This is a genomic window from Paraburkholderia sp. A1RI_3L (genome assembly GCF_048957895.1).
GTDB lineage: Bacteria > Pseudomonadota > Gammaproteobacteria > Burkholderiales > Burkholderiaceae > Paraburkholderia > Paraburkholderia kururiensis.
On the sequence record NZ_JARCHA010000007.1, the window covers coordinates 1 to 226,953 of the forward strand.

General features: G+C 65.6%; 202 protein-coding genes (1 of these 202 only partly in view). 104 read left to right on the forward strand and 98 right to left on the reverse strand.

Features of this window, described 5'->3' with window-relative positions; all coding sequences use genetic code 11:
- The coding region (locus tag PXJ20_RS19150) for a substrate-binding domain-containing protein (protein WP_277598624.1) at positions 1–1,315 on the reverse strand (1,315 nt) is incomplete at its 3' end.
- A 758-nt stretch (positions 1,316–2,073) separates the two neighbouring features.
- Here PXJ20_RS19150 and gspD point away from each other — a divergent pair.
- A complete protein-coding gene (gspD, locus tag PXJ20_RS19155) occupies positions 2,074–4,449 on the forward strand; it encodes a type II secretion system secretin GspD (protein ID WP_421031901.1) in 2,376 nt (791 codons plus the stop codon).
- Positions 4,449–5,666, forward strand: a complete 1,218-nt coding sequence (gspF, locus tag PXJ20_RS19160; protein ID WP_199541036.1) for a type II secretion system inner membrane protein GspF — start codon at positions 4,449–4,451, stop codon at positions 5,664–5,666. The genes gspD and gspF overlap by 1 nt, the downstream gene beginning before the upstream one ends.
- A gap of 43 nt (positions 5,667–5,709) precedes the next feature.
- Here gspF and PXJ20_RS19165 read toward each other — a convergent pair whose 3' ends face one another.
- Complete coding sequence (locus tag PXJ20_RS19165) at positions 5,710–6,144, reverse strand: hypothetical protein (protein ID WP_421031902.1); 435 nt, start codon at positions 6,142–6,144, stop codon at positions 5,710–5,712.
- 140 nt (positions 6,145–6,284) lie between these two features.
- Between PXJ20_RS19165 and gspG the strand changes: the two genes are divergently transcribed.
- From gspG to PXJ20_RS19205, 8 genes are all read left to right on the forward strand, one after another.
- Positions 6,285–6,758 (forward strand): type II secretion system major pseudopilin GspG, encoded by a 474-nt coding sequence (gene gspG / locus PXJ20_RS19170; RefSeq protein WP_421032643.1) that lies wholly within the window; start codon positions 6,285–6,287, stop codon positions 6,756–6,758.
- A 142-nt stretch (positions 6,759–6,900) separates the two neighbouring features.
- A complete protein-coding gene (locus PXJ20_RS19175; RefSeq protein ID WP_421031903.1) occupies positions 6,901–7,371 on the forward strand; it encodes a GspH/FimT family pseudopilin in 471 nt (156 codons plus the stop codon).
- A gap of 43 nt (positions 7,372–7,414) precedes the next feature.
- On the forward strand, positions 7,415–9,076 hold the full coding sequence (gspL, locus tag PXJ20_RS19180) for a type II secretion system protein GspL (RefSeq protein WP_421031904.1): 1,662 nt from the start codon (positions 7,415–7,417) through the stop codon (positions 9,074–9,076).
- A complete protein-coding gene (gspM, locus tag PXJ20_RS19185) occupies positions 9,031–9,552 on the forward strand; it encodes a type II secretion system protein GspM (protein WP_421031905.1) in 522 nt (173 codons plus the stop codon). The genes gspL and gspM overlap by 46 nt, the downstream gene beginning before the upstream one ends.
- 286 nt (positions 9,553–9,838) lie before the next feature.
- Positions 9,839–10,585, forward strand: coding sequence for a secretin and TonB N-terminal domain-containing protein (locus PXJ20_RS19190; RefSeq protein ID WP_421031906.1), 747 nt, complete (start codon positions 9,839–9,841; stop codon positions 10,583–10,585).
- A gap of 6 nt (positions 10,586–10,591) precedes the next feature.
- Positions 10,592–11,140, forward strand: coding sequence for an RNA polymerase sigma factor (locus tag PXJ20_RS19195; RefSeq protein ID WP_017775097.1), 549 nt, complete (start codon positions 10,592–10,594; stop codon positions 11,138–11,140).
- Between the two features lie 11 nt (positions 11,141–11,151).
- Positions 11,152–12,162, forward strand: a complete 1,011-nt coding sequence (locus tag PXJ20_RS19200) for a FecR family protein (protein WP_421031907.1) — start codon at positions 11,152–11,154, stop codon at positions 12,160–12,162.
- A 306-nt stretch (positions 12,163–12,468) separates the two neighbouring features.
- Entirely contained in the window at positions 12,469–12,720 is a 252-nt protein-coding gene (locus PXJ20_RS19205) for a FecR/PupR family sigma factor regulator (protein WP_421031908.1), read from the forward strand.
- Between the two features lie 233 nt (positions 12,721–12,953).
- Here the strand turns inward: PXJ20_RS19205 and PXJ20_RS19210 are convergent, their stop codons facing one another.
- Positions 12,954–13,802, reverse strand: coding sequence for a hypothetical protein (locus PXJ20_RS19210; protein ID WP_421031909.1), 849 nt, complete (start codon positions 13,800–13,802; stop codon positions 12,954–12,956).
- A gap of 95 nt (positions 13,803–13,897) precedes the next feature.
- On the opposite strand from PXJ20_RS19210, the gene PXJ20_RS19215 reads away from it, so the two are divergent.
- Positions 13,898–15,634: a type II toxin-antitoxin system Phd/YefM family antitoxin gene (locus PXJ20_RS19215; RefSeq protein WP_421031910.1), complete on the forward strand. Its 1,737-nt coding sequence runs from the start codon at positions 13,898–13,900 to the stop codon at positions 15,632–15,634.
- Positions 15,635–15,657: 23 nt separating this feature from the next.
- Here PXJ20_RS19215 and gspK read toward each other — a convergent pair whose 3' ends face one another.
- A complete protein-coding gene (gene gspK / locus PXJ20_RS19220; RefSeq protein WP_421031911.1) occupies positions 15,658–16,659 on the reverse strand; it encodes a type II secretion system minor pseudopilin GspK in 1,002 nt (333 codons plus the stop codon).
- Between the two features lie 32 nt (positions 16,660–16,691).
- Positions 16,692–17,243 carry a hypothetical protein gene (locus tag PXJ20_RS19225; protein ID WP_421031912.1) on the reverse strand — a complete coding sequence of 184 codons (552 nt, stop codon included), beginning with the start codon at positions 17,241–17,243 and terminating at the stop codon, positions 16,692–16,694.
- 613 nt (positions 17,244–17,856) lie between these two features.
- Between PXJ20_RS19225 and PXJ20_RS19230 the strand changes: the two genes are divergently transcribed.
- From PXJ20_RS19230 to PXJ20_RS19300, 15 genes are all read left to right on the forward strand, one after another.
- A complete protein-coding gene (locus tag PXJ20_RS19230; protein ID WP_421031913.1) occupies positions 17,857–19,005 on the forward strand; it encodes a TIGR03032 family protein in 1,149 nt (382 codons plus the stop codon).
- Between the two features lie 165 nt (positions 19,006–19,170).
- Positions 19,171–19,776, forward strand: coding sequence for an adenylyl-sulfate kinase (gene cysC, locus PXJ20_RS19235; RefSeq protein ID WP_421031914.1), 606 nt, complete (start codon positions 19,171–19,173; stop codon positions 19,774–19,776).
- A 193-nt stretch (positions 19,777–19,969) separates the two neighbouring features.
- The gene (locus PXJ20_RS19240) at positions 19,970–21,625 is read left to right on the forward strand and encodes a ShlB/FhaC/HecB family hemolysin secretion/activation protein (RefSeq protein ID WP_421032644.1); all 1,656 of its coding nucleotides are present in this window, start codon (positions 19,970–19,972) and stop codon (positions 21,623–21,625) included.
- Positions 21,626–21,708: 83 nt separating this feature from the next.
- On the forward strand, positions 21,709–23,526 hold the full coding sequence (locus tag PXJ20_RS19245; protein ID WP_421031915.1) for a DUF2341 domain-containing protein: 1,818 nt from the start codon (positions 21,709–21,711) through the stop codon (positions 23,524–23,526).
- A 19-nt stretch (positions 23,527–23,545) separates the two neighbouring features.
- A complete protein-coding gene (locus PXJ20_RS19250; protein ID WP_042300407.1) occupies positions 23,546–23,956 on the forward strand; it encodes an ExbD/TolR family protein in 411 nt (136 codons plus the stop codon).
- A gap of 9 nt (positions 23,957–23,965) precedes the next feature.
- Complete coding sequence (locus tag PXJ20_RS19255) at positions 23,966–24,667, forward strand: energy transducer TonB family protein (RefSeq protein WP_421031916.1); 702 nt, start codon at positions 23,966–23,968, stop codon at positions 24,665–24,667.
- A 130-nt stretch (positions 24,668–24,797) separates the two neighbouring features.
- Complete coding sequence (locus PXJ20_RS19260) at positions 24,798–26,609, forward strand: putative porin (RefSeq protein WP_421031917.1); 1,812 nt, start codon at positions 24,798–24,800, stop codon at positions 26,607–26,609.
- Between the two features lie 11 nt (positions 26,610–26,620).
- Positions 26,621–27,286, forward strand: coding sequence for a hypothetical protein (locus tag PXJ20_RS19265; protein WP_421031918.1), 666 nt, complete (start codon positions 26,621–26,623; stop codon positions 27,284–27,286).
- Positions 27,287–27,326: 40 nt separating this feature from the next.
- Positions 27,327–27,983, forward strand: coding sequence for a YbjN domain-containing protein (locus tag PXJ20_RS19270; RefSeq protein WP_421031919.1), 657 nt, complete (start codon positions 27,327–27,329; stop codon positions 27,981–27,983).
- Positions 27,984–28,126: 143 nt separating this feature from the next.
- Positions 28,127–28,417, forward strand: a complete 291-nt coding sequence (locus PXJ20_RS19275; protein ID WP_421031920.1) for a hypothetical protein — start codon at positions 28,127–28,129, stop codon at positions 28,415–28,417.
- 46 nt (positions 28,418–28,463) lie between these two features.
- Positions 28,464–29,378, forward strand: coding sequence for a peptidylprolyl isomerase (locus tag PXJ20_RS19280; protein ID WP_421031921.1), 915 nt, complete (start codon positions 28,464–28,466; stop codon positions 29,376–29,378).
- A 66-nt stretch (positions 29,379–29,444) separates the two neighbouring features.
- Positions 29,445–30,299 carry a hypothetical protein gene (locus tag PXJ20_RS19285; protein WP_421031922.1) on the forward strand — a complete coding sequence of 285 codons (855 nt, stop codon included), beginning with the start codon at positions 29,445–29,447 and terminating at the stop codon, positions 30,297–30,299.
- Positions 30,296–30,727 carry a hypothetical protein gene (locus PXJ20_RS19290; protein WP_233411401.1) on the forward strand — a complete coding sequence of 144 codons (432 nt, stop codon included), beginning with the start codon at positions 30,296–30,298 and terminating at the stop codon, positions 30,725–30,727. Before PXJ20_RS19285 ends, PXJ20_RS19290 begins: the two co-directional genes overlap by 4 nt.
- Before the next feature lie 67 nt (positions 30,728–30,794).
- The gene (locus PXJ20_RS19295; RefSeq protein WP_421031923.1) at positions 30,795–32,228 is read left to right on the forward strand and encodes a Do family serine endopeptidase; all 1,434 of its coding nucleotides are present in this window, start codon (positions 30,795–30,797) and stop codon (positions 32,226–32,228) included.
- A gap of 82 nt (positions 32,229–32,310) precedes the next feature.
- The gene (locus tag PXJ20_RS19300) at positions 32,311–32,817 is read left to right on the forward strand and encodes a YbaB/EbfC family DNA-binding protein (protein WP_421031924.1); all 507 of its coding nucleotides are present in this window, start codon (positions 32,311–32,313) and stop codon (positions 32,815–32,817) included.
- A gap of 144 nt (positions 32,818–32,961) precedes the next feature.
- Here the strand turns inward: PXJ20_RS19300 and acnB are convergent, their stop codons facing one another.
- Together acnB and PXJ20_RS19310 are read right to left on the reverse strand one after the other, a co-directional pair.
- A complete protein-coding gene (gene acnB, locus PXJ20_RS19305; protein WP_421031925.1) occupies positions 32,962–35,547 on the reverse strand; it encodes a bifunctional aconitate hydratase 2/2-methylisocitrate dehydratase in 2,586 nt (861 codons plus the stop codon).
- Positions 35,548–35,731: 184 nt separating this feature from the next.
- On the reverse strand, positions 35,732–37,183 hold the full coding sequence (locus PXJ20_RS19310; RefSeq protein WP_421031926.1) for a sigma-54 interaction domain-containing protein: 1,452 nt from the start codon (positions 37,181–37,183) through the stop codon (positions 35,732–35,734).
- A gap of 314 nt (positions 37,184–37,497) precedes the next feature.
- On the opposite strand from PXJ20_RS19310, the gene PXJ20_RS19315 reads away from it, so the two are divergent.
- From PXJ20_RS19315 to PXJ20_RS19340, 6 genes are all read left to right on the forward strand, one after another.
- Positions 37,498–38,379 carry an MBL fold metallo-hydrolase gene (locus PXJ20_RS19315; RefSeq protein WP_017775121.1) on the forward strand — a complete coding sequence of 294 codons (882 nt, stop codon included), beginning with the start codon at positions 37,498–37,500 and terminating at the stop codon, positions 38,377–38,379.
- Positions 38,380–38,430: 51 nt separating this feature from the next.
- Positions 38,431–40,086 carry a TIGR01244 family sulfur transferase gene (locus tag PXJ20_RS19320; protein WP_421031927.1) on the forward strand — a complete coding sequence of 552 codons (1,656 nt, stop codon included), beginning with the start codon at positions 38,431–38,433 and terminating at the stop codon, positions 40,084–40,086.
- Between the two features lie 37 nt (positions 40,087–40,123).
- Entirely contained in the window at positions 40,124–40,927 is an 804-nt protein-coding gene (locus PXJ20_RS19325; RefSeq protein WP_017775123.1) for a sulfite exporter TauE/SafE family protein, read from the forward strand.
- Between the two features lie 111 nt (positions 40,928–41,038).
- On the forward strand, positions 41,039–41,815 hold the full coding sequence (locus PXJ20_RS19330) for a c-type cytochrome (RefSeq protein ID WP_421031928.1): 777 nt from the start codon (positions 41,039–41,041) through the stop codon (positions 41,813–41,815).
- An 11-nt stretch (positions 41,816–41,826) separates the two neighbouring features.
- Positions 41,827–42,738 (forward strand): c-type cytochrome, encoded by a 912-nt coding sequence (locus PXJ20_RS19335; protein WP_233411398.1) that lies wholly within the window; start codon positions 41,827–41,829, stop codon positions 42,736–42,738.
- Between the two features lie 238 nt (positions 42,739–42,976).
- Positions 42,977–43,444 (forward strand): MEKHLA domain-containing protein, encoded by a 468-nt coding sequence (locus PXJ20_RS19340; RefSeq protein ID WP_421031929.1) that lies wholly within the window; start codon positions 42,977–42,979, stop codon positions 43,442–43,444.
- A 74-nt stretch (positions 43,445–43,518) separates the two neighbouring features.
- Here the strand turns inward: PXJ20_RS19340 and mhpT (PXJ20_RS19345) are convergent, their stop codons facing one another.
- From mhpT (PXJ20_RS19345) to PXJ20_RS19360, 4 genes are all read right to left on the reverse strand, one after another.
- Positions 43,519–44,775, reverse strand: coding sequence for a 3-(3-hydroxy-phenyl)propionate transporter MhpT (gene mhpT / locus PXJ20_RS19345; protein WP_017775127.1), 1,257 nt, complete (start codon positions 44,773–44,775; stop codon positions 43,519–43,521).
- Between the two features lie 273 nt (positions 44,776–45,048).
- The gene (locus PXJ20_RS19350; protein ID WP_017775128.1) at positions 45,049–45,663 is read right to left on the reverse strand and encodes a DUF5666 domain-containing protein; all 615 of its coding nucleotides are present in this window, start codon (positions 45,661–45,663) and stop codon (positions 45,049–45,051) included.
- Positions 45,664–45,738: 75 nt separating this feature from the next.
- Positions 45,739–46,530, reverse strand: coding sequence for a molybdopterin-dependent oxidoreductase (locus tag PXJ20_RS19355; protein ID WP_277598593.1), 792 nt, complete (start codon positions 46,528–46,530; stop codon positions 45,739–45,741).
- A 2-nt stretch (positions 46,531–46,532) separates the two neighbouring features.
- Positions 46,533–47,126, reverse strand: a complete 594-nt coding sequence (locus PXJ20_RS19360; protein ID WP_421031930.1) for a cytochrome b/b6 domain-containing protein — start codon at positions 47,124–47,126, stop codon at positions 46,533–46,535.
- A 229-nt stretch (positions 47,127–47,355) separates the two neighbouring features.
- Between PXJ20_RS19360 and PXJ20_RS19365 the strand changes: the two genes are divergently transcribed.
- Both PXJ20_RS19365 and PXJ20_RS19370 read left to right on the forward strand, forming a co-directional pair.
- Positions 47,356–48,864 carry an HD domain-containing phosphohydrolase gene (locus PXJ20_RS19365; RefSeq protein WP_421031931.1) on the forward strand — a complete coding sequence of 503 codons (1,509 nt, stop codon included), beginning with the start codon at positions 47,356–47,358 and terminating at the stop codon, positions 48,862–48,864.
- Positions 48,865–48,963: 99 nt separating this feature from the next.
- Positions 48,964–49,410 carry a YaiI/YqxD family protein gene (locus tag PXJ20_RS19370; RefSeq protein WP_277598590.1) on the forward strand — a complete coding sequence of 149 codons (447 nt, stop codon included), beginning with the start codon at positions 48,964–48,966 and terminating at the stop codon, positions 49,408–49,410.
- A gap of 19 nt (positions 49,411–49,429) precedes the next feature.
- Here PXJ20_RS19370 and PXJ20_RS19375 read toward each other — a convergent pair whose 3' ends face one another.
- The 8 genes from PXJ20_RS19375 to PXJ20_RS19410 all read right to left on the reverse strand — a co-directional run bounded on the left by PXJ20_RS19375 (position 49,430) and on the right by PXJ20_RS19410 (position 56,863).
- Positions 49,430–49,834 (reverse strand): YybH family protein, encoded by a 405-nt coding sequence (locus PXJ20_RS19375; protein ID WP_421031932.1) that lies wholly within the window; start codon positions 49,832–49,834, stop codon positions 49,430–49,432.
- Positions 49,835–49,936: 102 nt separating this feature from the next.
- Positions 49,937–50,254: an H-NS family nucleoid-associated regulatory protein gene (locus PXJ20_RS19380; RefSeq protein ID WP_017775134.1), complete on the reverse strand. Its 318-nt coding sequence runs from the start codon at positions 50,252–50,254 to the stop codon at positions 49,937–49,939.
- A gap of 623 nt (positions 50,255–50,877) precedes the next feature.
- A complete protein-coding gene (locus PXJ20_RS19385) occupies positions 50,878–52,248 on the reverse strand; it encodes a purine-cytosine permease family protein (RefSeq protein ID WP_413215277.1) in 1,371 nt (456 codons plus the stop codon).
- Positions 52,249–52,477: 229 nt separating this feature from the next.
- On the reverse strand, positions 52,478–53,473 hold the full coding sequence (locus PXJ20_RS19390; RefSeq protein ID WP_421031933.1) for a biotin-dependent carboxyltransferase family protein: 996 nt from the start codon (positions 53,471–53,473) through the stop codon (positions 52,478–52,480).
- Positions 53,463–54,338, reverse strand: a complete 876-nt coding sequence (locus tag PXJ20_RS19395; RefSeq protein ID WP_421031934.1) for a 5-oxoprolinase subunit B family protein — start codon at positions 54,336–54,338, stop codon at positions 53,463–53,465. Before PXJ20_RS19395 ends, PXJ20_RS19390 begins: the two co-directional genes overlap by 11 nt.
- Positions 54,335–55,786, reverse strand: coding sequence for an acetyl-CoA carboxylase biotin carboxylase subunit (locus tag PXJ20_RS19400; protein WP_421031935.1), 1,452 nt, complete (start codon positions 55,784–55,786; stop codon positions 54,335–54,337). The genes PXJ20_RS19395 and PXJ20_RS19400 overlap by 4 nt, the downstream gene beginning before the upstream one ends.
- 5 nt (positions 55,787–55,791) lie before the next feature.
- On the reverse strand, positions 55,792–56,037 hold the full coding sequence (locus PXJ20_RS19405) for an acetyl-CoA carboxylase (protein ID WP_017775139.1): 246 nt from the start codon (positions 56,035–56,037) through the stop codon (positions 55,792–55,794).
- Positions 56,038–56,083: 46 nt separating this feature from the next.
- A complete protein-coding gene (locus PXJ20_RS19410; RefSeq protein ID WP_421031936.1) occupies positions 56,084–56,863 on the reverse strand; it encodes a 5-oxoprolinase subunit PxpA in 780 nt (259 codons plus the stop codon).
- A 267-nt stretch (positions 56,864–57,130) separates the two neighbouring features.
- On the opposite strand from PXJ20_RS19410, the gene PXJ20_RS19415 reads away from it, so the two are divergent.
- Positions 57,131–58,048, forward strand: coding sequence for a LysR family transcriptional regulator (locus tag PXJ20_RS19415; protein ID WP_026121527.1), 918 nt, complete (start codon positions 57,131–57,133; stop codon positions 58,046–58,048).
- Between the two features lie 80 nt (positions 58,049–58,128).
- Here PXJ20_RS19415 and PXJ20_RS19420 read toward each other — a convergent pair whose 3' ends face one another.
- Positions 58,129–59,019: a LysR family transcriptional regulator gene (locus tag PXJ20_RS19420; RefSeq protein WP_126877078.1), complete on the reverse strand. Its 891-nt coding sequence runs from the start codon at positions 59,017–59,019 to the stop codon at positions 58,129–58,131.
- A gap of 102 nt (positions 59,020–59,121) precedes the next feature.
- On the opposite strand from PXJ20_RS19420, the gene PXJ20_RS19425 reads away from it, so the two are divergent.
- On the forward strand, positions 59,122–60,057 hold the full coding sequence (locus PXJ20_RS19425; protein WP_413215270.1) for an NADP-dependent oxidoreductase: 936 nt from the start codon (positions 59,122–59,124) through the stop codon (positions 60,055–60,057).
- Here PXJ20_RS19425 and PXJ20_RS19430 read toward each other — a convergent pair.
- From PXJ20_RS19430 to PXJ20_RS19460, 7 genes are all read right to left on the reverse strand, one after another.
- On the reverse strand, positions 59,953–60,237 hold the full coding sequence (locus tag PXJ20_RS19430) for a PAAR domain-containing protein (protein WP_338120150.1): 285 nt from the start codon (positions 60,235–60,237) through the stop codon (positions 59,953–59,955). The genes PXJ20_RS19425 and PXJ20_RS19430 overlap by 105 nt on opposite strands.
- Before the next feature lie 106 nt (positions 60,238–60,343).
- Entirely contained in the window at positions 60,344–60,790 is a 447-nt protein-coding gene (locus PXJ20_RS19435; protein ID WP_421031937.1) for a hypothetical protein, read from the reverse strand.
- Positions 60,791–60,816: 26 nt separating this feature from the next.
- Complete coding sequence (locus PXJ20_RS19440) at positions 60,817–63,162, reverse strand: peptidase M23 (protein WP_421057434.1); 2,346 nt, start codon at positions 63,160–63,162, stop codon at positions 60,817–60,819.
- Positions 63,163–63,168: 6 nt separating this feature from the next.
- Positions 63,169–63,429, reverse strand: a complete 261-nt coding sequence (locus PXJ20_RS19445) for a hypothetical protein (protein ID WP_421031939.1) — start codon at positions 63,427–63,429, stop codon at positions 63,169–63,171.
- A gap of 251 nt (positions 63,430–63,680) precedes the next feature.
- Positions 63,681–63,920 carry a hypothetical protein gene (locus PXJ20_RS19450; RefSeq protein WP_421031940.1) on the reverse strand — a complete coding sequence of 80 codons (240 nt, stop codon included), beginning with the start codon at positions 63,918–63,920 and terminating at the stop codon, positions 63,681–63,683.
- 359 nt (positions 63,921–64,279) lie between these two features.
- Positions 64,280–65,041 (reverse strand): glucose 1-dehydrogenase, encoded by a 762-nt coding sequence (locus tag PXJ20_RS19455; RefSeq protein WP_126879175.1) that lies wholly within the window; start codon positions 65,039–65,041, stop codon positions 64,280–64,282.
- A gap of 40 nt (positions 65,042–65,081) precedes the next feature.
- Entirely contained in the window at positions 65,082–65,924 is an 843-nt protein-coding gene (locus PXJ20_RS19460; protein ID WP_421031941.1) for an EamA family transporter, read from the reverse strand.
- 149 nt (positions 65,925–66,073) lie between these two features.
- Here PXJ20_RS19460 and gcvA point away from each other — a divergent pair, with 149 nt between their 5' ends.
- Positions 66,074–66,964: a transcriptional regulator GcvA gene (gene gcvA, locus PXJ20_RS19465; protein WP_026121528.1), complete on the forward strand. Its 891-nt coding sequence runs from the start codon at positions 66,074–66,076 to the stop codon at positions 66,962–66,964.
- Between the two features lie 74 nt (positions 66,965–67,038).
- On the opposite strand, the gene PXJ20_RS19470 is transcribed toward gcvA, so the two are convergent.
- The 8 genes from PXJ20_RS19470 to PXJ20_RS19505 all read right to left on the reverse strand — a co-directional run bounded on the left by PXJ20_RS19470 (position 67,039) and on the right by PXJ20_RS19505 (position 77,311).
- Positions 67,039–67,803 carry a lipoyl protein ligase domain-containing protein gene (locus PXJ20_RS19470; RefSeq protein WP_421032645.1) on the reverse strand — a complete coding sequence of 255 codons (765 nt, stop codon included), beginning with the start codon at positions 67,801–67,803 and terminating at the stop codon, positions 67,039–67,041.
- A 176-nt stretch (positions 67,804–67,979) separates the two neighbouring features.
- Positions 67,980–69,053: a 2,3-butanediol dehydrogenase gene (locus PXJ20_RS19475; protein WP_421032646.1), complete on the reverse strand. Its 1,074-nt coding sequence runs from the start codon at positions 69,051–69,053 to the stop codon at positions 67,980–67,982.
- Positions 69,054–69,301: 248 nt separating this feature from the next.
- Positions 69,302–70,423 (reverse strand): acetoin dehydrogenase dihydrolipoyllysine-residue acetyltransferase subunit, encoded by a 1,122-nt coding sequence (locus PXJ20_RS19480; protein ID WP_421031942.1) that lies wholly within the window; start codon positions 70,421–70,423, stop codon positions 69,302–69,304.
- Positions 70,423–71,460: an alpha-ketoacid dehydrogenase subunit beta gene (locus PXJ20_RS19485; protein WP_277598576.1), complete on the reverse strand. Its 1,038-nt coding sequence runs from the start codon at positions 71,458–71,460 to the stop codon at positions 70,423–70,425. The genes PXJ20_RS19480 and PXJ20_RS19485 overlap by 1 nt, the downstream gene beginning before the upstream one ends.
- A gap of 70 nt (positions 71,461–71,530) precedes the next feature.
- Positions 71,531–72,517 (reverse strand): thiamine pyrophosphate-dependent dehydrogenase E1 component subunit alpha, encoded by a 987-nt coding sequence (locus PXJ20_RS19490; RefSeq protein WP_017775150.1) that lies wholly within the window; start codon positions 72,515–72,517, stop codon positions 71,531–71,533.
- Positions 72,518–72,541: 24 nt separating this feature from the next.
- A complete protein-coding gene (locus tag PXJ20_RS19495) occupies positions 72,542–73,747 on the reverse strand; it encodes an ATP-NAD kinase family protein (RefSeq protein WP_421031943.1) in 1,206 nt (401 codons plus the stop codon).
- Positions 73,748–73,955: 208 nt separating this feature from the next.
- The gene (locus tag PXJ20_RS19500; protein WP_421032647.1) at positions 73,956–76,094 is read right to left on the reverse strand and encodes a sigma-54-dependent Fis family transcriptional regulator; all 2,139 of its coding nucleotides are present in this window, start codon (positions 76,092–76,094) and stop codon (positions 73,956–73,958) included.
- Between the two features lie 314 nt (positions 76,095–76,408).
- Positions 76,409–77,311, reverse strand: coding sequence for an NAD-dependent epimerase/dehydratase family protein (locus tag PXJ20_RS19505; protein WP_421031944.1), 903 nt, complete (start codon positions 77,309–77,311; stop codon positions 76,409–76,411).
- Positions 77,312–77,586: 275 nt separating this feature from the next.
- On the opposite strand from PXJ20_RS19505, the gene PXJ20_RS19510 reads away from it, so the two are divergent.
- From PXJ20_RS19510 to PXJ20_RS19525, 4 genes are all read left to right on the forward strand, one after another.
- On the forward strand, positions 77,587–78,585 hold the full coding sequence (locus PXJ20_RS19510) for an ABC transporter permease (RefSeq protein ID WP_421031945.1): 999 nt from the start codon (positions 77,587–77,589) through the stop codon (positions 78,583–78,585).
- 51 nt (positions 78,586–78,636) lie between these two features.
- A complete protein-coding gene (locus PXJ20_RS19515) occupies positions 78,637–79,602 on the forward strand; it encodes a sugar-binding protein (RefSeq protein WP_421031946.1) in 966 nt (321 codons plus the stop codon).
- 120 nt (positions 79,603–79,722) lie between these two features.
- A complete protein-coding gene (locus tag PXJ20_RS19520; protein WP_421031947.1) occupies positions 79,723–81,225 on the forward strand; it encodes a sugar ABC transporter ATP-binding protein in 1,503 nt (500 codons plus the stop codon).
- 34 nt (positions 81,226–81,259) lie between these two features.
- Positions 81,260–81,919, forward strand: a complete 660-nt coding sequence (locus PXJ20_RS19525; protein ID WP_017775157.1) for an aspartate/glutamate racemase family protein — start codon at positions 81,260–81,262, stop codon at positions 81,917–81,919.
- Here the strand turns inward: PXJ20_RS19525 and PXJ20_RS19530 are convergent.
- Entirely contained in the window at positions 81,905–82,675 is a 771-nt protein-coding gene (locus tag PXJ20_RS19530; RefSeq protein WP_017775158.1) for a Crp/Fnr family transcriptional regulator, read from the reverse strand. The genes PXJ20_RS19525 and PXJ20_RS19530 overlap by 15 nt on opposite strands.
- 268 nt (positions 82,676–82,943) lie before the next feature.
- On the reverse strand, positions 82,944–83,975 hold the full coding sequence (locus PXJ20_RS19535; RefSeq protein WP_126879164.1) for an AraC family transcriptional regulator: 1,032 nt from the start codon (positions 83,973–83,975) through the stop codon (positions 82,944–82,946).
- Positions 83,976–84,133: 158 nt separating this feature from the next.
- On the opposite strand from PXJ20_RS19535, the gene PXJ20_RS19540 reads away from it, so the two are divergent.
- The 5 genes from PXJ20_RS19540 to PXJ20_RS19560 all read left to right on the forward strand — a co-directional run bounded on the left by PXJ20_RS19540 (position 84,134) and on the right by PXJ20_RS19560 (position 88,721).
- A complete protein-coding gene (locus PXJ20_RS19540; protein WP_421031948.1) occupies positions 84,134–85,072 on the forward strand; it encodes a 3-keto-5-aminohexanoate cleavage protein in 939 nt (312 codons plus the stop codon).
- 148 nt (positions 85,073–85,220) lie between these two features.
- A complete protein-coding gene (locus PXJ20_RS19545) occupies positions 85,221–86,564 on the forward strand; it encodes an MFS transporter (RefSeq protein WP_421031949.1) in 1,344 nt (447 codons plus the stop codon).
- A 61-nt stretch (positions 86,565–86,625) separates the two neighbouring features.
- Complete coding sequence (locus PXJ20_RS19550; protein WP_421031950.1) at positions 86,626–87,624, forward strand: SMP-30/gluconolactonase/LRE family protein; 999 nt, start codon at positions 86,626–86,628, stop codon at positions 87,622–87,624.
- Between the two features lie 52 nt (positions 87,625–87,676).
- Positions 87,677–88,468 (forward strand): SDR family oxidoreductase, encoded by a 792-nt coding sequence (locus tag PXJ20_RS19555; RefSeq protein ID WP_421031951.1) that lies wholly within the window; start codon positions 87,677–87,679, stop codon positions 88,466–88,468.
- Between the two features lie 94 nt (positions 88,469–88,562).
- Complete coding sequence (locus tag PXJ20_RS19560; protein ID WP_421031952.1) at positions 88,563–88,721, forward strand: hypothetical protein; 159 nt, start codon at positions 88,563–88,565, stop codon at positions 88,719–88,721.
- Here PXJ20_RS19560 and PXJ20_RS19565 read toward each other — a convergent pair.
- On the reverse strand, positions 88,718–89,656 hold the full coding sequence (locus PXJ20_RS19565; RefSeq protein WP_421031953.1) for a LysR family transcriptional regulator: 939 nt from the start codon (positions 89,654–89,656) through the stop codon (positions 88,718–88,720). The genes PXJ20_RS19560 and PXJ20_RS19565 overlap by 4 nt on opposite strands.
- A gap of 150 nt (positions 89,657–89,806) precedes the next feature.
- On the opposite strand from PXJ20_RS19565, the gene PXJ20_RS19570 reads away from it, so the two are divergent.
- A complete protein-coding gene (locus tag PXJ20_RS19570; protein ID WP_421031954.1) occupies positions 89,807–90,520 on the forward strand; it encodes an SDR family NAD(P)-dependent oxidoreductase in 714 nt (237 codons plus the stop codon).
- Positions 90,521–90,577: 57 nt separating this feature from the next.
- Here the strand turns inward: PXJ20_RS19570 and PXJ20_RS19575 are convergent, their stop codons facing one another.
- Both PXJ20_RS19575 and PXJ20_RS19580 read right to left on the reverse strand, forming a co-directional pair.
- Positions 90,578–91,687 (reverse strand): lysozyme inhibitor LprI family protein, encoded by a 1,110-nt coding sequence (locus PXJ20_RS19575; protein WP_421031955.1) that lies wholly within the window; start codon positions 91,685–91,687, stop codon positions 90,578–90,580.
- Between the two features lie 56 nt (positions 91,688–91,743).
- Entirely contained in the window at positions 91,744–92,631 is an 888-nt protein-coding gene (locus PXJ20_RS19580; RefSeq protein ID WP_421031956.1) for a LysR family transcriptional regulator, read from the reverse strand.
- A 168-nt stretch (positions 92,632–92,799) separates the two neighbouring features.
- Between PXJ20_RS19580 and PXJ20_RS19585 the strand changes: the two genes are divergently transcribed.
- The 3 genes from PXJ20_RS19585 (at position 92,800) to PXJ20_RS19595 (ending at position 97,014) form a co-directional block, all read left to right on the forward strand.
- Entirely contained in the window at positions 92,800–94,326 is a 1,527-nt protein-coding gene (locus tag PXJ20_RS19585; RefSeq protein ID WP_421031957.1) for an MFS transporter, read from the forward strand.
- 225 nt (positions 94,327–94,551) lie between these two features.
- Positions 94,552–95,571, forward strand: a complete 1,020-nt coding sequence (locus PXJ20_RS19590; protein ID WP_421031958.1) for an MBL fold metallo-hydrolase — start codon at positions 94,552–94,554, stop codon at positions 95,569–95,571.
- A gap of 282 nt (positions 95,572–95,853) precedes the next feature.
- A complete protein-coding gene (locus PXJ20_RS19595) occupies positions 95,854–97,014 on the forward strand; it encodes a glycoside hydrolase family 53 protein (RefSeq protein ID WP_421031959.1) in 1,161 nt (386 codons plus the stop codon).
- 51 nt (positions 97,015–97,065) lie between these two features.
- Here PXJ20_RS19595 and PXJ20_RS19600 read toward each other — a convergent pair whose 3' ends face one another.
- The 6 genes from PXJ20_RS19600 to PXJ20_RS19625 form a co-directional block, all read right to left on the reverse strand.
- Positions 97,066–98,403: a sugar efflux transporter gene (locus PXJ20_RS19600; RefSeq protein ID WP_421031960.1), complete on the reverse strand. Its 1,338-nt coding sequence runs from the start codon at positions 98,401–98,403 to the stop codon at positions 97,066–97,068.
- Positions 98,404–98,406: 3 nt separating this feature from the next.
- A complete protein-coding gene (locus PXJ20_RS19605; protein ID WP_421031961.1) occupies positions 98,407–100,365 on the reverse strand; it encodes a beta-galactosidase in 1,959 nt (652 codons plus the stop codon).
- A gap of 60 nt (positions 100,366–100,425) precedes the next feature.
- Positions 100,426–101,277 (reverse strand): carbohydrate ABC transporter permease, encoded by an 852-nt coding sequence (locus PXJ20_RS19610; RefSeq protein ID WP_017775174.1) that lies wholly within the window; start codon positions 101,275–101,277, stop codon positions 100,426–100,428.
- A gap of 10 nt (positions 101,278–101,287) precedes the next feature.
- Positions 101,288–102,205, reverse strand: a complete 918-nt coding sequence (locus PXJ20_RS19615) for a carbohydrate ABC transporter permease (protein ID WP_421031962.1) — start codon at positions 102,203–102,205, stop codon at positions 101,288–101,290.
- Between the two features lie 64 nt (positions 102,206–102,269).
- A complete protein-coding gene (locus PXJ20_RS19620) occupies positions 102,270–103,511 on the reverse strand; it encodes an ABC transporter substrate-binding protein (RefSeq protein ID WP_421031963.1) in 1,242 nt (413 codons plus the stop codon).
- Positions 103,512–103,560: 49 nt separating this feature from the next.
- Complete coding sequence (locus PXJ20_RS19625) at positions 103,561–104,718, reverse strand: ABC transporter ATP-binding protein (RefSeq protein WP_421031964.1); 1,158 nt, start codon at positions 104,716–104,718, stop codon at positions 103,561–103,563.
- 254 nt (positions 104,719–104,972) lie between these two features.
- Here PXJ20_RS19625 and PXJ20_RS19630 point away from each other — a divergent pair, with 254 nt between their 5' ends.
- The 6 genes from PXJ20_RS19630 to PXJ20_RS19655 all read left to right on the forward strand — a co-directional run bounded on the left by PXJ20_RS19630 (position 104,973) and on the right by PXJ20_RS19655 (position 113,996).
- Entirely contained in the window at positions 104,973–105,998 is a 1,026-nt protein-coding gene (locus PXJ20_RS19630) for a LacI family DNA-binding transcriptional regulator (RefSeq protein ID WP_199540792.1), read from the forward strand.
- Positions 105,999–106,235: 237 nt separating this feature from the next.
- The gene (locus tag PXJ20_RS19635) at positions 106,236–107,414 is read left to right on the forward strand and encodes a glycosyltransferase family 9 protein (RefSeq protein ID WP_421031965.1); all 1,179 of its coding nucleotides are present in this window, start codon (positions 106,236–106,238) and stop codon (positions 107,412–107,414) included.
- Between the two features lie 302 nt (positions 107,415–107,716).
- Positions 107,717–108,544, forward strand: a complete 828-nt coding sequence (locus tag PXJ20_RS19640; protein WP_114814455.1) for a p-hydroxycinnamoyl CoA hydratase/lyase — start codon at positions 107,717–107,719, stop codon at positions 108,542–108,544.
- A 63-nt stretch (positions 108,545–108,607) separates the two neighbouring features.
- Complete coding sequence (locus PXJ20_RS19645; protein WP_421031966.1) at positions 108,608–110,059, forward strand: aldehyde dehydrogenase; 1,452 nt, start codon at positions 108,608–108,610, stop codon at positions 110,057–110,059.
- A gap of 121 nt (positions 110,060–110,180) precedes the next feature.
- A complete protein-coding gene (locus tag PXJ20_RS19650) occupies positions 110,181–112,139 on the forward strand; it encodes a feruloyl-CoA synthase (RefSeq protein WP_421031967.1) in 1,959 nt (652 codons plus the stop codon).
- Between the two features lie 21 nt (positions 112,140–112,160).
- Entirely contained in the window at positions 112,161–113,996 is a 1,836-nt protein-coding gene (locus PXJ20_RS19655) for an acyl-CoA dehydrogenase family protein (protein ID WP_421031968.1), read from the forward strand.
- Positions 113,997–114,106: 110 nt separating this feature from the next.
- On the opposite strand, the gene PXJ20_RS19660 is transcribed toward PXJ20_RS19655, so the two are convergent.
- The 3 genes from PXJ20_RS19660 to PXJ20_RS19670 form a co-directional block, all read right to left on the reverse strand.
- Complete coding sequence (locus tag PXJ20_RS19660) at positions 114,107–115,066, reverse strand: PDR/VanB family oxidoreductase (RefSeq protein ID WP_421031969.1); 960 nt, start codon at positions 115,064–115,066, stop codon at positions 114,107–114,109.
- Between the two features lie 137 nt (positions 115,067–115,203).
- Positions 115,204–116,250: a Rieske 2Fe-2S domain-containing protein gene (locus PXJ20_RS19665; RefSeq protein ID WP_421031970.1), complete on the reverse strand. Its 1,047-nt coding sequence runs from the start codon at positions 116,248–116,250 to the stop codon at positions 115,204–115,206.
- Between the two features lie 104 nt (positions 116,251–116,354).
- Positions 116,355–117,122 carry a GntR family transcriptional regulator gene (locus tag PXJ20_RS19670; RefSeq protein ID WP_421031971.1) on the reverse strand — a complete coding sequence of 256 codons (768 nt, stop codon included), beginning with the start codon at positions 117,120–117,122 and terminating at the stop codon, positions 116,355–116,357.
- A 260-nt stretch (positions 117,123–117,382) separates the two neighbouring features.
- On the opposite strand from PXJ20_RS19670, the gene PXJ20_RS19675 reads away from it, so the two are divergent.
- The 8 genes from PXJ20_RS19675 (at position 117,383) to nfsB (ending at position 126,156) form a co-directional block, all read left to right on the forward strand.
- The gene (locus PXJ20_RS19675; protein ID WP_017775187.1) at positions 117,383–117,892 is read left to right on the forward strand and encodes a MarR family winged helix-turn-helix transcriptional regulator; all 510 of its coding nucleotides are present in this window, start codon (positions 117,383–117,385) and stop codon (positions 117,890–117,892) included.
- Between the two features lie 325 nt (positions 117,893–118,217).
- A complete protein-coding gene (mhpT, locus tag PXJ20_RS19680) occupies positions 118,218–119,423 on the forward strand; it encodes a 3-(3-hydroxy-phenyl)propionate transporter MhpT (protein ID WP_277598551.1) in 1,206 nt (401 codons plus the stop codon).
- 241 nt (positions 119,424–119,664) lie between these two features.
- Positions 119,665–120,810, forward strand: coding sequence for a porin (locus tag PXJ20_RS19685; RefSeq protein ID WP_126879142.1), 1,146 nt, complete (start codon positions 119,665–119,667; stop codon positions 120,808–120,810).
- Between the two features lie 312 nt (positions 120,811–121,122).
- The gene (locus PXJ20_RS19690; protein WP_421031972.1) at positions 121,123–122,700 is read left to right on the forward strand and encodes a methyl-accepting chemotaxis protein; all 1,578 of its coding nucleotides are present in this window, start codon (positions 121,123–121,125) and stop codon (positions 122,698–122,700) included.
- Between the two features lie 195 nt (positions 122,701–122,895).
- Complete coding sequence (locus PXJ20_RS19695) at positions 122,896–123,795, forward strand: LysR family transcriptional regulator (protein WP_277598549.1); 900 nt, start codon at positions 122,896–122,898, stop codon at positions 123,793–123,795.
- 195 nt (positions 123,796–123,990) lie between these two features.
- Positions 123,991–124,317: an antibiotic biosynthesis monooxygenase family protein gene (locus PXJ20_RS19700; RefSeq protein ID WP_017775193.1), complete on the forward strand. Its 327-nt coding sequence runs from the start codon at positions 123,991–123,993 to the stop codon at positions 124,315–124,317.
- A gap of 50 nt (positions 124,318–124,367) precedes the next feature.
- A complete protein-coding gene (locus PXJ20_RS19705) occupies positions 124,368–125,441 on the forward strand; it encodes a zinc-binding alcohol dehydrogenase family protein (protein WP_421031973.1) in 1,074 nt (357 codons plus the stop codon).
- A gap of 61 nt (positions 125,442–125,502) precedes the next feature.
- Positions 125,503–126,156, forward strand: a complete 654-nt coding sequence (nfsB, locus tag PXJ20_RS19710; protein ID WP_421031974.1) for an oxygen-insensitive NAD(P)H nitroreductase — start codon at positions 125,503–125,505, stop codon at positions 126,154–126,156.
- Between the two features lie 68 nt (positions 126,157–126,224).
- Here nfsB and PXJ20_RS19715 read toward each other — a convergent pair whose 3' ends face one another.
- The 3 genes from PXJ20_RS19715 to PXJ20_RS19725 form a co-directional block, all read right to left on the reverse strand.
- On the reverse strand, positions 126,225–126,707 hold the full coding sequence (locus PXJ20_RS19715) for a RidA family protein (RefSeq protein ID WP_421031975.1): 483 nt from the start codon (positions 126,705–126,707) through the stop codon (positions 126,225–126,227).
- Positions 126,708–126,778: 71 nt separating this feature from the next.
- On the reverse strand, positions 126,779–128,044 hold the full coding sequence (locus PXJ20_RS19720) for a leucine-rich repeat domain-containing protein (protein ID WP_421031976.1): 1,266 nt from the start codon (positions 128,042–128,044) through the stop codon (positions 126,779–126,781).
- Positions 128,045–128,119: 75 nt separating this feature from the next.
- A complete protein-coding gene (locus PXJ20_RS19725) occupies positions 128,120–128,899 on the reverse strand; it encodes an SDR family NAD(P)-dependent oxidoreductase (RefSeq protein WP_421031977.1) in 780 nt (259 codons plus the stop codon).
- A gap of 184 nt (positions 128,900–129,083) precedes the next feature.
- Between PXJ20_RS19725 and PXJ20_RS19730 the strand changes: the two genes are divergently transcribed.
- Positions 129,084–129,983 (forward strand): AraC family transcriptional regulator, encoded by a 900-nt coding sequence (locus PXJ20_RS19730; RefSeq protein ID WP_421031978.1) that lies wholly within the window; start codon positions 129,084–129,086, stop codon positions 129,981–129,983.
- Positions 129,984–130,023: 40 nt separating this feature from the next.
- On the opposite strand, the gene PXJ20_RS19735 is transcribed toward PXJ20_RS19730, so the two are convergent.
- From PXJ20_RS19735 to PXJ20_RS19750, 4 genes are read right to left on the reverse strand one after another with little or no spacing between them, the layout of a single operon-like run.
- On the reverse strand, positions 130,024–131,136 hold the full coding sequence (locus tag PXJ20_RS19735) for an ABC transporter permease (protein WP_413215227.1): 1,113 nt from the start codon (positions 131,134–131,136) through the stop codon (positions 130,024–130,026).
- Between the two features lies 1 nt (position 131,137).
- Complete coding sequence (rbbA, locus tag PXJ20_RS19740) at positions 131,138–133,924, reverse strand: ribosome-associated ATPase/putative transporter RbbA (RefSeq protein ID WP_421031979.1); 2,787 nt, start codon at positions 133,922–133,924, stop codon at positions 131,138–131,140.
- A gap of 9 nt (positions 133,925–133,933) precedes the next feature.
- Positions 133,934–135,007 carry an HlyD family secretion protein gene (locus PXJ20_RS19745; RefSeq protein ID WP_126879131.1) on the reverse strand — a complete coding sequence of 358 codons (1,074 nt, stop codon included), beginning with the start codon at positions 135,005–135,007 and terminating at the stop codon, positions 133,934–133,936.
- Complete coding sequence (locus PXJ20_RS19750) at positions 135,004–136,587, reverse strand: efflux transporter outer membrane subunit (RefSeq protein ID WP_421031980.1); 1,584 nt, start codon at positions 136,585–136,587, stop codon at positions 135,004–135,006. The genes PXJ20_RS19745 and PXJ20_RS19750 overlap by 4 nt, the downstream gene beginning before the upstream one ends.
- 254 nt (positions 136,588–136,841) lie before the next feature.
- On the opposite strand from PXJ20_RS19750, the gene PXJ20_RS19755 reads away from it, so the two are divergent.
- The 4 genes from PXJ20_RS19755 to PXJ20_RS19770 all read left to right on the forward strand — a co-directional run bounded on the left by PXJ20_RS19755 (position 136,842) and on the right by PXJ20_RS19770 (position 140,951).
- Entirely contained in the window at positions 136,842–137,729 is an 888-nt protein-coding gene (locus tag PXJ20_RS19755) for an extracellular solute-binding protein (protein WP_277598541.1), read from the forward strand.
- On the forward strand, positions 137,726–139,585 hold the full coding sequence (locus tag PXJ20_RS19760; protein WP_421031982.1) for an ATP-binding cassette domain-containing protein: 1,860 nt from the start codon (positions 137,726–137,728) through the stop codon (positions 139,583–139,585). Before PXJ20_RS19755 ends, PXJ20_RS19760 begins: the two co-directional genes overlap by 4 nt.
- 177 nt (positions 139,586–139,762) lie before the next feature.
- Positions 139,763–140,089 (forward strand): DUF4148 domain-containing protein, encoded by a 327-nt coding sequence (locus PXJ20_RS19765; RefSeq protein ID WP_033351106.1) that lies wholly within the window; start codon positions 139,763–139,765, stop codon positions 140,087–140,089.
- A gap of 157 nt (positions 140,090–140,246) precedes the next feature.
- Positions 140,247–140,951 (forward strand): hypothetical protein, encoded by a 705-nt coding sequence (locus PXJ20_RS19770; protein WP_421031983.1) that lies wholly within the window; start codon positions 140,247–140,249, stop codon positions 140,949–140,951.
- A gap of 13 nt (positions 140,952–140,964) precedes the next feature.
- Here PXJ20_RS19770 and PXJ20_RS19775 read toward each other — a convergent pair whose 3' ends face one another.
- Positions 140,965–141,999 (reverse strand): LysR substrate-binding domain-containing protein, encoded by a 1,035-nt coding sequence (locus PXJ20_RS19775; protein ID WP_421031984.1) that lies wholly within the window; start codon positions 141,997–141,999, stop codon positions 140,965–140,967.
- A gap of 199 nt (positions 142,000–142,198) precedes the next feature.
- Between PXJ20_RS19775 and PXJ20_RS19780 the strand changes: the two genes are divergently transcribed.
- From PXJ20_RS19780 to PXJ20_RS19825, 10 genes are all read left to right on the forward strand, one after another.
- On the forward strand, positions 142,199–143,266 hold the full coding sequence (locus PXJ20_RS19780; protein ID WP_421031985.1) for an ABC transporter substrate-binding protein: 1,068 nt from the start codon (positions 142,199–142,201) through the stop codon (positions 143,264–143,266).
- A gap of 64 nt (positions 143,267–143,330) precedes the next feature.
- Positions 143,331–144,416, forward strand: a complete 1,086-nt coding sequence (locus PXJ20_RS19785; RefSeq protein ID WP_421031986.1) for an ABC transporter ATP-binding protein — start codon at positions 143,331–143,333, stop codon at positions 144,414–144,416.
- On the forward strand, positions 144,403–145,275 hold the full coding sequence (locus PXJ20_RS19790; protein WP_421031987.1) for an ABC transporter permease: 873 nt from the start codon (positions 144,403–144,405) through the stop codon (positions 145,273–145,275). Before PXJ20_RS19785 ends, PXJ20_RS19790 begins: the two co-directional genes overlap by 14 nt.
- A gap of 15 nt (positions 145,276–145,290) precedes the next feature.
- Complete coding sequence (locus PXJ20_RS19795; RefSeq protein ID WP_017775212.1) at positions 145,291–146,088, forward strand: ABC transporter permease; 798 nt, start codon at positions 145,291–145,293, stop codon at positions 146,086–146,088.
- Positions 146,085–147,233, forward strand: a complete 1,149-nt coding sequence (locus PXJ20_RS19800) for an NAD(P)/FAD-dependent oxidoreductase (protein WP_421031988.1) — start codon at positions 146,085–146,087, stop codon at positions 147,231–147,233. Before PXJ20_RS19795 ends, PXJ20_RS19800 begins: the two co-directional genes overlap by 4 nt.
- Positions 147,234–147,240: 7 nt before the next feature.
- Positions 147,241–147,609: a (2Fe-2S)-binding protein gene (locus tag PXJ20_RS19805; protein WP_413215213.1), complete on the forward strand. Its 369-nt coding sequence runs from the start codon at positions 147,241–147,243 to the stop codon at positions 147,607–147,609.
- Positions 147,599–149,005 carry an FAD-dependent oxidoreductase gene (locus PXJ20_RS19810; protein WP_421031989.1) on the forward strand — a complete coding sequence of 469 codons (1,407 nt, stop codon included), beginning with the start codon at positions 147,599–147,601 and terminating at the stop codon, positions 149,003–149,005. The genes PXJ20_RS19805 and PXJ20_RS19810 overlap by 11 nt, the downstream gene beginning before the upstream one ends.
- Positions 148,998–150,194 (forward strand): NAD(P)/FAD-dependent oxidoreductase, encoded by a 1,197-nt coding sequence (locus PXJ20_RS19815; RefSeq protein WP_421031990.1) that lies wholly within the window; start codon positions 148,998–149,000, stop codon positions 150,192–150,194. The genes PXJ20_RS19810 and PXJ20_RS19815 overlap by 8 nt, the downstream gene beginning before the upstream one ends.
- Before the next feature lie 176 nt (positions 150,195–150,370).
- Entirely contained in the window at positions 150,371–150,724 is a 354-nt protein-coding gene (locus tag PXJ20_RS19820) for a RidA family protein (protein ID WP_421031991.1), read from the forward strand.
- A 114-nt stretch (positions 150,725–150,838) separates the two neighbouring features.
- Positions 150,839–151,516, forward strand: coding sequence for an MgtC/SapB family protein (locus PXJ20_RS19825; protein ID WP_126879119.1), 678 nt, complete (start codon positions 150,839–150,841; stop codon positions 151,514–151,516).
- 12 nt (positions 151,517–151,528) lie between these two features.
- Here the strand turns inward: PXJ20_RS19825 and PXJ20_RS19830 are convergent, their stop codons facing one another.
- Positions 151,529–152,941, reverse strand: coding sequence for a dienelactone hydrolase family protein (locus PXJ20_RS19830; protein ID WP_421031992.1), 1,413 nt, complete (start codon positions 152,939–152,941; stop codon positions 151,529–151,531).
- Between the two features lie 123 nt (positions 152,942–153,064).
- Positions 153,065–154,690 carry a phospholipase D-like domain-containing protein gene (locus PXJ20_RS19835; RefSeq protein ID WP_421031993.1) on the reverse strand — a complete coding sequence of 542 codons (1,626 nt, stop codon included), beginning with the start codon at positions 154,688–154,690 and terminating at the stop codon, positions 153,065–153,067.
- 333 nt (positions 154,691–155,023) lie between these two features.
- On the opposite strand from PXJ20_RS19835, the gene PXJ20_RS19840 reads away from it, so the two are divergent.
- Positions 155,024–155,851 (forward strand): CPBP family intramembrane glutamic endopeptidase, encoded by an 828-nt coding sequence (locus PXJ20_RS19840; RefSeq protein WP_421031994.1) that lies wholly within the window; start codon positions 155,024–155,026, stop codon positions 155,849–155,851.
- Positions 155,852–156,248: 397 nt separating this feature from the next.
- Here the strand turns inward: PXJ20_RS19840 and argC are convergent, their stop codons facing one another.
- Positions 156,249–157,178 (reverse strand): N-acetyl-gamma-glutamyl-phosphate reductase, encoded by a 930-nt coding sequence (gene argC, locus PXJ20_RS19845; RefSeq protein WP_126879113.1) that lies wholly within the window; start codon positions 157,176–157,178, stop codon positions 156,249–156,251.
- A 130-nt stretch (positions 157,179–157,308) separates the two neighbouring features.
- Here argC and PXJ20_RS19850 point away from each other — a divergent pair, with 130 nt between their 5' ends.
- From PXJ20_RS19850 to PXJ20_RS19865, 4 genes are all read left to right on the forward strand, one after another.
- On the forward strand, positions 157,309–158,193 hold the full coding sequence (locus PXJ20_RS19850; RefSeq protein ID WP_421031995.1) for a LysR family transcriptional regulator: 885 nt from the start codon (positions 157,309–157,311) through the stop codon (positions 158,191–158,193).
- Between the two features lie 242 nt (positions 158,194–158,435).
- A complete protein-coding gene (locus PXJ20_RS19855; protein ID WP_126879111.1) occupies positions 158,436–158,765 on the forward strand; it encodes a low molecular weight protein tyrosine phosphatase family protein in 330 nt (109 codons plus the stop codon).
- Between the two features lie 543 nt (positions 158,766–159,308).
- Entirely contained in the window at positions 159,309–161,312 is a 2,004-nt protein-coding gene (locus PXJ20_RS19860; protein ID WP_421032648.1) for a c-type cytochrome, read from the forward strand.
- A gap of 223 nt (positions 161,313–161,535) precedes the next feature.
- Positions 161,536–161,946 (forward strand): group II truncated hemoglobin, encoded by a 411-nt coding sequence (locus tag PXJ20_RS19865; RefSeq protein ID WP_421032649.1) that lies wholly within the window; start codon positions 161,536–161,538, stop codon positions 161,944–161,946.
- 86 nt (positions 161,947–162,032) lie between these two features.
- Here the strand turns inward: PXJ20_RS19865 and PXJ20_RS19870 are convergent, their stop codons facing one another.
- The 15 genes from PXJ20_RS19870 to PXJ20_RS19940 all read right to left on the reverse strand — a co-directional run bounded on the left by PXJ20_RS19870 (position 162,033) and on the right by PXJ20_RS19940 (position 175,909).
- Positions 162,033–162,584, reverse strand: coding sequence for a hypothetical protein (locus tag PXJ20_RS19870; RefSeq protein ID WP_413215203.1), 552 nt, complete (start codon positions 162,582–162,584; stop codon positions 162,033–162,035).
- A 372-nt stretch (positions 162,585–162,956) separates the two neighbouring features.
- Positions 162,957–163,922 (reverse strand): type II secretion system F family protein, encoded by a 966-nt coding sequence (locus PXJ20_RS19875; RefSeq protein ID WP_421031996.1) that lies wholly within the window; start codon positions 163,920–163,922, stop codon positions 162,957–162,959.
- Between the two features lie 47 nt (positions 163,923–163,969).
- The gene (locus PXJ20_RS19880; protein ID WP_199540751.1) at positions 163,970–164,947 is read right to left on the reverse strand and encodes a type II secretion system F family protein; all 978 of its coding nucleotides are present in this window, start codon (positions 164,945–164,947) and stop codon (positions 163,970–163,972) included.
- A gap of 15 nt (positions 164,948–164,962) precedes the next feature.
- Entirely contained in the window at positions 164,963–166,330 is a 1,368-nt protein-coding gene (locus PXJ20_RS19885; protein WP_017775226.1) for a CpaF family protein, read from the reverse strand.
- A 21-nt stretch (positions 166,331–166,351) separates the two neighbouring features.
- Complete coding sequence (locus PXJ20_RS19890; RefSeq protein WP_017775227.1) at positions 166,352–167,605, reverse strand: AAA family ATPase; 1,254 nt, start codon at positions 167,603–167,605, stop codon at positions 166,352–166,354.
- Between the two features lie 42 nt (positions 167,606–167,647).
- A complete protein-coding gene (locus tag PXJ20_RS19895) occupies positions 167,648–168,121 on the reverse strand; it encodes a TadE/TadG family type IV pilus assembly protein (RefSeq protein ID WP_017775228.1) in 474 nt (157 codons plus the stop codon).
- Positions 168,118–168,663: a TadE/TadG family type IV pilus assembly protein gene (locus PXJ20_RS19900; RefSeq protein ID WP_017775229.1), complete on the reverse strand. Its 546-nt coding sequence runs from the start codon at positions 168,661–168,663 to the stop codon at positions 168,118–168,120. Before PXJ20_RS19900 ends, PXJ20_RS19895 begins: the two co-directional genes overlap by 4 nt.
- An 8-nt stretch (positions 168,664–168,671) precedes the next feature.
- Positions 168,672–169,919: a pilus assembly protein TadG-related protein gene (locus PXJ20_RS19905; protein ID WP_421031997.1), complete on the reverse strand. Its 1,248-nt coding sequence runs from the start codon at positions 169,917–169,919 to the stop codon at positions 168,672–168,674.
- Positions 169,920–169,943: 24 nt separating this feature from the next.
- Entirely contained in the window at positions 169,944–170,264 is a 321-nt protein-coding gene (locus PXJ20_RS19910; protein ID WP_421031998.1) for a hypothetical protein, read from the reverse strand.
- Positions 170,265–170,290: 26 nt separating this feature from the next.
- A complete protein-coding gene (locus PXJ20_RS19915) occupies positions 170,291–172,246 on the reverse strand; it encodes a type II and III secretion system protein family protein (protein WP_421031999.1) in 1,956 nt (651 codons plus the stop codon).
- Between the two features lie 126 nt (positions 172,247–172,372).
- The gene (gene cpaB, locus PXJ20_RS19920) at positions 172,373–173,209 is read right to left on the reverse strand and encodes a Flp pilus assembly protein CpaB (RefSeq protein ID WP_413215197.1); all 837 of its coding nucleotides are present in this window, start codon (positions 173,207–173,209) and stop codon (positions 172,373–172,375) included.
- 36 nt (positions 173,210–173,245) lie between these two features.
- The gene (locus PXJ20_RS19925; RefSeq protein ID WP_421032000.1) at positions 173,246–174,682 is read right to left on the reverse strand and encodes an ATP-binding protein; all 1,437 of its coding nucleotides are present in this window, start codon (positions 174,680–174,682) and stop codon (positions 173,246–173,248) included.
- A gap of 77 nt (positions 174,683–174,759) precedes the next feature.
- Positions 174,760–175,308, reverse strand: a complete 549-nt coding sequence (locus PXJ20_RS19930) for an A24 family peptidase (RefSeq protein ID WP_199540744.1) — start codon at positions 175,306–175,308, stop codon at positions 174,760–174,762.
- A 46-nt stretch (positions 175,309–175,354) separates the two neighbouring features.
- Positions 175,355–175,543, reverse strand: a complete 189-nt coding sequence (locus PXJ20_RS19935) for a Flp family type IVb pilin (RefSeq protein WP_081601858.1) — start codon at positions 175,541–175,543, stop codon at positions 175,355–175,357.
- A gap of 183 nt (positions 175,544–175,726) precedes the next feature.
- Positions 175,727–175,909 carry a Flp family type IVb pilin gene (locus PXJ20_RS19940; protein ID WP_413215195.1) on the reverse strand — a complete coding sequence of 61 codons (183 nt, stop codon included), beginning with the start codon at positions 175,907–175,909 and terminating at the stop codon, positions 175,727–175,729.
- Positions 175,910–177,192: 1,283 nt separating this feature from the next.
- Here PXJ20_RS19940 and PXJ20_RS19945 point away from each other — a divergent pair.
- The 5 genes from PXJ20_RS19945 (at position 177,193) to PXJ20_RS19965 (ending at position 182,145) form a co-directional block, all read left to right on the forward strand.
- On the forward strand, positions 177,193–178,437 hold the full coding sequence (locus tag PXJ20_RS19945; protein ID WP_421032001.1) for a glycosyltransferase family 87 protein: 1,245 nt from the start codon (positions 177,193–177,195) through the stop codon (positions 178,435–178,437).
- A 4-nt stretch (positions 178,438–178,441) separates the two neighbouring features.
- Positions 178,442–179,749 (forward strand): glycosyltransferase family 87 protein, encoded by a 1,308-nt coding sequence (locus PXJ20_RS19950; RefSeq protein WP_421032002.1) that lies wholly within the window; start codon positions 178,442–178,444, stop codon positions 179,747–179,749.
- A gap of 170 nt (positions 179,750–179,919) precedes the next feature.
- Positions 179,920–180,999 (forward strand): glycosyltransferase, encoded by a 1,080-nt coding sequence (locus PXJ20_RS19955; protein WP_017775240.1) that lies wholly within the window; start codon positions 179,920–179,922, stop codon positions 180,997–180,999.
- A 17-nt stretch (positions 181,000–181,016) separates the two neighbouring features.
- Positions 181,017–181,760 (forward strand): class I SAM-dependent methyltransferase, encoded by a 744-nt coding sequence (locus PXJ20_RS19960; protein WP_421032003.1) that lies wholly within the window; start codon positions 181,017–181,019, stop codon positions 181,758–181,760.
- Positions 181,747–182,145, forward strand: coding sequence for a GtrA family protein (locus PXJ20_RS19965; RefSeq protein WP_421032004.1), 399 nt, complete (start codon positions 181,747–181,749; stop codon positions 182,143–182,145). Before PXJ20_RS19960 ends, PXJ20_RS19965 begins: the two co-directional genes overlap by 14 nt.
- 10 nt (positions 182,146–182,155) lie before the next feature.
- Here PXJ20_RS19965 and PXJ20_RS19970 read toward each other — a convergent pair whose 3' ends face one another.
- Positions 182,156–182,854, reverse strand: a complete 699-nt coding sequence (locus PXJ20_RS19970; protein WP_126879098.1) for an endonuclease/exonuclease/phosphatase family protein — start codon at positions 182,852–182,854, stop codon at positions 182,156–182,158.
- Positions 182,855–183,080: 226 nt separating this feature from the next.
- Positions 183,081–183,242: a DUF1328 family protein gene (locus PXJ20_RS19975; RefSeq protein WP_017775244.1), complete on the reverse strand. Its 162-nt coding sequence runs from the start codon at positions 183,240–183,242 to the stop codon at positions 183,081–183,083.
- Between the two features lie 448 nt (positions 183,243–183,690).
- On the opposite strand from PXJ20_RS19975, the gene PXJ20_RS19980 reads away from it, so the two are divergent.
- Both PXJ20_RS19980 and PXJ20_RS19985 read left to right on the forward strand, forming a co-directional pair.
- Entirely contained in the window at positions 183,691–185,607 is a 1,917-nt protein-coding gene (locus PXJ20_RS19980; RefSeq protein WP_421032005.1) for an AAA family ATPase, read from the forward strand.
- A 119-nt stretch (positions 185,608–185,726) separates the two neighbouring features.
- Positions 185,727–186,095 (forward strand): BON domain-containing protein, encoded by a 369-nt coding sequence (locus PXJ20_RS19985; protein WP_421032006.1) that lies wholly within the window; start codon positions 185,727–185,729, stop codon positions 186,093–186,095.
- 173 nt (positions 186,096–186,268) lie between these two features.
- On the opposite strand, the gene PXJ20_RS19990 is transcribed toward PXJ20_RS19985, so the two are convergent.
- The 8 genes from PXJ20_RS19990 to PXJ20_RS20025 form a co-directional block, all read right to left on the reverse strand.
- Positions 186,269–187,732, reverse strand: a complete 1,464-nt coding sequence (locus tag PXJ20_RS19990; protein WP_421032007.1) for a catalase — start codon at positions 187,730–187,732, stop codon at positions 186,269–186,271.
- A 184-nt stretch (positions 187,733–187,916) separates the two neighbouring features.
- The gene (locus PXJ20_RS19995; RefSeq protein ID WP_017775248.1) at positions 187,917–188,738 is read right to left on the reverse strand and encodes an alpha/beta fold hydrolase; all 822 of its coding nucleotides are present in this window, start codon (positions 188,736–188,738) and stop codon (positions 187,917–187,919) included.
- 219 nt (positions 188,739–188,957) lie between these two features.
- Positions 188,958–190,406, reverse strand: a complete 1,449-nt coding sequence (locus PXJ20_RS20000) for an efflux transporter outer membrane subunit (protein WP_421032008.1) — start codon at positions 190,404–190,406, stop codon at positions 188,958–188,960.
- Positions 190,407–190,459: 53 nt separating this feature from the next.
- Positions 190,460–191,614 (reverse strand): HlyD family secretion protein, encoded by a 1,155-nt coding sequence (locus tag PXJ20_RS20005; RefSeq protein ID WP_421032009.1) that lies wholly within the window; start codon positions 191,612–191,614, stop codon positions 190,460–190,462.
- Between the two features lie 97 nt (positions 191,615–191,711).
- The gene (locus PXJ20_RS20010) at positions 191,712–193,400 is read right to left on the reverse strand and encodes an MFS transporter (protein WP_421032010.1); all 1,689 of its coding nucleotides are present in this window, start codon (positions 193,398–193,400) and stop codon (positions 191,712–191,714) included.
- 95 nt (positions 193,401–193,495) lie between these two features.
- On the reverse strand, positions 193,496–194,137 hold the full coding sequence (locus PXJ20_RS20015; protein WP_017775252.1) for an HD domain-containing protein: 642 nt from the start codon (positions 194,135–194,137) through the stop codon (positions 193,496–193,498).
- 11 nt (positions 194,138–194,148) lie between these two features.
- On the reverse strand, positions 194,149–194,568 hold the full coding sequence (locus tag PXJ20_RS20020) for a DoxX family protein (protein WP_413215185.1): 420 nt from the start codon (positions 194,566–194,568) through the stop codon (positions 194,149–194,151).
- A 35-nt stretch (positions 194,569–194,603) separates the two neighbouring features.
- Positions 194,604–196,508 (reverse strand): amidohydrolase, encoded by a 1,905-nt coding sequence (locus tag PXJ20_RS20025; protein ID WP_421032011.1) that lies wholly within the window; start codon positions 196,506–196,508, stop codon positions 194,604–194,606.
- A gap of 449 nt (positions 196,509–196,957) precedes the next feature.
- On the opposite strand from PXJ20_RS20025, the gene PXJ20_RS20030 reads away from it, so the two are divergent.
- The 5 genes from PXJ20_RS20030 (at position 196,958) to PXJ20_RS20050 (ending at position 202,485) form a co-directional block, all read left to right on the forward strand.
- On the forward strand, positions 196,958–197,239 hold the full coding sequence (locus PXJ20_RS20030) for a DUF1427 family protein (protein WP_199542244.1): 282 nt from the start codon (positions 196,958–196,960) through the stop codon (positions 197,237–197,239).
- Positions 197,240–197,264: 25 nt separating this feature from the next.
- The gene (locus tag PXJ20_RS20035) at positions 197,265–198,074 is read left to right on the forward strand and encodes a YoaK family protein (RefSeq protein ID WP_421032012.1); all 810 of its coding nucleotides are present in this window, start codon (positions 197,265–197,267) and stop codon (positions 198,072–198,074) included.
- A 319-nt stretch (positions 198,075–198,393) separates the two neighbouring features.
- A complete protein-coding gene (locus PXJ20_RS20040) occupies positions 198,394–198,831 on the forward strand; it encodes a DUF3331 domain-containing protein (protein WP_126878740.1) in 438 nt (145 codons plus the stop codon).
- Between the two features lie 167 nt (positions 198,832–198,998).
- Entirely contained in the window at positions 198,999–199,433 is a 435-nt protein-coding gene (locus PXJ20_RS20045) for a PRC-barrel domain-containing protein (protein ID WP_017775258.1), read from the forward strand.
- Between the two features lie 307 nt (positions 199,434–199,740).
- The gene (locus PXJ20_RS20050) at positions 199,741–202,485 is read left to right on the forward strand and encodes an ATP-binding protein (RefSeq protein ID WP_421032013.1); all 2,745 of its coding nucleotides are present in this window, start codon (positions 199,741–199,743) and stop codon (positions 202,483–202,485) included.
- On the opposite strand, the gene PXJ20_RS20055 is transcribed toward PXJ20_RS20050, so the two are convergent.
- Complete coding sequence (locus PXJ20_RS20055) at positions 202,472–203,380, reverse strand: LysR family transcriptional regulator (protein WP_421032014.1); 909 nt, start codon at positions 203,378–203,380, stop codon at positions 202,472–202,474. The genes PXJ20_RS20050 and PXJ20_RS20055 overlap by 14 nt on opposite strands.
- A 354-nt stretch (positions 203,381–203,734) precedes the next feature.
- Between PXJ20_RS20055 and PXJ20_RS20060 the strand changes: the two genes are divergently transcribed.
- Positions 203,735–205,594, forward strand: a complete 1,860-nt coding sequence (locus PXJ20_RS20060) for an FAD-dependent oxidoreductase (RefSeq protein ID WP_421032015.1) — start codon at positions 203,735–203,737, stop codon at positions 205,592–205,594.
- A 31-nt stretch (positions 205,595–205,625) separates the two neighbouring features.
- Here the strand turns inward: PXJ20_RS20060 and PXJ20_RS20065 are convergent, their stop codons facing one another.
- The gene (locus PXJ20_RS20065; RefSeq protein WP_421032016.1) at positions 205,626–206,669 is read right to left on the reverse strand and encodes a helix-turn-helix domain-containing protein; all 1,044 of its coding nucleotides are present in this window, start codon (positions 206,667–206,669) and stop codon (positions 205,626–205,628) included.
- A 279-nt stretch (positions 206,670–206,948) separates the two neighbouring features.
- Between PXJ20_RS20065 and PXJ20_RS20070 the strand changes: the two genes are divergently transcribed.
- The gene (locus PXJ20_RS20070) at positions 206,949–210,008 is read left to right on the forward strand and encodes an ATP-binding protein (protein WP_421032017.1); all 3,060 of its coding nucleotides are present in this window, start codon (positions 206,949–206,951) and stop codon (positions 210,006–210,008) included.
- Between the two features lie 43 nt (positions 210,009–210,051).
- On the opposite strand, the gene PXJ20_RS20075 is transcribed toward PXJ20_RS20070, so the two are convergent.
- From PXJ20_RS20075 to PXJ20_RS20090, 4 genes are all read right to left on the reverse strand, one after another.
- Complete coding sequence (locus PXJ20_RS20075) at positions 210,052–212,334, reverse strand: molybdopterin cofactor-binding domain-containing protein (protein WP_421032018.1); 2,283 nt, start codon at positions 212,332–212,334, stop codon at positions 210,052–210,054.
- Between the two features lie 16 nt (positions 212,335–212,350).
- Positions 212,351–212,845, reverse strand: coding sequence for a (2Fe-2S)-binding protein (locus PXJ20_RS20080; protein WP_421032019.1), 495 nt, complete (start codon positions 212,843–212,845; stop codon positions 212,351–212,353).
- Entirely contained in the window at positions 212,842–214,209 is a 1,368-nt protein-coding gene (locus PXJ20_RS20085) for a c-type cytochrome (RefSeq protein WP_421032020.1), read from the reverse strand. The genes PXJ20_RS20080 and PXJ20_RS20085 overlap by 4 nt, the downstream gene beginning before the upstream one ends.
- A gap of 127 nt (positions 214,210–214,336) precedes the next feature.
- Entirely contained in the window at positions 214,337–215,581 is a 1,245-nt protein-coding gene (locus tag PXJ20_RS20090) for an MFS transporter (protein ID WP_421032021.1), read from the reverse strand.
- Positions 215,582–215,738: 157 nt separating this feature from the next.
- Here PXJ20_RS20090 and PXJ20_RS20095 point away from each other — a divergent pair, with 157 nt between their 5' ends.
- Positions 215,739–216,659, forward strand: coding sequence for a LysR family transcriptional regulator (locus tag PXJ20_RS20095; protein WP_421032022.1), 921 nt, complete (start codon positions 215,739–215,741; stop codon positions 216,657–216,659).
- A gap of 136 nt (positions 216,660–216,795) precedes the next feature.
- Here the strand turns inward: PXJ20_RS20095 and PXJ20_RS20100 are convergent, their stop codons facing one another.
- Positions 216,796–217,671: an aldo/keto reductase family oxidoreductase gene (locus tag PXJ20_RS20100; RefSeq protein WP_421032023.1), complete on the reverse strand. Its 876-nt coding sequence runs from the start codon at positions 217,669–217,671 to the stop codon at positions 216,796–216,798.
- Between the two features lie 139 nt (positions 217,672–217,810).
- Here PXJ20_RS20100 and PXJ20_RS20105 point away from each other — a divergent pair, with 139 nt between their 5' ends.
- Positions 217,811–218,785: a LysR family transcriptional regulator gene (locus tag PXJ20_RS20105; RefSeq protein ID WP_421032024.1), complete on the forward strand. Its 975-nt coding sequence runs from the start codon at positions 217,811–217,813 to the stop codon at positions 218,783–218,785.
- On the opposite strand, the gene PXJ20_RS20110 is transcribed toward PXJ20_RS20105, so the two are convergent.
- Together PXJ20_RS20110 and PXJ20_RS20115 are read right to left on the reverse strand one after the other, a co-directional pair.
- On the reverse strand, positions 218,730–219,740 hold the full coding sequence (locus tag PXJ20_RS20110; protein ID WP_421032025.1) for a pyridoxamine 5'-phosphate oxidase family protein: 1,011 nt from the start codon (positions 219,738–219,740) through the stop codon (positions 218,730–218,732). The genes PXJ20_RS20105 and PXJ20_RS20110 overlap by 56 nt on opposite strands.
- A gap of 155 nt (positions 219,741–219,895) precedes the next feature.
- Positions 219,896–220,549, reverse strand: a complete 654-nt coding sequence (locus tag PXJ20_RS20115) for a glutathione S-transferase family protein (RefSeq protein WP_421032026.1) — start codon at positions 220,547–220,549, stop codon at positions 219,896–219,898.
- Between the two features lie 131 nt (positions 220,550–220,680).
- Here PXJ20_RS20115 and PXJ20_RS20120 point away from each other — a divergent pair, with 131 nt between their 5' ends.
- Entirely contained in the window at positions 220,681–221,589 is a 909-nt protein-coding gene (locus PXJ20_RS20120) for a LysR family transcriptional regulator (RefSeq protein WP_421032027.1), read from the forward strand.
- Positions 221,590–221,635: 46 nt separating this feature from the next.
- The gene (locus PXJ20_RS20125; protein WP_421032028.1) at positions 221,636–222,211 is read left to right on the forward strand and encodes a flavin reductase family protein; all 576 of its coding nucleotides are present in this window, start codon (positions 221,636–221,638) and stop codon (positions 222,209–222,211) included.
- A gap of 73 nt (positions 222,212–222,284) precedes the next feature.
- Here PXJ20_RS20125 and PXJ20_RS20130 read toward each other — a convergent pair whose 3' ends face one another.
- Positions 222,285–222,701 (reverse strand): response regulator, encoded by a 417-nt coding sequence (locus PXJ20_RS20130; protein WP_421032029.1) that lies wholly within the window; start codon positions 222,699–222,701, stop codon positions 222,285–222,287.
- Positions 222,702–223,012: 311 nt separating this feature from the next.
- Here PXJ20_RS20130 and PXJ20_RS20135 point away from each other — a divergent pair, with 311 nt between their 5' ends.
- Positions 223,013–223,201: a CsbD family protein gene (locus PXJ20_RS20135; protein WP_421032030.1), complete on the forward strand. Its 189-nt coding sequence runs from the start codon at positions 223,013–223,015 to the stop codon at positions 223,199–223,201.
- A gap of 127 nt (positions 223,202–223,328) precedes the next feature.
- On the opposite strand, the gene PXJ20_RS20140 is transcribed toward PXJ20_RS20135, so the two are convergent.
- Positions 223,329–224,207: a DUF2306 domain-containing protein gene (locus tag PXJ20_RS20140; protein ID WP_421032031.1), complete on the reverse strand. Its 879-nt coding sequence runs from the start codon at positions 224,205–224,207 to the stop codon at positions 223,329–223,331.
- 113 nt (positions 224,208–224,320) lie between these two features.
- Here PXJ20_RS20140 and PXJ20_RS20145 point away from each other — a divergent pair, with 113 nt between their 5' ends.
- On the forward strand, positions 224,321–225,205 hold the full coding sequence (locus tag PXJ20_RS20145; RefSeq protein ID WP_199542260.1) for a manganese catalase family protein: 885 nt from the start codon (positions 224,321–224,323) through the stop codon (positions 225,203–225,205).
- A gap of 152 nt (positions 225,206–225,357) precedes the next feature.
- On the opposite strand, the gene PXJ20_RS20150 is transcribed toward PXJ20_RS20145, so the two are convergent.
- Both PXJ20_RS20150 and speB read right to left on the reverse strand, forming a co-directional pair.
- Positions 225,358–226,113 (reverse strand): membrane protein, encoded by a 756-nt coding sequence (locus PXJ20_RS20150; protein WP_017775279.1) that lies wholly within the window; start codon positions 226,111–226,113, stop codon positions 225,358–225,360.
- 214 nt (positions 226,114–226,327) lie between these two features.
- A protein-coding gene (gene speB / locus PXJ20_RS20155; RefSeq protein WP_421032032.1) for an agmatinase crosses the window boundary here: on the reverse strand, positions 226,328–226,953 show its 3' portion. 328 nt of this gene lie beyond the right edge of the window; 626 of the gene's 954 nt are visible here — the last part of the coding sequence; the start codon falls outside the window, past its right edge — the gene reads right to left on this strand; it ends in the stop codon at positions 226,328–226,330.

Consider the following 226,953-nt stretch of genomic DNA (forward strand, 5'->3'; position numbering starts at 1 on the left):
AGCGGCCCTTGCCGCTGCACACCGTCGAGTTGCCGATGTTCAGGTTGTTGCGATTAGCCGTCAGGAAGTCGCCGACGATCGCGCTCTGGAAGCCCGACGGTACCGTATCGAAGCCGTTGCCATGAACGACCGAGGCGAACGTAGCGTTCGTGTAGTGGTCGTTCAGGTAGTCCGTGACAGCCTTCGTCACGTTGGCATCCGCATAGCACTGGCTCAGGATGATCTGGCTCGTGCCCGAAACGGGATAACCCGAAGCGGGGTTGGCCAGGGCCGTGTAGTTGGCGCCGGAAACGGGCACCCACTGGGTCGGATCAGCGGCTGCAGTGCCGGTCGGGGCTGCGATGCTACCCAGCGCCGTCGTTGCGTTGGCGGCCGTCGGCGCGTAGTACGTGCTGTTCCGCGCGTTGAACAGGCTCGCCACCTGCAGCGCCGGCGAAGCCGACGAGCTGGACGGAGCGAGGAACGTGTTCGTGTAGTCCGGGCTGATGTAAGCCACGGCGGCGGGCGAACCCGACGAGCTTTGGATGGTCAGCAGCGCGGAACGCACGCCGCCGCTACCCGTGGCGGAGACGAAGTTCGACGGCACACCGCTCGGGAAGGCCGAGGTGTTGGCGAACGTGAGCGAATCGACGAACGTGACGCCGCTCGCCGTGTTGGCGGTCGTGCAAACCGCGGCCAGGTGGCGCGTCAGCAGTTCGGTCGTGCCGCTGCCGTCAGCACGGTAGACCACCTTGATCGGCGAGTTCAGGCTGTACGTGGCGCTCGTTTCGGGGTTCGTCACCTGGTTCCAGTTCGTGAGCTTGCCCGAGAAGATGCCGCACAGGTCGTCGTCGTTCAGCGCAATGCTGTGTGCCTGGCTCGGCGTGGTTTGCGGCGTCGTCGTGCTGGTCACGGCCGGCGCGTTGATGAGGGGGATTGCAATCGGCGTGACGATGTACGGAATCTGGATCAGCGGGCCGCTGGCCGTGCCGACCGTGCTGCTCTTATAGTTCGTGACTTGCGCCGTGGAGAGGGCCGCGTCGCTGTTGGCGAAGTCCACCGTGCCCGTCACGGTGGAGCCGAAGAACGACGGTGCGTTGCTCAGGAACCCGTTCTGGCCGGCGCCCGAGCCGACGGAGTAGTACGTGAACGTGGCTTCGCTGGTGCCGAAGAGGCCGATTTCCGTATTGGCCTGGCTGACGCTGCCGATGGTCGGGGCCACGAGCGACGAGCCGCCGCCTTGCACGAGCGGGCCGGCGGCCATAGCGGCCGTGGCGCCCACGCTGGAGAGAACGAGTGCCAGGACCTGGCAGATCTTGCGCTTGCTGGATTTCATGAGATTTCCTTGAACGAAGATAAAGGGAATGCCTGTTGCCTGATGACGAGACGAGTACCGCTTGATTGCCACATTGCGGCGACCGGTGTCCGGTGTGAACCGCCGAATTACTCTAGGTGAAATCTGGAAAGAATTTGTGAAACTTTTATAGCGAATGGTACGGACCATTTTTGAAAATGGGCTGTCACCCATATGGGATTTGGCAAGAGCGATTGAGCGCCGCCGCAGCAAGCGGAAAACAAGCCGAAGACAGGCAACAAAAACCCGAGAAAGAAAACCCGCAACCGCCCGAGCAGCAAGCGAGGCGTACCCGTGCCCGCAACGGCAAAGCCCCTACCGCCCTTCCACGTCAATTTGATGGCAGATGCTACGGACCATTTCTGTCACGTCTTGAAAAGCCTCGCCGTTCCACGATTCGCCATTTATAAAAAAGCGAATTTCGGCGCAAAAAATTAAACCACGCAATGCGGCCTGAATATAAAACGTCGAAACGTCTATATGACAGAAGCGAAAATCGAATCCGCCGAAAACGATTTAATGAAATCCACTCAACCCCTGCAAAAAATGTTGCCCACCATTCGTCATAATTCTGATCCACTTCGCTGCTTAGTCTTTGCCGGGCGAATCCGTCCGGCATGAGGCGCGCCGGGGACCCGACGAACAGACGAGGCCATGCGGGGTGTGCTGTGGAGTATCGATGCACGCGGCAGACGCGTTCGTCGCCGCCCGCCTGTTGCTCCGGCATCGAACCCAGCTCTATGACAAGCACACGCTCACGCTTCGGTCGCTTCGGTTGTTCCCCCGCAGGCTTCGCGATTCTGTTGACCGGTCTGGTCGCGGCGCGGTTTGCCTTCGCGCAGGTCAGCCTCAACTTTTCGAATGCGGACGTGGCACAGGTGGCCAAGGCCATCGGCGCCGCCACCGATACGACGATCATTGTGGACCCGCGCGTGAAAGGGCAGCTCAATCTCGTTTCGGACAACCCCGTCAGCAAGGAGCGCGCGCTCAAGACGCTCGAGGCCGCGCTGCGCATGCAGGGCTTCGCGCTCGTGCGCGACCACGGCATTCTGAAGGTGGTGCCCGAGGCCGATGCGAAGCTGCAAGGCACGCCCACCTACGTCGGCAACACGCCGCGCGCGAGTGGCGACCACGTCATTACGCAGGTGTTCCGCCTGCGCAACGAATCCGCGACGAATCTGCTGCCCGTGCTCAAACCGCTCGTGAGTCCCAACAACGTGATTGCGGCCTACGCGAACGACAACACGCTCGTCGTCACGGACTACGCCGACAACGTGCGCCGCATCGCAGAGATCATCTCGGGCATCGACGCAAGCACGTCGCAGCGCGTGGCCGTGGTGCCGCTCAATCACGAAAGCGCCATGGATCTCGCGCCCGTCGTGCAGAAGATGCTGGACCCGAGCACGACGGGCAACGCCGATGCCACGCTCAAGGTGTCGGTGAGCGCGGACCCGCGCCTCAACGCATTGCTGCTGCGCGCCACCGACCCCGGCCGCGTCGCCGACGCCAAAGCCCTCATCGCGCAGCTCGACGCGCCCACGCGCGTGCCCGGCAACATGCACGTGGTGCGCCTGCAAAACGCGAGCGCCGTGGACCTCGCGAAGGTGCTGCGCGGCATGCTGGGTCTCGCCGTCGATACGGGCAGCGGTTCGCTGGGCACCTCTTCAGCGAAAAGCTTCAGCGAAAGCAACGGCGGCATGTCGGGCAAGAGCGGCGGCACGGGCACGGGCACGAACGCGTCCACGGGCACCGCGGGCCTGCCGCCACTGCCGGGCACGACCGACAGCGCATCGGGCTCGACCAGCGGCGACACGGCCGCAGCGCGTGGCGGCCTGATCGCGGGCGCGATGGGCGGCGGCGCGGAGTCCGCCGCGAACGGCATGATCCAGGCCGACGCCGCCACGAACTCGCTCGTCATCACGGCGCCCGAGCCGGTCTATCAGAACATCCGCAACGTGATCGACCAGCTCGACGTGCGCCGCGCCCAGGTCTATCTGGAAGCGATGATCGTGGAGATGAGCGCGACGTCCGCCGCGAATCTGGGCGTGCAGTGGCAGGGCGCCATCCAGTCGGGCAACGGCAACAACGCGCTGTACGGCAGCACGAATTTCGGCACGTCGACGAGCCAGAGCATCGTGGACCTCACGGCGCAAGGGCAGACGCTTGGCCAGAATCTTTCCACCGCGACGGCCACCACGCTGCTCAACAACGGCATCAACATCGGCCTGCTGCACAAGTTCGGCAACTTCTTCGGGCTCGGCGCGCTCGTGCAGGCGCTGGCGACCGTGAGCAACGCGTCGATTCTCTCGTCGCCCAATCTCATCACGCTCGACAACGAGGAAGCGCGCATCGTCGTGGGCTCCAACGTGCCGGTGCAAACGGGTTCGTATTCCACGGCCACCGCGGTTTCGAGCACGGGCGTCAACGCGTTCAACACGTTCGACCGGCAGGACGTGGGCATCGTGCTGCACGTGCGCCCGCAGATCACGAAGGGCGGCGTCATCAAGCTGCAGATCTATTCTGAGGACTCGTCGGTGGACCCGACCTCGGTGAACAACCCCGGCGGCGTGACCATCATCAAGCGGTCGGTGCAGTCGACGGTGCTCACCGACGACGGCGAGATCATCGTGCTGGGCGGGCTCATTCAGGACAATTACTCGGACGGCAACAACAAGGTGCCGTTCCTCGGCGACCTGCCGCTGATCGGTTCGCTCTTTCGCGCGGAGAACAAGAACCGCACGAAGACCAACGTGATGGTGTTTCTGCGGCCCGTGATCCTGCACGACGGCGAAACCACCGCGAGCATTTCGGGCAGCCGCTACGACCAGTTGCAACAACAGATGAGCGACTACCGCTCGGACAACCGCATCGAACGCGACCGCGATAGCCCCGCGCTGCCGCCGCGTCCGCCGGGCCCCGAACAAGGCGTGGCGCCGGCCGAGGGCCTCTTCGATTTGCAGCGGATGAAGCGGCCGTCTGCGAGTGGCGATGGTGGCTCCGCTCCCGCTGCGGACAGCGTGACCGGTGCAACGGCAGCAGCAGGTGCCTCGGGTGCCTCGGGTGCAACAGGCGCTTCCGGTACCGCAAGTGCTTCAGCTACAACAGGAGCCCCATGATGTCTGCGTTCCGCTACGAAGCAATCAACCCCACGGGCAAGACCTTGCGAGGCGTGCTGGAAGCCGATAGCGCGAAGGCCGGGCGCAGCCAGTTGCGCGCGCAGGGTTTGACGCCGCTCGTCGTCGAACTGGCCGCATCGCGACTGCACGGCGAGCGCAACCAGCGGCTCGCGCTCGGCAAGAAGCTTTCGCAGCGCGAGCAGGCCATCGTCACGCGACAGCTTGCGAGCCTGTTGATTGCGGGCCTGCCGCTCGACGAATCGCTTTCGGTGCTGAGCGACCAGGCCGAGCGCGACTACGTGCGCGAACTGATGGCCTCCATTCGCGCGGAAGTGGTGGGCGGCCATTCGTTTGCGAACGCACTCTCGCAGCATCCGCGCGATTTTCCCGACATCTATCGCGCGCTCGTGGCGGCCGGCGAGCATACGGGCAAGCTCGGCGTGGTGCTCTCGCGGCTCGCGGACTACATCGAGCAGAGCAACGCGCTGCGGCAGAAAATTCTGCTGGCGTTCACATACCCCGCAGTCGTCACGGTGATTGCGTTCGGCATCGTCACGTTTCTGTTGAGCTACGTGGTGCCGCAGGTGGCCAACGTGTTCACGAGCACCAAACAGCAATTGCCGTTTCTCACGGTCGCGATGCTCGCGCTCTCGGGTTTCGTGCGGCACTGGTGGTGGGCTGCACTCGGTGGGCTCTTCGCGGCGGGGTGGCTCACGCGCAAGGTGCTTGCTCTGCCGGGCCCGCGGCTCGCGTTCGACCAATGGCTGTTGACGGCGCCGCTCGCGGGCCGGCTTGTGCGCGGCTACAACACCGTGCGCTTCGCGAGCACGCTCGGCATTCTCTCGGCGGCCGGCGTGCCGATTCTGCGTGCGTTGCAGGCCGCGGGCGAAACGCTGAGCAACCGTGCGATGTTCGGCAAGGTGGAAGACGCCATCGTGCGCGTGCGCGAAGGCTCGTCGCTCTCGCGTGCGCTCGGTAATACGAAGACGTTTCCGCCCGTGCTCGTGCATCTGATCCGCTCGGGCGAGGCAACCGGCGACGTCACGACGATGCTCGACCGCGCGTCTGAAGGCGAGTCGCGGGAACTGGAGCGCCGCACGATGTTCCTCACGAGCTTGCTCGAACCGCTGCTGATTCTCGCGATGGGCGGCGTGGTGCTCGTGATCGTGCTCGCCGTGATGATGCCGATCATCGAACTCAACAACATGGTGCAGTGATGAACGGTGCGCCTGCCGCCTGTATCTGTGGCGGCGCTCAAGCTCAGCGCACGAACGCGCTCGGGCTCTGCGCGTCGGGCAGCCTGATTTCGCGCTGCAAGCCGTTGCTTTCCACCACGATGGAATGCGCGCGTACTTCAGCGAGTTTCGCGGCGTGGCCGACTGTACCGCCCAGACGCACGACACGCGCCGCCTCGCCGCCCTGGCTCACGATGGCGGCGGCATGGTGTGCGTCGAACGAGAGGATGCCGAGCAACTGGAGGGTGTTGTGCGCGTCGGCGTCGGGCGAGGCACCGAAGAGCGTCGTGCCCGCGGATACGTCGAGCGGCGCGGGGGGAGGCGTGATGGCCGGTGCGGCTGCTGCCGGCGCGCTGAATACGCGTACCCACCAGAGCACCACGGCGATAAACAGCGCAGCCGCTACGGCCGTGGCGAGCATGGGCGCAACGGCGAGGCGAGTCAGGGGAAGGCGAATCATGGTGGAAGTCCCGGGCGGCAAGAAGGAAACCGAAGAAGCGAACGAGCGATTGAGCGGCGCGTGCACGAAACGCAGCACATGCCGACATTTTTTGACGCGAGGGTGAAGAGATGATGACGCGACCCGCAATGACTCATTCAATGCATGCGTGCACACCGCGTTCAGCGCGGCGGTACCAAAGCGGCCAAGGCAACCCGCGCAGCCAGCGCGGCTTCACCCTTATCGAAATCATGGTGGTGATCGCGATTCTCGGCATTCTCGCCGCGCTGATCGTGCCGAAGATCATGAGCCGCCCCGACGAGGCGCGGCGCGTGGCGGCGAAGCAGGACATCGGCACCGTGATGCAGGCGCTCAATCTGTATCGGCTCGACAACGGGCGGTATCCGTCGCAGGACCAGGGGCTGCGCGCGCTCGTGGAAAAGCCCTCGGTAGACCCCGTGCCCAACAACTGGAAAGACGGCGGCTACCTGGAGCGCCTGCCCAACGACCCGTGGGGCAACGCGTATCAATATCTGAATCCCGGCGTGCACGGCGCAATCGACGTGTTCAGCTATGGCGCCGACGGCAAGGCAGGCGGAGAGAACAACGATGCGGACATTGGTTCGTGGCAGTGAAGGCAGAGAGGGCAGTGAGCGCGCGGGCGCTGGCATGCGCGGCTGCGGTGGCGCGATAAACGCGCTGCCGTTCGTGCACGATGGCCGCTTGCCGCACGACGGCCGCATGGCGTCCACGCGCGCACGGCCAGGCATGCACCGCATGAGCACGAAGCAACGTGCCGCAGGCTTCACGCTGCTCGAAATGCTCGTGGTGATGCTGATCGTCGGGCTGCTCGTGGCCGTGGTAACGCTCGCGCCCTCCAGAAACCGGCGCACCGATCTCGCCGAAGAAGCACAGCGCGTGGCGAGCCTGCTCGAATCCGCAGGCGACGAAGCGCAGGTGCGTTCCACACCGATCGCGTGGCAACCCGTAAATGGCGGCTATCGCTTCTATCAGCGCGCGGAAAACGGCGTCTGGCAACCCATGACCGACGACCTGTTCCGCGCGCATCGCTGGGGCGCGAGCGTGACAGGCGTGTCCATCCGCTATACGGGCGGCGCCGCGCTTTCGCGCGTGGTGCTGGGCGCGGAGAGCATCGACGTGCCTGTCACGATTGCGCTCTCGTCCGGGTCGGTGCAATGGCTCGTGGTGGGTACGGGCATCGGCAACTTCGTGGTGCGGGCACCGTGAGCGGGCGCGCACGCGTGCAGTCAGGCATTGCACGAGGCGTGCGATGACGAGTCTCGTCGTGCTGCTGCCGTCCATCCACGCTATCGACGCGAAGCCGCTCGATATGCAGGCGTGGCACCGCGTGCGGGTGCGCTACGCGTTGTTCGATCGCCGCGAGCAGATCGTTCGCGCGGACGCGTGTTTGCCCGATGCGTTGCCGAAGGCGCAAACCGCCGTGCTGATTTTCTCGGCGCGCGACACGCTGTTGCTCGAAGCAAGCCTGCCGCCTGTCGCCGGGCCGAAGCTGCGCAAGCTGCTGCCCAACGTGGTGGAAGAATTTTTGATCGACGACGCGCAGCGCAGCCATATCGCCGTTGCGCCCGCGCAGAAGGGCGAGGCAAACCGCGCGCTTGCGGTGGTGGATCGCGAGCGGTTCGGGGCGGTGGTTCGCTGGTTCGCGGCGATGGGGTATGGACGGGTGCGGGCGGTGCCGCTGGTCCACTGCCTGCCTGCGCCGGCAGACGGACCGCAGGACGAGGCGGCCGAGGAGGCCGAAGCGACGCGCGAGCCGGGACTCGCACCCAAAGACGAGGGCACACCGGAGGTATCGCCACTCGCGAGCCAGACGGAAGCACGCGATGCCAGGCGCCATGCAGGCGTGTTGATCGTGCGACGTGCGTCGGTCGAGCGAGGCGACCAGGTCACGCAGATCGGGGCTGAGGCCGAAGCTCAAGTAGCGGCGCAGGCCATCGTCGCTCAGCACGCGACACAGGCACACGCCACGTACGCGGCATATGCCAACGGCCACGCGGATATCGACACCGAACCGCTCCACGACGCGGGCGCCCCTTCCGCGGAGCAAGTGGACCACGTCGAACTCGCGATTCGCCAGGGGCGCACCGGCTTTGGCATGGACGTGCGCGCCGACCGTCTCCACACGACGATTGCAGAACTCGCGCGGCGAGGCACGCTGCAAGTCTGGGCGTTGACTGCCTCGGGCACGGCAGACGCCGCGAACGTGCCGCAAGCGCATGACACAGGCACGCCAGACAACTCGCACAGCGCAGCGCAAACGAACGCCGGTCATCACGGCGATCCGGCGAACTCGTCGCGAACCGCGGCGCACACCGCTTTCCCACTCGCCGCACAAAGCTTTGCCTGGGACCATCTCGCGCGCAATGCGCTCGCGTGCCCGTTCGACCTGTGCCAGTTCGAATTCGCGAACGCGGGTCGCGGGCAGGCAGGTGATCGAGGCGCACTGCGCCCATGGTGGCCCGCTATCGCGCTTGTCGCGGCATCGCTCGTGGTTTCGATTGCGGCCATTAACGTTCAGTGGCTGCAACTGCGGCACCGGCAAGACGCATTGAACGCGCGGATGACCGCGCTCGTGAAAACCGCGTTCCCCGGCATCACGCTGATTCTCGATCCGTCCACGCAGATGCAGATCGAACTCAAACGGCTGCGCAGCGCCGCAGGCGAACTGCGCGCCGACGACTACCTGGTGCTGGCCGCCGCGCTCTCTCGCGCGCTTGCCCCCATTTCGTCGAGCGCCATCGCCACGCTCGACTACAGCGACGGCGCGCTTGCCGTCACGTTCAAGCCGGACACGACGATCGATAGTGACGGCCTGCGCCGGCGTCTGCTCGCACAAGGCGTCGCCACGAAGGAAGACAACGGCAAATGGATGCTCGGCTCGCTCAACTCCACGCCGCGCGTGCCGCGCTGAGCGGATGGTTCGAGGCCCGCGCGCCGCGCGAGCGCCTGCTGCTCGCGGTGGGCGGCACGGTGCTGCTCGTCGCCTTCGTCTACACCGTGCTGTGGGAGCCCGCATACGAGGGGCGCGCGCGCATCGCGGCCAGCCTGCCGCGGCTCGATGCCCAACTCGCCGACATGCAGGGGCAAACGGACGAAGCACGGCGTCTGCGTGCCGCAGCGGCTGTGCGTGCGCCGCAAGGCAACGCGTTGCGCGACGCACTGGCGGCATCGCTCGCGCAAGCGGGCATGGAGCAGGCGCGCGTGGTGGCGACGGGCGGCAGCGTGCAGATCGATGCAGAAGCGGTGCCCTTCGCCGCCTGGATGGCCTGGCTCGACCAGGTGCGCCGCGAGCAGCGCGTGCGCGTCGTCAACGCGCATGCGAGTGCGCACGCGCGTGCGGGCCTCGCAACGGTTTCGGCCACGCTGCAACCCGCGGCGCAGCAGTAAAGGACGACGCCGCTCAAAAAAGCGGCTTGCCGCAGGCGTGCCTCGTCACCAACGCGGCTCGTCACCAATGCGGCCCTTCACTAACGCGCCTCGTCACCAACGCGCCTCGTCACCAACGCACGCGCTGCTTCATCGTCCCCAGGCCCCACGCTCTCACCTTCGCCCCACGTCACCGGACTGTCACAGTCTTTACCTATCGTATGACGTTCGCATTTTTCCGGCGGGCGCCATTCGTTCGGGGCAGGCGCCATCTGCCGGGCGCATCCTCTTTTCCGGCCATTGACTCATGAGACGTTCATGGACGCCCACCGGTGTCCTGGCGCTGATCGCATGCCTGATGTTTGCCGCTTTCACGGCGCGTTGCGCCGAGGCGCAGCAGGCAGGACGAGACAGTCGAGCGGCGGGTGCAGTCCGTTTCGATCTGCCCGCGCAGCCGCTGTCCCAGGCCTTGCAAGCGTTTGCGCACGTCACGGATCTGGTCGTACTGGCGCCCGCGCCGTTGCTGGAAGGTCGCACGAGTAGCGCCTTGAGCGGAGACTACGCGCCGCGCGATGCGCTCGAGCACTTACTGGCCGGCACCGGATTGCGTGCGGAATTCACGGGGCCGGACGAGGCGATCATCGTGGCACAGCCGGAAGGGGCGGCCTCGACGCCGCCAGCCGCTGCAGGCAGCGAGCCGGCCAGTGCCGCGCCGCCGACGGACGGCATGAGCGGCAACGACGAACAACGCGCCTACGCAGCCACGCTGCAGGCGCGCATGACTGACGCGCTGTGCGCGCAGCCCGCGACCGTGCCGGGCAGTTACCGGCTGGTGGCGCAACTGCGTATCGACGACAAGGGGACGGTAGTGGCGGTCAACCTGGTGGCATCGAGCGGCCTCGCCTCGCGCGACGCGGCCATCGTGCGCGCACTGCGGCGGATGAGGCTCGATTCGGCGCCGCCCGCGGGCGTGCCCGAACCCGTCACGATCCTGTTGCGGCCGGTCGGCAACGGCGTGCACTTTCGCTGCCCGCAGCCGGACGAACGGAACTAGTCCGCCATGGCCGACAGCACCCGCTCCCAGTTGAGGAAGCTTCTGGCCTCGCGCTACGCGTATCTGGTGAGGCGTCTCGAGCGCGTGACGGGATCGAAGGACGGGGCCACCGACGCCCTGCACGAAACGTGGCTGCGTCTGGAAAACGCGAACGTCACGACGCAGGTGGCCAACGCGGACGCCTACATTCTCGGCATGGCCAACAACGTCGCCATCGACCAGCATCGGCGCGAGCGCCGGCATCTGCACGACGACGACGTCGAAACCCTGATGGACGTGCCCGACGAACTCGCGGACCCCGCGCGCATCGTCGAAGCGCGGCGCAAGGTGGAAGCCCTCAAGGACGTGCTGCGCGGCCTCACGCCGCGGCGCCGCGCCATTCTGATCGCGGCGCGCGTGGACGGCCTGCTGAACCGCGAGATCGCGGAGCAGTTCGGCATTTCGCTGCGGCTCGTGGAAAGCGAGTTGAGCGCGGCCCTGAAGTATTGCCTGCAGCGTGTCCAGGAGGCGGGCGACGCCTACCCCGGTTCGCGCAGCGGGCCCCGTAAATTTTGAGCCTCATTGCAATGACCAAAGCTGAAGCCGATTCCGTCAACCTCGCGCAGGAAGAAGCGCGCGCGTGGCTGCTGCGCCTGCGTTCGGGGCACGCAGGCCCGGCCGATGCCGCGGCGTTCGGCGAGTGGTGCGCCGACCATCCGCAGACGGCTCAGCTGTTGCGCGAAACGTGGAGTTCGTTGCGCACGGCGGCAGCGGAGATCGCGCAGGAAGAGCGGGCGTCGGGCCGGTCGTGGGCCGGCGTGGCGCAGCGCGAGCGTGCCGTGCGGACCGGCCGGCGCGCCTTCGTCGGGTTCGCGGTGGCGGCGGGCGCGTCGTGGCTCGCGCTGCGTCCGCCCATGCAGTTGTGGCCGTCTCTGGGCGACATGGCCGCGGACTACTACACGGGCACGGGCGAGCAGCGCCGCATCGCGCTCTCGGACCGTGTGAGCGTCGAACTGAATACGCAGACGCGGCTCGACGTGCTGCCCACGCGCGTGGCCGCGCGCGGCGTGGAACTGGTGGACGGCGAAGCCGAATTCGACGCGGCTGCGCCTGCCGCAGGCCGCGTCGCGCCCATCCAGCCGGTGACTGTTGTGGCGGGCAAGGGCCGCATGCAGGCCCAGGTGGCGCGTTTCAACGTGCGCCGCACGGGCGCCGAGGTGTGCGTGACCTGCGTATCGGGCTGGCTCGTGCTCGACCATCCCGTGCAGCGGGCGCGCGGCGACCTCACGCTGCGCGCAGGCGAGCAGATCATTTACGACGACCGCCACGTGCGGCCCGTCACGCGCACTGATGCAGCGGCCGTCACCGCGTGGCGCCGCGGCGTGCTGGTGTTCAACGGCGTGCCGCTTGCCGAGGTGATCGACGAGATCAACCGCTACCGGCCCGGCAAGGTCGTGCTGCGCAACGCGGCGCTGGGCCAGAACCGCATTCAGGCGCAATTCCCCATTACGCGGCTCGACGACGTGCTCGACATGATGGGCCGCCTGTACGGCGCGCGCGTGATGCGGCTGCCGGGCAATATCGTGCTGCTGAGCTGAACGCAACCGGCGTGCGCTGCGGTACGAACGTGTGCCGCGTAGCCGCGTGCACTTCGCGCTTTGCGGGTTACACCCCGCTCCATCCGACCTGATCTATGAGGGCCTCTGGAAAGCGGCCCGGCCACGTCGCAGTTGCGGGCGGGTAGCCGGGCGGCCTGCGCACGTCCTGCGCATGTCTTGCGTGTGCCGCGGGCGCTGGACGGTGCGCCAGGGCCTGGTGCGGTTTCGCATGACGGAGGAAGACAAGGGCACTAGGGGCGCTCGCCACGCGCGAGCGGGTTCATCTCAGCGTGAGCGGTGGCGGACATGAAAGCATCGCAACTGCATGACTCTTCTCGCCACATGCACGCGGCTTCTGCGCAGATTCGCGACGGGGCCGTGCGCTGGGTGCTCTGGTTACGCTCGCGCGACGCGCATGAGGCCGACCGCGAAGCGTTCCGGCGCTGGCGCACGCAGAGCGACGACCACGCGCGCGCGGCGCGCGACATCATCTGGCTCTGGAAGATGCTCGGCATGTTGGGCCGCGACGCCGCGGACTGGGCGTCGCCCATTCACTGACCCGCGCTTCACTAAGCGGCTATTTGCAGCGTCGTTGTGCAGCGAGCCGCATGTAGCGGCCGCCCGCGCGGGCTGAGGCGTCACTTCGCCCCTTCGCCCCTTCCCCGTTTGCTGCACTTGCTGTGCTTGCCGCGGTCATCGCCCATGCGCGTGCCCGCGTGCATTCGAACGTTCGTCTGCGGGTTAGCGCGGCTCGCTTCGACCTAGTTTATGTAAGCGATGCCGCGTGCGCTTCAGGTGGACGCCGGGCCGTCTGAGGCGTTGGCGCGAGCGGCGGACCAGGCCGCGTCGAGCGGGTCGTCGGCGGAGCGATACGGTTCGAGCAGAAAGGGAAAACGTTCGGCGAACGGTGCGGATTCTTGCAAGGAGACGATATGGTTGATCATCCATTGCAGCAGATCGCTTCCCTGCCGGATCTGGGCCGAGCTCCAGGCCGGCATCGTCGAAAACAGGGCGGCAAAGCCGCTCCAGCGCGAAGGCCGGTCGCTGGCAGCGGGCCGGATGTAGGTGTTCAGGCACACGTCGGTGCTTTCGTTGAGCGCGCCGACGAAGAGGCCATTCGGCGTGGGCACGCCCACCTGCTGCCACTTTTGCGCGAGCGCGAGCGCACGAACCACGCGCGCGAGCACGAAAGCCGTGTCCGTTTCGCTTCCGATATCCGCTACCGACATCACGCCATTGCGCTGCATGCAGCGCGCCACCGCGTGAGGCCGGATCGTGTTCGACGCGAAGCTGCGCAGCACGAGATCGGGCACGGCGAGGTCGAGCTGGAATTCGCGCAGCCCGTGCTCCGCGCTCATGGTGGAGAAATTCAGGAAGAGGCCTTCGCGTTCACCCACGGTGCCCACGTAGGGTTCGAGTCCGAGCCGCATGAGCTTCGGCGCGATCTGGCGTTCGAGCAGCCGCATCAGATTGCGGCGATTGCGCGTGCCGCTGAATTGATCGATGGCGCGCGTGATGACGTCGGCAATTTCCCCGCGTCGTTCTTCGGCGAAGAGGCGTGGGGAGCGGTTCAAATCGAACTTCGCGCGGCCATGCGCGACACGTGGATCGACAAACATGCCGGGTTCTCGCGGATCCATGGCAGGCGGCGTGCTGCGCCTGCGGAGCAGGCAGGATAGCACGCGTGCTTTTTTAAGTCGGGTGCGGCGCAAGGCAACCTGGCGCGCAGCCGTGCATGCAGGCAGTGACGAAACAGGGGCGAGGGGAAGACGTGATACGCACGATCATGGAACGCTTTGTCGAGCAGAGCCCGATGGCCGTCATGACGAGGCTGGTGTTGCAGGCCGCGGTGCACGGGGAGTGGATGAGCGACGCGGCCCGACGCGGCGCTGCGGCGCTGCATGAGCCGACACATGAGCCTATGCACGAGCCCATGCACGAGCAGACGCGCGAGATGCTGTTCTCGCTCGCGGTGAAAGCGATGACGTCCATTCCTGCGCCGCATGGGCAGGCCGGTGCGGCCGCGAGTTTCGGCGCGGCACTTACGGCCTTGCACGACAGCGTGAGCCGGCTTCGCAGCGACTGGGGCCGCACGCTTGTGAAGGACTGCGCCGAGCTGCTCGCGCCGGCCGCTTCGCCGCGGCGGCGCGAACGCCCTGCAACCGTAGCGGGTTTTCGCGTGCGCGTGCTCGATAGCACGCTGGTCTCGCCCGCCGTGGCGTGCATGGCGCCTGCGGGCGCGTGCGGACGCGCCACCGTGAATGCCGTCGACACCAGCAACACCGCAGCGGCACCGCGCGCGTTGCCCGTCTACGATCCCGACCTCGCGATGGTGGTGGATCTCCTGCCGTACGAACGCGGCTTCGTGCACGAGCGGGGACTGGCCGCGAAGCTCCTGGAATCGGTTCGCGCGGGCGAGCTATGGATCATGGACGGCCGCTTCGGCGCCAATGCCGTGCTGGCCGGCTGGCCGCGCGGCGGCAGCGCGTTCGTCGTGCGCGAACATGCCTGCATGCCGGTGCCGTGTAGCGAAATCGAGCCGGCTCGCGCAGTGGCATTGATCGACGGCGACGCGGTGCACGAGCAGCGCGTGAGTCTTTCCGATGGCTGCGGGGCCTCGCTCGTATTTCGGCGCATCGAATGGCGGCGTCACGAGGCGCGCGACGGTGCGCAAACCTCTGTCGTCGTGCTGACCAACGTGCCCGCGGCGCAACTGGACGCGGCACGCGTGATCGAATTGTCGTGCCGGCCGTGGAGCGAGACGTTGCCGCTGCCGCTCGATGCCATCTTCGATGGCGGTACGCTCGCCGCGGTGCCGCCGCGTGCGGCGCTGCTGGCGGCAGGCATTGCCGCGCTTGCCTGGAACGCCCTCAGCGCGATGCTGGCCGCCGTGAGCGGCGCGCTCGAGCTCGACGAACGCGATGTGAGCCGTCTGCCTGCGTATATCGCGGCGGGCGTGGAGGCCACCTACGCGGGCATGATGATCGCGTTGCCGCCCGAAGGCTGGGGCCGCTACGATCAGCTCACCGCGACGGAGCTGGGCGAGATCGTGCGTCACCTCGCCATTCACGTGGACCCGCGCAGCGAGCGCAGAAAACGCCGCGAAAACAAGGTCTCCGCGCGCGCCCAGGCGAGGCTGCGCAACGCGACGCTCGATAGCCTCCTGCGCGACGAGGCCGACTTCGACGTGGCCGGGCCGCTGAAGCTGCGCACCATCGCCATGGCCACGCGCGACTTCAGCAGCAACCCGTCGAAGGCGCTGCGCGATGCCGGCGAAGCGCTCGTGATGGTGACCAAATACAACCGGCCCATCGCGCTGCTCGTCTCGATCGAAGACTGGAACCGCCTCGTCGGCGAAGTGCGCGAGACGAGTCTTGACCGGCTTTCGCTCGGTTATGCGTCGGCGTTGGCGCCGGGCTTGGCGAATCTGCCACCCGCGGCGGTTGCGGTGGGCGAGCCTTCGTTGAACTGATCCGCAGGCGTGAGGCAAGCGCGCTACGCCGCGACGCGGTGCACCCAGATCACCGCGGTCCACGAGAAGTTACCCACGCCGTAGCGCGCAATCAGCGTGTCGATGCGTGCATTGATACGCGCCGAGTGAATCCGGCAATGCACGATGAAATAGCCGCTGTTCACGCCGACCATCGCGCCGTCGGGCAGCGCGGTACTGCCCGATGTGGGCGCGAGCGTTTCCGCGATGTCGCCCGTGCTCACGAAGTACGCGGTGCCGCGGCGCTCCACGAGCCGATGCGCCTGGCTGCGCGAGAGCGTGGGAATGGCCGCCACCAGCACCGGTTCGCTCGCGGTGTTCACGTTCACGCTGGTGAGGTCGGGCAGTACGGTGAGAAAGGGCGCGAGGGCCTGGATGGTCTTGTCGTCGTAGCCGGGAATGCGCGTGAGATCGTCGACGGAAACCACTTGCAGCGGCCACTCCGCCGAGCCGTTCGACTCGCTCAGCGAACGCACGAGGTACGCGGCCGTCTGCTGCGCGAGCGCGGAATTGAGTCCGAGTTCGCCCAGCAACCGACGGTAGGCGAGTACGCCCTCCGCATTGGGCTGCCACGGTTGCCCCGGCGCCGCGCGTGCGACGAGGTTCATCACGTTGAACTTCGCCTGCGCATCTTCCACGTTGCCCGAAATGGAGGCGTGCGCAAGCTCGCTATTGAGCGTGGCGGCTTCGGGCGGCAGGAAATCGCCCAGTTGCACGTCGCTTACCGGTGCGGACCACGACTGCCCCAGGTACGTCACGTTCGACGTCGCGCTCTGCGCGCGCAACACGGTACGCGCCCATTCCACAGCGGCACGCTCCGACCACAGGGTTTGCGCAGTGAGACGCTGGTTCTCGACGTCGCGCGTGGCCACCTGTTCGCGCCACAGCACGCTTGCCGCGAGCGTGGCTGCAAGCGCGACGACGAGCAGCACTGTGATGATCGCGATGCCGCGTTCGCGGCGCGGACGCTTCAATCGTGCTGCGCGATGGTCGGCGTCGAAGTCCATGTGCAGGTGCCCACGGTGGTGAAGGGAGCGCGTCAGGCTTCGAACGCGAGCCACGCGTGAACGATGCTCGCATGCGCGGATGACGATATGCCGAACGCCGTCGCAAGACACGCTGCGGGAAGCACGAGCGCGTTGGGCCGGCTGCCGAGTGCCGTTTCGGCGAGCGGACGAAGTAATGCATCGATGGCCCCGGTGGTCCACAGCGCCGCGACAAACAGCGCGCAGCACGTCGCCATGCTCACCAGAAAGAAGCGCAGCGCGACGGCGCGGCGGCTCGTGAACGGCGCGCGATGATGCTGCTGGTTCACCTCGATGATGGCGATGCCGCTCGCAATGGGCACGATCGCCATGGTCGCGGCCCAGAAGAGCGGCTGATCGCTGTGCGGATTAATGACAAGCAGAATGCCGATGGCCCAGAACGGCGGCGCAAGCAACGTGAGCGCGACCCACGAAAGCGACTGCCACGCGAGCCACGGCGTGCGCCAGCGCAGCGGCAGCCGCGGGTCGTCGTGCGAAAGCGACCCGGCAAGTGGGGCGCGCGCATGAACCGAGGTGGCGAAGGCGCCCGTGAACCTCGCCAGCAAGCAACGCAAAAGCCAACGCAAAAGCCAACGCAAAAGCCCCGTGGTGATCGACATGAACGTTCTTGCCCTTCTGCTTTTCCCTGTATTGGATAAGACGTAGCAAAGCGGGCTATGCCGCAGCTTATTGAGGCTGCGTCTTTATGCGTAATAGCGTAGACGTCATATGGTTGTCATTTGCGGCGTTGGTTTTGAACGCCGTTTCCCAGAGTGTGATTTCTTCCATGTCCGCTGCCGGAGTGCGTCCGGCACCGTAATTCAAGGCTCGTTGGCGGCCTCCACGTCGCTCCGAATTATTCGGGTAGCTGTCACAAAAACTTACGATGGAAAGACGACGATTGATTTCTTCAGCACAGGCGCCAAAGCGATTCGCACAAAAAAATATGCGGTATTGAGTCGCCCAATGCGTCCAGGAAGATAAGAGCCACGGCTTGCCATTCGGTGCGCAGCTATTCAAGGCGAAAGCGGATTGCCCGCCATTCGCCAAAAAGGTTTGCGCGCAACCGGACCGGGCGTGGATACCGTAGACCAGGCGGTGCGGGCCATCCGCTGCCGCGAATGCGGGTAGCGGCCTCGTTCGTGAGGCGCGCCGCGGGGCATAAGAGGCGCGAAAAGCGTGGAACAGATCGAAGAAGGCCAGGGCGTCGATAGGCCGGCACGGGGAACCGATGACGCGGCTGCCGGCGGCAGTGTCGACGAACCGTTCATCAACCTGCGCGACACCGGTCGGTTTCTCGACGTGCTCGCGTCGCTCAAATGCTCGCTTGCGCTGAGCCGCCGTCCGTCCGGCGTCGCGCTGCTCGGCGTGGAAAACGGCGTGCCCACGCTTTCTGCTTGCCTGCTGCCGCGCTCCATGGGCATGACCGTGAGCGGCAACCGCCTCGCGGTGGCCACCATCCACGAGTTGATGATCTTCGCAAACGTGTCGAACCTGGCGCCGCTCTACCCGGGTCGCCCCGGCCATTACGACGCCGTGTTCGTGCCGCGCGTTTCGTACTACACCGGCGACCTCGATCTGCACGACATGGTGTTCGACAAACACATCGTGCTTGCCGTGAACACGCGCTACTCGTGCATCTGCGTGATAGACGGCTACTTCAATTTCACGCCGATCTGGCAGCCGCCGTTCGTCACTGACTTCGGCCCCGACGATCGCTGTCACCTCAACGGCATGGCATTTCACGAAGGCAAGGTGCGTTACGCGACGGCGCTCGGCGAAACCAACACGCCGTTCGGCTGGCGCAAGCAGATGGCAACAGGCGGCGTCGTGATGGAGGTGCCGTCGGGCCGCATCGTCGCGTCCGGACTTTCCATGCCGCATTCGCCGCGCCTGATCGGCGGCCGGCTCTTCGTGCTGGAAGGCGGGCGTGGGCACGTGCTGGAAATCGACCCGGCCAGCGGCGCGAAGCGCGTGATCGCCACGCTGCCGGGTTTCACACATGGCCTCGCCGAATACGGCGGCGTGCTGTTCGTCGGGCTTTCGCGGCTGCGCGACAAGCGCGGCTCGCAGGGGCTGCCTATCGAGGGCGAATCTGCTGCGCTCGTGGCGGGCGTTGCGGCGCTCGATGCCCGCACGGGCGAAGTGCTGGGCACGCTGCAATTCGAAAACGGCGTGGACGAAGTGTTCGACGTGCAGGTGATGCCCAACATCCTGCGCGGCGAAATTCTGGGCCCGCGGCAATGGGCCGAAACGCCTTCCATCGCGACGATGAAAGGCGGCTTCTGGCAGCAGCGTCCGCGCGAAGAAGACGAGCCGCCAACTTGACATACGGTGGGCGGCGCGCAGGTGGTTCGATGCCATGCGATGCGTTGCGACACAAAAAATATGCGGGATACGTGCGGGCGTTTCGTCATTGTCCTTAGAGACCGATTCTGGTGAGACCGCTGGTCGAATGTGAGCGGACGCAAAACGCGCGAGGCGAAGGTCACGATGCAAACGACAGGGTGGGATGAAGGCGAAGTGAGCGGCGGCGTGCTGTGGATGACGGGCCTGCCCGGCGCGGGCAAGTCCACGCTTGCGCAGGCGCTGCATCGTGAGTTGCGCGGGCTGGGCGTGCGGTCGGTCGTGCTGGATGGCGACCATCTGCGCGGCGGCTTGAATCGCGATCTCGGTTTTTCATGCCGGGACCGCTTCGAGAACGTGCGGCGCGTGGCCGAAGTCGCAGCGCTCTTTGCCGATGCAGGGTTGATCGCGATCGTCGCGCTGGTATCGCCGCTTGCCGCGATGCGGACGCAGGCGCGAGCGCTTGTGGGGCAGTGCTTTCGCGAGGTGTATGTGAACGCGCCGCTCGAAGTCTGCGAGGCGCGCGACCCGAAGGGGCTGTACAGGAAGGCGCGGGCCGGGCACCTGCCGGAGTTCACAGGCGTATCCGCACCGTATGAAGCGCCAGGGGAAGCGGAACTGACGTTGGACACGGCAAACGCTCCACTCGCTGTGTGCGTGAGCGATCTGTTGCAGTACACGTTGGCAGAGTTTTCGGACGCCGCCGCAACGCAGCCTGACCTGCGGCGTTATCTGAGTCTGGCAAGCCGATAGAAGAAACCTGCTGAATCGTGTCCCGTGCTTCGGCCATGAAGATAAGGGTTACTAAACAAGTATCACGAATCTGAAACATTGCTGTGTTAGCTGGCGAGCGCAGACCGAAGGAATCGCCGGACACACAGCGGTCCAGTTTGACAAAGGGGAATGGCGCATGCCGCCAACAGTAGACGGGGAACGACTGGAACGGATGTGGCACGGCGGGCGACACCGCCTGGCGGGTGTCGCGCTGGTAAGCGGCTTGAGTCTCGGCTCGGCGGCACGCGCGGCCGATGCCACGCCACAGGCGCTGCAGGCAACTCTGCCAGCAACGCAGCCAGCAACGCAACCAGCAGCGCAGCCGGCCACGACCGCACCGCAGACCTTCGACGTGAACGAGTTCATTGTGCGCGGAAACACCACACTGTCGAGCCTCGATATCGAGAAGGCCGTGTACCCGTTCGAAGGGCCGGGGCGCACGCTGGCGGACGTCAATGGCGCGCGCGAGTCGCTGCAGAAGGTCTATCAGGACAAGGGCTATCAGTCCGTCGTGGTGGAGTTGCCGCAGCAGCAGGTGAAGAACGGCGTGATCGTGCTGCAGGTGGTGGAGGCGAAGGTGGGGCGCCTGCGCGTGGAAGGTGCGCAATACAACTCGCCGCAGAACATTCGCGACGCCGTGCCCGCACTCGCGGAAGGCACCGTGCCCGACTTCAACCAGGCCCAGCAGCAACTGGCGGACCTTAACCGTTCGCAGGACCGCCAGGTGATTCCGGTGCTCAAGCCCGGCGCGCTGCCGCAGACACTGGATGTGGACCTGAAGGTGGACGACCACAGCCCGCTGCACGGCACGTTCGAACTCAACAACGACAACAGCCCCGGCACCTCGCTGCTGCGCACGAGCGCGACGCTCAGCTACTCGAATCTCTGGCAGCTTGGGCACGTGATTTCGGGCACGTATCTACTGGCGCCCCAGCATCCCGACGACGCGCGCGTCTACTCGTTCTCGTACCTCGCGCCGTTCCGGGACTCGCACTGGAGCCTGCTGGCCACCGTGCTGCATTCGGACAGCAACGTGGCGTCCGTGGGCGGCACGAACGTACTCGGCAAGGGCACCACGTTCGGTCTCACCGCGATCTACACGCTGCCTTCCACGGACACCTACGCACAGTCCGCGAGCGTGGAGATAGACCGCAAGCACTACGACGAGAACGTGAGCCTGGCAGGCCAGGGCGCGTCGAGCGCGCCGCTCACGTATGTGCCGGTCACGTTCTCGTACAACGGCCAGCTTGCGCTGAAGCAGTCGCAAACGGCGTTCTCCGCCTCGCTCACCACGAACATTCGCGGCGTGGGCAGCGACTGGAACGCATGGGACAACAAGCGTTACAACGCGACGCCCGACTTCGTCTACGGCAAGTTCGACGTCAATCACACGCAGCGTTTTGCCAACGACATGCAGGCCAACGCGCACGTCAGCGCGCAACTCTCGAACTCGCCGCTCGTGTCGAGCGAGCAGTTCGCGGCAGGCGGCATGAACAGCGTGCGCGGCTACATGCAGGCGGAAGACACGGCGGACAGCGGCGTGATCGGTTCGCTCGAATTGCGCAGCCCTTCGCTTGCGAAGTACCTGGGCAGCAACGTCAACGAGTGGCGTTTCCACGCGTTCGTCGATGCCGCGCACCTCTGGCTGTTGAGCCCGCTACCCGAGCAGACCTCGAGCTTCAACCTGCTCAGCGTCGGCTTCGGCACGCGCGTGCAGATCTTCAAGTATGCGAGCGCGGATTTCGAGGCCGGCTGGCCGCTGAAGGCGGGCGTCTATACGCGGCAGTACAGCCCGCGCTTCGATTTCTACGTGCGGGTGGGGTTCTGATGAACGCGGCCCGCATGCACCACCTTGACCGGTTTCCATCTGTCGTGCCGGCCGTTGCCGCCGGCTTATCGGGGAGCAAGACTGTGAAGCGAGCGTTATTTCTCTTTCTGTCGGCCGTGACCGTGCTGTTGGGTTGCATGCCGGGCGTAGCGAACGCGTGGTGGCAGAACGACTGGTCGTATCGCAAGGCGATCACCATCGACACGAGCCCGAAGGGCGTGAATGTATCGGAGTCCGCAGGACGCATGCCGCTGCTGATCCGGCTGCATTCGGGCAACTTCCAGTTCGACGGCCTGCAAGACAGCGGCGCCGACATCCGCTTCGTCGCGGCAGACGACAAGACGCCGCTCAACTACCAGATCGAGCAATACGACCCAGTGCTGGGCGTGGCGCTCGTCTGGATCGACGTGCCGCAGATGCCCGCGGGCGCCGCGCAGTCCATCTGGATGTACTACGGCAACAAGAAGGCGCCCGACGGCAGCAAGCCCGCGGAGACGTTCGACGCGGACTACACGCTCGTGTATCACTTCAACGGTGCGTCGGGCACGCCGCCTAAAGACGCCACGGCCTACGCGAACAATGCGCAGAACGCGCCGTTCAAGACCATCGAAGACGGCGTGATCGGCAAGGGCGCGCAGTTCGACGGCAGCACGCCGTTGAACCTGCCCGCGAGTCCGTCGCTGGCCGTGAGCGCGGGCGGCAGCTTCACGTTCAGCGTGTGGGCGAAACCTGCGGCGCTCGCGCCAAACACGCTGCTCTACAGCCGTCGCGATGGTGCGAACGCACTCTTGATCGGTCTCGACAACGGTGTGCCGTTTGCCGAGGTCGATGGCGGTGCCGCACCGGTTCGCGTGGTAGCCACAGCGCCGGTAGCTGCGGCACAGTGGACGCATGTAGCCGTGACCGCAGACGGCAAGAACCTCACGCTCTACGTGAACGGCAAGCAGGCCGCGCAGGCGGCCGCCACGCTGCCCGCACTGGCGGGTGCCGCCGCCGTGGGCGGCGACGTGGCCGGTGCGGGCAGCGCGCCCGCCGGCTTCGCGGGCTTCAACGGATCGATGGACGAACTGCGTCTTTCGAAGGTGGCGCGCTCGCCCACGCTCATCTCGCTCGATGCCTTGTCGCAAGGCTCCGAATCGAAGCTCGTGGGCTACGGTGCCGACGAAAAGCAGTCGGGCTTCGGGTTCGGCTACTTCGGCATCATCGTGCAGTCCGTGACGGTGGACGCCTGGGTCGTCATCGCGATCCTGCTGGGCATGGCCGTCGTTTCGTGGATCGTGATGTGGACGAAGGCCGGCTACGTGGGCACCGTGGACCGCGCGAACAACTACTTCGTGCAGCGCTTTCGCGAAGTGGCGGGACGGCACCTTACGGGCCTCGCTCACGTGGATGAAGCCACCGACGAAGGACGGCGCCTGCGCCAGTCGTCGCTGTACCGGCTCTACAAGGCGGGCGTGCAGGAAATTCATAGCCGCGTCGACGAAACCGGCCGCACGGTGATCACGAGCGAATCCATCGAAGCGATTCGCGCCTCCATGGACGCCACGCTCGTACGCGAAAACCAGCGTCTTTCGAAGTCGATGGTGCTGCTCACCATCGCGATTTCGGGCGGCCCGTTTCTCGGTCTGCTGGGCACGGTGGTGGGCGTGATGATCACGTTCGCCGCGATTGCCGCTGCGGGCGACGTGAACGTGAACGCCATCGCGCCGGGTATTGCCGCTGCATTGCTTGCCACCGTGACGGGCCTCTTCGTCGCCATTCCCGCGCTCTTTGGCTACAACTACCTGCTCATTCGCAACAAGAACGTGACGGCGAACATGCAGGTGTTCGTCGACGAATTCGTGACGCGCCTTGCCGAAGCGCATCGCAGCCATCGCGATCACGCGGTGCTGGCCGACTGACTGCGACGAGGAGAACGCCATGCAGGTTCAGGACGACGACAAGCCCTACGACGACATCAACATCACGCCGATGCTCGACCTGGCGTATGTGCTGCTCATCATCTTCATCATCATGACCACGGCTTCGGTGCAGGGCATTCGCGTCGATCTGCCGAAGGCGAGTTCGTCCACGAGCCTCGCGAAACCGAAGACGAAGGCGATCACGGTGTCCGACTCGGGGCAGATCTTTCTCGACGCGTACCCCGTCACGATGGACGAACTCGAGAGCCGGCTGCGCACCGAAAAGGCGACCAATCCCGACGTGCCCATCGTGCTCAAGGGCGATGCCACCGTGCAGTACCAGCGCGTGATGGACGTGCTCGATCTGCTGAGACGCCTCGATCTTTCGCAGGTGGGGCTCGTCACGGGCAAGGCGAAGCAGGGCGGCTAGGAACGCGCAATGGAAACCACCTACAACGGCGGCGCGCCCGGCAACGGCCCGGGCCGCTACATCAAGCCGGTTCTGATCGCGCTGGTGCTGGCGGGGCTCGCTGCGCTCGTCTGGCATTTCGCGAGCGACACGGCCGGCGTGAAGCGCGTGACGGCCCCGCAGGTGACCACGGTCATTCCGTTGCCGCCGCCCCCGCCTCCGCCGCCGAAACAGAAGCCGCCGCCCGAGAAGATCAAGGACGAGGTGAAGACGCCCGTGGACCGGCCCACCGTTGCGCCGAAACCGGCCGAAGCACCGAAACCTTCGGATAACCAACCGAGGCAGATGACGATGAATGCGCCGGCCCAGGCGGGCACGGACAGCTTCAACATCGGCGCGGGCGACGGCTCCGGCATGGTGGGCAGCGGCGGCGGGGGGCGCTTTGGCAACGCGAGCTACAACACCTACATGGTCTACGTGCTGCAACGCGCGATCGAGCAGGACAAGGGCGTGCAGGAGGCGGGCGGCAGCCGCTTCACGGGCAGCCTGAATCTCTGGATGGAGCCGACCGGCCGCATCACGAAGGTGACCATCGCGCAGTCCACGGGCGACGCGAAGATCGACGCGGCTGTGGTCGCAGCCATCGAAGCGCTCGGGAAGGTGGATGAAGCACCGCCGCCATCCACGACGTGGCCCGTGCTCGTGAAGCTGCAAGGGCGCAAGCCGGTCTAGCGCGGGCACGAATGAAAGAGCGGCAGACGCAAGCCCAGACGAACGAAACGCAACGACATACAGCAATGGAACGCGGCAGGTCCGTTGAGAAAACGGTGCCAGGCAAAACAACGGTATGTGGAGAGCATTGATGATTCGCATGAACAAGATTCGGGGTAGCGGGTGGAGCGGCGGGGGCGTGCCGGCGCGGCGCTCGCGCATGAGCGCGGCGCTCTTCACGCTGGGCATGACGTGCGCCGCGGGTGCGCATGCGCAGTCGCTCGAAACGCAGGCCGCGCAGGGCGCCGCCGCGCCCACCGAGAACACGGTGATCAACCTCATCAACCTGCTCGTGAAGCGCGGGGTGCTCACGCAGCAGAACGCTAACGACCTCATCAGCGAGGCGCGTTCCGAGGCTGCGCAGGCGAGGGCTGCGAACGCCGCGCGGGCGCCGGCTGCGGCTGCGGCGGTCGTCAATGCGCCCACGCAGCCGGGCGACGTAGCGGTGCCCTACGTGCCGCAGGTGGTGCGCAACCAGATTCGCGACGAGGTGAAGCAGGAAGTCATGGCCCAGGCGAAGGCCGAGAACTGGGCGCAGCCCAACGCGCTGCCGGACTGGATTTCACGCATCAAACTGGATGGCGATCTGCGCGTGCGCGACGAGTACCACTTCTACGGCAGCCGCAACGCGAACAACGTGACGAATTTCGCGGCCATCAATCAGGCGGGCGGCTTCGACATCAATCCGAACACCAACACCACGCAGTTGCCGACGCAGAACACCACGCAGAACCGCAACAACCTGGAGCGCTACCGTGCGCGGCTCGGCATCACGGCGCTGCTCTCGGATCAGCTCACGGCCGGCCTGCAACTCGCAAGCGGCAACGACAACGGGCCGGTGACCACCACGGCCACAGCCGGCGGCGGGTTCGGCAAGAAGAACATCTGGCTCAACAAGGCCTATTTCGCCTACACGCCTACGTCGTGGGCGAACCTGATTGCAGGCCGTTTCGACAATCCGTTCTTCGCCTCCGACCTGCTGTTCTCCAACGACCTCGAGATGGACGGCATCGCGTCGAACTTCCATTACGCGCTGCCCGCGAACCAGGACGTGATGCTATTCGGCACGCTCGGCGTGTTCCCGATTCAGTACACGGCCGAGAACTTCCCGTCGAACAGCACAAACAAGGTGGGCAGCGACACCAAGTGGATGTTCGGCGCGCAGTTCGGCGCAGACTGGAAGATCAACGCGCAGAACCGTCTGAAGGGCGCCATTGCCTACTACGACTTCCAGAACATGCGCGGCACGCTCTCCTCGCCTTGCGCGCTGTATCTGGGTGCAACGAGTTGCAGCACTGACAACGAAGCTCCAACGTTCATGCAGGGCGGCAACACGCTCATCGCGCTGCGCAACATCGTGCAGAACCCGAATCTCGCGCCGGGCCTCACGCCCCAGCCGCAGGTGTTCGGCCTTGCCTACAACTATCGCCTCTTCGACATCAAGGCGCAGTGGGATACGGTGATCGCAGACCGCTTCAAGCTGCGGCTCGACGGCGAATTCGTGCGCAACCTGGCCTACGACGAGAACAAGGCCTTCAGCGCGGCCTCGCTGCCCGTGAACAACTACGAGGCGACCACGGTGAATGCGTCGCGCTCGGACTACCGCAGCGGTCCGAACGGCTTCCTCGCGAAGGCCACCATCGGCGAGCCGGAACCGAAGACGAAGGGCCAGTGGAATTTCTCCGTGGCCTACAAGTACCTGCAACCGGACGCCACGCTCGACGCCTTCACGGACCCCGACTTCCACCTGGGCGGCACCAACGCGCGCGGCTACATTCTGGCCGCGGCCTACGCCGTGGCGCGCGACACGTGGTTGACCGCGCGCTACCTGAGCGCGAAGGAAGTGTACGGGCCGCCGGTGTCGATCGACGTGCTCCAGCTCGAACTCAACGCGCGGTTCTGATGGAGCGAAGCATGAAACGAACTCGTCACGCGATGATCGCGGCGGGCCTGGCGGGCGGCCTGTTCTTCGCCGCGACCGGTGCCGGCGCGCAAAGTATCGAAGACAAACTGCGCAGCCAGCTGCGCTCCACCACGCAGGAATTGCGTCAGCTTCAGGACAACCAGACGCAGTTGCAGGCCGACAAGACCGCGGCGGAGCAGCAGCGCGACCAGGCACTCGCGCAGGTCAAGGACTTGCAGGCGCAACTCGCGGCGGCGAAGGGTCAGTCGGGCGCCGAGGTGGAAGCGCGACGCGCGCTGGCGGAAGAGCGTGCGAGCCACACGCGCGACACGCAGCAGCTCACGAAGTACAAGACGTCCTACGAAGATCTGCTCGCGGTGACGAAGACGCGCGACGCGCAGCGCACGCAATTGCAGAACGATGTGAAGACGCGTGACACGCAACTGCAAACATGCGAAGCCAAAAATGCGGACCTGTACCGCGTGGGTCACGAGATTCTGCAGGCGTACGAGCACGTCGGGCTCGGCACGTTTCTCTCGTCGCGGCAGCCGTTCGCGGAATCGGCGCGCGTGAAGTACGACGACATCGCGCAGCGCTACGGCGATGCGCTCTATGCGGGCAAGTACGACCCAGCGGCACGTCCGGCGGCGGCATCGGCGCCTGCCGGTGGGCAATGAGCATGCATTGAGTACGCAACACGCCACTACGAGGCCACTCATGACGAAGGAAGAGCACATGGAGAAGGACAGCAACAACGCTGTCGCGAACGAGGAATGGATCGAGGCCGTGGGCATCGAACAGCTTGCGCAGGTGTTTCGCGCGGCGGGCTATCGCGTGACGATGGCGGAACAGAACGGCGCGGTGCAGTTGATGAGCGCGAGCCAGGGTGTCGGCTTCGCGGTGCGCTTCGGCAACGTGGCAGCAGGGTTCGCCGTGCCGGATGCGGGCTCACAAGCGGGCTCACAGGCGGGCTCACAAGCGGTCGCACAAACGGCTACGGACGCGCTGCGTTATCTCGACTACACGTTGAGTTGCGTGCTTCAGGTGCAAGGCGAGTTGCCCGCGGACCTCGTTGCAAGCTGGAACCGTACGAAGCGGTTCGCGCGCCTCGCGAATCACGGGCCGTTTCTCGCGCTCGAGATGGACGTGGTCGTGGCGGGCGGCGTGAGCGGCCGCTACCTGCGCTCCACCATCGAGTTGTGGGATCGCCTGATTCAGGAGTTTCTGCTCCATCTTCGCAATCGTCCCGCGATGGCCGCGCAAGAGGCCGCGGCCCGCCAGGACACGGCGGATGCTGCGAAGGGGAACGCGGCGGTGACGCAATCGGCGGCGGATGCGGGCCTGGCCGCTGATGCACAGGCGACGCTGCAATGACGGCGTCGGCTCACGTTGGCGCAATCGGTGCAATCGGCGCGGTGCTGCGCGGGTTATTCCCGGGCAGCTTGCGACGCAGAAAGGGTGATCGGCTGGTCGCCGTGCAGGATGCGCCCACAGAGTGGACCGAATACGCGGGCTGCGTGTCCGAACGAGTGCGTGCGCTGCTCGACGACTCTGTTGAGGCCACACAGCGCTTTCACGCGTTGTGGGCCGCGCAGCGCGGCGCAAGCTTGCGCCTGAAGATATGGCTCGAAAAGCGTGGAAGCATCGAGCGCGTCGAAGTGGCATCGCCCTGCGAGCCCGCGCTCGAAGCTGCGCTACGAACGGCACTCGTTTCAACGCGTATGGGTGCGCCACTGCCGCGCGGGATGAGGCAACCCATCGTGATGCAGTTGAATGTGGCCGCGGCGAATTCGGCAGGGGACAGGTAAGGCAATCGTGTTCGGGAACATCGGTCAGGTCGTCCCAGGAGAAAGCGTGAAGAAACTCGCAATGCTTGCAGCAATGGTTCTGTTCGGCACGCCGCTGGTCGCGCTCGCCGGCAACGACGTGGTCGCGAATGCGGCACAGATCTCGGTCACACAGGACGATGTCGAAGCGCTCGTCAAGTCGCTGAGCCCCGAAGGGCGCACGCGCCTCGCCGCGGACCCCGCCGCGATGGATCGCCTCGTGCGTTCCGCGCTCGAACAGAAGGCCGTGCTGGCCGAAGCAAAGGCCAAGGGCTGGGAGACGCAGCCTCAGGTGCAGGCGGCGGTCGATGCCGCACGGCGCGACGTGATCGTGCGCACGTATCTGGCGTCCGTAAATGCGCCGCCGTCCGACTATCCCTCGGACACCGATCTGCAGGCTGCCTATAACGAGCACCAGAACGCGTTCGCCGTGCCGCGCGCACTGCACCTCGCGCAGATCTACATCGCCGTGCCGCCGAACGCGGATCAAGCCACCATCGACAAAGCCGGCAAAGAGGCCGCTCGTCTGGCGGGGCTTGCAAAGGGCCGCTCTGGAAATGGCGCCAGCGGCAGCGTAAAGAACAACGACTTCGCGTCGCTCGCAAAGGCGAACTCCGAGGACAAGGCGAGCGCTGCAAACGGCGGCGACATGGGCTTCGTGCCCGAGGCCATGCTGCTGCCCGCCGTGCGTGACGCCGCGAACGCGCTCAAGCCTGGCGAGGTATCCGCGCCGGTGCGTACGCAAACGGGCTTTCACGTGCTGAAGCTGATCGATACGCGGCCCGCAGGCGTGCGTCCGTTCGCCGAGGTGAAGGAGCAACTCAGGGCGCTGCTGCGCGCACAGCGCACGCAGCAAAACGTGCAGGCGTACCTCACGAAGCTCGCAGGCAACGCGCCCATCAACGAAGACGCGCTGAAGAAGGCGCTCGCAGCGGTGCAATAGAGGCGCGGGCATATGGCACCTACGATGGCACCCACGATGGCATCCACAGCGCGGCAATCGTCACCCATGGCACAGGCCACGACCCAGGCACCCCAGGCATCAGGCGATGCTCGCCACGCGCGCGACGGCGTCGAACGCGCGCTACCTGACGAGCCGGGCGCATGGCGTATGCAGGGCGGCGCGGCACTCGCGCGCTGCCCGCTGTGCCGGGGCGCGCTGAGCCCGGTGCCCGGCATGCCGGAGTACGTGCGCCACAAGAGCGCCCGCCGCGCGGCGCAATGCGTGCTTTCCACCGCGCGTTATCAGCCCGACGAACTCGCCGTGAACGGCTCGCGTAACGCGGTGATCTCGGCCATGAACCGGCGGCGCTTTCTGGAAGGCTGGGAGCGCCACTATCTGGCGATGCGCGTGACGTGGCCGCCGCTTTCCATCGCGCGATTCACGACGGTGCTTTCGTGCGCGGACGTGCTCGACCTGTGGTCCTACCCCGAACTGCGCGAGGCGGATGTGCCTGCCGTGCTGCTCGTGCTCGCGGGGTTCCTGCGCGTGCCGGACGAGGATGCGTTCGTGCAGCCGCGCGTGACGGACCTAACGGACGTAACGGACTTAACGGACGTAACGGAGCGGGTGGGCAGCGAGGCGCGCTGGGTGCGCTTCTGGTTCGGTGCGAACGTGCACGATGCGGCGGACCTGTGGAAACCGCAGGACACGCCGCCCGCGCTCTTTCGCGTCGACTATCGCGACGCGAAATCCACGCCGTTTCCCACTGGAGCGCACGTGCTCGCGTGCACACGTGTGGGCGATGCGAGTGACCCGTGGCACCGTCAGCCGGATGCGGCACCCATGCTTTCGGTGAGCGCCGACGAGCGTCGTGCCGTTGCGCACTACGTTGCGCGCTCGCACGAATATCGAATGGAATGAAGGCGTACGCGCTGCATGCGGTGAGACTGGAGAGCGAGATGAACGGATGGCAGCGGATGGGGGCGATGCTCGTGTGTGCGGCGTTGAGCGCGGCAGCGGTGCCGGTGCGGTTGGTGCACGCCCAGGCTTCGCGTGCGACCGCTGCCGATGCGGCTTCGTCGACGAAGCCGGTGTGTGTGGATGCCGAAATTAACGGACAGCGCGCGCCTTCCATCGACTGTCTGAATGCGCAATTACGACCCAAGCCGAATGCGGCCGAAGCGGCGCAGGCTGCTTCGCCCACGGCCGCGGAAGCGAATGCGAAGGGACCGTCGAACCGCGTGGGTACGTTCAATCTCTCCACCGAACGCAACCGTTTCGGCTCGAACTGGGGCAAGTCGGTTACGCCGCAACGGCCGGCTGCGCCCGTCAATGTGCCGCCGAAATGACGGTGTGCGACGAAGCCTCAATCACGGCAACGAATCAAGGCAACGAATCAAGGCAACGAGGAAAGCGATGGCGAATTCGCGTAGCGGCGAACCGGCTAAACGAAGGGTGCTGACGGTGGCTGTGCTCGTGCTTTCGCTTTCGCTGGCCGCGAGCGTGGCGTGCGCCGCGGGCGAAGGTGGGGCCACGGGCCTCGCGTCGCGCGAAGCAGCTGTTGCGCTCGCCATGCCGAACTTCGCCGCGCTCGTCAAACGCTATGGCCCGGCGGTGGTCAACATCAGCGTGACGCGCGAGGTCACGCAAATGGGCATCCAGTTGCCGCCCGGCGTCAGTCCCGGCAATCCGCTTGCGCCGTTTCTTGCGCGGCGCGTGATCGGCAATCGCGAAGAGGTGAGCCTGGGGTCGGGCTTCATCGTGAGCGCGGACGGCATCATCCTCACCAACCGCCACGTGGTGGGCGACGCGAACACGGTGGACGTGAAGCTCACGGACAAGCGCGAGTTCAAGGGCAAGGTGATCGGCAGCGATCCGGTTTCAGACGTCGCCGTGGTGCGCATCGACGCGCGCAACCTGCCCGCCGTCGTGACCGGCGACCCGGCGAAGATCGACGTGGGCGACTGGGTCATGGCCATCGGCTCGCCGTACGGTTTCGCGAACACGGTCACGCAAGGCATTGTCAGCGCGAAGTCGCGCTCGCTGCCGGGCGAGACCTACATCCCGTTCATTCAGACGGACGTGCCGATCAATCCCGGCAATTCGGGCGGTCCGCTGTTCGATCTGAACGGCCGCGTGGTGGCCATCAACTCGATGATCTATTCGAAGACGGGCGGCTACCAGGGGCTTTCGTTCGCCATTCCGATCGACGTGGCGCTCGACGTGAAGGATCAGTTGCTCAGGACGGGCAAGGTGACGCGCGGTCGCCTCGGCGTGGCGGTGCAGGAAGTGAGCCAGGCGCTGGCGCGCTCGTTCGGGCTCGCCACGCCCGACGGCGCGCTGATCAGTGCCGTGGAGGCCGGTGGTCCCGCTGCGCAGGCGGGACTGCAGGCGGGCGACGTGGTGCTCGCCGTGAACGGCAACAGCGTGGCCGATTCGGCGGACCTGCTCGGCACCATCGCGAAGATCAAGCCGGGGCAGCCGGCCGACCTGCTCGTGTGGCGCGCGGGCAAGGGCAGTCACGTCGCGGTGACGGTGGGCGCGCTCGACAGCGCCGTGGCCGCGAACACGGGCGAGGCCGATGCCGCGCCGCTGGGGCTCGCGTTGCGTACGCTGAACGTGCGCGAGCAGCAGCAACTCGGCGTCGATCATGGTTTGCTGATCGAAGGGGCCAACGGTCAGGCCGCGCGGGCGGGCCTGCGCAGCGGGGACGTGGTGCTCTCCGTGAACGGTACGCCGGTGGCGAGCATCGGCGCGCTGGCGAGCGAGATTCGTGGCGCGCATGGGCCCGTTGCGTTGCTCGTGCAACGCGGCGGCACGCGGCTGTATCTGCCGGTCGATCCGGGTTGAGGGGCGTTCACCAGACGCTCACCCCGTGCTTACTGGCGCAGTGCGAGGCATGGGAATGGAACGAGAGGACGTTGGCGTGTTCATGAAACGACAGCGAAGGGCTGCGTGGCGGCGCCTCATCGAGGCATCCGCCGTGACGGCCTGCGCGTGGCTCACACAGACGCACGCATTTGCGCAGACAGCGGACGCGGCTGCGTCGGTGCCTCCGTCGGTACCTTCGTCGGTGCCTCAGGCGTGGCTGCGTTACGCCCAGCTTGTCAGTACGCAGTTCCAGACCTCGCTTGAAGCCGACAACGACGCTTCGAAGCAACTGCATCAGTACCTCGAAGAGCGCATCGTGAACGCAACGGCCGATGCACCGCCGCCTGCCATCGTGGTGCGCGCATGGATCGGCGAGAGCGGCGCGGTGAGCAAGCTCCAGTTCGATTCGCTCGGCAACGACGCAGCCGATGCGGCATTGCGCACGTTGCTGATCGAGCATGTGCTGCCGGAGCCGCCACCGGCCGACATGCTGCAACCGCTACGCGTGCGCCTGCGGCTCGTGGCGAATCCCGAGGCGGGGCCGGAGGGGGCCAGTGCGGCTCGATGAGTGCGCCGAAATCCTTTCCTGATCCTTTCCTGACGCGATCCGGCACGGCACAAAAAAAGGCGCCGCAGGCATTCAGCCTGCGGCGCCATCTCCATCGCCTATCGCGCTACGACGAAAACAACCCGTCGTAGCCCGGCAGCGCGCTTACACCGTCACGGTGTCGGCCACTTCCTTGAAGTCTTCGATCTGGTCGAAGTTCATGTACTTGTAGATCTTGTCGCCGTTCGCGTTGATCACGCCGATGTCGGCCATGTACTCGTCTTTGGTCGGAATCCGGCCAAGGCGCGAGCAGATGGCCGCCAGTTCCGCCGAGCCGAGGTACACGTTCGTGTTCTTGCCCAGACGGTTCGGGAAGTTGCGGGTCGAGGTCGACATGACCGTTGCGCCTTCGCGCACCTGCGCCTGGTTGCCCATGCACAGCGAGCAGCCCGGCATTTCGGTGCGGGCGCCGGCCGTGCCGAACACGCCGTAGTGGCCTTCTTCCGTCAGCTGCTTCTGGTCCATCTTGGTGGGCGGGGCCACCCACAGCTTGACCGGGATGTCGCGCTTGCCTTCCAGCAGCTTCGAGGCCGCACGGAAGTGACCGATGTTGGTCATGCACGAGCCGATGAACACTTCGTCGATCTTCGCGCCGGCCACGTCCGAGAGCGTCTTCACGTCGTCCGGATCGTTCGGGCAGGCCACGATCGGTTCGTGAACGTCGGCGAGGTCGATCTCGATGACGGCGGCGTATTCGGCGTCCGCATCCGGTTGCAGCAGTTTCGGGTCGGCCAGCCACTGCTCCATTGCCTTGATGCGGCGCTGCAGGCTGCGCGCGTCCTGATAGCCCTGGGCGATCATCCACTTCAGCAGCGTGATGTTGCTGTTGAGGTACTCGATGATCGGTTCCTTGTTCAGGCGCACCGAGCACCCCGCGGCCGAGCGCTCGGCGGATGCATCCGACAGTTCGAACGCCTGCTCGACCTTCAGGTCCGGCAGACCTTCGATTTCGAGAATGCGGCCCGAGAAAATGTTCTTCTTGCCTTGCTTGGCGACCGTCAGCATGCCCTGCTTGATCGCGTAGAGCGGAATCGCGTTGACGAGGTCACGCAGCGTGACGCCCGGCTGCATCTTGCCCTTGAAGCGGACCAGCACCGATTCCGGCATGTCGAGCGGCATCGTGCCCGTGGCGGCGGCGAATGCCACGAGACCCGAACCCGCCGGGAAGCTGATGCCGATCGGGAAGCGCGTATGCGAGTCGCCGCCCGTGCCCACGGTGTCGGGCAGCAGCATGCGGTTGAGCCACGAGTGGATCACGCCGTCTCCCGGGCGCAGCGCGATGCCGCCGCGCGTGCTAATGAAGTTCGGCAGCGTCTGGTGCGTCTTCACGTCCACGGGCTTCGGATAAGCGGCCGTGTGGCAGAACGACTGCATGACGAGGTCGGCCGAGAAGCCGAGGCACGCCAGGTCTTTCAGTTCGTCGCGCGTCATCGGGCCCGTGGTGTCCTGCGAGCCCACCGAGGTCATCTTCGGTTCGCAGTACGTGCCGGGGCGCACGCCCTGGCCTTCTGGCAGACCGCATGCGCGGCCCACCATCTTCTGGGCGAGCGAGAAGCCCTTGCCGCTGTCGGCCGGCTGATGCGGCAGGCGGAACAGCGTGGAGGGCGGCAGGCCCAGCGCTTCACGCGCCTTGGCCGTCAGGCCGCGGCCGATGATCAGCGGAATGCGGCCGCCGGCGCGCACTTCGTCGAACAGCACGTCGGACTTCACCTGGAATTCGGCGATCACTTCGCCGTTCTTCAGCGCCTTACCTTCGTACGGGCGCAGTTCGACCACGTCGCCCATTTCCATCTTCGAGACGTCGAGTTCGATGGGCAGGGCGCCCGCGTCTTCCATCGTGTTGTAGAAGATCGGAGCGATCTTGCCGCCCAGGCACACGCCGCCGAAGCGCTTGTTCGGCACGTAGGGAATGTCTTCGCCCGTGAACCACAGCACCGAGTTGGTGGCCGACTTGCGCGAGGAGCCGGTGCCCACCACGTCGCCCACGTAGGCGACCAGGTGACCCTTTTCCTTCAGCGATTCGATGAACTTGACCGGGCCGCGCTTGCCGTCTTCTTCCGGCGTGATGCCGGGGCGCGCGTTCTTCAGCATCGCGAGCGCGTGCATCGGGATGTCCGGGCGGGTGGTGGCGTCCGGCGCCGGCGACAGGTCGTCGGTGTTGGTTTCGCCCGTTACCTTGAAGACGGTGATGGTCAGGCTTTGCGGCACTTCCGGACGGCTCGTGAACCATTCGGCGTCGGCCCAGCTTTGCATCACGGCGCGCGCGTTGGCGTTGCCCTTTTCGGCCAGTTCCTGGACGTCGTGGAACTGGTCGAACATCAGGAGCGTTTTCTTCAGCGCGTTGGCGGCGACGGCGCCCACTTCGGCGTCCGCGAGCAGCTCGATCAGCGGCTGGATGTTGTAGCCGCCCAGCATCGTGCCGAGCAGTTCGGTGGCGCGGGTGCGCGAGATCAGCGGGCACGCCGTCTCACCCTTGGCCACGGCAGCGAGAAAGCCGGCCTTTACGCGGGCGGCTTCGTCCACGCCGGCGGGGACGCGGTGGGTGATCAGGTCGACCAGGGTCTGCTCTTCGCCCGCGGGGGGATTCGTCAGCAATTCCACCAGTTCGGCGGTCTGCTGAGCCGTGAGCGGGAGGGGGGGAATACCGAGCGCGGCGCGAGCGGCCACGTGAGCGCGAAAGTTTTCAAGCATGAGGGCCTGCTGATAGGACGTTTCAGGGGAAGTCTTGCCAGGCGGCTCCGAGGGCTTCCGGGGCACTGTTTCGATGGGGATTTTAGTCTTGGTACGGCGTATCGTCAATTATCTTATATCTTATATAAGACTAATCGGCGAACAGCGGGGCACACGACGGGCGCTCCGGGTGGGAAAGGGGCGTTCAGCCCGCGCCGAGCGACTTGAGCCTGCGGTACAGCGTGCGTTCACTGATGCCGAGATGCGCGGCCAGTTCGCTGCGCGAGCCGGTGAAAGCAGCGGCCACGCTGGCGAGTTCCGCGTCGGACAGCTTGCCGCGCGCAAACCCAGGCGCAGTCGCCGGCACCTGCGGCGGCGCGGCGGGGGTGCGGATGGCGTCGGGCAGATCTTCCGGACGGATCACGCCGTGGTCCGCCAGCAGGTTGGCGCGTTCCAGCACGTTGCGAAGCTCGCGGATGTTGCCGGGCCATGCATACGCGCAAAGCAGTGCCAGCGCTTCGGGGTCGATCGAGGTGGCGATCGACGTGGTGCGGGCGTCCGCGCCGCGCGCGGATGCAATACGTCGCAGCATGGCCGCGGCGAGCAGCGGGATGTCCTCGGCGCGTTCGCGCAGCGCCGGGAGCCGGATCGGGAACGCGCTGATGCGAAAGTACAGGTCCGAGCGAAACTGGCCGTCCGCCAGCATCTGTTCGAGCGGCTTGTGCGTAGCCGCCACGAGCCGGAAGTCGGCGCGCTGCGTTTCGACGCCGCCCACGCGCCGGAACGCGCCCGTCTCGATGAGGCGCAGCAGCTTGACCTGCATCGCGAGCGGCACGTCGCCGATCTCGTCGAGGAACAGCGTGCCGCCCTGCGCCGTTTCCACGAGTCCCGGCTTGCGCGCCGACGCGCCGGTGAACGAGCCCTTTTCGTAGCCGAACAGCTCGCTCTCGAACAGCGTTTCGGTAATGCCCGAGCAGTCCACCACCACGAACGGCCGGTTCGCGCGCGGGCTCGCCGCGTGCAGCGCATGCGCGAACAGTTCCTTGCCCGTCCCCGATTCGCCCAGCAGCAGCACCGGCAGCATCGACGTTGCGACCCGGTGCAGCTTCGAGATCGCCTCGTTGAACGCGGGCGCGCGCCCTACGAGACCATCGGCATCCGGCTGCGCGGACGCGCTGCGCACGGTCGAAAGACGCTCGACGTACGCGACGATCTGCTGGTGCGCGTCGAAAATGGGCCGCAGTTCCACGTCCACGTGCTCCGGGCCGCGCGGCGTGTGGTGCACGTGCAGGACGCGGTCGGCGCTGCGCGTCGCCGCCGCCCGCTTCATCGGGCAGTGTTCGCCGGCGAGGTCGCACGGTACCTCGTAGTGGTGCGAGACCTGGTAGCAGCGACGCCCCACGTGCGGCTGCCCCGAGATACCGAATTGCTTCTGGTAGGCGCTGTTGGCCGCGAGAATCCGGTACTCCGGATCGAGCACGATGGCCGGCTGCGCGTCGTATTCCAGGTAGCCGACGAGCGCCGCAACCTCCGGCGAGCCGGGCTGGCCGGGCACGGCGCCTCCAGGCTCGGCGCCTCCGGGCTCGGCGCCTCCAGGCGAATCCACGTGGGCCGTGGATGACGAGGTGGAGAGGGAGGTGGAAAGGGAAAGGGGCATGGCGGCACTCCGTGGCGGGGTGGACGCCACTATACGCGGCAACTGCCATGTCTGCCATTCACTGCCACAAACTGCCATCGAGTGCCATTTGGCAGTTCCGGGCAGGTCATGACGGTTCGCCTGCCACGCGCACGGGGGCTTTCACTACCTCGAACAGCGCAATAGAGGCGCAGATAATTGGTTAAAAATCAGCGGCTTGATGTCGCGCGGCAAATCAGGGTGAACGCCTGGCACGAACCTTGTCTAGGCTCTCGCGCAGTTTGCCGGACACCGGCGAAGTGCCGCGACCCCGTCCGTCAACTGGAGCCCCCGCCATGACCCCCAGCACGTTTGCTGTCGAAGGATTCTTCGACCCCGCCACCTGGACCATCAGCTACCTGCTGCTCGACCGTGAGACGAAAGACTGCGCGCTGATCGACAGCGTGCTCGACTACGACCCGAAGTCCGGCCGCACGCGCACCGACTCCGCCGACCGCCTCATCGCGCGCGTCGAAGCGCTGGGCGCGCGCGTGCAGTGGCTGCTGGAAACCCACGTGCATGCCGACCATCTCTCCGCGGCCCCGTATCTGAAGGCCCGGCTGGGCGGCCAGATTGCGATTGGCGAGCAGGTCAAGACGGTGCAGCAGGTGTTCGGCAAGCTGTTCAATGCCGGCCCCGGCTTCGCTGTCGACGGTTCGCAGTTCGACCGGCTGTTTGCCGACGGCGAAACGTTCGAAGTGGGGCGCGTGCAGCTGCGCGCGCTGCACACGCCGGGCCACACGCCCGCCTGCATGACCTACCTCGTGAGCGACGGCGACGACCACGCCGCGTTCGTGGGCGACACGCTCTTCATGCCCGACTACGGCACGGCGCGCTGCGACTTCCCGGGCGGCGACGCGTCCACGCTGTTCCGCTCGATCCATCGCATCCTGAGCCTGCCGCCGCAGACGCGGCTGTACATGTGCCACGACTATCAACCGGGCGGCCGTCCGCTGCGCTACGAAAGCACGGTTGCCGAGCAGCGCGAGCACAACATCCACGTGCATGAAGGCACCACCGAGCAGGCGTTCGTCGAAATGCGCCACGCGCGCGACGCGAAGCTCGACATGCCCGTGCTGATCCTGCCTTCGGTGCAGGTCAACATGCGCGCCGGCCATCTGCCGGAGCCGGAAAGCAACGGCGTGTCGTACATCAAGATTCCGCTCAACGTGTTGTGAGGCGCGGCGGGCATCGGCTAACTCATTAACGAAGACAGCGAAGAGACAGTCATGGACATCAAAAAACTCAGCGACGCCGTCGCCGTATCGCCGCAGGTGCACGTGGCGGATCTGCCGGCGCTGCGCGCGGCCGGATATCGCACGGTGATCTGCAATCGCCCCGACGGCGAGGGCGCGGACCAGCCCACCTTTGTGGAGATCGAGTCGGCCGCTCGCAAGGAAGGCATCGCCGCGTACTACCTGCCCGTGGAGTCGGGCAAGGTCAACGACCGCGAGGCCGCGCAGTTCGGCAACTTGCTGCAGACGGTGCCGGGGCCGGTTCTCGCGTATTGCCGCAGCGGCATGCGCTCGGCGTCGCTGTGGGCGCTCTCGGGCGCGTCCGGCTATTCGTTCGGCCAGCTCGTTGCGGCCGGCAGGGCAGCGGGCTACGACCTGGGCGCCCTGGCCAGCCGCCTCGGCGACAGCGGCGTAAGCGCTGAAAAGTGCTACGACGTCGTTATCGTCGGCGCCGGTGCCGCCGGTGTGGCGACGGCATCCAGCCTGCTCGCGCGCGACGCGAATCTCGACATCGCCGTGATCGATCCCGCCGACATCCACTACTACCAGCCCGGCTGGACGATGGTGGGCGCCGGCGTGTTCAAGCCCGAGACCACCGCGCGCCGCATGGTCGATGTGCTGCCGCATCAGGTGCATTGGATCAAGGCGGCGGTCGCGGCGTTCGAACCGGAAAACGACGCCGTGGTGCTGGAGGGCTGCCGCAAGATCCGCTATCGGCAACTGGTGGTCTGCGCGGGACTAAAGCTGGACTGGAACGCGATCGAAGGCTTGCCGCAGACGCTCGGCAGCAACGGCGTAACCTCGAATTACCGCTACGACCTGGCGCCGTACACGTGGCAGCTCGTGCAGCAACTGAAGCGCGGCCGGGCGCTCTTCACGCAGCCGCCCATGCCGATCAAATGCGCCGGCGCGCCGCAGAAGGCGATGTACATGTCGTCCGATCACTGGCTGCGCTCGGGCCGGCTCGGGCAGATCGAGGTCGAGTTCTTCAACGCCGGCGCGGTGCTGTTCGGTGTGCCCGACTACGTTCCGGCGTTGATGAAGTACGTCGAGCGCTACGACATCGGGCTCAATTTCGGTCTCAACCTGAGCGCCATCGACGGTCCCGGAAAGCGCGCGATGTTCACGCGCGCGCTACCGGGCGGTGAAACCGAGCAAGTCGAAACGACGTTCGACATGATCCACGTCGTGCCGCCGCAAAAGGCGCCCGACTTCATCCGGTCGAGCCCGCTTGCCGACGCGGTGGGCTGGGTGGACGTGGACCCGGCCACGCTGCGGCACAAGCGGTACGGCAACGTCTTCGGCCTTGGCGACACGACCAACACGACGAACGCGAAGACCGCCGCGGCTGCGCGCAAGCAGGCGCCCGTGGTCGCGCACAACGTGCTGGCCGCGCTGCGCGGGCGGCAGGAACTGGCGAACTACGACGGCTACGGCTCGTGCCCGCTCACCGTGGAGCGCGGCAAGATCGTGCTCGCCGAATTCCTCTACGGCGGCAAGGTGGCGCCTACGTTCCCGAAGTGGCTGATCGACGGCACGCAACCGTCGCGGCTCGCGTGGCTGCTCAAGGACCGCATCCTGCCGCCGCTCTACTGGCGCGGCATGTTGAAGGGCCACGAGTGGCTCGCGCATCCGCAGCTGGCCGACTGAGCAGCCAGCCGTTCTTCATGATTGTTCCGGGATCCTGATGGTTATTTCGTTGATTCTTGGCGCGATGGTGGGTGCCGTGCTTGGCTTGACCGGCGCGGGCGGCGGCATTCTCGCCGTGCCTGCGCTCGTGTTCGGCATGGGCTGGCCGATCCAGCAGGCGACCCCCGTGGCGCTCGTGGCCGTGGCGGGCAGTGCGGCGGTGGGTGCGCTGGAGGCCTTTCGCAAAGGGCTCGTGCGCTATCGCGCCGCGTTCTTCATGGCGGCACTCGGCGTTCCGGCTACGGCGGTGGGCGCGCGTCTTGCCCACGCGCTGCCGCAACGTCTGCTGCTCGCGGTGTTCGCGCTCGTGATGCTCGTGGTCGCGGTGCGCCTGCTGCGTCAGACGCTTGCGCACGGCAATTCGCCGCCGCCCGACTCGGCACTCTGCGTGGCGCACGTCAACCCGGCGACCGGCCGCCTCGTATGGTCGTGGACGACAGGCGCCGCGCTCGCCGCTGTCGGCGCCGTGACCGGGCTGATGACGGGACTGCTCGGCGTAGGCGGCGGCTTCGTCATCGTGCCGATGATGCGCAAGCTCACCGACGTTTCCATGCACGGGATCGTGGCCACCTCGCTGATGGTGATCACGCTGGTGGGCGGGGGCGGCGTTATCACGACGATGCGCCATGGCGCACCGCTGCCGCTCGACGTGGTGCTGTGGTTCAGCCTTGCGACGGCGGCCGGCATGGTGGCGGCCCGCATCGTGTCGCATCGTCTCTCGGGGCGGCACGTGCAGTTCGGCTTTGCCGCCATCCTCATCGCCGTGGCGTTGGGGCTGGTGGCGAAGGCCGCGTTTTACTGATCGTCACGAACGCGCTTCTGCGAGGAGGCAGAAGCGACTTGAAGGCAGCAACAGGCGCGAGTGCAGTAGCGGCAAAGACCGACAACAAACAGCACGAGACGAGGAGACAGGATGAGACGCACGATCACGCTTTGGGCGTTATCGGCGGCGGTGGCGTTCGCGTTCGTATCGCACGAGGCGGGCGCCACTGGCACCGACACACGTACCGATCAACCTACCAATAAGCCCACCGACACCACACCACAATCGCCGCTTGGCTGGACGATCGCAACGAGAGGCACGGCCAAGGGCATCCCCGCATGCATCAGTTGTCACGGTGCGCATGGAGAAGGCAATGCAGCCGCAGGCTTTCCGCGGCTTGCCGGCGCGGGCGAGGACTATCTCGACGCGCAGCTCGCCGCATTTGCCGACGGCAGCCGTCCCAGTACCGTCATGCAACCGTTCGCGCGCCTCATGTCGAAGGAGGGCAGAACGGCTGTCGCGCGCTATTTCAGCCGTCTTTCCGCGCCTGAAACCGCGCGCCGAACCGATACCGCTGACGTCGCGCCATCCGATACCGGCGCGTGGCTCGCCACACGCGGGCGCGGGCAACAGGGGGTGCCTGCGTGCGCGCAATGTCACGGTCCGGGCGGGGCGGGCGTAGGCAGCGCGTTTCCTCCGCTCGCAGGTCAGCCTGCCGCATACATCACGGCGCAACTACACGCATGGAAGGCCGGCAAGCGCCCGCCGGGTCCAATGGCGTTGATGCCGAACGTCGCGAGCAAGCTGTCGGATGCCGACATCGATGCCGTTGCCCGCTATTACAGCGAACAACCTGGGGAACAACGCGGTGAACAACGCGGTGAACAACCCACCCAACAAGCGTCGGCCACGACCGGCGCGAAATGACGGAGACGAGCATGAGGCGAATCTGTAGAACCTTCGTCACGCTGACGGTGTTCGCCGTCGCCATGGCCTGTGGCCCGCATGCGGCTCGTGCCGCGGATACGGTCCACGCGCCCGAGGCGCGGCCTGCTCAACCTTTTCAACCGCCACCCGAAGCCGACATGCCCGGCGGCGAATTCGGCAAGACGGTGAAACTGGGCGAGCAGATCTTCCTGCACACCGGCCAGTTCGCGGGCAAATACGTGGGCAACTCGCTCAACTGCGTGAACTGCCATCTCGATGCGGGGCGCAAGGCGAACGCGAGCCCGCTGTGGGGCGCTTACGTTTCGTACCCGGCTTACCGAAGCAAGGACGGCCGTGTGAACACGCTGGCCGAGCGGATGCAGGGCTGCTTTCGCTACAGCATGAACGGCAAGGCGCCGCCGCCTGGAGACCCGGTGCTCGTGGCGCTCGAAAGCTACGCGTACTGGCTCGCCAAGGGCGCGCCGGTCGGGGAGAAGATTGCCGGGCGCGGCTATCCGAAGCTCGCGCCGCCAGCGCAGAAGGCCGACTATGGGCGCGGCGCGCAGGTCTACGCGCAGCACTGCGCGTTGTGTCACGGAGCGGACGGTCAAGGGCAAAGCAGCGACGGAAAGACCGTCTTTCCGCCACTGTGGGGTAGCCGCTCTTTCAACTGGGGCGCGGGCATGCACGAGATCCAGAACGCGGCGGGATTCATCAAGGCGAACATGCCGTTGAGCCTTGGCGGCACACTCACCGATCAACAGGCATGGGACGTCGCGCGCTTCATGGACAGTCACGAGCGCCCGCAGGATCCGCGCTTCAAGGGTTCGGTCGAAGAGACGCGCAAGGCATTTCACGACTCGCCCAATTCCATGTATGGCGTGACCGTGGAGGGGCACGTGTTGGGTACGGGGAGTCGATGAGGTGGTGAGGCGGGCAAAGCCTGAAGGCGGCTGCCCGCCGCGCGCGGCAGGCAGGAACGATGGGTGTCGGCGTCTGCGCCGTTTTTCGACCTCAAAACGGCTTTTCCAATACACTCGACGGCGGCCATTTCGGACGCGCGGGCTTTGCGCCGACGCTCCCCGGAGCCATGTGCCATGTGCCATGCGTCCTGAGCCGTGCCCCTTCCGCGTACGCACCCGATTGCAGGAGCCTTCCCCGATGTCGTTGAGCACCGATGCAGACTTCTTCCGCCTTCTCGCCGGCAGTTACCAGCGTCTTCTCGGTCAACCCCTCGTTCCCGACGGTATGAGCGCATCCGAAGGCGCGGCGTGGCTGTACGCCGCGGCGCCGTTCGGCATTCTTGCGCACAACGCGCAAGCCGACCCCGTGTTCGTCTACGGCAACCAGCGTGCGCAGGCGATTTTCGGATACGACTGGGACGAACTCACGACGCTGCCTTCGCGTCTTTCGGCGGAACCCGTGGAGCGTAGCGAACGGCAGGCATTCCTCGACCAGGTGACCCGCGACGGTTTCGTGTCGGGCTACCGCGGCGTGCGCATTACCAAAGCGGGCGTGCGCTTCTGGATCGAACATGCGACGGTGTGGCAACTCACGGATTCGGCCGGGAACTATCGCGGCCAGGCCGCGATGATCCCGGAGGTGCGGGCCATCGACGGGGCCGAGTAGGTATTGGCATTCGAATCAGGACGGCGAGCCGGTGAGGCCTTTGCAGGCCCCACCTCCGCCCAGCGTGCGCCCCTTCACGCGCGCTGGGCACCCAGTGCGCCGCGCTGCACGAACGACCCCGCGACGCTGAGTGCGGCGGCCGCCGCGATGACGACGAGCGGAATGCTCGCGCCCACCAGCATCGACGGGCTCTGGCCGAGCGCGAAAAGCTGCCCTGCCACGAGCGGCCCGAGAATCGAGCCGAGACGACCCACCGCGACGGCTGCGCCCACGCCCGTGCCGCGCACCTCGGTCGGGTAGGCGTGACCCGCGAGCGCGTACAGCACCGACTGGCCGCCCACGATGAAGAAACCGCAGAGCAGGCCGCCCACGGCGGTGGAACTTGCCCCGCTCGCGCTCGCGAGCACGCCGAGCGCTGCCACGATGCCGACGTACATGCCGATCACCGTGCCGCGCCGGCCGAAGCGGTCCATGATCGTCGCGATTGCAACCGCCCCTACGCCGCCACCGATGTTGAACATCATCAGCACGAGATTGGACTGCACGCGCGAGAGGCCGCGCGCAAGCACCATGGAGGGCAGCCAGTTCATCAGGAAGTACAGCACGATCAGGGTGCCCAGGTAGCTGATCCACAGCGCGATCGTGGTTCGCGCGCGGCCCTGGCGCCAGAGCGCTTCCGTCACGCCCGGCGTGCCTTGCTTCGTCGCCGCCGAAACCTTCGACGCTTTCGCCGCCATGAACTGCTGCGACTCGCGCAGGAACAGGCCCAGCAGCGGCACCATGACGATAGGCCCAAGGCCGCCGACGTAGAACACATGGCGCCAGCTCGCGTCTGCCGTACCCAGCATGCCGATGACGGCTGCAATGGCGGCGCCGAACGGCATCCCGCAGTACATCGCGCCCACGGCGGTGCTGCGCTGCTGCGGCCCCGCGGCTTCCGAACACAGCGCAATCAGGTTAGGCATGGCCGCGCCGAGGCCAAGGCCCGTGAAGAGGCGCGCGACGAGCAGGCTTTCGAAATTCCAGACGGCTGTGGTGGCGAGCGAGAACAATCCGAACAGCGCCACCGACCACATGAGCACGCGCTTGCGGCCGAAGCGGTCCGCCAGCCGGCCGCCCAACGCGGCGCCCGGCAGTAGCCCGATGGCGCCGGCACTGAACGCCCAGCCCATTTGGGCCACGGCGAGATGGAACTCCTTGGCCATGCGGGGTCCGGCTACGCCGGCGGATTGCAGATCCAACCCTTCGAGCAACGCGATCGCCAGACACAGTGCGACCGTTCCCTTGCTGATCGTGCCGCCTTCTTCGGCACGAAGGTTTCGTGACGTCATAAAAAGTCTCCAGATATAGTCGTGAGCCGCTCTTCCGGCGGCTGGATGGAGCGATGCCGTGTATCGCCGAGGGGCGATGCGCGGCGCGCAGGGGCGACGGCTGCACACCGAAACCCGTCACGGAGGGGCGGACGTTTTGCCGCAGCCCCGTGATTGGAGCCGAGTCTAGGACGCGGCCTGCTGCGCGCACAACCTTTTCCTGGAAATGTGCATCTCGTGCACACGATTGATTCCTTTGACTTTTTTGACGCCACTTGGCTGCAGTCGCCGGGCTCACATCGGAGGCGCGACGCCGTCCTTCTCCACGACGATCTGATTGCCGCTGTAGGCGCCGCCCTTTGCCTGCGTGGCAATCACGAAAACGTGCTTGCCCTTCGTCAGTTCGTCGCGCGTGGCGGGAATGAGTGTGACGACCGGCGCGGTGGTCGGCACGGTGATGGTGTTGGTGCCGCCCTTGTATGAAAGCTTGAGTTCGCGGCCGCTGGTGGCTTGCACGACCGTGTCGACGTTCGCGTTCGTCATCGAGCTATTCGCGCCGAGGTCCCACGCGTAGTGACCTTCCCCCGCGCCTCGCGCCGCTTCCGGAAACACGAGCACCTCTTTCGCGACGAGCTTGCCGTCTTCGCCGGGCGTCGCTGCCGCGCCGACGTAGCTACCGGGCTTGATATCCGCGAGTTGTACGGCCTTCACGGCGTTGACGTGCGTCGCGTCTTTCAGGTCGATGCTGACCGTGTCGCCGCTGCGGCGGTGTACCACCAACGTGCTGCCCGAGAACGATTCGATCGTGCCTCTGATGCGTTCGGGTTTATCGGCGGAAGACTGCGCGAACGCGGCTTCGGCCACGGTCAGCATGAGTAACGAAACGGCGAGAGTGCGGCGGATGGACATGAAAACTCCTGATGCAGTGAAGAAAGGTGACGATTGACGTCGAAGCGGGCGGACCCGGGAACCTGCTGCGCGGGCTCAGGACCCTCCAAACCAGTTGTAGCCCTGGTTCTCCCAATATCCGCCCGGGAATTCGTTCGTGACGGTGATGGCCACGATGTGTTTGGGGTTCTTGTAGCCGAGCTTGGTGGGGATGCGAAGCTTCATCGGGAAGCCGTACTTCGCGGGCAGCGTGTTGCCGTCCCAGGTCAGCGTGAGCAGCGTCTGCGGGTGAAGCGCAGTGGGCATGTCGATGCTGGTCCAGTAGCCGTCGGCGCAGTGAAAGGCCACGTACTTCGCCGTGGTGTCCGCTTCGGCTCGCGACAGGAAATAGGAAAACGGCACACCGCCCCATTTGCCGATGGCACTCCAGCCTTCGATGCAGATATGTCGCGTCACCTGGCTTCGTTGCGGCAACGCGCCGAGTTCGGCAAGGCTCCAGACGGACTTGCCTTTAACCCGTCCCGTCAGCTTGAGGCGATACGTTTCAGCATCGACCTCCGGCACCTGATCGATGTCGTAGTAGGCGTTGAACGGGAACGGACGCGTAATCATCGACTCCGGGTAGGTCGGCGCGAGCGTGTGCGGATCGAACAGCAAGGCCTGCGCCTCGTCGTTCAACCGCGACACGCGACGCAGCATGGCCTCCACCGCGTTGCCGGATTTCAGTTCGCAACCGGAGAGCAGCATCAACCCACCGAGCGAGAGCATTCTTCGGCCGAAGAGTCGCCGCGCAGGCGACCCGAGTTCGCGTTGGGCCTCTTTGATGATGGCGGCCGCGTCCGGGGCATAAACGGAAGCGGGCGACGCGTTGTTTTTCAGGTTACCCATGCTCAGCGCCCCCGAATCATCGTCAGCAGAGAACGCGGAACGATGGCGACCATCGTCACGTGTACGACAAAGAAGCCGACAAGCCCGCTCATTGCCGCGAAGTGCACCACGCGTGCGTTGTCGAATCCGCCCATCAGGCTGCTCAAGAGCGGCAACTGCACGGGCTTCCAGACAGCGAGACCAGACAGCACGACAAGCGCGATGTCGGCAACGACGAGCAGATACGCGAGCTTCTGCACGGCGTTGTAGCGGCCCAGGTGGTCGTGCGTGAGTTGGCCGCGCAGGGCGGCAAGGAGGTCCGCCCCCAGGGCGCGGACCGTGAGCGGAAACAGCGTCCGGCGCAAGCGTCCCGTTGCAATACCGATCGCGAGCCAGGCGAGGAAGTTGGCGACCAGCACCCACATGATCGCGAAGTGCCAGAGCAGCGCGCCTCCCAGCCAGCCGCCCAGCGTGATGGCTGGGGCAAACCTGATGGCGTGAAAAATGGGGGACGCGTTATAGACCTGCCAGCCGCTCATGCACATACCGATCACGCAGACGGCGTTGATCCAGTGGAAGAGGCGAACGTAGGCGGGATGGATGAGATCGCGGTTCAAGGCAGCCCCAAGGGCGATAACGGTTGGTTGAAGCTGCGGTAAACGGCAGCGAGGCACGGAATATTCCGGTTCCGCGGCATGGGGCCCGTCACGCTGACGCTGCGACGGACCTCGATGAGCGACAGAATCTCACCTCGTCGGGTCGCACAACATCGGTCAAATGACCGATCTTGCGTGCGCGCCTCGTCGCGTATGATCGGGCGCAGTTCCTCCCCACTTCTTGTGATCCATGCCGACGTTCGACCCGCAAACAAGCTCGCCCCCGCTGCGCGTATTCGATTGCGTGAGAGCGCTCGCCTTCATTGGCGATCTGAGCATGGGCCAGCCAACCGACCATTCGCTGCGCACCGGGTGGCTGGCGGCGCGCCTGGCGCACGCGGCGGGACTCGATGCATGGGCGTGCGATACGGTTCGTGAGGTGTCGCTGCTGCGCTGGTCGGGTTGCACGGCGAACGCAGCGGGCTTTGCGGACGTGTTCGGCGACGACATCGCGATTCGCCTCGCGATGCTCGAAGGCCGGTCAGGCTGGGCCGAGCGGCTCGAGGCATCGGGCGGCGCCGGTGCCGTGATGCTGCCGCTTGCGCAAATCCACTGCGAGGTGTCGGGCGAGGTTGCGCGCATGCTGGGTCTTTCGAGCGTGACGGAAACCGCGCTGCGTCACATCTTCGAAACATGGGACGGCGCGGGCCTGCCGGGGCGTGTTGCGCGCGAGAGGGTGCCCATGCCGGTGTTCGTCGTGGCGCTTGCGGGAGACCTCGAGATTTTCGGCCGCACGTATGGCATCGAGCAGGCGCTCGGGCTGATCGGGCAACGGTCCGGTGCGCGATATCCGGCGCGCCTCGTCGAGACCGCGGCACGTCAGGCGGCCGGCTGGCTGGCAGAACTGGAGCGCGCGTCGCTCACCGATTTCGACGCTGCGCTGATGACGTCCGATATGGAGCAGACCACGTCGGCTGAACTCATTGCCGACGTGATCGATCTGAAGCTGCCGTGGATGACGGGATTTTCGCGCACGGTCGCGTCCACTGCGGCGGCGTGTTGCGCCCGGCTCACGCCGGACAAAGCCGCGCACGCGCGTGTTTATCGGGCGGGATTGCTGCACGGCATCGGCAGGGCCGCCGTGCCCAACAGCGTGTGGAACATGGCGACGCCTTTGCCCGCGAGTGCCTGGGAAAAGGTGCGGCTGGTGCCCTATTGGACGGCGCGCGCCGGCAAGCAGACCGGCGCGCTTGGCGAAGCCGCGGAACTGGCGTCGTATGCCTATGAACGGGAGGACGGTTCGGGATATTTCCGCGGCGCGAGCGGGCAGGCGTTGACGCTGGAGGCTCGCGTGCTGGCGGCATCGGTGGCATGGGTCGCGTTGCGCTCGGCGCGGCCCTGGCGCGCGGCACTCGGCGCCGATGCCGCCGCGCAAATGCTGCGCTATGAGGTGGCGGCCGGCAGATTGAGCGACGACATTGTCGACGCGCTGGTGACGGAGGAGGCGCCAGTCGTCCGGCGGCCCCTGCGGTACGCGAGAGGTGGGCAACACGGTCTGCAACACGGCCCGCAGCTCTCGCCCCGCGAGATCGACGTGCTGCGCGTGATCTCGCGCGGCGCGAGCAACAAGGAAGCCGCGCGCGAGTTGACGATGAGCCCGAGCACGGTGCGCACTCACGTCGAAAACGTGTTTCGCAAGCTCGAATGCTCCACGCGCGCGGCGGCCACGCTCAAGGCGTCGGCGATGGGTTTGCTTTAGCCCGCTTCGCACAGCCGTCGCAGTTGCAGCACATCACAATCGCGACGTGGCGCACCGGGCGGTAACATGGGGCCTTCTTCCTCTATCGGACATACCTCGATGCAAGTGCTGGTTGACGCAGACGCCTGTCCGGTTGTCGTCAAGGAGATGCTGTTTCGGGCCGCACGGCGCGTCGAAGTATGCGTGACGCTGGTGGCGAATCAGTATTTGCGCACGCCGCCTTCGCGCTTCATCAAGGCTCTGCAGGTGCCGGCCGGCTTCGACTCCGCCGACGAGCGCATCGTGCAGTTGGTCACGCACGGCGACCTGGTGATTACGGCGGACATACCGCTGGCGGCTGCGGCGCTCGAGAAGGGCGCTTACGTGCTGGACCCGCGTGGAAGCTGGTTCAGCCGCGAAAATATCGAGGAGCGTCTCACCATGCGCGAAGTCATGGATCAACTTCGCAGCTCAGGCGTGGGGACGGGCGGTCCGGCGCCGTACACCGCAAACGACAGCAAGGCGTTCGCCGGACAACTGGACCGCTTCCTCGCACGCCATGGCTAACGTAGGGCAGAACCGTCTTTCAAGCATCCAGCACCAATGGTCCGAATGAATTGTCGATCAGCACTTTCCATTCGCCGTCTTGCTGTCTGCGAAAAACGGTCGTGGCGACGAGTTCTCTCACGGAACGCTTCGCGCCCGATTCCTCGTACTCCAGCGTCCAGCGAGAGAGGAACAGCGCAACGCCATCGGCCTCGATAACATGGGTTTTGAGTTGCTTTGCGCTCGCGCCGGACTTCACCGCGAATTCGAAGAATTCCCTGAGCGGGCCGCGTCCGCTAATCGTTCTTCCCGGCTGCGAGACGACAACGGCTTTCTCGTCGTAAAAGCCTGGAACACGATCGACGTCGCATTCGTTGAACGCCCTGTCCAGCAACTCCACCACGTGCTGCGGACTTCTCGCGGTTATCGGTTCGGCTCCAGCCATGCGATGACTCCACTCGCGTTTTGTTCCGGAGAAAACACGGGGTAAAACACGTCGATAGTCCCGTCATTTATGACCGGCGCCGTGCGCCAGGCCGCATTTGCGCTAACGGGAATTCGGCCGCGCGAGCGGACTGCCCGCGAATGGGTCATTCGTCCAGTCCGGGCCTTTTTTAACGGGCGGCCGCGAAACCGGCTCCGATGACAATTCAAAGTGCTCGAGGGACTGCCCGGCGCTAATCGCCTGCTTCAACCATTGAGGCATGGGCCCTTCGCCGCTCCAGCTGTCGCCATTCGCGCTGCGATAACGCTCAACCTTCGTGTCAGCAGCGATTGCTGAGGCCAGATCATCCGGGCTGATCCCGAACTCCTCCATGCGGTGACGGAGGTAGGCAATCATGCTGTCTCGCTTGCGTTCATCCATGAAACTTGCTTCCTTTCAAACCGGACTCGGTATTTTTCTCGATTGCACGCGGCAACGCGCGACAGGCAAGGCCGCCTCGCAGGCAGTTCGCCGTCGCCGCATTCAAAATAGTGCCATAGGTACTGACCGAACTCGCCGTGGCTGGGCGCCTGGGAGCGCGGCAAATAAACGGACCAATCTCGACGCCTCGACACGGCGCTGCCTCGTGTCATCAGGCCTCCCCCGCGCTCCGCAGTGATTGAAGCTGTGGATTTTGACCGACCGGATGCGCCAGATACGCCCGGGTCGGCTTGCGATGGGAGGGGAGTCGAACGGTTGAGGGCGGGATTTGGCCTGGATCGGACCCACCGATCGGGGGTGTCCGGGGGAGTCGCGTCTCGCCGACCGTGCGAGACATCATACGCTGGTCGTCAGCGGGATTGCGCTGAGGCTTGCGATTTCATTTTTTTGACCGGCACGCGGCCGGTTGATTTGGTGTCGCGCAAGCCGTTTTGGCTGAAGGTCCGTGCTGAACGCGGCGCCGCAATTGCCGCCAAATGAACGGCAATCGCGGCAGTCCTGTGGAAAGGAAAAAAGAGCCCGGCTGTCTTTATCTTCCTGTCTTTATCGTCCGGTCTTTATCTTCAATAACTGCCCGTATCCTCTCCACGCACGAACCATGTCCTTTTCGCCGACGCCAGCATGCCCCGGTAGACGAGCCACGACACCACGAAGGTGGCCGGCGCGGAGAGCGACTGCACGGCTCCCTGCATGTTCATCAGCACGAGGCCGGCGAAAGCCCCCGCGAACCAGGCGGCCAAACCGCCCGGGTTGAATGCGGGGACATGCGAATCGCGGTACTCGATGGCATCGCCCACCAGTTCGTCATAGCGCGCCGACAGAATGTGCGCGAGCGCCACGCCCACCCACGCCACGACGAAGATGCCCTGGTACGCGAGTGCCTGCAGGATCTTCGAAAACACGTCGGCCATCATCAGCGCATAGACCACGACGCCCACCACCAGCGCCCACGCGAACTTCGGCGCGCGCAGGCCGACCACCTTTTGAAAGAACGCCTGCATGTTGATGGCCGCGAGATAGTAGTTCGCCGTGTTGATGCGCGACTGCGTCACCCACACGAACAGCAGACCCCAGACGCCCATCAGCTTGAGCAGCGCCAGCACGACGGAGACTTCGGAGAGCGTGCCGAGCCCCGGCGTCGTGCTGACCAGATAGATGCCCACCGCGCCGTTCAGCAGGAACGTGACCAGATAGAACGGCATGCCGAAGTTGAAGCGGCCATGGTAGACCGCGTCTTTCCTGCGGCCGAAACGGGCGTAGTCGAAGGTGAACATCATCAGTACCCAGACGCCCATGTAGTACACGAAGCAGTTCCACCAGCCGTTGGCGGGCACCGTGCCTTTCGGGCCGAAGTCGAGCCATGCGGCGTTGTAGCCGTATTCGTGGGTGGTCAGCACGACCGCGGCAACGAGCCCGAGCAGATAGAACGGCAACAGCACGCCGTTGAACTTGTCGAGCCAGTGCTGCACGCTGCCGAACACCAGCGGCACGCTGTAGCAGACCACGATCAGCGCGGCCCATCGGTAATCGAGCACGGGAAAGAGACTATGCGCCGCCACCGCAATGACGGAGCCTTCGAAGACCGCGTAATAGATGGCGGTCGCGAAGAAGATCAGGGTGGCGAGCGCCGCGCCCGAGCTGCCGAACAGCACGCGTGAAAACAGCGCAACGGAGAGCCCGGTGCGCACCGCGTAACGGCTGATCACGGCGTTGACGAGACCGTACGACACCACGGAGAGCGCCATGCCGATCAGGGCATTGCGCGCGCCATACGTCAGCGCGAGCGTTGCGCCCACGACGATGTAGAACACGGCGCTGCATACCGCCCACCACGCCATGGTGAGCGAGAACGCCGGCATGCGGGCGCTGTCCGGAATGGCAGCGGTCGATAGATCGAGGTCGCCTCCGGCGACTTCCTGCGTCAGATTGGCCATCAACGTGCTCCTCAATACACTGCGGGGTCCAGGAACGGCGGCGCCGAAGCGAGCGTGCGGTGACGCCGCGGAGAGAACAGAAACTGCGTGGGTCGTGCATCGGTCGAACGGGCGCACGTGTCCGCGCACGCCGCGAGGCGGCGTACGGTGATTGGAAACGTGCGTTAGAAAGCGCTAGAAGGCGAGCCGCCGTGCGACGCACGCGGCTCGCGGCGAACCGCTTTGCGCGCTACCGCAGCAGCACTTCGCGCAGGCGTGCGAGCCGCAATTGCGCGTCACGCCGTGCGGCGAGCGCCTGTGACATGGTGGCCGGCACGAAGTGCGCCTGATGGTTCGGCTGCATCTGGCCAATCAGGTCCATGTCGGCGCTGATGACGGTGCCGATGGTGGCGTAGCCGCCGCCAGACACCGCATCGCGATGCAGGATGATCGGTTCCAGACCGGCCGGCACCTGAATGGAACCCACCGGATAGCAGGCATCCACGATATTCGACGGATCGGCGCCCGCGCCGAATGGCTGCTCGCGCGGCCTGAAGTCGAGCGGCCGGCCTTGCTTGTAGCGATAGCCGATGCGATCGGCTTCGGGCGCCACCACCCAGGTGTCTTCGAAGAACGTCGCGGCGGATTCGTCGGTCAGCCGGTGATGGTAGAGGCCCGGCAGCACGCGCAGTTCGACTTCGCGGGCGAGCGGCGTGCGCAGCGGCGCGGGCAGTTCCGTGCCTTCGCGCGCCGGTCCCCGCTCGCGGCCCACCGTGAGCCGGTCGCCCTTCTGCAGGCGCCGCCCTTCGTGTCCACCGAAGGCGCCGAGCGCATAGGTGGAGCGGCTACCCAGCACCACGGGTACGTCGATGCCGCCGGCCACGGCCAGATACGCGCGTGCGCCGCCTCGCACGTAGTCGAACGTGAGCGTGCTGTCCGCCTTGATTCGCAGCGCGACATTGCAGGCCTGCGTCACGCCGTCGATCTTCGGCAGCATGTCGGCGCCCGTGACCGCGATCAGCGTCTCCACATGGAACAACAGTTGCGGACCCAGCAGCGTGCATTCGAGCGCCGCGGCGGATTCGGGGTTGCCCACCAGCAGATTGGCCGCGCGCAACGCATATTGGTCGAGCGCGCCGGAAGGCGGAATGCCGACGTGGTAATACCCTTGCCGGCCGGTGTCCTGCACCGAGGTGGCAAGGCCGGGCTTGACGACTTCGATGGCGAGGCGGGAATCAGTCGGCATGGAGCACCTCGACCAGTGAACGGTTGTACGCGTCCGGGTCGCGCAGAAAGGATTCGAGCGAGAAATTCACGTCGCGCACGCGCAGCGAGAACGTGCCGGCTTCCACGGCGGCCACGGCTTCGTCGTAGGCGGCGCGGTCGATGGGCTTGAACTTCACGATGTCGCCGGGCCGGAAGAACACCATGAAGTCGCGCAGATAGTCGAGCCGCTGTGCCGGGTCGAAGATGGGCGCTGGCGTCACGCCGAACATCTGATAGCCGCCCGCGCCGCGCACCGAATAGATGCAACCGAAGCAGCCGCCGTGACCCACCGTGAGCTTCGGCGTATCGGTGCGGGGCCGCACGTATTTGGGTACCTGGAGTTGCCGCGCGCGCTCGACCATCTGGAACATGAACGGCAGACCGGCCACGAAGCCCACCATCGAGACGAACCACGGCGAGCCGGAATGGGCGGCGATGAAGTCGTCCACGCTTGCTTTGCCGTTGATCCGCGCTGCGTATTCCAGATCCGTCGAACCCGGATCCTGATGACGCTCGCGAAAACGCATCAGCGTTTCGTGCGTCCACGGGTCGTTGTACAGCACGGGAATTTCGATGATGCGCGTGGCGATGTTCAGCTCCGCGTCGCCGGTTTGTGCCTCGATTTCCTTGAGCAAGGCGAGCAGCGACTCGGGGTCGATCACGTCGGGGTCGTAGCGCACCTGGTAGGACGCATTGGCCGGGCAGATGTCGACGATGCCCGGCACCTCGCGGCGCTGCAGTTCGCGGGTGATAGCCGTGCCTTCGAAGAAGGCGTCGAGCGACATTTCCTCGCTGATTTCCACGAAGATGAATTCGTCGCCGCCGAACGTGTAACGGGTCGTCATGCGGCCTCCTCGTGGTTGACCGGCGTGGCGGCCAGTTGTTCGCGCGAGGCCGCGAGCCACGTTTCCAGATAGTTCGTGTGATAGCGGCCCGCGCGTACATCGTCGTCGGCGAGTAACGCGCGATGCAGTTGCGCCGTGGTCTTCACGCCGCGAATGTGCAGTTCGGAAAGCGCCCGTGCGAGGCGCGCGAGCGCGGCGGGGCGGCTCTCGTCGGAGACGATCAGCTTGGCGAGCAGCGAATCGTAGAACGGCGGCACCACATAACCCTGGTAGAGCATGGAGTCGATGCGCACGCCCGGGCCTGTCGGCCACACCAGTTCCTCGATGCGTCCGGGGCTCGGGCGGAAATCGTGCGCCGGGTCTTCCGCATTGATCCGGCATTCGATGGCCGCGCCGCGCATCACGATGTCGCTCTGGCTCAGGCGCAAGGGTTCGCCGTCGGCGATACGCAGCGCTTCCCGCACGAGATCGACGCCGGTAATCGCTTCGGTCACCGGATGCTCGACCTGGATGCGCGTATTCATTTCGATGAAATAGAACTCGCCGCGCGTGTCGTCGAACAGGTACTCCAGCGTGCCCGCGCTGCGGTAGCCCACCTGCCGCGCAAGCCGCGTCGCGGAGGCGCACAGCGCGCTGCGCAGCGCCGGCGTGAGCGACGGCGAGGGCGCTTCTTCCATGATCTTCTGGCGGCGCCGTTGCAGCGAGCATTCGCGCTCGAACAGATGGACCACGTCGTGCCCGTCGCCCAGCACCTGAACCTCGATGTGCCGGGCGCGCGCGATGAACCGTTCGAGATAGACGCCGCCGTTGCCGAACGCGGCCTGCGCTTCGCGCTGCGCAAGCGGCAGTTCGGCATCGAGCTGGGCGGCGTCGTGCGCGACGCGAATGCCGCGTCCGCCGCCGCCGGCTGCGGCCTTGATCATCACCGGATAGCCGATGTGCCCGGCGATGCGGCGCGCTTCGTCGAGCGAGAGCACGACGCCGTTGCTGCCCGGCACCGTGGGAACGTCGGCACGCTGCGCCGTTTCGCGCGCCTTGGCCTTGTCGCCCATGGTCGCAATCACGCTGGACGAAGGGCCGACGAAGATGAGGCCGGCCGCTTCCACCTGCGCTGCGAATGCCGCGTTCTCGGACAGGAAGCCGTAGCCCGGATGGATCGCGTCGGCTCCGCACTGCTTCGCTGCGTCGAGAATGGCCGATGGATTCAGATAGCTCTTCGCCGCGTGCGACGAGCCGATGTGAATGGCCTCGTCGGCCATGCGTGCCGCGAGGCTGTCGCGGTCGGCGTCGCTCACCACGGCGACCGCCCGCATGCCCAGTTCGTGCGCGGCGCGAATCACGCGCACGGCGATCTCGCCGCGATTGGCGACCAGCACCGTGCGAATGCGCCTGGGTTGATAGAAGGTGGTGCGAACGGCGGGGGCGTCCGACGAATTCACTCTGCTCATGGCGCTCATTCCTCGATCCGCATCAGAACCTGACCCGCGTCGACGGGCTCGCCGTCGTCCACGAGAATTTCCGTGACGCGGCCGGCTATGCCCGCTTCGACGTCGTTGAACTGCTTCATCACTTCAACCAGTCCCACCACCGTCCCGCTCTCCACCGTCGTACCGGCTTCGACAAACGGCGCCGCGTCGGGCGACGGGCGCCGATAGAAGGTGCCGGGCAGGGGACTGACGATCTCGTGTTGTTGTGCCATCTCGGGGCTCCTCATCGTTGTTGTGGGCGGCGCACGTCAGTGCATATCAGCGCGAAGCCGCGTATTGGGGGGCTGCGATCCGGATGTCATGACTCACCAGCGCCGTGCGCGTGGCTTCGACGAGTTTGAGCGCACCGGGCGTGTCGCTATGAATGCAGACGGAGTCGAAGTCGATCTCGATGTCTTCGCCGTCCACCGTTCTGACCCGTCCTTCCACGCATGCGCGCAGCACCTTCGCCGCCACCTGCGCCGGGTCGAGCCTGCCCACGCGGCGCGTAAAGACGATGGAGCCGCTACGGTCGTAGTCGCGGTCGGCGTAGAACTCGCGCACCACCGGCTGGCCGAGTTCGCATGCGATCCGGTAGGTCACCGACGCCTCCATGCAGTAGAGCAGCAGTGTTGGATCGAGCCGCCGCAGCGTTTCGACCAGCAGGCGCGACAGACCCTCGTCCTGCGCGGCGAGCATGTACAGCGCGCCGTGCGGTTTCACGTGCTGCACGCTGACGTCGTGAAGGCGCGCGAACTCGCGCAGCGCGCCGAGCTGGAAAACGATGTCGTTGACGAGCGCCTGCGGGGTCTCGGTGAGCGTGCGGCGGCCAAACCCCACCAGGTCGCGAAAGCCGGGGTGCGCGCCCACGCCCACGCCCGCCTGTTTGGCGAGCTGGACCGTGCGCGCCATGATGTTGGGATCGCCGGCGTGAAAGCCGGTCGCGATGTTGGCCGAGCTGATGAGCGGCATGATTTCTTCATCGACGCCGTCGCCGATCGTCCAGGAACCGAAGCCTTCTCCCATGTCGGAATTCAGGTCGACGCGGTGTTTCTTCATGCTGGATCTCTCTCCTCGATCAAAGCTGCGCTCGCCACGCCATGCGTGCGCTCCGTCGAAAAGAACATTAGCCGGTCGCCGGTCGCCAAAATAGTTCTATTTTTGGATGGGACGCTATCTGTTTTTTCGATGGCACGCGCTGCGCATGAATGGGCGTGAGGGCTTGTCGGTACAGGAGGGGCGACGGGTGAATACCCCGACCACGCCAATTTTTTTGGCGGGAATACGATATGCCGCGTCCCAATATCGATTTTTCGGATGCGCACCATGGCCTTGACGCTTCGGCAACTGAAGTACTTCGTCGCGACCGCGGAACTCGGGCAGATCTCGCAGGCCGCCATTCAACTGACGATTTCACAGTCGGCGGTGACGAACGCCATCAAGGAACTCGAAGACGACCTGGGCACGCAGCTCTTCATGCGCACGTCGGCGGGCGTGACGCTGACCACGACGGGGCGGCGCTTTCTCAACCACGCCTATACGATTCTTGCCTCCGTGGACGAGGCGATGCGCATTCCGAACCTCGAAAGCACGCTGACCGGAACGTTGACGCTGGCGGCCAGCTACACGGTGCTCGGCTATTTCCTGCCGCATCACCTGCAGAGAATGAGCACGCTGTATCCGCGATTGACCATCCAGTTGCACGAACTGAATCGCGAGTCGATCGAGGAGGGTTTGATCACCGATCGATACGACATGGCCGTGTTGCTGACCTCGAACGTGGCCAATCCGGAACTCACGCTGGAGCCGGTGATTCATTCGCCCAGGCGTCTGTGGCTGTGCGCGCAGCATCCCTTGCTCAAGCGCGAAAACGTGACGCTTGCCGACGTGGCCGCCGAACCCTTCGTGATGCTGACCGTGGATGAAGCGGCGTACACGGCGCTGCGCTACTGGAACGAGACCCCTTACCGGCCGAACGTGAAGCTGCGCACCTCGTCGGTGGAAGCGGTGCGGAGCATGGTGGCGAACGGCAGCGGCGTGGCGATTCTCTCGGACATGGTGTACCGGCCGTGGTCGCTGGAGGGACGACGCATCGAGACCATGCAGCTGCGCGACCCCGTGCCGCCGATGAGCGTGGGACTTGCGTGGCGCAGGAACGCCGAACTGAGCCCGGCCATGCATGCCGTGCGTGAATACTTCCGGCACACGTTCATGGAACCGCGGCCGCTGATTGGTGGAGGTTGAGCGTTGCGACTGAGCGATGACAACTGAGCGATGACAACTGAGCGAGCGATGTTCGCCGCGCCCTTCGAGCCAGGCCGCTTCTATCCCTTCAGCACGAGCGACGTTTCCGGGTATTGGCCGCAGATGAAGTCGACGAAGGCGCGGACCTTCGGTGGAGGAAGGCGTCGCGACGTATGCAAAACCCAGAGCGCCGTTTCCACGCCGGAGACCGTGCCCCACTGCACCAGCTCGCCGCGCGTGAGCTGATTCCACGCGATGGACTGCGGCAGGAGCGCCGCGCCGGCGCCGGCTACCGCGGCGTCGCGGATCATGAGGAACGACGAAAGCCGCAGCCGGGGAATGGGCTGCACGACGAGCTGCCCTTCGTCGAGCGTCCAGTGGGTGGGCTCGAAGCTCGAAAACACGATGGCGGGAACCGGCATGCCGGCGCCCTCGGCGCCCGCACCAGGCTCAGGCATCGGCACGGACGGCGCGGCCACGACCACGAGCCTGTCTTTGGCGAAGCATCGGCCCACGAGACTGCCGTCTGGGCTCGGATTGATGCGGATAGCCACGTCGAACTGCTCTTCGACAAGGTCCACCATGCGGTCTTCCGCCACCAGCTCGATCGTGACTTCCGGATAGGCCGCGCAGAATTCGGCGCAAATCCTTCCCATCGCGAGGTGCGAGAACAGCGACGGCGCCGCGATGCGCAGGCGTCCGCGCGGCGCGGCGAGTCCTTCGCGCGCCGCCGTCATGGCCTCGGCCACCTCGTGCATCGGCCCTTCGGTGCGGGAGATCAGCGTCTGGCCGGCTTCCGTGAGTTTCAGGCCGCGCGCGCCGCGCTCGATGAGCCGCACACCTAGTTCCTCTTCCAGATCGGCGATGCGCCGCGACAAGGTCGCCTTCGACTTGCCGCTGGCGCGGCTCGCCTTCCCGAGTCCTCCATGGGTTGCCACCAGCGCGAAATCGCCGAGTGCATTCAGGTCCATGATGTTCCATATTTGAAACGAGTTGTCTAGATTTTCGCGTCTTTGTTTTATGGGTGCAACGGCTTATTTTGTTCTCACCGCAACCTGATTGAGGAACCTGAAATGAACACGACTCAACGCGCTGTATTGATCCGGGCCTATGGTGGCGCCGACGCCGTCGAAGTGGGCGAGATCGCCACACCCGAAGCCGGGCCAGGGCAAGTGCTCGTCCGCGTTCGCGCCGCCGGCGTGAACGGCATCGACTGGAAAATCCGCGAGGGCTACGTTCGCGACGCCTTCCCGCTGCAACTGCCTGCCGTGCTGGGCATCGAACTGGCGGGCGAGGTGGAGGCCGTAGGCCCCGGCGTGGCGCGCTTCAAGGCAGGCGAGCGCGTCATGGGCCCGCTGGGTCGACCCGGCGCCTACGCCAACTTCGTGACCGTGGAGGAAGCCAACCTGTCGCGCACGCCCGATGCACTCGACGACGTCCACGCAGCCGCGATTCCGGTGGCCGCCGTGGCGCCCTGGCAGAGCCTGCACCACGCCGGCCCGATCCGAGCGGGGCAGCGCATCCTGATCCACGGCGCGGCGGGCGGCCTGGGCGGCTACGCCGTGCAGTACGCGAAGCGCGCGGGTGCCGAGGTCTTCGCGACGGCGTCTACCACTCACGTCGATTACGTGCGCGGCCTGGGCGCCGACCACGTGATCGACTACCGCACGCAACGTTTCGAGGACGTTGCGAACGGCATCGATCTGGTGCTCGACTACGTCGGCGGCGAAGTGCTCGACCGCTCGTGGCAGGTGCTTACGCCGAACGGCGCGATCGTCGGCACGACGTCGCCGGACATCCTGGCACGCACACCGGCCGGCCGTCGCGGCCTGTGGTTCATCAACACGCCGGACGCGGCGCTGCTGGAACGGCTGGCAGGCGAGGTTGCGGACGGCACGCTGAAGTCAACGGTGAGCGAGGTGGTGGGTTTCGGCGATCTGCCCGCCGCTATCGAGCGCAATCGCATGGGCTCGCGCGTCGGCAAGGTTGTGGCGGATTTTTCGCGCTAAAGCAATATTTACGTTTTCGAGTGACGAGAGCAGGCTGCAACTGCACGGATGGCGATAGTAGTGAAAAGCGACTGCCTTGCCGTTCCGGCCGGGAAACCTTCCGTAACCGTCGGCAATCGTAGTGGGCTCGTGCTTATCGCAGATGCCATCGTCGCCCTGACGGGCAAGCGGTCGACCCAGGACCTCGAACTGGGCGACCCGCTGGTAACTTTGCCGCCGTTTTCCAGCTTGTTGTCTTTGCGGATGGGGATTTCATGTTCGCGTTACTAAATTGGCCGGAGAGCGATTATTGCTTCAAACGCACCAGACGAGTGGTACATACTTTAGGGACACTTTGATCCCAAACTGTGCTAAGAAGACGCCGCCTTTTTTTATCGACCTTTAAATTAATAAACTCATCCCCGCACCGCGGTGCGGGATGCCGCTCAACAAATTTATTTGACAATGGAGAAAACGTAAAAATCCTGTAAATTGAATAAACTCCTAATCCATCGTCCACATGCCACACGGCAAATCCAGGGTGCCCACTAAAATCATAGTCGTCAATTTCTATATGCGTCGATTTTTCCGTACCAACATTCACGGTGCCTCTATTAATTTTATTGCCACTATTTACTTCCCAGGTTAATACGTCGCCATTCGTTCCAACTGCCGCCTTAACCCCCGGCGCAGGCGAAAAGACGTGCTCGCTTTCAGCAGAGTTTGCCAAAAATGAGATAAGCGAAAATATCAAAAGGGCAAATTTTATTTTTTCATCAATTACTCCGGCCTCAGCATAGATGCCACAAGTGTACTTTTCGGGTGAGGAGCGGAAATGCGTATTGTTTCGGACGTATCCAGCCCATCGTCCAATATTCTTAGGATATATGCCGAATACGCCTGTCTTTCATAATACCCATTTCCGCCCCCATTTACCAGTCGATTTATGAAGCCTGTCGATGACGCCGAATAGTATTCATCTGCGATGCGATTAATGCTTGTTCCCTGTGAGAAAGTCTTCGACACCCAATAGAAGCCACCGGAATCGCAAGCGTATTCCGGATTTTCAGCAACTGTGTCCGGATCGTAACGAGGATGCCAAAGCATTAATTGACCTCCGTCATTCGGATTGGCTGAATAGTGGCGTGACGTTGCCGTAACTCTAGGCGCAACCCCTACCATTCTTTCAACATATGATCCACTATTGTCAGGAAAAGAGCGATATTTGCCGTAAGCCTCAAAGTTCCCGGCCCACGTAAGCTGCATTACGCCGCGCCCATAAAATGGACCGTAGTATTGGGTCGCAGGATTTGCCGCCGAATATCGACCAAAACCCCATTCGTGCATAAGACGCCTGCTGCCGCCAAGATTGCGCCACTGCGCGGTTTCCAACAGAATCTGAGCCAAAAACATAGCAATCCGATTCGGATTGCTACCAAGATATTTTCTAAGACACCTATTCAGCGAAGTGACATGATTTTCGACACGTTGACGCGCGATGGCCAACGTCACCCTATATGTATCGTCATTTGTGGCGATGGCTCTTCGCGGACTGCCAGCCTGCGTATAGAACGGATAGCGAGGAAACGTGGTAGCCAACTCGTCGTGGGTTAGCCACCCACACTTCCTGAAATGCCGGATAAACGCGAGCGGATGGAAGAACCAGAGCTTCTGGCCGGCAGGCAACCCCGTCACGTCCCAGAACTGAAGTTCCTCGAGGTACTTCAGAAAATCCTCGTAGCCCTTTCGGTTGCCGTGATAGAACCCGCCCTCGTCGAGCAGCCTCGCGAAGCGCGTCTCGTTGTGCGTGCTATCCCATTCACTCGGCGCGTTGCAGATGAATCCGCGCAGGGTTCGACGTACCTCATCATGGCCCTTCACGTAGTAAGAAAGCGCGTCTGCCTTCTGGACTTCGGTTGCGTCCTTCACTACTGCGGGCTGATCGTTGGCCGCGGCGTCCCTGACGAGCCTCTTCAACATCTCGACATCGCACAACCCGTCACTATCGAAGGGCGTATTGCCGTCGCTGATCTTCTGCCAGCCCATGAAAGACGGGAAATCCGCATCGGACAGCTTTCCGATCGCCGCATTGTTGATATCGATATAGCCCGACTGCCCCGCCGCGAAGGTGATCTGCACCCACGTGGCACGCGCCGCCCCTGGGAGGGTCGCAGGCACTGAAAGAATGCGCCCGAAGCGCAGCATCTCGTAGCCGTCGCTCGGGCAGGCTTCGTAGAGCGCCGTTGCACGATGGTACAGATCGTATTCGTAGTCCTTTTCCTCGACCGGCTCTGGCGTCAGAAGTGTGCGCGAGCCGTCCGCAGCAACGCTCCAGACGTTGGTGTACTTCGCCCCCTTGCTGAAGTACATCTCGACGACAAGGGGCAGGGCGTTCGTGCCTGCGAGGCCGGCCTTGAAAGCGATGCCGTGGAGTTTGCCGTGCGCGTCCGTTCCCTGAGGCAATGCGTAAAACTGCTGCCCTGCTGGAATGGTGAAACAGATATGCCCCCAGCAGTCCGACGTTGTCGCCGTTCCCGGCGAGGCCACCCCGAGTTGCGTGTGCCCGAAATACGCATCGAAATCGCCCGGCGTCATGAAGATCTCGAAGTGCAGGTAGGTGACGCCCTGATAGCGGCCGAGAAAACCCAGCACATCCTTGCGCCGCACCTTCTCGCCATTCCCCTTCGCCGCAGGCGTGACCTTCCCCCGGATATCCGGCCCGGACGACTTTTGCAGGAACGCCGGTAGCCGGGCTCCGTCGTGTCCGAACGTGTGGTATTCCGCAAGCGGCAGCAGGTGCATGTAGAGCGAATAGAACGTCAGCGTGCGTCCGTCACCGGTTTCGGTGGAGTGTTTGAGCAGCACGAAACCCGCATTGCCGTTGCCGTCATCCATCGCGTGCTGGCAGACGCGGTATGCCACCACCTCGCCGTCGGCGATGGCATGGACCGGGCCGTGCATGTCCGGCGCAAGATGGGCGCCGCAATGCCAGCTCCGGTCGGCTGCAACCGGATAGATGCCGTGCGCCAGCTCGAATTTGTCGACGGCATCCATCATGGGGTCAGGCCTGGACGCGTCACTGGACGTCAGGCCCGATGCGGGCAGAAAGGGTGGGCTGATGATCATGACGTGTCAGTTCGTATGGGGAGGACGGTCGTTGACCTTGAGGTCGCTTTTCGGCAGGACGGGCAACGGCGCGGGCACGTTATCGGGACCGACGAACGTGAACGACGCCACCTTGATCGGGAACGCGCCGGGATAGTCCCCAGCGAAGCACGGCTCGATGCTCTGTTCGTACGCCGCTTCGTCGCGACTCGTGTGGACGCGCTTCCAGCGCGTCGCGGCCCCATTGAGGGGTGGCCGCCGTGTGGTCCACGGAAGTGACTGTGACATTGACCACGTAGTTCTTGCAGATACCGCCGTGCGCCCTGAAGTCGAGCACATCAGGTCGTGGTCCTCACTGCCGGTCCACAACGTGAGATGCCGGGTCAGACGTGCTCTCGGGCGGAGCCACGCATCGGTAAAACGCTTTGCGGGAGTATTCATTCCGTGCATTCCTGTCCGGTTTAAAGGAACGATGCGAAGCTGATTTATTCGCAACGTTTTAAGCCGGACAAACCTACCGGGAACGACACGGAATATTGTCAATAATGGTTAATGTGCGCTGTCAGCTTTTGCAGCGCGCGGTCGTGCCGCGCGGAAGCCATGTTCAGCGCATGTCCTGTCAAGAGCGGCTCACGCAAGGTATCCACGAAGCGTGAACAGATGTCACCAGCGGCCAGGGAGAACAACGCGACATGAATGTCGAGCCGGCGCTCGAAATGAATGTGCAGTTTGCCGGATCCGACAAACGAGACATGCGCTCGACGACCTGGCGATGGCATCCAGGTCGTTCCTTGTTTTCTATATCCCCGGGCAATATGAGCGCGTGATTCCGCGTGGGTTCAGGTAGCGCCTGTACCGGGCAAAGTCATGGCGCTTGTCCGCATGCGGTTTGTCCGGACATTTGCGGCGCTGACCATTCAGTCCTGACACCGCTGGGATGGCATCGGCTGGGTATGGCGCCGCCGGCCTGATGTCTGGGTTGTGTTGGCGACGCGAAGCCGGTGCTAGTAGAGATCGACGAGGCCGCCTTCGAAGGGATGGCGGCCTCGTTCGGTCGTGCATCTTTTGTAGCCTGGACAAACCGATACCAAGGCGAACCGCCAGCGCACCGCCCCCGCCCAGTTTGTCCGACGCCGCCTCACTTCCCGCCCGTCACATCGAGAAACGTGCCCGTGACGAACGAAGCCTCGGCACTCGCCAGCCACAAAATGGCGCGCGCCACCTCTTCGGGCTGGCCGCCTCGGCCCATCGGGATGGAGTCCTTCACGCGATCCACGCGTCCCGGCTCGCCGCCGCTTGCGTGCATCTCGGTGTAGATGTGCCCGGGCCGAACGCAGTTCACGCGTATCCCGTCGCGCGCCACTTCTTTCGCGAAACCGGTCGTGAAGGTCTCCAGAGCGCCCTTCGACGCAGCGTAGTCCACGTATTCGTTTGGACTGCCCAGCCGTGCCGATGCCGACGACACGTTGATCACCACGCCGCCCCTTCCGTCGTGACGCAGCGACATCCGCTTCGCCGCCTGCTGCGCGCACAGAATCGGCCCGATCGCGTTGACCGCGAAGATGCGCTGCATGCGCTCGAAGGCGAGATCTTCCAGCCGCGACTGCCGCGCGATGATCGCGGCGTTGTTCACCAGCACGTCGATGCGGCCGAAGTCGCGGTCGATTGCGTCGAATAGCCGGGCAACCTGCTCCGGGTCCGCGCTGTCCGCACGCACGGCGAGCGCGCGGCGGCCCAGCGCTTCCACGTCGGCGGCCACCGCACGCGCGGCAGATTCGTTGGAGACGTAGCTGATCGCCACGTCGTAACCCTGTGCCGCTGCAAGACGCGCGGTGGCCGCGCCTACGCCGCGGCTGCCGCCGGTAATCAGAATGAGCGGCGCTTGTGGAACGGTATTCATCGAACGAACCTTCATGGAAAGTGGAAAGAGGAGAGAGACGTCAAAGCCCCAGACACACGGCGCCGGCCGCGACGACCACGCAGGCGAGCCAGCGTGCTGTGCTGACCGCTTCGCGCAGAAACACGCGACCAATCAGCACCGCGAACACCACGCTGGTCTCGCGCAACGCCGAGACGGCGCCCATCGCGTCCGACTGCAGCGCCCAGATCACGATGCCGTACGCCGCAATCGAAACGAAGCCGCCCACGAGCGACAAGCCGACCGGGAGCGGTTCCACGCGTAGGGGCGCCCAAAGCGGCGCGAGCCCGCGCGTCGCGACGAACAGCACGGGCATCAGCGCGTAGAACAGGAACATCCAGGCGGTGTAGCTGAGCGACTCCGCGTTGGACAACCTCACGCCGATACCGTCGATCACGGTGTAGACCGCGATGGTCGCGCCGGTGGTGAGCGCCGCGAGCGCGCCCGCGCGCGACACGTGACGCCCCTGCAACGCGATGGCGATGATGCCGCCCGACACCATCGCGATGCCGAGCGCGTGCAGGGGGCCGATCGCTTCATGCGCGAAGAGCGCCGCGCCGAGTGTGACGAGCAGCGGCGACGACCCGCGCGCGATGGGATACGCCAGCGCCAGGTCGCTGCGGCGATACGAGCGCACGAGGCTCACGTTGTAGAAGATGTGCACGAGCCCCGACGCGACGATGTAGGGCCACGAGGCGCGGGCGGGCAGCGGATTGAACAGGACGACGAACGCGGAGACCGCCGCGATGGCGATGCTCATCCACGTCATGGACCAGAACCGGTCGCGGTTGCCGTGCAGCATCGCATTCCAGCTGGCGTGGAGCATGGCTGCAAAGAGCACGATACCGCCGGTGTAACTGAGCATCTGGATGTTGTTGAGCAGGGACGGGAGACGAACGGAGCGGGAGGCGAATCGGCACTACACAAAGAAGGATATCTATCTTGTTGGGGCCCAACAAACCAGATAAATTGCCGGATCGCGTCAGAAAAACTCTCTTGAAAAGGGCTTTCTCGATGAAACGGGTCTTGCCTCCGCTCAATGCTCTGCGCGCCTTCGAGGCCGCGGGCCGCCTCGGCAGCTTCAAGCAAGCCGCCGCGGAACTGCACGTGACGCAAGGCGCGGTAAGCCAGCACGTGCGCCTGCTCGAAACGTGGCTTGGTGCGCCGCTGTTCGAACGGCACAACCGGCGCGTGAAGCTGACGTCAGCGGCGAAGGCTTATCTGGAGAAAGTCGGCCCGTTGTTCGAGCAGCTCGCGCAGGCGACGGCGAGATACGGTGTGCCGGAAACGGTGTCGCGCACGCTCTCGGTGAACGCGCCCGCCACGTTCGCGTTGCGCTGGCTCGTGCCGAGGCTCGCCGGTTTCCGGGCCGGGCATCCCGACGTGGAGGTCAGCGTCGAGACGTCGAACGGGCCGCTGGAGAGTCTGAAAGAGGACTACGACGTCGTGATCCGGGGTGGTCCGGACACGTTCTACGGCTACGCGATGCGACCGTTTCTCTCCGAGGAGCGGCTGCCGGTCTGCAGCCCCGCGCTATCGGAACGGCTGCCGCTTCGCTCGCCGGGTGATTTGCGACAACACACGTTGCTGCACACGTCGAGCCTTCCGCGACTGTGGCCCGACTGGCTGGCAAGCGCCCGGATTCCCGACTTGAAGCCGGCCGCCAGCTTGACCTTCGACCACTTCTATCTGACCTTGCAGGCGGCCATCGACGGCATCGGCATCGCGATGGGGCCCACGGCGCTCGTAGCCGACGATCTTGCTGCGGGCCGGCTGGTCGCACCGTTCAGCGGTCCCCGCCTGCCGTCGCGCAGCTATTGCACGTACGTGGCGGACGCGAAGGTTGGCGATGAACGCGTCGTGCTGTTCCGGTCGTGGCTGGAGCAGGAGGGCGGGGTGGGCTGAAAGGGCTGCCTGAGAGGGCTGCCTGAAAGCGCTGCCTGAGAGCGTTGCCTGAAGCGGGCGGCTTGCGCAAGCGCTCAACCCGCACGCGAGTCGCCCGGCGCCACGGCCTCGCTCACGCAGGCCCGAAGCGCCGACATCACGCGCGCGTCGATCTCCCCATCCAGCGCGGCGCCGCCCGTCGCGGCGAGCGCCTGCTGCACGCTCACCACACGCCCGGGCAGGTAGTGCCGTCCGCTGCCGATGGCCGCTTCGAACGCATTGGCGCGCGCGTTGATTTCCGCGGGGTCGGCGCTCACGAGCAACACCGCGTGGGCCAGCACCACATTGAGCGGCGCCGACGCCCCTTGCGACGCCGCCTCCAGCCTGCGCCAGTATTGCGCGGTGCCCGCGATCTTGCGTGCGTCGTCTGGCGGCCCTGAGGCCAGGTTGAAGCGCCCGTCGCAGAACGAGCCTTCCACGGCCTGCCAATGCGTGCGCACCCCGAGCGAGCCGAGCGCATGGCGCAGGATCTCGCACAGGTGCCGATACACGGCCTCGGAAAGCTCGCCCACCGTGCCGCGCACCCGATACGCGAGGCTCAGGTTGACGATGCCCGGCCCCTGCGGCACGAGCCCGCCGCCCGACATGCGCAGAAAAACCGGGCAGCCGCGCTGCGCAAACTCGGCGCGTGCGCGTTCCAGCGCGGCGAAGCGCTGGTAGCTGCGCGGCACCACCAGCGACGGCGGCAATTGCCAGAGGTGCGCGACGCAGCGGCCATCGGCCGCCATCGCGAGCAAATCCCGCTCGGCGGCGAGCGGGTCGTCGGTGGCGGCTGGAACCTCGACAAGATCGAACGGCATGGGCGCGGGCGTGGGTGACATCTGTGAATGACGCCAATGAGTGATGCCAATGAGTGATGCCAATGAGTGATGCCAATGAGTGATGCCAATGAGTGATGCCAATGAGTGATGCCAATGAGTGACGCCAATGAGTGATGCCAATGAGTGACGCCAATGAGTGACGTTACTTCGTCACCTCATGCCGTCATCAGTTCAGCCGGCGACACGATGATCTTCACGTTGTTCTCCTTGTGGTGGACCAGTTGCTCGAAGCCCTTGTCGACGATGTCTTCCAGCTGGATGCGGCCGGTGATGAACGGCGTCACGTCGATACGGCCGTCGGCGATGAAGGCGATCACGTCCGCGAATTCGCCGTTGTAGGCGAGCGACCCGATCACCTGCTTTTCCGTGGCAACGAGGTCGAAGAAATTGAAGCTGCTCGGTTCCTCGAAGATGCCGACCATCACGCAGGTGCCCGCCTTGCGGATGGTGTCGATGGCAAGCTTCGCGGTGTCCTTGTGGCCAATGCATTCGAAGCTCACGTCCGCACCCAGCCCGCCCGTCACGCGACGGATTTCGGCCAGTGCGTCGCAGGCCGACGGATCGATCACGTGACTCGCGCCCACCGCCTGAGCGCGCGCCTTGCGTGCCGCCGACATTTCCAGCGCGATCACCTGCGCCGCCCCGGCCGCGCGTGCGCAGGCAATCGTGCACAGGCCGATGGTGCCCGCGCCCACGACCACCACGTTCTTGCCGAGCAGGTTGCCCGCCTTCTTCACCGCGTGCATGCCCACGGCGAGCGGCTCGATGAGCGTGCCGGCCTCGGTCGGGAAGTTGTCGGGCAGCTTGTAGAGCAGATTGGCCGGCACGTTAACGAGTTCGGCGAAGGCGCCGTTGTTCATCAAGCCGGTGAACGCCAGGTTCTCGCAGATGTTGTACATGCCGTGCGTGCAGTAATAGCAGTGGCCGCAGTGCTGGCAGGCATCGGCGGCCACGCGCTCGCCCACGGCGAAGCCCTGCACGCCCGCGCCCAGCGCCGCGATCTCGCCGCAGAACTCGTGCCCCAGGATGCACTGGCCCTGAATGCCGGTGAGCGGATGCGGCGTATCCACGGGGATGAACACCGGCCCGGCCAGATACTCGTGCAGGTCGGAGCCGCAGATGCCGCACCAGTGCACGCGAATCTGCACCCAGCCTTCGGGCGGCGCGGCGGGCAGCGGAACGGTTTCCACGCGGATGTCGTGGCGGCCGTGCCAGACGGCGGCGCGCATGGTGTCGTGGGTAGAGGCGGTGGAAGGAGTTGAAGCGGTCATGGCGGGTTTCCTTGAAGTGGGGGCGTCGCCCGCATCGCGTCGCACGTGGCACGTCGGGCTTCGCGCAACGTGCAAACGTGTGTGAGAGCAGGCGGAAAAGCGAAACGAAGTCCGGCCGCCTCGAGGTTCAAGGCTCAAAACAAGGCCCAAAACAAGGCCCAAAACAAGGCCCAAAACAAGGCCCAAAACGGCCGGACGGGAAGACCTCAGCTGCCGGACAGATGCCGTTGCAGCGCGGCGTTCACCTCGCTGGCTTTTTCGAGCATCGCCATGTGGCCGGTGGCGTCGAACAGCACCACCTGTGCGCTCGATGGCGCCTTGCTCGCCTGGGCGGAGGGGATCACCTGATCTTCCTTGCCCCAGAACACGAGCACGGGCTTGCCGAACTGTTCGAGTTCGTCCGCGAGCACGGCCGACTGCCTGCCGCCGGCGAACAGCGCCGCGCCCAGTTCCGCGAGCAAGGGCTCGACGCCATCCATGCGCTTGAACTTCAGCATGTCGTCGATCATCTGGCGGCTCACCAGCTCCGGGTTGGCGAACAGCTGCTCCAGCACGGGCTTCAATTCGCGGCGCGACTGCGCCTGAACGAAGCCGTCCGTATAGCCGCTATTGATGGCCGTATCGAAGCCAGCCGGGCTCACCAGCGCCAGGCTTGCCACCTGCGCCGGCGCGGCGGCGGCCATCTGGATGGCGATGGCGCCGCCCATCGAGTGCCCGACCAGGTGCGTGGGGCCGTTCACGTCGGCGGCGCGCAGGAACTTCAGGACGAAGTCGGCAAGCGCGGCGATGGACGCGCCCGGCAGCTTCGCCTCGCTCTTGCCGTGGCCCGGCAGGTCGAGTGCGATCACCGGGTGCCTCTCGGCCACCGCGTCGAGGTTGAAGAGCCAGTTGTTCAGGTCGCCGCCGAAGCCGTGGATGAACAGCACCGGCGTGCCCTCGTCCGGTCCGCGCTTCGCGTAGCGCACGCGGATGCCGTCCACGTCCGCGTATTCGAACGACGGGCCGGCGTCTTCGTCGTCGCTGTCGGCGGCGGGCACCTCGTAGGCCGCAATGTAGGCGTCGATCTCGGCGTCGCTCACGTCGTTGTCCGCCAGCACCGCGAGCAGCGCCTTCACCGGCAGCGTCTCGCCGCTTTGCGCGACGATGCGGCGCAGCAGCCCGGCGTCGGCGGCTTCCACGGCGTTGGAGATCTTGTCGGTGTCCACGTCCACCAGCGCTTCGCCCACTTCGATGCGTTGGCCTTCCTTGACGAGCCAGTCCTGCACGGTGCCTTCGCGCATTTCGAGGCCCCACTTGGGCATGACGATGGGAATGATGTGACCGGCCATCAGCGGTTTCCTCCCTGGCTCTTGCCGTTCGCGTAACCGACAGTGCGGCGCGCCGCTTCCGCAATCTGCGCGCTGCTCGGGATGTAGAGGTCTTCGAGCGCCGGAGAGAACGGCACGGGCACGTGCGGCGGCGCGACCATTTCGATGGGCCCCTTCAGTGCCTTGAAGAGCTGCTGCGCGACCTGCGCCGAAATGTCGGTCGCGATGTTGCAGCGCGGGCTTGCTTCGTCCACCACGACGAGGTGGCCCGTGTTCTCCACGGATTCGAGCACCGTGTCGATGTCGAGCGGCGACAGCGTGCGCAAGTCGATCACCTCGGCCTCGATGCCTTCCTTCGCCAGCGCCGCGGCCGCATCCAGCGCACGATGCACCATCAGCCCGTAGGTCACGATGGATACGTGCTTGCCGTCGCGCACCACGTTCGCCTCGCCGAACGGAATGGCATACGAGTTCTCGGGCACGTCGCCTTCGAAGCCGTAGAGGTTCTTGTGCTCGCAGAAGATCACCGGGTCGTTGTCGCGAATGGACTGGATCAGCAGGCCCTTGGTGTCGTAGGGCGTGCTGGGGCACACCACCTTCAGGCCGGGGATGTGCGTGAAGAGCGGCGTGAGCATCTGCGAGTGCTGGGCGGCGGCGCGAAAGCCCGCGCCCACCATGCAGCGGATCACCACCGGCGTTTCCGCCTTGCCGCCGAACATGTAGCGGAACTTGGCGGCCTGATTGAAGATCTGGTCGAAGCACACGCCCATGAAGTCGATGAACATGAGTTCGGCGATGGGGCGCATGCCGCAGGCCGCAGCGCCGATCGCGGCGCCCACGTAGGCGCTTTCGCTCAACGGCGTGTCGAGCAGGCGGTCGCCGTGCTTCGCGTAGAGGCCTTTCGTGACGCCGAGCACGCCGCCCCAGGCGTCCTTTTCGCCCTCGGCGCCGGCGCCGCCGACAATGTCTTCGCCGAGCATGATCACGCTCGGGTCGCGGGTCATTTCCTGGTCGATGGCTTCGTTGATCGCCATCTTCATGCTGAGTTTGCGGGCCATGATGCGGTTGTCCTTTGATTCGTCGCGTTCGTTGCGTTCGTCGCGTTAGTCAGTCAGTCAGTCGGGCGGGTCAGTACTTCACGTAGACGTCGGTGAGCAGGTCGGCGGGTTGCGGCTGCGGCGCCGCCTTCGCTTCCTGCACCGCGCGCTCGATGAGCGCAGCCACCTCGCGGTCGATATCGTCCAGTTCGCCCTGCGTGAGCACGCCGGCTTCGGTCACGCGCGCCGCGAAAATCTTCAGGCAGTCGCGATGGGCGCGAATGTTGTCGAGTTCGCCGGGCGCGCGGTAGGTCTGCGCGTCGCCTTCAAAGTGGCCGTAGAAGCGCACCATCTTGCATTCGAGCAGCGACGGCCCGCCGCCTTCGCGCGCGCGGCGGATCACTTCGCCTGCGGCTTCGTGCACGGCGAAGAAGTCGGTGCCGTCCACGGTCACGCCCGGAATGCCGAAGCCCGCGGCGCGATCGACGTAGCTGTCCACCGCCGTGGCGTAGTCGCGAGACGTGGCCTCCGCGTAGCCGTTGTTTTCGATGACGAAGATGACGGGCAGATTCCACACGGCCGCAAGATTCAGGCTTTCGAGGAACGTGCCCTGGTTCGATGCGCCGTCGCCCGCGAACGTGATGCCCACTTCGCCCTTGCCGCGGAATTTCGCGGCGAGCGCCGCGCCGCAGATGAGCGGCGCGCCCGCGCCCAGAATGCCGTTGGCGCCCATCATGCCCTTGGAAAGATCCGCGATATGCATGGAGCCGCCTTTGCCGTTGCAGGAGCCGCCCGTCTTGCCGTAGATCTCTTTCATCATGCCGATCACGTCCACGCCTTTGGCGATGCAGTGGCCGTGGCCGCGGTGCGTGCTGGCAATGCGGTCGCCGTCGTGCAGGTGATGCAGGATGCCCACGCCCGCGGCCTCTTCACCGGCGTAGAGATGGACGAAGCCGGGAATGTCGCCGCGCGAGAAATCGACGTGCAGGCGCTCTTCGAAGTCGCGGATGGTGCGCATCCTGCGGTAGCAGTCGAGCAGTTCATTGCGCTGCAGTGGCAGGGAAGGTTTCGCAGTCATGCTGTCTCCTTGGTCGGTTTTGTTTCACTGGTGCGAGGGAAAAGGCAGAGGCGCGGCACTGGCGGACGCGAGCGCGGATGCGAACGGCGGCGCGCGCAGCAAACCGTGCGTGGCGGCATGGCGCAGGCATTGGGCGACGTCGACGGAACGGAAGGCACGCTCGCGCAGCGTGACCGTGAGGCGGTCGTCGGGGCCGAACGTGATCTCGCGTTCGCCGTCCAGTGCCACCACGCCCGAACGTTGGCGCACGCGGACCGGCTCGCCGTCTGTGAGGCGATGCCAGCCATGGATGGGCACAGGCTGCAGCAGGCCAGGCGCGATGGCGGCGTGCAGGTGGAAGAGCGGTTGGGCCGGTTCAGATTCAGATGACGGCGTGCGCGAGTCACGTGAATCGCGTGACTCAGCGGAATCGCGTAAGGCGCGTGGCCCGGCCGATTCACGCGGCGCCACTTCCACATGCAGCCCACCCGCCTCGCGGCGGCCCACCGGCGCGAGCATGCCGCCAATGGACGACAGGCCGATCGCTTCCGGATCGGCAAAGGCCAGGTAGACGGCCGCGAGCGAATCGGTGCGCCATAACGCCTTCGCGCCGATGTAGTGTTCGTGCGCGATGGCCACGTCCACGAGCGCGATGTCGTGCCGCACGGCGCCGTTGGCCGCGTTCAACGTCACGTCGAGCCGCTTGTTGTAGACGAGTGCCGTATCCGCCCCGATGCGGCCCGTGGCGTAGAGGCCCACTGCGAGGCCCGCGAGCGTGGCCTCGCGCAGTTCGGGATACGCGTTGTTGGTGCCGGTGGAAAGCCCCGCGATGGGCACCTGCCCGCACTCGCGCACGACCGCGCGGTGCGTGCCGTCGCCGCCCAGCACGACGATGGCCGCGATCTGCGCTTCGCGCAGCAGGCGGGCGGCGAGAAACGTGTCGTCGACACGGGCTGTGGTGGGCATGGCGAGCCATTCCAGCTGGGGCCACGCGTGCGTGCTGGCCGCGGCTGCCCGCTCGCGCGCCAGGTGTCGTTCCAGCATGGGCCGCAGGCCTTCGCGGTCCGGCATCATCAGCACCTGCGTCACGCCGCATGCGCCCAGCGCCGCCATGGCGCGCAGCACGATGTTGACGCGGTCCGCCAGTTGCAGACTGTTGGCGTTCGCCACGACGCGCCGGATGTCGCGCGCCGATACCGGATTGGCGATGATGCCCACCGCTTGCGGACGAACCGGGACGGGTTCGCGCATGCCTGTCTCCTGTCTGTTTGTACTGACAGGCGTATCTGCAACAGGTATGCCAAGCCGAATCACGGCCGGCGAGACGCGAGATTTACGGGATTACCCCGAAAAACAGCAGGCGAAACAGGCGAGCGGGCGACGTGCCGGTGACAGGTGTCACAGCATCAGGTGCATCGCAGTAGACAGGCGTATCGCGGTGCCGGGTGAGCCTGCGCTGTCAGCTTGCGCTGCGGCGCGTTGGCGTTGGCGTTGGCGATAGCGGTGGCGTTTGCGTTGGTCCGAGGCCGGTGCTATCGCTGCGGTTGGGTGACTGGATGCCGTAGCGCGCCATGCGGCGGTACAGCGTCATGCGGCTCATGCCGAGCTGGCGCGCGACGGCGCTCAGGTTCCAGCCGCAGACGCGCAGATGCTGCACGAGCAGCATGGCTTCGGGGGGCAGCGCTTGCGGTTCCTGTTCGTGCGCCTGGTGGGACCGATGTGCGGTCGCATCCGGGGCCGCATCTTCGTGGGCAGTCGAGGCGCTTCCTGCCGCGGCGGAGGCGGAGGGGGAGGCCACGGCCGAGGCAGCCAGAGCCGACGGCCCACCGATGCCCTCCGGCAGATCGCTTGCCTCGATGTGCCTGCCGCTGCACACCGCGCGCGCATATTCGAGCGCGTTGCGCAATTCGCGCAGATTGCCCGGCCAGCGGTGCCGGTGCAGTTGCGCGCGGGCCGGCTCGGAGAGCGTGAAGCCAGGCTCGCCCTCCGGCACCGCAAGAAACTTTTCGACCAGCCAGTCGAGGTCGCTCCGCTCGCGCAGCGGCGGCAACACGAGCCGCGCGCCGTTGAGCCGGTAATACAGGTCTTCGCGGAAGCCGCCGCCGCTGATCAACTGGTCGAGCGGATGGTGGGTCGCCGAAATCACGCGCACATTGACCTTGACCGGACGCGACGCGCCAATCGCCAGCACCTCGCCTTCGGCCAGTACGCGCAGCAGGCGCGATTGCAGTTCTCGCGGCATGTCGCCGATCTCGTCGAGAAACAACGTGCCGCCGTCGGCTTCCTGAATCAGTCCGCGCCTTGCTTTCGGTCCCGCGCCCGAGAAGCTGTTGGGCAGGTGCCCGAACAGTTCGCTCTCGATCAGCGTCTCGGGAATCGCCGCGCAGTTCACCGCGATGAATGGACCGTCGTGGCGCGCGCTGGCCCGATGCAACGCGCGCGCGAGGTATTCCTTGCCGCTGCCCGTCTCGCCGTTGATGAGCAGATTGATGGGCGCATCGACGAGCCGTGCGGCACGCTGCAATTGCTGCTGCAAAGCCGCATCGCCGCCGCATAGCGCGGCCAGTTCGGCGGGGATCGGCGCGGTCACGCTCTGCGGCGTGCAGGGCGGCAGACGCAGCATCGGCGGCATGACGCTCAAATAGAGCAGCCGTCCGCTTCTGCTGAGGCGCACGATGCGCTGCTCGCTGGGCCGCGAATAGACGAAGCGGCCCAGTTCCTCCGGGCGCGCGTCGAAAAGCGTGTCGAATCGCATGCCGAGCAGGGGTGTGCCCATGGACCCCGAGCCGGGGCCGGAGCCCATGGACGCCACGCCCGGTTCGGCCGTCAGCATGTGCTGCGTGCGGTGGTTGTGGCCCACGATGCAGCCATTGGCGTCGAGCGCGATCAGGTATTCCGGATTGACGTCGATGAATTCGGAGGCCGGGCTCAGCTTGAGAATCCAGTCCTGCCTGTGCCGGCGCAGGAAACAGGCGTCTTCGATGCGGCTCGCGTAGGTGCGCACGAGGTACAGCGCGAGCATCTGGCTGTCCTTCGCTTGCGGCGAACTAAGCGCGGAAATGTCGAGGATCGCGTTGAGCTGGCCGTGCGAGTCGAAGAGCGGCGCGGCGGTGCAGGTGAGCGGAATGTGCGTGGCGTCGAAGTGATCGGCCTGATGCACGGTCAAGGCCTGGCCCGTGGCCAGCGCCGTACCCACCGCGCAGGTGCCGGCGCCGTTCTCGCTCCATTCGGCGCCGAGATAAAGGCCCGCGCGGCGCAGCCCGGCGTCCGCGGCGGCGTCGCCGAGGTAGTCGACCGTGACGCCGTCGGCATCGGTCAGCAGCACGACGTAGCCCATCTGGGCCACCTGGCCGTACAGGCTTTCCAGGCCATAGCGGGCGATGCGCGCGAAGTCGTCGATGCGCTGCTGATGCTCGCGCAGCCGCGTTTGCGGCACGATGCGCGCTTCCTGCATGCGGGCAGGATCGAGGCCGTACTGATGCACGCAGCGTTGCCACGAACTGCGGATGATGGCGTCGTGCATGCGCGCAGCGGCCGACGACTGGCCGGTGGTCGTCAAGACCACGGTTTCGATGTGATCGCGCTGGCGCACGTCCATTGGCACGTTCATTGTCGTCTCCTGAGTCCGTGACCCGCGGCCGTGACATGTGAGACCGGACACCATCGAACCGGGACGCACGCCGGACGCTTATTGCGGCGGCGCGCGAGAGTACGACCCCAGGCGCGCCCATGCTTTCGAGTTCAGGCAGCTAATGTACCACCGTCGCGATAGGGCTTTTGTCATGGCAAACCACAGCATGCCTTGCGGGATGCTGTGGCGCGGCGGGGGGGCGGGGACGGGAGGAAAAGGGCGGGAGAGGGGGAGAGGAGGCGAGCGGGGGCCGCAGGATTGCTCGCGGCGGCCCTTCTACGTTATTTGCCGAAGCGCTTCGCCTCTTCGCGCCAGTAATGCTGCTGTTTCCAGCCCAGCAGGCGCTTGAGCTTTTCATTGCTGAGTAGCGTCTCGAATTCGCCCAGCGGCTTCTTCACCGGTACGCCCGGGTAGTAGCGATCGAGCAGCGTGCGCGTGGGCAGGTCGGACGATACGTCGTCTGCCGCCACGTTCATGACCTCGAAGCCCAGCCCGTCTTTTTCGATCGCGAGCCGGCTCGCCTCAGCGAGGTCGCGCCCGTCGATGTAGCTCCACGCAATCCGTTTGCGCAGCGCCGGGTCCTGGTTCCAGGTGGAGAACTTCGCGTAGTCCTCGGGATCGAGCACGTTGCCGATGCGGAAACAGTAAATGTCCGAACCGGTACGCGCGTGGAACGCCTTCGCCGTGACTTCGTTCACCACCTTCGACGTGGCGTAGCTATCCATCGGATCGACGGGATACGTCTCGTCGAGCGGGAAATACGCGGGATCGCGATGGCGGTGGGCGAACACCACGCCGTAGGTCGTCTCGCTCGACGCGACGATCACCTTGCGAATGCCGAGCTTCGAGGCCGCGTCGAGAATGTTGTAGGTGCCCATCACGTTGATGCGGTAGACCTCGTTGTCGGTCGTGATCATGATGCGCGGAATGGCCGCGAAGTGGACGATCGCGTCGATGGGCTTCGGCTCCAGGTCGTCGGCGAACTCCACGGGCGCCGTGCTGGAGGCGAGCGCGTTGAACACCTGGCCCGCGTCCGTGATGTCGGCAATCAGCGTGCGCACCGTGCGCTTTGGCATCGGCACGCGGTCGAGATTCATTACGTCGTAGCCATGCTGGACCAGGTTCTCCACTACCCACTTGCCGGCCAGGCCACTGCCGCCGGTCACTATCACACGCTTGGTCATGCGCTCTCTCCTCCAGATCGGGTTCAAGGGACAGACGCCCATGCGCCTGTTCTTTCACGCAGCGTAGCGAGTTCCATGCCGCCAAGTCTGTGACGCTCGTCATAGCGTGCGTGCTGCGGCGCCATGCACCGGCGGCGCGCTGCCCCACTTTTGCCGTCACCTTGAGGGATAACCCCGATCCCGTTGTATGACGCCCATCACAGTTTCGCAACCGGACCTCCCCGTACTCTTTGCGCATTGAAGGAAGCGCAAGAACACGATCAAGGAGACATGCGTTGAAAGCCATTCCCACCCGCGTCGAGGCGCATACCGAATCCCGCCTGCTCGCGACCGTGCGAGCGTGCCTCGGTGTGCGGGAATTCAACATATTCGCGGTGCTGATTGCCGTGGGGGTGCTGATCAGCCTGTGCTCTCCTTACTTCCTCACCACCAACAATCTGATGGGCGTGTTCCGCTCGTTCTCGCTCACCGCGATCATGGCGATCGGCATGATGCTCGTGATCGTGACGGGCGGCATCGACCTTTCTGTCGGCTCGGTCATGGGTTTGTCGTCGCTCATCACAGCGCTCGCGTTCCAGCATGGATTCAATGCGTTCGTCGCCGTGGCGGCGGGGCTCGCCACGGGTGTGGTGGCCGGTGCCGCGAATGGCCTGCTCGTCACGCGCGTTCAATTGCCGCCCTTCATCGCAACGCTCGGCACGCTGAGCATCGGGCGCGGCCTCATGTACATCATCACCAAAGGCGTGCCCGTTACGCCGGACGTGCCGGACGGCTTCACGTATCTCGGCCAGGGCTACGTGGGCTTCATTCCGGTGCCGGTGGTCGTGATGGTGGTGCTGGCGGCATGCTTTTCCGTCGTCATGCGGCGCACGCGTTTTGGCCGGCACGTCTACGCGACGGGCGGCAACGAGACCGCGGCGCACTTGAGCGGCGTGCGCACGCACCGCGTGAAGTTTCTCGTCTATCTGCTCTCGGGCGTGATCGCCGCACTTGCGGGCGTCATCAGCTTCTCGCGTTTCGTATCGGCCGAACCGGCTGCGGGCTTCGGCGCCGAACTGGACGTGATTGCCGCTGCCGCGATTGGCGGCGCGAGCCTTTCGGGCGGCGCCGGCAGCGTGGAGGGCGCGGTGATCGGCGCGGCACTCGCCGGCATCATCACCAACGGCGTGGTGTTGCTCAACATCGATACCTACGCACAACAAACCATTACGGGTTGCGTCATCCTGATTGCGGTCAGCATCGACATCTGGAGACTGCGCCGTAAGGCGCGATAGCAAAATCGCGCAGCTTGGCTCATTCAATCTTATAAACCTGGAGACAACACAATGAAATCCCGTCTGCTTCGCAAGGCGATCGTCAATGGCGCAAGCATCGCACTGGCCGCGGCCGCGCTGGGCACGGTGCTCGCGCAACCGGCATCTGCCAAGGATCCGCAGTCCATTTCCGTTGCCGTGATCCCGAAGGTGGCCGTGCCCTTCTTCGACGACTGCAACACGGGCGCGAAAGAGGAAGCGAAGAAGTACAACATCAATTACCAATGGGTCGTGCCGCAGAATACGCAGGGCTCGACGCAGGTACAGATCATCGAAGACCTGATGGCGCGCCACGTGGACGGCATCGCGATTTCGGTGAACGAACCGAAGTCCGTGGAGAACGTGATTCAGCAGGCGAAGCGCAACGGCATCAAGGTGCTCACCTTCGATTCGGACTCGCCCAAAAGCGGCCGCTCCATGTATATCGGCACGAGCAACGTGGCCGCTGGCGCGACCATGGCAGCCACCATGGCCAAGGCCCTCAACGGCAATGGCGAAGTGGCCATCATCACGGGCCAGCTGGGTGCAGTGAACCTGAATGAGCGCATCACGGGCATCAAGCAGGAACTCGCGAAATATCCGGGCGTCAAGATCGTGGAAACGCAGGGCACGGACGACGATCTTGCGCGCGGCGTGTCGGTGGTCGAAACGACGCTGCGTGCGCATCCGCAACTGAAGGGCATCTTCGGCGTGAGCCAGGTGGGTGGCCCCGCCGTTGCGAAGGTGCTCAGCACGCGCGAATTCGGCGACAAGAAGGGCAAGCTCGAAGTGCTGGCCTTCGACGACCTGCCGGATACGATCAAGGGCGTCAAAGACGGCCTGATTCAGGGCATCATCGTGCAGCGGCCGGTCACGATGGGACGTCTTGCCGTAGATCACCTCTACGCGCAGATTCAGGGCAAGGAAACCAGCGCGCAGGACATCGACACGGGCGTGACGGTGGTGACCAAGGCCAATCTGGGCACCTACACCAAGTAACGCCAGCTATCGGTAAATATCGCACCACGAAGAAACACGGGCCGCTGCGCATAGCGGCCCGTGCATGATGCGAGTCGTATCTGCAGATACCGCTTGAGAAGCATGCTTGAGAGACACGCGATGACCCCCTTTCTCGAAGTCCGCAACATCTCGAAAACCTTTCCCGGCGTACGGGCGCTCAATCGCGTCAGCCTGCACGTTACGCGCGGCGAAGTGCTCGCGCTTGCGGGCGAGAACGGGGCGGGCAAGAGCACGCTCATGAAGATACTGACCGGCGTGCTGCAACCGGATGCCGGCGGGCAGATTCTGGTGGAGGGGCAGCCCGTCGTGCTGGCGGATAACAACCACGCGCGCGCACTGGGCATTGGCATCATTTATCAGGAGCTTTCGGTTGTCGACAATCTGAGCATTGCCGAAAACATCTTTCTGGCCCGCGAGCCGCTCAATCGCTTCGGCTTCATCGATCGTGCGCGCATGAACGCACAGGCGAGCGAACTGCTGGCCAACATCGGTATGACGCTCGACCCGCGCCGGCTCGTGAGCGGTCTCAGCGTGGGGCAAAAGCAGATGGTGGAAATCGCGAAAGCAGTGTCTTGCGAGCCGAAGATTCTCATCATGGACGAGCCCACCGCATCGCTCAGCCATCATGAAACGCGGCTGCTGCTCGATCTCATCAAGCGGCTTCGCGAGCGCGGCATCGGCATCGTGTACATCTCGCACCGGCTGGAAGAGTTGTTCGAACTCGCAGACCGGGTGACCGTGCTGCGCGACGGATCCACCGTGGCGGACGCCGCAATGCGCGACGTGGACCGCGAATGGCTGGTGCGTGAAATGGTGGCGCGCGAGTTGAGCGAGCTTTACGCGAAATCGGAATCCCACGCGACACGCGAAATCGTGCTCGAAGTGCGCGGCCTTTCGCTGCGCACCCGCAGCGGCGCGGCCGGCTGGATTCGCGACATCTCGTTCAGCGTGCATCGCGGCGAGATTCTCGGTATTGCAGGGCTCGTGGGCGCGGGGCGCACCGAGATCATGGAAATGATTTTCGGCATGCGCCCGGCAACGGGCGAAGTGCTCATCGATGGACGGCCTGCATCGATTGCCAGCCCGCACGACGCCATCGCGCATGGCATCGGCTTCGCAACCGAAGACCGCAAGGCGCAGGGGCTCGTGGCCGGCATGAGCGTACGCGAGAACTTCAGCCTTACGCATCTTGAAACCTACTCGCCGCTGCAATTCGTCAAGCGCGCGCAAGAAGATGAACGCTGCCGCCAGTACGTTCGAGAACTCGGCGTGAAGACGCCTTCCATCGAACAGAAGGTCGTCAATCTCAGCGGCGGGAACCAGCAGAAGGTCGTGCTCGCCAAATGGCTGGCGCGCCACCCGCGCCTTCTGATCGTGGACGAGCCCACCCGCGGCATCGACATCGGCGCCAAGGCCGAGGTGCACGCGGTGCTCGCTCGACTCGCGGCGCAAGGCGTTGCGATTATCGCGATCTCGTCGGACCTGCAGGAAGTGCTTGCTATTAGCGATCGTATCCTCGTTGTGCGCGAAGGCCGTGTGAACGGCCTGTTCGAGCGCGACGAAGCCACCCAGGAACGCGTCATGGCGGCCGCGACTGCCTGATACATTTGCCATTCATTACGGAAACCTGAAAGACATGACCACCATCGTCGTCGTACACACCGGCCCCGTCACCGTGCAGCCGCTCAAAGACCAGTTCAACCAGCAACTGCCTGATGTCCGCATGATCAACATCGTGGACGACAGCCTGCTCAACGACGTGCGCGCGGCGGGGCATCTGACGCCCGAAGTGACGGCGCGCCTCTACACGTACATGGCCAACGCGCAGGCCATGGGTGCCGATTACATTCTGAACGCGTGCTCGTCAGTGGGCGAGGCGGTGGACGTGGTGCGCGGCATGGTGCGCACACCCATCATGAAGATCGACGAGACGATGGCCGAGGAAGCGAGCCGCCTCGGCTCGCGCATCGGTGTGGTGGCGACGGTAAAGACCACACTGGAGCCCACCGTGCGGCTCATCCGCAAAAAGGCGCAGGAGGCCTCGCGCGAAATCGCTGTAGTGGAGCGCGTGGCGGAAGCGGCATTCGAAGCGCTGCTCGCAGGCGATACGGCGCGTCACGACGAGATTCTGCGGCAAACCATTCTCGAACTCGCCGAGACAGTGGACGTTATCGTGCTCGCGCAGGTTTCGATGGCGCGGCTCGTGCCGTCGCTCGGCACGACGCGCGTGCCGGTGCTCTCGAGTCCGCAAAGCGGTGTGGCGGCGCTGCGGCAGGCACTTTCACGCGCCCACTAACGGCACCTTGATGTCGTGGTGCGTGCCCTTCACGGGCGGAGGCGCCGTCTTCACGGCAGGCGTTTCCGCTTCGGGCAGGTATTGCGCGATGAACGCGGGCGTCAACACGATCTTGCGTTGATACGTGTCGACCAGACCTTCGTTCTTGAGGTCGCTGAAGTGCCGGTTCACCGACTCGCGCGAGGTGCCGATAAATTCGGCGAGCTTGTCTTGTGGTATCGAGAGGTCGATGAGAATGCCGGTACCCACGCCTGCGTGAACGAACGGACTGCCGATCTGGCGCGCGAACATCGAAAGAATGTTGATCAGCCGTTTGCGTACTTCGTGCAGCGAGAGGCTTTCGATCAATTGCTGCGCTTCCTGCCAGCGCTGATGATGGCTGCGCAGCACGAACTGGCTGATGACGGCGTAACGGTCGAGCAGGTCTTTGAAGTCCGCCTTGTTGATGTAGCAGATGCGGCAATCCGTGAGTGTTTGCGCGTAATGCGAATAGTTGGTTTCGTTGAGCACGTCGCCGTCGCCGAACAGCATGCCGGCCTTGATGAACGACAGCGTGATTTCCTGCCCGTCTTCGGTAATGCGATAAAGCCGCAGGTGACCCACCTTGAGCAGATAGACGTAGTCGCTGCGTTCGTCCGGCCGATAGACGAGGGCATTCTTGCGCAGGATGCGATGATCGCTGAATGCCGGCATCACCTCTTCAAGGCAATTCTTTTCGATGAGCGAGAGAAGCTCGCTTTTTCCAACGAACCACATCGCATGTCTCCTTTCTGTCCGTTGCGTGTTCCGGACGCGTTTCGTCATTGCAGCGTTCGGGGCGCGATCCCGTGGCTTTTCCGTCTGGCTGCGGCGCGCACGAGGGGCGCAATGAGGGGCACCACGAAGGTGCCATGAAAAAGGTGCCAGGAAGGGCGCCACATCGATTTGGCATCATAGCGCGCTCTGCGGCCACGCGCTAAACCGGGAATTTTCTTATTGTGCGGCGCGGTATCGCGCCCGTGCCTGCTTCTCATGTGAACAGGCGCTAGTCCTGATCCCGAATTTCGCCTGCCCCTTTGCCCGTCCACCGCTTGAGTGCCCTGCGGAAATTCGCCGTGTCGCTGAAGCCGACCAGCATCGCGACGTCGTCTGTGCTCAGCTTCGTGGTCTTCAGGTATTCGGTGGCGAGCGAGCATCGAACGTCGTCCACGATGGCGACGAACGACGTTCCTTCCGAGGCGAGGTGCCGTCTCAGCGTGCGGCTCGTCATCTTCAATGCGGCGGCCACGGTTTCCATGCCGGGAAATTCGCCGGGCTTGCGCATCAACACCTGATACACCTCGCCCGAGACACCGGACGACGTTTTCGCTTGCCCGATGAGTCGGTCACACGTTTCCTGCAGAAGGGCGGCAGAATGCCGGTGCGCGAGATGCGGCTGCAATTCGAGTATGGCGCTGTCGTAAATGAGTTCGCATTCCGGCGTACCGAATTCGCACGGGCAGCCCAGGTACTCCTCGTAGATCGCGGCATACGAGGGCTCCGGGTACGAGAAGCGCGCAAGCAGCGGCGGACACTTGCGGCCCGCAACGTCCTGCAGGTGCGTGACGTGTTGCGTGTACTGCTGTTCCAGCAGGAACTGCTGGACGTGATGCGGAAAATGCGACGAGAACGCGTCCGGGAACGTCCATACCGAAGTCTTCGGGTACTCCGTCCATTCAATGGTGAGCGTCGGGGTGGCGAGCCGATGGTATTTCACGCCGAGCCGAAAGTAATCTCGCAGCGAAAGGCACGACATCAACGCATACCCGTACATGCCGTAGGCGGCGAGATGAAGACGCGCTCCGGTTTTGAATGGCGTGCGCGGATCGGACGACATTCTCACCGCGTTCGCGCACACCGTCGCGTACTGCCGTACCGATGTCATGACCGAGGCGTCGTAGATCTCGTCCGGCGCAACGCCGCTTCCCCGCAAACTCTGCTCCGGCGCGATGCCTTGTTCCGCGAGCACTTCGACCAGCGCCGCAATCTTGTAGGGCGCGTAAATGCGCTCGTTCAATAGCGGATATCTCGACGCCACGGTGTCTCCTCCCGGTGTCCTGATGGGACATCAGCTTGTCCGTAAATGACCTTCCGCGGCCGATCGTATCTCACTACTATCCATTGCGTCACGCTTCTTTCTTGCGGATCGCGCGTTGTGATCGCTGCGCATCCGGCCCTACCTGGAAGACTGCTTACATGAGCATTTCAAACAGCAAGGTCATCATCACGTGTGCCGTCACCGGTTCGGCCCATGTGCCTTCGATGTCGGAATATCTGCCCTTCAAGCCGGCGGACATCGCGACGCATGCCATCGAGGCCGCGCAGGCCGGGGCCGCCATTCTTCACCTGCATGCACGCAACCCCGAAGACGGGCGTCCCACGCCTTCGCCCGAAGTCTTCCGCCAGTTCGTGCCCGCAATTGCTGCGCAAACCGATGCGGTCATCAATATCTCGACGGGCGGCAGCACGCGCATGACGTTGGAAGAGCGGCTGGCCTATGCGCGTGTGGCGAAGCCCGAGATGTGCTCGCTCAACATGGGCTCGATGAACTTTTCCCTGCACCCCGTGGCGGCCAGGATGACGTCGTGGCGCTTCGACTGGGAGAAGGAATACGTGGAAGGCATGGAGGACATGATCTTTCGCAACACCTTCCGCGACATCAAAAACATCCTCACCGAGTTTCGCGATTACGGCACGCGCTTCGAGTTCGAGTGCTACGACGTGGGACATCTCTATAACCTCGCCCATTTCGTCGACAGCGGTCTCGTGAAGCCGCCGTTCTTTATTCAATCCGTCATCGGCATTCTGGGCGGCATTGGCGCGGACCCCGAGAACCTCAGCGTGATGCGCTCGACAGCGGACCGCCTGTTCGGTCGCGAGAACTATCAGTTCTCCGTACTCGGTGCCGGGCGGCACCAGATGTCGCTCGTGACTCTGGGCGCGATTATGGGTGGCAACGTGCGCGTGGGTCTGGAAGACAGCGTGTATCTGGCCAAAGGCGTAAAGGCGAAGTCGAACGCGGAGCAGGTGCGCAAGATTCGCCGCATTCTGGAAGAGCTTTCGTTCGAAATCGCGACGCCGGCCGAAGCGCGGGCCATGCTGGGGCTCAAGGGGCGCGATAGGGTTTCGTTGTAGTTTCGTTGTAGTTTCGTTGTAAATGGACGGCTCCGCGTTCGTTGGACGCGAAGCCCGATTACCTTTCTCCTGCACCCTCTACGTCGCTCGTATCAGAGGCGACGAGAGGGCATAACAAGAACGCGCAGGACAATTTCTGGAGACATCGATGACCGACATTGCCGCTGACCATAGTCTGGGAGAGACGCATCGGATTGCCACGCGCAAGGCGATGGCGAGGCTTCTTCCGTTGATGTGCGCAATCTACTTCATGTCGTTCATCGACCGAACGAACGTCGCGCTCGCCAAGAGTGCGCTGGCCGCGGACCTGGGTATCGATGCGGCGGCTTATGGCCTTGGCGCAGGCATTTTCTTCATCGGTTACGCGTTGCTCGAAGTGCCGAGCAATCTGGCCGCGCATCGCTTCGGGCCGCGCAGCTGGATTGCGCGCATCGCCGTGACGTGGGGCGCGCTGTCCACGGCGATGATGTTCGTACAGGGGCCGGGGTCGTTCTATCTTCTTCGCGTGCTGCTAGGCGTGGCTGAAGCGGGACTCTTTCCGGCGCTCATGTACATGGTGACGCTGTGGTTCGCGCCCAAGGATCGCGCGGTGGCGGTCGGATGGATCTACACGGCGCCCTCCGTCGCGCTCATCGTCGGGAACCCGCTTGGCGCGGCGCTCATGCAGCTTGGCACGGTTAGCGGAATAGGGAGCCTTCACGGCTGGCAATGGATGTTCCTGCTGGAAGGCGTGCCCACCATCGTGGTCGGCATCATGCTGTTTTTTACGCTGCCGAACCGGCCTTCGGAGGTGAAGTGGCTGTTGCCGAAGGAAGCGCAAGCGCTCGAAACGCATGCCGTCATCGACACGCACGGCCACGCCGATCTCACGTCGGCAGACTGGATCGCGGCGCTCAAACGCCCCACCACCGTGCTCATTGCGCTCATCTATTTTCTGAACCAGGTGGCGTTCGTGGGCCTGTATTTCTTCACGCCGTCGATCGTGGCCCAGATGCATGTGAAGTCGCCGTTGTTGGTGGGCGTGTTGTCCAGCAGTGTCGGCATCGGCTTTCTGATCGGCGTGCTGACGCTGCCGCGCATACACCGGCGTATCAGCAACGAATGCGGCTTCCTCGGCGTGTTGACCGCGGGCGTGGTGGTCAGCGCATGCGCCTTCATTGCGACGAAGAATCAGGCGATTCAAATCACGTTGCTTGGCATTACCGGGTTCTTTGCGGGCGGCATTCTGCCGTCGTATTGGGCGGTCGCGATGAAATGGCTGCAGGGTGTGCAGGCCGCTGCGGGCTTGGCCTTCATCAATACGATCGGGTTGCTGGGCGGCTTCGTCGGTCCCTATCTTTTCGGGCTTACCGAGACCGTGACGGGTAGGAGCGATTCCGGCTTCAACGTGGTGGTGGTTGCTTCGGTACTGGGGTTGCTTCTGGTGCCGCTGCTCGCCAAAGCGATTCAAGCCGCGGAGCGTCCCGTTGCGACTGCGGGCGTTGCGGGCTAGTTGAAAGTCTTGACGTGCAAAGGAGATGTGACGAGCGGAACCACTACACGGAGGATAACGAATGAATCCGATCAAAGACTTCGTGGTTGACGTTGCGGCTCTTCGAACCATAGGCACGCAGCTGCAACGTCCCGAATGCATTCTCGCGCAGCGCGATGGCTCGCTGCTGACGGCCGATGCGCGCGGCGGGATTATGTACATCGATGCGTCGGGGGAACAGAAGCTGGTTCTGCCTGCCAACGTGGATACCTCGGCTATCGGAGATGGCTTGACGAGTGGGTCCTTGCCTAATGGTCTTGCCCTGGACGCGCAAGGCAACGTGATCATCGCGAACATTGGTACGGATCGTGTAGAACGGCTTATGCGTTCGGGCGAAATGCGCGTTCTGCTCGACAAAATCGATGGCAGGCCGATGGGTAAGGTCAACTTCGTATTGAGAGACAGCAAGGACCGCCTCTGGATCACGGTCTCCACGCGCATTAATCCGTGGCCCGACGCGATTCGTTCGAATCTTGCGGATGGCTACATCGTGCTGCTCGACGAACGCGGCGCGCGCATCGTCGCGGACGGGCTCGCGTTTACCAACGAGATTCGCTTCGACGCGCGCGAAGAATGGCTATACGTGGCCGAGACCACGGCGAAGCGCGTCAGCCGTTTTCGCGTGCTGGACAACGGCGAACTCGGTCCGCGAGAAACCTATGGTCCGAGCCAGCTGGGCGCCGGCCTGATCGACGGAATCGCGTTCGATGCGTATGGAAACCTCTGGTGCGCGATGATTTTCGCGGACCGCCTGATTGCCATCGATCCGGGCGGCGACATTCACACGCTGCTCGACGATGGCGATAAGAACGCCACCGCGCGCTTCGATGCAGCGTTCGCAACCGGCGAGATCGTGCCGGGGAAAGTCATGGAGGCGACGGGTGGCACGATCGCGCCATGGCTAACCAGTGTGACCTTCGGCGGACCGGACCTCAAAACCGTGTACCTGGGCAGCCTGAAAGGCCAATCGATTCCGTACTTCACTTCACCCGTTGCCGGGCTGCCGATGATTCACTGGTAAGCCGTGAGACGGGTTCTGTGGGGCAAGCAAAGATACTTCATTGGTGTGAGACATGAATACTTTCGAGCTACTGAAACCGGTGCCGGGCCTGCGCGTGCTCATTTCCGGCGCGGCGACCGGCATTGGCGCCGCCATTGCGGAGGCATTCACGCAAGCAGACGCGCAAGTCTATGTTTGCGACGTGAATACATCGGCTATCGAAAAAGCGAAAACGCGCAATCCGAAGCTTCACGTGGGTGTTGCGGACGTGAGCAGCCGTGAGCAGGTGGACAGCGTCATAGACGACGCGAGCAACAAACTGGGAGGACTCGACCTCCTAATCAACAATGCAGGCATTGCCGGGCCGACAGGCGAGGTGGAGTCGATTCAGCCGGAAGAATGGGAGCGAACCATTTCAACCAACCTCAACAGCCAGTACTACTTTCTGCGCAAGGCGGTGCCGCTGCTGAAAGAGACGTCGGACTGCCCCGGCATCATCGCGATGTCGTCGGTGGCGGGGCGATTGGGCTACGCGTTTCGTACACCGTATGCGTCGACGAAGTGGGCCATTGTCGGGCTCGTCAAATCGCTGGCTGTCGAATTGGGACCCAGCAACATCCGCGTCAATGCGATTTTGCCGGGCGTGGTGCAAGGCGAAAGAATGGACAGGGTGATCGCCGCGCGAGCCGAATCGACAGGCGTTTCGTTTGAGGAGATGAAAGCGCAGTACCTCAAAAAGATTTCGCTCCGGCGCATGGTGACCGTGGACGACATCGCTGCCCTGACGCTCTTTCTCGCGTCGCCGGCGGGCCGCAATATTTCAGGGCAGGCGATCAGTGTGGATGGCAATGTCGAGTATCTTTGACTGATTCGGATAACAGGACATTGTCGTTTTATGACATGGATAATTTAACGGACTGAATGACTGCGCGACTCGCGCTGATATCGCGAGAATATCGATGTCTAAAGAGAATGTTTATCAGATCGTAGAGGGCCGTCATGGGCGCTTTCTCGTCAATCCGCACAAGAAGATCGACTGGGGACGCTTGCCGCTGTCGCCCGGCAACTTTCGCACCGGCTTCAGCATTCAAAGGGGCGCACCCGATCTTCGGGCCTAATCCCGCCACAGTGCCTCCCGCTGCCGGCACACACCCAGCACGAGCTGCCGCAACCAGCGATGAACCGGGTCGGCCTCGAGCCTCGGATGCCACATCTGCGAGACTGTGATCGGTGCGGTTTCAACCGGAAGCTCGAACGTGTAGATCGCCTCGGGGGCCTGCGATTCGCCGTGCTCCAGTCGATTGCGCACGAACGACGCGGGCACCAACGCGATCAGATCGGAGGCACACGCAACGGCCAGCGCGGCCGGAAAGCCCGGCACCACGGCAACGACCCTTCTTTTCAGCCCTGACGCGGCAAGAGCGTCGTCCACCGGTCCAGTGCCTTGTCCACGGCGCGACGCAACGACGTGACCGAAGGCAACGTACCGTTCCGGGCTCACGTTGCGTTCGCGTTCGAGCGGATGCCCTTTCCTCACCACGGCAAGAAAGCGGTCGCGAAACAGCGCCTGCACGCGTACCTCCGGTCCCATTTCGCTCAGCACGCCGATCTCCAGATCGGCCAGACCTTCTCGTAAATGCAGCGCTGTTTTCTCTGCCTTGGGCGCAAAACGTATCTGCACGAGCGGCGCGATAGCTGTGACCGCCGTGATGAGCGGCGCGCCGAAGGCTTCCACGAAACCCTCGTTCGCGCGAATGGTGAAGGTGCGCTGCAACGTCGCGAAATCGGGTTCGGACGCGGAGGGGCGCAGTACCACGCGTGCCTCGTTCACCACATCGCGCGTGCGTTCGCGCAGCGCTTCTGCATGCGGCGTCAGCACCATGTTGCGACCCGCGCGAACCAGCAGCGGATCGCCCGTGGCCTCGCGCAGACGCGTCAGCGTGCGGCTCATGGCTGACGCGCTCAATCCCAGCCGGCGCGCAGCGCCCATCACGCTGCCTTCCGCGAGCAATACATCGAGTGCAACAAGCAGGTTCAGATCGGGTTCGGCCATGCGGGCTCCTGGCAGCGTGGGGCGAGACATCGCGTTTGGTGCATTTTATAAGTGCACGCGCCGCGTCTTCCGCCACGTGTGCGGCGCCCATATAGTGCTTGAGACGTCACTGATCAGCGCAATTCTGCTTTCACTCTCAGGGCACGACTCATGCAAGACTCGACGACAAAGACGACACAAAAGACGGTTCTTCTCATCGGCGCATCGCGCGGGCTGGGTTTCGCGATGGCGGAGGAATACCTCAGGCGCGGCTGGCATGTGATCGCGACAGGCCGGGCAGGCTCCATGGAACGGCTTCTGCAAGCGGCAGAAGCGTCGCACGGCGCGCTCGAAGTCGAGACAGTGGACATCACGATTGCCGGGCAGATCGAGGCGTTGCATCGTCGTCTCGATGGCCGGCAAGTGGACGTCCTGTTCGTGAATGCCGGAGTCAAGAACGACGACAGCGAAACGATCGCCGACGTTTCCACGGAAGAGTTCGTCCGCGTCATGGTGACGAACGCGTTGAGCCCGATGAGGGTGATCGAAGCGCTTCAGAATCTCGTGCGGCCCGCCGGAACGATAGGTGTCATGTCGTCAGGGCAGGGCAGTGTCACCAACAACGTGAACGGCAATTACGAGGTCTACCGTGGCAGCAAGGCCGCGCTCAACATGTTCATGCGCAGCTTCGCCGCACGCCACCAGCACGATGCGAGGACACTGTTGCTGATGGCGCCCGGCTGGGTACGAACAGACATGGGTGGCCCGCAGGCGCGCTTGAGTATCGAAGAGAGCATTCCGAATCTCGTCAGTACGATGGAGGCTTACGAAGGCCGTTCGGGATTGCATTACCTCGACTATCTCGGCAGGGTCGTGCCGTGGTGAGCGGTTGACGGCCGGAAGGCTTCTTTTGCTGCACGGCCAGCCGTGCCTCCCAACGCCTCACGGCATGATCCGCACGGGCACGGAATCGCTGCGACAGTCCTTGCGCTCCGATGCAAACAATTTCGGAAGCTCGCGTTTGTCGCCCGCGACATTGGTGTAGTAGCGCAGTTCGCTTTTGTTTTCGTCGATCAGATAAAGGAGCGCGGCCCACAGATGTCCGTGCTCGTCGTAGGCGATCGAAGCGTGGCTGTCGCACGCAATGCCGCGCACGAACATGCCGACGACGCTCACCGGTTTGCCGTTCAAGGTTGCGTGATCGGGCGTTCCAGCCACGTCGGCAGCATCGACGAACTTCGGGTAGTCGTCGCCCACCATGGCGCGAAACGCCTTGTCGAGTTCCGCGGAGGGCAGCACGGAGCGGGTCACCAGATCCGGCGCGACGTTCGGGTCGTGTTCCGCAGCCACGTACGTGCCGCCGTAGGTCACGTTGAGCCCTGCGCCGCAGGTGGCCGAATCGCCTTTCTGTTCCACCTGCAGGCGATTCAGTACGCGCCGGAAGGTGAGTTCGCATCCTTCCGTGTCGCTTGCGTCGTCGCCACGATAGCGTGCGGCATCGCTCGTCACGAGGCTGGCTTTGCCCGACAGTTCACCCGTATCCGCGCCAGCCGATGCGCTGAGGTCGAACGCGAACCCTCGCTTGCCGAGCTGACTGATGACGAGTTTCGACGGCGCATTGCCGTCGGCGTCAACGCGCCACCAGTTCCCGTTCCAGCGAAACGAGCGCCCGCCCGCTCGCAGCACGGTGGTGCGTTCGCTGTATTCGTACCGCAGGCAACTATCGTCATGGCAGCGGTTGCGCTCAGCGAGCCACGCGCGCTGGTCGGCCTTCCATGCGTCGGCGTCCTGCGTCGTGGCCAAGAGATGCGCGTATGCCTCGCTCATCTCGTGGTCCATGCGCGAGAGCGTTGGATCGGCGCAGAGTCGACGTTCCACTGCGGATGCTGCCTTCGAACAATCGAATCCCGCTGCTGCGGCCAGCGATGGCAGGACGAAGAGCACAAGAGCGGCCGCTATTGTTCGCGCACGTCGTGCATGTGCAAGAAAGGCGGCAACTGTGCCAACGGCGTTGTCGTGTTTCCCTTGAACGGGTTGGGACGTGTGTTGCATTCAATCTCCTACGAGGTGCATTGAGTTTTTCCTGACCGTACGATTTCGTTTCGCTGTCACGCCTCTACAAACAACCGCTCGCACATGAAGTCCACGAACACGCGCAACTTTGGCGACAGTTGCCGGCTGGAGGGCCAGAGAACCGAGAACTGGCCGGGCGGAATGGCGAGGTCGTCCAGCACGGTGACAAGCGAGCCGCATGCGAGCGCGTCGCGCACGAGGAAGTCCGGCACGAAGCCGATTCCGAAGCCTGCGATCACGGCGCCGCGCAGGGCCTCCATGTTGTTGCACGTCATCGACGTACGCAACCTGGGCGGCTCGTCGTCGTCGCCGAACGTCCAGGGCTGCAGCCGGCCGGTGGTGGGAAACCGGTAGCGCACGCAGTCGTGTGCGGCCAGTTCCGCGACCGTGCGCGGCTGGCCCATACGTGCCACGTATTCGGGCGAGGCGCACAGCACGAAGCGAAACGGGCCCAGCCGGCGCGACATCAGGCTCGAATCGGTGAGCAAGCCGCTGCGAATCACCGCGTCGAAACCGCCTTCCACGACGTCGACGATCCGGTCGTTGAAATCGAGATCGAGTTCGACGTCCGGATAGCGCGCGCTAAATGCGGGCAACACCGGCAGCAGAAAGCGGTAGCCGATTACGGGCAGGCTCACCCGCAACCGGCCGCGCGGTGTCTGCGCGGCCTTTGAGAGCATCGCTTCGGCGTCGCGCAATTCTTCGAGAATGCGATGGCAGCGCTCGTGAAAGTGCTGCCCTTCGTGCGTCAGGCTCACGCGGCGTGTGGTGCGGTGAAAGAGCCGCACGCCGAGCGACGCCTCCAGCTTCGCAATGGCCTTGCCGACCGCGGACGCGGAAATGCCGAGCTTGCGCCCCGCCTCCACGAAGCTGAGCGTTTCCGCGGTTCGTACGAATGCGACGATGCCGTTCAAGTTGTCCATGCCGGTTCGACTCCCGATGGGCCGTTTCCATTGCGGAATGCCGCTCCGCAATTTACGGAACGGTGCCTTGTTTTTCGCCGATTGAATCCGGATTATCGTTCGTCGCTCAGCCGGATGCATAGCGTCGCGGTATGTCGCGATGTGCCGGCATTCCATGAGGAATCGACGATGGATACCACCTGCTCTTCCGGTCTCGCGAGGCGCACCGTCGTGCTGGCCGCCGTCTGCGTTGCCGCGCTCGCCATGCCGCTATCGTTTTCCGCGGGCGCGGTCGCAACGCCCGCGATCGGTCTCGACCTCGGCGGCAGCCCGGCCGCAATGAACTGGATCACCAACGCGTTCATGCTCACGTTCGGCAGCCTGCTGATGGCCGCCGGTACGCTTGCGGACCGGTTCGGACGCAAACGGCTTTTCGCCTGCGGCGTGGCCGGTTTCACACTGAGTTCGCTTGCGCTTGGCTTCGCGCCTTCGGTGCTCGCGGTCGATCTGCTGCGCGCGGCGCAGGGCGTGGCCGCTGCGGCGACGCTCGCGGGCGGCACCGCGGCGCTGGCTCAGGAGTTCGACGGCCACGCGCGTACCCGTGCGTTCAGCCTGCTGGGCACCACGTTCGGCATTGGCCTTGCGTTCGGGCCGGTGCTTGCGGGCTGGCTGATCGCGGCGTTCGGCTGGCGCGCGATCTTCTCGACAGGCGCGCTTGCCGGCGTGCTGTCGCTGACGTTCGGCGTTCCGCGCATGCACGAGTCGCGCGATCCTCACGCACGCCAGGTCGATTGGGCCGGCACCATGACGTTCACGGCCGCGCTGGCGTGCTTCACGTATGGCGTGATCGAAGCGCCGTCGAGCGCCTGGATGTCGACGCCTGTCGTCTCGTCGCTCAGTGCGTCTGTTGCGTTCGCAGTGGCGTTCGTCATCGTCGAGCTGCGAAGCGAGCGGCCGATGCTCGACGTGTCGCTGTTTCGCTATCCGCGCTTCGTCGGCGTGCAGGTCTTGCCCATCGCGACGTGTTATTGCTACATCGTGCTGCTCGTCGTGCTGCCTTTGCGCTTCATCGGCATCGAAGGCTACGACGCGATTCAAGCCGGCTGGCTGATGCTCGCGTTGTCGGCGCCCATGCTGGTGGTGCCGTTCATCGCCGCGACGCTCACGCGCTGGATGTCGGCGGGCGCCATTTCGGGGCTCGGGCTCCTGATCGCGGCGGCGGGGCTGCATGCGCTAGCCGGCGGGCTGCGCACAGGCACCGGGCTGGCCGCCATCACACCGATGATCGCAATCGGCGTAGGGGCCGCGCTGCCGTGGGGGCTGATGGACGGGTTATCGGTCAGCGTGGTGCCGAAGTCGCGAGCGGGGATGGCAACGGGCATCTTCAGCACTACGCGTGTGGCCGGCGAGGGTGTCGCGCTCGCCATCGTCAATGCGCTGCTCGCCGCACTCGCGCAGCGCAGTCTGCACGCGGCTGCGCCAGCGGTGGCGCCCGGCACCCTCAACGAGGCCGCCGCGCGGCTCGCGACAGGCGACCTTGCACACGCGGCGGCGAAGCTGCCCGAGATCGCGCAGGCGACGCTTCACGCAGCCTACGATTCGGCGTTCGATCAGCTTCTCGACGGCCTGACGCTCATCACGCTGCTCAGTGCGCTCGCGGTGTTTGCGTTTCTGGGCAGAGTCCGCGCGCAAGACGAACCGGTGACGGCCAAATAGCGCGACGCTCTCGCCGTCTGTCAGCCGCCCATTGAACGGATGCTGAATAGTTCTGAAGACGGGGCGAGCCATCTGCCGGTGAAGAGCCGCCAACCATGCGCTGTGCTTGCTGTCAAAGGGGGCGTTCAGAACGCTTAATTTCGCGTCCGCGTGAGCGGCAACCATAATCGATGGCGTCGATAGCGGGAAATCGCATTCCTTCACTTCTTTCCAGCCCTTCACGCCATGAAGACGTCTCTTACGCCTGTAAGCCGCGTTCCGTTATTCCGTGCATTCGCCTCGTTCGCGGTGCTTGCCGCCGCGGTGATGCTGTCGCTTCTGCATGCGTCGTCCGCGCACGCCGCTGCGCCTCAGGTCCGCACACAGGCGCCCGGCTTCTATCGCATGATGCTGGGCTCGTACGAAGTCACTGCGCTGCTCGACGGAACGCACGACTTTCCCGTGGAAACCGTGATGACGAACGTCTCGCGCACGGATACCGATCACGACCTCGCCAGCGACGATCTCTCGCTGCCCGTGCAGGGTTCGATCAACGCGTTTCTCATCAATACCGGCAGCCAGCTCGTGCTGATCGATACGGGCGCGGGCGTGCTGTATGGCGATTGTTGCGGGCACCTGCTCGCGAACCTGCGTGCAGCGGGCTACCGCCCCGAGCAGGTCGACCTCGTGCTGCTCACGCATATGCATAAGGATCATGTGGGCGGCGTGATGCTTGATGGGCAGCGCGCTTTTCCGAATGCAGTCGTGCGTGCGTCGCGCCGCGAGGCCGACTACTGGCTCGACGCGAACAACAAACGCACGGCGCCGGCCTTCCTGAGTTCGTTCTTCGACGCGGCCGCGCAGTCCGTTGCTCCGTACTTTGCCGCGGGACGCTTCCAGCCGTTCGATGGCGACGCCACGCTTGCGCCGGGCATCCGCGCGCTCGCGGCGCCCGGCCATACGCCGGGCCACACCGCCTACGTGGTGCAAAGCGGGAAAGAGACGATGCTCGTGTGGGGCGACGTCATCCACGTTGCTTCGATCCAACTGCGCGACCCCGCCGCGACGGTCGAATACGATTCGGACGCGACCGCCGCACAACAGACGCGGCACGATGTGCTCGCGCTTGCGGCGCAGCGACATTATGTGATCGGCGCGGCGCACATCGCGTTTCCGGGTTTGGGCCACGTAAGTCCGGACGGTGCGGGCTACCGATGGATTCCGTTGAACTACGACGGGGATCCGGCAAAGCATATGGCGCAGTGAGTATGCAGACGATCCGCGTGTCGGCCACCGGCACGCCAGGCATGCCACGTGTATGTCGTCGGAGCGCGCGCCGACCTTCATGCCGCATGTGTGCGCTGTGCCATCCCGGCCGGCTCAGGGCCGTAGCCGCGCGGCCACATAGTGAACCTGCGCCGCCATCTTTGCCTCTCAGGACGTCCTTTTGATAGCCTTGGCAGGCAGTTCGCCGTCCAGAAATTTAAGCGCTTAAATTCGGCGACTGTCCCATCGGATCTGTCATGCAGGACAACTGGAGGAAGACACATGAAGAGAAGATCGATGCTGTCGTGGATGGCCGCCACCGCGGCGCTCGCGGGCTTCGACGCCGCGGTGCCGCGTCTTGCCGGCGCGGCGCAAAGCAGCGCGTCACAGGCGGTTCGGCCTTTCGCCATGGGCGCTGACGTCTCGACGCTGCTCGAACTCGAAGACCACGGCGCCCGCTATTACGACCACGGCGCGGCGCAGAACTGTCTGCTGATTCTGCGTCGGCACGGCGTAGATTCGATTCGCCTCAAGGTGTGGAACGATCCGGGCAATCCGGCGTTTTACCCCGCGAATCAAAGCTCGCCTGCGGGCTACAACAATGCGCAACACGTTTGCGTTCTGGCGCGCCGCGCGGCCGCGCTGGGCATGCGGATTCTCATCGACTTCCACTACAGCGACTGGTGGGCCGACCCCGGCAAGCAATACCCGCCGCACGCGTGGGTGGGCAAGAGTCTGGCCGAGACGTGCGATCTGTTGTCGGCCTACACGTCCGACGTGCTGCGCATGCTGCGGGCGGTGGGCGTGCGGCCCGAGTGGGTGCAGATCGGCAACGAGATCACGGGTGGTATGCTCTGGCCGCTCGGCAAATACGATCAGTGGGACAACCTCGCCCAATTGCTGAAGGCCGGGCACGACGCGGTGAAGTCCGTGGACGAGCGCATTCAGGTCATGCTGCATCTCGACAGCGGCGGCAACAATGCGACGAGCCGCTGGTGGTTCGACAGCGCCACGCAGCGTGGCGTGACCTTCGACCTGATCGGGCTTTCGTATTACCCGCAGTGGCAGGGCACGCTGGATGCACTCGGCGCCAACCTGAACGACCTCAGCGCGCGTTACGGCAAAGACGTGATGGTGGTGGAAACGGCGTATCCGTGGACGACGAGCGATGGTGATTCCGAACCGAACTCGATGACCAACACGGGCTCGGTCAACTATCCGCCCACGCCGGAAGGGCAGGCGCAGTTCGTGGGCGCGCTCGTCGATCTCGTCAAGGCGGTGCCCGGCCATCGCGGCAAGGGCGTGTTCTGGTGGGAGCCGGAGTGGACGCCGGTGCCGGGCGTGGGCTGGAAAGTGGGTGCCGGCGATCAGTGGGACAACAACACGCTGTTCGACTTCCACGGCAATGCGCTTTCGTCGCTGAACGCGTTCCGCGCGCGGTAGGCCGTGGAAGGCGGCCGCGGGTAGCCGCAGGTCGCCGCAGTTAGTGGCCGGTCAGTCCTCGCGCGTGGCTTGCCGCCGCGAGGGCACCAGAAGCCAAAGCCTTCGCGCGACAGCGCGCACGGAGCGCAGTGGCTGCCGCTCGAGCAGTTGTCGCACGGGCAAGTCGCCGGCGGCAAGCAGCACGAGCGCGCAGAGCGTGAGCGCCGCGCACATCAGAAACGCCGCACGGTAACCGAGGGTGCCGACGATCGTTCCCGAAAGCACGCCCGAAAGAATGGAACCCACACGCGCCGCGTTGAAGAAGAGCGCGGTGGCGGCGCCCGTCTGCCGCGGCATGAGGTCCTGGATGTAGGTCATGCCGAGGCACGACGTGATCGCCACAACGGCCGCGCTCAAGACCTGCAGCGGCACGACCATGCCGGGTCTCGACGCCGCCGCGAGCGCGACGAAGTACAGCGTATGAAGCACGGCGGCCGCCGTGAGCCAGCGCGGCTTCGAAAGCTGCGGCGATTTCGCGCCGAGCCACAGCATCATCGGTATTTCGAGCAGTGCGCCGAGACCCAATGCCGCCGAGACTTCGAGCCGCGTGCCGTTCAAGCCGTGCACGATGAAAAGCGGCAGCACGATCATGGTCGCGTTCGCGGCGAGACCAATCAGCGTGAGCGCGAGCAGGGCGCGGATGATGACGTCCGGGCCAGCCGGTTGCGCCGCGGCGTGCGTTTTGCTTGCGTCGGCGGCTGCGTGCGGCGCGTCGTGCTCCACCGCCGCCTCGCCTTCGCGCAGCGTGACACGGTGCCGTGCCGTGGCAATCTCGGGAATGCGGAATACGAGTACGGCGCTGGCCGCGAAGCTCGCCGCCGCGAAGGCGAACAGCCCGAGGAAACCGGTCTGCGCGAGAATCAGCGCGCCCACGGCCGGGCCGAACACCCACGCGGCGGACAGCAGCGTACGCAAGGCGGCCAGGGCGAAATCGGCCTGCGCTGAATCGTCGAGCGGCAGCACGGAACGGCCGAACGCAAACACCTGCGAAAGCGAGGCCGCGCCCGTGCCGAGCAACGCCACGCCAATCACGATGAGCGCCGTGTAGTCGCGCACGAAGCACAGGCCAAGGTAGCCGAGCGCCGCGGCCACGAGCGAGCCGATCAACGGCACGCGGTGCTTGCCGCGCCGGTCCGACCATCGGCCCGCGGCGGTGCTCGCCACCACGCCGCTTGCCGAAATGAGCGTCATGAAGAGGCCGAGCCGCAACGGCGACATGCCCGCTTCTTCGATACCGAAGAGCGACAGATACGGCGCCGTAAACGACAACGCCACGCCGAGCAACAGCATGGCGACTGCAAGCGGTACGAAGTGCGGAATCCGCGTCAGGCGGACAAAGCGCGAGCGCAACGGTCAATCGTCCTCGATCCAGGCGGCGACGCCGACAGGTTCCACCTGCGGGCCGCCCAGCACGAAACGCGCGCCGTGCGGGGCGGGTACGGCGTGCGGTTCGTCGCTGTAGTTGATGGCGAATCGGAGCGGTCCGCGCGTGCGCAACCGCAATCCTTCGGGCAGCAGTATGGACTCGATGCCCGCATCGCGCACGCAGCGTGCCACGATGGCGCGCAGCATAGCCTGATCGAAGCACGCCGTCACGAGGTTCACGCGGCCGTGGCGCAGCAGCGCCGGCACGCCGTCGTCGAACCGGGCGAGCACGTCGGCGCCGGTGCCGGGCTGGGCATGGTCGCGCCAGCGCAGCCCGTGTCCCTTGGCGCCTTCGAAGCGAATGGCGGGGCGAATGGACGGCCGCAGCGATTCGACTTCCGCAATGCGAACGGGCAGCACGCCTTGCAGCTTGCCGGGCGGCAACTCGGGCGCAATGGCAAAGCTGCCGGTCTTCGAGCCTGTGCGGGGCCCGAAAATCCAGTGGCTCGCGCCGCGTTCGATCTGCGCGATCACGCTGTCCGGCAGGATCGGCAAGGTTGGGGCGACAACGAGCCGGTAGTCGGCAACGTCGGCATGCGCGGACACGATATCGACGTCGAGGCCCAGCGAACGCAACGCGCTGTACCACTCGAACACGTGATGCTGATAGTCGAAGTCCGCGCCGTGCGGTTGCGCGGCCACCATCCAGTCCGCCTCGTAATCGAACAGCAGCGCGACGGGTGCGTGCTTCTTCACGTCATGCGGTGAGCCGAGCGCTCGCAATTCTTCCCCCACCTGTGCTACTTCGCGACCGCCTTGCGAGAGCGTGTTGTCGGGTGCATGAAGGCCCGAGTGCATCTGTTCCTGTGCATAGGGGCACTGGCGCCAGCGGAAGTACGAGACCAGTTCCGCGCCGTGCGCGAAGGCTTCCCAGGTCCAGAGCCGCACCGCGCCCGGCTGCGGCACCGGGTTCCAGGGCGCCCAGTTGACGGGCCCCGCCTGCTGCTCCATGACCCACATGCGGCCTTTGCCGATGCCGCGATAGAGATCGTGGCTGAACGCCGACACATCGGGATGCCCGGTGCGGGCCCAGCGGTGCTTGTCTGCCTCCGCGAGCGGCAGCACCTCTGTGCGCGGCACGGGGTAGCTGTCCCAGGCGGCGACGTCGAGACCATGACGCGCGAACACGTAGTGATCGAACGCCGTGAAGAAGCCCATGAAGTTGTGCAGCAGATCGCGCCCCGGCGCATGGGCGCGAATGAGTTCGGCCTGCAACGCGTGGAAGCTGGCCACTTCGTCGGACTGAAAGCGGCGAAAGTCGAGTACGTGCGACGGATTGAGATCCGTGGGTGTGCACTGCGGCAGCTCGATCTCGTCGAAGTGCCGGTATTCCATGCTCCAGAACACGTTCCCCCATGCCGTGTTCAGCGCACCGATCGTCTCGTAGCGGCCGGCAAGCCACTGTCGAAAGCGTTGCAGGGCCGCCTGCGTGTAGGTGGGCACAGTGTTGTGACAGCCCAGTTCGTTGTCCGTCTGCCAGGCCACCACGGCGGGGTGATCGCCGTAGCGCCGCACCATTTCGCCGACAATGCGCGCGCAGTGCTCGCGATAGATCGGGCTCGATAGGTCGTAGTGACGCCGCGAGCCGAATTGCATCACGGTACCGTCGCGCGTCACAGGCAGAATCTCCGGATGCTGGTCCACGAGCCACTTCGGCGGTGAGGCCGTCGGCGTGCCGAGCACGATTTTCAGGCCGTGGCGCGCGAGCGTTTCGATGGCGTCGTCGAGCCATGCCCACTCGTAACGTCCCGGCTCCGGTTCCATGCGGCTCCATGCGAATTCGGCGATCCGCACGCGCGCAATGCCAAGCTCCGCCATGCGCCGCGCGTCGCTCTCCCATTGGTGCGCTGGCCAGTGTTCCGGGTAGTAACAGACGCCGAGTTGCATTGAAGTCGTTCCTTGCATCGTTGTTGAGTGGTTATGCGGCAAGAGCTTGCCGTTCGCGTGTCAGCCCTTGGTCGCGCCGAACGTAAGGCCTGCCACGAAGTGCTTCTGCATGGCGAAGAACATCGCCACCGAAGGCAGCGCCGCAAGCACGGAACCGGCGGAGACGAGGTTCCATGCCGTGGTCCATTGCCCGCGCAGCGCAGCGACGCCCACGGTGATGGGCGCGGCGTCGTCGCCTTGCGTGAGGCACAGCGCCCAGAAGTAGTCGTTCCAGACGAACGTGAAAACAAGAATCGCCAGCGCGGCAAGCGCGGGCCGGACGAGCGGCAGCACCACGCGCATGTAGATGCTCCATTCGCTCGCGCCCTCGATGCGGGCCGCTTCGATCAACTCGTACGGCAGTTCGCGAATGAAGTTGCGCAGAAAGAGCGTGCAGAAGCCGGTCTGAAACGCGGCGTGAAAGAGCACGAGCGCCCACACCGTGTTGTAGAGATTCAGCCCGAGCATCAATTCGCGCACCGGAATCATCAGGATCTGGATGGGCACGAAATTGCCCGCTACGAAAAGCCCCAGCAGCACGGCGTTGCCGCGAAAGCGGTAGTTCGCCAGCGCATGGCCCGCCATCGAGGCGAGAAAGATCGACACCGCCGCAGCGGGCAGCGTAATCAGGCAGCTGTTCCAGAAGTAGTGGAGCATTGGCGTCTGCGTGAGCGCCGTGCCGTAGTTTTCGAAGAAGGCGAAATGCTTCGGCCAGCCCCAGTAGTTGCCTGCGGAAAGCTCGTCGGTGGAGCGCACCGAAGTCACGAGCACTGCGATGAGCGGCACGAGCCAGAGCAGCAGCGCAACCGGCAGCGAGAGGCGATAGATGAAACGCGGCGCGGGACGCCACCGTTGCACGGGCATCGGATACATGGCGGATTCCTTACGATTCGACGCGCACGAGGCGGCGCAGTTGCCAGACGATGTAGACGAGCATGATCGCGAAGAGCACCACGGCGATGGCCGCCGAATAGCCTTCGCGGTAGTACTTGATGGCCTGGTCGTACATGAAGTACGCGAGCACGGTGGAACTGTCGAAGGGTCCGCCGCCGCTCATCACGGAAATGAGGTCGAAGCTGCGCAGCGCGCCGATCACGGTGAGCATCACGGCCATGAAGGTGGCGGGCCGCAATTGCGGCAGGATAATGTGCCACAGCAGCGTGAAGCCACGCGCGCCTTCCATGCGCGCAGCCTCGATGATCTCGCTGTTGATGCCGGTGAGCCCCGTGAGATAAAGAATCATGCAGAACGGTATCTGCGGCCACAGCGCGGCGAAGATGATGCCGTAGGTGACGTAGTGCGGATCGCCCAGCACAGGAATGCCGTGCCCCACGATCAGTTTGAGCAGGCCGAACGTGGGGTCGTAGAACCAGGAGAACACGAGACCCACCACGACGCCCGGCAATACGAACGGCGCGAAGAACAGCGACTTCACAAGCCGGATGCCGAACACGTTCTGATTCAGATACAGCGCAAGCGCGAGTCCCGCGGGCGGCGCGAGCAGAAACAGCACGAGCCAGATCAGATTGTTCTTGAGCGCCACGTAGAACGTGTCTGACGCGAACAGCTCGCGGTAATTGTCGAGCCCGGCGAAGCTCTTCGCCGTCATGCCGTCCCAGTGGTGAAAACTGAGACTGATGCTGCTCGCAATCGGATAGATGACGAACACGGCGAAGAGCGCGAAGCCGGGCAGCAGGAACAGCAGTGCGGCACGCGTGCGCCGCCGGCTGAGCGGCACCGGCTTGCGCGCGGCGGAGCGTGGCGCTTGAGAACGCGCCCGATGAATGGCGGTAAGCGACATGAGTGAGATTCCAGCGGTTCATGAACGGAGCGATGCGCGCATCGCTCCGCCGGTTGCTGCGCGGCTACTTCTTGTAGATGCGCTTGCGCGTGGCTTCGAGCCGCTGCAAGATCGAATCGATCTGCGTCGGGTCGGAGAAGAACTGCTGCATGGCCTTCATGCCTTCGTCGGCCATTTCCTTCGTCATGTCGCGGTCGTAGAACTGCGCGATGCCGCCCGTCGTGCTGGAGAGGGTCTGGAAACCGACCTTCGAGATGGGGTCCTGCGGCTCGGGCGCCTTGTTGTTCGACGGCAGCTGGCCCCAGCCCTTCGCGAGTTCGCCGTTGATTTGCGGCGTGCCCATGAAGGCGAGCAGGCGCCGGGCATCGGCCTTGTTCTTCGCTTTCGCGGGCACGATCAGCACGTTGACGGGACCGTCTTCGGCCACAGGCACCGAGGCATCGATCACGGGGAAGCGGAAATAGCCCATCTCGTTGCGCGTGGCCGCGGGCAAGCCGGCGGAGAAGAAGGTGCCCATCAGCATCATGGCGGCCTGGCCGTTCACGAGCAGCGGGCCAACCGAATCGACGTCGTACGAGAGTGCGTTGTCGATGAAGTACTTGTTGTCGATCAGCGTCTTCCACGCTTCGTACACGTGCTTCACGCGCGGGTCCGTATAAGCGACGTCGCCGGCCATCAACTGCTGGTGAAACGCGTATCCGTTGATGCGCAGGTCGAGGTAGTCGAACCACGCGGCAAGCGTCCACGAGTCGCGTGCGGCCACGGCGATGGGCGCCACGCCCGCGGCCTTCAGCTTGCGGCAGTCTTCGAGAAACTGTGCCCAGCTTGCGGGCTCGCCTGAAATGCCGGCCTTCTGGAACAGGTCCTTGCGATAGAAGAAACCGTAGGCGTCGTAGCCGAGCGGCAGGCTGTACTGCTTGCCGGCATAACTCGACGACTGCTTGACCGAGGCATAGGTCTGGTTCCAGTCGTTTTTCTGCCAGTCGCTGCTGAGGTCTGCGAGCAGGCCGCGCTTCGCGAAGTACGCCATGCGCTCGCCGTTGTGCCAGCTCAGTACGTCGGGTGGGTCGGTGGCGAGCCAGCCGGAAATCTGCACCTTGTAGGCTTCTTCGCCCACGTAGGTCACCTTCAGGTCGATATCGGGATTGGCCTTCCTGAATTGATCGAAGGCTTCCTGCCAGGTCGCGCGCTGATTGCCGCGCGCCGAAACGTTGACGGTGAGCGTGCCTGCATCAGCCACCGTAGCTGCTGTGAAAGCAGCGCCGGCGAGGCAGGCCAGTGCGAGCGCACGTGCGTTGAGCTTCATCTCGTTGTCTCCTTCAGTTGGTGTGTTTTACGTGTGGACGGCTTTTCTCTTACGCGACGGCCAGCACCTCACGGCTCTGCAAAACGGCTTTGCCTGCTGCGTCGAACAAATGGCACAAGCCCTCGGGTAAATGGAACGATTGCCGGTCGCCTTCACGCAGCGGCGACGTGCCCGGCGACTTCGCGAGCAACGGCGTGCCGCCCGGCTGGTCGAGATGCACGTAAGCAGCCTCGCCCAGTTGTTCGACGAGCAGCACCGTGCGCGTGATCGTGCCGGCCTGCGCGGCGTCGCGCGGCGGCATGGGCGAAAGGTGCTCGGGGCGGATGCCCAGCGTGACGCGTTCGCCTGCGGCGAGCGTTCGTTGCGGCCTGCGATCGTGCAGCGTGACAGCCTCGCCGCTGGCGTCGAGACGCAGTTCGATGGTGTCGCCGTGCGCCGCGGCAATCGTGGCGGGCAGGAAGTTCATGCGCGGCGAGCCGATGAAGCCGGCCACGAAAAGGCTGGCGGGGCGATGGTAGAGATCGAGCGGCGCGCCGATCTGCGCGATGCTGCCTTCGCGCGCCACGTCTTCGCCGGAGCGCAGCAGCACGATCTTGTCGGCGAGCGTCATGGCTTCCACCTGATCGTGCGTTACGTAGACCGAGCTGGCTTCGCGAAAGCGCCCGTGCAACCGGGCGATTTCGATGCGCGTCTGTCCGCGCAGGGCTGCATCGAGATTCGAGAGCGGTTCGTCGAAGAGGAACACTTTCGGCTCGCGCACGATGGCGCGGCCAATGGCAACACGCTGGCGCTGTCCACCCGAAAGCTGCTTCGGGCGACGCTCCAGCAGTTCTTCGAGTTGCAGCACGCGCGCAGCTTCCTGCACGCGGCGGTGAATTTCGTCCTTCGGCGTGCCTGCAATGCGCAGGCCGAAACCGATGTTGTCGAACACCGTCATGTGGGGAAAAAGCGCATAGCTCTGGAACACCATCGCGACTCCGCGTTCCGCGGGCGGCGTGTCGTTCATGCGCTCGCCGCCGATCAGGAGTTCGCCCGTGGTGAGCTCTTCGAGCCCCGCGATGATGCGCAGCAGCGTGGACTTTCCGCAGCCGGACGGCCCGAGGAACACACAGAACTCGTGGTCGCCGATGTCGAGGTTGACGTCCTGTAAGACGGGCCGGTGCTGGCCGTACTGCTTCGAGACATGGCGCAGCGAGATGGTGGTCATCGCTTGCTCCCGGACAGCGGGGCGCGGCGCTGCATCGAATAACTCGCGCAATTTGCGCTGCGATTTAAGCGCTTAAATTTTTGTGTTGCAAAGTCCAGCAGCGGCCGTACCATGTCGTCTCCTGCAAGTCGTTGTGGAGCAGAACTTAGCGCAGCGATTTCAGCGGTGCAACTTTTTGAAACGCCATCCCAGCATATGAGTAACGCTATGACCACGTGCGTGGCGCGATTTCCCGAGCGTGGAGCGCGCACGCGATGGTGACCCTGGCCGAAGTCGCGCGGCGCGCGAAAGTAACCGGCGCGACCGTGTCCAACGTGTTGCGCAATCCGCAGAAGGTGAAGCCCGAAACCGTCGAACGCGTGATGGCCGCCATCCGCGAACTCGGCTACCGGCCGAATCTCACCGCGCGTGCGTTGGCGCAGGGCCGTACGTCCACGCTCGCGCTCATGCTGTCCAACATCGCCAATCCGTTCTACCCCGAGTTCGTGCTCGCGGCCGAACGCGAGGCGCGCAAGCGCGGCTATTTCCTGCTGGTCTGTAATACCGACGACGACCCCGCCATCACGCGCGCCTACCTCGACCAGATTGCGGGCACGCTCGCCGCCGGCGTGATCGTGATGAACACAGACCTCGCCGAGCGCGAATTGATCGAAGTGGCGGGGCGCGGCGCGGCCGTGGTGCTATGCATGTGGGAGCACGTGCAGCCCTCGCGCGCGTTGCCCTGCGTGACGGTCGACTTCGCCGCGGCGGGTGCGCTCGCCGCCGGCCACCTCTCGGAACTCGGGCACCGCAAGTTCGGCGCGCTCGTGGGGGAGGGGTCCGGTGGCCCGCAAACGGTGCGCGTGGCGGGCTTCGAAAGCGGACTCGCGGCGCGCGGTCATGCGGCGAAGTCGCTTTTCGTGGCGCGCACGCGCGATTCGATCGAGGGCGGCTACGAAGCCGCCATGGCGCTGCTGCGCAAGCACCCCGCGGTGACCGCGCTCTTTGCGACGAACGACTTGATGGCCATCGGCGCAATGCAGGCCGCGGCGGATCTCGGCAAACGCGTGCCCAACGACCTTTCCGTGATCGGCATCACGGATATCCAGCTTTCCCACCAGTTCCGCCCGGCGCTCACCACCGTGCGTTTTCCGACCGCGGAGATCGCCGCGCGCTCCATTACGCTCGCGCTCGAAATGGTGGAAGGCACGGCGCCGACGCAGGAAATGTACGCAGTGCGCGGCCCCGAACTCGTGGTGCGCGAATCGACGGGGCCCGCGCCATCGCGGCGACGCAGTTGAGGCGGCACGGTTGAGGCGGCTTTTATCCGCATCGCTAACGCTGCTCCCTTTCCAGATGACAAAAATGTGGCGGTTTGCTGTCGGCGCCGACCACGGGAAATTTGTGTTTGTCGTATAGTCGCGCGAGCGCATCAGAAGTCGGTAATCAACACGTGACACATACGTGATGCGCCACGCGGACCCAACGTTTTCTGCGCGACAGGACGACATCCGCGGCATTCTGGAGAAAGCGGATGGATGAACAGACCAACGGGGTGTGCGATGGCGGCTTTGTTTTCTGAGGCCGCTCCACCAAAGACCATTCTCGTCATCTGTACGGCCCGCATCGGCGACGTGGTGCTCACCACGCCCGTGGTGCGCGCCTTGAAGACGAAGTGGCCGGGCGCGCAGATCGACATGCTGATTTTCGAGGGCACGGGTGGCGCGCTCGAAAACAATCCCGACATTCGGCGCGTCATCGCCGTGCGGCGCAGCGCGAATCTCGATGCGTGCCTCGGTGTGGTGCACAAACTATGGCGCCGGTACGACCTGGCCTGCTCGCTGAAGACGTCGAGTGTGGCCATGCTCTGCTGCTGGATGGCCGGGCGCAAGCGGGTGGGCGTGGTGGCCGCGTCGGGCAGGAGCTGGACGCGCCGGCGGCTGCTGCATCGGTTCGCCGTGGAGCATGACGCGTCGATCCATGTGGTGGAAAGCGGTGCCGCGGTGGCGGAACTGCTCGGCATTTCGCCTTCGTTCGAAGTGGTGCCGCCCGCAATGAGCGGCGCGCCGGAGCAGCGGGCGCATCTCGATTCGCTGCTCGCGCCTGCGGCCGGCAAGCCGTACGTGGTCCTCCAGACGTTTCCCAAGTACCAGTACAAGCGCTGGCACGTGGAAGGTTGGGCCTCGCTCATCCGCTTCGTGCGCTCGCACGGCTACGCGCCCGTGCTCACGGGCGGCGCGGACGCCGAGGAAGTCTCGTACGCGAACGAAGTGGCAAGCCACGCGGGCGTCGAGGTGATCGATCTCGTCGGCAAACTGAGCTTCGGTGCGACGGCGGAAGTGATCCGCCATGCGAGCCTGTTCGTCGGCCCGGATACTTCCACGACGCACGTGGCCGCGGCGACCGGGGTGCCCACCATCGCGCTCTTTGGCCCCTCGAACCCGATGCGCTGGGGCCCCTGGCCGAAGGGCTGGACAGGTTCCACGCCGTGGACCTTCGTCGGCTCTGCGCAAAGAGGCAACGTGTGGCTGATTCAGGGCAACGGCGGCTGCGTGCCGTGCGAGCAGGAGGGTTGCGAGCGCAACCTCGCGAGCCGCAGCGACTGTCTTTCGACGCTCGGGGCACACCGCGTAATCGACGCGGCCGCCGCGCTCCTGCGTATCGCGCAGGACGTGCGCATCAAGATTCCCGTTTTCGCGGAGCGCGTTGTGGCGTGACGGCTGTTTTGAGATTCGCTTGATGCCGGGTTGATGTCTGGTTGATGCCTGGTTGAGGCCCGCCCAGCGCGCCCTAAGCTTTTCCGCACACGTACAAAACACTTCCCATACGCCTTGCGCCCCGCTTTGCCGGGGCGTTTCGTTTTGCGTCCTTGCCGACGCTTCCATGACGCAGCGAACGGAGGGTTCGCACCCGATTAGGGGTTTGTCCCAAGGCGCGTCGATGGCGCTTTACATATCAGGTAGCCTGATAGTAAATTGGTGGCAAGTCGCAATCGCGGCATTGTTCATGGAGAGAAACGATGAGTTACGAAGGTCGCTGGAGCACGGTCAAGGTGGTGGTAGAGGGCGGCATCGCGTGGGTGACGCTGAACCGGCCGGAAAAGCGCAACGCAATGAGCCCCACGCTCAATTCCGAGATGACCAACGTGCTGGAGACGGTGGAGCTGGACCCGGAAGCCCAGGTGCTCGTGCTGACGGGAGAGGGCGACGCGTGGACGGCCGGCATGGACCTGAAGGAATACTTCCGCGAAGTGGATGCCGGTCCTGAAATTCTTCAGGAAAAGATTCGCCGCGACGCGAGCCGCTGGCAGTGGCAACTGCTGCGCATGTATTCGAAGCCCACCATCGCGATGGTGAACGGCTGGTGTTTCGGCGGCGGGTTCTCGCCGCTCGTGGCCTGCGACCTCGCCATCGCCGCGGACGAAGCGGTGTTCGGCCTCTCGGAAATCAACTGGGGCATCCCGCCGGGCAACCTCGTCAGCAAGGCCATGGCCGATACGGTGGGGCACCGCCAGGCGCTCTACTACATCATGACGGGCGAAACCTTCACGGGCCAGCAGGCGGCGCAAATGGGCCTCGTGAACAAGAGCGTGCCGCGCGCGGAACTGCGCGAAGAAGTGCGCGCGCTGGCCGCGAAGCTGCTCGACAAGAATCCCGTGGTGCTGCGTAACGCGAAGCATGGCTTCAAGCGCTGCCGCGAACTCACGTGGGAGCAGAACGAAGACTACCTGTACGCCAAGCTCGATCAGGCCAATTACCGCGACCCCGAAGGCGGCCGTGCGCAGGGCCTCAAGCAGTTCCTCGACGACAAGAGCATCAAGCCCGGCCTGCAAAGCTACCGGCGCTAAGACGCCATACCGGACGCAACCGGACAAGACCAGAGCAGACGAGACCTGAGCGGAGACATCGAAATGCACGAGGTGAGCTTGTTGATCGACGGCGTGTCGCGCGGCGCGTCGGACCATGGAACGTTCGAGCGGATCGGTCCGGCGAGCGGGCAGCCGGTGTCGCGCGCAGCGGCCGCCACGCTGGCCGATGCGGACGCCGCAGTGGCCGCCGCCGCGCGCGCCTTCCCGGCGTGGTCTACGCTCGGGCCCACTGAGCGCCGCAAGCGGCTTGCCGCTGCGGCCGACCTGATGGACGCCCGCGCCGCCGACTTCATTGCCATCGGCACCGCTGAAACAGGCGCCATGCCGAACTGGTACGGCTTCAACGTGATGCTCGCGGCCAACATGCTGCGCGAGGCCGCGGCCATGACGACGCAGATCGACGGCGCCGTGATTCCCTCCGACGTGCCCGGCAGTCTCGCCATGGCCGTGCGCCAGCCCTGCGGCGTAGTGCTCGGCATGGCGCCGTGGAATGCGCCCGTGATTCTCGGCACGCGCGCACTCGCCATGCCGCTCGCGTGTGGCAACACGGTGGTGCTGAAGGCCTCCGAGGGCTGTCCCGGCGTGCATCGCCTGATCGGCAGCGTGCTGCACGATGCGGGTCTGGGCGATGGCGTTGTGAACGTGGTTACCCATGCTGCCGCGGACGCGCCCGCCATCGTTGAACGTCTGATCGCGAATCCTGCCGTGAAGCGCGTGAACTTCACGGGCTCCACGCGCGTGGGCCGCATCGTGGCCGAACTTTCGGCGCGTAATCTGAAGCCTGCGCTGCTCGAACTGGGCGGCAAGGCGCCGGTGCTCGTGCTCGACGACGCCGACCTCGACGCCGCCGTGCAGGCCGTCGCCTTCGGTGCGTTCTTCAACCAGGGGCAGATCTGCATGTCCACGGAGCGGGTGATTGTCGACCGCAAGGTGGCGGACGCTTTCGTCGAGAAGCTCGTGGCGAAGGCGCGCACGCTGAAGGCCGGCGACCCTGCCGCGCCGGGCGTCGTGCTCGGCACGCTGGAGAGCGTGGGCGCGGCGCAGCGTATCAAGGCGCTCGTGGAAGACGCACGCGCCCACGGCGCCGCGCTGCCGCTGGGCTGCGAGGTGACGGGCGCGGTGATGCAGCCTGTTATCGTGGACGGCATGACGCCTGCCATGAAGCTCTACGCGGACGAATCGTTCGGGCCGGTTGTCACGGTGCAGCGCGTGGACGGCGACGACGAAGCGCTCGCCGTCGCGAACGACAGCGAGTACGGTCTCTCGGCCGCGGTGTTCAGCCGCGACATCGCGCGCGCGATGCAGGTGGCGAAGCGCATCGAGTCGGGTATCTGCCACATCAACGGCCCGACGGTGCACGACGAGGCGCAGATGCCGTTCGGCGGCGTGAAGGCAAGCGGATACGGACGGTTCGGCAGCAAGGCGTCCGTGGCGGAATTCACGGACCTGCGCTGGATCACCGTTCAGACCGGCCCGCGTCACTATCCGATCTGAACGGGCCGCCTCGTTCCGACCGGTTCGGACCAGACCTGGTCGGGCAGACCCGGTCAGGCAGACCCGGTCAGGCAGACCGTACCCGTCTGCACCCACGAACATAACAACACGACGAATCTGCATGCCGGCACGTGAGCGCACCGGCCGGCATGCAGACAGGAGACACGCCTTGGATGCGTATGCAAGCCCTTTGGGCACAGGCGCCGGCGGCCCGCAGCCGTTGGCGGACGTGCCGTACCGGTCAGTCGCGATCGGTTCCACGCCGCCGCGCATCGAAACGCGCGACGGCTGCTGGTACGTGCGCGCGGACGCGCCGCTCGGCGACTATCCGCGCTGCCTTACCGACCGGCTCGCGAGCGGCGCCGCGCGCCATCCCGACCGCTTGCTGGTGGCACGGCGCGGCGCCGACGGTCAGTGGATCGGCATCACCTACGCGCAGATGCTGGCGCGCGCGCGGGCCATCGGCCAGGCGCTGCTCGACCGCGGTCTTTCCGCGCAACGGCCGGTGGCCATTCTCTCGGGCAACGACCTCGAACATCTGCAGATGGCGTTCGGCGCGATGTGGGCCGGCATTCCGCATGCGCCCATTTCGCCCGCGTATTCGCTCGTGTCGAGCGACTTCGGCAAGTTGCGGCATGCGTTCGAACTGCTGACGCCGGGCCTCGTGTTCGCGTCCGACGGCGCCGCGTTCGCGCGCGCCTTCGACGCCGTGGTGCCGCCTGACGTGGAGCGCGTGGTCGCCTCCGCGCCCGCCGGCATGCAAGGCGTGACGCATCTTTCGTCGCTGCTCGATACGGTGCCCGCCACCGTGGACGCCGTGCAGTCCTCGCTCACCGCCGACACCATCGCGAAATTTCTCTTCACGTCCGGCTCCACGCGACTGCCGAAAGCGGTGCCCACCACGCACCGCATGCTGTGCAGCAACCAGCAGATGCTGCTGGAGACGTTCCCGCAATTCGGTCTGGAGCCGCCCGTGCTGGTGGACTGGCTGCCGTGGAACCACACGTTCGGCGGCAGTCACAACGTGGGCATCGTGCTCTATAACGGCGGCACGCTCTACATCGACGACGGCAAGCCCGTGGCCGGCAAGTTCGACGAGACGCTGCGCAATCTGCGCGAAGTCGCGCCCACGGTCTACTTCAACGTACCGAAGGGTTGGGAAGAACTGACCATCGCGCTCGAACAAGACGCGCAGTTGCGCGCCACGTTCTTCTCGCGCGTGAAGATGTATTTCTTCGCGGGCGCGGGGCTCTCGCAGGCTGCGTGGGACCGGCTCGAACGCGTGACGCAGCAGTATTGCGGCGAACGCATCCGCATCATGGCCGGGCTCGGCATGACGGAGACGTCGCCCTCGTGCATGTTCACCACCGGGCCGCATTCGGGCGCGGGATATATCGGGCTGCCGGCGCACGGTTGCGAGGCGAAGTTCGTGCCCGTGGACGGCAAGCTGGAGGCGCGCTTTCGCGGCCCGCACGTCATGGCCGGCTACTGGCGCGCCACGCAGGCCGAACAGCACAACGTGTTCGATGAAGAAGGCTACTACCGCACCGGCGACGCTGTGCGCTTCGTGGACCCCGAGCATCCCGAGATCGGCATGATGTTCGACGGCCGCATTGCGGAGGACTTCAAGCTTTCGTCGGGCACGTTCGTGAGCGTGGGACCCATGCGGGCACGCATCGTGTCGACGGGCGCACCCTACGTGCAGGACGCCGTCATCACGGGCATGAATCGCGACGACGTGGGCGCGATGATCTTCCCGCGTCTCGACGACTGCCGGCGCCTTGCGGCTTTGCCGCCCGACGCGGATGCGCGCGCCGTGCTGGCGGCGCCCGCCGTGCGCGCGTTCTTCGCGGATCTGCTGGAACACCTCAATCGCAGCGCAACGGGCAGCGCGACGTTCGTCACGCGCATGCTGCTGCTCGACGTGCCGCCTTCCCTCGATCTTGGCGAGATTACGGACAAAGGCTCGATCAACCAGCGCGCCGTGCTCACGCAGCGGGCGGCGCAGGTCGAAGCGATGTATGGGACGGATGCGACCGACGCTGGCGTGATCCTCGCCAACCAGGCTGCACGCCTCTGACTCTGAGCAAAGGTCTGCACGATGAGTCTCGATTACCGCGCGCCGCTGCGCGACATGAATTTCGTGATTGGCGAGTGGCTCGATGCGCCATCGCTGTGGCGCACGGTGCCGCAATGGACCGATCTCGATCTTTCCACGGCCCAGCAGGTGCTGGATGAAGCGGCGCGCTTCGTTCACGAACGCATCGCGCCGCTCAACGCGAGCGGCGACCTGGAAGGCTGCCGCTTCGATAACGGCGAGGTCGCCATGCCGTCGGGTTTTGCCGAGGCCTACGGCGAATACGTGGAGGCCGGCTGGCCCACGCTCGCGCTCGATGCCGATTGCGGCGGCCAGGGCCTGCCTCAACTGCTCGACGTCGCGTTGCAGGAAATGCTGGCGGCCGCGAACCACGCGTGGCTCATGTCGCCCGGTCTCACGCACGGTGCCACCGCGTGCCTTCAGGCGCACGGCTCCGAACGCGTGCGGCGCGACTTCCTGTCGAAGGTAGCGAGCGGCGAATGGCTCACCACGATGTGCCTGACCGAGCCGCAGGCGGGCAGCGACCTTGGCCTGTTGCGCACCCGCGCCGTGCCCGACGTTTCGGGCGACGGCTATCGTCTCAGCGGCACGAAGATTTTCATCACCGGCGGCGAGCACGACATGACGGAGAACATCGTGCATCTCGTGCTCGCCCGCTTGCCCGATGCGCCGCCGGGCACGAAAGGGCTTTCGCTCTTCGTCGTGCCGAAGTGGATCGATACGCTCGCGGGCCGCGAACGCAACGGCGTGCTGTGCGAAGGCATCGAAAAGAAGATGGGGCTCAAGGCGAGCCCCACCTGCACGATGGCGTTCGAAAACGCGCTGGGCTGGCTGGTGGGCGAGCCGCATCGCGGGCTCGCCTCGATGTTCGTGATGATGAACGCGGCGCGCCTGCAGGTCGCGATGCAGGGCGTGGGGCATGCGCAGAGCGCGTGGCAGCGGGCGTCGGCGTATGCGCTCGAACGCGTGCAGGGGCGGGCGGTGGCTTCGTCTTCGGCTGCCGATGCGCGTGCTTCGGCGCTCATCGCATCGCATCCTGCGATACGGCGCCTGCTGCTCGACGGTCGCGCCATCGTGGAAGGCGAGCGCGCCATCGGCTACTGGGCAGGGCATTGGCTCGACGTGGCCGCGCATCATCCCGATGCCGCGGCCCGGCAGGAGGCTGCAACGCTCGCTTCGCTGCTGACGCCCATCACGAAGGCGTTCTTCACGGAGAACGGGTTTGCCGGGGCGTCGAACGCATTGCAGGTGTTCGGCGGCTACGGCTACATCCACGAATACGGCATCGAACAGACCGTGCGGGACAGCCGCGTATCGATGCTGTACGAAGGCACCAACGAGGTTCAGGCCATCGACCTGCTCGCGCGCAAGGTCATGACCGATCGCGGCGAGGGCTTGCAGATATTGCTGGCTCATCTACGCGCGGAAGCGTCGCGCTGCCGCGAGAGCGTGGACACGGCGGATACCCGCACGGCCTCGGCGGGCGAGCGGCTCGACACGCTGTGCGCAGACGTGGAGTGTGTGACGCGCGACCTGATACGCGCGGGCAAGGACGACACCGAGCTACCGTACCGCGTGGCAAGCGACTATCTCGCGCTGCTCGGCTGGCTTCTGCTCGCGTTCGCGTGGGCGCGCACGCTGCGTATCGTGAGTGCGGCGGGTGCGGCGGGTGTGGCGAGCGGCGCGGCTGCAGCCGGCGGCGCCGATCCGTTCTACGCAGAAAAGCAGGCAACCGGCGCATATTTCTTCGACTATCCGCTTGCCGCGTTTGCGCATCGTCTCGCGCTCGTCGAGGCGGGATGCAAGGCGGCGTTACCCGCTGCAGCGTACGTTGTTTAATGCCGGATAGCGCTGACGTGTTGCGCTGAATACGCGCTGAACGCGAGGCCGCGCGTTCAGCGCATCGTCATCTTCTGCCCGTGCATGGCCTCAAAGAACCTCAAAGAACCTCAAAGGTCCAGCACCAACATCGGCGTGAGCGCGCGCGAACAGCACGGCAGCATTTGATCGTTGGCCGCGCGTTCTTCATCCGTGAGATAGACGTCGCGGTGATCGGGCGTGCCGGACAGCACGCGCGTGAGGCAGGTGCCGCACACGCCTTGCTCGCACGAGACGGGCACCTCGACGCCGCATCCCCGCAATGCTTCCACGATCGACGTGCCCGCCGGTACATCCACCACGCGCCCGGAGCTTGCCAGCGAGACCTGGAAGGGACCGTCATTGCCCGCAGCGCCAGCCGCCGAGCTTGTCGGCCCGGCAGCGAAGTATTCGCGATGCACGTTGCCGCTCGCCCAGCCTGCCTGTGCGGCAGCCGCGAGCACGGCCTCGATAAAGCCCGCGGGCCCGCACACGTACAGGTGCTTGCCGGGCTCAGGGCCCGCAAGCACCTGCGCGAAGTCGATACGCTTGCCCGAGGAATCGCTATCGAAATAGCACTGCGCGCGATGCCGGAACGGCGGCGTCTCCAACCGGTCGAGAAACGCGGCGCGCTGCGGCTCGCGCGAGCAGTAATGCAACTCGAACGGGCCGCCCGTTTCGTGCAGATGCGCGGCCATGCTCATGAGCGGCGTGATGCCGATGCCGCCTGCCAGCAGGATGCTGTGCGTGGCCTGCGCCTCGAGCGGAAAGTGATTGCGCGGCTCGCTGATCTCGAGCGTCGTGCCCGGCACGCAGGCATGCATGGCAACGGAGCCGCCGCGCGAAGCCGGCTCGCGCAGCACGCCGATGCGGTACACGTCGCGCTCCGTGGGACTGTTGCACAGCGAATACTGGCGAACGACGCCGCCGATGTGGACGTCGATGTGCGCGCCCGCCGTGAAGGGCGGCAGCGTCGTGCCCTGGGCGGGTGCGAGTTCGAAGAGACAGATGTCCGTGGCGACGGCGAGTTTGCGGGTGAGCGTGACCTTCATAGGCGTTTTTCCGGGGCAAGCAGAGGCCGCCGCGCGAACACACGAGTGCGTTCGCGCGAGGCGGTGGTGCATCGAATCGTGAATAGTGCGGCGGTGCTGCGATGAACCTGGGCGAACTAAGGCGAACCGAAGCGAAGTCAGGCGACTTGAGCGCTCGCGGCCCGCTCTTCGTCGATCAGCCGGTCGAGCACACGTCGCGACTGCACGCCGCCCGCGTCGATGTTGAGCTTCAGAAGCGGACGGTCCGGCCACGCCAGCAGATTGCGCTGCTGTGCTTCGAGCATCTCCAGGTCTTCCGCGAAGATCTTGCCCTGGCCCGTGCGCAGGCTATCGGTGAGCGCGGCATCGTGTACGGCGAAACTGCGCGCCATGCCCCAGAAGTACCAGATCGAAGTCCCGGTTTCCGGCGTGATGAAATCGACGACGATGCTCGATGCCTTGTCGCTCGCGTCCGCTTCGTAGCCGCCCTTGCCCGCGTGCGCGACGCCCACTTCGATCATCACGTGGCTGGGCGGCGTGAAGTGGCAGATCTGCCAGCGGTCGCACGGCACGTTGTCGGCCATGCTTTTGGCGCGCAATGCGGCCGCCCAGAACGGCGGCGGCAGGATGCCGTGCATGAAGCGGCTCGTCGTGACCGTATCGCCGTTCACCTTCGTTGCGGGCGGCGCTTCCTCGATCTCGGGCTGCCCGATGCTCGTGGCGTGCACATAGGTTTCGTGCGTGAGGTCCATGAGGTTGTCGATCATGAGGCGGTAGTCGCATTTCACGTGGTACAGGCCGCCGCCGTAGGCCCAATCGGGATGCCCGGCCCATTCGAGGCGATGAATGGAGGCCGGGTCGGCCTTGTCCGCGTCGCCGGGCCAGACCCAGATGAAACCGTAGCGTTCGACAGCGGGGTAGCGGCGAACCGCGGGAATGCCGCCTACGCGTTGGCACGGCATGCTCACGCACTTGCCCTCGGCGCCCATCGTGAGGCCGTGATAGCCGCAGACGAGCTGGCCGTTGCGCACCGTCCCGAGCGAGAGCGGTGCGCCGCGATGCGGACAGAAGTCTTCGAGCGCGGCGATCGCACCGCTCGCGTCGCGAAAAAACACCATACGTTCGCCGCAGATCTGCCGGCCGAGCGGTTTGCCGTCGATTTCATCCGGCGTACAGGCGACATACCACGTGTCTTTCAGAAACATTCGTCTCCTCCTCGGCGTGTTCTCACGCCGTAAGCTGGGTGACCCGCGGGTCATTCATGAGTCAGATCCGACAGGCGCAGGCGCGAAATAGACGCGAAATGGGCTTAGCCCGCGTCGCGTCGAATCAGGTTGCCGCCCGTGAGCTTCGTCATCGCGCGCTGGTTGTCGAGCACGCGCTTCAGGTTCTCGTGGGCGATCTGCGAGTGCTCGCGCATCAGCGCCTCGGCGCGCGCGCCCTGGCGCTGTTCGATGGCATCCAGTACGGCGCGGTGCTGCGATTGCGCGACCACGAGCGTCTCTCGCGCGCGCGGGTCGAGCGACTGCACGATCACGAACGCACTCGCGGAGGCAAACGGCAGCGTGGCGACCTTCTCGATCTGCCGCGCCACGACTTCACTGCCCGCGGCTTTGCCGAGCAGGCGATGAAAACGCATGTTGGCGTCCACGTAGTGCGAGAACGTAGTGTCGGTCAGCTTGCCGACCAGGAGCGTATCGATCTCGTCAACACAGTCATGCAGCTCGCGCAGCATTGCGGCGGACACGCCGCGTTCGGCGGCGAGCCGCGCGGCGAGTCCTTCGAGCGTGCCGCGCAGTTCGATGGCGTCGCGTATCTCGGCTTCGGAAAAGGCGCGCACGGCGAAGCCGCCCGTGAGAATCGGTTCGATGAGCCCTTCTTCCTGAAGGCGGATCAGCGCCGCGCGAACCGGCGTGCGCGACACGCCCAGCCGCTCCACCACCCACAGTTCGGAGATGCGCTCGCCCGGAGTGAGTTCGCCGCCCAGCACGAGTTCGCGCAGACCCAGCAGCGCGCGCACGGTCTGCGAGGTCGTGGCGGCCTTGTTGTCGAGCGCGGGGTCGTCGGTAATCGCCATGTTCTGCGTCGTGAAAGGAATCGATTGGTGCTAATTGTATACAGCGACGCAAGTGAATCAAGAGTGAATCCGCTAAATCCCGGGTAAACGAGAAGGATGGGTGCGAGAATTCATCTTTCCTGTATACAGAAAGGTTTTCTCCGCGCACCCGACGTGCTCCTGCCGTGCTCAACCGCGCGACTCGACGCCGCGATTACACCCATGCCGCCGCCCCGCGCCCGTGAGGTAAGATGGCCCGCGATTTCCATTCCGGTCCATCCATGAGTTCGACATCCGCCAAGCCGGCAAGCGCCGGAAACACGAAGGGCACGAAGAACCCCGCACGGTCCGCCGCGACGAAGCCGAAGACACGGCCGCCGCAACGGCTCACCTACGTCATCGGCAACCTGGACCGGCTGCTGCGCCGCCAGATGACCGAAGCGCTCGCGCCGCTCGGCATCACGCTCGCGCAATACACGGCGCTTTCGGTGCTCGAGGCGCGCGGCGCGCTTTCCAACGCGCAACTCGCCGTGCGGTCGTTCATCACACCGCAGTCGGCGAACGAGGTCATGAGCGTGATGGCGAGCCGCGGGTTCGTTACGCGCGAGGCCGATCCGAACCATGGGCGCGTGATCCTGCTGAGCCTCACCGATGCCGGGTCGGCCATGCTGCGCGAGTGCGAGCAGGTGCTGCGTCCGCTGGAGCGCCGCATGCTGGGCGATCTCGGCGCCGAAGACGTGGCCCAGATCCAGCGCACCATGGAGACGTTCGCGCGCAACCTGCGCGATTGATCTTTCCTCCGCTGTCACTTCTCTTTTTGCCGCGTTTTTCAGGGGGTCTTGCGGGTTAACACCGGCGCCGCCGCCCTTGAAATCTCAGGTAGCCTGTTATTAAATCATCCCGTCCCCTCGTTGCATGAAGGTGTCGTCCGAAGCGTGAAGGCGGCCCTTCATTGAGGCGGACTTTTTTTCGGTTGCTTAATCAGGCTTCCTGATACTTTGGGTTGCGGTGGCAATACCCGCGTCGCCGCCATCAGCGAGCAGCCGGCACCCGCTGTTACGAGAACGATATTCGCCCGTGCACCCACCAGCGCAGCACGCGGCCTTAGGAGACGAGATGAACACTTACGTTGCGCAGAGAAGCACGCCGGCGACCACGCTCGGCCTGTGCTTCGCCCTGGCCCTGCTCGAAGGATTGGACCTGCAGTCGGTGGGCGTGGCCGCGCCGCGCATGGCGCACGAATTCGGGCTCACGGTTGCGCAGATGGGTCTCGCGTTCAGCGCCGGCACCTTCGGTCTGCTGCCCGGCGCGATGCTGGGCGGACGGTTTGCCGACCGCATCGGCCGCAAGCGTGTGCTCATCATTTCCGCGTGCCTGTTCGGCTTGCTCTCCATCGCCACCGCGCAGGTGTCGAGTTTCCCGATGCTTGTGGTCGTGCGGGCGCTGACCGGCCTGGGGCTGGGCGGTGCGCTGCCGAACCTGATCGCGCTTTCGTCCGAAGCCGTGGAACCGCGGCTGCGCAGCAGCGCCGTGGCCACCATGTATTGCGGCATTCCGCTCGGCGGCGTGATTGCATCCGTGATCGGCGTGCTGCTGGCGGGCGATACCGAGTGGCGGCACATCTTCTACGTGGGCGGTGCCGGGCCGCTGCTGCTCGTGCCGCTGCTTATCGGTCTGCTGCCGGAGTCGCGCGCGTTCCTCGATGCATCGACGTCGGGCATGGAGCGCCCCGGCGTGACGCACACGCTGTTCGGCGGCGAGCGCACGGGCCCCACGCTCGCGCTGTGGATCAGCTACTTCTGCACGCTCATCGTGCTGTACTTCCTGCTCAACTGGCTGCCCTCGCTGATGGCCGCACGCGGGCTTGGCCGTCCGCAGATCGGCATCGTGCAGATCTTCTTCAACGTGGGCGGCGCGCTGGGCGCGCTCGGCATCGGCATGTCGCTGGACCGTATGCGGCCCACGCGTGTGGTGGGCGGCATGTACCTCGGCATCGTGCTTTCGCTCGCGGCGCTTGCCGCTGCGCCCGACCTCGCCATGCTTTCGGCAGCGGCGTTTGCGGCGGGCATGTTCATCGTCGGCGGGCAGTCGGTGCTCTATGCACTGGCCGCCATGTATTACCCCACCGTGATGCGCGGCACCGGCGTGGGCGCGGCGGTCGCGGTGGGCCGGCTCGGGTCGGTCGTCGGACCGCTCGCGGCGGCTACGCTGCTCGCGGCGGGCAAGAGCGCCACGGTGGTGATCGGCGCGAGCATTCCTGTCACGCTGGTGGCGGCCGTGGCGGCGTTGCTGCTCATTCGTCGCCCGCAGGCACGCGATTGATACGCAGCCACGTTCGCGCTCGTCGGCAACGCTTTCGCAGGTCATTCCAGGCGCAACCAAAGACGCAACTACCGAAGCAACTAAAGACGCAACTAAAGAAGCAACTAAAGAAGCAACTAAAGAAGCAACTAAAGAAGCAACTAAAGAAGCAACTAAAGAAGCAACTAAAGAAGCAACTAAAGAAGCAACCTCGCACGCGCCACCAGAGCGCGACATCAATCAGGATTGGAGACACATCAACATGAAAAGACTCAACGGTCTGCTGGGCGCAGGGGCTTGCTGCGCGCTTGCTGCAACGACGACGGTGCATGCGCAGTCGAGCGTCACGCTGTACGGCATCATCGATACGGGCGTCGAATTCGTTTCGCACGCGAACGCGGCCGGCGATCACGTGGTGCGCATGCCCGGTGTAACGGGCGAGATGCCGTCGCGCTGGGGACTGCGCGGCACCGAAGACCTGGGTGGCGGACTCCAGGCAGTCTTCACGCTGGAAAGCGGCTTCAACGTGCGCGGCGGCGATCTGGGCCAGGGCGGACGCCTGTTCGGCCGGCAAGCCTGGGTGGGTCTGCGCAACAGCTACGGCACGCTCGCTTTCGGCCGCCAGTACATGATGACCTACCTCGCACTGCAAGGCGCGGACATCATCGGGCCGGACATCTACGGCCTCGGCTCGTTCGACGCCTATGTGCCCAACGGACGCGCGGACAACGCGGTCACCTACATCGGCTCGTACAAGGGCGTCACGCTGGGCGCGGGCTATTCGTTCGGACGCGACGGCGCCGGCACGGGCAATTCGCCGGGGCAGGGCACGTGCGCGGGCCAGGTGCCGGGTCAGGCGGTGCAGTGCCGCGACTGGTCCGTGATGCTCAAGTACGACGGCGCGTGGTTCGGCGCTGCCGCTTCCTATGAGGAACAGCGCGGCGGCACCGGCGCCGCCGCCAACTTCTTCGACGGCGTGGCGCCCGTGGCCTTCACGAGCAGCGCCGACAAGGACGCCCGTGCGCACGTGAGTGCCTACGCGAACGTGGCGGGCGTACGCATCGGCGCGGGCTGGGTTGGCCGGCATGTGAGCACCGATTCGGCCGCGGCCCCGGGCGCGCATTCCAACCTGTTCTTCCTTGGCGCCTCGTATGCCGTCACGCCGTTCCTGACCGTCGACGGCGAAGGCTACCGCATCGTCAACGCCGCCCACGACACGCGCGCCACGATGGCTACGCTGCGCACCACGTATTCGCTTTCGAAGCGCACCGCGGTTTATGCGCAGACCTCGTATCTGTGGAACAGCGCGAAGGCGAAGTACGCCGTGAGCGGCGGCGGTGCGGGTACGACGCCGGGCGCGGGCATGGGGCAGCTGGGCGCCATGGTGGGCGTCAAGCATCTGTTCTGACGAATGTCGAGAAGAGATGCGGCGAAGAAAATTTAATGGGTAGTTCGGGTAGTCGGCGTGCCGCACTGTGTGTGCGGCACGTCGTTCAGTTGCCGCAAAACTTCACCGTTCCGCGAATTCAGTTCATACGAAAAGAGCAAAGTCAGCGCGGGCACGTTGCGTTTCATCATTTAGTTTTCCCACGCAAACGATTGCGTGATTTTTTTACTAAACGGTTCGGAATCTTTGTCGATAACAGATAGGAAGCGGCCACCCGTGACTAGAGCCGTCCGCTGTTCAGATCTGACGTTAGTAACGACAAAGGGAAACTTGATGAACTGGAATCGCATGACCGTGCGGGCGAAACTCGCAACTGCCTTCAGCGTGCTGGTGGGCCTCGTATTGCTCGTCTCCGGCTTTTCGCTCAATGCCTTACGAGACTCGAACAACAATTTCGCGCAATACGTGCGTGGCGTGAACGCGCGGGCGCTGGCCGCCGCGCAGATCCGGCAGGCCGTGGACCGGCGCGCTATCGCGGCCCGCAATCTCGCACTCGTCACGAAGCCCGCCGACATCGACACCGAGAAGGCCGCCGAAGCGCAGGCTCAACAAGACGTGCAGAGCAGCCTGAAACAGTTGAACGATCTGATCGCGGCGAGCGGCGATGCGACCGACAAGGCAAAGAGCCTCGCAGATGAAATCACCCGCGTGGAGAGTCAGTACGGCCCGGTTGCGGTCGACATCGTCAATCTCGCGTTGAACGGCAAACACGACGAAGCCGTCGCGGCCCTGAACGAGCGCTGCCGGCCCTTGCTCGCGCAACTCGTCAAGGCTACGGACGCATTCGCGGACTATACGAAGTCGCGTTCCGAGGAGCGCGTGACTGAAGCCGAGAACCAGTACAATCGGCAGTCTGCGCTGCTGATCGGCGTTTGCTTCCTGACCGTCGTGCTCGCGGTGGCGGCCGGCCTGCTCATTACGCGCAGCCTCACGCGCGCATTGGGCGCGGAGCCCGACGTGCTGGGCGACGTGACGCGGCGCGTCGCGGCTGGCGACCTGAGCCCGGTGAACGGTGCGGCCTCGGCGCCGCGCGGCAGCGTGCTCGCGTCGATGGGCGAGATGCAGGCGAGCCTCACAAAGCTGATCGGCGAAGTGCGCATGGCTGCGGATGGCATTGCCACGGGCGCAAGCCAGATCGCCTCGGGCAATCAGGACCTGTCTTCGCGCACGGAGCAACAGGCTTCGTCGCTGCAGGAAACGGCGGCGAGCATGGAGCAGCTGACGTCCACCGTGAAGCAGAACGCCGAGAACGCCCAGCAGGCGAGCGCGCTGTCCACCAATGCGTCCGGCGTGGCGCAGAAGGGCAGCGAGGTGGTGGGGCAGGTGGTGGGAACGATGGCCGACATCAGCTCGAGTTCGTCGAAGGTGGCGGAGATTACCGGCATCATCGAAGGCATCGCGTTCCAGACCAACATTCTTGCGTTGAACGCGGCGGTGGAAGCTGCGCGTGCCGGCGAGCAGGGGCGCGGCTTTGCCGTCGTGGCGAGCGAAGTGCGAAGCCTCGCGCAGCGTTCGTCGAGCGCGGCGAAGGAAATCAAGGATCTCATCGGCGCTTCGGTGCAGAAGGTGCAGGAGGGCGCGGCGCTCGCGGGCCAGGCCGGCGAGACGATGGCCGAAGTCACCCAGGCCGTGGCGCGCGTGAACGACATCATGGGCGAAATCGCCGCGGCTTCGGGCGAACAGAGCCGCGGCATCGACCAGGTGAGCCAGGCCATCTCGCAGATGGACCAGGTCACGCAGCAGAACGCCGCGCTCGTGGAAGAGGCGGCCGCGGCTTCGCAGTCGCTGGAAAATCAGGGCGCGCAGTTGACGCGCGCGGTGTCGTTCTTCCGCGTCGGAGGGGCGGCTTAAAGCACGTTCGGCAGATTCGGCACACTCGGCAGATTCGGCACAGGTCCGCCCGCTGCGCGTTTCGCGACGCACTTGTATGATGCGTTCGCGACGCGGCGGCGCCATGCCGCTGCCGCCTCGCGCTCTTGCAGGCTCCGCGCACGGCGCCCACCCGTGTGCACCATGCAAGAGCCCGAACCGGCGGCGCAAGCGGACATGATCAGACTCGAAGACCTTCTCATCTTTCTCACGGCTGCGGACAACGGCAGCCTTTCGGCCGCGGCGCGCCAGCTCGACCTCGCGCCCGCCGTGGCGAGCGCCGGGCTCAAGCGGCTCGAAACGGAGCTCGGCACGCGGCTGCTCGCCCGTTCCACGCGGAGCCTGCGCCTCACGCCCGACGGCGAGCGCTACATCGAGTACGCGCGCAACGTCATCGAGCAGGTGGAGGCGGGCCGCAATGCCGTGGCGCATGGTCGCAAGATGATCGGCGGCACGGTGTCGCTTTCCGTGCCGTCGGACCTTGGCCGCCATGTGCTCGCCGGCTGGCTCGACGCCTTTCAGGCGCAGTACCCGGCTGTGTCGCTGCAGGTTCGTATCGGCGACCACGTGGCCGACATGTTCCGCACGCCCATCGACCTCGCGATCCGCTACGGCGTGCCCGAAGACTCCACGCTCGTCGCGCTGCCGCTCGCGCCCGAGAACCGGCGCGTGCTGTGCGCCTCGCCGGCCTATTTCGCGCGCCACGGGCATCCCGCCACGCCCGCCGACCTGGCTCGGCACAACTGCCTGCGCTTCACGCTGAGCGATCGCCTGCACGACCGCTGGACCTTCTTCAGGAATGGCGAGCCGACTGTCGTCACCGTGAACGGCAACCGCAGTTCGGACGACGGCGAACTCGTGCGGCGCTGGGCGCTGGCGGGCCTGGGCATTGCCTACAAATCGCGGCTCGACGTGCTGAAAGACCTCGAATCCGGCGCGCTGGAAGCGGCGCTGCCCGGCTTCGACGGCGAGAGCGCGCCGCTTCACCTGGTGTGCGCGCATCGCACGATGCTCTCGCCCACCGTTAACGCGCTGCGCGACTTTCTGCTGGAGCGCATTGCGTCGTACGCCGGTTGACGGCTGCCTGACGGCCAACTGAGCCGAACCTGACGGCAGGCTGAGCGCGGGCTGAACGCGGGCTGGCCTGAACGTGACCGCCGCGCCACTTTCAACGATTCTTTGAAACTGATATCGCGACTCTCCACTGGGTGAAGCGCGCGTCATGGCCGATGATCTGGTCCGAGGCGAGGGGTTCGCCTGGCAGGAGCAGGCATGGTCATCGCGATTGCGCGTTTTCAGTTGAGGGCAGACAAGGCTGTGTCGTTCGAAACGGCATGGCGCGAGGCAAGCGGATTTCTCGTGCGCAAGCGCGGTTATCTCGGCCATCGCTTCGGCCCGCAATGCGAAGACCGCAGCTGCTATGTGCTCGAAATCGAGTGGGACAGCATCGACGCCCACAGCGCGTTTCTGCTGCACGCCGATTTCCGTCCGTTCCTGCAAGTGCTCTGGCCACACTTCGCGGCGGACCCGGAGCTGTTCCATTTCGAACCGCTTGAACCACGCGAACCACTTGAACCGGTGACAAGCCCGCACGCGTAAGCGCGGCGGGCTGCCCGCACCGCGCCGACCTTTTGAAACGGAGTGCAACGATGAAAGCGATGGGTTATTACCGCAACCTGCCGATCAGCGATCCCGAATCGCTCGTCGATCTCGAATTGCCCGACCCGCAGCCGGGCCCGCACGATCTGCTGGTGGAGGTGCACGCCGTCTCGGTGAATCCCGTCGATGTGAAGGTGCGCGCCGGCAAGGCGCCGGAGCCGGGCCAGCCGAAGGTGCTGGGCTGGGACGCAAGCGGCGTGGTGCGCGCAGTGGGTTCCGACGTGACGCTCTTCAAGCCGGGCGAGCGCGTCTGGTATGCGGGTTCACTGCTGCGGCCGGGCACGAACAGCGAGTTGCATCTCGTGGACGAACGTCTGGTGGGCCGCATGCCGCAGACGCTGAACTTTGCCGAGGCCGCCGCGCTGCCGCTCACGTCGCTCACTGCCTGGGAGCTTCTGTTCGATCGGCTCGGCGTGCCTGAGGGAGAGGCTGAAGCAGCGGTTAATGTAGCGGCCAACGCAGCGGCCAATGCAGCGGCCAATGCAGCGGCCGGGCCGGCGCAGACGCTGCTCGTGATCGGCGCGGCCGGCGGCGTGGGCTCCATCCTCGTGCAGCTTGCCCGCAAGCTCACGGGGCTCACCGTGATCGGCACGGCGTCGCGGCCCGAAACGGTGCAGTGGGTCACGGACCTGGGCGCCCATCACGTGATCGACCACACGAAGCCGCTCGCCGAGGAACTCAAGCGCATCGGTTTTCCGGGCGTGGATCTGATTGCGAGCCTCAACCAGACCGATCGCCACTTCGACCAGATCGTCGAAGCCATTCTTCCGCAGGGCCGCGTGGGCCTGATCGACGACCCCGAACTGTTCGATTTCCGCAAGCTCAAGGCGAAGAGCGTGTCGCTGCACTGGGAGCTGATGTACACGCGCTCCATGTTTTCCACGAAGGACCAGGTTCGCCAGCACGAGATTCTGAATCGCGTGGCGTCGCTGATCGATTCGGGCGTGTTGCGCACCACGCTCAACGAAACGCTCGGCCCCATCAACGCCGCGAACCTGCGCCGCGCGCACGCGCTGATCGAGACGAACCGCGCGCGCGGCAAGATCGTACTCGAAGGGTTCTAGGCCTTCTTTATCCCTTATTTCCCGCAGCTTTTACTTCAAGCCTCTTAGCAAGGAACAACAAATGAACATCGCCCATTACGCCAGAACGCGTCACTCCACGAAGGCCTTCGACGCCACGCGCAAGATCCCCGACGAGACCATCGCGCAGTTGCGCGAACTGCTGCGCTTTAGCCCCTCGTCGGTGAACTCGCAGCCGTGGCATTTCGTGATGGCCTCGACTGACGCCGGCAAGGCGCGCATCGCCAAAGCCGCGCAGGGCGGCTACTCGTACAACGAGGCGAAGATTCTCAACGCGTCGCACGTCGTGGTGCTCTGCGCGCGGACCGAAATGAGCGACGCGCATTTGAATGCCGTGCTTGGCCAGGAAGAGCACGACGGACGCTTCGTCGCGCCGGACGCACGGGCGGGGCAACAGAAGACGCGTCAGTCGTACGTAGACCTGCACCGTTACCAGTTGAAGGACGCGCAGCACTGGATGGAAAAACAGGTCTACCTCGCGCTCGGCTCGCTGCTGCTGGGCGCCGCCACGCTGGAAGTGAACGCATGCCCGATGGAAGGCTTCGACGCGCAGGTTCTCGACCAGGAACTGGGCCTGCACGAGAAGGGCTTTACGAGCGTGGTGGTGGTCGGCCTTGGCTACAGCGCCGAAGCGGATTTCAACCGCAAGCTGCCGAAGTCGCGCGTGGCGGCTGAAGCCGTGTTCACCGATCTGTGATGCCGACAGCGGTGATGCCGACAAGGCGCGCCGCTCCGGAACGGGCGGCGCGCACGTAACGAAGGCGCTTACGCGATCTCCACTTCCGCCTCGATTTCCACGGGAATATTGAAGGGCAGTTCCGCCATGCCCACCGCGCTGCGCGCATGCATTCCGCGGTCGGGGCCGTAGAGATCGAGTATCAGGTCGGAGAATCCATTGATGACGGCGGGCTGGCTGTTGAAGCCCGCCGCCGAATTCACCATGCCGAACACGCGGCCCCATGCCACGACGCGATCGAGGTCGCCGATGGTTCGCTTGAGACTGGCGAGAATCGAAAGCGCCGTGAGCTTCGCCGCGGCATAACCTTGCTCGACCGTCAGATCGCGGCCCACTTTGCCGAGCGGCGCGGCGAGCGAGCCGTCGGGGTTTTGCGGCCCATGCCCCGAAATGAATACGCGGCTGCCCACCACGCGTGCGAAGGCGAACGGCAGCTTGACGCCTTCGGGAAGGTGGATGGGAGCGGGCAGGTACAGGCCGTGCGCCTGCAATGCTTGTTCGATGTTCGGCATGCTGATTTCCTCTGTTGTTTGCGTTGAGATGCGGTTTGAGATGCGGTCGCGCCGGTATCCCGTGCCAACCGTCACCACACCACGCGCGTGTTCGGCAACGCTGCCTTCAGCGCGTCGACGTTGGTCGCCTTCGTGCCGTACAGCACGAGTTCGCGCAGGTTCGTCAAACCCTTGAGCGCATCCACATCCTCCACCGGCGTATTGGCCAGATAAAGCTCCTGCAGGCCGTGCAGGTTCTTCAGCGCATCCACGTTGCGCACCTCGGTGCGAAAGAGGTTCAGGTCCTGCAGGCCCGTGAGGCCTTTCAGCGCGTCGATGTTCTCCACTTCGGTGTCGGCCAGGTTGAGGCGCTGCAGGCTCGTGAGCCCCGCGAGCGCGTCGATCTTCGTGACCGGCGTGCGCGCCAGCACGAACGTGTCGAGCTGCGCGAGGCCGTGCACCGCGTCGATGTTGTCCACCTTAGAACCGTCCAGCACCAGCGTTTTCAGCGCAGGCATGCCGCTCACCGCGTCGATGTCGCGTACCGGCGTGTTCGCGAGATAAAGCGCCTGGAGGTCGTGCAGCTTCTTCAACGCGCGAATGCTTTCCACCTGCGTTTCGTTGAGGTCGAGCGTCTTGAGCGCGGTGAGTCCGGCGAGCGGTTCGATGTTGCGGACGTTGCGCGCGCCGCCCAGCTTGAGCGTATCGAGTTGGGTGAGGCTCGCGAGCGCGTCGAGGTCGCGTACCTGGGTGTCGCGCAGATCGAGTTGCCGCAGGTCGGTCAGGTTTTTCAGCGCGCCGAGGTTCGCCACGCGCGTGTCCCAGAGATTCAGCGATTGCAGGCCGGTCAGCGCCTTGAGCGCATCGATGTTCTCGACGTTCGTGCGGTGGAGCACGAGCCGCTTGAGCGAGCGCATGTCCTTGAGCGGATCGAGGTTCCAGACAGCGGTGCCGGAGAGGTCGAGCGCTTCGAGGTTCGGCAGCGCGGTGAGCCCGTCCACGCTGTCGAGCCCGGTATTCGCGAGGCTCAGGTCCAGCTTGCTATCGATCTTCGCAAGCTGCGGCAGCGCGGCGGCCACCTGAGCTGCCGACAGACCCGGTTTTGCGCGCAGCGAGAGGCATTCGCCGTCGGGCGAACTGGCCGGACCGCCGTTCTCGCTGCATCCGCCCGTGAAGAATCCCAGCTCGTTCAACGCGTGCAGGTCCGCCTTGCCGTGCCAGGGACGCCAGAGCGCGAGCAGCACGACGATCAACAGCGCGATGCCGCCGCCGATGGCCCAGCGCCGTGTGCGGCGCCGGGCATCGGTCCCCGGGCCTTCTTCGGTGGGCGGGGTGTGGGAAGGTGGGGTGGTCGCCACGGCAGTCTCCGCGTGTTCAGGGTTGCCCCTTTATACACGAAGCGTGGCGCCCTCCGGGGAATGCCCGGCAGTGCTTTAGAGCGCCATGCCGCCCGATACCTCGATGCGCTGCGCGTTCACCCAGCGCTGGTCTTCCGAGAGCAGCGACGCGATGGCAAGGCCGATGTCGTCGGGCAAGCCGGGACGACCTAGCGCCGTCATGTCGGAGACAAACTTGTTGACCTCGGGGTTGTCGCGCACCATGCCGCCGCTGAAGTCCGTGGCGACCGCGCCCGGCGCCACCACGTTCACGGCGATGCGACGCGGGCCCAGTTCTTTCGCGAGATAACGCGTGAGCACTTCGACCGCGCCTTTCATCGACGCATACGACGCGCTGCCCGGATAGCTGACGCGCGTGAGCCCGGACGAGACGTTCACGATGCGCCCGCCGTCGTTGATGAGCGGCAGCAGCTTTTGCGTGAGAAAGAACACGCCCTTGAAATGGACGTGGTAGAGGCTGTCCAGCGCGTCCTCGGTCACTTCGGCGAAGGGCGCGTGGTGCGACGTGCCCGCGTTGTTCACGAGGTAGTCGAAGCGCTGCGCGCTCAACTGGCCGAGCGCGGCGCGAACCTGGCCCACGAACGCGTCGAAGCTCGCGACGTCGCCCGTATCGAGCGGCAGCGCGATGGCCTGCTGACCCGCCTCGGCGGCGAGTGCCACGACCTTGTCCGCTTCGGCCCGATTGGCGCGGTACGTGAAGATGGACGGCACGCCGCGGCGGGCAAGCTGGAGCACGGTGCTGCGCCCGATGCCGCGGCTGCCTCCCGTGACGATGGCGATTTTCGGGGCGGCGGGATTCGATGGTCCTGCTGGCATGCTGCACTCCTCGTCTGGCTGGAAAGGCGCCAGCATAGGACGCAGCGGCCGCCAGCCGAATGCCGGAACTCGCCGCGTTCTTGCCTGATCCTGCCCGATGACGATCAGGCGCCTGCGAGCCGCCCGGCTCCGCAGTAACATGCGTCCCAATGCCTGCCCGAAGGCCCCCTCCGAGGTTTCAGCCATGTCCCAACCCCTCGCCGAACTCCTCAAGCGCCAGACCGACGCTCAACTGCCCGGCAAGGCCAGCCCGTTCGCCACGGCCGTCGATGGCCTGATCCTGCTGCGCTCGGACCACGAGCGGCACCCGTCGCACCACATCATCCAGCCGGCGCTTTGCGTCGTGGCGCAGGGCGCCAAGCGCACCACGTTCGGCGGCCGGCACTACGCATACGGCGCGGGGCAGGCACTCGTCGTGAGTGTCGAAATGCCGGCGTTGAGCCGCGTGGTGAAGGCGAGCCCCGCCGAGCCTTACCTGGGCCTTGCCATCGAATTCGATCCGGCCGTGATGCGCGACGTGCTGGCCTGCCTGGACACCCCGCCCACGCCGCTCGTGGCGCAGGGCAACGTGGGCCACGGCGTGTTCGTGACCGACTTCGACGGCCCGCTCGCCGACTGTGTACTGCGTCTCGTACGCCTGCTCGACACGCCGAAGGCGATTCCCGTCATCGCGCCGCTCATCGTGCGCGAGATCTGCTATTGGCTGCTCGTGGGGCCGCACGGCAACGAAGTGGCAAAGGTCGTGCTCGCCAACAGCCATGCGGAAAGGGTGGTGAACGCGATCCACGTGCTGCGGAACCAGTTTTCGGAAACGCTGCGCATCGAAGACCTGGCGGCCGTGGCGCAAATGAGCCCGTCGGCGTTTCATCGGCAGTTCAAGGCGTTGACGTCTATGACACCGCTGCAGTACCAGAAGCAGCTTCGTCTGCTCGAAGCGCGTCATCTGATGGTGAACGGCGCGGTCAACGCGGAAGCGGCCGCGTATCGCGTGGGCTACGAAAGCCCCTCGCAGTTCAGCCGCGAATATTCGCGCATGTTCGGCGCGCCGCCCAGGCGCGACATCGTGGCCCTCAAGCCCGCCTGAAGCCCGGCTTGAGCGTTCGCAAGCACCGCGCTCCGAGCGCTTACTTCAGAAAGCCGCGGAACTGCCGCAACGCCAGCGCAAACATGGCGAGCCCGATGCCCGCGAGCGCGAGAAACTGAGGCCACACCGCACTGAACCCCGCGCCGCGAAAGAGGATGGACTGCGCGAGGATCACGAAGTGCGTGTTCGGTGCCGCGAGCATGATGGTCTGGATGATCTGCGGCATGCTCTCGCGCGGCGTGACGCTGCCCGAAAGCACCTGAAGCGGCACGAGAATCAGGATCACGAGCAGCGCGAACTGCGGCATCGATTCGACCGCGGTGGCGAGCGCAATGCCCATCGCCGTGGTGGCGAAGAGGTCGAGCGCGGCGCCCGCCATGAAAAGCCAGCGCGATCCTTCGATGGGCACCTTGAGGATGCCTTCCACGACGAACAGCATCGACAGGCTCGACACCACGAGCACCACCAGCCCCATCGCGGCGATCTTGCTCAACATGATTTCGATGGGCGTAACGGGCATGACGAGCAGATGCTCGATGGTGCCGTGCTCGCGCTCGCGGATCAGCGCGGCGCCGGTGAGAATGACGGCGAGCATGGTGATGGCGTCGATGATGCTCGTCACTGACCCGAACCACAGGTGCGTGAGGTTCGGATTGAACCGCACGCGCACGTTCAGATCGACAGGCGGCGGCGCCGCGGACCGATACCGCTGCATGAACTCCGTAATCTCGCCGTGCACGATGTTCTGCACGTAGCCGCTGCCGCTGAACGCCTGCGTCATGCGCGTGGCGTCCACGTTGAGCTGGATGGTGGGCGAGCGGCCCGCCAGCAGGTCGCGCTGGAAGTTGGGCGGAATGTCCAGCGCGAAGGTGTCCGCGCCGATGTCCATGCGGCGGTCCATCTCCGGCGGCGTGATCATCGAGGGCGGCGTGAAGTAGGGCGGGTAGAACGCGCCGCCGATGCGCTCCGAAAGCGGCGACTGGTCTTCGTCCACGATGCCGATGGCCGCGTTGTTCAGCACGTCGGGAATCGCGGTGGCCTCCGCATAGACCGAGAGCGTGAACGAGTAGATGATCAGCACGACCAGCACGGGGTCGCGTGCGAGGCCGCGCAGTTCCTTGATGCCGAGTTGCAGGATGTTGGCGAGGCGCATGTCAGCGGGCCTGTTTTTTCAGCAGCAGCGCGCTGGCGGAGAGCACCACCACGACCGCAATCGCGATGGGCACGAGCGAGCCGCCCAGCACTTCGATGCCGAGCCCTTTGGAAAACGTGCCACGCGCAATCGTTACGAAATACGTGGTGGGGAACACGGTACCCACCAGCGCGGCGGAGCCCTGCATGGCCGAGACCGGGTTGATGATGCCGCAGAAGTTCACGGCGGGCACGAGCGTGAGGATGGTGGTGCCGAACACGGCCGCCACCTGGCTGCTGATGAACGACGAGATGAAGATGCCGATGCCCGTGGAGGCCGTCACGTAGAGCAGCGACCCCAGCATGAACATGAGCAGGCTGCCCTTGAACGGCACCTGGAACACCGTGAGCGTGACGAACCACAAGAGCATGGCGCTGATCATCGCGAGCGCGACGTAGGGCGCCTGCTTGCCGAGCAGAAATTCGAGCGAGGTGGCGGGCGTCACGTAGAAATTGACGATGGAGCCCAGTTCCTTTTCGCGCACCACGCTCAAGGCCGCGAGCATCGCCGGAATCAGCATGAGCAGCAGCGGAATCATCGCCGGGGCCATAGCCACGAGGCTTTCCACGCCCGGGTTGTAGCGGTAGCGGATTTCCAGCTGGTATTGCCCTGGCATGGCCTGCTTGCCGAGCCGCTCGCGCATCTGCGCCTCGAGCCATTCCGAGTGCAGGCTTTGCACGTAGCCGCGAATGGTTTCGGCCCGCTGCGCCATGGCGCCGTCTATCCACGCGGCGATCTGCACGGGGCGGCCGCGCTCGGCGTCGCGCGCGAAGTTGGGCGGAATCTCGATGGCGAGGCTGACGTCGCCGCTGCGCATGCGGCGGTCCATGTCGGCGTAGTCCTTGATGGGCGGCTTCTCCACGAAGTAGCGCGAGCCTTCGATGTTGAGTACGTAGTTCTGGCTCCCCACCGTCTGGTCGCGGTCCAGCACCGCGAACGAAAGATTGTCGACGTCGAGATTCACGCCGTAGGCCATCACGAACATGAGGATGACGCTGCCCAGCAGCGCGGTCGTGAGCCGAATGGGATCGCGCAGCAGTTCCAGCGTCTCGCGCCGCGCGAAGCTCGCCATGCGGCGAATGTCGAACGTGCTGTCGGGGCGGGACGCCGCGATGCGTTCGAGTCCGCGCGGCAATTCCGCTTCGGGTTCGGGCGGCGGCAGCGGCGCCGGCGGCGGCTCGTTGCCCATGGCGTCCTGCAAATAGCGGATGAACGCTTCTTCCAGTGTCGGTGCGTTACGGCTCGCCACGATGTTCGCGGGCGCGTCGCTCACCAGCACCTTGCCCGCATGCATGAGCGAGATGCGGTCGCAGCGTTCCGCCTCGTTCATGAAGTGCGTGGAGATGAAGATGGTCACGTTGTCCTTGCGCGCGAGGTCGATGAGGATCTGCCACAGCGCGTCGCGCGCGACAGGGTCCACGCCCGACGTGGGCTCGTCGAGAATCAGCATCTCCGGCGAATGGATCATCGCGACGCCGAGCGAAAGGCGCTGGCGGATGCCGAGCGGCAGCGCGTCGGGCAGTTCGTCGAGCACGCTCGCCAGATCGAAACGCTGCACCACTTCTTCGATGCGCGCCGCAATGGCCTCGCGCGGCAGCCTGAAAAGGCGCGCGTGAAGGTCCAGGTTCTGTCTGACCGTGAGTTCGGTATAGAGCGAGAACGATTGCGACATGTAGCCCACGCGCCGGCGCACGTCGATGTCGCCCGCGTCCACGGTGCGGCCGAACAGCGTGGCGTGGCCTTCGCTCTGCGCGAGCAGGCCCGTGAGCATCTTCATCGTGGTGGTCTTGCCGCAACCGTTCGAGCCCAGAAAGCCGAAGATCTCGCCGCGCGCAATGCGAAAGCTCACATGGTCCACGGCCACGAAGTTGCCGAAGCGCATGGTGAGGTCGTCGGCTTCGATCGCGATGTCGGCCTCTTTCGACGGATCGCGCGGCGGGATCTGAATGGCGTGATGGCCCCGGCGTTTCTCTTCGGGCAAGAGCGCGATGAAGGCGGCGTCGAGCGTCGCGGTGCCCGTGCGCTCCAGCAGCGCAGCCGGGCTGCCCGTGGCCAGCACGCGGCCTGCGTCCATCGCCATCAGCCAGTCGAAGCGCGCGGCTTCTTCCATGTAGGCGGTGGCCACCATCACGCTCATGCCGGGCCGCGCGCGGCGGATCTCGTCGATCAGGTCCCAGAACTGGCGGCGCGAGAGCGGGTCCACGCCCGTGGTGGGCTCGTCGAGAATGAGCAGATCGGGGTCGTGGATCAGCGCGCAGCACAGGCTCAGCTTCTGCTTCATGCCGCCCGAGAGCTTGCCCGCGGGACGGTCGGCAAACGGCGCGAGGCCGGTGCTTTGCAGGAGGTCGCGAATGCGCCGCTCGCGGTCCGCACGCCGGTGACCGAACAGCCGGCCGAAGAAGTCCGCGTTCTCGAATACGGAAAGCGTGGGGTAGAGGTTCTTGCCCAGCCCCTGCGGCATGTAGGCGATGCGCGGGCAACTGGTGCGCCGGTGGTGCACGTCGGCCATATCGCCGCCCAGCACGGTGACGTGCCCGGTCTGGATGGCATGCGCGCCCGCGATCAGCGCGAGCAGGCTCGACTTGCCCACGCCGTCCGGCCCGATCAGCCCGACCATGCAGCCCGCGGGAATCTCCACGCTGACCGCGTCGAGCGCCCGCACGTCGCCGTAGGTGAGCGAGACGTCGGTGAGGCTTGCGACGCAAGCCGCCTGCGCGGCGCCAACGGGCGTGGGCGAGAGAACGCTCATGAGCCGGCCTTACTGCGGCACGTTGACCGCAAGCTTCGCGGGCCACGCGGCCTTCTGGTCGATCTTGACCCACGCCACGCCGGGCACGCCGGTCTTCACGAGTTCGAGATGCTTGAGCAGCAGCGTGCGGCTGATCTGCGCCTTCACGCGAAACATCAGCTTTTCGCGCTCGCTCGTGGTTTCCACGGTTTTCGGCGTGAACTGCGCCGTGCTCGCGACGAACGTGACGGTAGCGGGTATGACCCAGCCCGGCGCGGCGTCCAGAATCAGGCGCACTTCGGCGCCCATCGCCACCTTGCCCGCCACGGTTTCGGGCAGGAAGAAGGTCATGTAGACGTCGGAGAGGTCCACCATGTTGAGCACGGTACCGCCTGCCGCGAGCACTTCGCCCGGCTCCGCGACGCGGTACTGCACGCGGCCGTCGCGCGGTGCCGTGAGCTGGCTGTCGTCGATGTCGGCGTTCACGCGGGCCACTGTGGCTTGCGCGGCGGCCACGTCGGAGTGTGCTGCCACCAGTTGTGCGCGCGTGGCGTCCACGGCGGCCTTCGCGGCGGCCACCTGCGCCTTCGCGGCACGCACCGTGGCGTCGGCGCTGCGCATGCGGGCACGGTCGTCGTCGAGTTCCTGCATGGACGATGCCCCTTCGCGCGAGAGCGTTTCGGAGCGCGCCAGCTTGCGTTGCGCGGCATCGAGTTCCGCTTCGCGCTGCGCGACCACGGCCTGGGCGGCCGCCACGTCGCTTTCGCGTTGTGCGATCAGTTGCTCGACGCTCGCCGCGCTGTTCACCGCGCCGCGCTGCTTGGCCTGCGCCTCGTCGAGCTGGGCGTCGAGCACGTTCACGTCCATCTTCGCGAGCGGCTGGCCCGCTTTCACGAAGTCGCCCTCCTGCACGAAGATGCTCTCCACGCGGCCGGCCAGCTTGGTGGCCACGTCGATCTGCGTGGCTTCGATGCGGCCGTTGCCGCTCGCGAAGCCGTCGCCGGGGCCGGCGTCGTGTAGACGCGTCCACGCGTAATAGCCGGCCGTGGCCGCGATCAGCACGAGTGCGGCGGCGGGCAGCAGTTTCCTCGGTTGAAGCTTCATGGCGTGGAACCCTCTTGATTGGAATCTGCGCCGGCCGGCACGCCGCCGCCCAGCGCCGCGAACAAGGCGACGCGGCTCGCCAGCAGCGCGCGGCGCGTCTGCACGAGCTGCTGCTGCGCGGCGAGCAGGTCGCGCTGCGCGTCGAGCACTTCGAGGAAGGGCGTAGCGCCCGTGTCGTAACGCAGCTTCACGAGCCGCGCCCGCTCGCTCTGCGAGGCGAGCGTGGCGCGCGCAATGCGGGTTTGCTGCTCGAGCCAGTCGCGTGCGGAAAGCGCGTCGGCCACGTCGCGAAACGCGGCCTGGATGCTCTTTTCGTATTGCGCCACCGCCTCCTGCTCGCGCGCCTTCGCGAGCGCGAGGTTGCTGCGGTTGCGGCCCGCATCGAAGATGGGCACCGAGAGATTCGGCAGGAACAGCCACGCGCCGTTGGCCGAGCTGAACAGGTCGTGCAGGCCGGTGCTCGTGGTGCCGTAGGAACTCGTGAGCGTGATGCGCGGAAAGAACGCCGCGCGCGCCGCGCCGATGTTCGCGTTGGCCGCGCGCAGCTGATGTTCGGCGGCGGCGATGTCGGGCCGGTTTTCGAGCAGATCGGACGGCAGCCCGGCGCCCAGGTCGGGCCGCACGCTGGCGTCGTTCAACGGCGCGGTGGCCGGCGACAACTGCGCGGGCGCGCCGAGCAGCAGGTCGAGCGCGTGGGCCTCGGTAGCGCGTGCCTGTTCGAGCTGGGCGTCGAGCGTTTCGGCCTGTTGCAGCAGAATTTCCGCCTGCGTGAGATCGAGCCGCGCCACGGCGCCGGTTTCGAAGCGGCGGCGGACAATGCGCAGCGACTCCTGGCGGCTCGTCATGGTTTCGCGCGCCAGCGTGATGCGTTCGTCGTATTCGCGCAGGGCGAGGTAGGCGTCGGCCACCTGGGCGATCAGGCTCACGGTGACGGCGCGGCGCGAGGCGTCGCTCGCGAGGAAGTTTTCCAGCGCCGCGTCTTTGAGATTGCGCACGCGGCCCCACAGGTCCAGCTCCCAGCTGCTTTCCATGACGCTCAGGCTGTAGAAGCTGCCCGTTATCGACGAACTGCCGCCCATGCCCGCAAGAAAGCCCGTGGGCGCGCGAAAGCGGCCATAGGTCGCGCCGGCGTTGACGGTCGGAAACTGGTCCGCGCGCTGGATGCCGTAGCTCGCGCGGGCTTCCTCCACGCGCTGCACGGCCACGCGCAGGTCGCGGTTGTGCGTGAGCGCCTCGTCGATCAAGGCCTGCAGCTGCGGGTCGGGAAAGTAGTCGCGCCAGCTGATCTGATTCACCGACGAGCCGCCCGGGGACGACGCAGCCAGGGCCGACGTGTCGGCGGGCCAGGCTGCGGGCACCGGCGGGGCGGGACGTTCGTAATGCGGCGCGAGCGAGCAGGCCGCGAGTGCGACGGTTAGCGCGGCGGCTAGTGTGGTGGCAAATGAGGTGGAAAGCGCGGGGGAAAACACAGTGGCAAGCGTGCTGGCCACGGCCGATGCCGCGGCCCGGCGCGACAGCGCGCCTGACCGTTGGCGGGTCACGTGCGGCGTTTCGGGGGCGGTGTGCAGGGGTAGTGTCATGACCGGGTCATTGCCGATGGACAGATTCGATCGAGCGCAACAGCGGGCGGCGCAACTGAATTTTTGCCTTGTCTGACTTTTGACCCTTGATCTGCGTCAGTAGCGGCATGATCGACCGTCCGGGCGACGGGCAAGGCGGGCCGGGGCGCGCACGGAATGCGCGACAGAAGGCGCGACAGAAGGCGCGACAGAAGGCGCGACAGAATGTGGAAGCGTCGTAATATATCGCTCTCTATAACGGTACGGGGAAGGCCATGTTGCGCAAGCTCGTTGTTTGCGGCGTGTTGTTGAGTTCAATGTTGGGTCTCGTGGCGCCAAAGAGCGCCCGGGCGGCCGACGAGGGAACCGTCAACGTTCTCTACGCGGGCTCGCTCGTCAATCTCATGGAGCGCAGCGTCGGTCCCGCGTTCGAAAAGGAAACCGGCTTGCGCTTTCGCGGCTACGCGGCGGGGTCGAACAAGATCGCCAACGAAATTCGCGGCAAGCTGCGGCGCGGCGACGTGTTCATCAGCGCGAGCCCGAAGGTCAACGCGAGCCTGACGGGCGCGGCCAACGGCGACCACGTGAGCTGGTACGTGAACTTCGCGGAGTCGCCGCTGCTCGTCGGCTACAACCCGCAGAGCCGCTTTGCCGCGGCCTTCAAGTCGAAGCGCTGGGACCAGGTGTTGCAGGAGCCGGGCATCCGCATTGGCCGCACGGACCCGAAGCTCGACCCCAAGGGCGCGTTCACGGTTGAACTCATGACGAAGGCCGCGCAGCTGTATGGCCAGCCCGACCTCGTCGAAAAGACGCTCGGCGCGCCCGAGAACCCCAATCAGGTGCTGCCCGAAGAGACCCTGGTGGGCCGGCTGCAATCGGGCCAGCTCGATGCCGGCTTCTTCTATTCGACCGAGACCTCTGACCTCAAGATTCCCGCGGTGCACCCGGCGCCTGAATTGCAGATCAAGGCGAGCTACACGCTCACCATTCTGTCCGACGCGCCGAACCAGGCGGGCGCCACGCGCTTCGTCAACTTCCTCTTGAGCGCGCAGGGCCGCGCGCTGCTGCACGAGCATGGCGTCGACGTGATCCGCCCGAAGGTGGTCGGCAACGTGCAGGCCATGCCGTCTTCGGTGCAGGCCGTCATCGACGCCGCCCAATGAAGCGCACGGCAGGGCGGCCGCTCTTCGCGCTCGCCATCCTGCTCGCGGTCTATCTGTGCGCGCCGTTCGTGGCGAGCGTGCCGCAGATCGGGCACGCGGACTGGGCCGGCGTGGACTGGCGGGCGACGTGGTCCGCGGTAGGCGTGTCGGCTGCGAGCGCGAGCGTGGCGGCGCTCGTCATTCTGGTGGGCGGCGTGCCGCTTGGTTACTGGCTTGCGCGTTCGTCGTCGCGCGGCATGGCGCTGCTCGGCTTCGTCGTGCAGTTGCCGCTGGCGTTGCCGCCGCTCACGAGCGGCGTGCTGCTGTTGTTTCTGCTCGGCCCGTATAGCTGGATTGGCCGCCTGACGAACGGCGTGCTCACCGATTCGTTCGCGGGCATCGTGCTCGCCGAAACGTTCGTGGCCGCGCCGTTTCTGATCGTGGCGGCGCGCTCGGCGTTCGCGTCCATCGACCCTGTGTTCGAAGACGTCGCGGCCACGCTGGGGCACCGCGCGGGCAGTCGCTTTTTTCGCGTGGCGCTGCCTGTGGCGTGGCCCGCGATTCGGGCGGGGCTCGCGCTGGCCTGGCTGCGCGCGTTCGGCGAATTCGGCGCGACGGTGATGGTCGCGTATCACCCGTACTCGCTGCCCGTGTACACCTACGTCGTCTTCGGTGGACAGGGCTTGCCCGCGATGATGCCGCTGCTGCTGCCCACGCTCGTGATCGCCGTGGCGTGCGCCATGCTCTCCGTGTACAGCCGCGGCGTGCGCGATACGAAGACCCTGGCGCGGCCCGCGAACGGCGACGAGGCGGCATTCGCGCCGGCGTGTTCCGTGGCGGACGCGGCGGCGCAGCGTCTGCCGATGAATCTGACGTTGAGTCTCACGAAGCATCTCGGCCCGTTCAGCCTCGACGTCCACTGGGCGCCCACGACGCGCCGCCTCGCGATCATCGGGCCTTCGGGCTCCGGCAAGTCGCTCACGCTGCGCCTCATTGCGGGCCTCGAACACAACGAAGCGGGCAGCGTACAACTGGGCGAACGCGACCTCGGCGCCTTGCCGCCGGAGCGTCGTCAGGTGGGGTACATGCCGCAGGATTACGGGCTCTTCCCGCACATGACGGTGGCGGCGCAACTGGCCTTTCCCGTGGATGCCGATGCCGTGGGTGCGCGCTACTGGGTCGAGCATCTCGGCCTTGCCACGCTGCTCGGCAGGCTGCCGCATCAACTCTCGTTCGGGCAGCGCCAGCGCGTGGCGCTTGCGCGCGCCTTGACGCGCCACAGTCACGTGCTGCTGTTCGACGAACCGTTCTCCGCGCTGGATACGCCGCGTCGCCGCCGCTTGCAGCGGTCGCTGCGCGAGTTGCAGCGCGAGCTCTCGGCGGTCACGGTGATCGTCACGCACGACCCCGACGAGGCCGCGCTGCTCGCCGACGAAGTGCTCGTGCTGGAACGTGGCCGCGTGCTCCAGGCGGGCACGGTGGAGCACGTCTTCAGCCGGCCGGCGAACATGCGCGTGGCGGACCTGCTGGGGCTGCGCAACGTGGGCAGCGGCGTGATGCGTGCGCCGGGCGTGATCGAGGTGAACGAACGGCTCGCCATCGAAACGTCGGACCGATCCATCGCGGTGGGCGAGCACGTGATGTGGCGTGTGGCGTCGCACGCCGTGCGACTCGAAGAAGGGCCGCGTGGGTTCGACGCGCGGGTGGAATCCGTCGAACTGCGCAACGGCGAGCGCTTCGCGCGCGTGGAAGTGGAGGGCGTGTCGTTCGATTTCGCGGCGGGCGAGACGGCGCTCGTGGAGCAGGCGCCTTGCCGGGTGGTGGTCGAGCCTGAGGGCGTAGCGGTGTGGAAGCAGGCAGTGCAGACGCAGGCATGACGGCGCAGCCGCACCCGACCCCACGCCGATTTAGATAACAAACTTGTAATCCACGGGTCAGCTTCTGGACAGTGCGGGAACACCAGAATGGGTACAACTCTTCACCGACCACAGCGTGGAGAGCCCGAAGGCCGGTCCATGGTGGACACGGCCGCTATGCTCCCGGAGGTGAATACCATGAAGACCCTGATCCGTGCCCTGCTGCTCTCCTGCGCCCTGAGCGCGCCCGTCCTTGCTTTCGCGCAGACCGCGAATGCGCCCGTCACGCGTGCCGAAGTGCGTGCCGACCTGATTCAGGTGGAAAAGGCCGGCTATCGGCCGGGCAACAACGACGTGCACTACCCGTCCGACATCCAGGCCGCCGAAGCGAAGGTGGCCGCGCAGGACGACAGCACGCTCGCCATGCAGTCGATGGGCGGCATGGCGGCGGGTAGCGCGCAATCCGGCGTGGCCGCCGCATCCTCCACGACCACCAGCACGCCGTCGCTCTTCCTGCACCATTGAGCCGCGACCGCGCGCCACGCCGTGTTTCGTCAGAGAAGCGCGTGGCGCGCCACCCAGGCCATGCACCACACACCCCGCATGGCGCCTAAAATCAGGAACACCGCCGGTCCGTATCTGGCATCCGGCACGCGGGTTCTTCTCCTGAGGACAGGCAGCCATGAATGCTCGAGACGTCCGTTTAGTTCGACCTCTCGCCGCGGCGTTGTCCGCGGCTGCTCTCGTTACGTCCGTCTCGCTCGCCTCATGCAACGGCACGGCGTGCTTCGGCATGGACAGCTGCGGCGGCGGCACAGGCCCGCTGCCGAGCGTCGGCGTTTCGGGCACGGCCGCGACGGGCCGGGCGCTCGCCGGCGCCGTGTTGAGTTTCGGTTGCGCGGACGGTTCCGCCTCCACCACATCGGACAGCGGCGGGCGTTACAGCGTCACGTTCAATGCCTCGCTTCCCTGCATTCTGGCCGCAAGCTCGGCCGGCACGACGCTGCATTCGGTGGTCTTCGCAGGCGGCACGATCAACACGACGCCGGAGACCGAGCTCATGCTCGTCTACCTCGCGGCGCAACTCGGCACATCGGTGAGCGGTCTTGTCGCCAGCTTGCCGAACAATACGCACTTCCAGCAGGCGCTTTCGAACGGGACCAACGTGCTGGCGGCGCAGTCCGCCGTGGTCGCGAACCTTCAGCAGCGCTACGCCGTGACGCTTGCGCAGCCGTCGTTTCTCACAACGCCGTTCGTCGTGGGGCAGCCTGGCGTGGATAGCGACCTCGATGCGCTCGCGAAGGCGGGCGCCATCGATTCCAACGGCCTGCCTGATGCCGCCGCTGTTTCGCTGCTGGCCCAGGCGGGCAGCGCGCATCCGCTGTAGCTGGCGGCAGCACTCAGCCCGCGGACCGCAGACGCCGCGCGGGCGTCGATTTAAGCGTACGGCTGCCGCTGCGGTCGTTGCTGCGGTCGTTACTGCGGTTATCACTGCCGCTGCCGCGCGGCTGACCCGCGCGGTCTTCCGCTACCTTCGCCTTCATTTCATCCAGCAATTCCTCGTGCAACTCGCGCAGCACCTCGACGAATGCGGAGGCCAGCCTGTCGCGCGGACGGTTCGGCGGAAACAGCAGATAGGTGGGAAACAGCACCGCGGGCGAGAACGGACGAATCGCGATGTCGGGCCCCGCGAAGTCGCGCGCCACGATGGGGTGCGCGAGCGTCACGCCCAGTCCGCAGCGCACCAGCTCGCAACAGATCGCGGTGTACTGCGCCTCGATGGCGAGCACCCGTTCCACGCCCGCACGCAGAAACACCTCGTCCATCTGCGTGCGCGTGCCGTCCCCCTGGCATAGCGAAATGAACGACTCGCCTTGCAGGTCCGCGGGGCGAATCACGGCCTTCTTCGCGAGCCGGTGGTGGGCGGGCAGCACGCACAGTGCGGGCACTTTCGAAAGCGGCTCCACTTCGCAGTTCGATGCTTCGCTGATGTAGACCGCTACGCCCAGGTCGCAGAACTGCGAGGCGGTCCAGTGATTCACGGTGCCCGACGTGTTCACATGCAGCGACACGGTGACTTCGGGATAAAGCTTCTGAAACCGCTTGATGGCATGCGGCACGAGCGTGAGCCCCGCTGAGGGCATGGCCGCAATGCGCAGGCGCCCCGTGCCCAGGTTGCGGATCTGCGTCGCCGCATTCGTGAGCCCTTGCAGGCCCACGTATGCACGCTCCACTTCGCGAAAGAACGCGGTGCCCTCGCTCGTCGGAATGAGCCGCACGCCCGTGCGCTGAAACAGCGTGAGCCCGGTCTCGCGTTCCAGTTGCGAAATCAGGCGGCTCACGTTCGGCTGCGAGGTGAAGAGCGCCTTGGCCGCCGCGGTCATCGACCCTGCCACCATCACTGCCCGAAACGCCTCGATGTGCTTGAGATTCAACGTTGGTTCTCCTGTTTCCGTGCGACCGCACGCCCGTATTCGCCTGCGTCGGGACAAACCCTAGGGTATATCAACCCGGTATAGGTCGGTATTTTATTCGTATTGGACGATATGGCTTGCAGCGCGCGAGACTTCGATGCATCGGCGTGAGGCACACAGCCGAACCACCGCTACCCACATACGAATGGAGATCGTCGTCATGAAGAAAGCGTTGCGCCAGCGTTCCCTTTCAATGCCGCACGTGCTTGCCGCCGCGCTGGCCGTCGCGGGCGTCTTCGCCACGACGCTTGCCGCGCAGGCTGAAACCACGCTGTACGTCGCGAACGTCGGCGGCTCCAACGAGCAGCTCTATCGCCAGAAGATCATTCCGCCGTTCGAGAAAGCGCATGACGTGAAGATCGTCTACGTCGCGGGCAATTCCAGCGACACGCTCGCGAAATTGCAGGCGCAAAAGGGCCACCAGCAGATCAACGTCGCCGTGATGGACGACGGCCCCATGTACCAGGCCATGCAACTCGGCCTGTGCGCGAAGGTGGAAGACGCGCCTGTCATGAAAGACCTCTATCCGCTCGCACGCCTTGGCGCGACGGCGGTGGGCGTCGGCATGGTGGCAACGGGCATCGGCTACAACGAACAGGCGTTCAAGAAGCTGGGCCTGCCCGCGCCGGATTCGTGGAAGGTGCTGGAAGACCCGCATGTGAAGGGCAAGCTCGGCGTGCCGCCCATCACGAACACCTACGGTCTGCACACACTCGTGATGCTCGCGCGCATGAACGGCGGCGGCGAAAAGAACATCGACCCCGGTTTTACCGCGATGACGAAGCAGGTTGCGCCCAACGTGCTTTCGTGGGCGCCCACGCCCGGCGAAATGGACGGGCTCATGCAGTCGGGCGACGTGATCGTTGCGCCGTACGGCAGCGGCCGCGCGGTGGCGCTGCAAAACACGGGCTTCCCGCTCAAGTTCATTTACCCGAAGGAAGGCGGCGTCGCGCTGCAGGTGGCCGCCTGCGTGCTCGCGGAAAACGCGCAGCCGCAGCTTTCGCAGCAGTTCGTGCAGTACCTGCTGAGCCCCGAAGTGCAGGTGTTGCAGGCGCAGGGCATTGGCCTCGGTCCCGTGAACAAGACCGTGAAGCTTTCGCCCGACGTTGCCGCACGCGTGCCGTATGGCCCCGATCAGATCGCGAAGCTCACGACAGTGGATTGGACCACGATCAATCAGCATCGCACCGAGTGGACTGAACGCTGGAATCGCTCGGTCGAGCGGTGAGCGGCGCGTTGTATGCAGTCGCGCGCGATGCGCGCGCCTGTGCTTTTGGCAAGGATGAACGTTGATGAGCTTCCTGACCCTGCAAGGCATTTCCAAACGCTACGGCGACTTCACGGCGATCGAGCACATCGATCTTTCGGTTGAGCGCGGCGAGTTTCTCTCGCTGCTCGGGCCCTCGGGCTGCGGCAAGACGACGACGCTGCAGATGGTGGCGGGCTTCGTCTCGCCCACCACGGGCCGCATCACGCTCGATGGCCGCGACATTACGCATGAGCGCCCCGAAAAGCGCGGCATCGGTGTGGTGTTCCAGAGCTACGCGCTGTTTCCGCACATGACGGTGGCGGGCAACGTCGGCTTCGGCCTGGAAATGCGCAAGATGAAGCGCGCGCAGCGCGAGGAGCGTATTGCCGAGGCGCTCGAACTCGTGCGGCTGCGCGGGCTCGATGCGCGCTATCCGAAGGAGCTGTCGGGCGGCCAGCGGCAGCGCGTGGCGATTGCGCGCGCCATCGCGATGCAACCCGAACTGCTGTTGCTCGACGAACCGATGTCGAACCTCGATGCGAAGCTGCGCGAGGAGATGCACATCGAACTGCGCGCCATCCAGAAGCGGCTCGGCATTACCACGATCCTCGTCACGCACGATCAGGTGGAAGCGATGACGATGAGCGACCGCATCGCCGTGATGCACGGCGGCAAGATTGCGCAACTCAGCACGCCATTCGATGCCTACGAGCGGCCCGCCACGCCGTTCGCGTCCACGTTCCTTGGCCGCACCAACACGTTGCAAGGCGAGGTGCTGCGCCGCAATCCGCGCTGCGCCGAAGTGGCGGTGGCGGGCACCACGCTGCACGTGCCGCACGAAGGCCGTCACGTGGATGGCGCCGTGAACGTCTATATCCGGCCCGAGAAGGTGCGGCTCGTGAACGGCGATGCGCGTGCCGGCGATGGACGGTTGATCGGCCGCGTCGTGACGCGTGTGTTCGTCGGCAATCAATGGCTGCTTGTGGTGGACACGGCGCTGGGCCGCATGCACGTGGCCCAGCCTAATTACGGCGCGCCGCCGCCCGACGAAGGCCACGAAGTCGCACTCGCCTGGACCGACGACGACCTGCGCGTGCTGGGCCGGGAGGACACGCATGGCCACGCTTGACGACCCGCGCGGCGGCGCCGCGCCGTGGCTGCTCTCGGCGCCTGCGTTGCTGCTTTTCGTGGGACTGCTGCTCGTGCCGCTGCTGCTCACGTTCATGCTGTCGTTTCATGTGTTCAGCGACGTGGCCGGCGTGCAGCCCGGCTATACGTGGAGCAATTACCTCGAAGTCGTGACGGACCCGTACTACGGCACGATCTTCCTGCGCACGGCCGGCCTCGCGTTTGCCGTGACGCTGCTCTCCATCGTGCTCGGCGTGCCGGAAACCATCGTGCTCGCGCGCATGCGCCGGCCGTGGCAGTCCATCTGTCTGCTGATCGTGCTGGGGCCGCTGCTTATTTCGGTCGTGGTGCGCACGCTGGGCTGGCAGATCCTGCTCGGCAACAACGGTGTGATCAACAGCGTGCTGCGCGCGCTCGACGTGACCGACGAACCCATCCGCTTCGTCTTCACGATGACCGGCGTGATCATCGCGCTTACGCACGTGCTGGTGCCGTTCATGGTGATGTCGGTGTGGGCGACGCTGCAAAAGCTCGATCCGCAGGTGGAGTGGGCCGGGCGTTCGCTCGGAGCGTCGCCGCTGCGCGTGTTCCGGCGCGTGGTGCTGCCGCAGATTCTGCCGGGTGTGCTCTCGGGTTCCATCATCGTGTTCGCACTGTCGGCCTCCGCGTTTGCCACGCCCGCGCTGATCGGCGGGCGTCGCCTGAAAGTGGTGGCCACGGCCGCGTACGACGAATTTCTCGGCACGCTGAACTGGCCGCTCGGCGCGAGCATCGCGGTGCTGCTGCTGGTGGCGAACGTGGCGATCGTAATGGGGTGCAGCCGCCTCGCCGAACGTCGTTTCAAGCACATCTTCGACTAGCGCCACGGAGACGCCATGAAACAAAATGGATTCCTGGGCCTTGCCTACAACGCGTTGTTTCTCACGTTCATTCTTGCGCCGCTCGTCGTCGTGATGCTGGTCGCGTTCACGGACAAGGGCTATATCTCGATGCCTTTTGACGGCGCCTCGCTGCGCTGGTTTCGCGCGATCCTGGAAAACGGCGACATCGTCTCGGCCTTCTGGCTTTCGGTGCGGCTCGCGTTCGCGGCGGCCACCATCGGCGTGGTGCTCGCGGTGCCCGCGGCGCTCGCGATTGCGCGCTACCGCTTTCCGGGCCGCGGCGCGCTGATGGGCTTTTTCCTCTCGCCCATGATGATTCCCGCTGTCGTGCTCGGCATCGCGTTTCTGCGCTTTCTTTCGCTGCTGAAACTGGGCGGCTCGTTCTGGGCGCTCGTTGCCACGCACGTGGTGATCGTGCTGCCGTATGCGCTGCGGCTGGCGCTTTCGTCGGCGGTGGGGCTCGACCGCGATGCGGAGCGTGCCGCGCTTTCGTGCGGCGCAAGCCGCTTCACCGCATTTCGCCGCGTGGTGCTGCCGATGATCCGCACGGGCGTGGCGGGCGGCTGGCTGCTCTCGTTCATCCAGAGCTTCGACGAACTCACGATGACCATTTTCGTCGCGACGCCGGGCACCACCACACTGCCCGTCGCCATGTACAACCAGATCGCGCAGACCATCGATCCGCTCGTCACGTCGGTGTCGGCGGTGCTGATCGTGGGCACTGTCGTGCTGATGGTGGTGCTCGACCGGCTGGTGGGCCTCGATCGCATCCTGATTGGAGAAGTTCGATGACGTCTGCTGTGCAAACCAGCGCCGACGTGCTCGTCGTGGGCGGCGGCCTCGTCGGCTCCGCCGTGGCCTACGGCCTTGCCCGCGAAGGCGCGCGCGTGACGGTGCTCGATGAAGACGACGGCGGCTTTCGTGCGTCGCGTGGCAACTTCGGCCTCGTGTGGATTCAGGGCAAGGGCTACGGGCTCTCGCCGTATGCGCGCTGGTCGCGCAGTTCGGCGGTGCGCTGGCCGTCGCTGGCGGCGGCGTTGCTCGAAGAAAGCGGCGTGGACGTTGCGTTGCGCCAGCCCGGCGGCTTCCACTTCTGCTTTTCCGACGACGAACTCGCCGAGCGCGAGCGGCGCCTTGCCACCTTGCGCGACGAACTGGGCGAGTACCCGTTCGAAATGCTCGATCACCGCGAAGTGCGCGAGCGGTTGCCCGACGTAGGCCCCGCCGTGCTGGGCGCGAGCTACACGCCGATGGACGGCCACGTGAATCCGCTCAAGCTGCTGCGCGCACTGCACGTGAGCATGCAGCGGCGCGGCGTGCGGCTCGTGTCGGGCGAGCACGTTGCGCGCATCGATGCGGCGCCAGGCACGCAGGGCGGCTTCGTCGTGCACGGCCGGCATGGCACGTATCGCGCGGCGCGCCTCGTGCTGGCCGCGGGGCTCGGCAATCGCGCGCTCGCACCGCTGGTCGGACTCCATGCACCCGTGGCGCCGAATCGCGGCCAGGTGCTGGTCAGCGAACGCGTCGCACCGTTCCTTCACTACCCGACGCTGAACGTGCGGCAGACCGACGAAGGCACCGTGCAATTCGGCGATTCGATGGAAGAGGTCGGCTTCAACGACTTCACGACCACGCGCGTGCTGAGCGACATCGCACAACGCGGCGTGCGTGCGTTTCCGATGCTGCGTCACGTGCGCCTCGTGCGCATGTGGGCCGCGCTGCGCGTCTACAGCCCCGACGGTTTTCCGATCTACGACCAGTCCGAAGCGCATCCGGGCGCGTTCGTCGTGACCTGCCACAGCGGCGTGACGCTCGCCGCGGCGCACGCGTTGCGTATCGCGCCGTGGATTGCAGGCGCGCAGCCCATGCCCGACGAACTGCCGGCTTTTTCTGCGCGCCGCTTCGAAGGCGCGGCTGAACCGATCCTCGCTCACTGACACCAACATGATTTCTCAAACTGGTTACCCGCTGTTCAAGCCGCTGCCGGCCGAAGGCGCGACGCCCGAAACCGCGCTCGCACGCATCTGGTTCAACGACCAGCCGCTCGCCGTGCCCACGGGCCGGTCCGTGGCCGCCGCGCTGCTTGCGGCAGGTGTGTCGCGATTTCGCGCAACGCCCGTCTCCGGTTCGCCGCGTGCGCCGTACTGCATGATGGGCGCGTGCTTCGAATGCCTCGTGGAAATAGACGGCGTGCCCAGCCGCCAAAGCTGCATGGTGGAAGTGAAGGACGGCATGCGCATCCGCTCCCAGGAAGGCGCGCGCGATCTGCCGCCCGTGAATGCCGACTTGCCGGAGACCGTTCATGGCCGCTGATTTCGCTTCGGAAAACGTCGACGTCGTCGTAGTGGGCGCCGGTCCCGCGGGCATGAGCGCGGCCACGCGCGCGGCGCGTGCGGGTCTTTCGGTGGTGCTGCTCGACGAGCAAGACGCCGTGGGCGGCCAGATCTATCGCGCCATTGGCCGTGCCGACGCGCAGCGCAAAGAGATTCTGGGCCCCGACTACGCAGCCGGTGCGTCGATTGCCGATGCGTTTGCGCAATCGGGCGCGCGGCATGTGGCGAATGCGTCGGTGTGGCAGGTCACGCGTGAGCACGCGGTGCACTACCTCAAGGACGGCAAGGTGGGCAGCTTCGAGGCGAAGCGCGTGATTCTCGCGAGCGGCGCGCTAGAGCGGCCGTTTCCCATTCCGGGCTGGACGCTGCCCGGCGTCATGACGGCGGGCGCGGCGCAGATCCTGCTGAAGAGCGCGGGCGAGGTGCCTGCTTCGGCACCTGTGCTTGCAGGCTGCGGACCGCTGCTGTACCTGCTCGGCTGGCAGTACGTACGTGCAGGCGTGCCCATTCGCGCGCTCGTCGATACGACGCGGCACGAGGACCGTTGGCGCGCGAAGCGGCATCTGCTCTCGGCGCTGCGCGCGTGGCCGTTTCTGAGCAAGGGCCTGCATTTGATCCGCACGCTGCGCGAGGCGCGCGTGCCCATCTACGAAGCCGCGGACAACCTCAGCGTGGAGGGCAAAGCGGATAGCAACGGCGTGCAGCGTGCCGCGGCGCTTTCGTTCACGAGCCAGGGTCGCACGCATCGCATCGAAGCCGACGTGATTCTGCTGCATCAGGGCGTGGTGCCCAATACGCAATTCACGCAGGCGTTGCGCGCAACGCATCGCTGGAACGACGCGCAACTCTGCTTCACCCCGCAGGTGGACGCATGGGGCGAACTCGACGTGCCCGGCATCTTCGTGGCGGGCGACGGCGCCGGCATTGGCGGCGCGCAGGCCGCGGCGGAGCAGGGCACGCTCGCGGCGCTTGCCGCTATGGCGCAACTGGGTGCCATCGATGCCGCCACGCGCGACCGCGAGGCCGCCGTGCATCGCGCGGCGCTGGAACGTGTGATGCGCATTCGTCCGTTCCTCGACAGCCTCTACCGGCCGCGCGACGCGAACCGCATTCCGGCGGACAGCACCGTGGTCTGCCGCTGCGAGGAAGTGACGGCCGGCGAGTTGCGCGGCTTCGTGGCACTGGGCTGCGTGGGCCCGAACCAGGCGAAGTCGTTCGGCCGCTGCGGCATGGGGCCGTGCCAGGGACGCATGTGCGGGCTCACCGTGACCGAGGTGATCGCGGATGCGCGCAAGGTGTCGCCCGAGGAAGTGGGCTACTACCGCATTCGTCCGCCCATCAAGCCGCTCACGCTGGGAGAGCTTGCCGGTGAATGACGCCATTGCTCTTGCTGCGAACGTCGTGGAGGAAGCCGACGTCCTCGTGATCGGCGGCGGCCTGCACGGCACGAGCAGCGCGTTTCATCTCGCACGACGCGGTGCGAGCGTGATCGTGCTGGAAGCCGACTACGTGGCACGCCATTCGTCGGGCGTGAATGCCGGCGGCGTGCGCACGTTGGGGCGGCCATTGCCCGAGATTCCGCTTGCGCTCATGTCGCGCGAGATCTGGCATGCGCTGCGCGACACCGTGGGTGACGACGGCGGCTTCGTACCGTCAGGGCAACTGAAGATTGCCGAGACCGACGCCGAACTCGACGAATGCCGCGAGCGCGTGGCCTTGCTCGAAGCGCACGGCTTCACGCACGAGAAGATCGTGGATCGCGAGACCGTGCTCGCCTTGGAGCCCGCGCTCGCAAAGCACGTGACGGGCGGCATCTGGGTGGAGCGCGACGGTTACGCGTTGCCGTTTCGCACCACAACCGCGTTTCGCCTCGCGGCGCAACGCCACGGCGTGCGCTTTCACGAAGGCACGCCCGTGACGCGCATCGAGCCGCGCGGCTCGCGCTGGATGGCTCACACCGCGCGCGGTGTGTTCGCTGCGCAGAAGCTGCTGGTGGCGGCCGGTGCGTGGTCGGGCGAACTGGCGCGGCAAGCGGGCGAGCCGGTGCCGGTGCATCCCGAAGGGCTCATGCTGATGGTCACGCATCGCGTGGCGCCGTTCTGCCGCGCGACGCTGGGCGCCACAGGCCGGCCGCTGTCGTTCAAGCAATTCGACAACGGCACGGTGGTGATTGGCGGCAAGCTGATCGGCATCGCGGATCTGCCGGGGCGCCACGGCGAAGTGGACTTTCTGCGGCTCGTGAAGAGCGCGCAGACCGTGGTGGACCTGTTTCCGCACTTGAGGCATCTGGGCATCAACCGCGCGTGGGCCGGCGTGGAAGCGTTCACGGACGATTCGCTGCCGGTCATCTCGGCAAGCCGTACCGCGTCGAACCTCTACTACTCGTTCGGCTATTGCGGCAGCGGCTTTCAGCTGGGGCCGGGCTGCGGACGTCTGGTGTCCGAACTGATGCTGGACGGAGAGGCGTCGTTGCCGCTGGATGCGTTCAGGATCGATCGCTTCGATGCTTCGGCGCCTGCGTCTGCAGAGGTTGAAGGTGCCAATGCCCACGTCGCCGCGCATTGAGCAGTAGACGGGTCGCCTTTTCAATCCTCTTTCAATCCTTTCTCATGCGTGCTGCGCCGCGCTCCTTTGCGACGCAGCACGCTACTGTCTGCCGCGCCACCGCGTCACCTCGTATTGCCGGCGCGGCTTCGTTCAACCTCTCGTCTCGCCGTCACGGCGAAGGAGCGCACAAGCGTATGTCCGATATCGTTCGTATCGAAACCAATCAGCGTATGAGCCGCGTGGTGAAGGCCGCGGGGCTCGTGTTCATCGGCGGCCAGACGTCGGCCGATCCCGCGCCTGACGTCAAGGTCCAGACCGCGAAGGTGCTGGAGAAAATCGATGGCTTTCTCGCCAAAGCCGGCATCGACAAGACGCAGCTCGTTTCCGCGCAGGTGTGGCTCGCCAACATCGAGCGCGACTTCGCGGGCATGAATGAAGTGTGGGACGCATGGGTGCCCGAAGGTTGTGCACCCACGCGCGCCACGGTGGAGGCGAAGCTGGCCGCGCCGCATCTGCTCGTGGAGATTGCGGTGGTCGCGCTCGCGTAACCGTATGGGCGCCCGCATGCTGCGGTGCAGAGGCCATGCAGCACGTAAATGGCCTGCAAGGTAGGGCTTGCTGCCGTACCATGCCCCCATTGCCATGACCTGGGGTGTCCGCACATGATCGGCAACATCGAACTGTTATCGCGCCTGTTGCTTGCGGCGCTGCTCGGCAGTGTCATCGGCTTCGAGCGCGAACGACTCAACTGGGCCGCGGGCCTGCGCACGCACATGCTGGTGTGCGTGGGCTCCGCGTTGATCATGCTGGTGTCGGCGTTCGGTTTTGCCGACGTACTCGGCCAGAAGGACGTCGTGCTCGACCCGTCGCGGGTCGCCGCGCAGGTAGTTTCCGGCATCGGCTTTCTGGGCGCCGGGTCCATTCTGCTGCGTGGCGAGATCGTGCGCGGGCTCACGACGGCGGCGAGCTTGTGGTCCGTTGCGGGCATCGGGCTCGCGGTGGGCGGCGGCATGTACACCGCCTCGGTGGGCGCGACGGTCATCATCCTTGCCATTCTCGCGGGCGTGAAGCCGCTGGAACGGCGCTTCATTTCGGTGCGGCAGCGACGCAGCATCGAACTGGTGGTGGAGCGCGGCAGCATTTCGCTCGATACCATTCACAGCGTGCTCGACACGGGCAGCGTGCGGGTCAAGCAGTTCATCGTCCAGCAGTCGGAAGACGACCCCGATCTCGATGACGTATCCATCGCTTTTTCGCGCGTTACCGAAGGCGAATTCCAGGCCGTGTGCGAGCGGCTCGAAGCGATTGCTGGCGTGAAGTCGTGCAGGCGCGCCGAGTGAGCGGCATCGTGCTCAACGGTTCGTGCTCCAGACGACATCGCTGTCCACGGCGTAGAGGCGGCAGCCGGTATGGCCCGCCGCGCACTGCACGAGCGCGGACGAGAGCGCATCGAGCCCCGACGCCGTGCCCCATGCACCATCGGGCGCAATGGCAAACGCACGTGGCCGGCGTGCCTTGAGAAAGTCCGCGTAGGCGGCGCGCCCTTTGGCGGAGAGATACGGCACCGCGTTCGCATTGGCGAGCGCAGCGAAGTTCGTGCGCGGCGGGGCGGATGCGTCGCGCGGCCACACCACTGCGTTGTCCACGGCGTAGAGCCGGCAATACTGCGTGACGGCCCAGCATCGCTTCATCGCGGCCTCGCTGGCATCGAAACCGCCCGACGCCCACGCACCGCTGGTGATGCCAATGGCGATTGCGCGTGGCAACGGCGCCGCGAGAAAACCGCGGTAGAGCTTCTCTTTCTGCGCATCGTCCAGATAGGGCACCGCGCTGAGATCGCCGATGTCGGCATAGGACGTGGCGCGCGGACCACGCCCCGGCAGATACTCGGGATTCACTTCGCGGCCCGGCATACCGATGCTCGCAAGAAACGCGTCGGCCTTTTGCACCCATAGCGGCAAGCCTGCGCCGGAAGCCGTCATTGCGTGCGCGTCTTTCTGGAAGGGGCCGTAGTCCACCAGTTGCGCGCGGCCGCCGTTCGCCGTGTATTGGCGGAACATGGCCTGCCATGTGGGCGTGGCGAAGGTCTGATCGTTGTCGCCGTAGAACCACATGGAAGGCAGTTTCGTGCGTGCTCCCAATTGCGCTGCGGCGGCGACGAGGCTCGCATCCGGCGAGCGGCAGTCGGACTCCTTCACGCCGCCCGCGAAGTTGAGCAGGCCCTTCACGTCAGGCGGATTCAGCGAGCCGAACGCGAGCGTGTTCCAGCCACCCATGCTCTTGCCGGCCACGACGATGCGTGAAGCGTCGATGCCGGGCAGGTCTTTTACGTCGTCGAGCACCTTGCGGATGTCGCGCGCGGCGTCGAGCCCGATCGCGGTCACGTCGCAGCCGTGCGGCACCAACTGGCCTTCGGAGCCGGCGTAGCCGCGCATCATCGGCATGGCAACGGCATAGCCGCGCGAGAGGAAGTAATACGGGATGAATTCGTCGGCGACGCGCGGCGCATTGGCCGGGTCGTGCGAGGCGCCGTGATTGACGAGCGCGAGCGGAAACGGACCGCCCCGCCCGGGCATGTACAGCGTGACCTGCAGCCGCACAGGCGGCGACGACTGCACCGGCACCATGACGATGCGCTCGTTGAGCGGGGCGCCGGGTTGCGTCGAAGACGCTGGCTCCGACACGGCGGCGGCGCCGCGCACGGGCAGCAGTGCACCACAGAGCGCGAACAGCAGCGAAACGAGAACTGAAGGGGAAGGCGTCATCCGGCGTGGCGGTGCTCTGCCTCGCTGCTTGCCATGCGAGGCCGTATCCGTACGAATGCTGATGCACGGTTAACGGCCGCGGCCGAAAAAACATGAGAGTCGGCGTTTCGCTCGCCAGAGCCGTCAGCTCGCGACCGGCGAGGCGAGGTTGGCCCAGTCGTGCAGGAAGATCTGCTGGAAATAGGCGGCAGCCTCGGCGTGGTGGATGATGAGCCCCGCGTCGCGGTTTCTCAGCGTGCCGTCCGCGGACCAGTTCTGGCTGCTCACCATGACCGTGCTGCCGTCCACCACGATGCCCTTGTTGTGCACATTCGCCTGACGTCGCAGCACGGAGGCGGGCACGCCGGCATTCGCGAGCTTTTCGACCCAGGCGTCGGTCTGGTACTGGCTCGTGATGAGGCGCACGTCGAGCCCTTTATCTACGAGTGTTTTGACTGCCGCGATCAGCGCGTCGTGGTCTTCGTCCCCGGCGTGGCCGCTCGGGTGGATGTACTGCGTCTGCATATAGAACGTCTGTTGCGCGGAGTCGATGAGCGCCTTGACGTGCGCGTGGTAGTTGTCCGGCGTGAGCAGCGGCTGGATGCGGATGGTGTCGGCGAGCGTGCGCGGCGCGAAGAATTCGCGCGGAGCCTTGCCGGCGGCGAACATCTCGATCATCCCGGGCGGAACGCCTTCGTTGAGCATCGCCATGCGTGCCGCTACGCCGGCGCTTGTCGTTGCGGTCTGCGCGATGGCCTCGCTCGCCACGTCGTAGTCGTGCTGTAAAAACGCGCGGAACGTGGCGGCAAGTTTGTCGCTGGTGGCGATGACGTGCCAGTCGCGATCGCTATTCGCGGCGATCTTGCGGGCTGCGGCCGGGTCCGAGAGATCGATCTCCGGCTGGTTGCTGTTGTTCCAGTTGCCCGACGAGAGCCAGAACGTGTTGTCTTCGCGCACCGCGACCTTGATGTGATACGCGTTCGGATAGATCCACACAGGCGCCTTCGGGTCCGAATTCGTGAGCGCCCAGGTGCCGTTGAAATGGTCGCCGAGCGACTCGTGCAGGTCGGCTTGCGTCTCTTCGTCGGTCTGGTCCGCCGTGTGATTTTTCGCGGGGTGGTCGAGCGTGAGCGTCATCGTCTTGCCGCCCGCGAGTGCGGCTTCGACGGCCGAGAGCACGTGTGCGGACGTGAAGTCGTACATGCCCACCACGAGATTCTCGCGAACGCCCGCGAGGAAATTCGAGAGCTGCGCCCAGCCGGCGTCGGGGCTCGCGTGCAGCACGAGCGTGACGGGCGCCGTCACTTCATCGAGACTCGCGCCTGGCGCAGGGGTGTAGGGCTCTTGCGGCTTGTGAGCGCGCGCGGCGAAGAACGCCGTGAGCGGGGCAGGGTGCTGCGGCGCGGCGTTGCCTTTGCCGTCGAAGAAAATCTCGCCGTCAAAGTCGGGTTGCCGAAGCTCCTGGCGCGCTTCCGCGAGGGCCAGATAACGCGCGGGGTCGAGCGCGCGCATTTGTTCCATCGGATTGGCCGCGCGCACGTCGACGGGGATGTTGTCGAGCGTGGCGGGCAAGTGCGCGCGCAGGGCGGCGACGTGATCGGGCTGGGCCGTGACGACGATGGCGTGCTGGGCCGGCGCCGCGGCGGTACGCCAGCTGAGGCCGGTGCGCACTGAAAGCACGCCTGCCTTCGCGAAGGTGCTCTGGTTTTTGTGTAGCGCGTTGAGTGCGTCTTGTGCGTTCGGTGCGTTCGGTGAGTTCGATGCGGGCATGGCAGCCTCCTCCGTGGACGATGTAAGGCCCTTGCAAGCGCGCTGGCGCGCGGGCGGTGCGGCCAGCCCGTTCCTGCGCGTATCAACGCTTTCCATCGTGCAGGGCGCCTGTGGCAGCGGCGTGACGGAATTCGGTGTGGGAGGAAGTGGCGTTGCTGGCGTGCTGTTTTATGCGATGCGGAGCAATGCGATGCCGAGTGCTGCCCGAGCCGCCGCTCGCGGCCCGAAGCGCGACGTACTAAGGTTTTGCAGCCGTATTGACGATAACCCCGACGGGGACGCGCGTTTCGCGCGTAGCGCGCAACAGCTTCGAACATCACGGACCATGAAGCCATGAAGCCGCCACAACACCAATATTGCTTTCCGAACCTGCTGGAAGCGTTCTTTGTGCTGGTCGCGTTGTACTTCGGGGAGATGCTGGTCAACGCGATCATCGCGCAGCCGGGCCGCAGCGCGGGGCTACAACCCATGGCGATCTACAGCATCGGCCGCGTGCTCGCCTATGGAATCGGCTTCACTGTGCTGCTGCATCACAGCAAGGCGACCTACCGTGAATTGCTGCACGAGAACGGCAGTTCGTGGACGGCCACGTTTGCGCTCTTCACGCTGCCCATCCTGCTGCTCGCGCCGGGTCTGCTGCTCGTGTGCAACCTGCTGCAGATGCTGGTCGTATTGCTGTTTCCGATGAGCCCAACCATGCAGGCGGGCAGCGAGCAATTCATGAAAGGCGGACTCGGCACGCTGGCGCTGGTCTGCGTGATTGCGCCCATCGTCGAGGAGATGCTGTTTCGCGGCATCATCCTGCGCAGCTTCCTGCGGCAATATCCGCCTGGCGTCGCCATCGTGCATTCGGCTGCCGTGTTCGGGCTTGCGCACCTCAACGTGTACCAGTTCATGGTGGGCTTCGTGCTGGGCTGCGTGAACGGCGCGCTCTACCGACGCACGCGTTCGCTGCTGCCGTGCATGCTGTTGCACGCGTTTTACAACGTCGCGGTGGTGACGTCTGCCGTGTATCTCGGGGCGCGCGAATGGAACGCGGCGACGGCGGACTGGATGGCGCCGTGGCGGTTGTGGGCGCTCGCGAGCGGGGCGCTGGGGGTGTGGATGCTGTATCGGATGTTGTGGGGATCGGTGCGGGTGGGGGCGAGGGAAGGGGCGTGATTTTTGGAGGCGTTTGGCTGTCCACAAGGGACGCTCGTCTTCGCCGGAAGCGGACATGCATCCGTGAACAACCTGGCTGGGTTGATCGTCTGCCTGACCGAATTGCCTCACGATGAAGGACGAATACGAACACTAGCCCAATCCAACCGGCGGTAGCCCGTCGAGATAGCAGGGCACCATGGTCGGTGCTGCGTCGAAATCCAGCGTAAGCGCTCCGAGAGCGAAGGAATACATCGAGGCGCGCGATTTGCGTTGTAAGAGGTCGCCTCGCAACGCCACCGATTGCCGACGACTTCGGCGATGCTGTCGAGCGGCTCTTTGTTTGCGGCCGACCTCTGCCCGATACGATCGGCTTGCATCGACCCCTAGCCAGCCAGTTAGCTCGAACCATCGGCCACTATTGCTGCGTGAGCATGAGGTTCAGGTTCTGAACCGCGGCACCGGATGCTCCCTTGCCGAGATTGTCGAACACCGCGGACAGGAGGACATGCCCGTGCTCCATGTTGGGAAACACGCCCAGGTGCATGTCGTTCGTACCGTTCAGCGCTTGCGGATCCAGGGGCGCCAGGCCGCCCGATTCGTGCAGCGGCAAGACACGCACGTGGGCCGCCTCGGCATAGTGACGTGCGAGACAGGCGTGTAACGTGGCCCCCTCCACGCCGGGCGCCAGCAGCGTCAACGCCAGCGGCACCGTCAGCACGATGCCCTGGCGGAACGCTCCATACGCAGGGACGAAAATGGGACGTTGCGCAAGCAAGGCGTGCTGCTGGATCTCCGGCGCGTGCTTGTGCGCGAGTTCCAGACCGTAGACCTGGTATGAAGGCGCGTTGGCCGCGCCCGGCCCCTCGTGTTCCTCCACGCCTGCACGTCCCCGTCCGGAATAGCCGGATACCGCGTGGATGCTGATCGGGTAATTGCCCGGTATGAGCCCTGCCTGCATCAATGGACGCAGCAGGCCAACCGCACCAGTCGGATAGCAACCGGGATTGGTGACCCGACGTGCGCTCGCAATGTGCCCAGCCTGCCCCGGCGACATTTCCGGGAAACCGTAAGTCCAGTCCGGCTGCGTGCGATGGGCGGAGCTTGCGTCGATAACGCGGACGGCAGGATTGACGATGGCGCCCACTGCCTCGCGCGCGGCGGCATCGGGCAAACAAAGCATGGCGATGTCGCAGGCGTTGATAGCTTCTGCGCGGCGCCGCGAGTCTTTGCGCTCCGCAGCGGCAAGTGTGAACAGTCTGATGTCGGTGCGGTCGCGCAGCCGGTCATGGATTTGCAGCCCGGTGGTGCCCTGGTCGCCGTCGATGAAAACTAGGGGAGCGCTCATACGTGGGTGACTCCGCTGACTGTGGGTTATAAAAAGGCAAATCGAGCCCCTATGTTGCGCGGACGTCTAGAATAGGGAAAGTTGAATTTCATGACGTGAACATTCAGTTTTTCTGAATCTGGAAGGCAACATGCGAGAAATCAGCCTGGACCGTTTGCGCACCCTGATTGCCGTTGCCGATCGGGGTTCATTTGTCGAAGCGGCGCGTGCATTGAACCTGGCGCCGCCCACAGTCAGCCTCCACATCGCTGAACTCGAAGACCGCATTGGCGCGCCACTCCTGTTACGCAAGCGCGGACAGGTGGGGCCGACGCCCATAGGCGAGGTGCTGGTAGAGCGCGCGCGCCGACTGCTGGCCGACGCGGAGCAGGCGTTAGACGATATACAACGCCAGGTAGCGGGACTCGAAGGGCGTGCGCGTCTCGGCGCGTCGACAGGCGTGATCGCCCACCTGCTGCCGCAAGCGATCGAGGTCCTGCGCGAGCACCATCCCGCCATCGACATTCAGATTGCCGTGCTCACTTCGCAGGAAACCCTGTCCCGGCTGGTGGATGGAACGCTGGATGTCGGGTTGATCGCGTTGCCTCAGCCACCCGTGGCTGGACTCGTGATAAAGCCCTGGCGCCGCGACCCTGTGATGGCCTTTGTGCCAGCGCAGTGGCGGTGTCCGGCCCGCATCACCCCTGAGTGGCTCGCCGCTCGACCTCTCATTCTCAATGACGCGACCACGCGTCTTTCGCGTCTGACGGCGGAGTGGTTCGCGACCGCAGGGCACCATCCTTCGCCGCGCATTCAGCTCAACTACAACGATGCGATCAAGAGTCTGGTCGCGGCAGGTTACGGGGCAGCGCTGTTGCCCCACGAGGCCACTACGCCCATGCCCGACGAGCGCATTGCCATGCGTCCGCTGCGCCCGGCGTTGTGGCGTCGGCTCGGTATCGCCCACCGTGCGGGGCACGTTGAGCGTTCCACGCAACACGTACTTGATGTGTTGTGGGATTTGCGATTGGCGTAGGCGTTGTCATTTGCCGCTCGCCGCTTGCGCTGTTGCACGCAGCGACGAACCGCGGGCCACGTGCCATCGCAGCTCGTGGCCGATGTTATGGTGAACATCCCCAGAGCGTTGCTGCCACGAGTACATCGTGGACCTGATACGGACGCGCTCGCCCAGCTCGCGAAGATCCGCAAGCTCCTGATTCTCTGAGGGAGAATCGTGGCTTGCCCGTTGTCAGGGAAGAGACTCATGAAAGGCGACGCATGACCCGCGCACTATTTATCTGCAGCAGGAACCGGTTGCGCAGCCCAACGGCTGAAGACGTGTTTTCCGGCTGGAAGGACGTTGAAACGGACTCTGCCGGCGTGGCACCCGATGCGCAAACGCCAGTCTCAAGCGGGCAGATCGCCTGGGCCGACATCATTTTCGTGATGGAGCGCGCACACAAGGCGAAGCTCTCCAGAAAATTCGGCCCTTTCCTGAAAGGCAAAAGAATCGTCTGTCTCGACATCCCCGACAAATACGCCTTCATGCAGCCCGAACTGATTGCGCTGCTGGAGCGCAAGGCCGGGAGCTTCCTGCGACATTCCTGATGATGTGCGCCCCGCACACGGCGTCGCTCACAAAACACGGCGTAGTCGGCATATGCGCGACGTGCCGTCGTTTGCGTCGATCCGCAACGAGGATGCGACGAAATGCCACGAGCGTGGCGACGCCAACCACAACCGCTGCGACCCGTCAGCCCTGCCTGAGACCTTGAGCGCGCATCCGGCGCCTCCGCATTCGCGAGTGACCGAACACCACCCGCAGTCAAGGAGACCGGCATACGTCATGTGCACGGCCTGTCTGCATTGACACAGCCGGAATGGGCGTCCTATATTTCCCGCCGAAATTTGCTTATTCAACTATGGAATAAGCAAAGGCGTCCTGCGGCCGGCAAATCACCGTTCGAACACCGCAGCGGCTGGACTCGCGTGAAGCGGCTGTAAAGACGCGAGCCTCCACGCCGGTGCATCGAAGCCGCGTAGCGCTCCGGACAAGAACGACGGGCACAGCCGTCACACGCGGTGCGACCAGGGAACCCGTACAAGATGAAACAACGAAAATTTTCGCGCTGGATCATCGCCGCCCTGGCGATGGGCGTCCACTACGCGCTCGCCGCCCAGGCCGATGCACCGAAGGGGCCGGACGCAGACCTCGTCGCGCGCGGCGCGTACGTTGCGCGCCTTGGCGATTGCGTTGCCTGTCATACGGCCCCGAACGGGAAACCCATGGCCGGAGGGCTGCCGCTCAACACGCCGCTGGGTGCCGTGTATTCGACCAACATCACGCCCGACGACGCGACCGGCATAGGCCGCTACACCTTTGCCCAGTTCGAGCGGGTCATGCGAAAAGGCATCGCCGCCGACAACCATTACCTCTACCCTGCGATGCCCTATCCGTCGTACGCGAAGATGAACGACGAGGATATGCACGCGCTGTTTGCCTACCTGAAGCAGGGCGTCGAGCCGGTCAGCCAGCCCAACCGGGCAACCGGTATCCCCTGGCCGTTCAACATGCGCTGGACGCTCGCCGCATGGAACTGGCTGTTCCTGGACAGCGCGCCTTACGTGCCCGACCCGCAGCGCAGCACCGAATGGAACCGGGGGGCGTATCTCGTGCAGGGCGCCGGCCATTGCGGCGCGTGTCATACGCCCCGTGGCATCGGGTTTCAGGAAAAGGCGCTATCTGACGCGGGTAGCAACGGCAGCGCATTCCTGTCCGGCGCGACGGTCGACTCGTGGCACGCCGTCAATCTGCGTAACCTGTGGACGACCCGCGATCTCGTCACCTTGCTCAAGACCGGCCAGAACCGCTACGGTGACGCAGCGGGCGGCATGGGTGACGTCGTTCATCACAGCACGCAATACATGAGCGATGCGGATCTGAATGCCATCGCAACGTATCTCGTGTCGCTGTCCGGCAAACCGGCGGCCGGACGCGCAGACGGCGGCCCCGTAGCGCAGACGGCGCACGCGCAACCGGCCGGGCTTCTGACCACCCGAGGCGGCCTCGGATACCTGCAGTTCTGCGCGTCCTGCCATCAGACCGATGGCCGCGGCTTCGCGCCGGTGTTCCCGCCACTGTCCCGCAACACGGCCCTGCTTTCCGCCGACCCGGTTTCCTCCATTCACGTGGTACTGACCGGATGGCAGACGCCGCAGACGGCAGCCCATCCACGGGTCTATACGATGCCGGCGTTCGACAGGCTCTCCGACGAGGAACTGGCGGACATCCTGACGTTCGCGCGCACGACCTGGGGAGGACAGCGCGTTCCCGTGAGCGCGTCCGCCGTCGGGAAGCTTCGCCGCGAACTGGCGTTGAAGACCGACACGCCGGCGACCTTCCAGACACCGCGTTTCGCCGCGATGCTCGACCGGCAGAACGCCGCACAGCTCGCGCGCGGAATGCAGCTGATGGTCGACACGAAAGCGCAGCTGCCACGCAACGTCGGCAACTCGCTCAACTGTGCGAGCTGCCACCTCAACGCGGGCACGGTTGCGGATGCCTCGCCGTTCGTGGGTCTTTCCGCCCAGTTTCCCAGCTATGCCGCGCGTGCCGGCAAGGTCATTACGCTGGCCGACCGTATCAACGGCTGCATGCTGCGCTCGATGAACGGCAAACCGCTGCCTCTTGATTCGGCGGACATGAAGGCCATGCTGGCGTGGTTCGACTGGATGAAGGGCACAGTCCAGCCGAAGGAAAAGATACCCGGACGCGGCGTGGGCGAGTTCAACCGGAACCTGAAGCCCGACATGGTTCACGGCAAGGAAGTGTATGCGGCGCAATGCGCGTCGTGTCACGGTGCAAACGGCGAAGGAACAAAGGCGCTCGATGGCCGCGACGTCTATCCCCCGCTATGGGGCGACGCGTCGTTCAACATCGGGGCCGGCATGGCGAGGCTCTACACCGCCGCCGCGTTCGTCCGGCACAACATGCCGATCGGGACACGCAACGAATTCCCCTTGGGGCAAGGCGGCCTGAGTGATCAGGACGCGCTCGACGTGGCTGCGTATTTCACGCAACAGCCCCGTCCCGACTTTGCTGCCAAGGTTCGTGACTGGCCTCAAGGAGGCAAGCCGGCGGACGCCAGATACTGACGTGCGGCGGGGGAGATGCTGCGGAGCTCACGTGTTCGCCTCACGGAAACGCTGCGAAGTCGGTTCAACCACTGTCCCGACTTCGCGGCTCAGCGTCTCCATAGAGGTGGACGTACTGCGTGATCGAGCGGGGCGCGCCGCGATGGTCGACATCAATAGCGTTGCCGCCGGCATGCACGAAGCCCGCTCCATCGCTTCTGCCTTTTCCACATGGATTTCGCAAATGACAGACATATCGGACAAAGACCCACGACAGATAACGGCCTTCGGTCTTGCTGGAGGCGAGGCGCGTGTGCGCCAACTTGTCGACCGGTTCTATGACCTGATGGACCTTGAACCCGAGTTCGCAGAGCTTCGCGCCATGCATCCGCCCACGCTCGACGACACGCGGGACAAGCTGTTCTGGTTCCTGTGCGGCTGGCTCGGCGGCCCGGACCATTACGTTAGCCGTTTCGGCCATCCATGCCTGCGGTCACAGCATCTACCCTATGCCATTGCGTCGGCAGACCGCGATCAATGGGTTAAATGCATGGCGATGGCGATGGAACAAACCGGCCTGCCGGGGATGCTGCGCGAGCGGTTGCATCAATCGTTCTTCGAAGTCGCGGACTGGATGCGTAATCGGGCAGATTGACTCGTGGGAGTTCGTATGCTTCCTGGCGGCCCTCGTGTTTGCCATTATCGGAAAGCTGCCGGTTCCCGGAAGAAAGACCTCCACAGCTAACGGCAATCGGGCGCCGACGAGACAGCGACCGGCGTAGTGGTCACCGCTCCGCCCCCGTCATGCAGTTGCCGGACCTGCACCTGCGGGGTATTCGCGCTTCCATCGACCAGTACCTCGTAATCGCGGCCCGCTGCCGGCACAAATGTGCCGGCGCCGTCGGGCGTGGTGCTGACGTACATCGTGTTGCCCATCACCGACTGCGAGGAAAAGCGGGCCGTGATGGTCAGCGGCTGGTTCGCGGGAACAACGTATTCCTTGTAATAGCGCCCCGCATCCGGCGGCAGGGGCATGCCGACGGTCTTGTTTCTTAGTGCGGACAGGCCCGGCTTCGAGACAAGTAGGGTCTTGCCCTTGCGCTCCGGCGCATTGCCGACGGGCACGCACGCCGTATCGAAGTGGAAATAGACGACCGGCCCCCAGTAGACGCGGACCCGCGCGTCGGTTTCAGGATGGTAGGCGCGCTCGTCCCCTGACGTGGCACATGCCGCCAGCAACACGGCGGGAAGCAGCATGCCAGCAGCGCGCATGTAACGGTTCAGTACGGTCATTGTTGTGCTCTCGCTTTCGTCCCGCGAACGTCCGCGGGATACCCGGAAGCGCATTCTACGGCGTCGCGCTGTGCCGGTTCCGGGCCCTCAGCAGATCCTCCGATCTTCGTGTACGTCATATAGCCTTGCAGGCGCAGCGGCGTCTGCGTCGAAGGAGCGGTCACCTTCGAGCAGCCAGGCCACAGTCTGCCGTCGCACCAGGACGGCATCACGGGGTGCGCCATGGGATGACCAGCAACACGGGCAACGCCATCCAGGCGGCATAGCGGTCATCAACGGCAGACAAGCTTCTCCCGGACCAGATCGAAGGCGCCCCATACCACTCATTCCACGGCATAGTCAAGGTCAAGGCGCCATCCCCAATCGTGCCCCTCACTGCCCCGTCAACGTAGGCAACAACACACGATAAATATTGATAAACGCCGGCCCCAACAGCACCGTCAGCAGCGCCGGAAAAATGCAGAAGATCAGCGGAAACAGCAGCTTCAGCGCGATCTTCGCCGCACGTTCCTCGGCGCGCATGCGGCGGCGCGTGCGCAGCATGTCGGAGAGCACGCGAAGCGAATCCGCCACGCTCGTGCCGAAGCGTTCGGCCTGAATCAGCATTGTGCAGAACGAATCGATGTCTTCCACGCCCGTGCGCAGCGCGAGATTGCGCAGCGCCGTTTCACGCGTGAAGCCCGAACGCATTTCAAGCAGCGTAAGTTCCAGTTCGTCCGCCACGACCTTGCTGCGGTGGCGCAGTTCCTCGGCCACCTTGATGAGCGCGGCATCCAGACCCAGACCCGCTTCCACGCATACGGTCAGCAGATCGAGCGCGTCGGGGAAGTCTTCGAAGATCACACGCTGCCGCGCCGCGACGCGCCGCGACAGCACGCCGTTCGGCAGGTAATAGCCGAACGCGCCGAGCACCACGAGCATCGCCGAGAGCCCATAGGGCTTTTGCGCGAGGGGCGTGTGGATCAGCACGAGCGTGGCGATGGTGGGCAGGACCAACGCGAGCAGCGTTTTGGCGGCAAGGTAGATGCCCGCGGCGTGCGGCGTGCGCCATCCCGCGTTCATGAGCTTGAGCCGCAGCGGCGAATTCTCCCAGCCTTCTTTGGGTAGCGAAAGCCTGGAGACCGGCTGCGCGATCTCGGCAAGCTTCGCGACCCAGTCCGGCGTGCCCGACGGCATATCGGCAGCGGGCCCCCCACCTTGCGGTGCCGCGCCCGCCTGAGCAAGCCGGCGCTCCATGCTGCGCGGCGCGAATACGAGCATGGCGCCGAACGCAGCGGCGAACACGAGAACGAACACGCCGCCCAGCAAGAGCAGGTGCGTGGAATTGAGGGTTTGCATGGCGACTCCTTGAGCAAGCGGTTACGGCAAATGCGCAGCGAAACGCGCTAGACACGGATACGGATGATGCGGCGCATCCACAGCACGCCGGAGACCATCGAAAGCAACACCGTTTCAACCAGCTTCAGCCCCGCCGGATCCTTCCAGAGAATTTCGAGGAACGAAGGGTTCACCAGCATCATCAGCGCCGCCGTGCCGAACGGCAGCAGGCCCAGTATCCAGGCGGAAAGCCGGCCTTCCGCGGAAAGCACGCGAATCTTGTCGAACAGCTTGAAGCGCTCGCGAATCAGGCTGCCAATGCTGTCGAGCAGTTCGGCCAGATTGCCGCCGGTCTCGCGTTGAATCAGCACCGCGATCACGAAGTAGCGCAGGTCGCGAACCGGCACGCGTGCGGCGAGATTCAAGAGCGCTTCCTGAAGCGAGACGCCGTAATTGATCTCGTCGAACGTGATGCGGAATTCCCCGCCCATCGGCTCGGCGAATTCGCTGCTCACCATGCCGATGGCGCTCGTGAACGCGTGGCCTGAGCGCAGCGCGCGCGCAATCATGTCGCACACTTCGGGCAACTGACGTTCGAGCTTCGCGAGCCGCTTCGTGCGCTTGCGCATCACGAAGAGCGAGGGCAGAAACGCGGCGCCTGCCGCTGCGAGCACGGCATAGAGCATCGGCACGGGCAGGATCGACGTCACGGCCAGCGCCACGGAGGCCATGGCGACCGACACGCCCGCGAGTTTGGCCACGGACCACCCGAGCCCCGACTGCTGGAGCACGAGGTCAAGCGAGTGGATGCGCGGCACGCGCAGCAGCAGACGGTCGAACGGACGCGCCTCGTTCAGCATGCGGTCCTTGAGGATGGAAAGCTGCTCCTTGTGCACCTGCCCGCCGGCGGACATCGCGCGAATGCGCGCTTCGATGCGCCGCGCGGCCGGACCGTGACGGCTGTTCCACCATTGATAGAGGCCCTCGAACGCGAGCACTACCGCGACGAACAGCAGGATGACGAAAGCGTAGAAGGTCGGGTCCATGCGAAGCTCCTTCGGTCACGCGGTTTCGAAATGGCGCGACGGATCGTAGATCGCATCGGGCAAGTTGATGCCGAACGCCTGCAACCGCTCGGTGAACTTCGGCCGCACGCCCGTTGCGCAGAAGTAGCCGCGCACGTTTCCGTTCGCGTCGAGCCCCGTGCGTTTGAACGTGAAAATCTCCTGCATGTTGATCATGTCGCCTTCCATGCCGGTGATCTCCTGAATGCTCACGATCTTGCGGCGCCCGTCGGTGAGGCGCGCGGCCTGCACGACTACGGAGATGGCCGAGGCGATTTGCTGACGCATGGTTTTCGGCGGCAGAGCGAGGCCCACCAAGCCGATCATGTTTTCGAGGCGCGTCAGTGCATCGCGTGGGGTGTTCGCGTGAATGGTGGCGAGCGACCCTTCGTGACCCGTGTTCATTGCGTTGAGCATGTCGAGCGCTTCGGCGCCGCGCACTTCGCCCAGGATGATGCGGTCCGGACGCATACGCAACGCGTTGCGCACCAGCGTGCGCTGCGTGATTTCGCCCTTGCCTTCAATGTTGGGCGGCCGCGTTTCGAGCCGCAGCACATGCTGCTGACGCAGTTGCAGTTCCGCCGCGTCTTCAATCGTCACGATACGTTCGGATTCCGGAATGAATCCCGAAAGGATATTGAGCAGCGTGGTCTTGCCGCTGCCGGTGCCGCCCGAAACGAGAATGTTGACCTTCGCGCGCGCAAGGGCTTCGAGCACCTCGGCAATGGGCGGCGTGAGGCTTTGCAGCCGCACGAGGTCGGACACCTGCAGCGGATTGACAGAAAAGCGCCGGATGGAAAGCAGCGGCCCGTCCACTGCGGAAGGCGGAATGATGGCGTTGACGCGCGAGCCGTCCGGCAGGCGCGCGTCCACCATCGGGCTTGACTCGTCGATGCGCCGGCCCACGCGCGAGACGATCTTCTCGATCACCTTCATGAGGTGCGCGTCGTCGTAGAACGTGACGTCCGTGAGTTCGAGCCGGCCGTTGCGCTCCACGTAGGTGTGCTGATACGTGTTCACCAGGATGTCCGAAATGCTCGGGTCGCGCAGCAGCGTTTCGAGCGGACCGAAGCCGAACATCTCGTCGTACACGTCGATGGCAAGCTGCTTGCGTTCGAGGTCGTTGGTGGGCAGCTTCTGTTCGTCCAGAATGCGGCTCACCAGCGTCGCAATTTCCTGGCGCACCTGGTCCGCAGGCAGACGCGAAAGACGTTCCAGTTCCACGCGGTCCAGTACCGCGAGGTGAATCTCGCGGCGTAGTTTCTGCCACGCTTCACGCGCGGCACCGTTGTGGGGGCGCGGCGCGTCGGCCAATCCTGCGACGGGTGCCACACGCTGGAGCGAAATATGGTCACGCAATGACATGGCGGTCTCCTCGATTCGGGCTTACATGGTTCTGAGTTTCGGCGTCGCCTTCGGCGGCAAGCTGGTTGCTGCCCTGGGCGACGCGCCGCGGCCGAGCAGGCGCGCAAAAAGCGGTTCGCCTCGCGCCGCGGCCTGGTTGCCGGGGCGCGCGGCTTCCACGATCTGGTTGGCGTACCGTTGCAGGCTGCGCGCCACGTTGCTGCTGCGTGCGAGTTTCGAGACGGGCAGTCCCTGGTTGATGGCCTCGGTCACCACGCTCTCGTCGTCGGGAATGGTCTGCCACGCGCGCAGGCCCAGCACTTCTTCCAGCGCCGCGCGGGCGCGCTCGCCCGAACGCGCGTAGCGGTTGAGGATCAGCCGCATGCGGTCCACGGGGTAGCCGAGCGAGACGAGAATTTCCTGCAGGCGGCGTGCAGCCCGCACGTGAGGCATGTTTGCCTGCAGGACGAGATGGATCTGCTCGCTGAGATCGAGCGCGATCATGGAGAGGCGGTTGATGGACACGCCCAGATCCAGAATCACGAAGTCATAGCGCGGCGCGGCCACGCCAAGAATCCATTCGAGTCCGTCTTCGCGAATTTCCGCCGATTTGACCGGGTCGCCCGCGCCTGCGAGTACGTGGAAGTTTTCCGAAAGGCGCAGCACGCTTGCGTCGAAAAAGGCGCCGTCCATGCGCTCCACCTGCGCGCACATCTGCGGCAGCGTGGAGGGCGGCGTTTCGTCGGTGACGAGAAACGCGGCGTCGCCGAACTGCTGGTTGAGGTCCACGAGCAGCACGCGCTTGTCGCGCATCTGCGCGATTTCCCAGGCGACGTTGCCCGCTATCAGGCTCGTGCCCGTACCGCCTTTGCAGGAAATGAACGAGAGGAACTGCGTGTCGTGCGTGTCGCCGGCGCTGCGTGCCGGACGCTGTGCCGCGGCACGTTCGAGCGCTTCGGCAAGCGTCTGCCGTTCGAGCGGCCAGCCGAGCACGTCGCGCACGCCGGCGCGCATGGCTTCGATCAACGTCTGCGGCGAAGCATCGGCTGTTATCAGAATGCAGGTGAGGCCCGGATGCTCGCGGCAAAGCCGCTCGATGACGGCGAGTTCCGCGGCTTGCAGTGCGCCTGCGTCCACGAGCAGGGCGTCGAAGGCGTCGAGCCCCTCGGCCCGGCCTTCCAGCTGCGAAGGCTTGCCCGCTGCGCGCGTGATGCGGTACAAGCCGCAGTCGCCGGCGAGCCGTGCGATCTGCGCGAGACGCGCGGCGTCTTCGGAGGTAACGAGGATATTCATCATGATGGTGGACCTCGCCGGTGGCGTTGGTAGCGTTGAAGGCATTTATTGACAGACGGTGCCGCCCGTTGAACTCGCAAGACTCTCGCGCGGCAGCGTCGTGGTGAGCGGCGGCATGGAGAGCGTCAACGGAACGAACGGAATCATGGTTTGCACGCTGAGGTTGGTCACGCTCACGGTGACCATCGTGCAGCTGTTGCGCGCGCTGGACGGGTCGGAGTCGCAGCCGGACGGCGCATAGGCAACGTTGACCTTGGAGCTGGCGAGCAGCGGCAGCAGCGACTGAATGCGCGTCTTCACGACGGTCGCGCCCGCATCGCAGACCACGGCCGTGCGCGCGCCGAGCCGCACGGCCTCACTCGCGGTGTTCCAGTAGAACAGCACGCGCCCGAACTCGCAGATGCCGATAAGCAGCGTGAAGAGAATCGCGCAGATCAACGCGAACTCGACGCTCGTCGCCCCGCGCTGTTTCGCGCAGCGCATGGCGGAAGGCGTGACGTAAGGGGCGCGCGTTTTCATGACACCTGCCTCATGATCGTGACGATGTTGCTGAACGTGATGGGCGGCAGCGTGAAGAACGCCGGCGTGGGCTGGTACGGGTAGCCCTTGATCTTCACCTCCACGAGGTTGATGCTGCCCGACAGATACGACGGGTTCGCCGTGCCGTTGTTCGTGTCGTAGGTGGGCACGTTCGCGAACTGCGCGGGGTCCGACGCATCGCTGCAATTCGCGGTGTGCGCCGCGTCGCAGATCACCACCATCGACGTGGTGAGCCCCGGCGCGAGTTCCGTGCCCTGCGAGCCGCAGGTCGTGCTGCCGTACACCGCGAGGCACTGGGCCGCCGCAACCGGGTAAGCGGGGTCTGTGGGCAGATAGGTGGACAGGTAGCGTGCCGCGTCGCGCGTTGCCTTGGTGAGCGCCTCGTACTGATAGATGGCGCGGCCGAATTCGGCAATGCCCGTCACGATGATGAGCAGCGGAATCAGCACGAGCGCGAACTCGACCGTGGCGACACCACGCGTGCGGCGCCGGCGGGAAACACGAAGAGCGGGGCGGTTCATGGTTGCCTCTACTGGAGTAACACCGGAACCTGCGGGCCTACGGCGCTGCCGTTGCCGGGTACGCCCTGCGTGGCGCACGGGCTGCCGGCGGCGGAAGACGAGCCGCGGTATTCGAGATGCACGGGGCCCGCGCTGCCGCCCGACTGCATGGGGTCGAGCATCAATACGCAGTCCCAGGAGGTGACGGCGGCGCTGTGGCCTGAGAGGAACTGCGTGCAGTCCACTTCCGGCGCGAGGGCGAGGCGGCGGTCAGCGCCCGCGGAGTAGCTAGTCTGCGCGTACGAACCGCTGGTGTTGAGTTGCGCAGCGGAGTCACCCTGATACGCGGTGAAGGTTTGCCGCTTGCTCACGAAGTCGCTGTACGCGTTGCCCGTGGTGGCGTTCCAGTTCGTGGACGTATAGGCGTAGCCCGTGAAGTCGGGCGTGCCGGCCGCTTGCGAATACGGGTTCGCGTAGATGCCGAAGCGCGTGTTATATGCCGCCGAGTCGGCCACCTTGTTGCCGGGCGAGCCGAGGCTCGTGCCGGTGGCAGGCAGCGAGCAGTAGTTGCCCGTGAGTTCGCTCTTGATTTCGGACGCGCTGTTGCTGCCGTCCAGCGCGGCCCAGCCGAAGTCGCCGGAACCGTAAGTGGGCGGCGAGCCGGTTTTGGCCGTGAGCCACTGCCCGATGGTGTACGACGAAGGACTCGACGGGCCTGCGGTGCCCGGCTTGCAGATGAACACCGGAATGGCGCAGGTGGTTTGCGCTGCGCCCACCGTGGCCACTGCCATGGCAGAGACCGAGGACGCGTTCGCCACCGTCGAGCCGGGCATCATGTTGAGCGTCTGGATGAACCAGTTCGCAATGCCCGTAAGCTGCGTGGTGCACTTCACGTACTTGATGTTGGCGGGCGCGGCCACTGAACTCTTCGGCATGAACGCGTTGTTCAGCGAGTCGCTGAAGGTGACGTTGCTGTCGGTGGAAAGCTGCACGGCGTTCTGCTGGAACAGCGCGAAGTTGAGGTGGCCCGCCGTAATGCCAGCTGCTTCGGACACCGACAGATTGATGGCTCCCGTCAGGTCGCGCGCGGCGGCGAGGGCGCACGCGTCGGCGCTGTTCTGCAGCTCGCTGCGCACCACGTACAGCTTGCCGAGATCGAGCGCGAGGCCGAGAAAGCCGATCAGCACGGCGATGGCCAGCGCGACGACGATGGCCACCGCTCCGCGCTCCTTGCGATGCGCGGCACGCCGCGCGCTCATTGAAGATCTCCGACGCATGACAGTCTCCCGCACACGTTGACGTTACTGGCCCGCGCCGCCGCCCGAACCGCTACCCACGCCGATCACGAATGCGTTCGGCGAGGGTGTGGGCGTATCGAAGCTTTTTTGATAGACGTCCACGGCAGAGACGGCAGCCCGGCCGTCCATGTCGTGCGAGGCCTGGGCGTGCTCGGCTGCGTGCGGGTCGATGATCTGGGCCTGCGTGACGGCGCGTACGGCCTCGCCGAAATGCGCGTCCCAGATCGGCGTGCTGGTCATGCAGCCGCCCAGCGCGAGGAGGGTGGTGCCAGCGGCCACGGCCGCCGTGGTGCGAGACGCGAGAGTGAAGAATGCGAGTTTCATGACGTTCCCCTTGAACAGTGCATGCATCAGTGGTCGGCCGGCTGGCCCGGCGTGCCGGCTTCGCGTGTGGCGATGCGTGCGGCTTCGTTTTCGATGCGCGAGACCTGGACTTCGGTGCTGGCATCGGACGGTGCAGCGGGCGCCGTTGTTGCTGCCGGCGCAGCGGCCGCCGGGCCTGGCTCCGGCGCGACCGGCTGGCTGGTTGCCTGTGCGCTGGCTGCCGTGCCTGCCTGCGGGTTTGCTTGCGGGCTTGTTTGCGGGTTTGTTTGGACAGTCGCCTGCGTGCTTGCCGCTGAGTCGCTGCGCGAGACCGGGCCAGGTGCCGTATCGCCTGTGTTGCCGGGTTGCGGCTGCGGCGGCGTGTTCGGCGAGGCCGGCATGCCGTGCAGCTTGCGGGCGCCGCCGCGGCCTTCCATCACGCCGGTAGCGTAGACGTCGGCCTCGTTGGGCTTGGTGAAGCTGTCCGTGGGCAGCGGCACGTTGCTCGTCTGAAGCGGCTTCACGAGGTGCGGCGTGATGATGAACACGAGTTCCGTGCGGTCCTGCTGGAACGCCGTGCTGCGGAACAGCGCGCCCAGCACCGGCACTTCGCCCACGCCGGGCAGCGCCTTCAACGTGCCGGACACGTTGTCCTTGATAAGGCCGCCAATCGCGAAGGTTTCGCCGTCGCCCATCTGCACCGTGGTGGACGCACGCCGCGTCGTGATGAGCGGCAGGATTGATACGTTCGAGACATTGGTGGCCGAAAGCGTCACGCCCGTGGCCGAAAGTTCGGATACCTCAGGAGCGACCTTGAGGTTGATGCGGCCGCTCGACAGCACGGTGGGCGTGAATTTGAGGGCCACGCCGAATTCCTCGGCCTGCAACGTGATGGTGGTGGCGCCCGTGCTGCTGCTTTGCGGTACGGGAATGAAGATCTTGCCGCCGGCAAGGAAGGTGGCTTCCTGACCGCTGATGGTGACGAGATTCGGCTCGGCGAGAATCTTCACGGGCTGGTCCGTGTTCTGCGCATCGATCGCTACGCGAAACGGCCGGTTGTTGGCCTTGTTCGCAACGAAAGCGCTGGAAACGCCCGCGAGCAGGTCGCTCACCACCGCGCCGGTCCATGAACCGAAGCCGCCCTGAATGTTGAGCGCAGAGCCCATCTGGTTCATGAGCGTCTTCGATACTTCGGCCACCTTGACTTCGAGCATCACCTGTTGCGGCGAGTCGATGGTCATCATGTTGATGACTTCGGACGGCTTGCTCGTGCTCGACATCTGCTGGCTCGCCGTGAACGCGCCGTTACCCGAACTGGAGGTGGCCGATTGCGACTGCTGCGTGGGCTGGGCGCCCGCGAAGGCCTGCGCGATGTGCATGGCCTGCTGGGCCGCCGCCGCGCTCGACACACGCCCGGCGAGCACGAGGTTGCCCGCAGCCGTCGCCACACGAATGTTGGGCTCTTCGGGCATCAGCTGCGCGAGCGACTGCTGCAAACCCGAGGGGTCGATATTGACCACCACGTTGATCATCTGGCACGCACCGCTTTTGCCCTGCACGATCATGTTCGTGGTCCCAACCGACATGCCGACCACGTACAACGTGCGCGGCGAAACCAGCGTGGCCTGCACGACGCTGGGGTTGCCGAGCGTGCGGTTGCGCGTGGGCTCGGCGAGCGGCACGAGCGTGGACTTGCCGACCGGCACCACCACGTTGGACTCGTCGTGCAGGGTGCCCGTGCAGTTCGGGCCGCGCAGCGGCGCGGCGGCTTCTGCGGCTGCTGCTGCGCCCGCCGGCATGGCGGCCATGCTGACCAGCATCGGTACGGCGCCGCGTGTCGCGGGAAGCGGGGCGGCCGCCATCTTCGAAGGCAGAGCGGCTTCCTGTGCCACGCCGGCCTGTGCGGTGAGCAGTGCGGCAAAGAGTGCCGCGGCGAGCGCCGTACCGCGAATCACGCAAGCGTGCGTGCGGCGCCGCGATTCAAATACCTGTGTGGTGTCCATTGACGTGATCCCCCGTGTGCCCGGTGACTTGCACCAGGATTCGACTTCATTGAGTTCGTTTGCTGCTTCGTTCGACGGCGGCGCGTGGTCGTGCGCGTCCATGTCTTACGTCGCCATTGCTTCGTACTAGAAACATTCCACGCTGCCGGCAACGCCCGACAGCACGCCCACGCAATCGCGCTTCACCGGCGTGTGAGCGACGTAGCGCACGCGGGCCGGATGCACGGGCGCTGCGACCGGTGCCGAAGCCGGCGCGGCCGGTGCTGCGCCGAGCAGCGTGATCTTCGTGGCGCCCTTCGTGTCCAGCGTCTGGCGGTCCACCTGATTGCGCAGCACGAGCGAGAGCGTGCCCACGCTGCGTGCGAGATCGAGCTTCTCAGCCTGATCCGGCGTCACTTCCAGCGTCACCGCGTTGACCACCTTCGGCTGCGTGTCGTCGCGGCTCACCTGCTGCGCGACGGCGAGCACGAGAATCTTTTCGAGCACGATCTTCGAGATGCTCTGCGGCGAATCGGGCTTGCCGGGTTCCTGCGTGTTCACGATCACGTCCACGTAGTTGCCCGGCAGCGCAAAGCCCGCCACGCCCACCACGTCGTTCACGCGGACCGTGATGGCGCGCCGTCCTGCACCGATCACGGCGGAGAGGCCGCCCTTCGTGCCGATGGGCGCGAGCTTCGATTCGAGCACCGGCTCGCCGCGTTCGAGGCTCGTGCGTACCACGCGCCCTTCCAGCGACTTCGCATCCGTGAACGCACCCGGCGGCACGCTGGCGCTGGGCCAGTTCACGACGCGAATCTGGCTCGGGCCGAGCGGCTCGCCCAGATTGACCTCGGCTGTGGCCACGGCCACGGGCGTCACGGCGCTGGACGAGCTCTGCACGAGCCAGCGCGACGCGAACAGGACGGCGGCGAGACCCGCCAGGATTGCGACGGCAAGCATCGCAAGGGCACGGCTGTTTTTCATGGCAAGACTCCTCGACAGATCATGGTTAGGTGCGGATCAACCCGACGCCAGCTTGCGGGCGGCACGTTCTTCGTCGCTCGGATGGATGCCGTCGTGGTCAGGAAGAACTCCGAAATAACTGCACCACGCGTCGCGCAGCGCGGCCTGTGTGGCGACTTTCGGTTCGCCGCGGTAGTACGCGGCGGCGGCGACGAGGCGCAGCAGATCGTTCGGGTAGCACGCAAGGAACGGCTTGCCGGACGGAATATGCAGGCGATGCACCAGGTAGGCGAAAGCGTCTTCCGGAGCCTCGACGCCGAGCGCGGCGCAACAGGACTCGAACACCGCGCGGTAGTCGTCGATGGCGAGCGGGCCCACGTAGATCTTCGAACCCAGCCGGCGCAGAAACGCTTCGTCTTCGAGTTCGGCCGGCTCCAGGTTGCTCGAGAACACGGGCCACACATCGAAAGGCACGGAAAAACGCGAACCGTTCTGCAACGTGAACAGATCGAAGTTGCGGTCGAGCGGCATAAGCCAGCGGTTGAGCAGATCGCGCGGCTCGATGCGCTGGCGGCCCAGGTCGTCCACGATGTAGATGCCCATGTTGGCTTTCATGTGCGGCGGCGCCTGGTAGAAACCGGTGGAAGCGTCGCGGCGCAGGTCGAGCATGTCGAGCGTGAGTTCGCCGCCCGAGATCACCACGGGCCGGCGGCACAGGCGCCAGCGGCGGTCGCCGGGCTGCGCGGGCGCTTCGCCTGCAGCGTCTTCATGCACGAGCGGGTCGTACAGCTGCACGATTTCGCCGCCCGCGTAGATGGCGTACGGCACTGGCACATCGCCGCGCAACAGACGGCCGAGACGCTCGGCAAGGAACGTCTTGCCGCTGCCCGCGGGGCCGTACAACAGCAGCGGACGGCCCGCGTTCAGCGAAGCGGCGGCGGCATCGAGCACCGTGGGGTCGATTGCGATGTTGTGGAACGCGGCCTGCACGTCGTTGCGCACGATTCGCAGCGAGCGAACCGAATGGTTCGCGATGCCATCGATATAGCTTTCCAGCGTGACCGGCGCGGGGCCGAAGTAGGCGCACCGGGCGAGTTCGTCGTGCGCGGCGGCCCGGCCCGCGTCCGTGAGGCGCAGGTGCACGTCTACGTCGCTTGCGCCGCGATGGCTGATTTCGGCAAGGCGTTCGCGCACCAGGTGGGCCAGCACGTCGTCGAGCACGCTGATGGGCAGGCGGTGCCGTTCGGAGAGATCGGCGAAGCACGACTTGCCGTGCACGTGTGTCGACTTCAGCACGAGGGCCGCGACGAAGGTGGCGGGCAGGCCCGTGTCCGCGAGCGTGCGCGGCGCGCGCAGAGTACGCGCTGCATCGGCTGCCGTGTGATCTGTGTGGCCGTTCGCGCGACTGTCGGCAGCGGGCGTGCTGTCTCGCGCAGCGTCACGCATCGCGGCCGCGCCGCCTCTCGCTTCGTATCCGATGTTGTCCGTATCCATCGCGTTACCCCGCTTGCTTGTTCTGTTCTTGCCTGGTTGAGTCAGTCTTGCTGTTGTGTTGGTGTTCGCGTGCATCGCTATGCGACCGTCGCGAACAGCATCCCCAGTGTTCCCGCTGCGATGGCGACGCCGTAGGGCATCGTGCCCACCGAGCCGGGCAGTTGCCGCGGGCCCGTGGCGCCGTCTTGCACTGCCTGCGATGTGTTGCGCGCAATGGCGCGCAGATTGCGGGCCAGCTGCCGTGCCCGACCGCGATACACGACGAGTGCAACCGACCCGATGCCGCCCGCAATGAACGCCGCGAGCGCGATATGGAATGCGAGTGCGGGGCCAACCCAGGCGCCGACGGTCATCATCAGCTTGACGTCGCCTGCGGCCATGCCGCGCAACAGATAGAAGGGCAGCAGCAGCGCGAAGCCGGTTGCGGCCCCTGTGAGCCAGAGCAGCGCACCCGCTGCTGCACCGTGAATTGCGCACTGAACGAGGAGCGCCACCGCGAGGCCCGTTGCCACGACGATGTTCGGAATGCGTCGGGCCGTGATGTCCGTGCTCGCCGCAACGATCACGAGCAGCGCCACACACAGCGGAATCGGCTGGGCGGGCAGAGGCGGCAAGGGCAGGTACATGGCGTTCTCCGTGGCGCGTTCGTCGTGCTTTCGTGGTACGTGTCGCTCAGAGATCCGAAGCGACGGTGTTGAAGACCGACTGCAGATCGGTGCCGATCGTCGTGACCGCACCAATGATCACGATGGCGATCAGCGCGCCGATCAATGCATATTCGATGGAGGTCACGCCTTCGTCGGCGGATGCGAGGCGCGCTGCGAGGCCGCGGCTCACAAGCGTTGCGAGGCGCGAACGCATCTGGCTTGCGGTGCGTGACGCGGCACGCGTCCTGTTGATCGAGCGTTCCATGACGGTTCTCTCCTGGTCTACGGGTTCACATCCACGTATGGCGACAAGCGGCGATGGCCATGTGATGTCGAGGACGATTCGCGAGAAAACGAGCCAGGGAAACCCGCGAATCGCCCATCGACATGCACATCCTCAGGTTGCTGCCGTCAGATCGGTGCCGATCGAGGTGAACACCTTCTGCAAGTCGGTACCGACCGTGGAAACGGCGCCCATGATCACGACGGCGATCAGCGCAGCGATCAGGCCGTACTCGATGGCGGTAACACCGTCTTCGTCGCGAACGATTTGCTTGACGAGGTTGATGATCTTCGACATGACTTTCTCCTTTTGGATAACTAAATAAACACCATTGAGATCAATGGTTTGCGGGTTGAAACGACTGGCACTACAGGTTTACTGCGCGTTACAGCGGTACAGCGGAAGAAACGACGCCGGTCATGCGGAGCTCAGACGGTCCGCAAGGGCATAGGTGCACGCATGCACATGCCTTTGCGGGCAGTCTGGGCGACCGTCACTGTCTGACTGGCAAGCGGGTGCGAAACCACCAGCCGCACGCGACGCCCAGGGGCGCTCGCGCAGAAGCGGCGAGGCAGTTCGCTCAAGGAAGGAAAGGAAGCAGCGGGGCGCCGATGGGCGGTCTCGCTGCGGTGGCGGCTGGAAAGCCTTGTAGTGACATGCTTGTTCATTTTCTTCATCCCCCGACTTGCAATCGTATGTGGCGTCCGGCCGGCACCGGCGCCTTGCTGCAAGACTACGACTACCCACCATCGCCTCACGCGGGAGATTGCCTTCATGGTGGCAGGCTCCGCATGAGCGAATGTCCCCGAGGGCGACGCCTTTGCGATTCTGTGTTGTATCTCTGTTGAACTGGTGAATCGCGGTTCGTCACGTCGTCGACTTGCGCGACCAACCTATTGCAAACAGTGGGCCAGATTTCCCAAAAACCAGGAATGACGGGGCTGTTCAGGCATGCGACGAAAAATCGAGGTGGGCGGGGCGTTACAAAAGGTAACGATTTTGAAAAATGGTGCGCTGCGTGCGGCATCCCGAATCGGCCGGAAAGCCTTGCCTGGCAAGGCACAAAAAATATGCCAGGGACTTTCCCTGAGGCAGCGACGACGTAGCGCGGAGATAGCTATCCGGTTTTGCAAAGCGCGAAGCGAACGGAATTGTTTCAAGGTTGCAACGCTAGCCAGGTTGATGGTCCTCAACGCCACAAAACCCCTCAATTTCTAGCCTTTTCAGGTCAGAGGAAACCCGATCGTGTAAACCCCGCAGGCTTGCAAGTCGCTCATTTTTTTTCTAACAATGGAGTACCGCGCGTCATGCACGAAAGATGGAGACGTGAGGTTGCGTAGTAATCCGTAGTGAAATGCGAGGGCACACAGTGCCACGTGAAGCCACGCAAAAACACGCACTATCACGGAGCAAAACGCGGCGCTATGCCTTTATGTTCGGCAGCGCACACAGCAACACAAAAGTGACACACAGGTAGCACGAAAAGCAAAAACAGAACGCAAGGGATGTCTGCATCGCGGACGTGAAATGCGCAATGCCGGTGTGACCAACCGGTCGTCAAACGAAGAATGCGGGGAATCATGTACGTCGCGAATCGGGGAGCGCGAAACGGCGGAAGCCGTTACGACGGAAGCGGGTGGTTGAACCGCGAGCGCGTGGTGTTGTACGGGGGCGCAACCCTCGCGCTCGCCGTCATCTGGCTTCTGGTATGGGCGTACATCAGCGGCGGCTTCACGCAGGAGGACGCGCCGCGTCCCGGCATCGACTACTCCGTCTTCTGGACCGCGTCCTGGCTGATGCTGCACGGCACGCCGGCCTCGGTCTATCACTATCCGTCGTTTGCGCAGGCGCAGACCGCGCTGCTCGGCGGTTACATGAACCACGGCTTTCTTCCGTGGCTTTACCCGCCCACGTTGCTCATGCTGGTGACGCCCGTTGCGCTGTTGCCCTATGCGGCGTCGCTCCTGCTGTTCACCGTGCTGGGCTGCGCTGCGTTTGTCGCCACCGTGCTGGAGGTTTCGTCGTTCAAGGTGCATCTGGGACGGCCCGGGTTTGCCGCGCTGATCGTGCTCGCGTTTCCAGGCGTGCTCGTGGCGGCCATGTTGGGGCAGAACTCGCTGGTTACGGCGGCGCTCGCGGCCTATGCGATGGGCGTGATGGCGCGCAGCCCGGTGCGGGCCGGCGTATGCATCGGTCTGCTGGCCATCAAGCCGCAAATGGCCGTGCTGTTTCCGTTCGTACTTATTGCCGTGCGTGACTGGCGCGTATTCGCGAGTGCGGCGGTGAGCGCGCTCGTGCTGGTGGCAGCGAGCCTCGTTGCGTGCGGCACGGCGTCGGTACCTGCGTTCGCGGCCGGCACCGCTATCGTGCGCGAGCTGGTGCTTCAACATAGTGTGTCGTACTGGACTGTGTCGCCTTCGGCCTTCGCGACGATGCGTCTCGCAGGGCTTTCGCTATTCGCTTCCTACGGTGTCCAGATCTTCGTCGCACTTGTGGCAGCCATCGGCACCTTGCGTGTCTGGATGACGAGCCGCGATATGCGTTTGCGCGCAGCCGCGCTTGCGGTATCCACGCTGCTGGTGACGCCCTACGTGTGGCACTACGAACTGGCGTGGCTGGGCATCGCGGTTTTCTGCCTCGCGGCTTGCGGTTTCGAAAAAGGCTGGCTGCGTGGCGAGCAAACCGTGCTTGCACTCTGCTGGCTGCTGCCGGTGTACGAGAGCGCCAACCGGTTGCTCAAGTTTCCGCAGATTGGTCCCGTCGTACTCCTGCTCATGCTGCTGATGACGATGCGGCGGGCGCGGTTCGAGTCGCGTGGGAGGTAATGTCATGAGACCGCTCGCCCGTCACGCGCTGTCGCCTACGTGGAACCGGCCATTGGCCGAGTTGCCCGTAGCGGGCCCGAGGCGACGCCCGCACTGGCTGGGCCGGCGGCGCGTGCGTATCTACGCGGCTGCGGTGCTTGCCTGCCAGTTGCTGTTCGCGGGCATTTATCTGTACCGCCTGTATGTGTTGCGCCATCCTGGTCTCAGTCCGCTGGCGCTGGACTTTCTGCCCACGTGGAGCGCGTCGTGGCTCGCGTTGCACGGACACGGCGGCGAGGCATGGCAACTGGATCGGCTCGCCGCTATCGAGCAGAGCATCGTGCCGTCGCTGCGCGAGACCGGCGGCCAGTTGCCCTGGTTGTACCCGCCTTTCGCGCTGCTGCTCATGCAGCCGGTAGCGCTCTTGCCGTATCCGCTGGCGGCCGTGATCTGGAGCGGCGGCACCTGGCTGTGTTTCGTCGCCGCCATCAAGGCGATCGTGCCGCGTGGCGACGCCGTCTTTCTTGCGGCCGCTTTTCCCGCCGCGCTGCTTGCCGCCGCAATGGGCCAGAGCAGCCTGCTGACCGCGGCGCTTGCAGCAACAGGATTGATGTTGCTGCGTCGGCACCCGGTTGCGGCCGGCATTTGCTTCGGGCTGCTGTTTATCAAGCCACATCTGGCGGTGTTGTTTCCGCTGGCGCTTCTATGCGGCCGTGCGTGGCGTGCGCTTGCCGCATTGCTTGTCACCGTGGCCACGCTGCTCGCGCTGAGCGCGATCGCTTTCGGTGCGGACGCACTGGTGTCGTTCGTAGCCAACGTCGGCATGATGGCCCGCTACGTGGAGAACGGGCCGGCGCCGTTAGCTCGCATGCCGACGTTCTTCGCCATGGCGAAACTGTCGCACGCACCGGTTGCGCTCGCCTATGCCCTGCAGGGAGCCTCTGCGTTGCTGGCCGCAGGCATCGTCGTTCTTGCATGGACGCGCGAGGCCGCTTATGCATTGCGAGCCGCTGCATTGATTGGCGCCAGCCTGCTCGTGAGCCCCTACCTGTACGACTACGACCTCACCTGGTACGCGGTATTCGCGGCGTGGCTTGCGAGGCATGCGCTGGCGCGCGGATGGCGAGCGGGCGAGCGCGAATGTCTCGCCGCGCTCTGGTTGATGCCGCTCGCGGGGCTGCTCGTGGTGAGCCGTGTGCCGTTGCAGTTCATGGCGCTTGCCACACTCGTCGCGCTCGGGCTCGTGATGGTGAGGATGAGCCATGAGCGACGCGAGTCGCCATGCCTGCCCATCGCGGACGAAGCCGATCTGCGCGGCCGACGCTGGCCGTGAAGCATTGAACAGGACGAACCATAACGATCGAACCTTGCCGGGTGCGTGAACCATAAAGCACAAGAACAAACGACGAAGTACGCGCAACGAAGCGCCTGGAAAGAACAACGCCGCCGCGCCCAAAGCGCGGCGACACCACACGCAATACAAGCAATACGGGGAGCAGCATCATGTCGAACCATAACCACACACCGCTCGTTTCACTGGTGGTTCCGTTCTACAACGAGGGCGAAGCGGTCGAGAAGTTCTTTTCTGGCGTTATGCCGGTACTCGAAGACATAGAAGGTATCCGCTTCGAGATTGTCTGCATCAACGACGGTAGCCACGACAGCACACTGGATCAACTCGTCGCGGCGAGTGCACGCGATGCGCGCGTGCGCGTGATCGATCTCACACGCAACTTCGGCAAGGAAGCGGCGCTTACGGCGGGCCTCGACGAGGCAAACGGCGACGCGGTGATTCCGATCGACGCCGACCTGCAAGATCCGCCGGGTTTGATTCCCGTGATGATCGCGCACTGGCGCGAGGGCGCCGAGGTGGTGGTGGCGAAGCGCAGCAATCGAGCCTGCGATTCGTTTGCGAAGCGCACCGCAGCCGGGCTCTATTACCGCGTGCACAACCTGCTGTCAGAAGTGAAGCTGCCCGAGAACGTGGGCGACTACCGGCTCATGGACCGCCAGGTGGTCAACGCGCTGCGCAGTCTGCCCGAACGTCGGCGCTTCATGAAAGGGCTCTTCGCGTGGGTGGGCTATCGCACCGTGGTGGTGGAGTACGAGCGCGAGGCGCGCTCCGCGGGGCACTCGAAATTCTCGGGCTGGCGGCTCTGGAATTTCGCGCTCGAAGGCATCACGAGTTTCAGCACGGTGCCGCTGCGCACATGGACCTACGTGGGGCTCGTCATCGCGCTGCTCGCGTTCGTGTACGGCGGTTTCATCATCGGTCGCACGTTGCTGTTCGGCAATCCTGTGCCGGGCTACGCGTCCGTGATCTCGGTGTTGCTTTTCATGGGCGGCATCGAACTCATCGGAATCGGCGTGGTGGGTGAGTACATCGGGCGCATCTATTACGAGTCGAAAGAACGTCCCGTGTATCTGATTCGCCGCCGTTATCAGACCCACAGCAAGGTCACGCCGCTGCCTGTTGGACGCGTGAACCGCGCCGGACGCAGCGATTTGCGCACCGCTCAAGCCCTGCGCCCCGACTTCGCTCGCCGCCGCGCGGGTGTGCGGACGCGCGCGGCGGGCCATTAAAAATAGAGGAGACCGACATGTCACCCGAAGCCTACCTCGAGATGGCCGAGACGGAAGCCGAACACTGGTGGTTCAAGGGGCGCCGGGACGTGCTGCTCGCGGTGCTGGAACGCCTTGCCTTGCCGGAACAGGCGCGCGTGCTCGAAGTGGGGTCGGGCACGGGCGGCAATCTCGCGCTGCTCGAACAGTTCGGGCATGTGAGCGGCCTGGAGATGGACGAGACGGCACGCCGGCTCACGGACCGCAAGACCGGTGGCCGCTTCGACATTCGCGCTGGCCGTTGCCCCGACGACGTGCCGTTCAATGGCCAGCAGTTCGATCTGATCTGCTTCTTCGATTGCCTCGAACATATTCCCGATGACGTGGGATCGCTCGCGCAGATGCGCAAGCTGCTCGCGCCTGGCGGCGCGATGGTGGTGACGGTGCCCGCGTATCAATGGCTCTGGAGTCCGCACGACGTGTTTCTGCATCACTGCCGGCGCTACAGCCGCAGAGCACTCGTAGACTGCGCACGTGCTGCAGGGTGCAAGACGCAGCACGTGACCTACTTCAACACGCTGCTGTTTCCGCTTGCGGTGGCCGCGCGCTGGGCCGACCGGCTATTGCGCCGCGAACGATCGACAGGCGACGCCGTTCCGGTGCCGCCCGTGAACGCGCTGCTTTATCAAGCCATGCAGGCGGAAAGCCGCTGGCTGACGCGACATACGTTGCCATTCGGCGTCTCGCTGCTTGCCGTACTGACCGCCGATGAAGCAGCCTGAAATCGTGGCGTGGACTGCGCGCGACATTGTGAAGCTGCTGCGTTTCGGGGTCTCCGGCGTCATGGCCACCGCAGTTCACGCGATGGTGGCCATGATGCTGATCGTGAAGGCAGAGGCGGCCCCCATGCTCGCGAACGTGCTCGCGTTTCTCTGCGCGACAGGCGTCTCTTATCTGATGAATACGCTCTGGAGTTTCTCCGCGCCGGTTGACGTGCGCAACGCATGGCGCTTCGCCGTGGTCTCGGCGCTGGGACTCGGGATGACGGCGCTCGTCTCGGGTGGCGTTCAACTCGCAGGCGGTGCGCCGTGGTCGGGCATCGCGGCGGTGGCCTGCGTCGTGCCGCCGGCCACCTTCCTCGTTCATCGCGCATGGACGTACCGCTGATTCGCGTGCCTCAGTACGTGAACACCTGCGGGTAGTGGTCCGACGCGCCCGCCAGTTGGGTCTGCTGTTGATACGCGAAGCCGATAGCGTTGGTGACTGCGTAATCCAGAATGCCCCCGCTTTGCTGCGTCGCCCGATTGCCGCGCACGATGTTGCCCACCGGCGGGGCCACGAATCCCGGCACGGTCGGGTCCGCGTTGAAGTCGCCGACGCAGGCCCATGTGCCGCCAATCGCGTTGATCTGTGCGAGCTGCGTGTTGTTCCAGGCGCAGGTTTGCTGAAGCGTGGTGTGGAGGCCATCCACGGGCGGGCTATGAATCGAGTAGACGGAGATGACGTTGCCGTTCCACGGGTCGCGCACGGTAATCCACGGCATGGCGCGCGGGTTCGTGGGTACGTAGCCATGCACGGCGGCGGGCGGCAGGATGCCGTAGTTGTTGATGCCGATGTTGCTCAGTACGGCAAGCCCGCCCTGCGCCCACACGTTCTCCCAGTAGACGCACTGCATGAAGCCATACCCCACACGGAAGTTGCCCGTGTAGCCGATGATCGCGCCCATGCCGTTGAGGATGGGCGCACGTCCTTGCAGATGTTCCGCAAGGTTGCCGCATTCCTGAAGACACAGCACGTTCGCGCCGGTTTGCTGCACGACCTGATTGATGTACGGCGTGTTGACGCCGCCCTGCATGTTCCATGTAGCCACGATCATGTTGTCTCTCCTTTGAACAGCGGTTCGATACGCGCCACCGCACGAAGCCGGTCGGCAATGCGTATGAACGTACGAGGCCCGCGCTTGTGAATGCGTCGCGATGTGCGATGCGCAGGGAATGCGCGGGCAGGAGAGAGCCGGACGAAAAAAACCACGCCCCCGGCAGGTCGCGGCGTGGGCCGCGCGCTGCCGGGGGCGCGCAAGGGAAGTCAAACGTGAGCCGTGCCTAACGCCTGACGAGGCCCATGATCAACGTCACGATGAAGATGACGAGGAAAATGAAGAACAGCAGTTTGGCAATACTTGCCGCGCCCGCTGCAATTCCGCCGAAGCCGAATGCGGCGGCAATAATCGCGATGATGAAAAAGACCAGAGCGTAGTAGAGCATGAGTGACCTCCTTATGGTTTCCTCTTCCGCGGCCGGTGCACGGACGGTCCAGTGGTAGAGCAAGCGCTGTGCCTCGGTGGGGCGCGGCGAGCATGCGCCAGTAGTCCGTAATAAATGCCGAATACGGAAATAGCGGGGAAATAGCGGGGAAAAATTCGCTTTTTCGGGCCTTATGAAGCCCTGCGATAGCAGGCATAATGCCCATGGTGCACTGCGATTAATGAGGGTCGTAATCGCGATGTTCCTTTGCTGAGACCCAGGCGGCCTGCACGCGGGCCGGGATTCGATCTGCGCGGCGGTTCACGCATCCCCTGCATGAACGGCCTGCCGTACCGGGCATGAACCAGGCGAGTAAAACGCCTGCGCGCGCCGGCCACACCTTCGCACATCTCTTCTCCCCGGGTTCCACGCTCATGTTCGACATGCGGCCCCTATCTGGAATCGATTGATGAAACCCGCACGGAATTCGCTGTGGTCACGTATTGGCCGGCACGTCATGCTCGCCGTCGCCGCAACGGCGATCGTCGCCACCGCGACGTTTGCGTACTGGCGGCACGAGCAGCAGGGCGCGGCCACGCAGGCCGCGCTGACAGGCATTGCAAGCCAGATGCGCAGCGACGCATCGGCATGGACGCGCCGCGAGAAAGACGCCTCCGCCATGCTGAGCGACATTCGCGAACAGCACGTGGCGGCAATCGGCGTGGGCCGCAATGCGATTCTGGTGTCCACCACGGCGGGCGAGCAGTATTTCGTGGCGGACCATAACGGCGCGTTTTCGAACGCGCTGCTGCTGGGTGAACTGAAGGACGCAACGCGCGCGCCGTATCAACTGGTGTGGCTGCCGGACGCCGACGTTCGCACCGGCGCCGCGCGCTGGACCAGCGTCGTGGACCGCACGCGCGACATGCTGAGCCTTTTTCTGCCGCTCGTCATGATCGGCGGGCTCGCGTGGTTCATGCGGCGCGAAATGCGCGGCGGCGCGCAACTGCTCGAACGTTCGCCCGCGCTGCGCTTTGGCGATGTGATTGGCGCAGGCGAAGCCAAGGCAGCGCTCGCCGACGTGCAGGCTTATCTCGCGGCGCCCGCGCAGTTCACGAGCATGGGCGTGCGTGCCCCGTGCGGCGTGCTGATGACGGGCGGCCCGGGCGTCGGCAAGACGCGTCTTGCGCAGGCGCTGGCTGGCGAGTGCGGCGCGAACTTCATCTCCATCACGGGCAGCTATTTCAGTGCGAAGTACTACGGCGTGGGCATCCAGAAGGTTCGGCACCTCTTTGAACTCGCGCGCAAGAACGCACCCACGGTGATCTTCATCGACGAAGCCGACGGCCTCGGCAAGCGCACCGACGCTGGCGGTGGGTCGGTGGAAGCGGAGAGCAACCGCATCATCAATCAACTGCTCGCGGAGATGGACGGCTTCGAGTCCAACGAAGGCGTGATCGTGGTGGCCGCGACGAACCATCCGGACAATCTCGACGAAGCCCTGCGCCGGCCAGGGCGTTTCGATCGCACGGTCAACGTGCGATTGCCTGACCTCGAAGACCGCGCGCAGATTCTGCGGTTTTACGCGACGAAGCTGAAAACGACGATCGACCGCATCGACTTCTATCAGCTCGCGCGGCTCACCACAGGTTTGTCGCCGGCTACGCTTTCGATGATCGTGAACCAGGCCGGGCTGCTCGCACGCAAGGCCGGCGACCACGAAGTGATGTCGGCGCACTTCATCGAGGCCATCAAGATTGCGCGCATTGGCGACGTGAACGGCACGGAGCGGGCGCTTTCCGAAGAGGAACGCATGCGCATTGCCGTGCATGAGGCCGGGCATGGCCTTGTGGCCGCGTTGCTCGGCACCGGCGTGCTGGAAGAGGTGACCATTCTGCCGCGCGGCGGCGCGTTGGGCGTGGCGCTCATCACGAAGACGCAGGACAAGCACCTGTACCGCGAAACGGAAATGCGCAACGAGATTCAGGTGCTGCTGGGCGGCCGTAACGCGGAACTGCTGGTGTTCGGCGAAGCGTCGAGCGGCGCGGCGCAGGACCTGCAGGAAGCCTCGCGCATCGGACTCGACATGGTCTCGAAGTTCGGCTTCAACGCGGACGGCAACCTGTTCAGCCTCGCGGCGCTTCCACAGCAGGTGGCGGGCTTGCAACTCAAAGGCGCGATTGGCCACGCGAACGTGCTGCTCGCCGAATTGAACGACGCGTGCCACGCGCTGCTGCAAGCGAATGAACCGGTGCTGCGCGAGATTGCGGACCGGCTGCTCGAGGTGGAGACCGTGCCGGGCGAGACGGTGTACCGGCTCATTCAGGAACACGCGGCTACGGGTAGCGGTGCCGTGCGGCTCGCCCAGGAAGCGGCCGCAGCCTAAGAACCCACGCAGCAATCAGGCGTCGGAACAACGATTAAGCCGCATCCAAGGACTTTTAAGCCTCGGTGAACTAACGTTCGACATGCCGTTCAACGACTGTTCACTCGAGGAGAAAAGCAATGAAGAAGTTCTGGATGACGCTTGCCGCGACTGCCGTGGCCACCGCAGGCATTGCTGCCCACGCGGACGAAACGGGTTACGCGCCTCCCGTGGAAAACCACGCCGCGCACCCGTCCAGCGCAGCGGTGGCACGCAAGGCGATGCGTTCCGCGGACCGCAAGCTCGCGAGTGCCGTGCGCAAGGCGATCGTGAAGGGCGGCGGCGTCGACACAGCCCACCTCACGGTGCTCGCACGCAGCGGCAAGGTCACGCTTACCGGTACGGTGCCGGAAGAAGGGCAGATCGCGCTGGCCACGCAGCGCGCGCAAGGCGTGAGCGGCGTCGCGGACGTGACGAACCGGCTCGCTCTCGCCTCGCCGGGCCACTGAGGACGGCTGGCTTGCAGGCCTGAATTTGCCGACCTGAATTGAACCAGGACTGCGGACCCGGACCACGAACCAGGAACCTGCGAGCCAACGCAGCGCACATCGCCTAAACCCCACGGCGAACCAATAAGGCGGCGAACGGCGCAGGCGCCGTTCAGCCCCGCCGTTCAGGTCTCTTACGCCTTCCTTTCCTCCGCCCGCGCAGCCATTGCCGCAATCACGCCTTCGGCATACGCCGCATCGGCACGGCGGAAATGCTCGACCTGCCGCTCCACGATTTCCTTCGGTACACCGTCGATGGCCGCTGCGATGTTCGCGAACAGGCGCTCACGCTGAGCCGCGTCGAACAGGCGGAACAGCGCGCCCGGCTGGCTGTAGTAGTCGCCGTCTTCACGATGGTCGTAGTGGTCCACGGTGCCGCCCGCAAGCGGCGGCTCTGCCGCGTTGCGGTCCTGCGTGAAGTCGCCGAAGCGGTTCGGCTCGTAGTTCACCGTGCCGCCCAGGTTGCCGTCGGTGCGCATCGCGCCATCGCGGTGAAACGCGTGGTGGAACGGACACTTCGGCGCATTCACCGGAATCTGGTGGTGGTTCACGCCCAGCCGGTAGCGCTGCGTGTCGCCGTACGAGAACAGCCGCCCCTGCAGCAGACGGTCCGGCGAGAAGCCGATGCCCGGCACCACGTTGGCCGGCGTGAACGCGGCCTGCTCCACGTCCGCAAAATAGTTCTGCGCGTTGCGGTTCAGTTCGATCACGCCCACGTCGATCAGCGGGTAATCCTTGTGCGGCCACACCTTCGTGATGTCGAACGGGTTGTAGGGCACCTTCGCCGCATCGGCCTCGGGCATCACCTGGATGCAGAACGCCCAGCGCGGGAAGTTGCCCTGGTCGATGTGCTCCACGAGGTCGCGCTGCGCGCTTTCGCGGTCGGCGGCGATCACCTGCGCGGCTTCCTCGTTGGTGTAGTTCTCGATGCCGTTGAGCGACTTGAAGTGGAACTTCACCCAGAAGCGCTCGTTACTGGCGTTGATGAACGAATACGTGTGCGAGCCGAAGCCGTGCATCTGGCGGTAGTTCTTCGGAATGCCGCGGTCACTCATGAGAATGGTGACCTGATGCAGCGACTCGGGATGACGCGACCAGAAGTCCCACGCGGCCACGTTGTTGCGCAGGTTGGTGTACGGGTCGCGCTTCTGGGTGTGGATAAAGTCGGGGAACTTGAGCGGGTCGCGGATGAAGAACACGGGCGTGTTGTTGCCCACCACGTCCCAGTTGCCTTCCTCGGTATAGAACTTGATGGAGAAGCCGCGCACGTCGCGCTCGGCGTCGGCGGCGCCGCGTTCGCCGGCTACCGTGGAGAAGCGCATGAAGAGCGGGGTTTCCTTGCCGGGCTGGGCGAAGACCCTGGCTTTCGTGTACTGCGTGATGTCGTGGGTGACCTTGAGCGTGCCGAAGGCGCCGGAGCCCTTGGCGTGCACGCGGCGTTCGGGGATGACCTCGCGGTCGAAGTGGGCGAGCTTTTCGAGCAGCCACACGTCCTGGAGCATGACCGGGCCACGCGGGCCCGCGGTCATCGAGTTCTGGTTGTCGGCAACGGGCGCGCCGGCGGCCGAGGTGAGATGGGTGAGGGTGTTGGAAGTCATGGCCTTGGGTCGACGCGAGGTCGAAGAAACGGGATGGAGCGCGGCGCAATCCGCCGCGTGCAGCGGACGCAACGCGCAGGACATGCGCCGCCTCTGCGGCACGTGGAGTCGACCCTCAGCCCGCGGAAGATGCCCTGAAAACGGGCGGCCTCACCGCGCGCTGAAGGCCGGCGCACCGCGTGCTTTACGACTGCAGGAACGCGAGCAGGTCCGCATTGACCTGGTCTGCGTTCACCACGCACATGCCGTGCGAGGCCCCGGCATAGACCTTCAGCGTGGCGTTCTTCACGATCTTCGCGGAGAGGCGGCCGGCATTGTCGATGGGCACGATCTGGTCGTCGTCGCCGTGCAGGATCAGCGTGGGCACGTCGATCTTCTTGAGGTCTTCCGTGTAGTCCACTTCCGAAAACTCGTGGATGCACTGGTACTGGCCGTAGATGCTGCCCGCCATGCCCTGGATCACGAACGCGTCGATAGCTGCCTGCGAGACCTTGGCGCCCGGCCGGTTGAAACCGAAGAACGGCGTTGCCAGATCCTTGTAGAACTGCGGACGGTTTTCGGCCACGCCCTTGCGGATGCCATCGAACACGTCGAGCGGCAGGCCGTTGGGGTTCGCGTCCGTCTTGATCATGATGGGCGGCACGGCGCCGATCAGCACGGCCTTCGCCACGCGCTTCGTGCCATGACGGCCGATGTAGTGCGCCACTTCGCCGCCGCCCGTGGAGTGACCCACGAGCGTTGCTTCGCGCACGTCGAGTGCGTCGAGCAGCGCGGCGAGGTCGTCGGCATACGTGTCCATGTCGTTGCCCTCGAACGGCTGGTCCGAGCGTCCGTGGCCGCGGCGGTCGTGTGCGATCACGCGAAAGCCGTGCTGCACGAGGAACAACATTTGGGCATCCCAGGCATCGGCATTGAGCGGCCAGCCGTGCGAGAACACGACCGGGCGGCCAGTGCCCCAGTCCTTGTAGAAGATCTGCGTACCGTCTTTCGTGGTGATGGTGCTCATGTGTGTGCTCCTGTGAGCGATGGCGGCCACGCGTCGCACGGAGTGCTGCGGGCTGCCAACGCGGTTGAAAAGAACGTGATGCCTGACTGATGCGGCACAACCGGCACGACCGGCATAACCGGCACAACCGGCACAACCGGCACAACCGGCACAACCGGCACAACCGGCACAACCGGCACAACCGGCTGGCGCGTGTGCCGCGCCAACCGACGCGCCGCACTACGGTGCCGCGACTCGCGTGATGGTCGATACCCTGGAATCCGCGGCCTCGCTCGGCGCAGACCAGCCCCCGCCCAGCGACTTGTAGAGCGCGACCAGCGCGAGCGCCGTGTCGCGGTCGGTCTGCGCGAGCTTGTCGTCGGCGGCATAGAGCGAGCGTTCGGCGTCGAGCACGGGCAGGAAGTCCACCAGACCCTGGCGATACAGGCGCGTGGCCACGGTCACGGCTTCGCGGTCGCTCGCGGTTTCCGCGCTCAGTTGATCGCGACGCACGCGCGACTGGCCATACGACACCAGCGCTGTCTCCACGTCGCGCAGCGCGCCCAGCACGGTGCGCTGGTAGGCGGCCGCGGCGGCGTCGGTGCGCGCCTCTTCGGCATGCACCTGAAAGCGCACGCGGCCCGCATCGAAAATCAGCCAGCGGATGCTGGGCCCCACCGAGAGGTACCGGCTGGGCGAGGTGAGGAACGTAGAGGCATCCAGACTCTCCAGCCCCGCTGCGCCCGTGAGCGAGAAGTGCGGATAGAGGTCGGCCTTCGCCACGCCGATGCGCGCGTGGGCTGCTGCGAGCCGGCGTTCTGCCGCGCGAATGTCGGGGCGCCGCTGAAGCAGGTCGGAGGGCAGGCCGACGGGCACGTCGGCGACCGGCGCCGGAATGGCCTGGGGCGCATCGAGTTGCGCGAGCAGTGCTTCGGGTTGACGCCCCACAAGCGCGCCGATCCGATAGATCGAGCCGCGCGCGTGCGCGGTGAGCGAGGGGATTTCGGCCTGTGTGTCCGAGACCAGCGCTTCGGCACGCAGCATATCGAGCCGCGACGCGAGGCCCGCATCGAACTGGGCGCGCGTGAGCACGAGCCCATCCTGCTGGATGGCGAGATTGCGGCGCGCCACGTCGAGCCGGCGCTGCGCGCCGCGCAGCTCGATATAGTTGCGCGCGATTTCGGCGGCCAGCGTGAGCCGCACGTCCTCACTGCCGGCAACGGCGGCTTCATACGAAGCGTTCGCAGATTCGACGCTGCGCCGCGTGCCGCCGAACACGTCGATTTCCCACGACGCATCGAAGCCCGCTTGCCAGAGGTTGCCGTTCTTGCCCGGCCCCATGCCACCGGGTTGCACGCCGGTGGGCACGTTGGCGCTGCCGTGCGTGCGGCGATAGAGGCCACCCGCATCGACCTCGGGATAGTCGGCCGCGCCCGCGATGCCGCGCAACGCGCGGGCTTCGCGCACGCGTGCCTCGGCTTCGGCGATATCGGGCGCGGATTGCAACGCGTCTTCGATCAGCGCGTTCAGCGTGGCGTCGCCCAGGTTCTGCCACCAGCTATCGAGCGACGCATCGGGCGAAGCCGACTTCGACGAAGCCTGCGCGCGCTCCCCATACACCGCAGGCAGCGCCGTTTTGGGCGCCACGTAATCGGGCCCCACAGTGCAGCCCGCAACCATGCCGGCCATGACACAGGACACCGCGCCCGCGAGCCACGCCCGCGAGCGTCGACGTCCCCGCGCTAGTTCAGGAATTCGAGCCATTTCGGCTGCTCCCTGACGAAGATCCGCGTTTCCACTGACATGCCCGGCGCGATCCACTTCATCGCTTCGCCGGGGTTGTCGAACTCGATCTTGACCGGCACACGTTGCACGATTTTGACGAAGTTGCCCGTGGCGTTTTCCGGCGGCAGCAGCGCGAAGCGCGAGCCCGTGCCGCGCTGGATGCTGTCCACGTGGCCGCGCAGGTGCAGGTCGGGGAAGGCATCCACGTCGACGGCCACTGCCTGGCCGGGACGCACGCGCGTGAGCTGCGTTTCCTTGTAGTTGGCGATGACGTAAAGGTGTTCGGGCACCACCGAGAGCAGCAATTGACCCGGCTGCACGAAGTTGCCGGGCTCCACCGTTTTCTTCGCGATGCTGCCTGCTTCGCCGGCATAGATCTTCGTGTACGTGAGGTTGAGCGCGGCCTGGTCCACGGCGGCGCGCGCCTGGGCTACGGCGGCTTGCGCCGTGGCGGTCTGTGAGCGTACGAGTTTCGCTTGCGCCTGGGCGGCCTGAACGCGAACCTGTGCCGCGATGACCGAGGCACGCGTGCTCGCGGCCGCCGCCTTACCTTCGTCCACGCGCTGCGAAGACACGGCGCGAATGTCGGATACCGATTGCAGGCGGCTCAGGTTCACCTGGGCAAGCTTCGCGTTGGCTTCGGCGACCTCGAGTTCGGCCCGCTGACGTGCAATTTCCGCATCGGCCACGGGAATCTGGTCGCGCGCTTCCTGGAGCTTGCCTTCGGCATCGGCGAGGCTTGCTTTGGCCTGCTCCAGTTGCACCGCGTAATCGCGCGGGTCCAGTTCGATCAGAAGCTGGCCCGCTTGCACCTTGCTGTTGTCGTCCACGTAGAGCTTTTTCACGTAGGCCGGCACCTTCGGAATGACGGATACGACGTGGGCGTCCACGTAGGCGTCGTTCGTGCGCTTCTCGTAGAGATCGGGCACGAGGAAGTACAGCGCGATGAGCACGAGCACGGCGAGCCCGAGCGCGCCGAAGACCAGCGAGCGCCGGCTCGCGGGCGGCACGGCGACCGGAGGCGGCGCGGCGGGACCAGGCGACACCCCGGCCGCAGGCGCAGCCGCATTGCGCTTTTCAGCGGGCGTTTCGTGCAGCGGGGTCTCGCTCATTGCGACCTCCTATCAGCGGAGGCGGCGAGTGACGGGAGCGCATCGTGCCTTCGGGCCGGTTGCCGTGCGCGGGCAGCGCAGCAGGTTGTGTCGTGATTCATGATGTTTTCTTCGGAACAGGCGTGAGAGGCGTAAGCGGCGTGAGCGGCGTGAGCGTCGCGGTTGCAACGGGCGTAGGCGGCACGAGCGGGAGCACGCAGAGCGTGAGCACGCCCACGGCGGCCATGAAGGCGAACGCGTCGGCGTAGGCGAGCGTCGCGGCCTGATGCGCGGTCTCTTCGGCCAGCATGCGCACCGCGGCGCGCGAGCTGTCGAAGCTCGTATAGCCGCCGTTGCCCGTGAGCGTGGCGCCCAGCGTGGCAAGCCAGTCGCGCGTGACGTCGCGGTCCATGCGGACGTGGTCTGCGAGGCGCGACGAATGCAGCGTCTCGCGATGGGTGATCAGGATAGTGAGCAGCGCCACGCCCAGCGACGCGCCGAACTGGCGAAACGTCATGTAGAGCGATACGCCGTCCAGCAGCCGGTTCTGCTCGATTCTCGCCACGGTGCCGCTGCCCACGGCGGGCAGGAGCGGCGAGAGGCAGGCCGCATAGAGCACGAGCGGCAGCACGAAGTAAGGGCCGGGCGTGCCCGTGGTGAGCAGCCGGTGGAATACGACCATCGAGGCGATCAGCATGACGAGCGCGATCGCAATCGTCTTGCGCTGGCCCACACGTGTGATGAGCGGCACGATGAGCGGTCGCATGGCCGCGGCGGAGAGCGCGTAGACGCACATGATCTGGCCCGTCTGCGTCGCGCTGTAGGTGTTCGCCGCGAGGTTGCGCAGGAATTCGGGCAGCACGAAGACGCTGCCCGAGAGAATCATGCCGGTGAACACGCCCAGCACCGCGGACGAAAGCACGTGGCGGTCGCGCAGCAGGTCGATGCACATGAGCGGCGAACGATTGGCGGGACTGCCTTGCCAGGCCACGAACAGCACGAATGCGGTCGCGCCCGCGAAGGCGAGCGTGCGCAGATGCGCCGAGCCGAACCAGCCGTCTATCTCGCCGCGATTCAGAATGACCTGCAGCGAAATGAGCGCAATGGCGAGCAGCGCGATGCCGGGCCAGTCCGTCTGCACGACGCGTTGCGACGAGGCGGGCGGCATGACCGGAAAGTAGCGGGCAATGAGCCACAGCGCGGCGCCAGCATAAACGAGGTTCGGCAGGAAAATGAGGCGCCAGTCGTAGTGGTCGGTGATGTAGCCGCTCGCGAGCAGACCGGCGGCGCTCGACAGATAGAGCACCGTGGAGACGCGCATCAGCGAGGGGCTGCGTTGCGGCTTGGGCATCAGCACGTAGATGCTCGCGCGCCACCACACCACGAGCCCCGCCGCGGCGAGACCCTGCAGCGCGCGCCAGACAAGCATCGTCTCGAAGCCGGGCGAAAGCGCCACGCCCATCGAGGTGCCCGCGAAGGCCACGATGGTGGCGAGCAGAAAGCGCCGATAGCCGACATGGCCCGCGAGCCACACGGAAACCGGTACGCCGAGAAAGAGCGCGCAACTGTAGAGGGTGAGCAGCCAGCTCGCCTCGTCGCCGGAGACGCCGAGTGAGCCTGTGAGGTCCGGCAGCACGAGATTCATGCTGTCGAACGTGTAGAACTCCATGCCGGTGGCGAGCCCGAGTCCCATCAGCAGCGGCCCGGTGTGGGCCGGGGGAATGGTGGGCAAAGCGGCGGACGCGGCGGCGCTCCCAGCCTGCGCCGGGGCGTGCGATGCGGAGGTCGGACGGGCAAGGTCGGTCATGAATGACGGCTCAGGTGATGCGTGCGGGCGAATCGACGGAAACGGTGCAAACAAAACGGTACGACGCACGAAAGCGGTGCCGCCGTGCTTCGCCGCTAGTCCTTCCAGTGCGAGCCGAGAATCAGGCCGCAGAAATTTCTGCGGCGGTAGTTCGGGTCGCACCGTTCGAGCACGTCGGCATTCGCGGTGCCGAAGGTGGTGAGCGGGCGCCGCTCCATGCCTTGCGCGAACGTTTCGAGAATCTGTTCCTTGAAGCGCGGGCCGCGCGGAAACGCGTTCACCACTTCATCGCGATCGGCCTGGCACACCTCGTCGAAGTGCATGCCGAGCAGGTCGGTTTCCACGCCCGCGCCCAACAGCGCCGTGAGCGAGGGCATTTCCGCGTGCAGGCCGAACGACGTGTGAAGTGCCACGGCGCGGGCGGCTTCGGCCACGTCGTCGTCGCGCACGCCGTGGCACGAGAGAAACGCCTGCAATGCATTGGCGCTGTCCAGCTCGAAGCGCTTCTGCGAATCGCGATAGAGGGGCGTGAGCCCGATGTCGTGAAAAAGCGCGGCCACATAGAGCAATTCGGTGTTGCAGGCCAGCGCACGATGCTTGCCGACCAGCGCGCCGAACAGAAACACGCGCACCGAATGCCGGTAGAGAATGTCCGGTTCCATAGCCATGACCGTGGCGAGCGCGGCCTGTGCCATGGTGCTGTCCGGTATCGGAATGCCGGCGACGCAGCGGCTCATCGTGTCTCCTGTCACAGATCGAGCAGTGCGGCGAGCGAGTAATGCCCTGCGCCCCCGATGGCGATGGTGCCGAACAGGATCAGCAGCATCCACGCGAACTGCCCCTGTTCCACGGTCCATTCGGGATGTACGCGCAGCAGCGCGATCGCGGTCACGGCCATGACGGGCAGCGCTGCAAGCCGCGTCGCGACGCCCAAGATCACGAGCACGGGGCACACCACTTCCGCGAAGATCGCGAACGCGATGGTGAGCCGCTTGCCGAAGTGGAACGGGTCTTCTATGGCCGCGGCCTCGCTGGCGTAGTGCCGCACCTTCGGCAGACCGTGCACGATGAGCAGCAGCACGCTCGCGCTCACGCGCAGGAAGAGCAGGGCGATGTCGTTGGAGTGCGCTGCGAAATTCGTCGTGATGCGAGCGAGTGCCAGGTTCATGGTGTGCGATCCGGGTGACAGGGAACGAAGCGCGATCAGAACGCGAAGCAGCTACAGCCGAGCGCGCCCCAGAAGCCGTTGTCGTCGCCCGTCGGTACGTTGCTGCGCCATGCCCACATGTGGCCGTGGCCGTGCACGCCGCACTGGTTCGAGCAACCGTCGATGCAGGCGCGCGCCGTGGCCTCGGCCGCAGTCATCGATGTGGCCGAAGCAGCCGGCCGATAGCGGCTGTAGCCGCCGAACTCCGCCACCGGCGACCACGTGGGGCTCACAGGCAAGGCGGGCGGCGCGAGCGGGCTGAATTCCTCGTCGGCGTAGACCACCTTGCCGTTCACCACGGTCAGCACCGACGAGAGGTACTTGATGCGTTCTTCGTCCACGGTGAAGAAGTCGTCGGTAAGCGCGGCGAAGTCCGCGTACTGGCCCGGCACGAGGGCGCCCTTGCGGTCGTCTTCGTTCGAGAACCATGCGCTGCCCACGGTGTAGCGGCGCAGCGCTTCCATGCGTTCCAGCCGGTTGCGCTCGGGGTACAGCAGCGTGCCGCCCACGGTGCGGCCCGAGATCATCCAGTAGAGCGAGACGAACGGGTTGAAGCTCGCCACGCGCGTGGCGTCCGTGCCGGCGCCCACGGGCAGGCCCGCCGCGAGCATCTTCTGGATGGGCGGCGTGCGTTGCGCGGCTTCCTCGCCGTAGCGGTGGATGAAGTACTCGCCCTGATAGGCCATCCGGTGCTGCACCGCGATGCCGCCGCCCAGGGCGGCGATGCGGGCAATGTTGGCTTCCGAGATGGTTTCGCAGTGGTCGAAGAACCAGCGCAGGCCGTCGAACGGCACTTCGCGGTTCACCTCTTCGAACACGTTGAGAAAGCGGCTGATGGATTCGTCGTAGGTGGCGTGCAGGCGGAACGGCCAGCGGTTCTGCACGAGCAGCTTCACAACGCCCTTCAGCTCGGTTTCGAGCGACTCCGGCAGGTCCGGGCGCGGCTCGAGAAAGTCTTCGAAGTCCGCGGCGGAGAACACCAGCATTTCGCCCGCACCGTTCACGCGCAGGAACTCGTCACCGTCGCCGGGCTTCGTCATCTTCACCCAGCGAGCGAAGTCGTCGATCTCCTTCTTCGCGTTCTGCGTGAACAGGTTGTAGGCGATGCGCATGGTCAGCTCGCCGCGCTTCGCGAGTTCCATGATGACGGCGTAGTCGTCGGGGTAGGCCTGGTAGCCGCCGCCTGCGTCGATGGCGCTCGTCACGCCCAGCCGGTTCAGCTCGCGCATGAAATGGCGCGTCGAATTCATCTGGTCGTCATACGGCAGCTTCGGGCCTTTGGCGAGCGTGGCGTAGAGCAGGCCCGCATTGGGGCGCGCGATCAGCATGCCGGTGGGGTTGCCGCTGCGGTCGCGCTGGATCTCGCCGCCGGGCGGGTTCGGCGTGTCTTTCGTGTAGCCCACGGCGCGCAGCGCGGCGGCGTTCAGGAGCGCGCTGTCGTAGAGGTGGAGGATGAAGACCGGCGTGTCGGGCGCAATGGCGTTGATCTCTTCGAGCGTGGGCCCGCGGCGTTCGGCGAACTGCAGCTCGTTCCAGCCGCCCACCACGCGCACCCACTGCGGGGCCGGCGTGCGGGCCACCTGGCGGCGCAGCATGTCGAGCGCGTCGGCGAGCGAGGGCACGCCGTCCCAGCGCAGTTCCATGTTGAAGTTGAGGCCGCCGCGAATCACGTGCAGGTGCGAGTCGTTGAGCCCCGGAATCACGGTGCGGCCTTGCAGGTCGATGCGCCGCGTGTGGGCGCCCGCGCGCTGCATCACGTCGCGGTCGTTGCCCGTGGCGAGCACGCGGCCGTCCTTGACGGCCAGCGCCGTGACGAACGAGCGCTTTTCGTCCTGGGTCGCAATCTTGCCGTTGAAGAAGACCGTATCCGCGGTCGCCGTGTCGTCGAACTGGGCAGTCATCGTGCGTTCCTGTAGGTGGGTGGACAGGGCTGTCCGAAATGGCGTGAAGGCGATGGGCGGTGGCGGTGCGGCCGTGTGCTGGTGTGGCCTGGTCGCCGTGTTGAGGGTCGCCTCGTGCTGCGCCGTCTGTTTTTCAACACTACGCAAGGGCTGGCTGAAAGTCCTTAGCCGCACCTGAAACGTTCTGAAGCAAGCGCGCACGCGGGCTGAACGGCGGGCATCGATGCATAACGGGAAGAAGCGGGCGGCGGCGGGCAGCCTCAGGCAGAAGCAGGCGGCCGCAGGCAGGAGCGGGCGGCAGTGCGGCAGGAGAATTCAGAACGATTAAATCGGTGCGGCGGCGGCGCGTTGTTACGATGGTTTCGCGTCCTGGCCGTGGCGCGAAGGTCTGTCGCCGCGGCACCTGCAGGCGCTTTTTCTCACCATTGCGCACCGCAAGGACCGACGTCATGCAATACGTCTACTCGCTCTTATCGGGCCTGCTGTTCGGCATCGGCTATGGGCTGTTGGGCCTGAAATCGCCTGCGCCGCCCTTGATCGCGCTGGCGGGGCTGCTGGGCATGCTGGGCGGCGACCAGCTCGTGACGCAGCTGAAGGCGCACCTCGCGGCCCGCAACGCGCCGGCTGCGGTGAGCGCGCCGGCGTCCACGTCGTCCATGCCCACTCACACCTCCACGCCCATCGTCACCGCGCAGCGCGACGCGGGCGCCGACGACCAGCCGAAGCCATGAGCACGGCGCACGAGAGGACCCCGACATGAACTTCCCACCGTCTGCCGTGCAGGGCGGCCAGCCGCGCGAGGTGCATGAGGTGCACGAGGTGCATGAGGTGCACGAGGTGCATGAGGTGCATGAGGTGCACGAGGTGCGCGCCGAAGCATCGACGCCGCAACGCCTCGTCACCATCCTCGCGTTCATTGCGGGTTACGTGGACGCGTTCGGCTTCGTCGCGCTGTTCGGCCTCTTCGCCGCACACGTCACGGCGAATTTCGTGCTGATCGGCGCGAACGTGGTGGGAGAGGGCCAGGGCATGCTCATCAAGCTGCTCGCGTTTCCGGCGTTCATTGCGGGCGTGGCGGTGGCCCGCGGCGGCGTGGGCATGGCGCAGCGGCGCGGCGTTTCCGCCGAGCGCGGCCTTTATGTGCTTCAGGCTCTCTGCCTGTGTCTGATGATGGCGGCGGGTCTCGTCGTCTGGCCGCACTACGGGCCCGAGAGCGCGTGGGCCATCGTGGCGGCGCTCTTCGGGGCCGCGGCCATGGGCGTGCAGAACGCCCACAGCCGGCTCGTGCTGCCCGGCCAGCCGCCCACCACGATGATGACGCTCAACGTCACGCTGGGCGTGCTCTACACCATCGACGCTCTCACCGGCCACACGAGCGACGCGAAGCGCGCGGCGCGCGAGCGCCTTGCCGACATTCTGCTACCGGTGGCGGGTTTTGCCATGGGCGCGATCGTCGCCTCCATCGCGTTTGTGCAGGCTTCGTTCTGGGCGCTGCTGTTCCCCGTCATCCTGCTCGCCATCCTGGCGCTGCGTGCCGGAACAGGCTCATGCGCGGTGGCCGAATGAAGCGGCGGTTCGTGACAGGAAGTGGCGGCCGGCTCGCCATGCGGCCGCGCCGCCACAAGAAGATTTAAGCGAACGCAAAGGACTCTTCAGCGCGGCGCGCATAACGTCATGCTGCGGGTGTCGCGTGGTCGGTCGCCGCAATCCCCGCCGCGTCGCGCCTGGGGGCACGGGTCACTGCGCGGTTCACTGCGCGGGTCACTTCGCGGTTCACGTCGCGGTTCACATTACCCGCCGGCGGCCCATGAGCGCCCTGCGAGCAACGCATGACGGATGCGGCCGCAGCCCGCGGTATAGCCATTCCTGTGCGAGGACACGCCAAATGGAAGAACTCGATCGTTGGGAACACGTCGTCATGCTGCTGTGGCTGCAGTCCGAGGCGCGCCAGCCGATGCACGCCGTGCGGCCCGAAGCGGCGCGATCGCACGCGCGCGGCGGCGCAGGCGCACGCAAGCAGGCGGGCGGCAATGCCGCGCGGGCGGCGGCCGGCGTGGGGCTGAACCGCACGTCGATCATTGCGCTCGAGAAGCAGAACGACAGCTCCATGCTGGTGTCGTGGAGCGACTCCACGCGCTGCCGCTACATCGACCAGCGCTGGATCAGCGCCAAGTCGCGCTCGAGCGGCTACTGCGCGCTCACGGGCCGCGCCATCCGTCGCGGCGATCCGATCTACAAGCCGCAGTGGCGCGGCGCGCATCGTCCGGCGAACAGCATGGAGATGATTCTCGCCGCGGAGCTGGAACAGATGGCCGCGCGCTGAAGCAGCGATCCGGCTCACATGCGCGACTCACATGCGCAGCTTCATGTACGGCTTCACGCGCGACCCGGGCCCCGGCCGCGACGCTTGCCGCCCGAAACCAGTCCGGCGCTGCCCAACACGATGGACGGCGCCGTTTCGTAGTTCGCATTGCAATTGGAGAAAACAGCATGATTCGAAAGACGTGGATCTCGGTGGCCGTGGCGGCGTGTGCCGCCGTCTGCGTGCAGACCGCACAGGCGCAGGTGGTGGGCCATCAGACGATCGGCATTTCGGTGACCGAGGCCGACGCGATTCTCGCGGGCTGGAGCGTGAAGCGCTCCATCCTCGGCAAGCCCGTGTTCAACGAGCAAGGGCAGCAGGTGGGCAAGGTTTATGACATCGTCGTGGCGCCGGACAAGTCCGTCTCGTACGCGATCGTGGATGCCCAGCGCTTCGTCGGCATGCGTCACGACGTGGCGGTGCCCATCGAGCAGCTCGATTTCGCCGACGGCAAGCTCGTGCTGGCCGGCGCCACGCGTGAGGCGCTGAAGGCCATGCCGGTGTTCCAGTACACGAAGATGCCCGTGGTGCCGAAGCCGCGCGACGCCTATCAGCACCCGTGACGTGACATGAAGTGAAGTGCCTGCATGCCTTCGCGGCCAGTCGATCGTTCGACTCCGCGGCCCCCGAAGGCATGCGCCGCCGCTCACCGCAAGCTGCTTATTGGAAAACCGGAATAGAAGCAAGCCGTATTGCCTGAGAGATTCACGCCTCCAATAAAAAAATCCTCTAATCAAAAATATCGAACATTCAGTTCGGAATATTTAAATCTTCGAATGAGGGGAATGCCGTAGCATGAGCGTGCCGCGCGGGGCGCGCCGGCAGAACTGATGACTTAATACCGACTCATTTGTCGAAAGACAGCTTGCAATGATTCAGATCGGGCAACTCCACGTCTTTCTCGAGAGCCGCGAAATTCGTTTGAACGGCGAACGGGTGCGTATCGGCAGCCGCGCATTCGATATTCTCGAATTGCTGATTCGGGCCGAAGGCGCATTGGTGTCGAAGGACGAGATCATCCGGTGCGTGTGGCCCACAACGATCGTTCAGGAAAACAACCTGCAGGTTCACATCGCCGCCTTGCGCAAGGCGCTGGGCCCACAGCGCGATCTCATTCGCACGGTGCCCGGACGCGGCTATTGTCTGGTCGGCGCACTCAGCGACGCAGCGCCGAAGCGCAGCACGGCAGACCTCGTGCAGCGGCTGCCGGTATCCGCTTCGGCGCTCGTGGGGCGCGAGGCTTCGATAGCGCAGGTCGCGGATGCACTCGGCGCGCTGCGCATCGTCACGCTGGTGGGCTCGGGCGGCATCGGCAAGACGCGTGTGGCCACCGAGGTGGCGGCGCGCGTGGCATCGCGCTTTCCCGACGGCGTGGTGTTCGTTCCGCTCGCTTCGGTATCGGACCCGCGCTTCGTTGCAGACGCGCTCGCGGATGCACTCCCGGCTGCGCTCGCGGGCTCGCTCGGCATGGCGAGGCCGGCCGGCCGCCTGGCGCTTGCCGACATCGTGCCGGGCCTCGCGGGCCGGCGCATGTTGCTCGTGCTCGACAACTGCGAGCATCTGATCGACGTGGCCGCGCAGGTGGCCACCGCGGCCACGGCTGCGAGCGAAGGGCTCTGCGTGCTGGCCACGAGCCGCGAGGCGCTGCGCATTCCCGGCGAACTGCTGCACCAGGTGCCGCCGCTCGACGTGCCCGGCGAGGCGGATACGGGCGACGCCATCGTGCAGGCCAGCGCCGTGCAGTTGTTCATTGCGCGCGCACGTGCCGCGGACGCGCGCTTCCCGCTCAACGAACGCACGCTGTGCCTCACGGCCGCCGTATGCCGGCGGCTGGACGGTATACCGCTTGCCATCGAACTCGCGGCGGCGCGCGCGGCGGTGCTCGGCGTCGAAGTGCTCGCGGACCACCTGGACGACCACTTCCGCATTCTGGCCGGCGGCTTTCGCACGGCGCTGCCGCGGCATCAGACCTTGAAGGCGATGCTCGACTGGAGCTATCGCCTGCTCGACGAAACCGAGCGCACGCTGCTGCGCTGGCTCGGTGTCTTCATGGACGGCTTCTCGTTCGACGCCGCGTATTACATCGTGAGCGGCATGACGAGCAACGGCATGGAACGCAGCGAAGGAAGCAGCGCGCCGCGCGGCTTTTCCCAGCCGCAGTTGCTCGACGCGTTGAGCGGGCTGGTCGCAAAGTCGCTCGTGATTCGCGAAAGCGCGGACGCGGGTACCGGCACGGACACGCGCTACCGCTTGCTCGCCATCACGCGTGCCTATGCGCTGCAAAAGCTCGAAGACTGCGGCGAGCGCAAGGAGGCGGCGCTCGCGCATGCCACCTATTTCCATGCGGTGTTCTCGCAGGCGCCCTCGCTCACCAGTGGCCACGCGCCCGGCACCTGGTTTCTCGCGTTTCGCCGCGAACTCGGCAACTTGCGCGCGGCGCTCGACTGGGCCTTCGCGCCCGGTGGCGACGCGGTGGTGGGCATCGCGCTCGCGGCGGTCGCGGTGCCGTGCCTCTTCGATGCCTCGCTGATCGACGAATGCTGCGAACGTGCGCGCGCCGCGCTCGATGCCACGCTCGACCCCGCCGTGGCGCCGGTGCCGCCCGAGACACGGTTGCGCCTGCTCGCCGCCTACGGCGCCGCACGCGTCTATACGCACGGGCCCGTGCGCGAGGTGCTCGACGTCTGGGCCGACGTGCTCACGCTCGCGCTCGAAACGGACAGCGGCGAGTATCAGCTGCGCGCCTTGTGGGGGCTCGCGAGCGCCTGCCGCTACGCAGGCAACGTCCGCGCGGCGCTCGCGTTCGCGCAGCGCTTTCGCGCGCTCGCGACGCGGCAGGCCGATCTGCCGGTGGGCCTGATCGGCCTGCGGCTCGAGGCTATCGCGCTGCACTATGCCGGCGAGCAGGAGGCCGCGCGCGAGCGGCTCGACGAAATGCTGGCCGTCTACGCGCATCCTGTGCATCGCTGGAACGTAGTGGGGTTTCGTATCGAGCACGGCATTGCCACGCGGGCCACGCTTGCGCGCGTGCTGTGGGCACAGGGCGAGACGCGCGAGGCGCTGAGCGTGGCGCAAGACGCGCTCGATGCCGCGATGCGCTACGAGCACGACATCGTGACCTGCTACGTGCTGGTGGAAGGGCTCGTGCCGGTCGCGCTGCTGACGGGGGCGCACGACGCTGCGCGAGAAGGCATCGCGCTGCTGGAGACGCGCGCGGCACGCACCGGCTTCGTGATCTGGAGCGCCTGCTGCGCCTGTTATGCCGCGAGCCTGAAATGTGCCGTCGATCCGCAGCCGGCTCATTTGCGCGAATTCGCCGCCGCGCTCGACGGCTTGCGCAAGACCGGTTATCTCGCGCCGCTCACCCTGCTGCTGGGCCAATACGCGCGTGGTTTGCGTGCCTGCGGACGGCACGACGAAGCCGCAGCCGCGCTCGACGAAGCGAAGCGCCACAGCGAAGCCAATGGCGAACACTGGTTCGATGCCGAACTGCGCCGCATCGGCGCGAGCATTCCCCGCGTACACGGGCCGGGCGCCATGAACAACCTGAGCAACATGAGCGATGAAGTGGCCGCCGCCGCGCCGCTCGCGCGCCGCACGCTCAAATCTGCGTGATGAAGCGGTCGATCAGGTCGGGGCGGTCGAGCTGTTCCACCCACCATTGCAGCGCACGTCCCGCTTCGTCTTCGCGCCATGCGAGGTAGCAGTGCGTGAATTCGCGCATGCCCGTGACGCGGCGTGCCACCAGCTTGCCTTCGTCGATGGCGCGCTGGGCGAGGCACTCGGGCAGCGTGCCCACGGCGAGCCCCTCGCATTGCGCCGCGAGCTTCGCGGCGAGCGTGGGCACGGCGATGTAGGGCTGGCCGTCTTCAGTGGCCACGGACCGCGGTTGCAGTTCGCGCGAGGTGTCGCTGATCACGGCGCCGCGATAGCGCAGCACCGTTTCGAGGGAAAGCGGTTCGGGCAGCTGCGCGAGCGGATGGTTGGGCGCGACCGCGAATACGTGGCGCAGCGTGCCCACGGGCCGCGCCACGATATGCGGCAGCGGCGGTGGCTCGCCGGTTGCGCCCACCACGAGATCCGCGCGGCGTGTGACGAGCGCGTCCCACGTGCCGCCCAGCACTTCGGTGGACAGGCGCAGCCGCGTATCCATGGCGAGGTCGTAGAACGTATGGACGTACGGCCACAGCGCGCCGAACGGCAGGATTTCGTCGATGCACAGGCGCAGTTCGGACTCCCAGCCGTGCTGGATGCGCAGCGCCTTGAGTTCGAGCTGCTCGGCGGCATGCAAGAGGCGCCGGCCTTCTTCCACCACCACGCGGCCCGCATGCGTGAGGCGCGCGCGCCGGCCGCTGCGGTCGAACAGTTCGACGTTGAGATCGCTTTCGAGCTTCTGGACGAGATAGGTGAGCGACGACGGCACGCGGTGCAGCCGTTCCGCTGCTTCGGCAAAGGTGCCGGCCCGATCGATCGCATCCAGTGCTTCGAGGGCTTCGAATGACAGCTTCATGGCCAGATTCCTGTTCGTATGGGGACGTCGCGGCGGGCGCAGGGCAAGTCGGCCGTGCCGGCATCCGCGGCGCATCAGCGGCATCGTAGCTTGATTGGAGCCGGTTATGAGCACGCTTCAGAACGTTTCAAGGGGCTTTGCCACCGCATGCATGCGGGTTTGCGCAGCATTCGACGTGCTCGCGGCGCGTCATGGTTCTCATCCGATGCAAGGAACGGCAGATGCCCGCCGTGCCGCATCCGCACGTTCAGAACGTTTAACCCGCGGCCAAGGCTTAACACGCGGGCCTTCGCTAACCTCGTCAATCCAGCCATGCCGCCTGCCGCGCGGCGCACCCGTTTGCCGAGGTCGACCATGAGCGCCAGCCCGCCGAACCTTTCCGCTTTGCCCGACTTGCCCGACGTGCCGGCAGCGGAACTCGATACGCCTTACTCGTCGCTCGAACATCGTCAGCACCAGATGTTTCCGAAGCTCTCTGCCGCGGAAATCGCCAGCCTGCGGCGCTTTGCGATGCCCATGCACTTCGCGGCAGGCGAATTCGTGTTCGAGACAGGCCAGGTGGCGCCGGGTCTCTTCGTGCTGCTGAAGGGCCGCGTGCGCATCTGCTCGCGCGACCGCCTGGGTCGCCAGACGCTCGTCACGGAACACGAAGACGGCCACTTCATGGCCGAGATGGCGCAGCTTGCGGGCAAGCCCGCGCTGATCGACGGCTTCGCCCTGACCGACTGCGACACGCTCGTGGTCACGCCGGAACGTCTGCGCGCCTTGATCGTCGCGGACGCCCAACTGGGCGAGCACATCATGCGTGCGCTGATCCTGCGGCGCCTCGGGCTCATCGAGCAGGGGCTCGGGCCCATCATCGTGGGCGATGCCGGCGACGCGCACCTCGTGAGCCTGCAAGGTTTCCTGCGCCGCAACGCCTATCCGGCTTCCATCGTCGATGCCCGCACGGACGCCGACGCGGTGCTCCTGCTCTCGGGGCTTACCACGGGCCCAGCGGATTTCCCGCTCGTGTTCTGCCCCGACGGCTCGGTGCTGCGCGCGCCCGACGAGGCGCAACTCGCCACGCGCCTCGGGCTCGTGCCCACCTTCGAGCGCTCGCACGTCTATGACGTGGCCATTGTCGGCGCGGGGCCCGCGGGTCTTGCGGCCGCGGTGTACGCGGCCTCGGAGGGGCTCTCGGTCGTGGTGTTCGACCGGCGCTCGCCGGGCGGCCAGGCCGGCGCCAGTGCGCGCATCGAAAACTACCTCGGCTTTCCCACGGGCATCTCGGGCCAGGCGCTGGCGGCGCGCGCGTTCCAGCAGACGCTGAAGTTCGGCGCGCATGTGGCGATTCCGGGGTGCGTGGTCGATGTGCATCGCGACGTGGCCCGTGAGGTGGCCCGTGACGTGACGCGGGATGCGACCCGATCCTCCGCTGGTTTCGTGCTGGGCCTCACCGATGGGCAATGCGTGCGCGCCCATGCCGTGGTGGCGGCGAGCGGCGCCGCGTATCGCAAGCCCGCGGTGCCGGGGTTCGAGCGCTTCGAGGGGCGCGGCCTCTATTACTGGGCGTCGCCCATCGAGGCGCGGCTTGCGAAGGGGCAGGACATCGTGCTGATCGGCGGCGGCAACTCGGCGGGACAGGCCGTGGTGTACCTCGCGGGCTTCGCGCGCAGCATCCGCATGCTGATTCGCGGCAAGGACCTGCGCGCGAGCATGTCGCGGTATCTGATCGATCGCATCGCGGCGCTGCCCAATGTCTCGGTCTGCACGGGCTGCGTGCTCGATGCGCTGGAGGGCGACGCATGCGGACTCGCGCAGATTCACATCGTGCGGGACGGGGCGGGGGCGGGAGCAGGGCTAGAGCCAGAAACCAAACCGGAAGCGGAACCAGACGCGGAGCCAGAAACGGAGTCAGAAGCGGAGCCAGCCTGCGCCCAGGCCCAGGCCGACGGCAAGACGCGCGAGACGATCGCGACGCGGCACCTGTTCCTCTTCATCGGCGCGGATCCCAAAACGGACTGGCTTGCCACCAGCGGCGTGGAACTGGACAGCCGCGGCTTCGTCGTGACGGGACACCGCTATGCGCTGGAGACCAACGTGCCGGGCCTCTTCGCCGTGGGCGACGTGCGCTCGGAGTCGGCCAAGCGCGTGGCCGCGGCCGTGGGCGACGGCGCGGCCGTGGTCGCGCAGATTCACGCGTACCTGGCGAACATGAAAGCGCATGCGTAGCGACCAGCCGCCGGTCGCGTCGCGGGCGGGTTCAGTCCGCGTTCGTGTCCGGGGCCGGGGCCGTGTCGAGCGGGACGGGTTCCGATCCAGGCTGCGACTGCGTGCGCCGCGATCCACCACGCGTCGCACCCCCGGGCGGCGAACCATTGCGCCGCCAGGCGCCTGGCGACATGCCCACTGTTTTCTGGAACACGCGGCTCAGATGGCTCTGGTCCGCGAAGCCGCAGATAGCCGCAATGTCCGAAAGCGGCAGGCCGGTTGCCTCGATGAGGTTGCGCGCCTGGGCCGTGCGTTGCTCCAGCAGCCACTGGTGCGGCGTGCGCCCCGTGGTCTTCGCGAACGCGCGGATGAAGTAGGCGCGCGACAGTTCGCATTCGCGGGCAATGTCCGAAATCGACGCGCCCGCGTGCGAGGCATTCATCAACATGTCCTTGGCCCGCGCTTCGGCCGCCATGGAAAGCGCGCCTTTCAGGGGCTTCAGCGGCGGCTGCGCATCGGGCACAGCATGCGCCACGCGTGCGTTGCCGTATTGCCGCGCGAGATGCGTGCCGATGGCGAGTCCTATCTCTTCGACAAACAGCTTGCCGAGCGGGCCAGGCGCTTCGAGACCCGGCGCGAGCGCCTGCGCGAGACGGCCCAGCACGCGGTCTTTCTGATGCGTGGCGCAGGCGAGCCCTGCGATGTCGGCAATGCCATGCTCGTCGGCGAGCCGCATGAGGAAGGCGCGCGGCAGCTCCACGAGCACGAAGTCGAAGCCGCCGTAGAGGTCGGCGCGGTAATCCTCGGAGAAATCGCGGATATAGATGGAGCCTGCTTCGAAGCGACGGTCCACCGCGCGCGCGCCGCGGAAGATCTTGCGCCGGTGCCCTGCTGCAAGCGAAACGCCGATCAGGAAGCCGCGCTCGCAGGCGGGCATCGCGATGCGGTCCAGTTGCGCCTCTTCCATGCACTTGCGGTAGAAGCGGATGTCGTCGCCATCGAACTGAACGTCTTTGAGCAGTTTGCTCGACACGCAACCCAGCGTGTCCTTCGACGCCTTCGCAGCGCCGGCCGTTGCGGTGTGTGCGTGAGACATGGGGCGGATTCCTCGAGACCGTGTGTGGCGTCGTCGTGACGGGCGGCGCAGACGGCCCGGCTAAAGACAATTGCAGGACAACTACGGGACAACTACGGGACAACTACGGGACAACTACGGGACAACTACGGACGGCTGCGCAGGACTGCGCCATGGTGTGCGTGAGCACTATTGTTCAAGACAGGATATTACCGCCCGTTTACATTTTTGACATTTCATCAGGCGGGTGCGCGCCCGAGGCGCCATTGCAAAACGCTGCCAGAAGCGAGGAGAGTGGCCATGAATAGGATCGGCACATTGCTGGTGAATTTCGACCAGCGCGAAGTTCATCAGCACGGCCGCTCGCTGCGTGTCGGCGCGCGGGCGCTCGACATTCTGGAAGTGCTCTTTCGTGCCAACGGCGCGATTCTTTCCAAGGACGACATCATGGATGCCGTCTGGCCCGGCCTGATCGTCGAAGAGAACCGGCTTCAGGTGCACATTGCCGCGCTGCGCAAGCTGCTGGGCGGCGACCGCGATCTCATCAAGACCGTGCCGGGCCGCGGCTATCTGCTCGTGGCCCACGCCGCGCGCACGGCCGATCCAGGCACCGACGCCGCCTCCCACGCCGATGCCGACCTCGACACCCGGGCCGCAGGCTCGCGGCAATCGACTACAACGCCGCGAGGCCGCATGCTGCCCGTGGGCGTTTCGCGTCTGATCGGACGGCAGGCCGAAGTCGAGCAGATCGTCGATCAGACCACCCGCACGGCCGTTACCACCCTGGTGGGCGCGGGCGGCATCGGCAAGACCTGCCTTGCCGTGCACGTCGCGCGGGAAATGCGCGATCGCGGCAACCTCAGCGTGTACTTCGTCGAGCTGGCCCAGGCGTCGTCGCCCGATGCCGTGCTCGCCACGCTCGCAGCCGCCCTGGGCCTGGCCGATGCTGCCGCGCCGCTCAGTGCACAGAGCGTGGCCGACGCGTTAGCCGACACCCTGGCGGACACCGGCTGCCTGCTCGTGCTCGACAATGCGGAGCACGTGATCGACGCGGTGGCGAGCCTTGTCGAAGTGCTGGTGCTGCGCAACCCGGCGTTGCGCGTGCTCGTGACGAGCCGCGAGCCGCTGCGCATCTGGACCGAATGCGTGTTTCGCGTGGAGCCGCTCGCCGTGCCGGCCAATGGGGCATCCGCCGATGCGATCCTCGCCCATTCTGCCGTCGAGCTGTTCCTGCATCGCGCACGCGCCATCGTGCCCGGGTGTGCGGCGGACGAAGCGAGCCTTGCGATCGTGGCCGACATCTGCCGGCGCCTCGAAGGTTTGCCGCTTGCCGTGGAGCTGGCCGCGGCGCGGGTCGCCACGCTCGGCGTGGAAGGCGTGGCCTCGCGGCTCGACGACCGCCTGAATCTGCTCACGGGCGGCCTGCGTTCAGCCTTGCCGCGCCACCAGGCCTTGCGCGCCACGTTCGACTGGAGCTACGCGCTGCTCGACGCCACCTCGAAGGCGCTCTTCAGGCGGCTCGCGTTCTTCACGGGCACGTTCAACTTCGACGCCGTGTGTGCGGTGGCGACCGAGCCCGGCATGCCGGTCGCGTCCGTCATCACGAGCCTCGGCGAGCTGGCCACGAAGTCGCTCGTCAACGTGGAGTGCCGCGGCGCCATTGCCCAATACCGGCTCACCGAATCGACGCGCGCCTACGCCATGGAAAAGCTGCGCGACGAGGGCGAGGTGCAATTGATCGGCACGCGCCACATGTTGCACGTGCAAAAGCGCATGGAAGAAAGCGCGCTGCCCGCGGGCGGGCACCCGGCCGGCGGCGCCGCGCAGGAGCGCCCGCAGCCATCGCTCGACGAGGCTCGCACGGCCTGCGACTGGGCGCTCGCTGGCGACGGCGACCGCGCGCTCGGCGTGGCGCTGGCCGGCGCGCTGGTCTGCACGCTGTTCGAAGCGGGCCTCGTGCACGAATGCCGTGACCGCGCACAACGCGCGCTCGCGATACTGGACACGTTGCCCGCGGGCGCCGTGGACACCGTCTGCGAAATGCGCCTGTGCACCGCGTATGCCTCCACGCTGCTCTACACCGACGTGCCCGTGCAGAACGCCCTGTCGCTCTGGAACCGGGTGCTCTGGCTCGCGCGCGACGCCGGCGACGACACGTTTCAGGCGCGCGCGCTCTGGGGCCTGTGGAACACCATGCTCACCACGAGCGACATTCACGCCTCGATGCGCTTCGCGACGCGCTTCCAGCATCTCTCGGAGCGCAGCGGCTCGCCGTTCCAGCAGGCGCTCGCCGCGCTGATGGTGGCCGTGTCGCTGCACCTCTTCGGCGAACACGAACAGGCGCGCCAGCGCATCGAACGCGTCATGGATTCCATCGACGAGTCGCGGCCTTCGGAGTGCTCGCTTTCGGTCGATCCGCTCATCATCGGCAACGCCACGCTCGCGCGTATTGCCTGGATTCAGGGCGACGCCGAACGTGCCATGCAGTACATCGAGAAGGCCATGAATCGCGTGAGGGCCGACATGCTCGAGCCGTCGCTCAGCCATCTGCTTGCGGTGGGCGTCGTGCCGCTCGCGCTGCAATGCGGCGAGCTGGAGACCGCGTCGCGCTACCTCACCATCCTGCGTTCGCAGGTTGCGATCCATCGCTTCGAAAGCTGGCAGGACTACGCGGAATGCCTCGCCGGGCAGATCGATATCGAATGCTGGCGTACCGAGGCGGGGCTTGCGCGCATGGGGCCCGCGCTGGCGCGCCTGCTCGCGCGCGGCTTTCGGCGGCTCGTCACGCCCCTGATCGTGGTGTGGACCGAAGGGCTCGCGCGGGCGGGGCGCATCGATGAAGCGCGCGCAAGGCTCGACGAAATGCTCGCGCATGGCGAGGCGAACGGCGAGCACATCTTCTTGCCGGAGCTGCTGCGCGTGCGCGGCGTCGTGGAACTGGAGCGTGCACGCCGGGTGGCCGAACGCGCACCCGACGCCGCAGAAATGCACGAGGCCGCGGGCCGCCGGCTGCTTTCCGATGCGATGAAGCTTGCCCATGAGCACGACGCGCCCATGTGGGAACTGCGCGCGGCGCTCGACTTCGCGGGGCATCTGGCGGAGAAAGGGCAGGTGCGGCAGGCGGCGGCGCTCACGGCGGACCTCTCGCCGCGTTTCGACCTGCACTCGGATGCACCGGACATTCGCCGTCTCGTCACGCTGGGCGACACGCTGGCGAAGAAGATGGGCACTTCGCGTGCCGCCGAGGCCGGTTATGGCAGCGAGACCGCTTCGTCGCAGAAGGCGACGGCGTCGCCGGCACAGCAGGCCTGGCAAACGGCCGCGCTTGCCGTCCATCCGGCGGCGCGGTCGTTGCAGTGAGCCTGCGCATGAGGCGGTGAAGCCGCAGCGGCGGCGGGCGCCTTTACGCTTGCGTTTGTTCCATTCGGCGCCGTAGCGCGTCGCCGGCCAGCGGCATCTCGCGAATGCGCAGACCCGTCGCGTCGAAAAGCGCATTCGCGAGTGCGCCCGCCGTCGGTCCCATCGCGGCTTCGGCGGCGCCCAGAAACGGCGTGCCGGGCCGGTCGATCAGATGCACGGCGACGCGCTTAGGCACCGACGAAAAACGCAGGATCGGATAGCTGCTCCAGTCGAAGCTGCGAATGCGTTCGGTGTCGTAGCGCAGTGCTTCGTGCAGCGTCCAGCTTGCGGACTGGATCACGCCGCCTTCAATCTGGTTGCGGATGCCGTCCGGATTCACGATCTGCCCCGAGTCCACGGCCACCTCGGCGCGCTCCAGCGTCACCTGGCCCGTTTCGGGTTCCACCGATATTTCCACGGCCATCGCCACGTAGGCCATCAGGTTCTTGTACTTCGCGAAGCCGAAGCCCACGCCGTGATGACGGGCGCGCGGCGAAGACATCGCACGTTGCCAGCCGAAGCGTTCCGCCGCGAGCCGGATCACGTCCTTCGCGCGCGGGTCGTCCAGATGCCGCAGGCGGAATTCCACCGGGTCGATCTTCGCGGCGTGCGCGAGTTCGTCCATGAAGCTCTCGATGGTGAACACGTTCGTATGCGCGCCCAGCGAGCGCATGGCCGAGGTCTGCAACGGCATGGTCGGCGAGAAGTTGTTCATCACGTACCGGTTCGGCAGCGCGTAGAGCGGAATCGCGTTGCGGTCGCCGCCGCCCTCCGGTTGCAGCATCGGCACGGAAGGCGCCGAAACGAACGGCTTTTCGAGCATGCGCGCCGGCAGCAAGCGCCCCGCGTTGACGATGCGCTCGTTGTGCGAACTGCTCCAGAGCGCGTAGCGCCAGTCCACGATCTGCCCGTTTGCATCCAGCGACGCGCTCACTTCCGTCACCATCGCGGGCGTGAAGTGGTCCCAGACGTGCTCCTGCTCACGCATCCATTGCACGCGGATAGGCTCGCCCGGCCGCACCGCGGCGATCAACGCGGCGTGCGCGGCCACGTCGTCGGCGCCGTTGTGGCCGTAGCAGCCGGAGCCTTCGGTGTGGATGCAGCGCACGTTCTCTTTCGGCAGGCTCAGCATGTCGGCGAGCGCTTCGCGCAGCGGATAGACGCCTTGCGAGTGCGTCCACACCGTGAGCTTGCCCGCGTCGAACAACGCCACCGAACACGAAGGACCAATCGATCCATGCAGCAGGTAGCGCTTTTCGTAGCGCGCGTTGAGGGTCTTCACGGCAGGCGACGTGGGTGCGTGCTGGTCCGCGATCTTGATTTGCTGGGTAGCAAGCGTCTTGAGGTCGCGATGCACGGTGGCCGGGTCGGGCAAGGCGCGGCCAGGCGACCACGTGCTACCTGCCATGAGCGCGCGCTGTGCCACCACAGCCTGCCACTCGCCCTTCGCGACCACGGCGAGCATGCTGCCGTTGCGCACCACCTTCACGACGCCGGGCAGCTTCATGACGTCGTGCTCGTTGGTGTCGAGCAGTTTCGCGTCGTACGACGGCGGCATCACGACGCGTGCGTGCAGCATGCCGGGCAGTTGCATGTCCTGCACGTAGCTCACGCCGCCCGTGACCTTCGACGGAATGTCGAGCCGCGGCAGCGACGTGCCGATCACGTTGAACGTCTTCGGGTCTTTGAGCGGCGAGGTGGGCGTCGCATTGCGATGCAGATCCACGAAACCCACCGCTTCGCCGTACGTCATGGTGCGGCCGTCCGGCGCGTGGATCACGGCGTCGCGCGTTACGAGTTCGCTGCTCGCTACGCCGAAGCGTTTCGCGGCGGCTTCCACGAGCAGGCCGCGCACCTGCGCCGAGGCGTTCAGCAGCGCGCTGCCGCTATCCGCCATGGTGTGGCTGCCCGCGGTGAGCCCTTCGTCGGGCGAGGCGCCTGTGTCCGCCGTGAGAAACGTGATGAGCGAGGGTGCCATGTCCAGCTCTTCGGCGGCCACCTGAAGCAACGCGGTGCGCACGCCGGTGCCCAGTTCCACCTTGCCCGTGAACACGGTGACCTTGCCTTCGGGCGTGATCTTGATCCACGCGTCGAGCAGCGGGTTGGTCTTCAGGCTGCCCGCCAGCATCTGCGTTTCCTTCGCCACGTGCACGGCCGCGCCTTCGTCGGCGATCACCTGCTGGGCGAGCGCCTCGGCGCCCGGCACGAGGCTGAACGTCACGACGAGCGCGCCCGACACCATGAAGCGGCGGCGGCCTTCGTCGATGGATTCGTCTTGAGGGTTCATCGGTCGGCCCTTGCTCTCAGGTGGGGATGTGCGCAGCGGCGGCTTCTGCCTTCGGCTCCGGCAGCCCGGCCACCTCGCGAATGGCGGCGAGGATGCGCATGTGCGTGCCGCAGCGGCAGAGGTTCGGCTCCATGTGCTCGCGCAGTTGTTGTTCGGTGGGATGCGGGTTGCGCTCCAGCAGCGCCTGGGCGCGCATGATCATGCCCGCGATGCAGTAGCCGCACTGCGCGGCCTGGTGCTCGATAAACGCCTTTTGCAGCGGCCCCGGATGCGTTGCCGTGCCCAGGCTTTCGATGGTGCGCACCGGGCGCGTGCCCACGGCGCTCACGGGCAGCAGGCACGAGAACGTCGCTTCGCCATCCACGATCACGGTGCACGCGCCGCATTGCCCGAGGCCGCAGCCGAACTTCGCGCCGTGCAGGTGCAGATCGTTGCGCAATACGTAGAGCAGCGGCGTGGACGGATCGATGTCGAGCGCGTGCTGCACGCCGTTCACGGTGAGGGAGATCATCGTGCGGGGTTCTCCGTTTTGAGCGTCTTCCTGAGGCCGGCGACGAGCGGTGCGGCATCGGACCACGCGGGCCATGCTGGCTTCGCCGAATACGCGCCGCGGAGGTAGGCGGCGAGGTCCGCGATCTGGCGGTCGTCGTAGAGGCCGCTGAATGCGGGCATGTAGTTGATGGCGTCTTCGCCGTGCCACGCGATGCCGTTGAGCATCATCTGGATCGCGTTGCGCGGTGTCGCGGCGTTCACCGCGGTGCTGAACGCAAGGGTGGGGCGCTCGCCGATGGTCTGCATGGGCGACGCCGGACCGTGGCATTGCGCGCAGGACGCGTTGAAGAGCACGGCGCCGCGTTGTTCGGCGGGCGTGGTGGGATGCGACGAGGCTGGCGTGATCGCGGCGGTTGTGTCCGCCGTTGCGTTGGCTGTTGCGTTGGCCGTTGCGTTCGCTGTTGCCTCGGTAGAGGCGGTAGAGGCGGGCGTCTTCTGGATCGAAAGGAGGTAAGTCGCAATGGCCTGCACGTCTTCGGTTGGCACGCGTGCAAGGTCGCGCGTCACGGGCAGCATGGGGCCTGCCGCGGCGCCGTGTTCCGAGGCCCGCCCCGTGCGCAGGTATTCGACCAGCTGCGCCTCGCTCCAGGGCCGCACCGCTTCGGAAAGCGCATTGAGCGGCGGGGCTTCCCAGCCGTCCACGATGCCGCCGTCGAACGCGCGGCCCGCCTTTTCGCCGCCAATCGCGTTGAGCGGCGAATGACACGAGGCGCAGTGACCCAAGCCGTCCACGAGCAGCTTGCCGCGATTCCAGACGGCGTCGTGCGAAGCGTCGGGCTCGCGTGGACCAGGCCTTAAAAACAGCACGTTCCAGAACGCGACGAGCGGCCGGAAGTTGAGCGGGAAGACCAGCTGGTTCGCGGGCGTGGTCGCACGAACCGGCTCGCGGCTCATGAGATACGCGTAGGCCGCCGAGATGTCGTGCTCCGGCATGCGCGTGAAATGGACGTAGGGAAAGGCGGGATAAAGCTGATGGCCGTCGCGCGCAATGCCGTGCCGCAAGGCGCGCGCGAATGCGGCTTCAGACCAGTGGCCGATGCCCGTGTCGGCGTCGGGCGTGATGTTGGTGGCGTAGATCGTGCCGAACGGCGTGGCGAGCGGCAGGCCGCCCGCAAAGGGCCGGCCGCCTTGCGACGTGTGGCACACCACGCAGTCGCCCAGCGCCACCACGCGCGCGCCTTCGCGCACGAGCTGCGGGTCGAAGCCGGCGGGCGAGGGCACCGGCACGGGGTTGATGGCGGGCTCGTACAGGATGCCGGCTGCTACAGCGAACGCCGCGATGGCGAGACCGGCTGCGGCGATCCATAGTCGTCTGCGATTCATGTCGCTCCTGGCCTGCTTGCGGGTTCAACGATGGCGCCTAGTCTGTGTCAGACCCGCCCTGTTTGTCCTGACGAGGCCTGAAACTGGGGCTTAATCGTTCTGAAGCGCGTACTGGTCACACGCATGCTCACGCCGACGGCGTGGCCTGGCGCGCCTGGCTCGCCTGATTGCGCACATGCGGCCGTCCCACCGCGAGGAAATGCAGCAGCGCGAGAACGGGGAACGTCATGGCCACGCCCGCCACGAGCGGCCAGCCGCCATGTTCGTAGAGCACGCTGGCGAGCGCCGAGCCGATCGCGCCGCCCACGAAGATGCTCGTCATGTAAAGCGCATTCAACCGGTTGCGGCTTGCCGCGTGCAGCGCATAGATTTCGCGCTGGCCGAGCACCATGTTCATCTGCGCGGCGAAGTCGAGCGCGATGCCGGTCACGACAAGGCCGAGCACACCCCAGACCGGATGAATCAGCGCCGGCGCAAAGGCCAGCGCCCCTGCCACGAGGGCGACGAGCGTGGCGCGCAGCGAGTGGCCCGCATCGGCGAGCCGGCCCGCTACCGGCGCAGACGTCGCGCCGATTGCCCCCACCAGCGCGAACACGCCGATGGCAGTTTGCGAAAGCCCGTAGTGGCGCGTGAGTTCGATGGGCACCGCGGTCCAGAACAGGCTGAACGACGCGAACATGAGCGCCTGGTACAGCGCGCGATGGCGCAGCACCGGCATCGTGCGCACGAGGTGCAGCAGCGAGCCGATCAGCTCGAAGTACGTAGCGCGATGATCGGGCTTGCGCGGCGCGATGGTGAGCGCGAGCACGGTGGTGACGATGGTCATCACGACCGCGGCGCCCGCGAACACCACACGCCAGCCGAAGTGCCCGGCCACGATGCTGGAAAGCGGCCGCGACAGCAGAATGCCGAGCAGCAGCCCGCCCATGATGGTGCCCACCACGCGCCCGCGCGAGTGGTCCGGTGCGAGGTGCGCGGCGAGCGGAATCAGGATCTGCACGGCCACCGAGCTGAAGCCGATCAGCAGCGAGACCGCGAGGAACGCGCCCGCCGAATGCACCATCGACGCCACCGCGAGGCTCGCAATGGAGACCACGGCGGTCGCGATCATGAGCTTGCGGTTTTCGAGCAGGTCGCCGAGCGGCACGATGAAGAAGAGACCGAGCGCGTAGCCGATCTGCGTGAGCGAGACGATGAGGCTCGCCGTGCCGTCCGACATGTGCAGTGACGGCCCGATCAGTTCGGTGATGGGCTGCGCGTAGTAGAGGTTCGCGACGATGGCGCCGCAACTGAAGGCGAACAGCGCAATGAGCCCCTGGCTGAGTCCGGCGGCCTGGCCGGGGTGGGTCAGAGCAGGTGACGGCGTGGACATGACGACTCCTTGAACGATGAGTACCAGCGATAGGTACCGACCGCGCCAAGCATAGGGGGCCGGTCCCTCGCGCGGAATACGTACGGTGCGCAACCCGGCATTGCGCACAGCGCAACGGCGGCCTGTGGGCCGCGCCTGCGCTGGCATAATCCGCCGCATGGACAAACTGCTCGCCCTCACTACGCTGCTCGAAGTGGCCGATGCCGGCGGCTTCGCCAAGGCCGCGCAGCGGCTTGGCGTGGCCACGTCGTCGGTGACGCGGCTCATGGATGCGCTCGAAGCGTCGCTCGGTACCGCGCTGCTCACGCGTACGCCGCGCCGCGTGAGCCTCACGGACGCCGGGGTGGCCTACGTGGCGCAAGTCTCGAAGCTGCTCGACGAACTCGCCGAGGCCGACGAGAGCGTGCTGGACAGCGGTGCCGAACCCGTGGGCGCGCTGCGCGTCACCGTGCCCGCCACGTACAACCGCATGGTGCTCGCGCCGCATCTGGCCGCGTTCCTCGACGCCTACCCGCGCGTGGCGCTTGACGTGCTGGTGTCCGACCGCTTCGTGGACCTCGCGCTGGAACGTATCGACGTGGCGGTACGCATCGGCTTGCCGTCGAACGATCCTGGCTTGATCGCGAGAACGCTCGCAGCGAACCCGCGCTTCGTGGTGGCGAGCGCGGCTTACGTGGAGCGCGCAGGCGCGCCGCAAACGCCCGCGGAACTTGCCGGGCGCGAGTGCGTGCGCATTGCCTATGGCGGCAGTTATCGCGCGCGCCAGGTGTGGACCTTCACGCGCGACGACGGCGAGGAACGTGTGCCGGTGCGCGGGCGGCTGGTGTCGAACAGCCTCGACATGCTGCTCGAAGCCGTGCACGCGGGGCAGGGTTTCGCGCTATTGCCCGACTGGCTCGTGAACGACGATCTCGCGGCCGGCCGCCTGCTGCGTTTCTTTCACGACTACCGAGTCACACCGCAAAGCGGCGAGGTGGTGGCTTACGCCGCGTATCTGCCGAACCGGCGCAATTCGTCGAAGGTGCGCGCGTTGCTGCAGTTCCTCGAAGCGCGGCTCGCACTGCGCGAAGGCGCGTAGCGGCGTTCTGCCGGATCGGCCCTGTTGGCGGCACAGATCGTGGGTTCAAGAGAGGCGAGGCAAGCTGCGTGCTCCGATTGCATGCACGGCATGGGACACCACATGCCACGCGCGGCCTTATCCCCCTCAGTGCCCCTCAGCGCCCCTCGGCGCCGATCGCCTCCATCTCGGCCAGCACGTCGCTGCTCAATTCGAACGCCGCAGCCTTCAGGTTTTCGCGCAGATGCCCCACGGACGACGTGCCCGGAATCAGCAGGATGTTGGGTGCGCGGTGCAGCAGCCAGGCGAGCGCGACCTGCATGGGCGTGGCGTCCAGCGCGTGGGCGATCTCCGCAAGCTTCGTCGACTGGATCGGCGAAAAGCCGCCCAGCGGAAAGAACGGCACGTAGGCGATGCCTTGTGCGGCGAGGTGGTCGATGAGCGCGTCGTCGTCGCGGTGGACCACGTTGTAGTGGTTCTGCACGCACAGCACCGGCGCGATGCGCTGCGCTTCGGCCACCTGCGCGGCCGTTGCGTTGCTGAGGCCAATGTGGCGCACGAGCCCTTTCTGCTGAAGCTCCGCGAGCGCGGTCACCTGCTTTTCGATCGATCCTTCCGAAGGGCGATGGACGTCGCCCATGACCCGCAGGTTCACGACGTCCATGACGTCGAGGCCCAGATTGCGCAGATTGTCGTGCACGCCCTGGGCGAGCTGCGCGGGTTCCTGCGCGGGCAGCCAGGCGCCCTCGGCGTTACGCACGGCGCCTACCTTGGTCACGATCACGAGGTTGTCCGGGTACGGGTGCAGCGCTTCGCGAATGATCTGGTTGGTGACGTGCGGGCCGTAGAAGTCGCTCGTATCGATGTGATTCACGCCCGCTTCCACGGCTTCGCGCAGCACGGCGATGCAGGCGGCGCGGTCTTTCGGCGGTCCGAACACGCCGGGGCCGGCCAGCTGCATGGCGCCGTAACCCATGCGGTTCACGGTGCGATCGCCAAGCTGGAAGGTGCGAGTGGAATGGAGGGTAGCCATGTCGTTCTCCTTGGGTGGGGTGGTGGGACAGGAGGCGAGGGCCAGTATGAGCGCAACTGCGTTGTTCGATAATCCGGGCTAGTGTGTACAGGTTGTTCGAAAATCTGCACAGTCAATGCCTTCTCAGGACACCCCCGGCATGGAAATGAACGATCTGGCCGCCTTCGTCGCCGTCGCGCGCGCGGGCGGCTTTCGCGACGCGGCGCGCGCGAGCGGCGTGTCGGCGTCCAGTCTCAGCGCGGCGGTGCGGCGCCTCGAGACGAAGCTGGGTCTGCGCCTGCTCAACCGCACCACGCGCAGCGTGGCGCCCACCGAGGCGGGCCAGCGCCTCATCGAAAAGCTCACGCCGCTTTTCGCGGAGATGGAAGCCGCGCTCGACGTGCTGAACGGTTTTCGCGACAAGCCCGCCGGCACGCTGAAGCTCAACGTGCCCTCCAGTGCCGCGCACATCGTGTTGCCCGGCGTGATTCCGCCGTTCTTGCAGGCGTATCCCGGCATCCGCGTGGAAGTGGTGGTGGAGGATGGCTTCGTCGACGTGCTCGAGGTGGGCTGCGACGCCGGCATCCGCTACGACGAGCGGCTCGAACAGGACATGATCGCGGTGCCCATCGGCCCGCGCGTGGAGCGTTTCGCGACCGCCGCGACGCCGGCTTACCTCGATCTGCACGGACGCCCCGAGCATCCGCGCGACCTGCTCGGCCACGTATGCCTGCGCGGCCAGTTCGCGGGCGGCGCGATGGCCATGTGGACCTTCGAGCGCGACGGGGAAGTGGTGCGGCTCGACCCGCCCGGCACGCTGGTGGTGCGGCCCGCGGCGGCGATGGACCTCGTGGTGAGCACGGCGCTCGCGGGCGTCGGCGTGGTGCACCTGTTCGAGGACATGCTGCGGCCGCACCTCGAAAGCGGCGCGCTGGAGCCGATTCTGGAGCCGTGGTGGCAGCGGTTTTCGGGGCCGTTCCTGTACTACCCGGGCCATCGCCACGTGCCCGCGCCGCTGCGGGCGTTCATCGATTTTCTGAAGCGGAGCGAGGCTGCTGCGGCGGCGGCTGCGGGGCCGGCTACGTTGACGGCTGCTGCGCAAACTGCGCCGCATACTCCACCGCCGACCACCTGAACGGCACCACTGCCGCGCTGCGCCTCACCTCTTCGATGTGGAACCGCACCAGCCGCTCGGCGCCTGCGAACGCGTCGAGTTCCGGGCCGCTCCAGATCACCTCGGCCTGCACGGCGAGATAGAGCAGATCGCCGTGTTCGAAGTCGATGAAAAGAAGCCCCGCGCGCGGTTGGCTGACCAGATTGCCGAGCGTGTTGAAGAAGTGGTTGCCCTTGAAGTCGGGCGCGGTCAGCGTGCGGGCGTCGTCCACGCGCACGAAGCCCGGCAGGCCGCCGCGATGCGAGACGTCCACGCCGCGCGCGGGCCCGGCGTCGTCGGCCAGGTTGGCGCTGGCAATAAAAAACGTATCGGCGGTCGCGATGAGCGCACGGTCGGTGTCGTCGAGCGCGGTGGCGACGCGCTGCGGTGCCGCGGCACGCGCGGATGCATCGCGTTGCAGCGGCAGCGGCAGCGGTTCGCGGCGCTGGATGTATTTGGGGCAGTTGCCGAAGCTCTGGCTCACATGCAGCGTGAAGGCGCCGTTGCCGGCAGCGGTGACGATGCCGTTCACGCGATTGCGCCGCCGCGTCGTGAACTGGATGCCGAGGCCGCCCAGCGCCGCGCCCACGTTCCATGCATCGGCCAGCGGATCGCCGGGCAACGCGTGACCCGCAATACGCAGCGTTTCGGGGTCTGGCGAGAAGATGAAGCCAGGCTCGCCCACGCGCAGCGTCGCCCACGGCTGGCCGTTGGCATCGAGCCCGCCCAGCACCATGAAAGGCAGCTCCGCATAGAACGCGCGATGCTGCTCCGGCAGATAGGTGCGGATGCCGCGCGTTCCGCCGCTGTTGCCGCTATTACCGCCGCTGCCTGCGCCCGCACGCACCTGGGCTTCGAGTTCGCCGGCGTGAAACGGCCAGTCGGCACGCGGCTCGTCAAGCGAAAGAGGCGGCGGTAACGTCGAAAGGTCGGACATGATGGGCTTCTCCTGAGACACGATGGCACGCTGAAGCTGCACGGACGGCGCGGCACCGGGCGTGTGCCGCGCGCTTCGGCCACTCATTTGGCGACGCATTCTGCTGCTTACTCGGCAACGCATTCACCCGTTCGTTCAGCGACTCGCCGGGCCACTCATTCAGCGAGCAGCCCGGCCTTCGTCTGCGGCATCGGGACGAAGCGCGGCAACGCTTCGATGCGGCGCAGCCACGCCCGCAGGTTCGGATACGGATCGAGCGAAATGCCGCCTTCCGGCGCGTGGGCGATGTACGCGTAGGCGGCGACATCCGCGATGGTCGGCGTGTCGCCCGCTGCAAAGCGCTTGTTCGCGAACTCGCCTTCGATTACGTCGAAGAGCTTCACCGCGACACGTTGAGTGAATGCGTGGTCGAGCGGCGCGCCGAACACGGTGACGAGCCGCGCCGCGCACGGACCGTAGGCGATGGGCCCCGCGGCCAGCGAGAGCCAGCGCTGCACGGCCGCGGCGCCTTGCGGGTCGTCGGGCAGCCACGACGCGTCGCCGTAACGCTTCGCGAGGTAGACGAGAATCGCGTTCGAATCGAACAGCACGGTTTCGCCGTCTTCGATCACGGGCACCTGCCCGAACGGATTGAGCGCGAGAAACTCGGGGCGGCGGTTGTCGCCGGCCTTCATGTTCACCTCGACCACTTCGAACGGCAGATCGAGCATCGTGAGAAACAGCTGTACGCGGTGGCCGTGGCCCGACAGGCGCGTCGTGTAAAGGCGAATGGGGTGGCGCGGACGCGAGGTAGCGGGCGTGGGCGACATGCGAGGTCTCCGTCTGGTGTCGGGTTGAGAGGGCACCTGAAAGGGCGTGGACTGAAGCGTAGGGCGTGCGCCGCGTCCGGTGAAGACGGATAATCGCGGAAACATAATCCTTTCCGAGTGGACAATCAGCGATGGCCGACGTACGCGACGTGAATCTGAACCGGCTGGCGATCTTCGCCGCCGTGGTGGAGGCCGGGTCCCTGACGGCCGCGGCCGGGCGGCTGGGTCTCGCGAAGACGATGGTCAGCACGCACATGCAGCGGCTCGAGGCCGAGGTGGGCGCAAGCCTGCTGGTGCGCACCACGCGGCGCCTGAACGTAACCGACGCCGGCCGCGCGTTCTACGAAGCGAGCGTGGCGATTCTGCGCACGGCCAACGAGGCGCTCGCGGCCGTATCGGGTGGCACGGGGCCGTTGCGCGGCACGCTGCGCGTGAGCGCGCCGGTGGACTACGGGTCGGTCGTGGTGGTGCCCGCGCTCGCGGCGTTGCGCGCGGCGAACCCCGAACTCGATGTCGAACTGCTCTGCAACGACCGCGTCATCGACCTTGTGACGGAAAACGTGGATGTCGCGGTGCGGCTGGGCCGCCTTGCCGATTCGAATTACCGCGCGGCGAAGGTGGACGGCTACGAGCGCTGGCTCGTGGCGAGCCCCGAATGGATTGCGGCATGGGGCGAGCCGCTCACGCCCGAGGCGCTCGCGGACCGGCCCTACGTGGCGCGGCCCGTGCCGGGCCGTCCGCAGGCGCTGGAACTCGTGAACGCGCGCGGCGACAAGCGCAGCGTGCGCTGCAAGCGCGCGTTCACCACCGACACCGCGCCCGCCGCCCGCGCCGCCGCGCTCGCGGGCGTGGGCTTCGGCTACCTCACAGACTTTTCGATTGCCGCCGACGTCGAAGCGGGCCGCCTCGTGCGTCTCTTGCCCGCGTGGCGCTCGCCGGCGGCGGGCGTGCACGTCGTTTATCCTTCCACGAGCCATCCGTCGCCCAAGGTGCGGGCCTTGATTGATGCGCTCAAGACCCGCCCAAGGCATCCGTTCTGACTTCACCCGTTCACGCGATTTACCGTCCACTTCCGCCCAGACCGACATGAGCCACTTCAAACCCGTCGCACTCGAACATGCCAGCCGCCTCATCAACCACGGCCCCACGGTGCTCGTTACGAGCGCCGACGGCAGCCGCCGCAACGTGATGGCCGCAGCCTGGTCGATGCCCGTGGAGTTCACGCCGCCGCGCATCGCCGTGGTGATCGACAAGCACACTTTCACGCGCGAACTCGCCATGGCAAGCGGCACCTTCGGCATCTGCGTGCCGGGTGCCGCCTTTATCGACCACACGTATGCGGTGGGTTCGTCGAGCGGGCGCGAGGGGGACAAGTTCGCGAAGTACGGCATCGAAACCGTGCAAGGCCCGGTGCTGGGGTTGCCGTTGATCGAAGCGGGATGCGCGGCCTGGATGGAGTGCCGCCTGATTCGCGAGCCGCATACCGAAGACGCCTATGACACCTGCTTCGGCGAAGTGGTCGCCGCCGCCGCGGACAGCCGCGTGTTTGCGAACGGGCACTGGAATTTCGACGGATCGAACGCCGGGCTGCACACCATCCACCACCTGGGCGCGGGCATCTTCGTGCCGGTATCGAATCAGGTGAGAGCAAAGCCGTTGTGAGGCATGGGCGGCGGGGCCTCGGCCTCGCGCATTGATGGTTGTGTGGGCGTAGCGGCGTGCGCTGACGCCCGGCTTACCGCTCCATCAAGTCACGCGTCGGCGGCCTGTGGCCATGCGCCTGCGGTGTGGCTGTCCTGCCGCCCAGCAGCGAATCCACCACGCGCCGCAGCAGCGCCGCCGACACCGGCTTGCTGAGCAGCACGTCCCACGGCCAGTCGCCCCGCGCGGGCAGCGGGAAGGTGGCGGTCAGCATGACGACGGGAATGCGCAGCGTGGGCCACTCGGCTTTCAGACGGCGGCACAGCTCCAGCCCGTCGACGCCCGGCATCATCAGGTCCGTGACGATGGCGTCCGGCCGTTGCGCGGCGGCGAGCGCCATTGCGTCGACACCGTCGTGCGCGGTGAGCACGCGGTAACCGTCGATCTCGAACACGAGCCGCAGCGCGCGCAGGAAATTCCGGTCGTCGTCTACAAGCAGCAGCGTAGTCATAAGCCTTTCCATTCCTGGGCGGTGTCACCGTTGCAACCGCGGTGCCGCCGCCGTTAAGTGGCGTAGCGATTGCCGTGCCTGCCCCTCGCGGGCCTGACGTTTGTCTTGTGCTGTGGGTGCGTGCAGGCGTTTTCCGCGGCCGCCGATGGCGTCCGCGCGCCGCTCCTGTTTGCACGGTGGTGGCGTTTCTTTCATGGTGCGCCGCGCGGATGCTTGCGGCCTTGCCGCATGGCGGGCATGGCCTTGCCGGGTACGCCGGCTGCTATTTCACCGGGGCGACAAGGTTGTCGCAGTCCTATGGGAGAACCTAGATGAACAAAGACCAGGTGAAGGGCGTAGCCGAAAAAGTGAAGGGCAAGGTCAACGAACAGGTGGGCAAGGCCACCGACAACCCGGGCCGCGAGCTCAAGGGCGATCTTCAGCAGGGCGCCGGCCAGGCGCGCAAGGATATTGGCGACATGAAGGAAGCCATCAAGGACGACGCTTCGCGCCGTCACTGATGTGTCTGCGGCGGGACGGCACGGCGCATAGCGCCGGCCGTCCCGACCGTGCTGGAGCGCTTGCGTGCAAACCTTGCCTTGCGCTTTGCGCCCGCTTTACCTCTGCCTTGCGTCTGCTTGACGTCCCTCACAACGCCGCGATGCGCGCCACGATATGCGGCGCCCAATACGACGCCGTGAAGAGCCACGTGGCAAGCGCAATGAGCGCCGCGGCCACGATCACAAGCGGCGTCAGCACGCGCCGCATGCGCCCCGAAGGCGGCGTGTTTCCAGCGCGAATCAGCGCTTCGGCCACGGCGAGGTTCGGCACGTAGAAGAAGAACGCCATGAAGGCGTCGAAGGGTCCATCGAAGGTGCGCGAGTGATGGCCGATGCCGTGTGCCAGTTTCAGCCAGAGACCGTAATCCATGCGATACAGCCACGAGCCCACCGCGAGTGCGACGAGCCGGATGGCCCATGCGCGATGCTGTGCAAGCTGCCGGGCTCTTGCATGCATGAACGTTTCCACGGCGGCCACCACCATGAGCACGCCATAGAGGCCGAAGCCGACGTTCATCGGCGTGCCGCCCACGGTGCCGCGCAAGGCGATGTAGAGCGTGCCGCCCAGGCCCGCGATGGCCGCCGCCGCAACGTAGACGCGCCCCATCCAGCGATGCAGCCTGGGCGTCGTGCCGCGCGGGCCCGTGATCAATTGCGCCGGACCCATGGCGAGCAGCATCGACCCCGCGAGGAAGTGCGCCCCAATCGCCACGCTGCCCCAACGCTCGCCGGGCACGTAGAGGCGCGGCAGTACCGCGTTCCAGTCGCGAGGCTCGCCTGCGGGAATCGCGCCGCCGTAATAAACCGCAATGTAGACGCCGAAGATCCCCATGCTCGCCCACGTGACGGCAACGAGCGCGCGCCATCCGTAACGAAGCGCAGGCGATGAACGCAGCGAACCGGAAAGATCGAGCGGGCCCAGCGGCGGCTGCGCGGCGGACGAAGACAGCGGCAGGTCGGGTTTCATGCGCCCGATTATAGGAACGCGCAGGCGAGGTCGCAGCGCGGCGCGCAGGCGTCGCCGGGAATGTTCGATGCGGTGTCGATGGCTCGTTCAATCGCTCACCAAGGGGGAGTGTCATGTTCGTCCACAACAAGCGTCTGCAGTACACCGTGCGGGTCGGGGAATGCGATCCCGGGCTTGCGAATCTGCTGCTCGAGCAGTTCGGCGGTCCACAAGGCGAACTCGCCGCGGCCATGCGCTACTTCACGCAGGCCATCACCGAAGAGGACCCGGGCCGCAAGGACATGCTGTTCGACATCGCAACGGAAGAGTTGAGCCACCTCGAAATCATCGGCTCCATCGTGGCGATGCTGAACCGCGGCGCGAAGGGCGAACTGGCCGAAGCCGTGGACGCCCAGGCGGAGATGTACCGCAAGCTCAACGGCCCCGGCAACGACAGCCACGTCACGCAGGTGCTGTACGGCGCGGGCACGCCGCTCACGAACTCCGCGGGCGTGCCGTGGAACGCCGCGTATATCGACACCATTGGCGAGCCCACGGCGGACCTGCGCTCCAACATCGCAGCGGAGGCACGCGCGAAGATCATCTACGAGCGGCTCATCAACGTGAGCGATGACGCGGGCGTGCGCGAGGCGCTCGGTTTCCTGATGACGCGCGAGGTCTCGCACCAGAAGTCGTTCGAGAAGGCGCTGTATTCGATCAGCCCGAACTTTCCGCCGGGCAAGCTGCCGCCGGTCAAGGAATACGCGAGCCAGTACTTCAGGATGCAGGTGGGCGATCCGCCGGTGCCGGGCCCGTGGAACCAGGGCCGCGGACTCGAACTCGTGCCCGAGCCGCAGGTCGCGGTGGGTGGCGGCGACGGACTGGCGAGCGGGAAACTTGACGGCAAGGAGGTGGCGGCCGTGGAGGCGATGAAGCAGCGTCTTGCATCGGACACCGCCTCCGACCCCGAGACCGGTGCCGAACTCGGCATGACGGGCATCGAGGGCGAGGAGAAGTAGGCCGCATCGGATGCTGTGTTTGCGGCGTTGTAAGCGCCGTGCCGCGCGATTGAAAAAGCTGCCGGGGAAAAGGCTGCCGGCCAAAGCTGCAAACGCGGCTGGCGTGATGAAGACGAACGGACCGGGCAGGTGTCGTACACCGCCCGGTTGCTTCAATGCGCGGCAGTGGCCGGCCGCTGCCTGAAGAATGCCATCCACGCGGCGATGAAGAGCACCAGCGCAAGCGACGCCGTATAGCGGCTCAGTGCAAGCCCGCCGTGATCGACGGGCTTGTCGAGAAAGTCGCCCACTACGGCGCCGAGCGGTCGCGTGAGAATGAACGCGCACCAGAACAGCAGCGTCTTCGAGATGCGGGTCCAGTAGTGCGCAATGGCGAGCACGAGCAGCAGGCCGCCGAACAGAACGGCTGCGCCGCTGTAGCCGAAACCCGCCGAGTCCGCGGTCCAGTCGCCGAGTGCGGTGCCGAGCGTCTGCGAAAACATGATGGTGACCCAGTAGAACACCTCGGCCTTCGGCGACGACACCGTGCTGACCGACACCGAGCCCGTTGTGCGATACCACGCGAGCAGCGAAATCAACACCAGCGCGAACAGGATCGAACTGCCGCCCGCGTAGCCGATGCCGAGCGAGCGGTCCGCGAAGTCGGCGAGCGTCGTACCGACGGTGGTGGTCGCGATGATCGTGAGCCAGTAGAGCGGGGGATGAAACTGTTTCGCGCGAACCTGCGCGGTGACGGCGGCAATGAAGATGACCGCGAAGATGGCGGTACCGATCAGATAGCCGAGATTCATCGACATCGAGACGGCGTCGCCGCCTGTTTCGCCCAGCGTGGTGGCGGCAATTTTTACGATCCAGAAGCCGAGCGTGACCTCGGGCACTTTGGTAATGGCGAGCGGTTGTTTCGTCATGCGCGGTTCCTTGTTTCCTCGTGTTCGGGATAGTGCTGTGAGTGCAGGCGAGCTCCAGAGTATCCGCAGGCGCTTAAGAGAGTCTTAGCCACGGCGACGTTGGAGACCCGGAAACGACGAAGGCCGCATCGTGCGGCCTTCGCTTCGTTGTTTGCGCCTCGGGGCTCGGGGCTCGTGCGCTCCATTGCGCCCCATCACGCGTGGATCATGTGGATCAGGCGCGTCGTGCGACTCCCGGCAACACGCACAGCAGTTCGTACGCAAGGTTTGCACCCAGCAGCGCCGTGGTGCCGAACGGATCGTAGGGCGGCGCCACTTCCACGAGATCCGCGCCCACGATATCGAGCCCCCACGCGCCGCGTACGATCTCCAGCGCTTGCGGCACCGTGAGCCCCGCGATCTCGGGCGTGCCCGTGCCCGGCGCGTAGGCGGGGTCGATGCCGTCGATGTCGAAGCTGATGTACACGGGCCCGCCGCCCACGCGTTCGCGCACCTCGTCCATGAGCGGGCTCAGCGAGCGGTTCCAGCATTGCTCGGCCTGCACGACGCGAAAGCCCTGCTCGCGGCACCAGTCGAAGTCTTCGGCCGCGTAGCCCGTGCCGCGCAGGCCGATCTGCACCACGCGCTCGCAGTCGAGCAGCCCTTCTTCCACCGCGCGGCGAAACGGCGTGCCGTGGGCGATCTTCTCGCCGAACATGGTGTCGTTGACGTCGGCGTGCGCATCGACGTGAATCAGGCCGACGCGGCCGTGCTTGCGATGCATGGCGCGCAGGATGGGCAGCGCGATGGTGTGGTCGCCGCCCAGCGAAATGGGCCGGCAACCGTGGGCGAGGATCGCGT

What these genes read in the sequence shown, in the direction of transcription:
- gspD (WP_421031901.1), top strand. Translation starts at nt 2,074, where the DNA reads ATGACAAGCACACGCTCACGCTTCGGTCGCTTCGGTTGTTCCCCCGCA.
- gspF (WP_199541036.1), top strand. Translation starts at nt 4,449, where the DNA reads ATGTCTGCGTTCCGCTACGAAGCAATCAACCCCACGGGCAAGACCTTG.
- PXJ20_RS19165 (WP_421031902.1), bottom strand. Translation starts at nt 6,144, where the DNA reads ATGATTCGCCTTCCCCTGACTCGCCTCGCCGTTGCGCCCATGCTCGCC.
- gspG (WP_421032643.1), top strand. Translation starts at nt 6,285, where the DNA reads ATGCATGCGTGCACACCGCGTTCAGCGCGGCGGTACCAAAGCGGCCAA.
- PXJ20_RS19175 (WP_421031903.1), top strand. Translation starts at nt 6,901, where the DNA reads ATGAGCACGAAGCAACGTGCCGCAGGCTTCACGCTGCTCGAAATGCTC.
- gspL (WP_421031904.1), top strand. Translation starts at nt 7,415, where the DNA reads ATGACGAGTCTCGTCGTGCTGCTGCCGTCCATCCACGCTATCGACGCG.
- gspM (WP_421031905.1), top strand. Translation starts at nt 9,031, where the DNA reads ATGGATGCTCGGCTCGCTCAACTCCACGCCGCGCGTGCCGCGCTGAGC.
- PXJ20_RS19190 (WP_421031906.1), top strand. Translation starts at nt 9,839, where the DNA reads ATGAGACGTTCATGGACGCCCACCGGTGTCCTGGCGCTGATCGCATGC.
- PXJ20_RS19195 (WP_017775097.1), top strand. Translation starts at nt 10,592, where the DNA reads ATGGCCGACAGCACCCGCTCCCAGTTGAGGAAGCTTCTGGCCTCGCGC.
- PXJ20_RS19200 (WP_421031907.1), top strand. Translation starts at nt 11,152, where the DNA reads ATGACCAAAGCTGAAGCCGATTCCGTCAACCTCGCGCAGGAAGAAGCG.
- PXJ20_RS19205 (WP_421031908.1), top strand. Translation starts at nt 12,469, where the DNA reads ATGAAAGCATCGCAACTGCATGACTCTTCTCGCCACATGCACGCGGCT.
- PXJ20_RS19210 (WP_421031909.1), bottom strand. Translation starts at nt 13,802, where the DNA reads ATGGATCCGCGAGAACCCGGCATGTTTGTCGATCCACGTGTCGCGCAT.
- PXJ20_RS19215 (WP_421031910.1), top strand. Translation starts at nt 13,898, where the DNA reads ATGCAGGCAGTGACGAAACAGGGGCGAGGGGAAGACGTGATACGCACG.
- gspK (WP_421031911.1), bottom strand. Translation starts at nt 16,659, where the DNA reads ATGGACTTCGACGCCGACCATCGCGCAGCACGATTGAAGCGTCCGCGC.
- cysC (WP_421031914.1), top strand. Translation starts at nt 19,171, where the DNA reads ATGCAAACGACAGGGTGGGATGAAGGCGAAGTGAGCGGCGGCGTGCTG.
- PXJ20_RS19240 (WP_421032644.1), top strand. Translation starts at nt 19,970, where the DNA reads ATGTGGCACGGCGGGCGACACCGCCTGGCGGGTGTCGCGCTGGTAAGC.
- PXJ20_RS19250 (WP_042300407.1), top strand. Translation starts at nt 23,546, where the DNA reads ATGCAGGTTCAGGACGACGACAAGCCCTACGACGACATCAACATCACG.
- PXJ20_RS19255 (WP_421031916.1), top strand. Translation starts at nt 23,966, where the DNA reads ATGGAAACCACCTACAACGGCGGCGCGCCCGGCAACGGCCCGGGCCGC.
- PXJ20_RS19260 (WP_421031917.1), top strand. Translation starts at nt 24,798, where the DNA reads ATGATTCGCATGAACAAGATTCGGGGTAGCGGGTGGAGCGGCGGGGGC.
- PXJ20_RS19265 (WP_421031918.1), top strand. Translation starts at nt 26,621, where the DNA reads ATGAAACGAACTCGTCACGCGATGATCGCGGCGGGCCTGGCGGGCGGC.
- PXJ20_RS19270 (WP_421031919.1), top strand. Translation starts at nt 27,327, where the DNA reads ATGACGAAGGAAGAGCACATGGAGAAGGACAGCAACAACGCTGTCGCG.
- PXJ20_RS19285 (WP_421031922.1), top strand. Translation starts at nt 29,445, where the DNA reads ATGGCACAGGCCACGACCCAGGCACCCCAGGCATCAGGCGATGCTCGC.
- PXJ20_RS19290 (WP_233411401.1), top strand. Translation starts at nt 30,296, where the DNA reads ATGAAGGCGTACGCGCTGCATGCGGTGAGACTGGAGAGCGAGATGAAC.
- PXJ20_RS19295 (WP_421031923.1), top strand. Translation starts at nt 30,795, where the DNA reads ATGGCGAATTCGCGTAGCGGCGAACCGGCTAAACGAAGGGTGCTGACG.
- PXJ20_RS19300 (WP_421031924.1), top strand. Translation starts at nt 32,311, where the DNA reads ATGAAACGACAGCGAAGGGCTGCGTGGCGGCGCCTCATCGAGGCATCC.
- acnB (WP_421031925.1), bottom strand. Translation starts at nt 35,547, where the DNA reads ATGCTTGAAAACTTTCGCGCTCACGTGGCCGCTCGCGCCGCGCTCGGT.
- PXJ20_RS19310 (WP_421031926.1), bottom strand. Translation starts at nt 37,183, where the DNA reads ATGCCCCTTTCCCTTTCCACCTCCCTCTCCACCTCGTCATCCACGGCC.
- PXJ20_RS19315 (WP_017775121.1), top strand. Translation starts at nt 37,498, where the DNA reads ATGACCCCCAGCACGTTTGCTGTCGAAGGATTCTTCGACCCCGCCACC.
- PXJ20_RS19320 (WP_421031927.1), top strand. Translation starts at nt 38,431, where the DNA reads ATGGACATCAAAAAACTCAGCGACGCCGTCGCCGTATCGCCGCAGGTG.
- PXJ20_RS19325 (WP_017775123.1), top strand. Translation starts at nt 40,124, where the DNA reads ATGGTTATTTCGTTGATTCTTGGCGCGATGGTGGGTGCCGTGCTTGGC.
- PXJ20_RS19330 (WP_421031928.1), top strand. Translation starts at nt 41,039, where the DNA reads ATGAGACGCACGATCACGCTTTGGGCGTTATCGGCGGCGGTGGCGTTC.
- PXJ20_RS19335 (WP_233411398.1), top strand. Translation starts at nt 41,827, where the DNA reads ATGAGGCGAATCTGTAGAACCTTCGTCACGCTGACGGTGTTCGCCGTC.
- PXJ20_RS19340 (WP_421031929.1), top strand. Translation starts at nt 42,977, where the DNA reads ATGTCGTTGAGCACCGATGCAGACTTCTTCCGCCTTCTCGCCGGCAGT.
- mhpT (WP_017775127.1), bottom strand. Translation starts at nt 44,775, where the DNA reads ATGACGTCACGAAACCTTCGTGCCGAAGAAGGCGGCACGATCAGCAAG.
- PXJ20_RS19350 (WP_017775128.1), bottom strand. Translation starts at nt 45,663, where the DNA reads ATGTCCATCCGCCGCACTCTCGCCGTTTCGTTACTCATGCTGACCGTG.
- PXJ20_RS19355 (WP_277598593.1), bottom strand. Translation starts at nt 46,530, where the DNA reads ATGGGTAACCTGAAAAACAACGCGTCGCCCGCTTCCGTTTATGCCCCG.
- PXJ20_RS19365 (WP_421031931.1), top strand. Translation starts at nt 47,356, where the DNA reads ATGCCGACGTTCGACCCGCAAACAAGCTCGCCCCCGCTGCGCGTATTC.
- PXJ20_RS19370 (WP_277598590.1), top strand. Translation starts at nt 48,964, where the DNA reads ATGCAAGTGCTGGTTGACGCAGACGCCTGTCCGGTTGTCGTCAAGGAG.
- PXJ20_RS19375 (WP_421031932.1), bottom strand. Translation starts at nt 49,834, where the DNA reads ATGGCTGGAGCCGAACCGATAACCGCGAGAAGTCCGCAGCACGTGGTG.
- PXJ20_RS19380 (WP_017775134.1), bottom strand. Translation starts at nt 50,254, where the DNA reads ATGGATGAACGCAAGCGAGACAGCATGATTGCCTACCTCCGTCACCGC.
- PXJ20_RS19385 (WP_413215277.1), bottom strand. Translation starts at nt 52,248, where the DNA reads ATGGCCAATCTGACGCAGGAAGTCGCCGGAGGCGACCTCGATCTATCG.
- PXJ20_RS19390 (WP_421031933.1), bottom strand. Translation starts at nt 53,473, where the DNA reads ATGCCGACTGATTCCCGCCTCGCCATCGAAGTCGTCAAGCCCGGCCTT.
- PXJ20_RS19395 (WP_421031934.1), bottom strand. Translation starts at nt 54,338, where the DNA reads ATGACGACCCGTTACACGTTCGGCGGCGACGAATTCATCTTCGTGGAA.
- PXJ20_RS19400 (WP_421031935.1), bottom strand. Translation starts at nt 55,786, where the DNA reads ATGAGCAGAGTGAATTCGTCGGACGCCCCCGCCGTTCGCACCACCTTC.
- PXJ20_RS19405 (WP_017775139.1), bottom strand. Translation starts at nt 56,037, where the DNA reads ATGGCACAACAACACGAGATCGTCAGTCCCCTGCCCGGCACCTTCTAT.
- PXJ20_RS19410 (WP_421031936.1), bottom strand. Translation starts at nt 56,863, where the DNA reads ATGAAGAAACACCGCGTCGACCTGAATTCCGACATGGGAGAAGGCTTC.
- PXJ20_RS19415 (WP_026121527.1), top strand. Translation starts at nt 57,131, where the DNA reads ATGGCCTTGACGCTTCGGCAACTGAAGTACTTCGTCGCGACCGCGGAA.
- PXJ20_RS19420 (WP_126877078.1), bottom strand. Translation starts at nt 59,019, where the DNA reads ATGGACCTGAATGCACTCGGCGATTTCGCGCTGGTGGCAACCCATGGA.
- PXJ20_RS19425 (WP_413215270.1), top strand. Translation starts at nt 59,122, where the DNA reads ATGAACACGACTCAACGCGCTGTATTGATCCGGGCCTATGGTGGCGCC.
- PXJ20_RS19440 (WP_421057434.1), bottom strand. Translation starts at nt 63,162, where the DNA reads ATGATCATCAGCCCACCCTTTCTGCCCGCATCGGGCCTGACGTCCAGT.
- PXJ20_RS19445 (WP_421031939.1), bottom strand. Translation starts at nt 63,429, where the DNA reads ATGTCACAGTCACTTCCGTGGACCACACGGCGGCCACCCCTCAATGGG.
- PXJ20_RS19450 (WP_421031940.1), bottom strand. Translation starts at nt 63,920, where the DNA reads ATGCCATCGCCAGGTCGTCGAGCGCATGTCTCGTTTGTCGGATCCGGC.
- PXJ20_RS19455 (WP_126879175.1), bottom strand. Translation starts at nt 65,041, where the DNA reads ATGAATACCGTTCCACAAGCGCCGCTCATTCTGATTACCGGCGGCAGC.
- PXJ20_RS19460 (WP_421031941.1), bottom strand. Translation starts at nt 65,924, where the DNA reads ATGCTCAGTTACACCGGCGGTATCGTGCTCTTTGCAGCCATGCTCCAC.
- gcvA (WP_026121528.1), top strand. Translation starts at nt 66,074, where the DNA reads ATGAAACGGGTCTTGCCTCCGCTCAATGCTCTGCGCGCCTTCGAGGCC.
- PXJ20_RS19470 (WP_421032645.1), bottom strand. Translation starts at nt 67,803, where the DNA reads ATGCCGTTCGATCTTGTCGAGGTTCCAGCCGCCACCGACGACCCGCTC.
- PXJ20_RS19475 (WP_421032646.1), bottom strand. Translation starts at nt 69,053, where the DNA reads ATGCGCGCCGCCGTCTGGCACGGCCGCCACGACATCCGCGTGGAAACC.
- PXJ20_RS19480 (WP_421031942.1), bottom strand. Translation starts at nt 70,423, where the DNA reads ATGGCCGGTCACATCATTCCCATCGTCATGCCCAAGTGGGGCCTCGAA.
- PXJ20_RS19485 (WP_277598576.1), bottom strand. Translation starts at nt 71,460, where the DNA reads ATGGCCCGCAAACTCAGCATGAAGATGGCGATCAACGAAGCCATCGAC.
- PXJ20_RS19490 (WP_017775150.1), bottom strand. Translation starts at nt 72,517, where the DNA reads ATGACTGCGAAACCTTCCCTGCCACTGCAGCGCAATGAACTGCTCGAC.
- PXJ20_RS19495 (WP_421031943.1), bottom strand. Translation starts at nt 73,747, where the DNA reads ATGCGCGAACCCGTCCCGGTTCGTCCGCAAGCGGTGGGCATCATCGCC.
- PXJ20_RS19500 (WP_421032647.1), bottom strand. Translation starts at nt 76,094, where the DNA reads ATGGACGTGCGCCAGCGCGATCACATCGAAACCGTGGTCTTGACGACC.
- PXJ20_RS19505 (WP_421031944.1), bottom strand. Translation starts at nt 77,311, where the DNA reads ATGACCAAGCGTGTGATAGTGACCGGCGGCAGTGGCCTGGCCGGCAAG.
- PXJ20_RS19515 (WP_421031946.1), top strand. Translation starts at nt 78,637, where the DNA reads ATGAAATCCCGTCTGCTTCGCAAGGCGATCGTCAATGGCGCAAGCATC.
- PXJ20_RS19520 (WP_421031947.1), top strand. Translation starts at nt 79,723, where the DNA reads ATGACCCCCTTTCTCGAAGTCCGCAACATCTCGAAAACCTTTCCCGGC.
- PXJ20_RS19525 (WP_017775157.1), top strand. Translation starts at nt 81,260, where the DNA reads ATGACCACCATCGTCGTCGTACACACCGGCCCCGTCACCGTGCAGCCG.
- PXJ20_RS19530 (WP_017775158.1), bottom strand. Translation starts at nt 82,675, where the DNA reads ATGTGGTTCGTTGGAAAAAGCGAGCTTCTCTCGCTCATCGAAAAGAAT.
- PXJ20_RS19540 (WP_421031948.1), top strand. Translation starts at nt 84,134, where the DNA reads ATGAGCATTTCAAACAGCAAGGTCATCATCACGTGTGCCGTCACCGGT.
- PXJ20_RS19545 (WP_421031949.1), top strand. Translation starts at nt 85,221, where the DNA reads ATGACCGACATTGCCGCTGACCATAGTCTGGGAGAGACGCATCGGATT.
- PXJ20_RS19550 (WP_421031950.1), top strand. Translation starts at nt 86,626, where the DNA reads ATGAATCCGATCAAAGACTTCGTGGTTGACGTTGCGGCTCTTCGAACC.
- PXJ20_RS19555 (WP_421031951.1), top strand. Translation starts at nt 87,677, where the DNA reads ATGAATACTTTCGAGCTACTGAAACCGGTGCCGGGCCTGCGCGTGCTC.
- PXJ20_RS19560 (WP_421031952.1), top strand. Translation starts at nt 88,563, where the DNA reads ATGTCTAAAGAGAATGTTTATCAGATCGTAGAGGGCCGTCATGGGCGC.
- PXJ20_RS19565 (WP_421031953.1), bottom strand. Translation starts at nt 89,656, where the DNA reads ATGGCCGAACCCGATCTGAACCTGCTTGTTGCACTCGATGTATTGCTC.
- PXJ20_RS19570 (WP_421031954.1), top strand. Translation starts at nt 89,807, where the DNA reads ATGCAAGACTCGACGACAAAGACGACACAAAAGACGGTTCTTCTCATC.
- PXJ20_RS19575 (WP_421031955.1), bottom strand. Translation starts at nt 91,687, where the DNA reads ATGCAACACACGTCCCAACCCGTTCAAGGGAAACACGACAACGCCGTT.
- PXJ20_RS19580 (WP_421031956.1), bottom strand. Translation starts at nt 92,631, where the DNA reads ATGGACAACTTGAACGGCATCGTCGCATTCGTACGAACCGCGGAAACG.
- PXJ20_RS19585 (WP_421031957.1), top strand. Translation starts at nt 92,800, where the DNA reads ATGGATACCACCTGCTCTTCCGGTCTCGCGAGGCGCACCGTCGTGCTG.
- PXJ20_RS19590 (WP_421031958.1), top strand. Translation starts at nt 94,552, where the DNA reads ATGAAGACGTCTCTTACGCCTGTAAGCCGCGTTCCGTTATTCCGTGCA.
- PXJ20_RS19595 (WP_421031959.1), top strand. Translation starts at nt 95,854, where the DNA reads ATGAAGAGAAGATCGATGCTGTCGTGGATGGCCGCCACCGCGGCGCTC.
- PXJ20_RS19605 (WP_421031961.1), bottom strand. Translation starts at nt 100,365, where the DNA reads ATGCAACTCGGCGTCTGTTACTACCCGGAACACTGGCCAGCGCACCAA.
- PXJ20_RS19610 (WP_017775174.1), bottom strand. Translation starts at nt 101,277, where the DNA reads ATGTATCCGATGCCCGTGCAACGGTGGCGTCCCGCGCCGCGTTTCATC.
- PXJ20_RS19615 (WP_421031962.1), bottom strand. Translation starts at nt 102,205, where the DNA reads ATGTCGCTTACCGCCATTCATCGGGCGCGTTCTCAAGCGCCACGCTCC.
- PXJ20_RS19620 (WP_421031963.1), bottom strand. Translation starts at nt 103,511, where the DNA reads ATGAAGCTCAACGCACGTGCGCTCGCACTGGCCTGCCTCGCCGGCGCT.
- PXJ20_RS19625 (WP_421031964.1), bottom strand. Translation starts at nt 104,718, where the DNA reads ATGACCACCATCTCGCTGCGCCATGTCTCGAAGCAGTACGGCCAGCAC.
- PXJ20_RS19630 (WP_199540792.1), top strand. Translation starts at nt 104,973, where the DNA reads ATGGTGACCCTGGCCGAAGTCGCGCGGCGCGCGAAAGTAACCGGCGCG.
- PXJ20_RS19635 (WP_421031965.1), top strand. Translation starts at nt 106,236, where the DNA reads ATGAACAGACCAACGGGGTGTGCGATGGCGGCTTTGTTTTCTGAGGCC.
- PXJ20_RS19640 (WP_114814455.1), top strand. Translation starts at nt 107,717, where the DNA reads ATGAGTTACGAAGGTCGCTGGAGCACGGTCAAGGTGGTGGTAGAGGGC.
- PXJ20_RS19645 (WP_421031966.1), top strand. Translation starts at nt 108,608, where the DNA reads ATGCACGAGGTGAGCTTGTTGATCGACGGCGTGTCGCGCGGCGCGTCG.
- PXJ20_RS19650 (WP_421031967.1), top strand. Translation starts at nt 110,181, where the DNA reads ATGCCGGCACGTGAGCGCACCGGCCGGCATGCAGACAGGAGACACGCC.
- PXJ20_RS19655 (WP_421031968.1), top strand. Translation starts at nt 112,161, where the DNA reads ATGAGTCTCGATTACCGCGCGCCGCTGCGCGACATGAATTTCGTGATT.
- PXJ20_RS19660 (WP_421031969.1), bottom strand. Translation starts at nt 115,066, where the DNA reads ATGAAGGTCACGCTCACCCGCAAACTCGCCGTCGCCACGGACATCTGT.
- PXJ20_RS19665 (WP_421031970.1), bottom strand. Translation starts at nt 116,250, where the DNA reads ATGTTTCTGAAAGACACGTGGTATGTCGCCTGTACGCCGGATGAAATC.
- PXJ20_RS19670 (WP_421031971.1), bottom strand. Translation starts at nt 117,122, where the DNA reads ATGGCGATTACCGACGACCCCGCGCTCGACAACAAGGCCGCCACGACC.
- PXJ20_RS19675 (WP_017775187.1), top strand. Translation starts at nt 117,383, where the DNA reads ATGAGTTCGACATCCGCCAAGCCGGCAAGCGCCGGAAACACGAAGGGC.
- mhpT (WP_277598551.1), top strand. Translation starts at nt 118,218, where the DNA reads ATGAACACTTACGTTGCGCAGAGAAGCACGCCGGCGACCACGCTCGGC.
- PXJ20_RS19685 (WP_126879142.1), top strand. Translation starts at nt 119,665, where the DNA reads ATGAAAAGACTCAACGGTCTGCTGGGCGCAGGGGCTTGCTGCGCGCTT.
- PXJ20_RS19690 (WP_421031972.1), top strand. Translation starts at nt 121,123, where the DNA reads ATGAACTGGAATCGCATGACCGTGCGGGCGAAACTCGCAACTGCCTTC.
- PXJ20_RS19695 (WP_277598549.1), top strand. Translation starts at nt 122,896, where the DNA reads ATGATCAGACTCGAAGACCTTCTCATCTTTCTCACGGCTGCGGACAAC.
- PXJ20_RS19700 (WP_017775193.1), top strand. Translation starts at nt 123,991, where the DNA reads ATGGTCATCGCGATTGCGCGTTTTCAGTTGAGGGCAGACAAGGCTGTG.
- PXJ20_RS19705 (WP_421031973.1), top strand. Translation starts at nt 124,368, where the DNA reads ATGAAAGCGATGGGTTATTACCGCAACCTGCCGATCAGCGATCCCGAA.
- nfsB (WP_421031974.1), top strand. Translation starts at nt 125,503, where the DNA reads ATGAACATCGCCCATTACGCCAGAACGCGTCACTCCACGAAGGCCTTC.
- PXJ20_RS19715 (WP_421031975.1), bottom strand. Translation starts at nt 126,707, where the DNA reads ATGCCGAACATCGAACAAGCATTGCAGGCGCACGGCCTGTACCTGCCC.
- PXJ20_RS19725 (WP_421031977.1), bottom strand. Translation starts at nt 128,899, where the DNA reads ATGCCAGCAGGACCATCGAATCCCGCCGCCCCGAAAATCGCCATCGTC.
- PXJ20_RS19730 (WP_421031978.1), top strand. Translation starts at nt 129,084, where the DNA reads ATGTCCCAACCCCTCGCCGAACTCCTCAAGCGCCAGACCGACGCTCAA.
- PXJ20_RS19735 (WP_413215227.1), bottom strand. Translation starts at nt 131,136, where the DNA reads ATGCGCCTCGCCAACATCCTGCAACTCGGCATCAAGGAACTGCGCGGC.
- rbbA (WP_421031979.1), bottom strand. Translation starts at nt 133,924, where the DNA reads ATGAGCGTTCTCTCGCCCACGCCCGTTGGCGCCGCGCAGGCGGCTTGC.
- PXJ20_RS19745 (WP_126879131.1), bottom strand. Translation starts at nt 135,007, where the DNA reads ATGAAGCTTCAACCGAGGAAACTGCTGCCCGCCGCCGCACTCGTGCTG.
- PXJ20_RS19750 (WP_421031980.1), bottom strand. Translation starts at nt 136,587, where the DNA reads ATGACACTACCCCTGCACACCGCCCCCGAAACGCCGCACGTGACCCGC.
- PXJ20_RS19755 (WP_277598541.1), top strand. Translation starts at nt 136,842, where the DNA reads ATGTTGCGCAAGCTCGTTGTTTGCGGCGTGTTGTTGAGTTCAATGTTG.
- PXJ20_RS19760 (WP_421031982.1), top strand. Translation starts at nt 137,726, where the DNA reads ATGAAGCGCACGGCAGGGCGGCCGCTCTTCGCGCTCGCCATCCTGCTC.
- PXJ20_RS19765 (WP_033351106.1), top strand. Translation starts at nt 139,763, where the DNA reads ATGAAGACCCTGATCCGTGCCCTGCTGCTCTCCTGCGCCCTGAGCGCG.
- PXJ20_RS19770 (WP_421031983.1), top strand. Translation starts at nt 140,247, where the DNA reads ATGAATGCTCGAGACGTCCGTTTAGTTCGACCTCTCGCCGCGGCGTTG.
- PXJ20_RS19780 (WP_421031985.1), top strand. Translation starts at nt 142,199, where the DNA reads ATGAAGAAAGCGTTGCGCCAGCGTTCCCTTTCAATGCCGCACGTGCTT.
- PXJ20_RS19785 (WP_421031986.1), top strand. Translation starts at nt 143,331, where the DNA reads ATGAGCTTCCTGACCCTGCAAGGCATTTCCAAACGCTACGGCGACTTC.
- PXJ20_RS19790 (WP_421031987.1), top strand. Translation starts at nt 144,403, where the DNA reads ATGGCCACGCTTGACGACCCGCGCGGCGGCGCCGCGCCGTGGCTGCTC.
- PXJ20_RS19795 (WP_017775212.1), top strand. Translation starts at nt 145,291, where the DNA reads ATGAAACAAAATGGATTCCTGGGCCTTGCCTACAACGCGTTGTTTCTC.
- PXJ20_RS19800 (WP_421031988.1), top strand. Translation starts at nt 146,085, where the DNA reads ATGACGTCTGCTGTGCAAACCAGCGCCGACGTGCTCGTCGTGGGCGGC.
- PXJ20_RS19805 (WP_413215213.1), top strand. Translation starts at nt 147,241, where the DNA reads ATGATTTCTCAAACTGGTTACCCGCTGTTCAAGCCGCTGCCGGCCGAA.
- PXJ20_RS19810 (WP_421031989.1), top strand. Translation starts at nt 147,599, where the DNA reads ATGGCCGCTGATTTCGCTTCGGAAAACGTCGACGTCGTCGTAGTGGGC.
- PXJ20_RS19820 (WP_421031991.1), top strand. Translation starts at nt 150,371, where the DNA reads ATGTCCGATATCGTTCGTATCGAAACCAATCAGCGTATGAGCCGCGTG.
- PXJ20_RS19825 (WP_126879119.1), top strand. Translation starts at nt 150,839, where the DNA reads ATGATCGGCAACATCGAACTGTTATCGCGCCTGTTGCTTGCGGCGCTG.
- PXJ20_RS19830 (WP_421031992.1), bottom strand. Translation starts at nt 152,941, where the DNA reads ATGACGCCTTCCCCTTCAGTTCTCGTTTCGCTGCTGTTCGCGCTCTGT.
- PXJ20_RS19835 (WP_421031993.1), bottom strand. Translation starts at nt 154,690, where the DNA reads ATGCCCGCATCGAACTCACCGAACGCACCGAACGCACAAGACGCACTC.
- PXJ20_RS19840 (WP_421031994.1), top strand. Translation starts at nt 155,024, where the DNA reads ATGAAGCCGCCACAACACCAATATTGCTTTCCGAACCTGCTGGAAGCG.
- argC (WP_126879113.1), bottom strand. Translation starts at nt 157,178, where the DNA reads ATGAGCGCTCCCCTAGTTTTCATCGACGGCGACCAGGGCACCACCGGG.
- PXJ20_RS19850 (WP_421031995.1), top strand. Translation starts at nt 157,309, where the DNA reads ATGCGAGAAATCAGCCTGGACCGTTTGCGCACCCTGATTGCCGTTGCC.
- PXJ20_RS19855 (WP_126879111.1), top strand. Translation starts at nt 158,436, where the DNA reads ATGACCCGCGCACTATTTATCTGCAGCAGGAACCGGTTGCGCAGCCCA.
- PXJ20_RS19860 (WP_421032648.1), top strand. Translation starts at nt 159,309, where the DNA reads ATGGGCGTCCACTACGCGCTCGCCGCCCAGGCCGATGCACCGAAGGGG.
- PXJ20_RS19865 (WP_421032649.1), top strand. Translation starts at nt 161,536, where the DNA reads ATGACAGACATATCGGACAAAGACCCACGACAGATAACGGCCTTCGGT.
- PXJ20_RS19870 (WP_413215203.1), bottom strand. Translation starts at nt 162,584, where the DNA reads ATGACCGTACTGAACCGTTACATGCGCGCTGCTGGCATGCTGCTTCCC.
- PXJ20_RS19875 (WP_421031996.1), bottom strand. Translation starts at nt 163,922, where the DNA reads ATGCAAACCCTCAATTCCACGCACCTGCTCTTGCTGGGCGGCGTGTTC.
- PXJ20_RS19880 (WP_199540751.1), bottom strand. Translation starts at nt 164,947, where the DNA reads ATGGACCCGACCTTCTACGCTTTCGTCATCCTGCTGTTCGTCGCGGTA.
- PXJ20_RS19885 (WP_017775226.1), bottom strand. Translation starts at nt 166,330, where the DNA reads ATGTCATTGCGTGACCATATTTCGCTCCAGCGTGTGGCACCCGTCGCA.
- PXJ20_RS19890 (WP_017775227.1), bottom strand. Translation starts at nt 167,605, where the DNA reads ATGATGAATATCCTCGTTACCTCCGAAGACGCCGCGCGTCTCGCGCAG.
- PXJ20_RS19895 (WP_017775228.1), bottom strand. Translation starts at nt 168,121, where the DNA reads ATGAAAACGCGCGCCCCTTACGTCACGCCTTCCGCCATGCGCTGCGCG.
- PXJ20_RS19900 (WP_017775229.1), bottom strand. Translation starts at nt 168,663, where the DNA reads ATGAACCGCCCCGCTCTTCGTGTTTCCCGCCGGCGCCGCACGCGTGGT.
- PXJ20_RS19905 (WP_421031997.1), bottom strand. Translation starts at nt 169,919, where the DNA reads ATGCGTCGGAGATCTTCAATGAGCGCGCGGCGTGCCGCGCATCGCAAG.
- PXJ20_RS19910 (WP_421031998.1), bottom strand. Translation starts at nt 170,264, where the DNA reads ATGAAACTCGCATTCTTCACTCTCGCGTCTCGCACCACGGCGGCCGTG.
- PXJ20_RS19915 (WP_421031999.1), bottom strand. Translation starts at nt 172,246, where the DNA reads ATGGACACCACACAGGTATTTGAATCGCGGCGCCGCACGCACGCTTGC.
- cpaB (WP_413215197.1), bottom strand. Translation starts at nt 173,209, where the DNA reads ATGAAAAACAGCCGTGCCCTTGCGATGCTTGCCGTCGCAATCCTGGCG.
- PXJ20_RS19925 (WP_421032000.1), bottom strand. Translation starts at nt 174,682, where the DNA reads ATGGATACGGACAACATCGGATACGAAGCGAGAGGCGGCGCGGCCGCG.
- PXJ20_RS19930 (WP_199540744.1), bottom strand. Translation starts at nt 175,308, where the DNA reads ATGTACCTGCCCTTGCCGCCTCTGCCCGCCCAGCCGATTCCGCTGTGT.
- PXJ20_RS19935 (WP_081601858.1), bottom strand. Translation starts at nt 175,543, where the DNA reads ATGCGTTCGCGCCTCGCAACGCTTGTGAGCCGCGGCCTCGCAGCGCGC.
- PXJ20_RS19940 (WP_413215195.1), bottom strand. Translation starts at nt 175,909, where the DNA reads ATGTCGAAGATCATCAACCTCGTCAAGCAAATCGTTCGCGACGAAGAC.
- PXJ20_RS19945 (WP_421032001.1), top strand. Translation starts at nt 177,193, where the DNA reads ATGTACGTCGCGAATCGGGGAGCGCGAAACGGCGGAAGCCGTTACGAC.
- PXJ20_RS19950 (WP_421032002.1), top strand. Translation starts at nt 178,442, where the DNA reads ATGAGACCGCTCGCCCGTCACGCGCTGTCGCCTACGTGGAACCGGCCA.
- PXJ20_RS19955 (WP_017775240.1), top strand. Translation starts at nt 179,920, where the DNA reads ATGTCGAACCATAACCACACACCGCTCGTTTCACTGGTGGTTCCGTTC.
- PXJ20_RS19960 (WP_421032003.1), top strand. Translation starts at nt 181,017, where the DNA reads ATGTCACCCGAAGCCTACCTCGAGATGGCCGAGACGGAAGCCGAACAC.
- PXJ20_RS19965 (WP_421032004.1), top strand. Translation starts at nt 181,747, where the DNA reads ATGAAGCAGCCTGAAATCGTGGCGTGGACTGCGCGCGACATTGTGAAG.
- PXJ20_RS19970 (WP_126879098.1), bottom strand. Translation starts at nt 182,854, where the DNA reads ATGATCGTGGCTACATGGAACATGCAGGGCGGCGTCAACACGCCGTAC.
- PXJ20_RS19975 (WP_017775244.1), bottom strand. Translation starts at nt 183,242, where the DNA reads ATGCTCTACTACGCTCTGGTCTTTTTCATCATCGCGATTATTGCCGCC.
- PXJ20_RS19980 (WP_421032005.1), top strand. Translation starts at nt 183,691, where the DNA reads ATGAAACCCGCACGGAATTCGCTGTGGTCACGTATTGGCCGGCACGTC.
- PXJ20_RS19985 (WP_421032006.1), top strand. Translation starts at nt 185,727, where the DNA reads ATGAAGAAGTTCTGGATGACGCTTGCCGCGACTGCCGTGGCCACCGCA.
- PXJ20_RS19990 (WP_421032007.1), bottom strand. Translation starts at nt 187,732, where the DNA reads ATGACTTCCAACACCCTCACCCATCTCACCTCGGCCGCCGGCGCGCCC.
- PXJ20_RS19995 (WP_017775248.1), bottom strand. Translation starts at nt 188,738, where the DNA reads ATGAGCACCATCACCACGAAAGACGGTACGCAGATCTTCTACAAGGAC.
- PXJ20_RS20000 (WP_421032008.1), bottom strand. Translation starts at nt 190,406, where the DNA reads ATGGCCGGCATGGTTGCGGGCTGCACTGTGGGGCCCGATTACGTGGCG.
- PXJ20_RS20005 (WP_421032009.1), bottom strand. Translation starts at nt 191,614, where the DNA reads ATGAGCGAGACCCCGCTGCACGAAACGCCCGCTGAAAAGCGCAATGCG.
- PXJ20_RS20010 (WP_421032010.1), bottom strand. Translation starts at nt 193,400, where the DNA reads ATGACCGACCTTGCCCGTCCGACCTCCGCATCGCACGCCCCGGCGCAG.
- PXJ20_RS20015 (WP_017775252.1), bottom strand. Translation starts at nt 194,137, where the DNA reads ATGAGCCGCTGCGTCGCCGGCATTCCGATACCGGACAGCACCATGGCA.
- PXJ20_RS20020 (WP_413215185.1), bottom strand. Translation starts at nt 194,568, where the DNA reads ATGAACCTGGCACTCGCTCGCATCACGACGAATTTCGCAGCGCACTCC.
- PXJ20_RS20025 (WP_421032011.1), bottom strand. Translation starts at nt 196,508, where the DNA reads ATGACTGCCCAGTTCGACGACACGGCGACCGCGGATACGGTCTTCTTC.
- PXJ20_RS20030 (WP_199542244.1), top strand. Translation starts at nt 196,958, where the DNA reads ATGCAATACGTCTACTCGCTCTTATCGGGCCTGCTGTTCGGCATCGGC.
- PXJ20_RS20035 (WP_421032012.1), top strand. Translation starts at nt 197,265, where the DNA reads ATGAACTTCCCACCGTCTGCCGTGCAGGGCGGCCAGCCGCGCGAGGTG.
- PXJ20_RS20040 (WP_126878740.1), top strand. Translation starts at nt 198,394, where the DNA reads ATGGAAGAACTCGATCGTTGGGAACACGTCGTCATGCTGCTGTGGCTG.
- PXJ20_RS20045 (WP_017775258.1), top strand. Translation starts at nt 198,999, where the DNA reads ATGATTCGAAAGACGTGGATCTCGGTGGCCGTGGCGGCGTGTGCCGCC.
- PXJ20_RS20050 (WP_421032013.1), top strand. Translation starts at nt 199,741, where the DNA reads ATGATTCAGATCGGGCAACTCCACGTCTTTCTCGAGAGCCGCGAAATT.
- PXJ20_RS20055 (WP_421032014.1), bottom strand. Translation starts at nt 203,380, where the DNA reads ATGAAGCTGTCATTCGAAGCCCTCGAAGCACTGGATGCGATCGATCGG.
- PXJ20_RS20060 (WP_421032015.1), top strand. Translation starts at nt 203,735, where the DNA reads ATGAGCGCCAGCCCGCCGAACCTTTCCGCTTTGCCCGACTTGCCCGAC.
- PXJ20_RS20065 (WP_421032016.1), bottom strand. Translation starts at nt 206,669, where the DNA reads ATGTCTCACGCACACACCGCAACGGCCGGCGCTGCGAAGGCGTCGAAG.
- PXJ20_RS20070 (WP_421032017.1), top strand. Translation starts at nt 206,949, where the DNA reads ATGAATAGGATCGGCACATTGCTGGTGAATTTCGACCAGCGCGAAGTT.
- PXJ20_RS20075 (WP_421032018.1), bottom strand. Translation starts at nt 212,334, where the DNA reads ATGAACCCTCAAGACGAATCCATCGACGAAGGCCGCCGCCGCTTCATG.
- PXJ20_RS20080 (WP_421032019.1), bottom strand. Translation starts at nt 212,845, where the DNA reads ATGATCTCCCTCACCGTGAACGGCGTGCAGCACGCGCTCGACATCGAT.
- PXJ20_RS20085 (WP_421032020.1), bottom strand. Translation starts at nt 214,209, where the DNA reads ATGAATCGCAGACGACTATGGATCGCCGCAGCCGGTCTCGCCATCGCG.
- PXJ20_RS20090 (WP_421032021.1), bottom strand. Translation starts at nt 215,581, where the DNA reads ATGTCCACGCCGTCACCTGCTCTGACCCACCCCGGCCAGGCCGCCGGA.
- PXJ20_RS20095 (WP_421032022.1), top strand. Translation starts at nt 215,739, where the DNA reads ATGGACAAACTGCTCGCCCTCACTACGCTGCTCGAAGTGGCCGATGCC.
- PXJ20_RS20100 (WP_421032023.1), bottom strand. Translation starts at nt 217,671, where the DNA reads ATGGCTACCCTCCATTCCACTCGCACCTTCCAGCTTGGCGATCGCACC.
- PXJ20_RS20105 (WP_421032024.1), top strand. Translation starts at nt 217,811, where the DNA reads ATGGAAATGAACGATCTGGCCGCCTTCGTCGCCGTCGCGCGCGCGGGC.
- PXJ20_RS20110 (WP_421032025.1), bottom strand. Translation starts at nt 219,740, where the DNA reads ATGTCCGACCTTTCGACGTTACCGCCGCCTCTTTCGCTTGACGAGCCG.
- PXJ20_RS20115 (WP_421032026.1), bottom strand. Translation starts at nt 220,549, where the DNA reads ATGTCGCCCACGCCCGCTACCTCGCGTCCGCGCCACCCCATTCGCCTT.
- PXJ20_RS20120 (WP_421032027.1), top strand. Translation starts at nt 220,681, where the DNA reads ATGGCCGACGTACGCGACGTGAATCTGAACCGGCTGGCGATCTTCGCC.
- PXJ20_RS20125 (WP_421032028.1), top strand. Translation starts at nt 221,636, where the DNA reads ATGAGCCACTTCAAACCCGTCGCACTCGAACATGCCAGCCGCCTCATC.
- PXJ20_RS20130 (WP_421032029.1), bottom strand. Translation starts at nt 222,701, where the DNA reads ATGACTACGCTGCTGCTTGTAGACGACGACCGGAATTTCCTGCGCGCG.
- PXJ20_RS20135 (WP_421032030.1), top strand. Translation starts at nt 223,013, where the DNA reads ATGAACAAAGACCAGGTGAAGGGCGTAGCCGAAAAAGTGAAGGGCAAG.
- PXJ20_RS20140 (WP_421032031.1), bottom strand. Translation starts at nt 224,207, where the DNA reads ATGAAACCCGACCTGCCGCTGTCTTCGTCCGCCGCGCAGCCGCCGCTG.
- PXJ20_RS20145 (WP_199542260.1), top strand. Translation starts at nt 224,321, where the DNA reads ATGTTCGTCCACAACAAGCGTCTGCAGTACACCGTGCGGGTCGGGGAA.
- PXJ20_RS20150 (WP_017775279.1), bottom strand. Translation starts at nt 226,113, where the DNA reads ATGACGAAACAACCGCTCGCCATTACCAAAGTGCCCGAGGTCACGCTC.